Here is a 228893-nt window from a genome sequence, read left to right as displayed (position 1 = left end):
GCCTTCCGCCGCAAGGTCCCGCGCCGCTTCTACCGTGCCGCGCGCCCAACCGACATGCGGCACGCCGCCAGCATTAAGGAAGATAACCGGCTCGGCCGCAGCCTGGCGTCCGCGCGGCCGGCAAAGCACGCCGCAGATCATCGGTTCCGGTCCGATCAGGACCGGCTCTTCCGTGTAGTGCGGACCATCCAGGATCTGCGAGGCATAGCGCGGCATGGCCTTTCCTGCGACCGCTTCGCCGGCATGATCGGTCATCCAGGCCGCGCAGCAATCGAGAGCGGCGGCCGGAATCCGGTTGGCGGTCGGGTCGCACATCAACAGAGGATAGCCATCGAACTCGGCCGTGGTGATATCGGCCTCGCATACCCCATCGCCACGAATTTCGTCGGCGGCAAGGGGCTTGCCGTTCGTAAGCACCAGCATCGGCAGGGATGGAAGGCTTGCCACGGCACGCCGCCAATCGAGCGCCGAAAGATCGGCCAGCGTCTCATGCGAAATCCGGAAACCGGCGGCCTCGCGCCCCTCGGTGAAAAGCCCTTCGCCCGCCGAACGGCTGGCCAGCGGCGCGTCGATCATGCGCGACATGGCCGTGATCTCGCGGACATAGGCCTTGCCGGAGGACGGCGGCGCGAGCAACGCAAGACCGGCCACGTCGTCGCGTCCGGCCGCCGCCAGCGGCGCCAGCAAAGCACCGAGCCGGAAGCCGACCAGAATGACGTCCGCCACGCCGCAATCCCGCTTCAGCCGATCGATCGCAGCGCCTATGCTCCCCGTCCACCGTTGCACCTGAGCTGGCGTTGAATGATCCCCGGCGGCATTGCCGCAGCCGGGATAGTCGAACTGCAGCGCCGCCAGACCGTTTTCGGTCAGCTTGTCGGCCAGCAGCCTCAGGAAACGGCGGCTGCACAGGTCCTCGTGGCCATGCGCCCCGGCGATGACGACGCCCCGGCCGCGCCCTCGGGTGCCCTTGCCTTCATGAAGCCAGCCGATCGTGTCGGCGAAGACTATCCCCTTCATGCCATGCTCCCGGCAGGCTCCAGCACCCGCATGATCTCTGCCCCGGTTTCTGAATTGTCCGCCTGCGGCGCAAAGTAGGCCACGTCGCGATCGCCGTTCAGCGCCGTCACGACGCCGGCCGGCGTGGCAGAGGCCGGACCGTCCAGCCCAATGTCCTTCACTGCGCCCGGCATCAGGTGGAAGCCGTTCTCGCGCGGAAGGAATAGCCCATCCTTGATGGCGATATGGTAGGCGGCGCGCCTGCAGGCGAGCCGCAGGCGCCAGCCGTCTTCTCCGCGCACCAGCCGCGCCGACAGGCCGACATCGCGTCGCGCGACCATGGCGCCGGGAAGCACATGAAAGGCTTCGGCCAGTATCTCGCCGTCGCGGCCTTCCAGCCTTGCCACGGTCACCTCATGACCCGCCGGGCCGAAGCGATAGGCATAAGACAGGTCGAAGAAGGCGCCGAGCAGCGAGAACGCTGACAGGGATTGTGCCCCGCGCGCCTGCAGGGTGACCGGCTGGCGCGCCGTAACCACCGGGGTGACGCCATCGCGCAGGCAGGCAAGCGACAGCGTCGCCTCGACGGCCTTTGCCCCGTCATTGACGAGATGGACGCCCAACCCGTTGACGCCCTCGTCGCTCAGCGTCAGCCTGAGCGACGCGAAGGCGCGTCTCAGCGCATGCCAGACCGATTTCGTCCGTCCGGTGGAATCGACGACGCCCCACCCCGCGCCCGGGCGCAGATCCTTCCAGAAGAACAGCAGCGCACCCGCCGTCGGCGAGGCTGGTCTTCGCCATTCGTCGATCGTGCGCTCGACCACTTCGGCGGTGACGGCGCGCGAGAGGTCGAGGTAGCGCGCCGGATCCTCCATGCGCAGGCGACGCGCATCGACGCCGAACAGCGTTTCGAGATAATGCTCGCGGACATCCTCGAAATCCCACGACGCACCTGCGTCGCGCGGCACGCCGGCCTTCCAGCGCGGATCGTGGCCCGGCGGGACGGGCAGATGCTCATCCAGCATCGCCTGCTCCGGCACGTTGGCGAAGGCGAGGCACTCGCTGGCGAAACGCACCTCCGCGCGACGCGCGTCTTCCAGCGGCCGGCAATAGGCGCCGACGCCATAATAGTGCGTCGGGCCGCCATCAGCGGCGAAGGGCAGGCTGCCGCCGGAGGGCGACGAGGACACGAGCGCGAGATCGGGCAGGATCGCCTGCGCGGCCGGACGCACGACATCATCGAACCAAGGCGTCGGATCCATTGCCGCCGGCATGCCGAGCATTGCAGCCTGCTGCGCCACCTCGCTGCCGCCGCACAGCACCGCCAGCGACGGCGAATGCCGGAGCCGCCTCAACAGGTTTTCCGCCTCGCGCGTCAGAGCCGCTCGCCAGGCCTCGCTTTTCGCCGGATAGTCGAAATTTGCGAGCATCAGGTCCTGCCAGACGAGAATGCCCATCTCGTCGCACAACTCGTGGAAGGTATCGCCCTCGTAGGCGAAGGTGCCGCCGACCCGAAGCATGTTGACGCCGGCTCGGCGCACGAGGTCGAGATCGGGCTCGATTTCGGCCTGTCCGCATGGCAGCCGCACAGGGTCGGAGGGCGTCCAGACCGCACCGCGGCAGAACAGCGGCACGCCGTTAACGACCAGGCGGAAATCGCGCCCGTCGGCGCCGCGATCGATCTCGATGCGACGGAATCCGACCCGACCCAACCGGCTGCGTACCGTGCCGAGCGTCGCCGTCACATCGTGCAGCGCCGCTTCGCCATGACTGTTCGGCCACCATGGGGCGACATCGGCAATGGCCAATTCCGCCGTCAGCCGGGTGGGTGTCTCAGCCTTGAGGTGCGCGCGCACTCCAGCACAGCTGACATGCGCCGTTTGCGCATCGTCGAAGGGTTCGGCGAGGGTGATCGCAACGGCAAGACGCCCGGTCGTACCGTCGAGCTCGGCGCGCATGTCCGCATTGAGGATGCGCTGGCCGCCATCTTCGCGGATCAACTTGACAGGACGCCACGGCCCGACGATATCGAAGTTCGGACACCAGCCCGGCATGTGGCCGATCAGGGTCGTGCGCACCAGCCGCAGGCGCTGATCGTCGATCATGCGAGGACGCCAGCGGGCGCGTGGACCGGCCGCCGTTTCCAGATGGCGGTCGAGACTGCGAAAGCCGATGGCAAGCCGCTCGCCGCCTGAAAGGGTTACGGCGACCTCATGGCGCTCGAACATCGAGGTCGAAGTGAGCAGCAGCCGGTCGTCAAGCCAGACCTCGGCGACAGCCGCCAGCCCCTCGAACACCAGCCGCACCGGACCGGTCGCATCGAGCCTGCGACTGTACCAGACATCGCGGTCGTGCAGCGGGGTTGGCTGCTTGCGGTCCCAGCGGCCATGCTTTTCCAGCGTGCCCGCCGCGGTGCCGGGACAGGCCGCGTCCAGCCATTCGGCGCTTGCGTCGATATCATCCGGCGAAGCCCAGGCGCCGGCCGACGAGATGGCCATCCGCCAGCCCCGGTCCAGCAATCCGGCAGTGCCGGCGATCGACACCGTGGCGTCCATTACCCCACCTATGCTCAAATGCGCCTCGGCCGGCCCTAGGCCGCCTTGGAGGCGACACCCGCCATACTGGCGTCCAGCACGTCCATCACCGTTTCGTAGGCCTGCGCCATCGGCGCGATTGCGTCGGCCAGGCCGTCGAAGCGCTGCCGCGCCATCGCGCGGGCAAGCTTGAACTGCATGACCTTGGCGCCATCGGCAATGTCGCCGGCGGCTTGCGCCGCTTCCGCCAGGCAGGTTTCGCCGTGCAGCCCCAGCCATTCGAGATGGCTGCCGAGGAGTTCGAAATTCGCGCCGACCTGCCGCAGCGTGTTGAAGGCATAGGTGTGGAAATAGTCCGGCGATCGAGTCGCCAGCGTTTCAGCGTGACGGCTGAACGCGTCCGCATAGGCGCCGAGCGGATTGCGCTTCGGCCGCCGTTTCAGGTGATGCGCGAGCAGCGCCGCCGCTGTACCGACCGCGTCACGGGCCGGGCGCGTGGCGTCGAGCTTCACGAATTCCGCGTAAGGAAACAGCGGCAGGCCGCCGGCCGACACACCATCCCATTGGCCGAAGATGCCGTCATAGTCTTGGCCCTCGAGCGCGAAGTAGCCGTCATTGTGAAAGTAGTGCATCTGCCGCCCCTCGGGATCGAGCGCATTGATGCCGACCGTGGTCTTGGAATGGCCGCTGCGATAGGTGATGCCCTTGGTGTCGGGCAGGTAGAAGGCGTCGACCTCGACCAGCGGCAGCCGGCCGAGCTCGACTTGCGCCAGCACATGCGTCTCCAGCCGGTCGAAGACCGCCAGTTCCTGGATGTCCAGTCCGGCCAGCCTCTGCAGGTCGGCGGTCGGGAACTTGAAGAACGTGAACTGGTCACCCTCGAAATCCTGCGCCACGGTGAAGCCGAGCGCCGCGACCGGATCGTGCCCGGTCGCGCGCAAAACCTCGATCAGGAGATCGACATAGCAATTGGTCTGCGGCCAGCGCCGTTCCGGATCGTGCAGCCAGTGCGGCCGGTAGCCGGCCGGATCGAGGCCGGCGATAGCTCTCAGCATTTCACACGCTCCACAGCACGTCGCGGACCGCCGCCGGCCAGGCGTCCGTGTCCGGACCGTGATGGCGGAACAGGGCCAGCGCCACGCGCTCGAGCCCGAAGCCGACGCAGGCCGAATGGCAGAACTCCCCGTCCGCGAACTTCAGGCCCCAGGTCCGGCCGAAATGGTCCTGGTGATAGTTGAAGCTCAAACAGGCGGTCGGCTTCTCTATGCTGGTCACCGGAATCAGCAGCTCGAATTTCAAGCCCTGGTCGCGCTGGTTGTTGGCCATCATCTTGCCGCCGCGGCCGAAGAACGGATCGTTGGCAAGATCGACCTCGCAGGGCAGGTCGAGCGTCTCGATCATCGCCCTGCCGCGCTTCAGCCAGCTTTCGCGGAACGAGCGCACCTGCTCGGCCGTGCCGATCTTGACGAACTCGCGCATGCGGAAGAGCTGCATGCGCGCCGGGTCCTTCGACGGCTCGTGGCGGAAGCAGTAGGAGGAGAGCTCGAAAAGCAGACCCTGCGCCGGCACCGGGCCGCGCGCGGCGATCGTGGGATAGAGCGGATAGCAGGCGGCCGGCGTCAGCGCGACGTCCGTCGCCTTCTGCAACTCCGTCCAGTCCCCGCCATCCGCCATCATGCCGAGCAGTTGCGCATGCTCCCGCTCGCCGCCCATGAAGGAATGCACACAGCCGGCAAGCTGCGGAAAGCTCTTCATGTAGCCGCTCTTCTCCAGCGTCGCGCGGTTCATGCCCGGCGGAAAATGGATGCGGGTGGCCTCGTCGGGCGCACCGAGCCGGGTGACGAGACGCTCGAACCGCTCGATCACCTCCTCGAATGCGCCCGAACGGCCATAAAGGCCGTCGATGCCGGATTCGAACAGGATGCCGTTCTCGAACAGGCTGTCGAGCAGCGACTTGGAGTCGAATGTCTTGGCGTCCATCTCAGCCCCCCAGGCCGGTGTCGAAGCGGCTCATCAGCATGAGCGTCGCAGTATTGGAAAGGATGCGGTCGTTGGAGATCATCACCGGCGCGGAGGTCACATCGCGCAGGTGCCGGCCGACGCTGAACGGCGTGCCGTTCTTGTAGCCAAGGATGCCGTTGACCAGCATGGCCAGACGCACCACGGCGCCGGCCTTCTCGCTGGCCGCGACCTTCAGCGCGTTGATCTCGGCGGCGAAGCCGATCGAAGACAGCGCGTCATCGTCGCCCGCAGCCGCTTCGAAGCGATGGATGGCGGCCGTCAGGTGCCCTTTCATCTCCTGCAAAAGGGCTGCCGCCTCGGCCAGCCTCAACGCGCCCGGAGGCATGGCATCGGGCTGCTTGCGCGCCGCCGCCTTGACGAAGGCCTGCGCCCGATTGAAGGCGTCGGCGGCGATGCCGAACCAGGTCGCCGCCCAGAAGATGTGCGAGCTGGCCAGCATCGATTGCGCCGCGATCTCGGAGAACGGCTTCGGGAATATCTGCCTCGCGTCGCCCGTGGCGACGAGATGAAAGCCGTCCGAGCAGGTACCGCGCATGCCGAGCGTGTCCCATACCGACGTGCGTTCGAGCGTGCGGTTGCCGTCGGCGGGGATCACCACCATCACCTGATCGGAGCTTGCCGCATCGGGCGCGCGCCGCGCCGTGGCGAGGATGGCGTCGGCATAGTTGCCGTAGGAGATGACGGTGGCTTCCTTGGTCAGCGCGAAGCGACCGTCGGCGACCTCGACCGCGCAGATCGAATTGCGCAGATTGCCGCCGATGCCGGCCTCGGTCGTCGCGGAAGCCATCAGAAGCTGCTCGTCGGCGATACGCCGCATATAGGCGCGATGCCAGTCGCTGGCGCCGCCATGCGTGACGAAGCTCGACGTCTTGATCTGATGCATGGCATAGATCATCGCGCTCGAGCCGCAGGCCTGGCCGAGTTGGACGATGAGGTCGGCGATCTGCAACGTGCCGAGCCCCTCGCCGCCATGCTCGACCGGGATCGCCACGCCGAGCAGGCGCTCGCGCTTCAGCGCCTCGATCGTTTCCGCCGGGAAACAGCCTTCCTTGTCGACGGAATCGGCATGGCCGGCGGCGATCTCGGCGACGCGACGCATGCGTTCAGTTGCGGCTTCCGGCGCCTCCGTGAGCGGGGCCGCCTCTATCTTTCTCAACACGTTCATGGCTACGCCGCCTTGCGCGTCAATTGCGAAACGGCATCGGCGATGCAGGCCAGCGAAGAGAAGGTGCGCCGCGTCAGCATCGTCTCGGGGAATTCGATGTCGAACTCCTCTTCGAGCGCCAGCATCATCTGCACCGAGGCGAAGGAGGTCAGGCCCGCGTCGTAGAGATTGGCGTCGTCGGCGAGCGTGCCGAAATTCAGCGGAATCATCGGATGCTGCTCGAGCAGCGAGCGAATCTGGTCGATCATGGAGGCCCCGCCCTTGCGTTTGCTGTGCAGCGGCAATATCGCAGAAGCAGCGCAACCATGGCGTTAATACCGCCGGTCAGTTTCAACCATGCCTAAGGATCGGTAACGGACCGCTGTACAATTTTACGGCTTTTCACTCCGGCCCGGCCGCAATGGATAAGTCGAACAGATAAATGATCGACAACGGACCCTCACTTTGGCCTAATGGTCGCCCTGCTCCCCTTCGAGAGGTGCTGGACCATTGGAACGGCGAAACCGGGTAAGAGTATGAAGTTCGGGGCCCTCTTGCCGTTGACCTTGATTGGTGTCTCCCTTTCAGGCGCCAGCTGCTCATCGACCGTCGCGTCGATCGATCCGGGGAAATACGACAAGATGAGCTGCGCCGCGCTCAACAGCGCGCTCGGCGACACCGCCACCGACATCTCGCGAACCGCCATCAGCCGCGGCAAGGTCGCCAACACCAGCTTGCCGAGCTGGCTGCTCGGCGGCGAGCGCGTGAAGACGGTGGTGGCCAATCGTGACACGGCCAAGATCGAGCGGTTGCAGCAACAGCAGCAAGCGATCATCGCGGCGAGGAAAAAAAGGTGCCCGTCCTCGCAATGAGCTAGCAGCCGCCGGTGGCGGTCCTATGCGCTTATCCTGAACCGCGCCGTATCGATCGCCGCGTTCATCAGCGTCTGCGTGTAGGCCTCGCGGGGATTGCCGAAGATCTCTTCAGTCGGCCCTTCCTCGACGATCTTTCCTTGCTTCATGACGATGATGTAATCGGCCATGGCGCGCACCACCGCCAGGTCGTGGCTGATGAAGAGATAGGAGAGCTGGTGATCGGCCTGCAGCTTGCGCAGGAGCTCGACGATCTGTTTCTGCACCGAACGGTCGAGGGCCGAGGTCGGCTCATCCAGCACCACGACTTTCGGTTTCAGAATCATGGCGCGTGCAATGGCGATGCGCTGGCGCTGGCCGCCGGAGAATTCGTGCGGGTAGCGGTTGCGGGCGTTGGGGTCGAGGCCGACCTCGCGCAGCGCCTCGACGGCGCGATGGTCGCGCTGCTTGCCGGTCAGCGAGGGCTCGTGCACGAGCAGTCCTTCGGTGATGACCTGGCCGACCGTCATGCGTGGCGACAGCGAGCCGAACGGATCCTGGAAGACGAGCTGCAATTCGCGCCTGAGCGGCCGCATCGCGTGGCGGTCGGCTTCAGAAATGTCGCGATCGCCGAAGCGGATCACGCCGTCGCTGGGGAGCAGCCTCAGCAGCGCGCGGCCGAGCGTCGACTTGCCGGAGCCGGACTCGCCGACGATGCCGATCGTCTGGTTGCGCTTCAGCCGGATCGAGATCTTGTCGACGGCGCGCAGCATAAGCGGCTCGCCGCCGAGGAAGCCGCCGCCGATCTTGAAGACGACCTCGACATTGCGGCCTTCGAGCAGCATAGGCGAATTGGCAGGTGGCGGCGCCTTGGTGCCGGTCGGCTCGGCCGCGAGCAGCATCTTGGTGTAGGCATGCTGCGGATTGGCGAAGAGCGCCTCGGCATCGCCCTCCTCCACCACCTCGCCCTGGCGCATGACATAGACCCGGTCGGCGAAGCGGCGCACGATACCGAGATCGTGGGTGATGAAGACGATCGCCATGCCGAGCTTGCGTTGCAGCTCGGCGAGCAGCATCAGGATCTGCGCCTGGATGGTGACGTCGAGCGCCGTCGTCGGCTCGTCGGCGATCAGGATGTCGGGATCGTTGGCCAGCGCCATGGCGATCATGACGCGCTGGCGCTGCCCGCCAGACATCTCGTGCGGATAGGATTTCATCCGCCGCTCGGGATCGGGGATGTGCACCAGTCGCAACAGCTTCAGCGCTTCTTCACGCGCGGCTTGCGCGTTCAGGCCGCGGTGCCGGCGGATCGGCTCGATGAGCTGGTTGCCGATGGTGTAGAGCGGGTCAAGCGAGGTCATCGGCTCCTGAAAGATCATGCTGATCTTGCGGCCGCGAACCTTATTGAGCTCGTTCTTCGTCATCTCCAGAAGATTGCGGCCGCGATAGTCGACCTGGCCAGTGGCCTCGCCGTTGGAGGAAAGCAGGCTCATCGCCGCCATCATCGTCTGGCTCTTGCCGGAACCGGATTCGCCTACGACGGCGACCGTTTCGCCGGCATTGACCTTAATGTTGATGCCTTTGACCGCCTCGACCGTGCCGTCGAGGGTCTGGAAGCGGACGCGCAGGTCCTTGACGCTGAGGATCGTTTCGGCGGTCATGTCAGCGGTCCTTGGGGTCAAGCGCGTCGCGCAGGCCGTCGCCGACGAAGTTCAGCGCGAATAGCGTCGAGACGAGGAAGAAGGCCGGGAACAACAGCAGCCAGTTGGCGTAGCCGATGTTCTTGGCGCCGACGGAAATCAGCACGCCCCAGCTGGTCATCGGCTCCTGCACGCCGAGGCCGAGGAAGGAGAGAAAGCTTTCCAGGATGATGACCTGCGGCACCAGCAGCGTCATGTAGATGACGACCGGCCCGAGCAGGTTGGGGATGACGTGGCGCACAAGGATGCCGCGATAACCGACACCCATCGCTTCGGCGGCCTGGACATATTCCTGCCTGCGGATCGACAGCGCCTGGCCGCGCACGATGCGCGCCATGTCGAGCCACAGCACCGCGCCGACGGCCAAAAACATCAGCACGAAGTTGCGACCAAAGAACACCACCAGCATGATGACGAAGAAGATGAAGGGCAGCGAATAGAGCACGTCGACGATACGCATCATCACCTCGTCGACCCTGCCGCCGGCAAAGCCGGACGTCGCGCCACAGATGACGCCGATGACGCCGGCGACGACGCCGGCAAGCAGGCCGATGGCTAAAGAAATGCGCCCGGCCATCAGCGTGCGGGACAAGAGGTCGCGTCCGGTGTTGTCGGTGCCGAAGAGGAAATACTGCTGCTTGATGGCGGAACTCATCGTGACTTCGAGCCCGTCGGGCGACTTGCTCTCGATTTTGGTGTCGTCGAAGGCGTCGGAGCGGTCGAGATAGCGGATGTTGCGGTCGTCGACCGGCTTCTTGGAGGTGACGGTCACGATCACGCGGCTGCCGTCCTGATGCCATTCCTTGATGTCGACACGCATACGCTTGATGGCGTCGGTCAGCGCGGTCTGGAGCATGTCAGGCTTCGGATAGGCCGACAGGCTCGGCGGCGTGCGCACATAGTCTCCGTAGATGGTCGTGTAATCATGCGGCACGACCATCGGGCCGAACACGCTGATGACGGCAATGAAGGCCAGATAGTAGAGGCTGAACATGGCGGCGCGGTTGCGCTTCAGCCGCGCCCAGGCATTGCCCCAGAGCGAGCGGCCGACGATAGGCTCCGGAACGGCGACGGCGAGCTCAGTCATAGCGCACCCTCGGATCGACGACCGCGTAGAGGAGATCGACGATCAGGTTGAAGACGATGGTGAAGAGCGCGATCACCACCACGGTTCCCATGACCAGCGTATAGTCGCGGTTGAGGGCGGCATCGACGAAATAGCGGCCGACGCCCGGGATGGAGAAGATGGTCTCGACGATGATCGAGCCGGTGAGCAGCGCCGCCGCCGCCGGACCGGTGAAGGAGACGATCGGCAGGACGGCGCCGCGCAGCGCGTGCTTGACCACCACCGACCAGTCCGACAGGCCGAGCGCGCGGGCGGTGCGGATATGGTGCGAGCGCAGGCTCTCGATCATCGAACCGCGCATCAGGCGGGCGACGATGGCGATCTGCGGCAAGGCAAGCGTCAGCACCGGCCCGACCTTGTTGATGAAGGCGCCGTCACCCCAGCCGCCGATCGGCAACAGCTTCCACGAAAGCCCGAAGACGAGCTGGATCACCGGCGCGGTGACGAAGGTGGGGATGGTGCTGCCGGCGGTGGCTAAAGCGATCACCGAATAGTCGGCTATTTTATTCTGGTTGAGCGCCGCGATCGTGCCGAGGATCGAGCCCAGAATCAGCGCCAGCACCAGGGCCGAGGTACCGATCTGCACCGAGATCGGCAGGCCCTTGGCGAAGAGTTCGGTGACGGTGAAATCCGGCAGGTTGTAGCTCGGTCCGAAACTGCCGCGCAAAAGATTGCCGAGATAGTGGACATATTGCAGCCAGAGCGGATCGTCGAGGCCGAACTGGGCTTCGAGATTGGCCCTGATCTCGGGGCTCAAGCCCCGCTCCTGGTTGAACGGGCCGCCTGGCGCGACGCGGATCAGGAAGAACGCCACCGTCACGATGACGAATAGCGTCGGGATGGCGGTCAACAGCCGCCGGAAGACATAACGCAGCATCGGCGCCCCGCTTCAGCCAGGGCGACGGCTCTCCAGACGAGATCGTGGCGCGCTGGCATCTCTGATCTTCGCACCGGGTAGCCTGAAAATCCAATCCGACTTTCGGCCCGGCACGACGACAGACCGCGACCGCCGCTCCCAAAAAGAGAGCGGCGGTACGGCCAAGGTTTCTGTCAGTCCTTGGAGATGAAGCGGGACGGATGAATGTCCATCACGTTGTCGTCGAAGCCATGCAGCTTCGAGGAAACGATGTCGTGGTAGCTGTAGTAGAGCAGCGGGATCTGGCCGACATCGTCGACGAGGATGCGCTCGGCCGCGGCGAGGTCCTTCATGCGCTCCTCAGGCTTGCCGCCGGCGGCGGCTGCCTTGTCCATCGCGGCTTCATAGGCAGGGCTGTCGTAGTTCGAATAGTTGTTGCCGCTCGCCTTGCGCGAGATGCCGAGGAAGGTCTCCGGATCCTTGTAGTCGGCGATCCAGGCGGCGCGGGCGACGTCGTAATTACCCTTCTGCTCGAGGAAGCTGTAGTGGGTCTTGGTGTCGGTGTTGAGCAGCGTCACCTCGACGCCGAGCGGCTTCAGCTGTTCCTGGATGGCGACCGCCGTGTTCTTATGGTTCTCCGAGGTGTTGTAGCGGATCTCCATCTTCAACGGATGCTCGGGTGTATAGCCTAGCTTTTCCAGGACTTTCTTGGCCGCATCCTCGCGGTCGATCTGCGACATGTCGGCGTATTTGGCCAGTGCCGGCGTGTAGCCCTCGATGCCCGGAGGCACCATCGAATAGCCGGGCAGCATCGAGTTCTGCCACACCTTCTCGGCGAGGAAGTCGCGATCGATCGCCATCGAGATGGCGGTGCGCAGCTCGACATTGTCCCAAGGCGCCTTGTCGGTCTTGACCGCATAATAATAGGTGCCGAGATATGGCCCCACACGGACCTGATCACCGAATTTGGTTTTGAGATCGGCGAGCTGTTCGGTCGGCAGGTCACCATAGCTGTCGAGTTCGCCGGCCTCGAAGCGCTTCATCGCCGACGAACGATCCTCGGTCGGAATGTAGTTGACCACGTCGAGCTTGACGCTCGCGGCGTCCCAGAACTTCGGGTTCTTGGCCAATTTCATATGGTCGTTGGGAACCCACTCCGCCAGCGTATAGGCGCCGTTGGAGACCAGCTTGCCCGGTTTGATCCAGTCGGCGCCGAGCTTGTCGATGGAAGCCTTGTTGACCGGATAGGTCGCCTGGTGCGTCAGCATCTCCAGGAAATAAGGCGTCGGCGCCTTCAGCGTTACTTGCAGCGTGTTGGCGTCGACCGCCTTCACGCCCATGTCCTCGGCCTTGCCTTTCTTGGTGTTGAAGTCCTCGGCGCCCTTCACCGGATAGAGCATCGAGGCGTACTCTGCAGCGGTGGCCGGATCTTCCAGCCGATGGAACGAATAGACGAAATCGTCCGCCGTCACCGGGCTGCCATCCGACCAGAGTCCGTCCTTGCGCAGCTTGAAGGTGTAGACAGTGCCGTCGTCGGACACCGTCCAGCTTTCGGCGGCGCCCGGAATGAGGTTCGTCTTCTGGTCATGCATGACGAGGCCCTGGAACAGGTCGCGTATAATATCGGCTTCGTAGACCGTCGACGTCTTGTGCGGATCGACCGTCTCGGCCTCGGCGGCGGCTCCGCGGTTGTAGACGGTCTCGGCGAAGACCGGCGTGTAGAAGGCGCCGGTCGCCAAGGCCATGGTGGTGGCGAACACAGTCGCCTTCAGCAGGTTTTTCAGCATGAAGTTTCTCCCTTTGGACGCGGCCCCTCAACCACGCCTTGAGTGTTAACGCCCCGGAACCGTTCAACGGGTTCCTTTTGAGCGTGCCGCCGGTCCCTTCCGGCGGCTGGTGGCGGGAGACTAGACAGAGGAATATCTTATTTCAACTGCCCGCTGCTTGACGTTGAGTGAGCATCACTCTGCTAAAACAGCGAACTCTAATATTTAATCACTCCATTCAACTTGGTGCATCTTTCGGTTGTTCCAGCCGTTTTCAGTTTTTGCAAGCAGGTTTTGGCATTCTCCGGACCATGCTGAAGAACCGAAAATTCCTCGCTCCTTGGTTCCGTTTCCGGGCTGACGCCGCGGGCACGTCGGCGGTCGAATTCGCCATGCTGGCGCCGATCTTCATCCTGCTCTTGCTCGGAATGGTTGCATACGGAATCTATTTTGGTGCCAGCCATTCGGTCCAGCAGATCGCCGCCGACGCCGCGCGAACGGCAATTGCCGGCCTCAACCAGACGGAGAGGCAGGCGCTGGTCACCGATTTCATCAACCACGACGTCCAGGGCTATCCCTTTGTCGACCCGCAAAAGCTGACGGTCGACGCCAAGGACAGCGCGGTAGACGGCAGCCAGTTCGTCGTCTCGGTCAGCTATGACGCGCGCAACCTACCGATCTGGAACCTGTTCCATAACCTGCCGCTGCCGGGCACCACGATCCAGCGTCAATCGACGATCCGGGTCGGGGGCATATGATGTGTAGCTCCAAGGGGGGACTAGAGCGGTTCATCGTTTCCCGGAAACGCAAGACCGCTCTATCTGTTCGTTCTGACGCAATTCCGGACGGAAAACCGTTACACACTTTTCCTGGAATTGCTCTCGCGGCCGCGGCGCGACGGCTGATCGCCGACCGGCGCGCCAATTTCGCGGTCATGACCGCGCTTTGCACGCCGGTGGCGCTGGCGCTGACCGCCTTCGCCGTCGACGAGGGCTCGCTCTACAACGAACGCCGCGCAGCGCAATCGATCGTCGACCTCGCCGCGATCACCGCCGCCGCCAACATCAACAATGCCCAGCAAGCGGTGCTGACGACGCTGAAGGACAACGGAATCACATCCGTCGCCGTGCAGCAACAGGGGACCGCCATCGCGCCGACCGGCAGCAAGGCGGTCGTGCAGGTCGTGCCCGGACGCTATTCGGGGGTCAGTTCCATAGCGGCCGGCAGCCGCTTCGAAGCAGGCAAGCTGCCCTACAACGCCGTCCAGGTGTCGCTGAAGAAGCTGGGCACGCTCTATTTCGCCGCCTCGATGATGGCGCCGCCGGTGATCGGCACGACAGCCACCGCCAGCGCCCAGCCCGAAGCGGCGTTCTCGGTCGGATCGCGGCTGGCCAGCGTCAATGGCGGCATCCTCAACGCGCTGCTCGGCGGGCTCCTCGGCGGCAACATCTCGCTCAGCGTGATGGACTACAATTCGCTGATCTCGGCCGATGTCGACGTGCTGTCCTTCACCGATGCGCTGGCGACGCAGCTGCACCTGACCGGCGTGACCTATTCGGACGTGCTTGCCTCGAAAGCAACGATCGGCCAGATCGCCACAGCCATGGCCAACGTGCCCGGACTTGACCGGACGGCCAAGCTCGCGCTGCAGACCATGGCCTCGAGCGCCACCAATACGGTCAAGATCCCGCTCAGCCAGCTGGTCGACCTCGGCTCGGTGGGCAGCCTCGGCCTCGGACAGAAGCCCGCCGGGCTTTCGGTCGACGCCAGCGCCATGAGCATGCTGACGGCAGCCGCGGCTTTGGCCAACGGCACCAACCAGGTTGACGTCAATCTCGGGGCAACCATACCCGGGCTGACATCGACGACGCTCCAGATCGCCATCGGCGAGCCGATGCAGAACTCTCCCTGGCTGGCTGTAGGAGAACTGGGCACGGTGGTGCGCACGGCGCAGACCCGCATCAAGCTCAACGCCAGCGTCACGGTCGGCACGCCGGACCTCGGCGGCGGCATCAAGCTGCTCGCGGTCAACCTGCCGCTCGATGTCGAGGTCGCCTATGCCGAAGCAAAGCTGACCGACATAAGCTGCCCGACCGGCCCCTCCAGCATCAAGGTTTCGATCGCCGCGCAGCCCGGAGTCGTCTCAGCGCATCTTGCCGACAGCAACGCCAGCGGCTTCGCGGATTTCAGCAAGCTGCAATCCTTCAGCGACGCCGACATCGCTGATGTCAGCCTCAAGCTGCTGCTGATCAACCTCAATCTGTTGCAAATCAAGGGATCGTCAGCCTTCTCGGTCACCAACATGGCGCCGACGACGTTGACCTTCAGCGCCACCGATATCGCCAACAAGACGATCAAGACGGTGTCGACGAAGAACTTGACGCAGTCGCTCGCCACCTCGCTGGTGAACAACCTGTCGCTGTCGGTCAACGCACTCGGCCTCGGCATTGACGTTTCCGCCCTGCTCGGCACGGTGAAGCCGGCGGTGACGACGCTGCTCAATGGGGTGACCGCGCCGGTCGACGACCTGGTCTACAATGTGCTTGCGGCGCTTGGCGTCCATGTCGGCGAGGCCGATGTGCAGGTGACCGGCGCCGTCTGCGGACGCTCGGTGCTCGTCCAATAGGCTGGCTGTCAGCCAATTCTACCGACGTAGCAACCCACAGGCGGCAGTGCCAGCGCAATCTCTTCGAGAACACCGCCAAGAACGCCGGCGACGTCAACGGCAAGAGCCGTTATCTCGACGTCCCTGATCTCGGCCGGCAGCGTCCAGTTCGCCGGCTCAGCGGCGAAGTTGAAGACGCACAACAATTTCTCGTCTTCGTGCTGGCGGATGAAAGCCAGCACATCGCCCTCTGCTTCGAGAAACCGGATCGAGCCCGCGATCAGCGCCGGGTGGCGTTTGCGCAAGGCAAGGACCGAACGATAGGCGGCGAGCACGGAACCGCCCTCGCCGTTCTGCACGTCGACCGCACGGCCACGATGCGCCAACGGCACCGGCAGCCAGGGCTTGGCCGTGGAGAAGCCGCCATTTTCCGCCTCTGCCTCCCATACCATCGGCGTGCGGCAGCCGTCCCGGCCCTTCACGCCCGGCCAGAAGCGGATGCCCAGCGGATCGCGCAGGTCCTCATAGGCAAGCTCGGCCTCCTCCAGCCCCAGTTCCTCGCCCTGGTAGAGGCAGATCGAGCCGCGCAGAGAGCAAAGCAGCGCGATCGAGAATTTCGCCACGGCATCCGGGTTCTCGCCAGGCCGCGTCCAGCGGCTGACATGGCGTACCACATCGTGATTGGAGAATGCCCAGCAGACCCAGCCGTCGGCAACGGCGTTCTCGAAAGCCTCGACGCAGCCGCGCACATGGGCGGCTGAGAATTGCGGGCCGAGCAGGTCGAAGGTGTAGCACATCTGCAATTTGTCGCCGCCGGATGTGTAGGCGGCGAGCGTCTGCAAAGAGCGGTCTTCATCGCCCACCTCGCCGACCGCAGCGCGGTCCCGGTACTCGTCGAGCAGCGCGCGGAAGCGTTTCAGGAAGTCGAGATTCTCAGGGCGCGTCTTGTCGAAGAGATGCTCCTGAAAGGCGTAGGTGGTGGTGGCGCCGTTGGTGCCGGCGACGCTTGTAGCCAGCGGCGGGTTGTCGCGCAGCCAGCGGTCGTGGACATAGTAGTTGACGGTGTCCAGCCGGAAGCCGTCGACGCCGCGCTCCAGCCAGAAGCGCACCGTGTCGAGAAGCGCGTCCTGCACTTCCGGGGTATGGAAATTGAGGTCCGGCTGCGCGGCGAGAAAGTTGTGCATGTAATACTGCCGGCGGGTAGCGTCCCACTCCCAGGCCGGGCCGCCGAACAGCGATTGCCAGTTGTTGGGCGCGCTGCCGTCGGGCTTGGCGTCGGCCCAGACATACCAGTCGGCCTTGGCATTGTCGCGGCCGTCGCGGCTTTCGACGAACCATTCGTGCCTGTCGGAGGAATGCGAAATCACCTGGTCGATGATCAGCTTCAGGCCGAGCCGGTGCGCTTCGGCGACCAGCGCATCGAAATCATCGAGCGTGCCGAACATCGGATCGACGTCGCGATAGTCCGACACGTCATAGCCCATGTCGGCCATCGGCGACTTGAAGATAGGCGAGAGCCAGACCGCATCGACGCCGAGCGAAGCGACATGGGCGAGCCGCGCGGTGATGCCCTTGAGATCGCCGCTGCCGTCGCCGGTCGTGTCCTGGAAGGAGCGCGGATAGATCTGGTAGATCACACAGCCGCGCCACCACTCGGCATTCTCACCAGCCATTACGAACCCTTCCCGGCGCGGGCGGTTTCGATCCCGCGCTCGATCATGAAATTGACGCTGCGGCCGGGCAGCGGCCGCGCAAGGTCGATCGCCTCCGCCTCGATCGCCGGACGCCACTCGTAGCCGTCCCGCAGCGGCAAGGTGAAGACGCATTGGCGGCGGTCGCCATTCACCAAGACGGCGAGGCGGCCGCCCCCGCTATCGCCGAGTATCATGACGAGGCGATGTCGCGCGGGGTCGTTCCAGTCGGCCTCGCCGAGCGGCGCTCCTGTCTCTGTCAGCCACGCAACGTCGGGAACATCGGAACCGTAGGGCGGCTCTCCAGTCAGGAAATGCGTGTCCAACAGCGGCGGGAATGCCCGCCGCATCGCGGAGAGCGATGCGGCGTATTGCTCCAGCGCCTCATCGCGGCGGGCCCAGTCGAGCCAGGTGAAGGCGTTGTCCTGCGCGTAGGCGTTGTTGTTGCCCTTTTGCGTGCGGCCGAATTCGTCGCCGGCGGTCAGCATGATGGTGCCGCGCGAAGCAAAGAGCGTCGCAAGCAGCGCGCACTGGTCGCCGAAGCGGGCCCTGGCGATTTCCACGTCATCCGTCTCGCCCTCGACGCCGTTGTTCCATGACAGATTGTCGTTATGGCCGTCGCGGTTGTGCTCGCCATTGGCCGCGTTGTGCTTATGCTCGTAGGTAACGATGTCGGCCAGCGTCATGCCGTCATGCGCGGCGATGAAATTGACCGTGCGGCTCACCGGCTGACCTGTCCTGCCGAACACGTCGGACGATCCCGCAAGCCGGGTGGCCAGGGCGCCGATCGCGCCGGCATCGCCGCGCCAGAAGCGCCTGACATCGTCCCGGTAGCGGTCGTTCCATTCCAGATAGGGCGGCCGGAAATTGCCGAGCTGGTAGCCGTTCGGACCGATGTCCCATGGCTCGGCGATCAGCACCCGGTCGGCGAGCACGGGATCGCCGGCGATGGCCTGGAGCAGCGGCGCATCGGGATCGAACGTGCCATCGATTCGGCCGAGCACCGGCGCCAGGTCGAAACGGAAACCGTCGACGCCGGCATGGCGAACGAAATGGCGCAGCGTGTCGAGCACCATCTGCCGCACAACCGGATGGTCGCAGGCGAGGGTGTTGCCGGTGCCCGTGTCGTTGGCCAGCCGCCCATCCGGCATGTGCCGGTAATAAGCCTGCGCGTCGAGGCCGCGCAGCGACAGTGTCGGCCCGAGCCGGTCGCTTTCGCCGGTGTGGTTGAAGACGAGGTCGAGGATGGTGCCGATGCCGGCGTTGCGCAGAGCCGCGACGGTGTCGCGCAATTCCACAAGACCGCCTGGCGCGAGGCGCGGGTCGAGCGCCATGAAGGTGACGGGATTGTAGCCCCAGGCGTTGCTCAAGCCCAAAGGCGGCAGATGGCGCTCGTCGATCGACGCCGTGATCGGCATGAGTTCGACGGCGGAGACGCCGAGACGCTGCAGATGCTCGATGACGGCAGGATGGGCGAGCGCCGCGATGGTGCCGCGCTGGGCTTCGGGGACGTCCGGGTGCAGCTTGGTGAAGGAGCGGACGTTGAGCTCGTAGATCAGGCCGCCGGGCTGGAACAGCGGCGTTTGGATCGATAGCGGCTGCGGCAAGTTGCACGCCACGGCCTTCGGCATCAGGGAAGCGGTGTCTGCACCTTCGTTGCGTTTGGCGGCAAGCCGCCAATGATATTGATACGGCCGGTCGATCTCGACGGCGTAAGGGTCGGCGAGCAGCTTGTCGGGATCGAACCAGAAGCCGCGTTCTGGCGCGTAGTCGCCGTCGGCACGAAAGCCGTAGCGTGTGCCGGCGACAAGACCTGGGACGAAGAGCGCATGCACGCCCTCGCCTTCCGGGTTGAGTTCCAGGCGGTCGATTTCGCGTGTGCCGGTATCGTCGAAGATCGAGACCAATAGGCGCCGCGCTGAAGAGGACCAGACGGCGAAGTGGATGCCGTTCTCGATGACGGTTGCGCCGAGCGAGGTCATGCGAACTCCCCTTTCTCCCCTTGTGGGAGAAGGTGTCGCCGAAGGCGACGGATGAGGGGTGCTCCAGCTTGGCGCCGGCTGCGCTCCGGCCAACATCCCTCATCCGTCTCGGCGCTGCGCGCCGATCCACCTTCTCCCACAAGGGGAGAAGGAGAGAGGCGTCCCGCCACCCTCAAGTAATCACGCTCGGCTTGTTGCGGCCGGTGTGGCTTTTGATGCCGGCGATGTCGTCGGCGGCGGCGATCAAATCGGCCAGCGCTTCCTGCGTGTCGAGGTCGTGCCTCGCCTTGTCCGGCTCGTAGCGCTCGATATAGACGCGCAGCGTCGCACCGGATGTGCCGGTGCCGGAGAGGCGGAAGACGACGCGCGAGCCGCCCTCGAACAGGATCCGGATGCCCTGGTTCTTGCTCACCGAGCCGTCGACCGGATCGTGATAGGCGAAGTCGTCGGCGCTGGCGATTGTCATGCCGCGCACGCTGGTGCCGGGCAGCGAGCCGAGCTTGGCGCGCAACTCGTCGACCAGCGCGTTCGCCCGCTCGGTCTCGACCTCCTCATAGTCGTGACGCGAGTAATAGTTGCGGCCGTAGGTCTCCCAATGCTTGGTGACGATGTCCTTACAGCTCTCGCCGCGCACTGCGAGGATGTTGAGCCACAAAAGCACGGCCCACAGCCCGTCCTTCTCGCGCACATGGTTGGAACCGGTGCCGGCGCTTTCCTCGCCGCAGATTGTCGCCATGCCGGCGTCGAGCAGATTGCCGAAGAACTTCCAGCCGGTCGGGGTTTCGTAAATGCCGATGCCGAGCTTTTCGGCGACGCGGTCGGCAGCGCCACTGGTCGGCATCGAGCGCGCGATGCCCTTCAAGCCTTCCTTGTAACCCGGCGCCAGATGCGCGTTGGCGGCAAGCATCGCCACCGAGTCAGATGGGGTGACGAAGATGCCCTTGCCGATGATCAGGTTGCGGTCGCCATCGCCGTCGGAAGCGGCGCCGAAATCCGGCGCGTCGGCTCCCATCATCTCGTCATAGAGGTGCTTGGCATGCACCAGGTTCGGATCGGGGTGATAGCCGCCGAAATCGGGCAGCGGCTTGAAGTTGCGGCAGGTGCCGTTCGGCGCGCCGAGCCGGCGCTCGAGGATCTCCTTGGCATAGGGACCGGTCACCGCATGCATGGCGTCGAAACGCATGCGGAAGCCGTATTTGAAGTTGGCGCGGATGGCATCGAAGTCGAACAGGCTCTCCATCAACTCGGCATAGTCCTTGACCGGGTCGATGACCTCGACGGTCATGCCGCCGGCCTCGATGGTGCCGATAGCGTCTATGTCGATGGTGGCGATGTCGGCGATCTTGAAGCTCGAAATCGTCTTGGTCTTTTCAAAGATCGCGTCGGTGATCTTCTCCGGCGCCGGGCCGCCGTTGCCGGCATTGTACTTGATGCCGAAATCCTCGTGCGGGCCGCCCGGATTGTGGCTCGCCGACAGGATGATGCCGCCAAAGGTCTTGTATTTGCGGATGATGTTGGAGGCGGCCGGCGTCGAGAGGATGCCGCCCTGCCCGACCATCACCTTGCCGAAGCCGTTGGCGGCGGCCATGGCGATCGCCTTCTGGATGACCTCGCGGTTGTAGAAGCGGCCGTCGCCGCCGATCACCAGCGTCTTGCCCTGAAAACCCTCCAGCGCATCGAAGATCGACTGGATGAAATTCTCGGCATAGTGCTCCTGCTGGAAGACGGGCACTTTCTTGCGCAGGCCGGAGGTGCCGGGCTTCTGGTCGGTGTAGGGCTTGGTGGGGACGGTGCGTATCATGCTTCAGGCAACCCTTTTCGAAAGCAGCAGGCGATAGAGTTCGACATATCTTTCGGCGCTCTTGTCCCAGGATACATCGGCCTTCATACCCTGGCGCTGGATCGAGGCCCACGCCGCTGGCCTGGCATGCGCCTCGACCAGGCGGCGGATGGCGTGCAGCAGCGCGCCGCCATTGTTCGGCGCGAACTGGAAGCCGGTGGCGACGCCGGCCGAAAGCGCCGCCTCGTTGGCGTCGATGATGGTGTCGGCGAGGCCGCCGGTCCGCGCGACGACCGGCACGCAACCATAGCGCAAGCCATAGAGCTGGGTCAGCCCGCAAGGTTCGAAGCGCGAGGGGATGATGATGGCATCGCAGCCGCCCTGCATGATGTGGGAAAGCGCTTCGTCATAGCCGATGACGACGCCGACGCGGCCGCGATGGCGGGCGGCGGCGGCCAGCAGCGAGCCTTCGAGGCCGGCATCGCCCGAGCCCAGGACCGCCAGTCGTGCTCCACGCTGAACGACGCCATCGACGACCGCGGCCAGTGTGTCCATGCCCTTCTGCCAGGTCAGACGGCTGACCACGCAGACGATCGGGCTGTCGTCATTTTCGAGATTGAAACGGTCCTCGACGGCCTTCCGGTTGAAGCCGCGGGCCTCGAGCGTCTCGGCCGAATAGTTGGCGACAAGATGCTTGTCGGTCGCAGGGTTCCAGATGTCGACATCGATGCCGTTGACGATGCCGTGGAGATCGGTGGCGCGCATGTTGATCAGGCCGTCGAGGCCCATGCCGAATTCCGGCGAGCGGATTTCCTGCGCATAGGTCGGGCTGACCGTGGTGATCGCCCAAGCCGCCTGCAGGCCGGCCTTGAGGAAGCCGACGCCGCCGTAGTATTCGACGCCGTCGAGCTGCATAGCCACGCCCGGCAGGCCGAGCTCGCCGAAGATGCCGGCGCCGAACTGTCCCTGGAAGGCAAGGTTGTGCACGGTGATCAGCGACGGCACGCCGACCGCCTTGCCGTAGCGCATGTAGGCGAGCGTCATCGCCGACTGCCAGTCATGGGCGTGCACGATGTCGGGCTGGTAGCCGGAGATCGCGCCGCCGGCGATGTCGCCGCCGACCTGGCTCAGCGCCGCGAAGCGCCGCCAGTTGTCGGGCCAGTCGGAGCCCGAGGCGGTGCCGTAAGGCCCGCCCTGGCGGTCGAAGAGATGCGGCGCGTCGAGCACGAAGAGGTCGAGCTCGCCGATCTTGACGGCATGGACCGAGGCCTTGCCGCCCTGCAGCAGCGGATACTGGTAAACGGCCTTCTTTTTCTTGAAGGCCTCCATCACCACCGGATAGCCGGGAACCAGCGTGCGCATCGCCACGCCCTTGCCGGCCAGCGCGATCGGCAGCGCGCCGGTCACGTCGGCAAGCCCGCCGGTCTTGATCAGCGGGAAGATTTCGGGCGTGACCGACAGAACCTGCATGCGCATCACATTCCGCGTTTAAAGTGACAGCTTGTTGATCAGACTGACAACTTGTCGATCAGACTGTTAGGTTGACAGCTTGTCGATCGACCTGGTCAGGTCGACAGCTGATCAACCTATCAGGTTGACAGCTTGTTGATCATGTCCTGCGTGATCAGGCAGATACCCTTTTCAGAAACGCGGAAGCGCTTGGCGTCGAGCGCCGGGTCCTCGCCGACCACCAGCCCCTCCGGTATGTGGACGCCATGGTCGATGACGACGCGCTTGAGGCGCGCGTTGCGACCAACCTGGACGTCGGGCAGCATCACCACTTCCTCGAGCTTCGAATAGGAATTGATGCGGGCGCCGGTGAAGATCAGGCTGCGGCGCAGCGATGCGCCGGAGACGATGCAGTCGCCGGAGACAAGCGAGGAGATCGCCTCGCCGCGGCGGCCGTCCTCGTCATGAACAAATTTCGCCGGCGGCTTCAATTCGGCATAGGTCCAGATCGGCCAGTCGCGGTCGTAGAGATCGAGCTCGGGCGTGACGTCGGTCAAATCGATATTGGCTTCCCAATAGGCGTCGACCGTCCCGACATCGCGCCAGTAGGGCTCGGCCTCATGCGAGGAGCGCACGCAGGACTTGGCGAAGCGGTGGGCGATCGCCTTACCATGCTCAACGATGTAGGGGATGATATCCTTGCCGAAGTCGCGGCTGGACCCCGGCTCGGCCGCGTCGCGACGCAGCTGCTCCATCAGGAACTTGGTCTTGAAGACATAGATGCCCATCGAGGCCAGCGCGAACTCCGGCTTATCGGGGATGCCGGGCGGATCGGCCGGCTTTTCGACAAAAGCGATGATGTTGTCCTTGGCATCGACATGCATGACGCCGAAGCCCGTCGCCTCCATGCGCGGCACTTCCAGACAGCCGACGGTGACGTCCGCATTGGCGTCGACATGCTGCCGCAGCATCAGCTCGTAGTCCATCTTGTAGATGTGGTCGCCGGCGAGGATGACCATGTATTCGGGGCCATAGGCCTCGATGATGTCGATGTTCTGGTAGACGGCGTCCGCGGTGCCCTCATACCATTGCGTTTCGGAAACGCGCTGCGAGGCGGGCAGGATGTCGAAGCTCTCGTTTCGCTCGGGCCTGAGGAAGTTCCAGCCGCGCTGCAGGTGGCGGATCAGCGAATGCGCCTTGTACTGGGTGGCGACGCCGAGACGGCGAATGCCGGAGTTGAGCGCATTGGACAGCGCAAAATCGATGATGCGCGTCTTGCCGCCGAAATAGACCGCGGGCTTGGCGCGCCGGTCGGTCAGCTCCTTGAGGCGGCTGCCGCGGCCGCCGGCCAGCACATAGGCCATGGCATCGCGCGCCAGCGGCTGGGTTCTCTTGATCTCTGCCATCGTCTGCCTCCCTCCTAAGCTGTCCGGACCATTGCTTCAGCCAGATGAGATATCATCTGCTCTCGTCCGCGACGAATTCCAGCATAATCGTCGACAACGGCGGCAACAGCATTGTCGCCGACGTGCCGCCCCCTTCCCCGCTCGCCACGACCATGCCGCCATTGCCCATGCCGGAGCCGCCATAATCGGCGGCGTCTGTGTTGATGATCTCGCGCCACTCGCCCGCCTTCGGCAGCGGCACACGATAATTCTCGCGCGGCACCGGCGTGAAATTGGTGATGACTGCGATCGGGTTGCCGTCCGGCGCGCTGCGCAGCCAGGCAAAGACGGAATTGTCGCGATCGTCGACGATCAGCCAGGAGAAGCCTTCCGGCTCGCAATCGCGCGCATGCAGCGCCGGGCGCGAGCGGTAGAGGTAGTTCAAGTCGCGCACCGTCTGCCAGACGCCGCGATGCGGGGCGAAGTCCAAGAGGTTCCAGTCGAGCGCGCGTTCCTCGCTCCACTCTCGGCGCTGGGCGAATTCCTGCCCCATGAACAGGAGCTTCTTGCCGGGATAGCCCCACATGAAGGCGTAATAGGCGCGCAGCGTGGCGAATTTCTGCCAGTCGTCGCCGGCCATCTTGTGGAGCAGCGCGCCCTTGCCGTGCACGACCTCGTCATGGGAGAGCGGCAGCACGAAATTCTCGGAGAAGGCGTAGATCAGGCCGAAGGTGATGTCGTTGTGGTGATGCTTGCGGTAGATCGGCTCCTTGGACAGGTACTCCAGCGTGTCGTGCATGAAGCCCATGTTCCACTTGAAGCCGAAGCCGAGCCCGCCTTCATGCACCGGCCGCGAGACCTTGGGCCATGAGGTCGACTCCTCGGCGATCGTCATCACGCCGGGATGGTGGCCGTAGAGCTCCTTGTTCATCTTCTGCAGGAAGCTTACGGCCTGCAGGTTCTCGCGCCCGCCCATCTCGTTGGGGATCCACTCGCCCGCCTTGCGCGAATAGTCGAGGTAGAGCATCGAGGCGACCGCATCGACGCGCAAGCCGTCGACATGGTATTTTTCCGCCCAGAACAGCGCGTTGTTGACAAGGAACGACACCACCTCGCGGCGACCGAAATTGTAGATCGCGGTGTTCCAGTCGGGGTGAAAACCCTGGCGCGGGTCGGCATGCTCGTAGAGCGCGGTGCCGTCGAACTTCACCAGCCCATGCTCGTCGACCGGGAAATGCGCCGGCACCCAGTCGAGAATGACGCCGACGCCGGCGCGGTGCGCGCCGTCGACGAAGCGCGCGAAGCCGTCGGGATCGCCGAAGCGGGCGGTCGGCGCATAGAGGCCGGTGGTCTGGTAGCCCCAGGACGGGTCGTAAGGATGTTCGGAAATCGGCAGGAACTCGATGTGTGTAAAGCCGGTGTCCACCGCGTAAGGGATCAGCCGCGCGGCGAGCTCGTCCCAGGTGAGGAAGGTGCCGTCGTCGCGGCGCTGCCACGAGCCGGCATGGACCTCGTAGATCGAGATCGCCTCACGTCGCGGATCGGCCTTCTGCCAGAAGCTGCGATGCGCCTCGTCTCCCCATCGATGCGCCATCGGCGGCGCCGTCACCGAGGCGGTCGCCGGACGCAGCTCGGATTCGAAGGCGAAAGGATCGGCCTTGAGCGGCAGCCTGACACCGTCGGGGCCGATGATCTCGAACTTGTAAGGCTGGCTGGCGCCGAGATCGGGAATGAACAGCTCCCAGATGCCGGTGTCCTTGCGGTCGCGCATGGTATGCCGGCGACCGTCCCAGTCGTTGAAGGCGCCGACCACCGAGACACGCCGAGCATTGGGCGCCCAGACGGCGAAGTGGACGCCGGTGGCGCCCTCATGCTCGATGATATGGGCGCCGAGCTTGTCGAAGAGCCTTAAGTGCGAGCCCTCGGCCATGTAGTAGTCGTCCATCGGCCCCAGCACCGGGCCGAAGGAGTAAGGGTCGGTCAGCCACCAGTCGCCGCCGGCATTTTTCGCGTGATAGCGCAGCGGCTGGCGCTTGCGGATCGAAAGCCTGCCCTCGAAGAAGCCGGCATCGTTGCTGCGGGTAAGTTCCCCGACCTCCTTGCCGGTCAGCGTGTAGGCGGTGACGAACTCGGCATTGGGCACGAAGCAGCGGGCGACGAAGCCTTTGCCGGCTTCATGCACGCCCAGGACCGCGAAGGGATCGCCATGCGTTCCGGCGACAATCGCCGCGACATCGCCGGCTGGCGCCAGTCCGTCCGGCCCGCTCGTCGCAGCGGTCGCGCGCGGCTTCCTCATCAGGCGGTCGCCCTCCCTGGGCACCTTTGTTTTGGCGCATGCCTTGGTCCAGCATGCACCGTTCTTTGTCTTGGTGCATGCCGCCCAAAACCGCTACGCACTTTTGGGCGGCATGCACCAATCTTTGTTTTTGGTGCATGCCGTAATCCCAAAACCGCTACGCACTTTTGGGCGGCATGCACCGGAGCCACATCGTTCGTGACCTCATGCAATCACATCAGACAGGCACGTTCCAGATTTCTTTCGCGTATTGGCGGATGGTGCGATCGGACGAGAACCAGCCGACGCGGGCGACGTTGCGGATGGCGCGCGCGTACCAGTCGGGACTGTTGCGCCACACGACGTCGACCTCGCGCTGGCAGGCGGCGTAGGAGTCGAAATCGGCCGCCACCATGAACCAGTCGCCCTGATAGAGGCCGTTCATGAGGTCGCGGTAGCGGTTGGGATCGTCAGGCGAGAAGACGCCGGACGAGATAGCCGACACCGCCTGCGACAATTCCGGCGAGGACTCGATCACGCCGCGCGGGTTGTAGCCGTTGTTGCGCCGCTCGGCGACCTCGGCCGTGGTGAGGCCGAAGATGAAGATGTTGTCGTCGCCGACGCGCTCCTTGATCTCGACATTGGCGCCGTCGAGCGTACCGATTGTCAGGGCGCCATTGAGGGCGAACTTCATGTTGCCGGTGCCGGAAGCCTCCATGCCTGCGGTCGAGATCTGTTCGGAGAGATCGGCGGCGGGCATCAGCACCTCGGCCAGGCTGACATTGTAGTTCGGCACGAACACGACCTTCAGCAGGCCGCGCACCGACGGATCGCCATTGATGACCCTGGCGACGTCGTTGGCCAGTTTGATGATGAGCTTGGCGTTGTGGTAGCTGGGCGCCGCCTTGCCGCCGAAGAATTTCACCCGCGGCATCCAGTCCCGCTCGGGATGCGAGCGGATCTGGTCGTAGAGCGCGATCGCCTCCAGGATGTTGAGCAGCTGGCGCTTGTACTCGTGGATGCGCTTGACCTGGATGTCGAACAGCGCCGAGGGGTCGAGCCTGATGCCGAGCCGGTCGGCGACGAGGTTGGCGAGCCTCGCCTTGTTCTGCCGCTTCACGGCGGCGAATTTCTCGCGGAAGGCGGCGTCGTCGGCGAGAGGATCGAGACCCTTGATCGCCTCGATGTCGTCCATGAAGCGGTCGCCGATCGCCTCGCGCGCGAGCGCGGTGAGGCCGGGATTGCACTGGATCAGCCAGCGCCTGGGCGTGATGCCGTTGGTCTTGTTGTTGATGCGGTCGGGATAGAGCCTGTGGAGATCGGCGAACACCGTCTCCTTCATCAGCTCGGTGTGCAGCGCCGAGACGCCGTTGATGGAATGCGAGCCGACGAAGGCGAGATTGCCCATGCGCACGCGGCGGTCGCCATTTTCCTGGATCAGCGAGATCTTGGCGATCTGCTCGCCCGAGAATTTTCCGGTGGCCCGCGCCTCGAGCAGCACCTGGGCATTGATGGCGTAGACGATCTGCATGTGGCGCGGCAGCAGGCGCTCGAACAGCGGCACCGGCCAGCTTTCCAGCGCCTCCGGCAGCAGCGTGTGATTGGTGTAGGCGAAGGTGCGCTTGGTGGTGTTCCAGGCGAGGTCGAAATCCATGCCATGGACGTCCATCAACAGCCGCATCAGCTCCGCTACGGCGACCGCGGGATGGGTGTCGTTCAGGTGGATCGCGGCCTTGTCGGGCAGCGACTTCAGGTCGCCATACTGACTGAGATGGCGCTGGACGATGTCCTGCAGCGAGGCGGTCGAGAAGAAATATTCCTGCCTCAGCCTGAGCTCCTGCCCGGCCATATGGGAGTCGGCGGGATAGAGCACGCGCGACAGCGCGTCGGCCTTGTTGCTCTCGGCAAGCGCACCAATGTGGTCGCCGGCATTGAACTTGTCGAGCAGGATCGGGTCGATCGGCATGCCGGACCAGAGCCGCAGCGTGTTGACGCGCTTGGCGCGCCAGCCGGCGACCGGCGTGTCGTAGGCGACGGCCAGCACATGCTCGGTCGGCTTCCAGACATGGCGCTCGAGCCGGCCGGCCTTGGAGGTGATCGATTCCACCGAGCCGCCGAAGCCGACCTCGAAGGAACGTTCGCGCCGTTCGAACTCCCACGGATTGCCGTGGTCGAGCCAGGTCTCGGGCAGCTCCACCTGCCAGCCATCATGGATCTCCTGGCGGAACATGCCGTTGGCGTAGCGTATGCCGTAGCCATGGGCGGGAATGTCGACCGTCGCCATGCTTTCCATGAAGCAGGCGGCGAGCCGGCCGAGGCCGCCATTGCCGAGCGCTGCGTCCGGCTCGAGGGTAGCGATGAGATCGAGGTCGACGCCCAGCGAGGCCAGCGCCTCGCGCATGTTTTCCATCAGGCCGAGATTGGAGAAGGCGTCGCGCATCAGGCGCCCGATCAGGAACTCGAGCGAGAGATAATAGACGCGCTTTTCCTGCTGGTCGTAGGCCTCCTTGGTCGCCTGCATCCAGTTGTCGACCACCCGGTCGCGCACGACCTTGATCGAGGCGGTCAGCCAGTCATAGGGCGTGGCGACGGTGGGGTCTTTGCCGACCCTGTATTTGAGGGACAGCAAGACTTCCTCGGCGAGCGTCTTGGGATCGGGAGTGTCGAGAGCGGGGGCTTCGATCGTCATGGCGGATGTCATATCGCCTCTCGTTCGGTTGGCCTGATCATAGCGGCTTTCACCGTTTCTCCTACCCCACTTTACCGCGCTGCAGCATATGTTAAATCGATTTACGCCACGATGTCCATCCGGCGCTCCTGCGGCAATTACCGAAGTGAGTGGAGGTCAGGCCGCCAGCGCGTCCTCCGGCGGCTTCTTGGCGCCGGTCATCAGCGCGACGGCGTCCGACATGGAAATCTGCTTCGGATCGACGACGCAGAGGCGGCGGCCGAGGCGGTGGATGTGGATGCGGTCCGCCACCTCGAAGACATGCGGCATGTTGTGCGAGATGAGCACGATCGGCAGGCCGCGCTTCTTGACGTCGAGGATCAGCTCCAGCACGCGGCGGCTTTCCTTGACGCCGAGTGCCGCGGTCGGCTCGTCCATGATCACCACCTTCGAGCCGAAAGCGGCGGCGCGCGCCACCGCGACGCCCTGGCGCTGGCCGCCCGAGAGCGTTTCCACCGCCTGGCTGATGTTCTGGATGGTCATCAGGCCGAGTTCGGTGAGCTTGTCGCGGGCGCGCTTTTCCATCGCCGGACGGTCGAGCATGCGCAACCAGCGGCCCAGCGGCCCGGGCTTGCGGATCTCGCGGCCGAGGAACATGTTGTCGGCGATCGACAGCGCCGGCGACAATGCGAGGTTCTGGTAGACTGTCTCGATGCCTGCTTCGCGGGCTTCGATGGGCGATTTGAAGTGGACGTGCTTACCGTCCAGCTCGATCACCCCCTCGTCGGGGTGCACGGCGCCGGAGATCGCCTTGATCAGCGTCGACTTGCCGGCGCCGTTGTCGCCGATCACCGCCAGGATTTCGCCCGGATAGAGATCGAAGTCGCAGTTGTTGAGCGCGGTCACGCGGCCATAGCGCTTGGTGAGGCCGCGCGCGGTGAGGACAGCCTGCTGGGTCATGGTTACACCGAAACCTTTCTGATCCACTGGTCGATCGCCACGGCGCCGATGATCAGGACGCCGGTGAGCAGCACTTTCCACTGCGGGTCGGCGCCCAGCATGTTGAGGCCCATCGAAACGACGCCGACGATCATGGCGCCGAACAGCGTGCCGAGGATCGAGCCGCGGCCGCCAAAAAGCGAGATGCCGCCGATCACCGTCGCGGTGATCGCCTGCAGATTGTAGTCGGTGACGGCGGCCGACGGCGAAATCGAGCCGTTGCGGCCGATCGAGACCCAGGCGGCGAATGCGGCAATCAAGCCGGCGAGCGTGTAGACGGCTATCAGCACCGACTTGGTCTGGATGCCGGAGAGTTTCGCCGCTTCGGGATCGTCGCCGACGGCATAAACATGGCGGCCCCAGGCGGTGTGATTGAGCACGTACCAAAGTACCGCCACCAGCACGACGGTGGCAATGACACCGGCCGTCAGCACCGCAGAGCCGACCCTGAAGCTCATAGCGAACAGGTGTAGCAGCGGTGCTTGGGCGTCGACATCGGCATCGCGGATCGTCTCGTTGGCCGAATAGATGAAATTCGTAGCCATGACGATGTTCCAGGTGCCGAGCGTCACGATGAAGGGCGGCAGCTTCATGTAAGCGACCAGAAGACCGTTGAGCAGGCCGCAGGCGCCGCCGGCGGCGAGCCCTACGATCACCGCGAGAAGCGTCGGCATACCGTAGGTGATGGCGCAGTTGCCCATGATCACGGCCGAAATCACCATGATCACGCCGATCGAGAGATCGATGCCGGCGGTCAGGATGACCAGCGTCTGGGCGGCGCCCAGAATACCGACAATGGCAATCTGCTGCAGGATCAGCGTCAGCGTATAGGACGAGAAGAAGCGTCCGCCGATGGCAATGCCGAAAATGATGATCGACAACATCAGCACGATCAGCGGCACCGCCGCCGGCGTGGAATGCAGGAAATGCTGCGCGCGCTTGACGAAAGACTTGCCGTGCTCCTCGAAGGCGGCGACGCTGGTGTCGCTGCTCGAGAGCACCTTCTCGTATTCCTGCATCTGAGACATATATCCTCCCGTCTCACGGAGCTTGGTCATGGCTCCATGCTGCGTTTACGCATTCCGGTCTGTTGCCGGGATTATCAGCGCTTACGAAAATGTATCGTCCACCCGATGCGGCCGGGGATCAAGCCCCAGCCGCAAGGTTTTACGCGCTGTCAGGCAGGCATCAGCCCCAGCACTTGGCCAGGCCTTCCTTGGTGTCGATGGACTTCACGCCGTTCGCCGGCTTGTCGGTCACGAGATTGACGCCGGTGTCGAAGAAGTTCTTGCCTTCGGTCGGCTTCGGCTTGGTGCCGTCCTTGGCATAGGCGGCGATCGCCTCGATGCCGAGCGCCGCCATCTGCAGCGGATACTGCTGTGAGGTCGCGCCGATCACGCCTTCGGTAACCGACTTCACGCCCGGGCAGCCGCCGTCGACGGAGACGATCAGGACCTGCTTTTCGAGGCCGACGGCCTTGAGAGCCTGGTAGGCGCCGACGGCAGCGGGCTCGTTGATGGTGTGGATGACGTTGATGGTGTTGTCCTTCTGCAGGAGGTTCTCCATCGCCTTGCGGCCGCCTTCCTCGTTGCCGTTGGTGACGTCATGGCCGACGATGCGCGGATCGTCTTCGTCGCCGATCTTGTTCGGGTCCTTCACGTCGATGCCGTAGCCTTCCATGAAGCCCTGGTCGCGCAGCACGTCGACGGTCGGCTGCGAGGGGGTCAGGTCGAGGAAGCCGATCTTGGCGTCCTTGGCCTTGTCGCCGAGCGTGGCGGCGGCCCAGGCGCCGATCAGCTTGCCGGCTTCGAGATTGTCGGTGGCGAAGGTCGCGTCCGCAGCGTCGATCGGATCGAGCGGCGTGTCGAGCGCGATCACCAGCAGGCCGGCGTCACGCGCCTTCTTCACCGTCGGCACGATGCCCTTGGTGTCGGAAGCGGTGATCAGGATGCCCTTGGCGCCGTCGGCGATGCAGCTTTCGATCGCCGCGACCTGGCTTTCGCTATCGCCATCGATCTTGCCGGCATAGGTCTTGAGGTCGACGCCGAGCTCCTTGGCCTTGGCGGTCGCGCCCTCCTTCATCTTGACGAAGAAGGGATTGGTGTCTGTCTTGGTGATCAGGCAGGCGCCGACGCCGGCGGCCGACGCGGACGAGGCGAATGCGAGCAGGCCCAGCCCGGCCGCCGCGAACACCGTGGACTTCAGCAGCGATTTCTTGGTCACGATTTCCTCCCAATGGAACCATTCCGGACGCCGGCCAACCCGGCGCCTCAAGTGCATCCAACCATTCTCCCAGCGTGGACGCCACCTCAAAAGACACCAGTCCGAGACATCTGTCAATAATTAAATCACTCTTATTTATTATTGACAGACTTGCGCCGTTCACTCATTCTGAACGAAAAGCAGTGTGGGGAAACCGACGGGAGGAACAGGGTGGAGACCGGCATTGCGAGGCACGGTTCGCCCGAGGCTCGGGAAAGCAGGCTGCATCGTGGCACAAACCAGAGCGGCATGCGCGACCACAATGAGCGGCTCGTGCTGTCCTTGGTGCGCCAGCACGGCAGCCTGGCCAAATCCGATATCGCGCGCATGACCGGGCTGTCGGCCCAGACGGTGTCCGTCATCATGCGCGAGCTGGAGGAAGACAAGCTGCTCGTGCGCCAGGCGCCGCTGCGCGGCAAGATCGGCCAGCCGTCGATCCCGATGGCGCTCAACCCGGAGGGCGCCTTCTTCATCGGCCTCAAGATCGGCCGCCGCAGCGCCGAGCTGGTGCTGATCGACTTCCTCGGCAATGTGCGCGCGATGCTGCAGAATTCCTATCGCTATCCGGCGCCGCGCGAGACAGTGGAGTTCGTCAGCGCTGGCATCACGAAGATGCGCAGCGAGCTGACGCCGGCGCAGGACAAGCGCATTGCCGGCCTCGGCATCGCCATGCCGTTCGAACTGTGGAGCTGGGCCGACACGGCCGGCGCGCCGCGCGAGATCATGGACGAATGGCGCCATCGCGACATCCGCGCCGACATCCAGGCGCAGTGCGATTTTCCGGTCTACCTGCAGAACGACGCCACCTCCGCCTGCGGCGCCGAGCTCGTCTTCGGCCAGGCGGGCGCGGCGCGCGACTTCGTCTATTTCTACATCGGCGCCTTTGCCGGCGGCGGCATCGTGCTCAACGGCCGCCTGTTCGGCGGGCCGACCGGCAACGCCGGCGCGCTGGGTTCGATGCCGGTGCCCGGGCCGGACGGCAAGCCGACGCAGCTCATCGACGTCGCCTCGATCGCGATTCTCGAAAGGGCGCTCAGCGCGAAAGGCATCGACGGCTCCTATCTTTGGACCTCGCCGCAGGAATGGGGCGAGATCGGCGCCGAGCTCGACGACTGGATTGCCAGTGCTGCGCAGGCGCTGGCCTATGCGATCGTCGCCGCCTCATCCGTCATCGACTTCGAAGCGGCGGTGATCGACGGCTGGATGCCGCTCGAGGTGCGGCGGCGGCTTGTCGATGCGGTCACGGACGCCATCGTCGGCATCGACGCCGAGGGGCTGAAGCTGCCTATCGTGCGCGAGGGAACAGTGGGCATCCATGCGCGGGCGCTGGGCGGCGCGAGCTTGCCGCTGTCGGAGCGGTTCCTGATCGGACCGACCACGATTTCCAGGGGCACCTGACCATGCTGATCGGCATCCCGCCGCTGCTCGGCCCGCAGCTTCTGGCGACGCTCAGGGCCATGGGCCATGGTGACGAGATCGCCATCGTCGATGGCAATTATCCGGCCGAGGAACAAGCGCGCAGGCTGATCCGGGCCGACGGCCACCCTATCATTGCGGTGCTCGACGCCGTTTTGAGCGTGCTGCCGGTGGACGAGGCGGTGCCCGAGGCTTTGTTCCGCGCCTCGGTCAAAGGCGATCCGGCGCTCGCCGATCCCGTGCATCACGAGATGGAAGCGGTCTGCGCCAAACGCGCGCCGGGCCACAAGGTGATTGCGCTGGCCGGGGCCGACTTCTATGCACGCGTCAAGGCCGCGCACGCGATCGTGGCGACCAGCGAACCCAGGCTTTATGCCAATATCATCATCCGCAAGGGCGTGATTCATCCGCCGGAGACCAAGACACAATGATCCTCTGCTGTGGCGAAGCCCTGATCGACATGCTGCCGCGCACGACCACGGAAGGCGAAGCGGCCTTCGCGCCTTATGTCGGCGGCGCGGTGTTCAACACGGCGATCGCACTCGGCCGGCTGGGCGCTCCGGCGGGCTTCTTCTCCGGCCTTTCCTCCGACCTGTTCGGCGGTCAGCTCCGCGAGGCGCTGGGGGCTAGCAAGGTGAGCTCGACCTATGCGCACACCTCGCCAAAGCCCACGACGCTCGCCTTCGTGCGGCTCACCAACGGTCAGGCGACTTACACCTTCTACGACGAGAACACCGCCGGGCGCATGCTCGCCGTCGAGCATCTGCCGAAGCTCGGCGCCGAGATCGAGGCCATGCTGTTCGGCGCCATCAGCCTGATCTCGGAGCCCGCGGGATCCGCCTATGAGGAGTTCATGCGGCGCGAGCACGGGAGCCGGGTTATGATGCTCGACCCCAACATCCGGCCGAACTTCATCCCGGACAAGGCCAAGCATCTGAGGCGCATCCGCGAGATGATGGCGATGGCTGACATCGTCAAACTGTCGGACGAGGACCTCACTTGGTTCGACGAGGCGGGCTCGCACGAGGACGTGGTGCGCAACTGGCTGGACCGCGGCCCCAGGCTGATCGTCGTCACCCATGGCAGTGAAGGCGCCGTCGGCTACAGCAAGGAGCACAAGGTCACGGTTGTGCCGCAGAAGGTGAAGGTGGTCGACACGGTCGGCGCAGGCGACACCTTCAATGCCGGCATCCTTGCCTCGCTGCACGAGCAGGGCCTGCTCACCAAGGCGGCGATCGGCGGCCTCTCGCAAAACGCGATCCGCAAGGCGCTGGAGCTTGGCGCCAAGGCGGCCGCGGTGACCGTGTCGCGGGCCGGCGCCAACCCGCCCTGGCGGCACGAAATCGCCTGATCGGCTGTCCGGGCCGTCCGGCGACCTCCGCCCGACCGATCACTTTATGTTTCCGAAGACCGGAACAGCGCGATAAAAGGCACCGGGAATGCGCCCGGAAGCCCGGATTTCCGGCTTCCTCGGGCAATACGCCGGCAAAAGACGGTAACAGGCTGCGACACTTGCGCAATTCGCTTCGGCCGTGGCCGGCTTTTTCAGCCGTGCCAAGTCTGGTACCAGCGGGCCGGTTTACTGGCAGTATCTGAGGCCGACATGCAGTTCATCGATCTTGGCGCGCAGCGCGAACGAATCCGCGACCGGCTGAAGGCCGCGATCGACAAGGTGGTCGAAGACGGCCGCTACATTCTCGGGCCCCAGGTCACCGAATTCGAGAACAAGCTCGCGGCTTACGTCGGCGTCAAGCATGTCGTGGCCTGCGCCAACGGCACCGATGCGCTGCTTCTGCCGCTGTTTGCCGCCGGCATCGGTCCGGGCGATGCCGTGTTCGTGCCGAGCTTCACCTTTGCCGCGACGGCCGAAGTCGTGGCGCTCGCCAAGGCCGAACCGGTCTTCGTCGACGTCGATCCCGACACCTACAATATCGATATCGCCAGCCTCGAGGCGGCGATCGACATGATCAAGAAGGAAGGAAGGCTGAAGCCGAAGGCGATCATCCCGGTCGACCTGTTCGGGCTTGCCGCCGACTACGAGGCGATCATGGCGATCGCCAAACGCGAGAACCTGCTGGTGATCGAGGATGCCGCCCAGTCGATGGGCGGCTCGGCCGACGGCACGATGTGCGGCGCCTTCGGCCATGTCGGCTCGACCAGCTTCTATCCCGCCAAGCCGCTCGGCTGCTACGGCGACGGCGGCGCGATGTTCACCAATGACGCCGCACTGGCCGACAAGCTCAGATCCTTCGCCTTCCACGGCAAGGGCGAGACCCAGTACGACAACATCCGCGTCGGCATCAATTCGCGCCTCGACACGCTGCAGGCGGCGATCCTGATCGAGAAGCTCGCCATCCTCGAGGAGGAGATGGTGGCGCGCCAGGCCGTCGCAGATCGCTATGCAAAGGGCCTCGGCGACGTCGTGAAAGCGTCGCGCAACCTCGGCCACGGCCGCTCGGCCTGGGCGCAGTACGCCATCGAGACGCCGAAGCGCGACGGGCTGAAGGCCCATCTCGGCGAGAAGGGCATCCCGTCGGTCATCTATTATGTGAAGCCGCTGCACGAGCAGGTCGCCTATCGCGACTATCCGCGCACGCCGACCGGCCTTGCCGTTTCGGAAAAGCTGCCGAAGCAGATCCTTTGCCTGCCCATGCACGCGTATCTCAGCGAAGCCGACCAGGACCGGATCATCGAGTCGATCCGCAACTATATCGGCTCGAACTCGGCGCATGTGGCGGCCGCGTAGGCTGAAAGGTCGGCGCCAAGCACCCCTCTCTGTCCTGCCGGACGTCTCCCCCTCAAGGGGGGAGATTGGCAGCTTCGGCGATCCGCTCGCTTTTCACCGTTGAAGGCTGGCGAAAGTCGGCGTGACATCCGATCTTGCCCCTCGAGGGGAGATGTCCGGCAGCCCAAGGGGGGCGCTGTCCCGCCAGCATGTCGAGGTTTTTCTAAGCCGCGACGCTGACTACGCGCTCGCGCTCTTGCCCGTCGCAATGAAATGCGGGTTGGCGAAATCCGTGTCGCTCGCCTGGTTGCGCTTGCCATAAACCAGCGGCTGGCCGTCAAGCGTGCGGGTCATGCCGCCGGCGGCGCGCAGCACCGCATCGCCGGCCGCCGTGTCCCATTCCATGGTGCGGCCGAAGCGCGGATAGACATCGGCCTCGGCGGCCGCGAGCAGGCAGAATTTCAGCGAAGAGCCGATCGAGACGATCTCGGCGGCGCCGAGATCGCGGATGAAGGCGTCGGTTTCCGGCGTGTTGTGCGAGCGGCTGGCGACGACGGCGAGCGGCGTGCTGCCTTCGCGCACGGCAATCGGCCGGCGGCCGACGATGCGGTAGTCGCCATCGACCTCGATCGCTTCCGCTTTGCCCGGCCGGCCGGAGAAGAAACGTCCGGTGCAGGGCGCGAAGACGACGCCGACTTCCGGCACGCCGTGGCGCACCAGCGCGATATTGACGGTGAAATCGGTGCGGCGATTGACGAATTCCTTGGTGCCGTCGAGCGGATCGATGAGGAAGAAGGCGCTGTCGAGATCGGGCGTGGCGATGCCCGCGGCAACCTCTTCCTCGGCCACGCAAGGAATGTCGGGAAAGGCGCCGCGCAAGCCGGCCAGGATGATCCTCTCGCTTTCGCGATCGGCTTCCGTCACCGGCGAGGAGTCGGCCTTGCTGTCGACGGCGCAGCCTTCGTGGAAGACGCGCATCACCTCGCGGCCGGCATCGAGCGCCAGGCGCTCGAAGACGCCCAGCATCGCTTCGTCGTCAGATACCGCCGCCATTGTCATACTGCTCTTCGGCAATGTCGCGCTCGGTCAGCCAGTGTTCAAGGGCTTCCGCCATCTCCTGCGGGCTCCTGCCGAGAGTCTCGAGGTGGATTTCGGGATTCTCCGGCGCCTCATAGGGAGAATCGACGCCGGTGAAATTCTTGATCTCGCCGCTCAATGCGCGCGCGTAAAGGCCCTTCGGATCGCGGCGGGCGCATTCCTCGAACGGCGTGTCGACAAACACCTCGACGAATTCACCCTCGCCCATCAGCTCGCGCGCCATGCGCCGCTCGGCGCTGAAGGGCGAGATGAAGGAGACGATGACGATCAGGCCGGCATCGGCCATCAGCTTGGCCACTTCGGCGACGCGGCGGATGTTTTCGACGCGATCGGCGTCGGTGAAGCCGAGATCGCGATTGAGACCGTGACGGACGTTGTCGCCGTCGAGGATGTAGGTGTGGCGGCCGGACGCGAACAGCTTCCTCTCGAAGAGATTTGCGATGGTCGACTTGCCCGAACCGGACAGGCCGGTGAACCAGAACACCGCCGGGCGCTGGTTCTTCAGGTCGGAGCGGCCGCGCTTGCCGACATCGAGCGATTGCCAGTGGATGTTCTCGGCACGGCGCAGCGAATGCAGGATCATGCCGGCGCCGACCGTGGCATTGCTGATGCGGTCGATCAGGATGAAGGCGCCGGTCGTGCGGTTCTCGGCGAAGGGATCGAAGGCGATTGGCGCCCGGGTCGACAGGTTGCAGACGCCGACCTCGTTGAGGTCGAGGGACTTCGCCGCCTCATGCGCGAAGTCATTGACGTTGACGCGGTATTTCAGGTCCGTGACGGTCGCGCTCACCTGGTCGGTTTCGGTGCGCAGGATATAGGAGCGGCCGGGCAGCAGGGCCTGCTCGTCGAACCAGACGATGTTGGCGGTAAACTGGTCCGCGACCTGCGGACGCGCGGCCGGCGACACCAGCATGTTGCCGCGCGACACCTCGACCTCGTCCTCCAGGACGAGCGTGATGGCCTGGCCGGCCACAGCCTGCTCGAGATCGCCACCATGCGCGACGATGCGCTTGACCCGGGAGGCCCTGCCCGACTTGGCAACCACGACCTCGTCGCCTTGCGAGACCGTGCCCGAGGCGATGGTGCCGGCAAAGCCGCGAAAATCGAGGTTTGGACGGTTCACATACTGGACGGGGAAGCGGAACGGTAATTCGACGACCGCCTCGTCGACGGACACGGTTTCCAGATGCTCGATCAGCGACGGCCCGGAATACCAGGGCGTACGTTCCGACCGGTTGGTGATGTTGTCGCCGAAGCGCGCCGACATCGGGATCGGAACGACGCTCGCGAAGCCCAGCCCTTTCGCGAAGTCGCTGTAGTCCGCCACGATGCTGTCGAAGACGGTCTTGTCGAAACCGACGAGGTCGATCTTGTTGACGGCAAGCACGATGTGGCGGATGCCGAGCAGCGAGGCGATGATGGAATGGCGCCGGGTCTGGCGCAGCACGCCCTGACGCGCATCGATCAGCACGATGGCGAGATCGGCCGTCGATGCGCCCGTCGCCATGTTGCGCGTGTATTGCTCGTGGCCGGGCGTGTCGGCGACGATGAACTTGCGCTTCGGCGTGGCGAAGAAGCGGTAGGCGACGTCGATGGTGATGCCCTGCTCGCGCTCGGCCTCCAGCCCGTCGACGAGCAGCGCGAAGTCGATGTCGTCGCCGGTGGTGCCGTGCTTGCGGGAGTCGTTCTCCAACGCGGCGAGCTGGTCCTCGAAAATCTGCTTGGTGTCGGAAAGCAGCCTGCCGATCAGCGTCGACTTGCCGTCGTCGACCGAGCCGCAGGTGAGGAAGCGCAGCAGCGACTTCTTCTCCTGCGCAGCCATATAGTCGCGGATCGAGTCGGTCGGGGCCAGGCTCTTGGCCATGATGTGGCGCATGCTCAGAAATACCCCTCGCGCTTCTTCTTTTCCATGGAACCTGCCTCGTCGCGGTCGATGAGGCGGCCCTGGCGTTCGGAGGTGCGGGCAGTCAGCATCTCGCCGACGATGGCTTCCAGCGTGTCGGCATCCGATTCGATTGCGCCCGTCAGCGGATAGCAGCCCAGAGTGCGGAAGCGCACGAGACGGTTCTCGACAGTCTCGCCGGGGCGAAGCTGCATGCGATCATCGTCCTTCATGATCAGCATGCCGTCGCGTTCGACAATCGGCCGCTCCTTGGCGAAATAGAGCGGCACGATCGGGATATTCTCCTGCAAAATATATTGCCAGATGTCGAGCTCGGTCCAGTTGGACAGCGGAAAGACGCGGATCGATTCACCCGGCGCGATGCGGGTGTTGAAGATCTTCCACATTTCCGGCCGCTGGTTCTTCGGATCCCAGGCGTGCTGCGCGTTGCGGAAGGAAAAGATGCGCTCCTTGGCGCGCGACTTCTCCTCGTCGCGGCGGGCGCCTCCGAAGGCCGCGTCGAAGGCGTATTTGTCGAGCGCCTGGCGCAGCGCCACGGTCTTCATCACATGGGTATGGGTGTTCGAACCGTGATTGAAGGGGTTGATGCCATCGCGCACGCCGTCTTCATTGACATGGACGAGCAGGTCGAAGCCGAGCTTCTGCGCCATCTGATCGCGGAAGGCGATCATCTCGCGGAACTTCCAGGTCGTGTCGACATGCAGGAAGGGAAACGGCGGCTTGGCGGGATAGAAGGCCTTCATCGCCAGGTGCATCAGCACGGAGGAATCCTTACCGACCGAATAGAGCATCACCGGCTTGGAGAAAGAGGCCGCGACCTCACGGAAGATGTGGATGGATTCGGCTTCGAGCCGCTGGAGGTGGGTAAGCGCGATATTCATAAACTATTGAGCGTTCTTTCGTGCCGGCCAGGCCTTGCAGCAGGCGATTGGCGCCGTTTCCTAAAACAGCCGTCAAGCCCTGGACACTTCTCGCGGGCGTTCTAGCAGATCGCCATCGCCACTAACAATGCAAGACCCGCGCCGGGCACAGCGGTTTGGGAATGAATTTTCCAAGTGAGCCTGATAAGTCGGAAAATTCTCCCAGGCAAGCTGAGCAATTGAAAGGGGCCGAACAACCTGTTTGCTTCGATCGGCTAGATTGACTTCCAGGAGCTTTCGTCCAGACCGCCAATTTTTGGCTGGACATCCTTCGGTCGCCCTATCGGAGATCGGAGCCAACCGCTATACCGGCGCGGGAACGGGGCGAGGCGCAGTAGAACGGGACCGGTCGAGGGCAATTGTTCGACAGCTCGGCGGGTCTGCGCACAACCTGGAAGATTGCGAAGCAAGGCATTGAACCCGTTTACATCGTTCCGGCGCCACTTCACGCCGACACAGATCAACATCTATTTCTCGATCGTCTGCTTCTTCTCGCCGCCGGTGCTGGGATCGCTGGTCAGCTTCGTCTTCAATGGCGGCGCGCTCTGGTCCGTGTTTCTGCTCGCTTTCGGACGGCGGCAGTTCAATATCGACCGGGCCATGCTCGCCGTGACGGTGGCGATCTGTGCTTATTGCGCAGCGATTGTGCTTGCTTCGGCCGTCAACGGTGCGCTCGGGGCGGATCTGAAATATTTCCTGCCGCTGATCACCTTGCTGTTTTTCCCGATCTCCTATTCGACCTGGAGCATCACCGACAAGGTCACCCTTGCGCGCATCGCCGTGCTTGCAAGCGCCGCGGCCTGCTGCGGCGCGCTGGCGATCGCCGTCGTCCAGTATCGCTGGCTCGGCACCAGGGCCGAGGGCGGCGCCGGAAATGCGATCGTGTTCGCGACGGTCACCTGCCTTGCCGTCATGATGTGCCTTGCCGGGGCGCTCTCGGGGATCGTGAAGGGCTGGAAGCTGCTGGCCGCCGCGGCGCTCGCAGGAACGATTGCCATCCTTCTTTCCGGGTCGCGCATCATCTGGCTTGCCCTGCCGATCGCCACCATCGCCGTCGTCCTGATCAACCGCCGCAGGTTCGTTAGCGCCAATCCGATGCGTCTGGCGCTGATCGCTGCCGCGGCCTGCCTGGTGATCGCGGCTATCGGCTTGCCCGTCATCATGGACCGCGCCGATTTCCTGTTCAGCGACTGGAATGCGCTCACCACCAACGGCGACCACTCGACGGCGCTCGGCCTGCGCGTGGCAATGTGGGAGATCGGGGTCGGCGCATTTCGCGAAATGCCGATTTTCGGCCATGGCATCTCGGCCAGCCGCGCGCTGATGAAACAGGGTTTTCACGATCAATTCGGCATGGACGCAGGCTATAACCACTACCACAACGGCTTTCTGACCGCGGCGGTGCAGGCCGGTTTGTTGGGGGCGTCGGCCCTGGCGGCGATCTTCGTCGTTGCGGCCCGGAATGCGGCAAGGGTGCTGCGCCTCAGCGTCGACCCGGTGGAGCGGTTTGGCGCGACGATGATCGTTGTCACCGTTATTACCTATCTCGTCGGCGGGCTGACCGGCATCGTGGTCGGCCAGGACCTGCTCGATTCGACGCTGATGGTGTTCCTGGTTTCCGGAACCTATCTGGCGTGCGGACGAACGGTGCCGCCGACCGGCAAGAGCGCCGCCATTCCCGCAGCCGCCGACCGGTGATCATGAAGGTCCTGGTCACCGGCGCGACGGGCTTCATCGGGCAGCGGGTTGTCAGCCGATTGCAAGAGGCTGGATTCGAAGTACGGGTCGCTTCGCGCCGGCCGGAGAGGCTGCCGGCCGCAGACGGTGCCGTCTTGCTGCCCGGCGTCGATGCCCCAGATCAGGCTTTCCTGACCCTCATGCGCGATGTTGAGCATGTCGTTCACTGCGCGGCACTCAACAATGACCGTCGTGCCAGCGACGCCGACTACCAGGCCGTCAACGCGACGCTGACCGGGCGGCTGGCCAAGGCAGCGGCCGCAGGCGCCAGGGGGCGCTTCGTCTATCTTTCCTCGATCCGAGCAGTCGCCGGTCCCGGCTTCAGCGGCACGATCGACGAGGCGACGCGCCCTGCCCCGCAATGCGCCTACGGGCGCTCCAAACGCGAAGGCGAGATCAGGATGCTCGAGGCCTACGCCGGGCGTCCGGATGCCACAGCGCTGCGCCTGCCGCCCGTCTATGGCGAGGGCATGCGGGGCAACATGGCGTCACTGATGAGGCTTGCCGACGCCGCCTTGCCGCTGCCGGCCGGCGCGCTGGCGGGTGTGCGGTCGCTCGTCTCGTCCGAAACGGCGGCAGCCGCGGTGCTGCACCTTCTGAGCCATCCGGGACCGCTTCATCCGGTCTACGTCGCAGGCAACGCCGCCCCTCTGGCGATGTCCGAAATCATCGCCGCGTTCCGGCTGGGTTTCGGCCGCCCGCCGCGCCTTTTTCCGATGCCTGCGACCCCCCTCCGGCTGGCGGCAACGCTGCTCGGCAGGCAGGCGTCATGGCAAGCCTTGACCGCGACCCAGATCTGCGATCCGTCGCTGCTGGCATCCGAAGGCTGGGTGCCGGAAACCGATACGCTCGATCGGCTTCGCGAGCTCGCCCGTTATGCCGTTCGGGCCGGGTAGAGCGTAGCCAGCAGTATTCTGACATCGTGGCCGATCGAAGCGGCTTTCAGATAGGCAGCATCTGTCTCCGCGCAGAGCCTGGGGTCGGACATGTCGATGCCTCTGATCTGCGCCAGCCCGGTCATGCCGGGAAGCGCCGCCAGCACGCCGAGCCGCTGCCGGTGTCGGATCAGCTCCGTTTGCGTCGGCAGGCATGGACGGGGCCCGACAAGGCTCATCTCGCCCTTGAGCACGTTCCAGAGTTGCGGCAGTTCGTCGATCTTGGTCGCGCGCAGCACCTTGCCGACCGCAGTGACCGAGCCGGCAGGCGCCTCGTGGGTGGGCAAGGAGGGGGTGTCCCGATGCATCGTGCGCAGCTTGTGGCAGGCAAAGAGCGCACCCTCCCGCCCGACGCGCGGCTGCGAGAAGACGGCCACCCCGGGCGATGTCGTCCTGATCGCCAGCATGGCGACGAGCATAATCGGCGACGTCAGCGCCAGCATCACGGCCGCGATAGCCAGATCGAAAGCGCGTTTTGCCGTCACGGCTCAGATCCGCTGCCAAAGAAAGGCGAGGTAGAGCCCGAGCGTCCCCATCAGGGTCTGCCGGTAGACGCCGCTTTTGCCGAGCAGAAGGAAGCGCCTGAAAGCGCTGCCCTTGCGCGCCATGATGAACAGGCGAAGGCAAAGCGCTGCATCGGGTGTGACGAGGTCGCGGTTGACGGCAAGACCCCTGAGATTGCTGTCGGTCCAGGTGGCGAACTGGCCCTGGAACAAACGCCCGAGCCTTGAAAGCCTCGCCCTCCACGAGACGTTGGCGCCGACCAGGTTGGCCGCGTGCTGCCGGTACCTGACCAACGGTCGTGGCTCGTAATGGACCTTGCCGCCGGCGGCGGTGACGATGAGATAGGCCCACCAGTCATGGCTGACGAATTCGGTTCTTGCCGAGGCCTTCGCCAGAAGGTCGCGCGCCGCGCGGTTGAAGAGCATGGTGTTGCCGCCGGCGATGCTCTGTACCAGCGCGTTGCGGAAGGACGGCGGGCGGCGGAACAGCGGCGAATGGCCGGCCGGGACGCCGGTCTCGGAAATGGTGACGGTGCGCGAGCAGAACAGGAGCGGCGTTGCCATATCCTCTCCCTCCATCCAGCGAATGGCGCTCTCCAGCCGATCCGGCTCCCAGATATCGTCCTGGTCGCAAAAGGCGTAGTAGTCGGCATCGATGCGCGGATCGATGACCATCGAACGGAAATTGGCGGCGAAGCCCTTTTGCGGGCCCTCCACCACCGTAAGGGAACCCTTGTTCCAGCGGGACCGCCACGCCTCGACGATCGTGAGCGTGGCGTCCGTCGAACCGTCGTCGGAAACCCAGAGATCGACGTGAGGCCAGGATTGCGCGAGCAAGGATTCCAACTGCTCGCCGATATAGGCCGCGCCGTCCCTCGTGCCCATGAGAACGGCCACCCGCTGATCTTTTCCGGTCACGGTCTCAAAATCCGCAGGGCATTCAAACAGGCTTCAATAGCCAAATTGCGGGCGGGCGGCACAAGCCTAAGGCGCATAGCGCCCTTTGAGTTTTTGATTTTACGCATGTCTTTATCCCGAAACCGGTTTCCACTTTCGGGAGACATGCTTAACCGATCTGTCCGGCCGTTTTCGGCACCGCCCGCTCGAGCGCGCCGCCGGCGCTTTCCTCTGCCCGGTAGAGCCCGGCCAGGATGGCAAGCGCCGCGGGCTTGTCCTGATCGTGCATCGCGGCCACCAGCGCCGGCAGCGCGGCCTCGATCCTCGGCCACTCCACGACGTCGGTCCTGAGGCCGAAGATCTTGGCGGTGTCGAGCTTGACGACCTCCTCGTTCTCGCCATGCAGCGCTTCGTGCAGCTTCTCGCCGGGCCTGATGCCGGTGAAGCGGATCGGAATGTCGGTATAGGGGCTTTTGCCGGCCATGCGGATCATGGTTTCGGCGACCTCGAGGATCGGCACGGGCTTGCCCATGTCGAGCATGTAGATGGCGTAGTCGTCCCTGCCCTGGCGCTGCTCGGCATCGGCGGCCGACATGATGACGAGATCGACCGCCTCGGCCACCGTCATGAAATAGCGCGTCATGCGCCGGTCGGTGATGGTGACCGGCCCGCCGGCCTCGATCTGCGCCTGGAAGATGGTCGCCACCGAGCCGTTGGAGCCGAAGACATTGCCGAAACGCACGGCGATGAATTTGGTGCCGAGACGATGCAGGCTCGGGGCGCCGGCATGGTGGCCGTTCAGCCCGCCGGCATGGAAAGGCGACGGTGTGGCTTGGGTTTCATGCAGCGAGGAGACGATCTGCTCGGCCGCCCGCTTGGTGACGCCGAGCACCGAGCTCGGATCGACGGCCTTGTCGCTGGAAATCAGCAGGAACTGCGGCACCCCGCATTCGGCGGCGACCTCGGCGCAGGCGAGCGTGCCGAAGACGTTGGTCTCGATCGCCGCTTCCCAGTTTTCTTCCAGGAGCGGCACGTGCTTGAGCGCCGCGGCGTGAAAGATGATCGAGGGTTTGAACTCGCTGACGAGGCGCATCATGTGAGGCCGGTCGGTGACGTCGACGATGCGGCTGGCCAGCCGGTCGCGGTCTTTTTCCTCGATCAGCTGATCGAGCTGGAAAATGCCGAATTCGGAATTGTCGGCCACCAGCACCGCCTCGGCGCCGAGCTCCAACGAGCGCTTCACCAGGACACGGCCGATGGAGCCGGCGCCGCCGGTGACCAGCACGCGCTTGCCGCCGACGAAGGCGCCGATGCGCGCAGTGTCGGTGGCGACCGCCGAACGGCGCATGATGGTTTCCATCTCGACCGCATCGAGAACCAGCTTGCCGCCTCGCCCCAGTTCCGAAAGGCCGGAAAACTGGACGACGGCGATGCCGCTGTGGCGGGCGACGCGCACCAGTTCGGCATAGTCCTCTATCTCGCGCTCGACCCCCTTGCCGAAGATCAGGAGGTCGAGGTTTTCCGTGCCTTTGACATACTCTTCCAGCACCTCGACCAGGCGCGGCCTGAGCGCCACGACCGGAACGCCCTGGATCTGGGTGCCGAGCGGCGCGTCGCTCTCGGTCGCCATGATGCCGGCGATGGCATATTCGGCCGGCACGGCCGTGCGGGTGAAGCGGACGATCACGTCGGCCTCGCTCAGCCGACCGATGAACAGCGCCTGCTTGATCGGCGCGTCGCCGGGAGCGCGGCGCAGGATGCGCCAGGACGCGCCGTCACGCAGGAAGCGATAGTAAAGTCTGGGCGCCGAAATGATGGTGAAGGAGACCAGGAAGAAGACGATGAACTGGCGCTCGTTGAGGCCGGCGACCGGCTGGAAAAAGGAGCGGAAGGCAATCGAGGCCAAATAGAGGACGACCGTCAGGCTGCCGCAGCCCTTCAGGATGTTGAAGAAATCGGGCGTGGAGGCAAAGCGCCACACGGTGTTGTAGAGGCCGCAATAGCGAAACAGCAGATGGGCGGTGAGCACGATGAGCACCCAGCAAGCCAGCCCGCCGGAGGAGAACGCCTCGAAGGAAAGCCGCGACTGCGACAGGGTGAGGCTAAGCGCCACCGAGGCCAGGACCATGACGAGATCCTGGACCATGATGATGGCGCGCCGCATCTTCGGTCGGATGCCCGATACGGCTTCTACGTATGCGGTCATTGGGTAGTACTGAACTCCAGGCTCGGGAACATGACCACCAGAACGGCGTCGGATCGACCATCGTCGTCCGTCACCACTCCAGATTGCAAATCCCCAACCCCGTCACCCGATTATCGCATTAGCGCGGAGTTGGGGTGACCGCCAGAGGTTTTTTGGCGCGTGATGTCGTTAAAGACTGGAGTGGGGCGCCCGCGCGTCACCCGGCGGCCCTCCGATCGTGGAAATAATTGCCGAGAGCTTGTCCATCTTCCCCCAGAAGGCCATCGACTCATAGTCCGGATATGGATAATGGCCAAGGTTGAGTTCTATCTTCCAGCCATTTTCACGAATCCAAGTCTCGACCAGTCTACGAACCGAGATAGGCTTTCCCGAGCAGATGTTGATTGTGCCAATATCCTGTCCCAGAGTTGCAAGCGTGGTAAGAAACTCCGCAACGGTCGTTACCGGCAGATAATCGCGCAATTGCTCTCCGCCCGACATGTCGAAGACTTCTCTTCCTTCCATGACCGCTTGGCGCAATTGAGACAGAAGGGAGTTGGAGGACTGCCCGTCGCCATACAAGTAAAACAGCCTTGCCCAGACGAGATTGAAACTGTGTGTCCTGGAGAGGAATTGCAGCTGCTTGTGCAAAGCGTTTTTTGCAAACCCATAGCAATTGCCCGGCAAGCATACGAGATCCTCGCCGAGAGCTCCGGATTGCATGCCATACTCAAAGCAAGTGCCTGCTACGGCCAGCGTGGGCAACCCAGTTTTTACAAGTCGAGCAAGGAATGAATATTGCGCAGGGAGCTCTTTCTCAAAATGGTGCAGCGAATGATAGTTCGGCAGTCCGCCCCATGCGAGGTGGATAAGCACATCCGGCGAACCCAGGTCCGGCCAGTCCGGCTCGTCGCTAGCACCTATGGCGATCTCCCGGACGTCCGCCCCCATATGCAGGAACTGATCGGGCAAAACTGACGCGTTGCGCACGCAGACCGTTGTTTCATGGCCCCGCCGGCGCAGTTCGGCCAGGACATGGCGTCCAATGAAGCCCGTCGCGCCCGTCACCGCAACTCGCATCAGAATACCTTGAGTTCGGGTATGGACGTCACAAAGCTGGCGCCCCATTCGCGGGCGTATGCGAGTTGGGTGGCAATCTCTTCGGACAGGTTCCAAGGAAGAATAACAATATAGTCCGGCTTCTCGTCGCGGATCTTTTCCTCGCCGGCTATCGGAATTCGGCTTCCGGGCATGAACTTCCCCTGTTTGGCGGGATTGAGGTCCACCACAACGCTTATCAGATCCGGGCGCACACCGGCATAGTTGAGGAACGTGTTGCCCTTCGCCGCAGCGCCATAGGCAACCACCTTTTTACCCTCGTTGCGCGCCGCCAGCAAAAACGAAACGAGCGCATTCTTTGCCTCATCGGTTCTTCGCTGGAAGCCCGCATAGCCTTCACGGGACGAGAGGCCCGCCGATGCCTCGCGTTCCAGCATCGCTGCAACGGAAGCATTCTTCTCGCGTGATCCGGTGTCTTTCCTCTGCGCGAACACACGCAGACTGCCGCCGTGGGTCGGCAATTCTTCGACGTCGAAGACCGACAGACCGTTCGCCTCGAATATCTGGTTCACAGCGGTTAACGACAGATAAGAGAAATGCTCGTGATAGATCGTGTCGAACTGCACCAGATCGCGCAGATTGAGCAGGGAAGGAAATTCGAAGGTGGAAACGCCATCCGGCTTCAGAATGCTTGCAAAGCCCTTCACGAAATCATTGATGTCGGGCACATGGGCGAGCACGTTGTTCGCAGCCGTGAGGTCGGCGCCCCGGCCCTCGGCCATCAGTTTCTCGCCCAGCGCCTCACCGAAAAAGGACTGGACGATCTCGATCCCCTTTTCGCGGGCTGCCCTGGCGGTGCTTTCGGTCGGTTCGATGCCCAGGCACGGAATCCCGGCTGCCTTGAAATATTGCAGCAGATAGCCGTCGTTTGCCGCCACTTCTACCACGTGGCTCGTAGCATCGAGGCCGAACCGCTCGGTCATCGCCTCGCAATAGCGTTTGGAATGCCTGAGCCATGAGGCCGAAAAGCTGGAAAAATACGCATATTCATGGTCGAACAATTCGTCGAACCTGGCGAAATCCTCTGTCTGCACCAACCAACACCGGGTGCAGACGAGAACGCGAAGCGGAAACCATTTTTCAGGACCGCGCATCGCCTCCGCCGTCAGATATGCATTCGAGGGGGGCGCGCTGCCCAGGTCAACGAAGCTCTGCGTTACCGGAGCGCGGCAGTGTCTACAAATCATGTTTCCAGGCCTTCGAATGCACTTGTGATGAAAGGATGGGATTCGTCTCGAGTGGAACGCTCGGTGATGGCCATCGGCCATTCGATCCCGAACGCGGGATCGAGCATGTTGACGGCGCCCTCCGCCTCGGCGGAATAGGGGGCCGAGTGAAAATAGATCAACTCGCAATCACTGCAGAGCGTCTGAAAGCCATGAGCGAAGCCTTCGGGGATGTAGAGGCTGCTGTGATTGTCGGCGCTTAATACAGTGCCATACCATTTGCCGAACGTGGCGGAGCCCTTTCGAAGATCAACGGCAACGTCGAAGACCTCTCCGCGCAAGCAAGACACAATCTTGGTCTCTTGAAAGGGCTGGCGTTGAAAGTGCATGCCGCGGGCTGCGCCGGCGTTCCTTGTCAGCGTGTGATTGATCTGGGCAATCTCGCGGCCGTCGAGGAATCGGGCGAGTTCCGCGGTGCAAAACAAGCGTTCCAGGTAGCCGCGGTGGTCGCTCAGCACATTGCGCGTAATGACCATGAGCCCGGCAAGGGGCGTTTGCTCAACGGACAGACGTGCGCTCATGAGACAGGGGTATCCAGATAACCGCGGATCTGCTCCTGGCACAAATCCGCCATGTCCGCGCCGCGCGCCCAGGACTCATGCCATCGAACCGTCTCTTCCAGCGCTCGGCGGAGCCTCCAGCGCGGCCGCCAGTTCAATCTGGCGCGCGCCTTCGAACTCGACAATGCCAGCATGTTTGCCTCATGCGGACGCTCGCCGTCGAAAATCTCCCAGCGTATCTGCGGGCGCAAAGCCTGGAGCGTCTCGACGATCCAACGCACCGGCTTGGCATCATCCTCGTCAGGCCCGAAATTCCAGCCCTCCGCGAAGCCGACGCCGTCGCGCCACAACGCCTCGGCGATCAACAGATAGCCCGACAACGGTTCGAGCACGTGCTGCCATGGCCGCGTCGCTTCCGGCGAACGGATAACGAGCTTTTCATTTCTGTCGATGGCCCGCAGGAAGTCTGGCACCAATCTGTCGGCTGACCAATCGCCGCCGCCTATGACGTTGCCTGCGCGAGCAGACGCCACGCCCACACCCGCGGCCGCGAGGAACGAGCGGCGATATGCTGCGGTCACAAGTTCGGAACAGCCCTTGCTGCTCGAATACGGGTCGTGGCCCCCCATCGCTTCGTCCTCGCGATAAGCCCAAACCCATTCGCGGTTCTCGTAGCATTTGTCTGTCGTCACATTGACGACCGCCCTGACCGACGATGCGTGTCGCACAGCCTCCAGGAGATGCGCCGTGCCCATCACGTTCGTCGCATAGGTTGCAAGCGGATCGGCATAGGAGAGGCGCACAAGCGGTTGAGCCGCCAGGTGCAGCACGATCTCGGGCGCCGCGGACAAAACAGCCTCACGCAGCTTGGCAGCGTCACGGATGTCGCAGCGCAGGTCTGCTTCAAGAAACCTGCTCACTCCGGCAACGCCGTAGAGCGACGGATCGCCGGACGGATCCAACGAGAGGCCCGTGACCTTCGCGCCCATCGCCGAGAGCCACATGCAAATCCAACTGCCCTTGAAACCGGTATGGCCCGTTACAAGGACACGCTTGCCGAACCAGAAGTCGGCGCTGGGTTTTGCGCCGGCGGTCATTGCCACACCCGCCATGGTGCCTTCCCGCTCGCCCACAAAGCCTCGAGCTGATTGCGATCACGCAAGGTGTCCATGGGTTGCCAAAAGCCTTCGTGGCGCCAGGCAGCCAGTTGGCCGTCCGAAGCAAGGGTCTCGAGCGGCTCCCGTTCCCAGACCGTGGCATCGCTGGAGATACGGTCGATGACTTGCGGCTCCAACACAAAGAAACCGGCGTTGATCACCCCACCATCCGCCTTCGGTTTTTCCTGAAATGACCGCACGTCGTGACCGTCCAGATTGAGCGCCCCGAATCGGCCCGGCGGCGTCGCCGCGGTAAGCGTCGCCAGCTTGCCGTGACGACGATGAAACTCGACGGTTGCGGTGATGTCGACGTCGCCAACGCCGTCGCCATAGGTGAAACAGAACGTCTCTTCACCGATGAATTGCCGCACGCGGCGAAGGCGCCCTCCGGTCATGGTTTCATCACCAGTGTCGATCAGCGTGACCTTCCAATCCTCTGCACGACTTTGATGCGTGGTCATTTGATTGTTAGCAATGTCAAATGTCACATCGCACATATGAAGGAAGTAATTGGCGAAATACTCCTTGATCATATACCCCTTGTAGCCGCAGCAAACTATGAACTCGTTTATTCCATGCGCTGAATAGCCCTTCATAATATGCCAAAGGATCGGCCTGCCGCCGATTTCAACAAGCGGCTTCGGGCGAATGGACGTCTCTTCCGCCAATCGGGTGCCAAGTCCGCCGGCGAGTATCACCGCTTTCATCACAAGCTCCATGCATCGGGTAAAAATATCGCTCGAATGTGGCTAGTCTGCTGGTCCCAGTTCCCAGGCTGCCGTTGATGACATCCTCAATGGATAATACGCGTTGCCATCGGGGAACGGATACTGCACCACGGGACGATAGGGAGGTTCACGGACAGAACCTCGGACAGTCGCCTTCATGAACGGCGAAACGACGGTTCGATATCCTTTCTTTGCGGCTTCCACCGCAAGGGCCCCGGCCAACTCGGCAAATGATAATCCATCCGGCAACTCTGTGCAGAGGTTTTCCAGCCGCTTGGCGGGCGCCACCCAGAACATCGGCGTGAACGTATCGACACTGCGCTGCAAAAACGCCTCTCCATGATAGCCCGAATGGTATGAGGGGCCACCATGGTAAGGGCATGTCTCGCCGTTGCGGTAAGCACGATAGCCTCCGGTCCACAGCATGGTCGCGTCGTCGGAGTGCAAGGTGCCGCCGACGAACGCGATATCATCCTGGACCTCGCACAGCCCGATCGCCTCGGAAATCCAATCGGCGTCTTCGATCATGAGCGCGGAATCCACGATCGCGATGTATTCATGATCGCCCGACTTTGCGCGAACGATGTCCATCAGTTCGGATACGGTGCTCACGGCGCTCTCGACCTTGCCATCGGCTCCGCACTGCTGTGTTGCCACAACGAAGGTTGCAGGAAGTTCGCCGATCTTGCGCCGCAGCCGCCACATGCCGGCGTGGCCGAACAGATCGTTTTCGACGATTTCGATGCGGTCGGCGAGTTGTTGCAACTGCAGATGCTGTGTCAGCACATGGCTTTGCGAAACCAGCGTAAATGGTTTCACGGAAGGATCGGCTGATGCCGTCGATTGCGGATGCGTGCGCCACGAATAGACGACTTCGTTCATATGAACCGGAGTGGCTCCATCGCGGATGAACCTCAAGAAGGTATCCCAATCATGACAGCCGTTAGCCTTGTCATCCGTGTATGCGTTCAGTTTCAGCGCCGTATCGCGGCGGATCGCGCACAAATGCGCCACGTAGCAGCAGCCGTAGAACATGACCGGATCCCAGTCCCGCTTCATGAAGGGACTATGGCGTGAAGAATACACACCGCATTTGTCTTCGTCCGAATAGACCAACTCGGGGAGATCGTGCTCGATCAGAAAAGCGGAGATCAGCGCCGCGGCATCGGAGGTGATAAGGTCGTCGGAATCCATCGGAAGGATATAGTCGCCGGTCGCGTTTTCGAGGCCGACCCGCATGCCACCCAAAATACCCTTGTTCTTTTCCACCTGGACAAGGGTCGCACGATTGCTCGTCGCGACGATTTCTCGAAGCGTCGCGGCCGTGTCAGGATCGGTCGATCCGTTGTCGACCAAGATCCATTCCAACCCTTGGTGGCTCTGGTTGTTGATGCATTGTGCAAGCTCAAGAAGGAACCGGCGTTCGGTGTTGTAGACCGAAGTAACCACCGACAGGGTCAGCCCTTCCGGTCGATCCGCGCTGAACGTGCCCGGCATGCGCGCAGCCACCCTCCGGTCGAGCCAGGCTTGATAGTCCTCCGAGCGAAGGTCGCGCCAGTTCCAGCCCGGCCTCGGAGTGAACCACGGGTTCGAGCGATCGAAATTGACGTTGTAGTAGGGATCGTCGATTTCGCCCCAGCGAGCGACAAGCCGATTCAGTTCTGTCGAGAAGACCCCTTCCTTGGACAGGGACTCGAAATGATAGAGTTCAGCCGAAGGTTCCTGGACAACGCCGTGTCCCAGGTCGCGCAGGCGCAAACAGAAATCCACGTCGTTGTAGTTGAGCGGGAACTCCTCATCGAAACCGTCCAATTCCCAAAACAGCCGGGATCGAACCATCATGCACGCTCCGGTCACGGCGATCACTTCGCGTGTCAGGCAGGCTTCCATATTGGGACCGGGCTCATCGGCGCGCCGACCGATCATCACATGCGACGGGCCGGAGTCCTGGAGCACCACGCCGGCATGCTGAATCGTATTGTTCTCGAAGAGAAGCTTCGCGCCCACGCATCCGACGCCGTCTAGCGCACAGAGACGTATCATATTTTCTATCCAGTCCGGCGTCTTGACCTCGATGTCGTCATTCAACAGAACAAGGTATTCTCCTTGCGCCGCTCGTGCGGCCCTGTTGATCTTGTCGGCGAGGTTGAAAACAGGACTTTCATATCGAACGAGCGTGTGTCGCGGAAACGCGCGCAGAGCCTCTTCCGCCGAGGCCGAAAGCGGTCCGTTGCATGAAACCACGACCTCGAAGTTCGGATATGTGGAGCGCGCGATGCTGCGCAGGCAATTTTGGAGGATGTCCGTATTCCGGCCGCGAATGATGCCTTCCCGGCCGGCCGTCGGGATCACGATGGAGACCAACGGCGCAGGTTTGGGTATGTCCGGAACGGGTCGCCAATTGCCGGGGTAGTCGGTGGGCTGAACACTGCCTTCAATACCCCTTCGCCGAAAGCAATCCTCAAGCGCTTTCTTCTGCTTCTCCAATATTCCCGTCTTGGCTTCTATATTACCAGCGGTGCTCCCGGCTCCGACGCGCCAATGGTACAGCACCTTCGGTATATGAACGACCTTCTGGGTTTTTTCAGCAATCCGCAACGCGAGATCATAATCCTGCGTGCCGTCGAATTCCGGTCGAAAGCCTCCCACCTCATCCACCAAGGTCTTGCGATAGACGGAGAGATGTCCTGTAAACATCCTGGTCAGCAGGTGTACAGGAGACCAGTCCGGCTTGAAGTATGGCGAATAGAACTCTCCGCCCGAGTTGGTCTTGTCCTCGTCGCTGTAGATCAGATCGACCTCGGGGTACGCAACGATGACACGCGCATTCTCGAGCAAAGCGTCTGGATGCAGCGTATCGTCGTGATCCAAGAGAACGACGTATCTGCCGCGCGCACGGCGCAGAGCCTCGTTCGTCGCTTCCGAAATTCCGCGATTTCTGTCGCATTCCACCACGGCAAACCGCGAGTCCGCGGCGGCATATTCCCGCAACGTTCGCACCACGCCGGGATCCGTGGATGCGTCGTCAACCAGAATTTGTTCCCAAGTGCCCAAGGATTGGCCTGCCACGGAATCAAGCATCGCCCGCAATGCAGCGTCGTCGGTGTTGAAGACCGGCGTCAGTATCGAGAAGAGGAGTTCTCCGGGTTCGTGGCGGCCGTCGGCGAGATCACAGACTTCCCGGAAATCCGGGATGACATGCTTGCCGAGAAATGACGAGGCGTTGCCGTTCATCTGGCGCCAGAGGCTGCGCCGGAAAAAAAGCCTTGCCTCGCTGCCGGCAAAAGCATTGGTCCCGGCCAATTGCATGGCGGCTCGGCTCAATCGGGACGACAGGCCTGCCACACCCTCACGCCGCAGCACCATCCAGCCCACCTTGAGCAGGGGCCGCAATCCACCCGCGCGGCGCCGCATTGTCTTGGCAAGCCGGACCGTCTCGCGCGGCGCCAACAGGAGCGACATCGCCCGCGAGCTGAATGGACGACGAATCTTGCGCGTAATCGTCCGGACGGCTCGTAGCGGCCTGGTTACTCGCCAACTGGTCGAGGCCTTGATCGACTCGATCTCTCCTCGATACGCGTGCAGTTCCCCTTCCAGCGCCGCGACCTCTTCCCGGCGCGCATCAAGCTCGCCCTCAAATGCCTTGATTGTTTCCGCGGCGTTTGCCAGCGCTTGCTGCAGTTCCGCTCTCGCCTCGAGCGAGTTCGACAACTCGTTCTCCACCGATGAAAGTCGCTCACCGACTGCGCGCGCGTCCTCCCTAGCCCCTCGCGCTTGCTCGTCGAGGTAGGCGACCTCCGCCTCCAAATTCACGATTGCATCCTCGGGATGGACCATCCTTGGCGTGAGGGGAGGCAGAGCGGTGAAGCGCGCCCGCTCATACACCTGACCTTCATATTGCAGCCGGCCCGGCACAACCGATTCGATCTCGCCGCGAACCCGCTGCCTGCCCAGCCGAGCGTCTTCCGGCAAACGCTTGCGCAAGACGACGCAGGAGTTTGTAAACTCTATCGAATCGATCGTGTCGAGCCAGTCGAGATCACGCGGGCCGATAGCGTGTCGATCGAGGATCGGAATGACGAGTTCCCGTGAACGCTGCTTCACATCCCAATGTTCATGATTGATGACGTCGGCGAGGCGTTTGAAGAAGGACATTGCCGAGCCGAGCGTGAAGAGTCCGCCTTGATACTCGGGATAGTAACTGCATTGCATGTCCTCCACGACATAGATTCCCTTCGGCGCCAGCTTTGGAAACAGCAGCAGGAAGGACTTGATCATGTCGCTGGACTGGTGCGAGCCGTCGTCGATTACCACGTCGAGCGGCGGCGCAAACGTATCGCACCATGCGGGGTCCGTAGCGTCGGCAACAATCGCCTCGATGCGCGCATCATCGAAGGTTAGCTGGCCGACTGCTCGATCGATATCGACGCCCGTTATCGTCCGAGCATGCTCGAAATACTTTGCCCAAACCTCAAGCGAACCGCCGTTCTGTACGCCGATTTCGAGAAGATGCAGCGGCTTGCGGCGTAGTGGCTGGAAGAGCCTCTCGTACATATTGAGGCAATGTTCCCACTTGTCGGAAACTTTGCCTCTATGCGCCTCAAATAGCTCATTGAGTGATCTTTGCTTCATTCAGCATCTTCGCGGTTCACCGCCCTGTTGAGATTTCCCAGCCAGTGTCGGTTGCCTCGACCGCCACCCCCCAACAGTCCACGCTCGCTTGCGTGGGTATGATCCTTGCATTTGAATTCGAGGCCGTGATAGAGGACCGACCAGCCAGAAGCAATAGCTGGCTTCGAGGGTAGCGGCGGCACCCAAAGTCGTCGAGTGCGGGTGGGTCGACCGGTAATCAAGATGGGTCTGATGCCGCTCCATGCTGTGCATCGCCCAGTCAGGTTGATGGCTCTCTATTCCAGAGAGAGGCACGTTGTTGGTGACATAATTTGGAACGAAAACATGAGTTCCATCACGGACCGTACCAGCGTCTGGAATTGTTTCTTGAGCTTCACCGAGTTTCTCCGAATTGACCAATGAAATGGCAGTTATGACTTTCTCCGACGCGGTCGCCGACATCGGCGAAGCGGTCCGGAAGCGCCACTTGGCAACGACGTTTGGGTGGCAGGATGTAGCCCAGCGCTACCGCCGCTCACGGATCGGAGCATTCTGGCTCACCATCAATATGGGCGTGATGATCGGTGCGCTCGGACTCATTTTCGGCAACCTTTTTCGGGCGCCGATGCAGGAGTTCCTTCCGTTTGTCGGCTGTGGTCTGATCGTCTGGAGTTTTATCTCAACCTGCTTGAGCGAAGGCTGCGCCGCCTTCATAAGCGCTGAAGGCATCATCCTTCAGGTCCGAATGCCTCTGTTCACTCATGTGATGAGAACGCTTTGGCGAAACATCATAGTTTTCGCGCACAATCTGGTTATCGTGCCCGTGGCGCTGATCGCTGTATCGGCTTCAATATCGTGGGCGGCGTTGATAGCGCTGCCGGGATTTCTTGTCGTTTCCATAAACCTTCTCTGGATGATGCTTGTTCTGGCAACAATTTGCGCTCGCTTCCGCGATATGACCCAGGTCGTGCAAAATTTTCTTCAGGTTATTTTCTACGCCACTCCAATTGTCTGGCAAATGAAGACGCTTCCGGCAAACTTTCCGGCGTACTTTTTCGATTTCAATCCATTTTACCATCTGATTACGCTAATCAGAGCCCCGTTGCTGGGTGAGATTCCGTCCTCAGTCACCTGGCTTTACGCAATAACGACGTCGATCCTTGGATGGCTATTCGCATTGTGGTTTTTCGGCCGCTATCGCAAGCGCATCCCGTACTGGTTGTGAATGCATGGCTAATATTCGCTTAGAGAGGGCCTCGGTCTCCTTTCCCGTCTACAACGCAGCCAGCCGGTCGTTGAAGAACCGTGTCCTGAACGTTGCGACCGGCGGCGCCATCGAAAGACGATTCGACGGGCTGGTGGTCGTCAAAGGCCTCGATGAGATTGACCTCACAATCCACGAGGGCGAGCGGGTGGGCCTTGTCGGCCACAACGGCTCCGGCAAGACCACGCTGCTTCGGCTGCTTTCAGGCATTTACGCGCCGACTTCGGGGAGCGCGGCAATCGACGGCGAATGCGTCTCGCTTATAAACATCGGCCTCGGTATCGATCCTGAGGCCACAGGCAGGGAAAACATCAGATTGCGGGCTGTCATGATGGGCATGACGGCCAAGGAACTCAGCTCGAAATACGACGAGATTGCCGAATTCTCCGGGCTGGGGGATTTTCTGGATATGCCCTTCCGAACCTATTCGTCGGGGATGCAGCTTCGGCTGGCCTTCGCAACTTCAACGTCCATCCGGCCCGAAATTCTAATCATGGACGAATGGCTGTCGACGGGCGACGAAGACTTCAAGGATCGAGCAAGAAAACGGCTCGACGAGATCGTGAGCTCCACCAAAATCCTCATCCTGGCCAGCCATTCGAAAGAGCTTCTGCTGGGGAACTGCGATCGATTGATTTGGCTCGAGCATGGCCGGGTGAGGATGGACGGTCCGGCCAAAACGATCGCGGACGAATATTTCGGCCGATAGGGCCGTGGCATCGCCCTCTATCCGGCGGAAGAGGGACGCGATCCGCGGGACTGAACCACTAGCCGGCGCACCACTTCCTCCGCGGCTGCCCGCCACTCCGGCGACCGCCACCCAAACACATCCGCGAACTTCGCGCTCGACAGCCGGGAATTGGCCGGGCGCTTCGCCTTGGTTGGATAGTCCGCCGTCGCGATGTCGCGCACGCTCGCATGCGGCCCGCCAAACGCCCGGCTTGCGTCCAGGACGTGACGGGCAAAGCCGCTCCAGTTGGTCTCGCCGCTGCCCGCGAGATGATAGACGCCAGAGGCGGCAAAACTCTTGTCGTCTCGCAGGATAGCCGCCGCATGCAGGATCGCGTCGGCGATGTCGAGCGCCGATGTCGGATTGCCCCATTGGTCCGCCACGACAGAAATCTCGTGGCGCTCGGCGGCAAGCCCCAGCATCGTCTTGACGAAGTTCTTGCCGAAGGGGCTGTAGACCCAGGCGGTGCGCAGGATGAGATGGCGCGGGTTGACGGCCGCGACGGTCTCTTCGCCGGCGAGCTTGGAGGCGCCGTAGACGCCGAGCGGCGCGGTCGCGTCGGTCTCGACATAGGCGCCGTCCTTGCTGCCGTCGAAGACATAGTCGGTCGAGAGCGAGATGACCGGAACGCCAAGCCGCGTCGCCGCCTCGGCCACCTTGCCGGCGCCGGCGGCGTTGATTGCGAAGGCCAAGTCCTTCTCGTCCTCGGCCTGGTCGACGGCGGTGTAGGCGGCTGCCGAGACGACGATGTCCGGCCTTGCCGCCTCGAGCGCGGCGAAGATCGTCTCAGGCCGCGCCAGGTCGAGAGCCGGCCGGCCGACGGCGACGACTTCCACATCGTCGCGGCCCCGCTCTATCAGGCTGGCGGCAACCTGGCCCTCGCGTCCGGTGACGGCGAGCCTCACGTGGCCACCTTGCTGCTCTCGTCCGTCCTGTTTTCGATCAGGCTGTTCCCGACCGGGCTGTTTTGGGTCGGACTGTTTTCGATGGGGCCCTGGCCCAGCCGCTCGCCATTGTAGCGCTGCTCGCGGATCGGCCCCCACCACCATTTGTTGTCGAGATACCAGTCGATGGTCCTTGCCAGGCCGCTGTCGAAATTCTCCCGCGGCGCCCAGCCGAGGTCGCGCGCGATCTTGGAGGCGTCGATCGCGTAGCGGCGGTCATGGCCGGGGCGGTCGGTGACGAAGGTGATCAGGTCGTGATAGCTCGTGCCGCCGGCGCGCGGCCGCCTGGCGTCAAGCAGATCGCAGATCGCCTCGACGACGCCGAGATTGGTGCGCTCGGCATTGCCGCCGACATTGTAGCTCTCGCCAAGCCGCCCCGTGGTCGCGACCAGCTCCAGTGCGCGCGCATGATCTTCGACGAACAGCCAGTCGCGCACATTGGCGCCGGCGCCGTAGACCGGCAGCGGCTTCTCGTCGAGCGCGTTGAGGATGACCAGCGGGATCAGCTTTTCCGGGAAATGATAGGGGCCGTAATTGTTCGAGCAATTGGAAAGCACGACCGGCAGGCCGTAGGTCTCATGCCAGGCCCGCACCAGATGGTCCGACGCCGCCTTCGAAGCCGAATAGGGCGAGGACGGCGCATAGGGCGTCTCCTCGACGAACATGCCGCCGTCGAAGGGCAGGTCGCCGAACACCTCGTCGGTCGAGACATGATGGAAACGGAAGCCGGACTTGCGCTCCGCGGGCAGCCCGCGCCAGTAGTCGAGCGCGGCGTTCAGGATGCGGTAGGTGCCGACGATGTTGGTCTCGATGAAGGCGCCGGGACCGTCGATCGAACGGTCGACATGGCTCTCGGCGGCGAGGTTCATGACGATGTCGATGTCGTCGCGGCGCAAGATCTCAAGCACCGCGCGCTCGTCGCAGATGTCGGCCTGCTCGAAACGGTAATTGTGCGCGTTCTCGATCGGCCGGAGCGAAGCGAGGTTGCCGGCGTAGGTCAGCTTGTCGAGATTGGTGACGCGGTAAGCCGGGTTGGCGCACAGGTGCCGGCACACGGCCGAACCGATGAAGCCGGCGCCACCGGTGACCAGGAAATTCATGCCGCTGTCTCTTCTCACGCAAACACCTCCGCCATGGCGAGCAGCGGCGCCTTGCGGTCCTTGTCCGAAAGCTGGAATCCGCCGGGGATCGCCGGCCATTCGATGCCGATTGCGGGATCGTCGAAGCGGATCGACCGGTCATGTTCGGGCGAATAGGTGTCGGTCACCTTGTACAGCACCTCGGTGTCCGGCACGAGTGCGACGAAACCATGCGCAAACCCTTTCGGCACCAGGATCTGGTTGCCCCTCTCGGCCGATATCTCCAGCGTCACCCATTTGCCGAAAGTCGGCGAGGTGCTGCGGATATCGACCGCGACATCGAGCACGCTGCCCCGGATGACGCGCAGCAGCTTGTCCTGGGCGCGCGGCGGCAGCTGATAATGCAGGCCGCGCAGCACGCCGGCGGCCGCGGAATAGGAATGGTTGTCCTGCACGAAGGCAAGGTCGATGCCGGCCTCGGCAAAGCGCGCGGCGTTCCAGGTCTCGCTGAAATAGCCGCGTGCGTCGCCGTGCCGCTTCGGCACGATCTCCAGCACGCCGTCGAGGCCGAGCGGCCTGACCTCAAGCACCGCGTTCCTCCGTCAGATCGGCAACACGCTTGCGCAGATAGGCGGCATACTCATTCTTGCCCAGGCGCGCGGCGCGTTCCAGAACCTTTTCGGCACCGAGCCAGCCCTGCTCGAAGGCGATTTCCTCCGGGCACGCGACCTTGATGCCCTGGCGGTGCTCGATCGTGCGCACGAAGGATGAAGCTTCATGCAGGCTGTCATGCGTGCCGGTGTCTAGCCAGGCATAGCCGCGGCCAAGCTGATGCACCTGCAGTTCCCCGCGCTCGAGGTAGGCATTGTTGACCGCCGTGATCTCGAGCTCGCCGCGCGTCGAGGGCCGGATCATCGAGGCGATTTCGACGACATCGTTGTCGTAGAAATAGAGGCCCGTGACGGCCCAGTTGGACTTCGGCTTCTGAGGCTTCTCCTCGATCGTCAAAGCCCTGCCGGTGACCTTGTCGAAAGAGACCACGCCGTAGCGTTGCGGGTCGTCGACATGATAAGCAAACACCGAGGCGCCGCTTTCACGCGTCGCCGCGGTACGGCAGAGATGCGACAGACCCTCGCCGAAATAGATGTTGTCGCCGAGAATCATCGACACGCTGTCCTTGCCGATGAAGTCGCGGCCGATGATGAAGGCCTCGGCGAGGCCGTTGGGCTGCGGTTGCTCGGCATAGGAGAACTCCAGCCCGAATTCGGAACCGTCGCCCAGCAATTCCCGGAAGACCGGCAAGTCGCGCGGAGTTGAAATGATCAGAATCTGGCGGATTCCCGCGAGCATCAGCACGCTCAGCGGGTAATAGATCATCGGCTTGTCGTAGATCGGCAGGATTTGCTTAGATACGGCTAATGTAAGGGGATAAAGACGTGTCCCGCTGCCGCCTGCAAGGATAATTCCTTTCAACAAGCTCTCCTTGAACTATCGAGGCCCCGCCCAGATGCCAAGTTGCCCGTGCTTAGGTTTCGTGCACCGGCTTGTCAATTGTCGGCTGCGAATTCCTCCTGACGCTACTCCCGAGCGAAATCCTGCCGCATCATGAAAAAAGGGCCGGCGGACGCTTAGCCCACCGGCCCTCTTCTGCTTTTTCCCGGATCAGGACCGCTTCGGCAGCAGCGCCCAGACGGCCGGCACCAGGCTGGCAGCCAGCGCCACCTTGATCAGGTCGCCGGCGATGAACGGCACGACGCCGAACTGCCACGACTTTTCCGGCCCGATCAGAGCCGCCAGCCAGGCAAAGCCCATCGCCATCATCACGATCTCGGCGACAAGCATCGCGCCGAACAGCTTGAAGGGGTGGCGGTCCCAGCCGCGGTCGGCGGCCCAGCCGGCGATCGCCGCCATCACCACGAAGCCGGCGAGGTAGCCGCCGGTGGAGCCCAGCATGTAGGCGATGCCAAGGCCCTTTTCCGGCGTGCCCTGGAACACCGGCAAGCCAAACGCACCCTCGGCGAGGTAAAGAATGAGCGTCGCGACGGCGAGGCGCATGCCGAAGGCCGAGGCGATCAGCAGGACGGCCAGCGTCTGCAGCGAGATGTCGACGGGGCCGAGCACCACTTTCGTCTTGGCCGACAGGGTGAGCAGCAGCGTTCCGGCTAGCGCCAGAAAGAGCTGGCTCGCGAGCCGCGCAGCGCCCTGGTCGGGCAGAGCGAGAGAAACGAGCGGGCGCATCGTGGTTGCAGTTGCCATGGTCTTCCCCGTTGTGGCTGATTTGCTGGCTTTAAAGCGCGTCGCGCAGAAACAGATTCAGGCGACGCGCTTTAAAAATTTGTCTTGATGCATGTCGTTCTCCCAAAACCGCTGCGCACTTTTGGGCGACATGCATTGATTTTCCTATATTGGCTTACGGGAGAAGCGGCAATCGTTTTGCCGCTCATGGAGCAGTATCCGGTATGACGCTTGAATTCGACACACGCTTCGATCCTGCCTATGGCCAGGCGGTCACGGTCGCGCCGGACGTCCGGCGCGTCACCGCCCGAAACCCAAGCCCTTTCACATTCCACGGCACCAACAGCTATCTCGTCGGCCGCGACACGCTTGCCGTGATCGATCCGGGGCCGGATGACGACGAGCATCTCGAAACACTGCTCGCGGCGATCGGCGGCAGGTCGGTCAGCCACATCTTCGTCAGCCATACCCACCGCGACCATTCGCCCCTGGCAGCGCGCCTCAAGGAGCGCACCGGCGCCCCCATGCTTGCCGAAGGCCCGCACCGGCCGGCGCGGCGGCTTCGCATCGGCGAGATCAACCCGCTCGATGCAAGTGCCGACCTGGGCTTCATGCCCGATGTCGCGCTGGCCGACGGCAGTCTCACCCAAGGCGACGGCTGGGCGATGCGAACCGTTCTCACGCCGGGCCATACCGCCAACCACGCCGCTTTCGCGCTCGAAGGGACCGGGATCCTGTTTTCGGCCGACCATGTGATGGCCTGGGCGACGTCCATCGTCGCGCCGCCCGATGGCGCGATGGCCGACTACATGAAATCGCTCGACAAGCTGATCGAGCGCGGCGACCGCCTGCTGCTGCCCGGCCATGGCGGGCCGATGACCGCGCCGCGCAGCTTCATGCGCGGGCTGAAGATGCACCGAAAGATGCGCGAAAGGGCGATCCTGGAACGCATTCGCGGCGGCGACCGCACAATCAGGGACATGGTCGCGGCGATCTATCGCGACACCGACCCCCGGCTGCACGGCGCCGCTGGCCTATCGGTTCTCGCCCATCTCGAAGACATGGTGGCGCGCGGCCTCGTTGCCACCGAAGGCAACCCGGCGATCGACGGCATCTTCAGTCCCGCCGGTTAGATCACTCGGCCGGCGTCGCGCCGACCTGGCCGGCGACTTCCTGGTCGAGCTCGCCGAGGAAATCGGTGATGCGGGCGGCATTGTCGCCCAAATCATAACGCCCGTAGCGCGAGGCCGAGCGCATGTCGACGACGACCTGCTCGCCGTCGTCGGTGACGCGGATGGCCACATCTGCCGGCAGCCCGATCACGAAGCCCCTGGCGACCGCGTTGATCGTCGCCTCGCTCTGGCCGTTGATGTCCGGATAGGGCGCCGTCAGTTGCCAGTCCCGCCGGTCGAGCACGGTCTCGACCGCGTCGACCACGGTTTCGAAAGGCAGGTTGTAGCTGCGCCCGGTGACCAGCGGATAGGCCTGCGCCTGCAGGCTCTGCTCGCCGGGCGTCGGCGGCGACAACGCGTTCATGTCGCTGGTGCGGTCGCTGGTGTCGAGCACCGGCGGGTCGTCGAGGTCGGTCGAGATGTCGCGCAGCGGCGGATAGACCGTGGCCCAGTAGGCGGCGACGCCGAAAGGGGCGAGCACCAGCACCGCCAGCAGTGCGCCGACGCTGAGGTCGCGGCCGCCGCGATCGCCGAAATTCCAGAGCCTCGACAGGGCAAGCCCGGCGAGCAGCAGCGCGAGCGCCGCAAGCAGCGCGACGATCGCCAACACCCAGAGGAAAGGCGGCGTGTCGACAAGATCGAGCCGATAACCGCCAAGCGCGGTCAGCAACAGGACGAGCGAGAATGATCCGATCCGCCGCGACCAGCCGGCCGCCCTCGACGTCTGCCGTTCAGGAATTGTAGCCATCGTCTGCCGCGTCACCCCAGTCCGCGTCGAGAGTTAGCGCAGTTCAGCGATTGGCGAAATCGCTGAACTGCGCTAACTGTTTGTTTTTTACGCAATTCCGGACGGAAAACCGCTGCGCGCTTTTCCTGGAATTGCTCTAGATGTTTTTGGCCCGGGCTTGAAGCCGAAAGATTGAACATTCCTCAATCCGTCGGCAGCCGATACTCCCTGAATTGCTGGCGCAAGATTGTCTTCTGGATCTTGCCCGTCGCCGTGTGGGGAATTTCGCCGACGAAGGCGACATCGTCGGGCATCCACCATTTGGCGACCTTGCCGCTCATGAAGGTCAGGATGTCGCTCTTGCTCGGCTCCTTGCCCGGCTTGCGCACGACCACCAGCAGAGGCCGCTCGCCCCATTTGGAATGCGGCACGCCGATTGCCGCAGCCTCCGCCACATCGGGATGGCCGACGGCAAGGTTCTCGAGATCGATGGTGGAGATCCATTCGCCGCCCGATTTGATGACATCCTTGGCGCGGTCGGTGATCTGCATATAGCCGCTGGCGTCGATATGGGCGACGTCGCCGGTGTCGAACCAGCCCTCAGCGTCGAACTGCTCGGAGCCGACGCCGCCATAATAGGCGCGCGCGATCGCCGGGCCGCGAACCTTCAGGCGCCCGAAGGTCTTGCCGTCCCAGGGCAGCGCGTTGTCCTCGTCGTCAGTCACCTTCATTTCGACGCCGAAGGGCGGATGGCCTTGCTTCCCCTGGATGTCGAGCCTGGCATCGCCCGTCAGCCCTTGATATTCCGGCTTCATGGTGCACAGCGTGCCGAGCGGCGACATCTCGGTCATGCCCCAGGCATGCACGACCTGAACCTCGTATTTGTCCTGGAACTTCGCGGTGATGGCGCGCGGGCAGGACGAACCGCCGATAACGACCTTGTTGAGATAGGGCAATTTCTTGCCGGTCTCCTCGAGATATTGCAGCAGCATCATCCACACCGTCGGCACGGCGGCGCTGAAGGTGACCTTTTCCGTGTCGAGCAGTTCATAGATCGAGGCGCCGTCCATCTTGCAGCCCGGCATCACCAGCTTGGCGCCGATCATCGGCGCGGTCTGGCCGAGCCCCCAGGCATTGGCATGAAACATCGGCACCACGGGCAGGACAACGTCGCGGGCCGAAACCCCCATGGCATCGGGCATCGCGGCCATCATGGCGTGCAGCACGTTCGAGCGGTGGCTGTAGACGACGCCTTTCGGGTCGCCGGTCGTGCCCGAGGTGTAGCACATGCCGGCGGCGGTGTTCTCGTCGAAGCTCTTCCAGGCGAAGGCGCCGTCGGCCTCGGCAAGCCATTCCTCATAGGCAACGGCATTCGGCAACGAGGTTTGCGGCATGTGCGCCCGGTCGGTCAGCACGATCACCTGTCTGAGCGACTTGACCTGGCTGGCGATCTTCTCCAGCAGCGGCACGAAGGTCAGGTCGACGAAGATCGCCTTGTCCCCGGCGTCGTTCATGATCCAGGCGATCTGCTCGGGGAAGAGGCGCGGATTGAGCGTGTGGTAGATCGCGCCGATGCCCATGATGCCGTACCAGGCCTCGATGTGGCGCCCGGTGTTCCAGGCAAGCGTGGCGATGCGGTCGCCGAGCCCGAAGCCGTCCCGCTCCAGCCGCTCGGCGACTTTGAGCGCCCGATGACGGATGTCGGCAAAAGTGGTGCGCACGATCGGGCCTTCGATCGAGCGCGACACGACCTCGCGCCCACCGTGCTGGCGTTCGGCGTGATCGATCAGCTTGTGGCAGAGCAGCGGCCATTCCTGCATCAGTCCGAGCATCTCGGCTCCTCCCCTTTTTCGCGCTTTCGCGTCATTGTTTCACGCATTGTGGAATGATCCGGCGGATTGTCCAGCCACCATTGGTCCAAGGTGGTGGATGGACCGAACAAGCCGTGAAACCCGCCATAATCCGGCCATCGTCGCCGTTAAGTTTCATTAACGGGCTGGGTGAGATTGGCGAATGGAGAGATTCGCATGGACGCGCAGCTCGATGAAAAAGCCCTCGAAAGCACGCTTGCCGAAAGTCTGGACGATCTGACGCCGGACTCCAAAACCGTTTCCGACGATGAATTTGCCGAAGTGGTCGGCGGCGCGCTGGAGGCCGTCGGCGGAACGCTGCTGTTCAAGATGTGTGTCGAAAATGGCGGCGAAGGCCAACACGTCGCCGCCGCATGCGTCGGCGATGGCGGCAACCGCCAGTTCCTGCTGCTGACGCTGCCGACCTCGGGCGGCGCGCTGAAGGTCGAGACTGCAGCCAGAAGCACCAATCCGGTCGCCGGCATCGCCGCCGCCTATGCGGGCCTCATGGACGCGTTCAAGGCCGCCGCCTGACCGCCAGCATCGGTTGGAAGAAAATTCCGCTTCGACGCGGCCTCGCGCAACCGCGCAACCTTGTGCGAGGCTCCTGCCCGACACACCTTGTGGCGGAGAAGGAGACCCCCCTCATGGACAAGCTCGCCAACCCCGCCCCCGGCTTTCAGCGCAACCCAGACAAGGTGATCACGATCGAACCCTATCGCGGCAGCGTCACGGTGCGCGCCGGCGACACAATTATTGCCAGGTCGACCCGGGCGCGGCTGCTCTCGGAGCCGCCCTACCCCGCGGTTTTCTACATCCCCTTCGCCGATATCGATTTCGGCAAGCTCGAAAGGACCGGGCATTCGACGCATTGTCCTTACAAGGGCGATGCGAGCTACTGGAGTGTCCTGCCGGCCGGCGAAGGCGGCAAGGACGCGATGTGGGCCTATGAACAGCCCTTCGACGAAATGACCGAGATCCGCGATCACGGCGCGTTTTATACGAGCAAGGTGGCGGTCGAAGCCGCGCCGGAGTGAGGCTGTGCTGATATTCAGGTGATGCCGGCCTGCAAACGGCGAGCTCCTGCGCTTCCGATGACGGTCGAGGCTAAGCCGGACTGAGAATTTCGAACCGGCGCCCGATGCAGCGATCAATCCGTGGTGCCGTCGTTGCCCACGTCTTCGGCATCGTCCAGGCGAACGAAGGTCATGCCTTTCTGCTTCAGGGCCAGCAAGCCCTGGACGACGCCCTCGCCCGCCGCATGGGTCGGCTGGTTGATGTGAGCGATGATGACGTCGCCATCCTTGGCGGCGGCGATGCGCCGGGCGGTTTCCCTGGCGCCGAGCAGCGAGCCGCCGTCGCCGTTGACGGAAAAGCCGGCGATCTTGAAGCCCAGCTTGCGGATCATCACGATCGCCGACGGGCTGTATTCGGCGGTGGCGCCGCGAAACCATTTCGGCGGCGGGCCGCCGGCGCTCGCCAGTGCTGCGGCGCCGGACTCGACTTCCGCCTGAACGGCATCGGGGCTGCCGGCAGCGCTGATGCCGTAGATCTTGCGCGGCGTGTCGACCGCCGGGATGTGGCGGCCGCCATGATTTTCCAGCTCGAACAGGTCAGGATGCGCGCGCATGATCTCGACAGCGGCGGCGTTGCGCTTCAGCCAGATGCCGGTGACGAAGATGGTCGCGGGAATCCTGTTTTCGACCAGCGCGGAAAGAATGCGCGTATCGGTCTTCCCGCCGCAGGCGTCCAGCGTGAGCGCAACCCGACCACCGTCACCCCGTGGCTTCAGATGCAGCGTCGGCTCGACCAGCGTCGCGGCATGGCCGGCCGAGACCAGCGCGAGCGACAGAGCGAGCGCGCAAAGCGATTTTCGAAGCAAACCCGTCATTCTTCCCAAGCCCGGCATGTCGCGCCATTCAAGACGGCGTCAACAAGACCTGCATCTAGGCGAAAATCGGGATGGTTCGCACCCGAAAAGCAACCGCGCGACAATTTGCGTGACCGTCAGACTGCCTGCTCCAGCGCCACGTCGGTCCGCGCCAGAAGTTCACGCACCGCCTCGACCACGGAATCGACTTCAAGGCGCCAGACACAGCATGCCTTGCTCGAATCGGTCCGGCGGCACAGGTCCCCGCCGACGCAATCGCAAGGCATAGAGGGGCGCAACGAGATGCTGGGGACGCCGACCGGCCCCCACCGAACCGGATTGGTCCGGCCGAACAGACCGACAACCGGAGTGCCGGCCGCGGCCGCCATATGCATCGGGCCGCTCTCATTGCCGACGAACAGCCTAGCCTCCTTGAGCAGCGCCAGCAGCGTTTCGAGCGAGAGCGCGCCGACCAGATTGACGACCGGCGTTTTCGCTGCCGCAATGACCTTGTGCGCTGCCTCGTTCTCGTCAGGGCCGCCAATCAGGACAACGTCCAGACCGGTTTCGGCCGATATCCGTTCGATCGCCGCCGCGAAGCGCTCGGGCTGCCAGCGACGCCCGGGAAAGCTCGCCCCCGCATGCACGGCCAAGAAGGCGTTTGGCTGCAAATGATATTTGCTGAGCAAGGCGAGCGCTCGCGTCGTTTCAAAGGGTAGCGGGCGGATGGCCGGCACCCTGACGCGCAGGTCGACGCCGAGCACCTCGAGCGGCGACAAATAGCGGAAGAGATAATGTTTTTCGCCGAATCCGAACGGCTTCATCCTGACATTGGCAGGCTGACGCTCAAGCCAGCGCAGAGGTCGTTCCGTCGGATAGTGGCCGACACGAATCGGGGCACGGACCAACCCCGATAACAGCCGCGAGGTTTTCGAATCGGTGATGTCGATGGCCATGTCGAAGCGGTGCCGCCGCAATGCTCGCACAACCCGGAAAAGCTCGCGCCCGCGCTGGAACGGCGTGCCACGCACGTAGGAGCGGCTGAACGAAATGACCTCCGATGCGATGCCATGCGCGGTGAGGAAGGAGGCGAATCTGGCCTCGCACAGGAACACGATCCTGACGCCCGGATATTCGAGCTGCAGGTTCTTCGCCAAGGTGGAGGCAAGCACGATGTCGCCGATGAACTTGGTCTGCAGGATCAGGATCGACCGGAAAGAGGTGGGGGAAATCTGCAGCATCTGTTTCACGCGCCGAGTAATTCGGAACGCGAAACTGCTTGCCAACGATGTCCAGATTGGGAACCAACGCGCGCACGTTCGCGTGAGTTTCCATACAAAATCGTAAGGTGGGGCGCGCCGCTCAGGCGCGCTTTGCCTTGTGCTTCGCGGCATCCACGGCCGCCTGCGCCGCAGCCAGCCGGGCAATCGGTACGCGGTAAGGCGAGCATGACACATAGTCGAGGCCGACCTCTTCGCAGAAGCGGATCGAGGCCGGATCGCCGCCATGCTCGCCGCAGATGCCGAGCTTGATGTCGGATCGTGTCGCCCTGCCCTTTTCCGCCGCGATCCGCACCAGCTCGCCGACACCGTCGACGTCGAGCGAAACAAACGGATCCTGCTCGATGATACCTTTTTGCCGATAGGTTTCAAGGAAGGAAGCCGCGTCGTCGCGCGAGATACCGAAGGTCGTCTGCGTCAGGTCGTTGGTGCCGAAGGAGAAGAATTCGGCCGTTTCGGCGATGACATGGGCGCGGATGGCCGCGCGGGGGAGCTCAATCATGGTACCCGTGAGGTAATCGATCTTCGTGCCGGTCTCCTGCATCACGCTTTTGGCGACCGTATCGATGCGCGCCTTGACGTAATCCAGCTCCTTCACCAGGCCGACCAGTGGCACCATGATCTCCGGCACCACCAGCGCGCCAGCCTTGTGGCCGGCCTCGACCGCCGCCTCGAAGATGGCGCGGGCCTGCATCTCGGCGATCTCGGGATAGGAGACGGCAAGCCGGCAGCCGCGATGGCCGAGCATCGGGTTGAACTCGTGCAGTGCTTCGGTGCGCTGCCTGAGCTTGTCGGCCGACACGTTCATCGCCGCCGCAACCTCGGCCAGCTCCGCCTCGGTCTTGGGCAGGAATTCATGCAGTGGCGGATCGAGCAGGCGGATCGTCACCGGCAGGCCGGCCATGATCTCGAACAGTTCGAGGAAATCCGAACGCTGCATCGGCAGGAGCTTGTCGAGCGCCGAGCGCCTGTCCTTCTCGGTGTCGGCCAGGATCATCTCGCGCATGGCGACGATGCGGTCGCCGTCGAAGAACATGTGCTCGGTACGGCAGAGCCCGATGCCTTCGGCGCCGAAGGAGCGCGCCATGCGCGCGTCGAGCGGCGTTTCGGCATTGGTGCGCACCTTCATGCGGCGTGCGGCGTCTGCCCACTCCATGATGGCGGCGAAATCGCCGGAGAGCTCCGGCTGCAGCATGGCGACCGCGCCCTTCAGCACCTGGCCGTTGCCGCCGTCGATGGTGATGATGTCGCCCTTGCGGAAGGTCTGGCCCATCGAGATCAGTGTGCCGGCCCTGTAGTCGACGCGCAGCGAGCCGGCGCCCGACACGCAGGGCTTGCCCATGCCGCGCGCCACCACCGCGGCATGGCTGGTCATGCCGCCGCGCGTGGTGAGGATTCCTTCCGCCGCATGCATGCCGTGGATGTCCTCGGGGCTGGTCTCGATGCGCACCAGGATGACCTTGCGCCCTTGCGCCCTGGCGTCCTCGGCATCGCCGGACGAGAAGACGATCTCGCCGGTGGCGGCGCCCGGCGAGGCCGGCAGGCCCATGCCGATGACATCACGCGCGGCCTTCGGATCGATGGTCGGGTGCAGGAGCTGGTCGAGCGAGGCAGGATCGATGCGGGCGACCGCCTCCTCCTTGGTGATCAGCCCGTCCTTCGCCATCTCGACGGCGATCCTCAGCGCCGCCTTGGCGGTGCGCTTGCCGGAGCGGGTCTGCAGCATCCACAATTTGCCGCGCTCGATGGTGAATTCGAGATCCTGCATGTCGCGGTAGTGCTTTTCCAGCCGGTCGGAGATGTCGACGAAGGCCTGAAAGGCGTCCGGCATCAGCTTCTGCAGCGAGGGCTTGTCGGAACCGGCGGCGATGCGCGCCGCTTCGGTGATGTTCTGCGGCGTGCGGATGCCCGCCACCACGTCCTCACCCTGGGCGTTGACGAGGAATTCGCCGTAGAGCTGCTTCTCCCCGGTCGAGGGATTGCGGGTGAAGGCGACCCCGGTGGCGGAGGTGTCGCCCATATTGCCGAACACCATGGCCTGGACGTTGACCGCCGTGCCCCAGCTCTCAGGGATGTCGTGCAGGCGCCGATAGGTGATGGCGCGGTTGTTCATCCAGCTCGAGAACACCGCGCCGATGGCGCCCCAGAGCTGCTCGCGCGGGTCCTGCGGGAACGGCTTGCCGAGCTCCTCCTCGACCTTGGCCTTATAGAGCGCGATCACGCCCTGCCATTCGATGGCTGTCAGCTCGGTGTCGAGCTCATGGCCGAGGCTCGCCTTCTGGTCCTCGAGGATTTCCTCGAAAACCTCGTGGTCGAGGCCCATGACGACATCGGAATACATCTGGATGAAGCGGCGGTAGCTGTCATAGGCAAAGCGGGCATCGCCGGAATCGGCGGCTAAAGCCTCGACCGTCTCGTCGTTGAGGCCGAGATTGAGCACGGTGTCCATCATGCCGGGCATCGAGGCGCGGGCGCCGGAGCGCACCGAGACCAGGAGCAGCTTCGACGGGTCGCCGAAATGGCGCCCGGTGAGCCGGCCGATATGGTCGAGCGCCGCGAGCACATCCGCTTCGAGTGCCGCCGGGTAGGTGCGGCCGTTGGCGTAATAGGCGTTGCAGACTTCGGTGGTGATGGTGAAGCCCGGCGGGACTGGCAGGCCGAGGCTGCACATCTCGGCCAGGTTGGCGCCCTTGCCGCCGAGAAGATTTCGGTCGCCGGCACGGCCTTCCGCGGCGCCGTCGCCAAAGGTGTAAACCCACTTGGTCATGCATGCCCTCCAGGTCCTTGGAAGATAGACAACACCCGGACCAAGGCCCGGTTCCCCGCCCTTCCGATCCGAGCGATAGGATGCTGCAGTGCGAAAGGCAAGCGTCGGCAAAGCAAGCGTCGCTACTACAATCGATTAAGCAAAAGCTGCGTCAAAAAGACTTGCCGGTATCGGCGCCGCGATATAGAACATAACAAGAACAAAGTGGAGTAGCGTGATGAAACTCAACGGAAAACTCGACTATCTGGAACTGCCGGCCACCGGCGGCACGCTGGACAGCGTCAAATCCTTCTACAGCGCGGCGTTTTCCTGGTCGTTCACCGATTACGGGCCAACCTACTCCGCTTTTGCCGAAGGGCTCGACGGTGGCTTCCAGGCCGATGCCGGCGAGGCACCGGCCAGGCCGCTGCCCGTGCTCTATTCCGAAAGTCTGGAGGAGACGCTTGAAGCGATCGAGAATGCCGGCGGCAGCATCGTCAAGCCGATCTTTTCCTTCCCGGGCGGCAGGCGGTTTCATTTCACCGATCCGGCCGGCAACGAGCTCGCCGTGTGGGGCGAATAGCTGGCAATTCCGATCGCCGGATTCGATCTTGCCATTTGGATTGCCCCCGAAAACGCGGCAGCAATCCGCCGACGCGGACATGCGGCAAGATTACCTTGGATGGCGGCGGTCCAAGCATTGAGCTTTCCATCGGCTCGTCCTATAAGGCCGCGCGCAGCGGGCACCGCCCGGTTGCTGGGGCGTCGCCAAGTGGTAAGGCATCGGTTTTTGGTACCGACATTCCCAGGTTCGAATCCTGGCGCCCCAGCCATCCTTCCAAGCAAAGACCGACCTCGGCCCGATGACCGGCCGCGCCCTCTCCTGAAATTTCGAGTGCTTGATCGGGAAGCCTAGATATCAGGCGCCTGGGATGGCGATTGCCGTGGTCAGCAGGATCAGGCTCAGCATCGCCAACGCCGCACGGATAACATGCGAGAGTTCCCACCGGTTGCGAAGTGCGGTCCATTCTTCCGTCGGCATGGTCGGGGCTCCGCCGCTGCCCTCGGTTGCGAAGAAGCGCTTTGCCGGCGCGGTCAATTCCACCTCCTGCAGCCAATGCTTGTTGATCGGCTGGGTCATGAGCCAGAAGACAAGCTGCATGGCAAGGAGCGCAACCAAAGCGCCGGCGACCAGCCAGAACCGGACGGGGCCGCTGGACGTCAGCATCAGCACCAAGGTCGCAACGATCCCGCCGACCTCGGCGATACCGCCGCCGATCGTGAAACCCGGATAATAGATCCGTTGGACGACAAAATAGTCTTCCCTGCCCAGCCGCAATTTACCCGGCAGTTCCAGCGCATGGGCGAGCGCCATCGCCATCGCGCTCGCCACGAGGATGACGGTCAGGACCTCCAGGAAAACATACATCGGATGGGCCTCTCACTCCGGCCTGACTGCTTTCGCGAAACAGCTTCGGCAATTTCGAGTGACATTCCACACCGAACGTGGGCGCTCCGGCCGGGTTCCATCGTGCAGGACGAGTGAAGCGATGCTCGGTCCGGCATCGGCCGCCCGAGAAGGGCGGCGTCGGTACCGGCCGCATAGCGCTTGCGCCCGGCGAGAGTCGGTCGCCAAGCGTCCGCTTCATGCCGTGGGAGGCGATTTCCCGGCGGCTGGCGCTCGGAGAGACTGCACCTCTGCGACAGCTACACTCTTCATCTCGAGTTGAGCCACAGCTTGGTCGTGAAGCGATGGCAGCGACCACCGCTAGGGCCGTGAGGCTCTGCCTTCGCTTCAGCTCTTCCTTAGCCGTCAAAAGGATCGCGCGGCTGCTTGGCATGATATATAAAGATTGTCTAAAATGATCGCTTGGCCCAAGAGGCGATTTCGGGGATGCCCAGCTATACGAACAGAAGGGTGCTATCGAGGAGCGTGGTCGAAATGGGCCTCTTCTCCGCGATGATGAACACCCTGGTGCTGGTTCTGCCTCTCTACATGCTGCAGGTCTATGATCGGGTTTTGCCCGCCGCCAATTTGGACACCCTCACCTACCTGACTTTGCTTGCGCTTTCGTCGCTCTTGCTCTTGGGCGTGCTCGAAGTCGTGCGGGGTGTATATGCAAGCCGGCTCGCCGCGCGACTGGATGTCTCTCTGGGCACATCGTCGTTTCTCGCTGCAATGAATGGCCCCCGCGCTGGCCTCGGCGATGTCCAGGCCTTGCGCGACCTGGCCACCCTGCGAAATTTCATCGCTTCGAGAACTATTTTCTTCCTCTTCGACCTTCCTTTCGGGCCGATCTTCGTGGGCCTGCTCTACTTCATCCATCCGATGCTCTTCCTTGTGACGGTCGTCGGGGCGGTTCTCATGGTCATCATCGCCATGCTGAACCAGGTCGCGAGTTCGCGACCTGCCAAGGAGGCGGCGGAGAATCTCAACGCCTCAATGAATTCGGCGCAGGCCTTCGCCCGAAACTTCGAAACCGTTCGCGCACTTGGCATGGTGTCCAACGCGATAGAGTTCTGGGGGACCCGTTTTTCCGGCTCTCTACACGCCTCGGATGGGCTTGCTCGCATCAATTCATTTTATGGCGGTGTATCCCGCACCACTCGTTCGACACTGCAGATCGCGATATTGGGGGTCGGCGCTTATCTGGTTCTGCACAACGAGATGACCGCCGGTATGATATTTGCGTCCTCGATGATTTCGGCGCGCGCTCTGCAACCTCTTGATCAGATCATTGGGAGTTGGCGGCAGATCATCGACGCCAATCTTGCATGGAAGAGGCTTTCGGCTCTCCGATCCGGACCCGACAACCAGGAAAACGTAGCATTGCCGGCTCCTCAAGGAGCGTTAAGCGTGGATCAAATAGTCTATCATCTCCCGGGCGCGGCCGACGGTTCGCTGCCGCTGATAAAGCGCTTGACCTTTGAAGTCGCCGCCGGCGAAACAGTCGCGATTGTGGGGCCGAGCCAGGCTGGAAAATCGACTCTGGCGCGCCTCATCGTCGGTGCGATCGAGCCCCGCTCGGGGGCGATCCGGATCGACGGCGGCGATATTCGAAACTGGGATCCGGAAGAACTCGGCCGCCATATTGGCTACCTCCCGCAAGATGTGGAACTCTTCCCAGGAACCATTGCCCAAAATATCGCGCGTTTCGAACCGGATGCGCCCGACGAGAAATTGGTCCAAGCAGCCCAGCGGGCCCAAGTGCATGGGCTCATCCTGGGTCAGAGGGACGGCTATTCGACGCTGATCGGCCCGACCGGCGTTCGCCTTTCGGGTGGCGAGCGTCAGCGCATCGGGCTTGCTCGCGCCTTTTACGGCGATCCCAAGGTGCTGGTTCTCGACGAGCCCAATGCAAATCTCGATTCCAACGGCGAAGCCGCGCTCGAGCGGGCGATCATCCAGGCGCGTTTACGAAAAACGACCGTGCTTGTCATAACCCATCGGCCCTCTCTCGCTTCCAAATGCGATCGCGTATTGATGCTACGCAGTGGCCAGATCGAGATCTACGGTTTGACCAAGGACGTGCTCGATAGACTTGTCACGCGGCGGGGCCAAGCGGGGCGGCCCGCAGCCTCTCAGCCGCGTGACAACGAAGGAGTGGTGCCTTTCCCGTCATCTGCTCGCGGTGAGATGAAGGCTCGCCAATGACGGTTCCTAGCCAAACCATCGGCGCCAAGACGTATCGCTGGCAGCGCAACGTCGATACACGCACAGCTCGGATCACGCTGGCGGGATATGCAAGCGTGTCCGTTTTCTTGCTTGGCTTCGGATTCTGGGGCGCAACGGCGCCGATTGCCGGAGCAACGATCGCGCCAGGAGTGGTCGCTGCAGCTGGACAGAATGTCATGATCCAGCATCTCGAAGGTGGCGTAGTCAGCAGCATCAAGGTCCGAGAGGGTGACAGAGTCTTACGAGGCCAGGCCCTGATCGTGCTCGATCCAACGGTGGCGCAGTCCCAGCTCAACCGAGTCCTCAAACAGTGGGTCGCACAAAAAGCTGAAATCGCGCGGCTCGAGGCAGAACGGGACGGCCTGGAGAAAATCGTCCTGCCCCGCGATCTAGGCGCCTACTCAGGCGCGCCCGAATTCAGTGACGTCTTTGCAGAGCAAACCAAGGAATTCCAGGCTCGGCTAGCGCGCTATGCCGCAGAACAGGAGATTCTGAGGCAACGGGTAGCAGCCCTTCGGGAAGCCGTTGCTGGCTTGAAGGCGCAGAAGGATGCTGCGGAAAACCAGCTCGCGATCGTCAATGCCGAGACGGAACGCAAAAAGGGCTTGCTGGAAAAGGGACTGACAAATCGTTCTGAATACACCGATCTTCTGCGCAGCACCGCCGAGTTGGCAGGTCAGGCGGGATCGCTGGAGGCGCAAATCGCCAGCTTGGCGACCCAGACCGTGGAAGCGCGTCAACAGATTGAAAGACTTACAACGAGCCGGGTCGAGGATGCCGTCACGGAACTGAACAAAGGCCTGGCGGAGGTGGCGGACCTTGAGGAACAAATCAACGCTGCTCGATCGGTCCTGGCGCGGACAACCATTCGTGCCCCGGTGGACGGCATCATTGTCCGCTCGCTCTACAATTCCGAAGGCAGCGTCATCCGCCCTGGCGAGGTTGCAATGGAGCTTCTGCCGACCACGAACGAACTTATCATCGAGGCAAAGATCAAGCCTGAAGACATCGATTCTATCCGAGTCGGCCAAGGCGCGAACATGATGTTGACAGCTCTCAATGCACGGACAACACCAAAGGTGTCTGGAAAGGTGTTCTACGTTTCGGCGGACCGGCTGATCACACCCAGCACTGGACAACCGTATTACACCGTGCGGCTTAAGATGGCTGATAAGCTGCCCCCGCAGGTCAAGCCCGAGCAAATCTACCCAGGCATGCCGGTCGAAACCTTCATTTCAACCGGCGAGCGGACGTTTCTGACCTATCTGACCAAGCCGCTGGTGGATTCGTTCCGCCGCGCCTTTCGGGAAAGATAGGCCCGATCCTGCCTCCTTCGGCCTTCAACCTCACCCGAAGTGGAACTCGTCCGCCGGATCATACGTAACCGTGGTTCGGCCAGTGCCGTCATCAGCCAGCGTAAAGGTGCCTCTTCCATAAAGCGCCGACCATGGTGCCGGCATCATGAGTGCCACCCGAAACGGGCAGCGTCCCCCCACTTCCGTCCTGGTTGGCCTGATACACAGCGGAGGTTCCGGTGCCGCACCGGATACCTCCTGGGTCCACTCCGTCGTCGGTTGTCCCGGCGATCAAACGACGAACACGTCGTGATAGGTCAGGGCCGCCCCGGGCTCCAGGTGGGCGATTTCCACCTGGGGGGTCGATTTCGAACCATCGGGATCATAGTACAGAACGCCCGTGGTCCGGTTGTAGAGCAGGTGATCGTTGGTGTGTTCGGCGTGTTCTCGCAACTCGAAATACCCCGAGTTCACCTGCGTCGGGCTGGACAAGGAACCGGAGCCGAGCGTCGTGAAGACGGCATTGTCGAGATAGAGCGCGTCATGTTCCGCATTGAAGTCGGTGAGTGTGTCGACATTGCCGGGGCCATAGGCCGTGTCAAACACGAAGGTGTCCTCGCCCGTGCCACCGGTCAGCACGTCGTTGCCACCCAGGCCCCGCAGTGTGTCGTTGCCAGCCAGGGCATCAAAGGTATCGGCCGCGCTAGTGCCGACAAAAGTATCGTTCCCGGTCGTTCCGTGGGTCGGGTCGGTCGGTGGGATCGGGTCGGTCGGTGGGATCGGAGGTGACGGTATCGGGTCGGCCCCGTCATGGGCTGCATGCCAGGCCGCCTTGGCCTGGGCCCAGTAGTCGCGGGCCGCCTGGCCTTGAAGGACCGTCCAGCCGGCGGGCGGCATTGGATAATCCGACGGCAGCGGCGTGTCAGAGAGGTTGAGAAAGTAATTGCCGTGCGACTCGACCGTCTTGTCCCAGGCATGCTGCAGCCGCGCCTGGCCGTTGTGGTGAACGTCGGTGATCGCCACCACGCAGTCGATAAAGTGCAGGCTGGGCGAGACATCGTTAGCGCCTGTGCCATCGGCGAGTTTGAATGGCGAACCGTGGGTCACCACGCCTTTGCGAAGGTACTCGCCCATGCCCAGAAGCATGCCATCCATGGTGACCGTGTTGTGAGACCCATTCACGTCACCGTCGCCAAGGCTCACTCCGGAAAACACGTGGTCGAACAGGGAATCCCGGATGGTGCCGCCGATCACGTCGTCGTCCTCGACCGCGTCGTCTCGTGAGTTGGCGACATAGGAATCTTCGATGAGGAAGGTGCCGGTGCCGCCGACACGGATGCCATCCCAGGGCTGGGTGATCGTCCAGTCGTCGATGGTAAAGCTGTGGGCTGAATTTATGCGGACTGCAGCGGAGTTGACGTAAATGTTCTCCCAGTCGCCGGTTTGGGAGACCGTGCCGTTGATCGTGCCGCCCAAAGCCAGGAGGTTGTCGCCGGGGTTGACGACCGCGAAGGGATAGAGGTTGGTGGGGCTTCCCTGATTGGCGACGATCCACGTGGCGTTGGTGGCATCGATAAGGGTGTTGGCGGGCAGACCGGATACTTTATACTGGCGGTAGCCATAGTCACCGCTCAAGACAATGGTGTTTGTATAGGCCATGCTTGGCCCCCTTTCACGCCCCCGCCTGTTTTTTGCTCAAAAGCCCGGCCAGAAAGGCCCCACCAATGCCCCATTGCACCCATCAGAGCCCCGTTGGCGGTATCGTGCAAATCACAAAATGTAAAAAAAATCTCAAAATGTAAAAATATGTCCGTCGCAGAAAATGCTGTGGCGCAACGATTTCAGCGCGGCTGCTTTTCGATGGGGATAAGCGCGGCTTTCACGTCCCTTGCCGACAATCCGACGGCCTCGCAGGAGTAGCGCATGAGCGGAGACGGTGCGCAGGAGGTCCATCATTTGCAAAACGGATCATGGAAATATCCGGACGATTGGCGAGGCCATAAAATTCGTCCCTCAATTATGGGGCAATGACGGGCAATGACGCACGCCCGGATATCAAACGGCTTGCAATGGATGTGGCCGATATTTGCGTCATCTCGACATCACGATCTCTCAATGTGAAGTGGAAGTCCGTGCTCCGGTCTCGGCGAACGGTGGGGCAGTCCCTCGACCGTCTCCCGATATTTCGCAATGTCGAACCAGTGGCCGCAAACCATGAAGCGTATTGTCTCAGTTTGAAATCTTCCGAAATACATATTGCATTTTAATATCGGTCCGACCTCCTATATGCTGAGCGCAAAAGCACGGGAGAAAGGGTGTGTCCCGAGAGCGTGACGTGCTTATGTGGCGCGAAGCCGGGAAACTTGCGTCATCTGGCGACTATGAAGGATGGCTTGCCATCGAATCGGAGCTTCGTAGCAGAGGATTCTCACGCGCCAAGCTGCTGTTTGATAACGACCGGGTCCGCAAAAAATTGGATGATATCTGTAAGAGGGCACAGGAGCAGCGCGCCGACGCCAACCGGACCTAAGGCCAGAAGCGCCCCCGCCTTCCGAGAACCCCAGCCAACCTTCTCTCTTTGCGATGAGCCGCATTTCCCCAACCTGGTTCCCGCCAGGGATGCGAAAGCGCCCGCCTAAACCTTTTCCGCCGACAGGCGTTGTTCGTTCCAGACGGACCGAGCCACCGCCCGGCGGAGAGGATCACCCGATGTATTTCATGGCATTGGCCACCGACTACGACGGCACGTTGGCGCATAACGGCCTGGTTGCCGCAAGCACGCTCTCGGCGCTGGACAAGCTGAAGCGGTCCGGCCGCAAGCTCATCCTGGTCACCGGCCGCGAATTGCCCGACCTCAAGGAGGTTTTTCCGGAGATCGGTCTGTTCGACAAGGTGGTCGCGGAAAACGGCGCGCTGATCTACACGCCGGCCAGCGAGGAAGAGCGCACCATCTCGCCCTCCCCTTCAGCCGACCTCGTCGACAAGTTGAAAAAGCGCGGCGTGAAGCCGCTGTCGGTCGGCCGCTCGATCGTCGCCACCTGGGAGCCGCACCAGGCGACCGTGCTCGACGTCATCAAGAAGCTGGGACTGGAACTGGAAATCATCTTCAACAAGGGCGCCGTGATGATCCTGCCTTCAGGCATCAACAAGGCGACGGGACTGGCGGCGGCGCTTGCCGATCTCAGGCTGTCGCCGAACAATGTGGTAGCCGTCGGCGATGCCGAAAACGACCACGCCTTCCTCAGGGCCGCGGGCTTGAGCGTGGCCGTCGCCAATGCCTTGCCGTCGGTGAAAGAGACAGCCGACCTCGTCACGAAAGGCGCGCGCGGCAGGGGCGTCGAGGACCTGATCCGCAAGCTGATCAAGCTCGACCACCTGGTCATGCGCAAACGCTCGCGCGGCGTGCTGCTGGGGACAGCCCGCGGCAAGAAGGTCTATCTGTCGCCGGTCGAGACGGTTCTGATCGCCGGAAGCTCCGGCATCGGCAAATCCACATTGGCAACCGCGCTGACCGAGCGGCTTGTCGAAAAGGGTCTGCAATTCTGCATCTTCGATCCGGAAGGCGACTATGACGGGCTGCAGGGCGCGGTGCCGCTCGGCGATACTTCGAGCGCGCCGAGCAAGGACCAGCTGCTGGAGCTGATCGACAAGCCGGACACCAATATCGTGGTCAACGGACTGGCGCTGAAGGTCGACGAGCGGCCCGATTTCTTCGCCGAGCTGCTGCCTGGCCTCGGCAGAGTCCGCTACCGCACGGCAAGGCCGAATTGGCTGATCATCGACGAGGCGCATCATCTCCTGCCCAAAAAGCGCGAAGACACGCGCGCGGTGCTTTCGCTGGAGCTGCCGGGCACGGTGCTGATCACCGTGCATCCGGAAGCGATCTCGACGGGTGTCTTGCGCCTGGTGACGGCAGTGATCGCGCTCGGCCCAAAGGCGAAAGGCGTCATCAGGACCTTCTGCAAGGAGGCCGGGCTGGAGGCACCCGGGAACATCCCTACGCCGAAGGGCGAGCGTGTGCTGCTATGGCGGCCGCGAGACGGCAAGAAGCCGTTCACGGTCAAGGCGAACGAGCCAAACCAATCGCTGAAGCGGCACAGCCGCAAATATGCCGAAGGCGAGCTCGACGAGGCGGGCAGCTTCTATTTCACCGGGCCGAAGAAAGCGATGAATCTTCGAGCCCACAACCTGATCATCTTCGCCCGGATGGCGGAAGGCATCGACGACAAGACTTGGGAATACCACCTGCGCGCAGGCGACTACTCCAAATGGTTCCGTCACCAGATCCGGGACAAGGACCTCGCGCGCGAGGCGGTCGAGGCCGAGAAGAACAAGCGTCTATCGCCCAAAGAGAGCCGCAAGCTCGTGCTGGAGGCCGTGCGCCGCCGCTATACGGCGCCTGCGACTGCGCCGGAGAAATAGCTTAGCCGAACCAGGCGCTCGAGCCGCCTCAGCTCGCCTCGCGCATCGCTTCGGCCGCCTGCAGGTCGACAGAAACCAGCTGGCTGACGCCCTGTTCGGCCATGGTGACGCCGAACAGCCGGTCCATGCGGGCCATGGTGATCGGGTTGTGGGTGATGATGACGAAGCGCGTTTCGGTCGTCTTCGCCATCTCTTCCATCAGGTTGCAGAAGCGCTCGACATTGTGGTCGTCGAGCGGCGCGTCGACCTCGTCGAGCACGCAGATCGGCGCCGGGTTGGTCAGGAACACGGCAAAGATCAGCGACATCGCCGTCAGCGCCTGCTCGCCGCCCGAAAGTAGCGTCATGGTCTGCGGCTTCTTGCCCGGCGGACGGGCAAGGATTTCCAGTCCAGCCTCCAGCGGATCTTCGGACTCGATCAGCTGCAATTCGGCCGTGCCGCCGCCGAACAGATGCGAGAACAGCCGCTGGAAATGGCCGTTGACCACCTCGAAGGCCGACAGCAGCCGCTCGCGGCCCTCGCGGTTGAGGCTCTGGATCGCCTGGCGCAGCTTGCGGATCGCCTCGATTATGTCCTCGCGCTCGGAAACGATCGTCTCCAGCCTGTCGGACAGTTCCTTCTGTTCTTCCTCGGCGCGCAGGTTGACGGCGCCGAGCCGCTCGCGCTCGATCTTCAGCCGGTCGAGCTGGCGCTCGACCTCTGCCATGTCCGGCATCGGATCGTCGGCCTCGAGGCCGGTATGCTTGATGACGAGATGCGGCGGCGTGTTCAGCGCTTCCTGGATGCGCGCCTCGACCTCGGCGCGCCGCTCGTCGGCCGCGGTCAGGCGCTCCTCGGCGCGGACGCGGGTCTCACGCGCTTCGGCGAGCGACTGGATAGCCGCGGTCGCCGCCTTGTCGAGCTCGGCCTGCTTGGTCTCCGCTTCCTGCAGGCGGTCGCCGGCGGCCTGGCGCAGCGCCTCGGCCTCGGAAAGCTGCGTCAGCAGGGCGCGGCGCTTGGCGTCGATCTCGTCGGGCGCGTCGGCCAGCGTTTCGCGCTCGGCTTCGGCTTCCGCCTTGCGCTCGCCAAGGGCGGCGATCTGCGTCGAGGCGTTCTCGGCGCGCTCCAGCCAGTTCTTGCGCTCGGTGCCGATGGCGTCGAGCCGGCGCATGCGCGCCTCGGCTTCGCGCCGCAGGCCGTCATGCACGGCGCGCGCGTCGGCAAGCGTGGCGCGGTCGCGCGCGACATTGGCGGACGCCTGTTCGAGCTGCAGCTGCAGATCGCCGAGATCGGGCGCGCCCCTGAGCATCTCCTCGGCTTCGAGGAAAGCGGCTTGCGTCTCCTCATGGCTGTCGACGATGCGCGCGCGGGCGTCATCCAAGGCAGCGCGCCGGCTCGCCAGCTCGCCGCCGGCCTTCTCTGCCTCGGCCAGCGCGTTGCGCGCGGCATCCAGTCCGTGCTGGGCATCGCGGCCGGCCTGGCGGGCGTTGCGCTCGGCCTCACTCGCCTGGCGCATGGCCTGCTCGGCACGCGCCAGCGCCTCCTCGGCCTCGCGCACGACGCGGGTCGCCTGCACGGCTTCGGCGTCGAGCTCGGCGAGGCGGTTCTTCTGCGCCAGTCGCTGGGCGGCAGCGGTCGGGGCGTCGGCGCTGGCCGTCAGGCCGTCCCAGCGCCACAGCGCGCCGTCGCGGCTGACCAGCCGCTGTCCGGGCGCCAGCTGCGCCTGGAGACGGCGGCCGTCTGCAGCTTCGACGATGCCGATCTGCGCCAGGCGGCGGGCAAGCTGCGCCGGCGCGCGCACCACGCTGGCAAGGCTCTTCACGCCTTCGGGCAGCGCTGCATCGCCGGGCTGGACCGCGCTCTCGCCCCAATGCACCGGCGCGCTGCGGTCGAGCGGCACGTCGAGGTCCTCGCCGAGCGCCGCGCCCAGCGCGGTCTCGTAGCCGCGCTCGACGCTGATCTGCTCCAGCACCGAAGGGAAGAGGTCGCCGCTCGCGGCGTTGAGGATCTTGGCCAGCGTGCGCGCTTCGGTCTCGATGCGCTGCAACTCCGCCTTGGCATCCTGCAATGGCGGCCGTGCGGCGCTTTCGGCGGCGCGCGCCTCGGCAACCGCCTGCTCGGCGGCGATGGCACCTAGCTCGCTCTCTTCGAGACGGGCGAGCGCATCCTCGACCAGCAGCCGCTTCTCGGCGGGATCGGGCAGGCCGGAAATGCGCGCGACGATATCCGAAAGCTCGCGGTCGACCTCGGCGAGCTGGCGGGCGAAGCGGTCGCGGCGCTCGGCGGTCTCGCGCAGCGTGCGTTCGATCTGGTGGCGCGAGGCTGCCGCCTCGGCACGCTCGGCGGTCAGCGCGGCAAGTTTCGCTTCGCTTTGCGAGAGCGTCGCGCCGGCCTGTTCGAAAGCGGCGCGCGTGGTGGCTTCGCGCTCGGCGGCACCAGCGTTTTCCGAGTTGAGCTCGGCCTCCTCGGTGCGCAGGCGCTCCAGGATGTCGGCATTGTCGCGCACCATCCGCTCCTCGCGGGCGATGTCGGCGTCGAGTTGCTGCAGCCGGCGCTCCAGTTCCGCCTGGCGGGAGCGGATGCGACCGGCTTCCTCCTCGATCTGCGTCTTGGCGATCGACAGGCGCTGGAAGGCGGCCGCAGCAGCAGCCTCGGCGTCGCGCAAATCGGGGAGCCGATGCGCGGCGTTGCCCTGTTCCCTGGCGGCCGCCATCTGGGCTGCGGCGCGGTCGCCGACCAGCGTGGTGGCGACGGCGAGCGCGGAACGCGCCTCGCCTTCCTGGGTCTTGGCCAGCGTCCAGCGGAGATGCAAGAGCGTCGCCTCGGCCTTGCGGATGTCCGCCGACAGGTTCTTGAAGCGCGAGGCCTGGCGCGCCTGACGCTTCAGGCTGTCGATCTGGCTTTCCAGCTCGCCGACGACGTCGTCCAGCCGTTCAAGGTTCTGCTCGGCCGCCTTCAGCCTGAGCTCGGCCTCGTGCCGGCGTGTGTGCAGGCCGGAGATGCCGGCGGCCTCTTCGAGAAGCGCGCGGCGAGCCTGGGGTTTTGCCTGGATCAGCTCGCCGATGCGGCCCTGGCCAACCATGGACGGCGAGCGGGCGCCGGTCGACTGATCGGCAAAGAGCAGTTGTACATCCTTGGCGCGGGCTTCCTTGCCGTTGATGCGGTAGAGCGAGCCGGCCTCGCGCTCGATGCGGCGCGACACCTGAAGCTCATCGGCATCGTTGAAGGCGGCGGGCGCCGTGCGATCTGTGTTGTCGAGGAAAAGCGTGACTTCGGCAGTGTTGCGGGCGGGCCGCGCGCCTGAGCCGGAAAAGATCACGTCGTCCATGCCGGACGCGCGCATGTTCTTGTAGGAGCTTTCGCCCATCACCCAGCGCAGCGCCTCGACAAGGTTCGACTTGCCGCAGCCGTTCGGCCCGACGATGCCGGTCAGCCCGCGTTCGATGACGAACTCGCCGGGCTCGACGAAGGACTTGAACCCGAGGAGGCGAAGGCGCGAAAACTTCATTCGCGCCGCCCCGCAAAGGCCAACATGCCGAAGCCGGAAGGCTTCGGCGCGGCCTGGACGTCAGAGCAGAGGGTCGATGATGGCCGACATTTCCTCAATCGACATCGCCCCTTTGTAGGTCTTACCGTTGATGAAGAAGGTCGGCGTCGAGTCGACCTTGAACTCGTCCGCTCCGCGTTTCTGGACTGCTCTCACATCGTCCAGAAGCTTCTGATCCGTCAAGCAGGCCTCGAAGGACTCCTGTGTAAAACCGGCGAGCTTGGATATCTGCAGCAGCGCTTCCTTGGTGTTGTTGACGCCAACCCAGCTCGGCTGCTGCTTGAACAGCACGTCGACCATGGCGAAGTAGTTGTCCTTGGCGCAGCGCGCCAGCATGAAGCCGGCCTCGGCGCTCGGGTCGAAGGGGAATTCGCGCAGGATGTAGCGCACCTTGCCGGTGTCGATATATTTCGACTTCAACTGCGGGAAGGTGGCGTCGTTGAAATGCGCGCAATGCGGGCAGGTCATCGAGGCATATTCGACGATGGTGACCTTGGCGTCGTCCTTGCCGAGTTGCTTTTCGGGCAAGGCGCCGGGCTTCAGCAGTTCCGCCATGTCGACCGTGCCCTGCGCTTCCGGCACCTGAACGGCGGCCGGCGTTGCCGGCTTGGCGGGCGTCGACGGATCAGCAGGCTTCACATTGTTCGCCTTCGCCTCCTCGCCCGAGTCGCTGCATGCGGCAAGCAGCGCCACTGCCGGAACGACGGCCAGCGTGGTCAAAAGGTTCCTGCGGGACAAAGAGCGGTTCATGCGAATCACCTGATATCGGTTGGATTTTGCAATGCAAGGGCTAGAAAAGGCGAGAGTTGGCGCGAATTAAGGCATCGCCGTCCCCAATCCAATCGCCAATTTTTCGGGCGCGATCACGAATACGCGACATTGACGACAATTTTGCAGCACGCCGGATGTCTCTTGCCGAGACCGTTGCGCACGTTCGGGAGACATGCTCAAGGCTTTTTTTGTCCCAGAATGGTCGCGCCTAGCCGCTCGAGCGAAGCACGCAGTCCGTCATCCTCGATCTTGCCGACAGTGCGCGCCAGCTTCGATTTCTCAGCCTCGCTGAGCGGCCTCGGCGCTGGTTTCGGTCGCGCTTTGGCCGAAAGCACCGGCTTCTGCAAGATCTTGATGCGGCCGATGGCGTTGAAACCCAAAAAGGCGTTGACGCGGTTGATGACCTCGCCGGCCTCATGTTGCAGGTGCAGCGCCGCTATCCCTTCGCAGGCGATGATGAGCACCGCCGGCTCGAACGGATCGTCCTCATGCAGGCGGCGCGGCCATTGGATCTTTTCCGGGCGCGAATGGCTGGCCAGCCGCGGACCGGCGATCTCTTCCCAGGATTGCACCAGCCCGATCGAGATGCCGGCGCGCTTCCTCAGCACCGGATCGAGGATCTCGGTCGCGAGATCGCTCACCGGAACGGGATTGCCGTAGGGCTTTTTCCCTGCCATGTGCGTTCTCCGATCCCAAGCTCACCCGATCAATGGCACCGCAAGACCAGACCCGCAAGGCCGAGAAGGCCGTATCCGGAGACAGCAGCATCGCCGCCCGGCTGCTTGCCTGGTACGACGCGCATCACCGCGACCTGCCCTGGCGCGTGACGCCGGTAGCCTTTGCGCGCGGGACAAGGCCTGATCCCTACCGCGTCTGGCTCTCCGAGGTCATGCTGCAGCAGACCACGGTCGAAGCGGTGAAAGCCTATTTCCGGACGTTTGTCGAGAAATGGCCGACGGTCGAGGCGCTGGCTGCCGCGCCCGCCGAGGATGTCATGAAAGCCTGGGCCGGGCTCGGCTATTACTCCCGGGCGCGCAACCTCAAGGCCTGCGCCGATCTCGTGGTGCAGCGGGGCGGCCGCTTTCCCGAGACCGAAGCCGGGCTGAAGGAATTGCCGGGCATCGGCGCCTACACGGCGGCGGCGATCGCGGCGATCGCCTTCGACGGGCCGGCCGCCGTCGTCGACGGCAATGTCGAGCGCGTCATCTCGCGGCTCCATTCGATCGAAACGCCGCTCAGCGAGGCCAAACCCGAAATCCGCGCACTGGTCGAAAAACTGGTGCCGCGGACGAGGCCCGGCGACTTCGCCCAGGCGATGATGGATCTCGGCGCGACGACCTGCACGCCGCGGCGGCCGCGCTGCATGCTGTGCCCGCTGCGCGAGGATTGCAGCGCCATCCTTTCGGGCGATCCTGAACGCTTTCCGGTCCGTCTGCCGAAAGACGACAAGCCGCTCAGGCGGGGTGCTGCCTTCGTCGCCGAACGCGGCGACGGCGCCATCCTGTTGCGCAAGCGGCCCGACAAGGGACTGCTCGGTGGCATGACCGAGGTGCCGACGACGGCGTGGACGGCGCGGGTCGACGGGGCAACCACTGAAGACGCCGCGCCCTTTGCCGCCGACTGGCGGCGCGCCGGACGCATCGGCCATGTCTTCACGCATTTCGCGCTCGAACTCGACGTATTTCATGCCCACATCAAGGGTGATGTGCCGGACGGGCATTTCTGGTCGCTGGCCCATGAAATTTCCGGGGAAGCGCTGCCGACCGTCATGAAAAAGGTAATCGAGGCGGCGATACCGGGCGCGACCAAAGCGCGTCGCATGTGAAATGATCCCCTCGCGACGCGCTTTGGGTTTTTGTCTTGTGCAAGTCGTTTTCCCAAAACCGCTGCGCACTTTTGGGCAACATGCACTAAAAGCAACGTACCCATGAAAGGCCCGCAATGACCGAAATCCGCCATATCGTGTTCGACATCGGCAAGGTGCTGATCCACTACGATCCGGACCTGGCGTTCAGCAACCTGATCCCCGATGCGGACGAGCGGAAATGGTTCTTCGACAATGTCTGCACCAGCGAGTGGAACATCGAACAGGATCGCGGGCGGACATGGGAAGCGGCAGAGGCGCTTTTGATCGCCGATCATCCCGACCACGCCGAGAACATCCGCAATTTCCGCCGCCATTGGCACGAGATGGTGCCGCATGCCTATGACGACAGCGTCGCGCTCATGGTCGGCCTGATCGAGAGCGGCCGCGATGTGACCATGCTGACCAATTTCGCCGCCGACACTTTCGCCGAAGCCCGCCAGCGCTTCGATTTCCTCGATCGCCCGCGCGGCGTCACCGTCTCGGGCGAGATCGGCCTGATCAAGCCGGACCAGGCCATTTACGACCATCACGTCGCATCGTTCGACCTGGAGCCGGCCGCCACGCTGTTCATCGACGACAGCCAGAAGAATGTCGACGGCGCCAAGGCCGCCGGCTGGCAGGCGGTGCTGTTCACCGACGCCAAGGCGCTTAAAGCGGACCTTCAGCGGCTTGGGATTGCGGCTTGATCTGAATCGCTTGCGGCGATCCGTTAAGGTTTCGATTCAAGCGGATTAGAGCAATTCCAGGAAAAGTGCTTAGCGGTTTTCCGTCCGGAATTGCGTAAAAACAAATGGTTAGAGCGGTTCGACCTCTCCACTAAACGTTGAACTGCTCTAACCGCCTGCCCGTTCCATGCCGAGGCGCGCGATACGACGCAGTTCGTCGATCGGGGTGAGACCGCCGCTGCGCTCATAGTGCCAGAAGGTCCAGCCGTTGCAGGCATCGAGCCCCTGCACCTCGGCGCCGATCTTGTGGATCGAGCCGGCGCTGTCGCCGATCGCCAGCGTGCCGTCGGCGCGCACCTTGGCGGCCCAGCGCTTCTTGGCATCGTAAAGCGTGGCACCCGGCGCCACCAGGCCGGTGTCGATCAGGCTGATGAAGGCGACGCGCGGCTCGGCGCGCTTGCCGGAAAGCACGGTGAGATCGGCGCTTTCCAGCGGCCGCACCGCTGCGATGCGCTCATTGGCGGCGTCGATATAGGCCTGCTCGCGCTCGATGCCGACGAAGTGACGGCCGAGGCGCTTGGCGACGGCGCCGGTCGTGCCCGAGCCGAAGAAGGGATCGAGCACTACGTCGCCCGGCTTGGTCGAGGCCATCATGATGCGGGCAAGCAGCGCCTCCGGCTTCTGCGTCGGGTGCAGCTTGTTGCCGTTGTCATCTTTCAGGCGCTCGCCTCCCGTGCAGATCGGGAACAGCCAGTCGGAGCGCATCTGCAGATCGTCGTTCGAAGCCTTCAGCGCCTCGTAGTTGAAGGTGTAGCCCTTGGCCTTCTGGTCGCGCGAGGCCCAGATCATCGTCTCATGCGCGTTCTGGAAGCGGCGGCCGCGGAAGTTCGGCATCGGGTTGGTCTTGCGCCAGACGACGTCGTTCAGGATCCAGAAGCCGAGATCCTGCATCCTGGCGCCAACGCGGAAAATGTTGTGATAGGAGCCGATGACCCAGATGGTGCCATTGGGCTTCAGCACCCGCCGCGCCGCGAGCAGCCAGGCGCGGGTGAAGGCGTCGTAGGCCTCAAAGCTTTCGAACTGGTCCCAGTCGTCGTCGACGGCATCGACCTTGGACTGGTCGGGCCGGTGCAGGTCGCCGTCGAGCTGCAGATTGTAGGGCGGGTCGGCGAAGATGACGTCGATCGACTTTTCCGGCAGCCTGTCGAGGGCGGCGACGCAGTCGCCCTTCAGGATCGTGTCCAGCCATTCGGACTTAAGGGGAGCGTGGGAAAGCTCGTCGAGAAGACGCACGGCAGACATCAAAACACCCAAAGCACGCGTTACGGTTTACTGGCTGTTATGGTTACCGATCAGCGTAAACATTCGGTGAAGGCCGTTGAGCCTTGCGCGGTTTGCGAAGACCGGCCCATTGGTGTATGCCGCGCCGCTTGGGCCAGCCAGGCCATGTTTCCTCTCTGCGTTCCGGATTGCCATGCCCCAGCCAGACCTTGTCATCTTCGATTGCGACGGTGTGCTCGTCGATTCTGAAATCGTCGCGGCGCGCGTCGAGGCCGAGCTTCTGACATCGGCCGGATTCGAGATCTCGGCGGAGGAGATTTTCGAGACCTATGCCGGGCTGACCTTCAAGGACATCATGCTGCGGCTCGAGGAGAAGTCCCACATTCCGTTCCAAGCTTCGCTGATCGACCGCGCCGAGGAGCTGGTCGACCGCAAGCTGCGTAGCGACGTTCGCGTCATCGACGGCGCCCGCGAGGCGGTGGCGGCCGTCACCGCGCCGCGCGCCGTCTGCTCCAATTCGCGCACGGAGCGGATCGAGTTCATGCTGGAGAAGGTGCGGCTGCTGCCGTTCTTCGCCGGGCGCATCTTCTCGGGGCTCGACATCCCGAGCAAAAAGACCAAGCCGGCGCCGGACGTGTTCCTCTATGCCGCCGAACAGCTCGGCGCCAACCCGAAGAACACCTTCGTCATCGAGGATTCCGTGCACGGCATCACCGGCGCCCGGGCGGCCGGCATGCGCGTCATCGGCTTCACCGGCGCCGGGCACAGCTATCCCGGCCATGCCGACGCGCTGACCGAGGCCGGCGCCGAGACGGTCATCCGCCGCTTCGCGGAGCTCGGCGGCACGATCGCGGCATTGTCGGAGTGGTCGGAAGACGCCTAGGGTTCGTTGGAAACTCTACTCCTGCAGCCATCTGGCGGCGTCTTCTGCGCTTCCGGTGCTCACGTACTTAAACGTACGCTCCGCTCCGGTTCTCGAAGCCACCTCCATATGACTCCCTGGAGCGAGTTTCGAACGAACCCTAGCTAACCCTCGGCTAGTTCGTCGCCGCTGCCGCGACGCGCTTCTTCCTGTTGCCCTTGGACTTGTCCGCGGCAGCCGGCGTGTTCTCGTCATAGCCGGCATAGGCCTGGTAGTCGGTCGCTGTCGGGTCCGGCACCACGACGTTGGCGTCGGTGAAGACGAACTGCGTGGCTGCCGACGGATCGGTGACCTGCACCTGATACTGATGCAGCTGCGAATAGAGCACGTCAGGCCCGTGCTGGACCGCGACGCGGATCGGCATGGTGACGGTGCCGGGCGCAAACAGCGGGCCCGGCACGACCTTGCCGGCGACGGCGATCTTCATCGTCAGCTGGCCGTTCTCGTGCGTGCAGTCGCGCGTCACGTCGGTGATCGAGGCCTGGTAGACGATCTTGGCGGGGTCGCGATTGGGGTCGACCGGCTGACCGTCGGGGCCGGTCTGCGCGGCTGCGGCTGCCTGGGCTTCAGCGTCCGCCGCAGCATCGGCCTTCTTTTTCTTCGGCTTGGCGGCCGTGCCTTTGGCGTAGGTGTTGAAGAAGGCGGTGCCGTCGCGCAGCGTCACCTTCGGGCAGTAGGCGCGCAGCTGGCTTGCCAGCACTTTCGGATCCTGCGGCGGCGGCGCGGTCGGGTCCTTCTTGCTGAAGCCGAAGTTCAGAATGCCATTGTCGCTCGATTGGCAGCCGGCGGCGGCAAGCATAAAGCCGGTGAGCGCCAGACCCGCGACAACACGGCGGTTGACCGAATAAAACCTCATGAACTGCACTTCCCTCTCACAAAGCCGGTGACGTATATCAACGCCGCGGCGAAAATGCGACTGAGCCGGCTCGGAAAATTAACCAATTTGCCGTGGATGACGCGGCCGGCAAGGATGGGCCTTTTACGATGCAATATGTGAGTACCCGCGGGGATGCGCCCGTGCTTGGATTTTCCGACGCGGTGCTGGCCGGGCTGGCGCGCGACGGCGGGCTTTACGTGCCGCGCGAATGGCCGCAGTTTTCGCCTGCCGACATCCGCGCCATGCGCGGCCTCGCCTATCCGGATCTCGCCATCCGCGTGCTCCTGCCCTTCCTCGGCGGCGAGATCGCCGCGCCCGTCTTCGAGCGGCTGGTGCGCGAGGCCTATGCGACTTTCCGGCATGACGCCGTCTGCCCGCTGGTGCAGACAGGGAGAAACACCTTCGTCCTCGAGCTTTTCCATGGCCCGACGCTCGCCTTCAAGGATGTGGCGATGCAGCTGCTCGCGCGGCTGATGGACCATGTGCTTGCCGAGCGGGACAAACGCGCCACGATCGTCGGCGCCACCTCCGGCGACACCGGCGGTGCCGCAATCGACGCTTTCGCCGGCCGCGACCGCACCGACATCTTCATCCTTTTCCCCAACGGCAAAGTCTCGCCGGTACAGCAGCGGCAGATGACGACGTCGAGCGCGGCGAATGTCTACGCACTGTCGATTGAAGGCAATTTCGACGACTGCCAGGGCCTGGTGAAGGACATGTTCAACGACCACGGCTTCCGCGACCGTGTGTCGCTGTCGGGCGTGAATTCGATCAACTGGGCCCGCATCATGGCCCAGATCGTCTATTATTTCTCCTCGGCGCTGTCGCTCGGCGCGCCCGACCGGCCGGTGTCCTTCACCGTGCCGACCGGCAATTTCGGCGACATTTTCGCTGGTTACGCCGCCAAGCGCATGGGGCTGCCGGTCGAACGGCTGATCATCGCCACCAACGACAACGACATATTGGCGCGCACGCTTTCGAGCGGCGAATACCGCACCAAGGGCGTGTTCGCCACCACCTCGCCGTCGATGGACATCCAGGTGTCGTCGAACTTCGAACGCCTGCTGTTCGAGGCGGCGGGCCGCGATGCCGCGACGGTCAGGCGCTATATGAACGGGCTGAAGCAATCCGGCGCATTCACCATCGAAGCGGGCGAAATGGCCAGGATCCGCGCCGAGTTCGACGCTGGCCGCGCCAACGTCGACGAGGTTGCCGCAACCATCCGCCAGACGCTCGAAGCGAGCAGCTACCTGCTCGATCCGCACACGGCCGCTGCCGTGCATGTGGCGGCCGGCCACGCGTCAGGCGCCGTGCCGATGGTGGTGCTGGGCACCGCGCATCCGGCGAAGTTCCCGGCCGCGGTCGAAGCCGCCAGCGGCGTCACTCCCGCGCTTCCCTCATGGCTTGCCGGCTTGATGACAGCCGACGAAAAGTACACCATACTTCCATCCGAGCTGAAAATGGTGGAAGATTACGTGAGCCGCCACACGCGGGCGGCCCGTTAGGGAGTAGTTGCCATATGGGTGTTGAGGTAAGCCGTCTGTCGAACGGCCTGACAGTCGCCACCGAAACCCTTCCAAGTCTCGAATCCGTTGCCCTAGGCGCCTGGGTGAAGTCAGGCGCCCGCAATGAACGCGACGAAGAGCATGGCATGGCCCATCTGCTCGAACACATGGCGTTCAAGGGAACCAAGCGGCGCAGCGCTTTCCAGATCGCCTCGGAAATCGAGAATGTCGGCGGCGAGATCAACGCCGCCACCAGCGTCGAGACGACGTCCTACTACGCCAGGGTGCTCTCAGACGACGTGCCGCTGGCGGTCGATATCCTCGCCGACATCCTGCAGGAGTCGGAGTTCGACCCCGAAGAGCTGGAGCGCGAGCAGCATGTGATCCTGCAGGAGATCGGCGCCGCGCACGACACGCCCGACGACATCGTCTTCGACCGCTTCACCGAAACCGCCTTCCGCCACCAGACCATCGGCCGCTCGATCCTCGGCACGCCGGAGACGGTCAAGTCCTTCACCTCGAAACAGCTGCACGACTTCATCGAACGCCAATATGGCGCCGAGCGCATGGTGATCGTGGCCGCCGGCGACATCAAGCACGACAATTTCGTGCGTGAGGTCGAAAAGCAGCTCGGCGGCTTCCGCGCCAAGGCCACGAGCAACATCCCGCAATATGCGCAATATGTCGGCGGCGACTTCCGCGAGGACCGCGACCTGATGGACGCGCAGATCGTTCTCGGTTTCGAGGGCCGCGCCTATCATGTGCGCGATTTCTATGCCTCGCAGGTGCTGTCGATGATCCTCGGCGGCGGCATGTCGTCGCGGCTGTTCCAGGAGGTGCGCGAGAAGCGCGGCCTGTGCTACTCGGTCTATGCCTTCCACTGGGGCTTCTCCGACACCGGCATTTTCGGCGTGCATGCCGCGACCGGGCAGAGCGATATCGCCAAGCTGGTGCCGGTCATCATCGACGAATTGCAGAAGGCAGGCGAAAGCATCCAGCAGGAAGAGCTCGACCGGGCACGCGCGCAATATCGCGCCGGCCTCATCATGTCGGCCGAGAGCCCGGCAAGCCGCGCCTCGCAGATCGCCAGGCAATTGCTCCTGTTCGGGCGGCCGATCGCCAAGGAGGAGTTGATGGAGCGGCTGGCGGCGCTGACCGTCGAGCGGCTGACCGACCTTTCCTCGCGGCTGTTCTCGACCAAGCCGACGCTGACGGCGGTCGGCCCCGTGGGCACGCTGGCGCCCTACGAGGCGATCCTCGAATCGCTTGCGGGCCCGCAGACGACGGCCCGCAGGCTCGCCGTCTAACCTTCGACCAAAAGCCGTGTTCGCGCTTCCTTTCTTTCGCCGCGACCTGCCGGCACTGAAGGGCGAAAAGGTCACGCTGCGCGTGCCGCTGACCAACGACTACCGCGAATGGTCGACGCTGCGCGGCGAAAGCCGCGCCTTTCTGGAGCCGTGGGAGCCGCGCTGGCAGCCGGACGAGCTCGACCGCACCGCCTGGCGGCTGCGCATCAGCCGCTACCGTGAGGACTATGCGCAGGGCACGGCCATCGCCTTCTTCATTTTCGAGAAGTCGAGCGGCAAGCTCGCCGGCGGCATCACGCTCGGCAACATCCGCCACGGCGTCGCGCAAAGCGGCCATATCGGCTACTGGATCGGCGAACGCTACGGCGGCCGCGGGCTGATGACCGAGGCGGTCAAGCTGGTGTCGCGTTTTGCCTTCGATACGCTGAGGTTGCACCGGATCGAGGCTGCCTGTATTCCCGACAACGCCCGGTCGATCCGCGTGCTTGAAAAAGCCGGATTCCGGCGCGAAGGACTTCTGCGATCCTATCTCAGGATCAACGGCATCTGGCAGGATCACTACCTCTACGCCCGGATCGCGGACGATCCGCCGGGCGATGGAACGAAGGGCTGATATGTGACGAATTTTCCGCGAATCGCGTCGCTGTTCGCCCTCATCCTGGCGGTCGTCGTCACGCTCTCGGCAGCCGCGCCGGCGCTGGCCGTCGAGCCGATCAAGATCGCCCGCGACGACAAGGCTCTCGACCTCTCGCGCGCCTTCGATCTGTATCCGAATCAGGGCGAGAATTTCCAGGTCTCGACGGCCCCAGGCCTCGACGGCATCGTGCGGCGCATCGAGGTCGAGGCCAAAGACGCGCGCTCGAGCGGCGACTGGGCGGTGTTCGCGCTCGCCAACACCACCGACCAGCAGCTCGACCGGCTGATCGTCGCGCCGCATTTCCGCCTGGTGAATTCCGGCATCTTCTGGCCCGACCTCGGTTCGACCCGCATCGCGGCTATCACGCCCAGCGAGGGCTTCGCGCTCGACCGCCAGACCAGCCCCGACGCCGATGTGTTCCGGGTGACGCTGAACCCCGGCACGGTCGTCACCTTCATCGCCGAGCTCGCCTCGCCGAAGCTGCCGCAGGTCTATCTGTGGGAGCCCGAATCCTACAAGGATTCGGTCAATTCCTACACGCTGTTCCGCGGCATCGTCATCGGCATCGCCGGCCTGCTGGCGCTGTTCCTGACGATCCTGTTCGTGGTGAAGGGAACCTCGATGTTTCCGGCGACCGCCGCGCTCGCCTGGGCGGTGCTCGCCTATATCTGCGTCGATTTCGGCTTCCTCAACAAGGTCATCGAGATCTCGCCCGGCAATGAGCAGATGTGGCGGGCCGGCACCGAAGTGGCCTTGGCCGCGACCTTCGTGGTGTTCCTGTTCGCCTATCTCAACCTCAACCGATGGCACGGCCATTTCAGCTACGGCGCGCTGGTCTGGATCCTCGGGCTGTTGCTCATCGCCGGGGTGGCGATCGTCGACCCGGCGGTCGCAGCGGGCATCGCCCGCATCTCCTTCGCCGCCACCGCGATCACCGGGCTCGGCCTCATCATCTTCCTCGGCATTCGCGGCTACGACCGCGCCATCATGCTGGTGCCCAGCTGGGTCATGGTGCTCTTGTGGCTATGCGGCTCATGGATGGCGATCACCGGCATGCTGGACAACGACATCGCCCAGCCGGCGCTGGGCGGCGGCCTGATCCTGATTATCCTTCTGATCGGCTTCACCGTCATGCAGCATGCCTTTGCCGGCGGCGCGCTGCATCAGGGCCTGTTCTCCGACCTCGAGCGCCAGGCGCTCGCGGTCGCCGGATCGGGCGACATCGTGTGGGACTGGGACGTGCTGCGCGACCGCGTGGTGACCAAGCCCGACATCAGCCTGCAGCTCGGCCTTGCCCCCAACAGCCTGTCCGGTGCAGCCCGCAACTGGCTGCCGGTGCTGCATGCCGACGACCGCGACACCTTCCGCACGACACTCGACGTGGTGCTGGAGCACCGCCGCGGCCGGGTGGCGCAGAATTTCCGCCTGCGCGGCGCCGACGGCCACTATCACTGGTTCTCGCTCAGGGCGCGGCCGGTGATCGGCTCGGACGGCGAAGTGATCCGCTGCGTCGGCACGATGGTCGACGTCACCGAGCAGAAGAAATCCGAGGAAAGGCTGCTGCACGATGCCGTGCACGACAACCTCACCGGCCTGCCCAACCGCGAGCTGTTCATGAACCGGCTGGAGGCGATCATCTCGATCGCCCGCACCGAGGACAAGGTGCGCCCGACGGTCTTCGTCATCGACATCGACCGCTTCAAGCAGGTCAATGACGGGCTCGGCATTTCCGCCGGCGACACCATCCTGCTCACCATCGCGCGCCGTCTGCACCGGCTGCTCAAGCCCAAGGATTCGCTGTCGCGCTTTGCCGGCGACCAGTTTGCGCTGATGCTGCTGTCGGAGCAGGATCCGGCTCGCATCGCCGCCATGGCCGACGCCATCAAGCATGCGATCAACAATCCGATCACCTTCGCCAAGCGCGAGATCGTGCTCACCGCCTCGATCGGCCTGATCACCTGGACGACGGCGCAGACCTCGTCCGAGGACATGGTCAAGGACGCCGAGCTTGCCATGCACCAGGCCAAGCGCTTCGGCGGCGACAGGATCGAGCCGTTCCGGCCGGCCTTCCGCACCGTTGGCACCGACCGGTTGCAGTTCGAATCCGACCTTCGCCGCGCCATCGAGCGGCGCGAATTCACCCTCGCCTACCAGCCGATCGTGCGGCTGGAGGATGGCAGCGTCGCCGGCTTCGAGGCGCTGTTGCGCTGGGATCATCCGCGGCGCGGCATGATCCCCCCTGGAGATTTCATCCCAGTCGCCGAAAATTGCGGCCTGATCGTGCAGCTCGGCCTGTTCGCCATGCAGCAGGCGGCCGAGGATCTGGCGACCTGGCAGAAGCAGATCGGCGACGCGCCGCTGTCGGTTTCGGTCAACCTCTCCAGCCGGCAGCTCATTCGCCGCGACCTCGTCAGCGACGTGCGCTCGGTCATCGCGCGCGCCAATCTGAAGCCGCGCTGCTTCCGCCTGGAACTCACCGAATCCCTTGTGATGGACAATCCCGAGCAGACCGCGCATGTGCTGACCAAGCTGAAGCAGCTCGGCATCGGGCTGTCGCTCGATGATTTCGGCACCGGCTATTCCTCGCTCTCCTACCTGACGCGCTTTCCTTTCGACACGATAAAGATCGACAAGAGCTTCGTCGACGACGCCACGCCGAAACGGGCGGTGCTGCTCAAATCCATGGTCAACATGGCGCATGAGCTCGGCCTGTCGGTCGTGGCCGAAGGCATCTCGGACGAGAGCGACGCGCTGGAGCTGCGCCAGATGGGCTGCGAATATGTCCAGAGCTTCATGTTCGGCGCGCCGATGCCCGGCGACCAAGTTCTGAAGACTTTGAGGGAGCAGTATCCGCTGACCCAGGCGTAGAGGCCCATCGTTTCGTCATCCTCGGGCTTGACCCGAGGATCCATGCCGTGACGTTAAGGCGTTGCTATGGTTCAGAATTCTGCACCGTTGCATTCTATGGTCGATGTCACGGCATGGATCCCTGGGTCTCCGCGACGGAGCTGCGCTCCTGCTTCGCCCTGGGATGACGAAGTCGGGAGCGGTCCTGCCAACCGCGGGCGTCGGCTCGTCGGATCATGCGTGGCCGGCGGCGGCGCTGAGGTGGGCGAGGTCTATGCCGATCGAGGCCAGGATGCGGTCGTATTTGCGCTCGATATCGGCGTCGAAAAGAAGCTCGGGCGTCGCCGGGCAGGTCAGCCAGCCATTCTCGGCGATCTCGCTTTCGAGCTGGCCGGCGCCCCAGCCGGAATAGCCGAGCGCCATCAGCGCATGACGCGGCCCGCGGCCCGTCGAGATGGCGCGCAGAATGTCGACCGTGGCTGTCAGGCAGATGTCGTCGGAGACGCTGAGCGAGGATTCCACGCGATAGTCGCCGGAATGCAGCACGAAGCCGCGGCTGCGATCGACGGGCCCGCCATTGCGCACGACGAAGTCGCGGGCATGCGCCGGCAGGCGGATCGCCTCCTGCTCGTTCACGATGCCAAGCTGCACCAGAAGGTCCGGGAACAGCATCTGCTGCGTCTGGTTGATGATCAGGCCCATGGCGCCTTCGTCGCTGTGGGCACAGATATAGATGACCGAGCGCGTGAACCGGTCGTCCTTCATGCCGGGCATGGCAATCAGGAACTGATCGTCGAGAAAGCCGCGTCCGGCGGCTTTCTTTTTGTGTCGCAACAAGTCCATGAGGTTGAGCGTAACGCGTTTCCGCCGCGCCGAAAAGATGGTGAGGCTGCCGGATGTCACGCAAATATGATACCGGCAGGAACATGAAATCATTGCGCGGCCAAGAACGGGCGATCAAATCACCGCCATGCGATACCTGAACATTGTGGCGCTCGGCGCCGTCATCGGCCTGGGAGCGGGCCTGCCCGCCGAGGCATCGTCCTCGGCCTGGTACAACAGCGAAGGCGGCAAGGTGCGGCTGGTGACTAGCGGCAAGCCTGACCAGGCGGGCAAGATCCACGGCGTGCTCGACATCGCGCTGAAACCGGGCTGGAAAACCTATTGGCGCGACCCCGGCGACGCCGGCGTGCCGCCGCAGCTCGACATCGCGGCCAGCACCAACATCGCCGATGCAAGGCTGTCGTTTCCGCCGCCGCAGCGCCACGACGACGGCTACGGCGAATGGGCCGGCTACGACCGTCCCGTGTCGCTGCCGGTGACCTTCACGCTGTCGTCGCCCGACCAGCCGGCAACCATTGACGCCAACGTCTTCCTCGGCATCTGCGAGACGATCTGCATTCCGGTGCAGACCCGGCTCAGCCTCGATCCGGCGTCCGATCCGGACAACGCCACGGACGCGGCGCTGGTCAAGACAGCGCTTGCAACGCTGCCCTCGCCGGCACGGCCCGATTTCGGTATCCGCGTGCTGCCCGGCGACCACGAGACCCTCATCGTCGAGGCCCGGTCCCCCGGTGACCCGGATTCGCTCGATTTCTTCATCGCCGGCGAGCGCGACTACATGTTCGGCGCGCCGGTGCGCAGCGAAAAGGACGGCAAGCTCGTCTTCACCGTGCCGATCCTCGACCGGCCGTCGGCGACACCCACGGGTGGCGGGCTCTATTACACGCTGACCAGCGCCGAGGGTTCGGTCGACGGATTGCTGCCTTTCCCTTGATCCAGCCCCTCTTGGAGCCGCAATTGCCGTCGGAAAACCGCTGGGCGCTTTTCCTGCAATTGCTCTGAACGGTTGCGGGAAGCCGCCCGGTCCGATACGCAGGCACAAATCCTTCCCAATCTCCCAAGCGAGGAAACCATGACCATTTCGGTTGGCGAAAAACTGCCCGAGGCGACCTTCAAGGTGATGACCGCCGACGGCTCGAAGTCCATGACCGGCGCTGAAATCTTCGCCGGCAAGAAAGTGGTGCTGTTCGGCGTTCCCGGCGCCTTCACGCCGACTTGCAGCAACAACCATCTGCCGGGCTACCTCGAGAACCACGACGCCATCCTGGCGCGCGGCGTCGACACCATCGCGGTCGTCTCGGTCAACGACGTGCATGTCATGGGTGCCTGGGCGCGCTTCACCGGCGGCGAAGGCAAGATCCTTTATCTGGCCGACGGCAGCGGCGATTTTGCCAAGTCGGTCGGTCTCGACAACGATCTTTCCGCGAACGGCATGGGGCTGCGCTCGAAGCGCTTTTCGATGATCGTCGACGACGGCAAGGTCACGGCGCTCAATGTCGAGACCAAGCCGGGTGTCGACGAGAGCGGCGCGGCCAAGATCCTCGAGCAACTCTGATGCTCGATATCGTCTGGCGCGCCGTCGCGATCGGTATCGGCGCCACGGTCTTCATGGACGTCTGGGCGATTTTACTCAACAACGCGTTCGGCCTGCCGCGGCCGAATTGGGGCTTGGTCGGCCGCTGGGTCCGGCACCTGCCCGGGAAGGTCTTCCACGACGATATCAGCCAGGCCACGCCCTACGCGCATGAGAAGGCGCTGGGCTGGGCTTTCCACTATCTCGTCGGCATCCTCTATGGCGTCATCCTGGTGGTGCTTGCGGGAGCCGGCTGGCTGGCGGCACCGACCTTCCTGCCTGCCTTCATCCTCGGCATCGTCACCGTCGGCGCCGGCTGGTTCCTGCTGGCGCCCGGCATGGGCGCCGGCTGGGCGGTGTCCAAACTGCCCAATCCGATGCTGGTGCGGGCGCTAAACCTCGTGTCGCACACGGTGTTCGCGCTCGGCCTGTTCTCCACGGCGCTGCTGATCCGGTAGAGAAAGCCGGCGCGTCAGTAGCTCTGGGTCGAACGTCGGGGCGCGGGTTTCTTGGCCGGAGCGGCCTCCGGCTTCGGCGCGGCCGCAACGGATGCCGGCCTTGCCGACCTCGGCTTGAACGGCGCCATGCCTTGCCGTGCCAGTTCGTCGGCGCGTTCGTTCTCGGGATGGCCGGCATGGCCCTTCACCCAGTGCCAGGTGACCTTGTGGCGCCTGTTGGCCTCATCGAGCGCCTGCCAGAGCTCGCCATTCTTGACCGGCTTCCTGTCGCCGGTCTTCCAGCCGTTCTTCTTCCAGCCATGGATCCATTTGGAAATGCCGTCCATGACGTATTTGCTGTCGGTATAGAGGTCGACCGTGCAGGGTTCCTTCAGCGCATTGAGCGCGGTGATGGCCGCAAGCAATTCCATGCGGTTGTTGGTGGTCTCGGCCTCGCCGCCCGAGAGCTCCTTGGTGACGCCGTTGTAGCGCAGCACCGCGCCCCAGCCGCCGGGGCCGGGATTGCCCGAGCAGGCGCCGTCGGTGAAGATCTCGATTTGCTTGTTCATGTCAGTCCGTATTCGGAGGGCGACTTGATCGCCCGGTGGAAGCGCATGCGGCGGATATATTCGGTCGGATCGCGCTTCATCACCAGGCCGCCATTGGGAATGGTTAGCCAGTCATAGAGCCTGGTCAGCATGAAGCGCAGCGCCGAGCCGCGCGCCAGCATCGGCAGCGCCGCTTTTTCCTCGCTCTCCAACGGCCGCACCGACTGGTAGCCGGCAAGCAGCGCAGTGCCCTTGGTGAGGTTGAAGGAAAAGTCCTTCTCGAAGCACCAGGCGTTGAGGCAGGTGGCGACATCGTAGGCGTAGAGGTCGTCGCAGGCGAAATAGAAGTCGATCAGGCCGGACAACTTCTCGCCGAGGAAGAAGACATTGTCCGGGAAGAGATCGGCATGGATGATGCCTTGCGGCAGGCCGGCCGGCCAGTTGCGCTCGAAATCGAGGAAGTCGGCATCGACCTCCGCCGCCAGCCCCGGCTCGACTTCGTCGGCGCGGTCGCGCGAGGCGGCCCAGAGCTTGCGCCAGCCGTCGATGGCAAGCGCGTTCGGCCGCTGCATCGGAAAATCCCGGCCGGCGAGATGAAGCGCGGCCAGCGCCTTGCCGACCTCGCCGCAATGCGCGGCCGTCGGCCGCCTCAGCGACAGGCCTTCGAGGAAGGTGATGATGACGGCAGGTCGGCCGGCGAGCGTGCCGATGACGGTGCCGTCATGCGCGGTGACCGGAAGCGGACAGGAAATGCCTTTTCGCGCGAGATGGCCCATCAGACCGAGGAAAAACGGCAGATCGGCCTTGTCCACGCGCTTCTCGTAGAGCGTCAGGATGTAGGAGCCCGTGGAAGCATGGACCAGGAAATTCGAATTCTCGGTGCCTTCGGCGATGCCCTTGTAGGACAGGAGCTCGCCGACCGGATAGGCTTTCAGGAATGCACTGAGTTCGTTTTCGTTGACGTCGGTGTAGACAGCCATTTCGGTTTACGCGGCTCCGTTGACGAAGGCCATATCGGCCGCCGTCAGTTCGACATCACGCAACACCCGCATCACCGGAAAATCCTCCGTTTCCGTGGCCGTGATGGCCAGATCGATGGTGACGTCGAAGCGCTGCCGGAACGCGTCGATGATCTCGTCGACGATGATTTCCGGCGCCGAAGCGCCGGCCGACAGGCCGAGCGTCGAAATCTCGCCGATCTCCTCCCACGGAATTTCGGCAGCCCGCTGCACGAGAAGCGACATCCTGGCGCCCGCGCGTTCCGCCACTTCGACAAGGCGTCGCGAGTTGGACGAGTTGGGAGCACCGACGATCAGATAGAGATCGGCGCCGGCGGCCGTTTCCTTCACCGCCTCCTGGCGGTTGGTGGTGGCATAGCAGATCGATTCGGCCGCCGGCGCATGAAGCTCGGGGAAGCGCTCCTGCAGCGCCCGGATGATGCCGGCGGTGTCCTCGACCGACAGCGTCGTCTGGGTGACGAAGCCAAGGGCCGCCGGATCCGCCGGCACGAAGCTTGCGGCATCCGCCTCGGTCTCGATCAGGGTCACCGCACCCTCAGGCAGTTGGCCCATGGTGCCGATCACCTCCGGGTGGCCGGCATGACCGATCAAAAGCACATGGCGGCCGAGCCGCTGGTGGCGCATCGCCTGCTTGTGCACCTTCGACACGAGCGGACAGGTGGCGTCGAGGTAGAACAGGTGGCGCGCCTCGGCGTCGGCCGGCACCGATTTCGGCACGCCATGCGCGGAAAAGACGACCGGCGACTGTCGATGCTCGGGCGGGATTTCGGACAATTCCTCGATGAACACCGCGCCCAGGCTCTGCAGCCCCTCTACGACGTAGCGGTTGTGCACGATCTCGTGGCGAACATAGACCGGCGCGCCGTATTTCTTCAGCGCCAGCACGACGATCTGGATAGCGCGGTCGACGCCGGCGCAGAAGCCGCGTGGCTGGCAGAGCCTGATCGTCAGCGGTGGCTTTTTCTCAATCATCGAAACGGGCCGGTTCAGTCGGAAGCTGGAGGCGAAATGAGACGTGCAGCCCTGCCCTGTCAAGAGCGGCGGCGTTCACCCCACCTTCGCCGGGCGGCGAAGCCTGACGATCAGCACGGCGGCAAGGGCGGCGGCCAGGCCATACCAGGTGACGGCATATTGCAGATGGTTGTTCGGCAGATCGATGATGGTGACGCCGCCGACCGGCAAGCCGCCGGGATTGGCCGTCTTGTCGGCATCGATGAAGAACGGCACCAGCGCGGCGCCTGCCGGAAGGCCGGCGCTCGAGGCCATGACGTCGCGGTCCTTCCAGTAGAAGATGTTCTTGGCGACATCGTTGTCGGGCAGCATCATCGAGGGCTTTCCCGGCAGCGGATTACGGGCAAGCCCGGTCACCGTCACCTTGCCCGCGATTTCGCCCTGCTGGCGCTTGGCCGGATCCTTGAGATCGTAGGGAACAAAGCCGCGGTTGACGAGCACGAAGCGGCCGTCGTCGAGCTGCAAAGGCGTGTAGACATTGAAGCCGGTATCGCCTTCCCAGGTCGAAAAGAAATGCCGCTCGCCTTGGTGCAGGAACGTGCCGGTCACCGTCACCGGCGTGTAGTCGACATCGTGAGAGGCGGCGAATTCCTTCTCGATATCGGCCAGCGGCAGAGGTGCCGCGTGGGTGCGCCTGTCGATGGTCTCGAGCAGCCCTTCTTTCCAGTGCAGGCGCTGGACCTGCCAGGTGCCGAGACCAAGGAGAATAGCGAACAGGACGAGGCCGAGCCCAAGCAGCAACAGCGAGCGCGGCCGCGAAGGGCCGGCAGCCGAACCGGTCGCTTCGCTCATTGGCCGCTGTCCAGCCTGCCTTCCGCGGCCTTCTTCGAATATTGCAGGGTGATCAGCACGCCCTTGATCAGGCGCAGCGCCGTCAGGCTCAGCACCAGCGCCAGCGGTATCCACAAAATGAAATGCAGCCAGAGCGGCGGGCTCAGCGTCACTTCCATCCACAGCGCCAAGCCGACGACGACGAAGCCGATGATCAGGATAACGAAGACAGCCGGGCCGTCGCCGGCATCGGCAAAGGAATAGTCGAGGCCGCAATTGTAGCAGCGCTTGCCGACGGTGAGGAAGCCGGAGAACAGCTTGCCCTCGCCGCATCGCGGGCAATGGCCGTGCAGCCCGGCCGAGATCGGGTCGATGGGCGGCCAGATCGCCCTATCTTCGATTGCCCCGCCTTCGATTGCCTTGTCTTCGCTCATGTCGGGCATCCTATAGCATTTCGCGCAAAAGATAAGGCGGCCACGTCGCCGCAGCCGCCTTTGGGGATTCCGAAAACCGTCGGTTTAATGGGCTTCGATCAACGCCCCATTCGAGGCCCAGACATAGATGCAGCTGAACAGGAACAGCCAGACCACGTCAACGAAGTGCCAGTACCAGGCAGCCGCCTCGAAGCCGAAATGCTGCTTCGGGGTGAAGTCGCCGCGCATCGCGCGCACCAGGCAGACGAGCAGGAAGATGGTGCCGATGATGACGTGGAAGCCGTGGAAGCCGGTCGCCATGAAGAAGGTGGCGCCGTAGATGGAATCCTTGAAGGCGAACGGAGCGTGCATGTACTCGTAGGCCTGCACCATGGTGAACAGCATGCCGAGGCCGACTGTCAGCACCAGGCCATTGATCAGGCCCTTGCGGTCGCCGTGAAGGAGCGAGTGATGCGCCCAGGTCACCGTCGTGCCCGACGTGAGCAGGATGATGGTGTTGTAGAGCGGCAGGTGGAAGGGATCGAGAACCTCCAGGCCCTTCGGCGGCCAGACGCCGCCGGTGAAGGTGGTGCGGGCATATTGCGCCGCTTCGCCGGGGAACAGGCTGGCGTCGAAGAAGGCCCAGAACCACGCGACGAAGAACATCACCTCGGAGGCGATGAACATGATCATGCCATAGCGCAGGTGCAGCGACACGACGCGCGTGTGGTGGCCCTCATGCGCTTCCTTGATGGTATCCGACCACCAGGCGAACATCGTGTAGAGCACGATGATCAGGCCGATGAAGAACAGCCACGGATTGGCGATGTTGTGGCCGAAGACCGGGAAGTTGCCGGCCTTGAGATACTGCATCAGGCAAACGCCGCCGACGGCCGTGACCAGCGCGCCGATCGAGCCCAGGAAAGGCCAGGGGCTGGGATTGACGAGATGGTAGTCGTGGTTCGGTTTTGCGTGCGCGTCTGCCATATCAACCCCCGAGGCTTGCTTCGGAATCTGGAACTTTGTTGCTGTTTTTGCCAGCGGCCGGCGCGGACGACGCGACCGGCTGTTTCTTCTCGACCGGGAACATCGTGTAGGACAGGGTGATGGTCTTCAAGTCCTTCAGTTCCGGCACGTTGACGATGTCTGGATCGACATAGAACACGACCGGCATGTCCAGCGTCTCGCCGGGCTTCAGCGTCGTGTCGGTGAAGCAGAAGCACTCCACCTTGTTGAAATAGGCGCCGGCCATTTCCGGCTGCACGTTGAAGGAGGCGCGGCCGGTGATGGGGCGATCGAACTTGTTGGTGGCGCTGTAATGCGCCTGCGTGGTTTCGCCGATCTTGATGGTGACCTGGCGCGCGACGGGCTCGAACTGCCACGGAATGCCGTTGGTGTTGGCGTCGAAGCGGATGGTGATGTCACGGTCGAGCACACGGCCGGCATATTGCTTCTCGGCGCGCTGCGTCGTGCCGCCATAGCCGGTGGCCTGGCAGAACATCTTGTAAAGCGGCACCGCCGCGTAGGCCATACCGACCATGCCGGTGAAGAAGGCCAGGCAGACCGCCACGACGACGCGGTTGCTGTTTTTCTTGACGGGTCTGTTGGTGGTCTCGCCGCTCATCGCCGCCTCACATCAAGTTCGTAGGCGTGAGGCCAGACGCATTGTGGCCGAACTTCACGATGGTGGCGACGTAGAAGATGATGACGAGCGCGGCCAGCGCCACGCCGATGGCGACGGAGCGATTGCGCCGCGCCTTCCGCTGGCGTTCGGTCAAGGTGACCAGTTCGAGATTCTTGTCGGCCACGATCATGCTCCCCCCGTCAAGAGGGCGCGCCCGACAATGCTGTCGACGAGATAGGCGGCGAAGATTGCGAAGAGATAGAGCAGCGAATAGCCGAACAACGCCTTGGCCGGCTTCATCGCGCGGTCGTCGTCGGCCATGCCGAGCACCTTCCAGGCGTACCAGACAAAGCCCGCGCCCAGCACGGCCGAAACGGCGCCATAGGCAGCGGTGGTGTAGCCCAGGACCCAGGGCAGCACACCGACCGGCGCCAGGATCAGCGCATAGGCAAAGATCTGGCGGCGCGTGGAGGCAGGTCCGGCGACGTTCGGCATCATCGGGATGCCCGCGCGGGCGTAATCATCGGATTTGAACAGCGCCAGCGCCCAGAAATGCGGCGGCGTCCAGAGGAAGATGATCAGGAACAGGATCAGGCTTTCGAGGCTGACCGATCCGGTCACCGCCGCCCAGCCGATGACCGGCGGAATCGCGCCGGCGGCGCCGCCGATGACGATGTTCTGTGGCGTCCAGCGTTTCAGCCACATCGTGTAGACCACGGCATAAAAGAAGATGGTGAAGGCGAGAAGCGCCGCCGACAGCCAGTTGACCAGCACGCCCAGCGTCATCACCGACAGCACCGAGAGCACCAGGCCGAAGCTCAGCGCCTCACCCGGCGTGACGCGCCCGGCGGGCACCGGCCGGCCGGCCGTCCTGGTCATCACCGCGTCGATGTCGGCGTCGTACCACATGTTGAGCGCGCCCGAGGCGCCGGCGCCGATGGCGATCGCCAGAATGGCGATCATCGCCAGCAGCGGATTGACGGCGACGGGCGCCGCGACCAGGCCGACAAAGGCCGTAAAGACGACCAGCGACATGACGCGCGGCTTCAGGAGGGCGAAGAAATCGCCCGCGGTGGCTTCCGACATGCGAAAGCCAACTTCCTCCATCAATTTGTGGTCGGCAAGGGCCATGCGTACTTAAAGTCCATCATTCCGTTGGCCAAGACCGCCGGCTGACCGGCGGCCTCGCATGCGTCGGGACGCTGCCTACTTGATCTTCGGCAGCTGTTCCCACTGGTGGAACGGCGGCGGCGAAGGCAGCTGCCATTCGAGCGTGGTGGCTCCCTCGCCCCACGGATTAGCGCCCGCGACGCGCTTCTTCTGGAAGGCCTCGAACACGCCGTAGAGGAAGATCGCAACGCCGACGGCCGCGATGTAGGAGCCGTAGGACGAGACCATGTTCCAGCCGGCAAACGCGTCCGGATAGTCGACGGTGCGGCGCGGCATGCCGGCGAGGCCGAGGAAGTGCTGCGGGAAGAAGATCAGGTTGACGCCGACGAAGGTGACCCAGAAGTGGGTGTTGGCGATCACCGGCGAGTACATGTAGCCGGTCATCTTCGGGAACCAGTAGTACCAGCCGGCGAAGATGGCGAACACCGCGCCCAGCGACAGCACGTAGTGGAAGTGGGCGATCACGAAATAGGTGTCGTGCAGCGAACGGTCGAGGCCGGCATTGGCGAGTTGGACGCCGGTGACGCCACCGATCGTGAACAGGAAGATGAAGCCCAGCGCCCACAGCATCGGCGGCTTGAAGCTAATCGAGCCGCCCCACATCGTGGCGATCCACGAGAAGATCTTCACGCCGGTCGGCACCGCGATGACCATGGTGGCGAACACGAAATAGCGCTGCGTGTCGAGCGACAGGCCGGTCGTGTACATGTGGTGCGCCCAGACGATGAAGCCGACGGCGCCGATCGCGACCATGGCGTAGGCCATGCCGAGATAGCCGAAGACCGGCTTCTTCGAGAAGGTCGAGACGATGTGGCTGATGATGCCGAAGCCCGGCAGGATCAGGATGTAGACCTCCGGATGGCCGAAGAACCAGAACAGGTGCTGGAAGAGCAGCGGATCACCGCCGTTGTCCGCCACAAAGAACGAGGTGCCGAAGTTGCGGTCGGTGAGCAGCATGGTGATGCCGCCAGCCAGAACCGGCAGCGACAAGAGCAGCAGGAATGCGGTGATCAGCACAGCCCAGGCGAACAGCGGCATCTTGTGCATCGTCATGCCCGGCGCGCGCATGTTGAAGATGGTGGTGATGAAGTTGATCGCGCCGAGGATCGACGAGGCGCCGGCGATGTGGATCGAGAGAATCGCGAGGTCCATCGCGGGGCCCGGCTGGCCGGATGTCGAGAGCGGCGGATAGATCGTCCAGCCGCCGCCGACGCCGAAGGCGCCCGGCGCGCTCGGCACGAACATCGAACCGAGCAGAAGCAGGAAGGCCGGCGGCAGCAGCCAGAAGGAGATGTTGTTCATGCGCGGGAAGGCCATGTCCGGCGCGCCGATCATGATCGGCACCATCCAGTTGGCGAAGCCGCCGATGAGCGCCGGCATCACCATGAAGAAGATCATAATCAGACCATGCGCGGCGCCGAAGGCGTTGTACATGCTCTTGCCGCCGTCGATGGCGGCGTCGCCCTGCATACCGTAGACCATCTGTGCCAGACCGCTGAAGATCTGGATGCCCGGCTCCTGCAGCTCCATGCGGATGGCGACCGAGAGCGCGCCGCCGATGATGCCGGCGATGATCGCGAAGATCAGGTAGAGCGTGCCGATGTCCTTATGGTTGGTCGAGTACACCCAGCGGACCCAGCCATGCGGCCTGTGGTCGTGGTGGTCGTGAGCTTGAGCCTCTGCCATGTTCCGCTCCGTTCCCTAATTCCTGCTTGGCCGCGGCATCAATTGCCGGCAGCCGCTACCTTGTTGGTGCCGTCGATCTCGGCCATCAGCGCCTTGTTGGCGGCCGGCACGTCAGTCTTGGCCGTCTCCAGCCAGGTCTTGAACTGCGCGTCTGAGACGACGCGAACCGCAATCGGCATGAAGGCGTGATCCTTGCCGCAGAGCTGCGAGCACTGACCGTAGTAGAGACCTTCCTTCTCCGCCTTGAACCAGGTCTCGTTGGTGCGGCCGGGCACGGCATCCATCTTGATGCCGAAGGACGGCACGGCGAAGGAATGGATGACGTCGGTCGCCGTGATCAGCACGCGGGTCATGGTGTTGACCGGCACCACCAGCTCGTTGTCGACGGCGAGCAGGCGCGGATAAAGGTTGCGGTCTTCCTTGCCGGCCTTGGCGCGATCAGCATCCTGGAGTACCGCCGAGTTGAAGGAGAAGGTCTTATCGACCTGGTATTCGTAGTCCCAATTCCACTGGTTGCCGGTCGCCTTAACGGTAAGCTTGGCCTCTTCCGGCGGCGTGTATTGCGCGGTGAGCAGCTGGAAGGACGGGATAGCGATGAGCAGCAGCACGACGACCGGCCCGACCGTCCAGATCACCTCGATCAGCGTGTTGTGGCTGGTCCTCGAAGGAACCGGGTTGGCGCTGGCGCGGAAGCGCAGGATGCAATAGGCGAGCAGGACCAGCACCAGCAGGGTGATCACCACGATGAAGGCGAAGGTGTAGTTCCCGAACCATTCGATCTGCCGCATCATCTCGGTCGCGGGCGTCTGGAAGCTCGTCTCCCATGGCTGCGGCTGGTCCGCATAGGCGGATGCGCTGGAGAGGAGCGCGCCTGCGGCTGCAGCACCTGCCAGAAGTTTGGCGCTTGCCAGGAATTTTCTCATCGCCCTCTCGTCTCCCACTTCCTGCGATCGGATCGCACCAATAACGAACGCCGCCGGGATTGGGAATCCCGGTCTGTTCCTAAGGTGGTTCAAACCATACTCTATTTCCCTCCGCAAGAAAGGAGCGGCCGAAACCGTGCGGCATTTTTGCGCGCAACCCAAAGGGCGTCCCCGGCCATCGCCGCGCCGCCCGCCGGACGGTCGCAATTCGGGCGAATTTGCTATGGAAAAGCGCGTAATTGCCGGTATCGGGGCGGGCCGGCGACGGTCTCGTCCTTTACTTGGCCTTGGCGCAGCTTAAAGTGCCGTGATTCGCAATGGAGCCGTCATGACTTCCTGGCTTTCGAGACCCCTGGCGAAGGTCGTCTTCCTTGCCGCTCTGCTTGGCGCCGGCCTGACGGGCACGGCAAGCGCCGCGCCGCCGCAGACGGCCGCGCCACCCAGCGGCACGGTCAAGTCGACGCATGGCGCGTGGTCGATCATCTGCGACACGCCGGCCGGCGCGACTTCCGAGCAATGCGTGATGATGCAAAACGTCGTCGCCGAGGACCGCCCGGAAATGGGCCTTTCGGTGGTGGTGCTGCGCACCGCCGACAACAAGGCCGAGATCCTGCGGGTGCTGGCGCCGCTCGGCGTGCTGCTCCCCAACGGGCTTGGCCTCAATGTCGACGGCAAGGACATCGGCCGCGCCTATTTCGTGCGCTGCTTCCAGGACGGCTGCTACGCGGAAGTGATCCTCGAGAAACCGCTGCTCGACACGCTGAAGAACGGCACCTCGGCCACCTTCATCGTCTTCCAGACGCCCGAGGAAGGCATCGGCATTCCCGTCGATCTCAAGGGTTTTGCCGAAGGCTTCGCCGCCCTGCCCTGATCCGGCGGCTGCAATGCGGCCGTCAGCCGGACCGCGGCGAAGACAATCGCGTGTGAACGCCGGCGATTGTCTTGAGCTCACTTCGCCCCTACATCGGGGAAGACGAAACCGCCAGCGGACAGCCCTGCCATGAACAGCCTGATCGGCCAATTCGACATATCCGACGACCGCGTCAAAGAGATCGTTGCCGACACCATCAAGGGCGCCGACGACGGCGAACTGTTCCTCGAGTACAGCGAGAGCGAAGCGCTGATGTTCGACAACGGCCGGCTGAAGACGGCCAATTTCAACACCGACCAGGGCTTTGGGCTGCGCGCCGTCGCCGGCGAAGCCAGCGGCTACGCGCATTCAAGCGACTTGTCTGAAGCCTCGCTGTTGCGCGCGGCCGACGCCGTCTCGGCGGTCAAGGGCGGCTATTCCGGAACGCTTGCCGCAGCGCCCGCCCGCACCAATCGCCACCTCTATGGCGACGAGAATCCCATCCCCTCCCCCAGCTTCGAGGCCAAGGCCAAGCTGTTGCAGGAGATCGACGCCTGGCTGCGCGCCGCCGATCCCCGCGTGCGCCAGGTGACGGCCTCACTCGCCGCCTCCTGGCAGCATGTCGAGATCGTGCGTGGCGACGGCCAGATCGTGCGCGACATCCGCCCGCTGGTCAGGATCAACGTCTCGGTGGTGGTCGGCGATGGCGACCGCCAGGAGAGCGGCTCCTACGGCATGGGCGGCCGCAAGAGCTTTGGCGAGTTCCTGACCGAGGAGAGCTGGAAGCATGCCGCGCGCGAAGCGCTGCGGCAGGCGCTGGTCAATCTCGAGGCCGTCCCGGCGCCGGCGGGCACGTTCGACATCGTGCTGTCCAGCGGCTGGCCGGGCGTGATGCTGCACGAGGCGGTCGGGCATGGCCTGGAAGGCGACTTCAACCGCAAGAAGACGTCGGCCTTCGCTGGCCTGATGGGCCAACAGGTGGCGGCAAAGGGCGTCACCGTGGTCGATGACGGCACGATCGCCGAAAGGCGCGGCTCGCTCACCGTCGACGACGAAGGCACGCCTTCGGCGCGCAACGTCTTGATCGAGGACGGCAAACTGGTCGGCTACATGCAGGACCGCCAGAACGCGCGCCTGATGGGCATGAAGGCGACTGGCAACGGCCGGCGCGAAGGCTATGCGCACCAGCCGATGCCGCGCATGACGAACACCTACATGACCTCGGGCGACATGCCCCCGGAAGAGATCATCGCCTCGGTCAAGAACGGCATCTATGCGGTCTCCTTCGGCGGCGGCCAGGTCGACATCACCTCGGGCAAGTTCGTGTTCGGCTGCACCGAGGCCTACATGATCGAGGACGGCAAGGTGACCCAGCCGATCAAGGGCGCGATGCTGATCGGCAACGGGCCCGACGCCATGCACCGCGTGACCATGGTCGGCAACGACATGAAGCTCGACAACGGCATCGGCATGTGCGGCAAGGCCGGACAGGGCGTGCCCGTCGGCGTCGGTCAGCCGCATCTAAGGATGAACCAGATGACGGTGGGGGGCACCAGGGTTTGAGGCACCGGAACTTTCCGGTATCATCTAGGCTCGATGACCAGCTCTGAAAAACTCACAACGACCGTCTCGACCAAGGGACAGGTGACCCTGCCCAGCGCGATCCGAAAACTGCGGAACTGGGGCGCCGGCACCCACCTCCAGATCGAAGACACGCCGCAGGGCGTTCTTCTGAGACCGGCGCAGGCTTTTGCCCCGACGCGGCCGGAGGAGGTGTTTGGCGTCCTGCCGCACAGTGGTGTGCCAAAAACGCTGCAAGACATGGACGCGAGCGTCTTCGCCGAAGCGCAGCAGCGCCATGCTGGCGATTAATGCCGACTTACAAGAAGCATAGCGCCCTCGCCGGACGCGAACACGATCGTGTTAGCAAATTATTAATTGTTCAATTGCCTCGGCCGGCGTTTCCGCATTAACTCGTCGCCAGTCTTCTCGTTGCGGTGGTGTCTGGCATTGTTGCGTTCCCCTGGCGTCCTGACCTCTTCCTTCCTCCTTGGCCTTGTTTCGTTGATTGGCGCGGCCGCTTTATCTGTTGATCCGGCAGCGGCGCAGTCGACATTGTTCAGGCGGCCATCGACGCAGCCGTCCGTGGATGCGGTCCGCTCCGCCTCGGTTGGAGGCCGCACCAGCGTTCCATATGGCTGGCTCGATTTCTGCGGCCGCCGGCCGAAAGAATGCAAGGTGGCGGCTTTGCCGGCCGCGAACGTCAAGCTGACCGCGCAGAACCTGCGTACCCTCAAGCGGATAAACCAAAAGGCGAACCGCGCCATCAAGCCCGTCAGCAATTACGATCACTGGGGCACGATGATGGACCACTGGGATTATCCGGTGGACGGCAAGGGCGACTGCAAGATCTACGCGCTCTACAAGCGCAAGCTTCTCATGGAAGCGGGATTCCCCCGCCAGGCGCTGCTGATGACGGTGGTGCGCGACCTGAACAATGAAGGCCACACCATCCTCACGGTGAAGACCGACAAGGGCGATCTGGTCCTCGACAATCTTGTCGATGAAGTCCGGCCCTGGAACGCGACCGGCTATTATTTCCTGAAACGCCAGTCGCAGCAGAACCCGAATATCTGGGTGTCGATCAACCAGCGCGGCGGCACGCCGAAAATCTGACGAATGCCGCCAGGCTTGTAAGCCGAGCGGCGCGCATGGCCAGGACTGAACCAGCCTTTACGGGTCAGTATGCAGGTGCTCCTTGCCTTGCAAATCGCGGGCCGGAAAGTCCGGCCCGCGCAACGGCAACCTGTTGTCCGGCCCGACAGCCTACTGCTGGCAGGGCGGCTCACCCGGATTGCCGCAAGCAAACTTCCTCTTTCCTTGCGGCTCCTGCTGCTTCGGCTGTTGCGGCTGACGCCGCTCCTGGACCTCAGGCCTCGGCTGCTCGCTGAACTCAGGCCTCTGCGGCCTGTTGACCTTGAAGTTGCGCTGGACGTTGACTTCGCCGCCGCCGGAACCTTCTTCATTCTGCAGCCTGCGGAATTTCCTGCCCCTGTCGCTTCCGCTGGCCGAGCCCTGATTCTCGTCCGAGAATACCTCTGGATTGTTCCTCCTGAGCCGCTTCTGCATGCTCGGCCCGTTGTCGGCCGGCTCACCGTTGACGGTCGGCAGCCTGCGGAACTTCCTGCCCCTGTCGCTCCCGCCGACGGGGCCCTGGTTCTCGTCGGAGAACACGCTCGGATTGTTCCTCCTGAGCCGCTTCTGAATGCTCGGCTCGTTGTCGGCCGGTTCACCATTGACCGTCGGCAGCCTGCGGAACTTCCTGCCCCTGTCGTTGCCGCTGACCGAGCCCTGTGTCTCGTCGGAGAACACCTCCGGATTGGTCTTCCTGAGCCGCTTCTGCACGCTCGGCCGATTGTCAGACGGTTCGCCATTGACAGTCGGCAGCTTGCGCAACTTCCTGCTCTTATTGTCGCGGTTAGCCGAGCCCTGATCGTTCGGTTCGACAATTGCCTGGCCGGCCGACAAATCCCTGCGCGTCAGCTTCTTGGGTTTGCCGGACGGCATGTTCGGATTGTTCTTCCCGAATCTCTGCTCGGCGCCCTGGCCGTTGTCGGCCGGCATGCCGTTGACGGTGGGCAGCTTGCGCAATTTCTTGCCCTTCTGCTGATCGGTGCCCTGCTCTCCGGTCACGGCGGCACCGGCGTTTCCCGTCGCCTCCTGGTTGCCTTCCACAATGCCTTGCCTGCCGAACTGCTTCCTCGACTTGTTGCCTGGCAAATTCTGGTCGTTGAGCGCCGGCTTGCCGTTGACGAGCGGCAGCTTTTTGCCGTCGGCTCCGGGCAAGGCGTGGTCGCGCGACAGCTTGCCGGTCGCGGACTGGGTCTCCGGCTGCGGAGTCGCGGCGCCAGGCTGCTGACCCTGGATAACACGCTGGCCCGGCTTCGGCGGCAAGCCGACCTGTTGCTGATTGGACTTGGCCTGACCGGATATCGCCGCCCTCTTCTTCAGCACCGGCGGCAGCGCGACCTTGGCCGCCAACGCATCCGCACGAGCACCAACGGCGCCTCCGAGCGTCTTCTGGCCTGTGGTGACGCCAGCCTGAGCATTGCCGCTCGGCTGCGCGGCCTGATTGATGGTCTCGTTTCTGATCGTCGTGTTGATGTTGTTGATGACGGTCGTGTTGTGGATGTTGGTGAAGATAATGTTGTTCGGCGGCGGCACAATGTGGCGCGGCGGGTTGATGAACACGGGTATCGGCACGAACACCGGCGTCGGCAGGACGAAGACGTCAATCGGCGGCGGCGGTGGTTCAAGCACGATGAAATCCGGCGGCGGTGGCGGCAGGAAGATGATTGTGACCGGCGGCGGCGGCTCGAAGTCGAAATCGGGGTCGTCGAAATAGAGCACCGGGCGATCGACATAGACGATCTCCTCCGGCGGCGGCGGCGGCACATCGTAGATGATGACGGTGAAGCTCGCTGGCGGCTCGAGCTCGGCATCGAAATGCCTCAGCCGACGCCGCGCGTCCCAGGCATGCGGCCCGTGCGGATAACGGTCGAGGTAGGACCAGTAGGCTTCCGGCGTGTCCCGCATCCAGGTCTCACGCCAGGTAATCGCCTCGCGCCGCGCGGCGATGATGGCGCGCACCCGCTTGGCCATCGGATCGTGCGGATAAGCGACGAGGAAATCCTGGTAGCCGCGCATCGTATCGCGGTCGAGGGCCGCGACATAGGCGTCGTGGGCATCAAAGTCACGAATCTCCCTTGTCCGGTTGGCCTGGGATTCGGCCTCGGAGACCTTGGGCGCCGGCGCATCCGGAGCGCGCTCGAAGAAGACGAAGGGCGCGCTGATCTTCGAGGCGTCCCAAGGCACTTCGGCCCCTTGTGTCACCTCATTGACGCGCAGGCGCGTGCGGTCGAACACGTCTTCGAGCGGAAGGCCACCTTCGCGCATCATCTCGGCGAGCGCCTGGGCATAGGCGCCATAGGGTCCCTTGCCCTCCGGTGCGACGGTACCCGGAGCGGCATTGAAGGCAATCAGCATGTTCGGGTCGGGATCAACCAAAGCGAGGCCGCCGGCCAGCGGCTGCTTCGTCTGCGGGAAGGCATTCGGCCGCGCCGCGTCGAGCACGATGATGTTGACCTTTGTCGGCAGGGCCGCGAGCGGTCGGGTGAGGTCTGAGACCCGAATGGCCTGGATCGGCACATCGGCGGGACTGGCGATGTTGGCGTCGACCGGCAGGAAATAGTTCTCGCCTTCGAACTGCGCGCCGTGACCGGCGAGATAGACGAAAACGACCGCGTCTGGGCCGGCGGCCGAAACCTTGGCGAGGAAATCACGGAAGGCGCCGCGCAGCGATTCCTGGTCCACATCGCGCGCGCCGACCACATCGAAACCGGCTGCCTGCAACGTCTGTCCGATCAGACCCGCATCGTTGGCGGCCGTCGCGAGCTCGCCGGACTGATAGGCGCCATTGCCAATGACGAAGGCGAGGCGTTTTTGCTCCTGCGCGAGCGAGCCTGTCGCGGACGCGACGGCGAACGCAATGAGAACGACGATGAGGCCGATGAATTTCTGAAGCGTCTGCATTGCAATCCGCCGTCCGTTGTCCGCCATCCGTTCAGAACAGTAACGCCGGAGAGGCAGGAATGTTTCCCTACAGCGCAAAATTAAGATCCTGCAAAAAGGCGGCTTTAGGGCGCAATTTTGTCGAAAGAACAGAGACTTCACAAAATTTCTTGCGAGCAGCCGGGTGCGGACTACCGGCGCCGTCTCGGCTTCTCCAGCAGCGCGACAGCCTCGACATGCGGCGACCACAGGAACTGGTCGATCGGCGTCACGCTCTTCAACTGATAGCCGCCGTCGAGAAGGATGCGCAGATCCCTCGCCAGCGTCACCGGATTGCAGGAGACCGCCGCGACCAGCGGCACGTCCGAGCGGGCGATCTGCTTCGACTGATCCTCCGCACCGGCGCGCGGCGGATCGAAGACCAGGCCGTCGAAGCCGTTCAATTCCTTGAAGGTCAGCGGCCGGCGGAAAAGGTCGCGGCGTTCGACCGTCACCCGCTTCAGGCCGCTGGCGAAACGAAAGGCGCGGTCGAGCGCCGCGAGAGCCGGCGCGTCGCCCTCTACAGCGTGAACCTCCGACTTCGCCGCGAGCCGGAGCGCGAAGCTGCCGCAGCCTGCAAAAAGGTCGGCGATCTTCTTGGCACGCGACAGATGCTGTCCGACGAGGCCGGCCATCGTCTGCTCGGCGGCTTCCGTCGCCTGCAGGAAGGCGCCGGGCGGCAGCGCTACGGCGACCGATCCGAACTGCACCACCGGCTTCTTCGGCTCGACGATGACCTCGCCGTCGACGGAAAGCCTCGCCAGGCCCTCGGCCATCACGAAATTCGAGGCGATGCGGCGCTGGTTTTCGCCGAGGTTGCCGGCATCCTGGACGGCGACATCGAGGCCGGAGGCGGTAACGGTCACCGTCATGTGGAAGGCATTCGGCGTGGCGCAGACCAGAGCGGCCAGCCTTCGCAAGCGATCGAGCGACGCAACGATCGCCGGCAGGGAGATCGGGCACTCCTTGATCGGGATGATCTCGGAGGAGAGCGCGCGCACGAAGCCGAGCAGCATGCCCGTCTCGGTGCGCCGGGCGCTGAAGACGACGCGGCGGCGGGTCTGCGACGCGCACGGCACCAGCGCGTCGACCGCGCTGGCGATGCCCTTGGCCCTCAGCGCCTGCGCCACCCGTTCCCGCTTCCACTGCCGGTAGGCCTCGGCCTCGAAATGCTGCAGCGCGCAGCCGCCGCATTCGGTGAAGTGGCGGCAGGCCGGATCGACCCTGAGCGGGGACGCCTCCAGCACCGACATCAGCGTCGCGCGGTCCTTCTGCCGCGCGGCGGTGACCGTCTCGCCCGGCAGCGTGAACGGGATGAAGACCTCGCCTCCATCGGCGCTGGCGATGCCGTCGCCCTGCGCGCCGAGCCTGGCGATGGTGAAGCGCGTGCTCATCGCGGTTTCGCGTCCTTGATCGCGGCAAGCAGGAATTCGCGATTGCCGTCGCCGCCTTCGATCGGCGACGGGTGCAGCCCGAGCACGCGCCAGCCCTGCATGCCGGCAAGCCAGTCGCGCAAAGCGGCTGCGATGCGCTCGGCATCGCCCGGATCCTTGAGCAGCCCGCCCTTGCCGATCGCTTCGCGGCCGGCCTCGAACTGCGGCTTGACCAGGAGCAGTGCGCTGGCGCCCTCGCCCGCCAAGGCAAGTGCGGCCGGCAGCGCCAGCTTCAGCGAAATGAAGCTGACGTCGCAGACCAGGAAATCCGGAACACGGCCGCCGAGGTCGGCCGAAGTCAGGTCGCGGGCATTGAGCCCTTCGATCACCGTCACGCGCGGATCGGCGGCGATATCGGGATGCATCTGGCCATGGCCGACGTCGATCGCCGTGACATGGGCGGCGCCGCGTTCAAGCAGCACCTGAGTGAAGCCGCCGGTCGAGGCGCCGATGTCGAGCGCCTCGCTCTCCGAGGGAGCGAGGCCAAAATGGCCGAGGCCGGCAATCAGTTTCAGCGCCGCGCGCGACACATAGGCCTGCGCCGGGTCGTCAATAGCGACGACGCAATCCGACGCGACGGATTGGCCGGGCTTGCGGGCAACGGCGCCGTCAATCGTGACCGTGCCGCGCTCGATCGCGTCGCGGGCGCGCGAACGGCTGGCGAACAGGCCGCGCTCGACAAGCAGTTCGTCGAGCCTGCGGCGCGCGCTTGATGGCAAAGGAGAACTCATCGGCCTTCATTGGCGAAAGCCGGCCGCGAAGGCAATGGCAACCCTGTTGAATATGGCGCGCGGCACGGCAGAATGCGGGGCCGTTTTACTGAGCCTGAGGAGGAGGCAATGCTGAAGGGAACCTGCCATTGCGGCGCCGCGCACTGGACCCTGGAAGGCGATCCGGGATCGATCACGGCCTGCAACTGCAAGCTTTGCCGCCGCTACGGCACGCTCTGGGCCTACGACTATGTCGACGAGCGCATCCGTATCGCGGGACCGATGCGTTCCTATATGCGTGCCGAAGTGACCGAGCCGGCGCTCGGCTGGCGCCGCCGCAGGCTGTGGCCGACCTGCCGATCGACCATTTCGACGGCCTCGAAACATTCGACGACCTGCCGCGCGACGGCCGCTGCGTGCGCGATATGTGGTTTTAGAAAATCGTCCGCGAGACCGGGCGCGCGACGGCCGGCATCACGCCGTCATTGTTAGAGGCCTGCTCACGCGGCTCAGCAGGAGTGGGCGCCGCTGGCGCAGCTTCCGGCAGCACCACCAACTGGGGAACCTGCTTGTAGGAGAAGCCGCCGCGGATGTTGCCCATCTTGCCGGCGACGATGTCCACCGCCGCCTTTTCGAGGTTGCGGTCGTAACGCGTTTCGGCTGCCACCGGCGCGGCCATGGTCACCACAAGGGCCATGCCACTCAGGAACGATTTCATTGTTCTTATCCCCTGCCTGGGACCAAGGTCTTAGCAGGGCGCCGTTGAAAATCGGCCAAAAGACAGGGTAACCGAACCGCCAAACAAAAGCGTAAACAAAAGGTTACGGTCGAAAGCCGGCAAACTTATTCAGGAAGCTGAAGTTTCGATTCAGGCGCGCTGCGCCTGCACGCCGTGGCCGAGCGCGGCGAAGACCGTGCGCACGATGCCGGCCGTGTCGAGGCCCGCATCGGCATACATCTTCTCCGGCCTGGCGTGATCGGTGAACTCGTCCGGCAAGACCAGCGGGCGCACCTTGAGGCCGTTTTCCAGCAGCCCTTCATGGGCGAGGAAATGCAGCACGTGGCTGGCGAAGCCGCCGACCGCGCCCTCCTCGACCGTCACAAGAACCTCGTGCGAGCGCGCGAGGCGGCGGACCAGATCCTCGTCCAGCGGCTTGGCGAAGCGGGCGTCGGCAACGGCGGTGGAAAGGCCCGCCGCGCCAAGCTCTTCCGCGGCCTGCAGGCAATCCTGCAGCCGCGTGCCGAAGGATAGAAGCGCCACCTTGGTGCCTTCCTTGAGGATACGGCCCTTGCCGATCTCGAGCACCGAGCCGCGCTCCGGCATATCGACGCCGACGCCGTTGCCGCGCGGATAGCGGAAGGCGATCGGGCCGCCATCGTAGTCGGCGGCGGTGCGCACCATGTGGCGAAGCTCCGCCTCGTCGGCGGCTGCCATGACGACGAAGCCCGGCAGCGAGGCCAGGAAGGTCGTGTCGAAGGCGCCGCAATGGGTGGCCCCGTCGGCGCCGACGAAGCCGGCGCGGTCGATCGGGAAGCGCACCGGCAGCTTCTGGATCGCCACGTCATGCACGACCTGGTCGTAGGCGCGCTGCAGGAAGGTCGAATAGATGGCGGCGAAGGGCTTGTAGCCCTCGGTGGCGAGGCCGGCGGCAAAGGTCACCGCGTGCTGCTCGGCAATGCCGACATCGAAGGTTCGGGTCGGGAACACCTCGCCGAACAGATCGAGGCCGGTGCCGCTCGGCATGGCGGCGGTGATCGCCACGATGCGGTCGTCCTCACGCGCTTCCTGGATCAGGCTCTCGGCGAAGACCTTGGTGTAGCTCGGCGCGTTGGCCGGCGCCTTGGCCTGCGCGCCGGTGATGACGTCGAACTTGTTGACGCCGTGATATTTGTCGGCGGCGGCCTCCGCCGGCGCGTAGCCCTTGCCCTTCTGGGTCACGACGTGGATTAGCACCGGGCCGTCGGCATTGTCGCGCACGTTCTTCAGCACCGGGATCAGGTGCTCCAGATTGTGCCCGTCGATCGGGCCGATGTGATAGAAGCCCATTTCCTCGAACAGCGTGCCGCCGGTGACGTAGCCGCGCGCATGCTCGACGGCGCGGGTGATGGCGCGGTCGGCGCGCTTGCCGAGATAGGACGATAGCTTCTTGCCGAAATCGCGCAGGCCCAGATACGCCTTGCCGGAAGCGAGCCTCGCCAGATAGGCGCTCATCGCGCCGGTCGGCGGGGCGATCGACATGTCGTTGTCATTGAGGATGACGATCAGGCGCGCATCGAGCGCGCCGGCATTGTTCATCGCCTCATAGGCCATGCCGGCGGACATGGCGCCGTCGCCGATGACGGCGATGACATTGTTGCGGCCGCCCGCGAGCTCGCGACCCACGGCCATGCCGAGGCCGGCGGAAATCGAGGTCGAGGAGTGCGCGGCGCCGAAGGGATCGTACTCGCTCTCGGCTCGCCGGGTGAAGCCGGAGAGACCGCCTTCCTGGCGAAGCGTGCGGATACGGTCGCGGCGGCCGGTCAGTATCTTGTGCGGATAGGCCTGGTGGCCGACGTCCCAGATCAGCCGATCTTGCGGCGTGTTGAAGACATAGTGCAGCGCAACCGTCAGCTCGACCACGCCCAGCCCGGCGCCGAGATGGCCGCCGGTGTGCGACACGGCATCGATCAGCTCGGCGCGCAGTTCCGTCGCCAGCTGCGGCAGCTCGCTTTCCTCGAGCGCTCGCAAATCCGCGGGAATGCGGACCTTGTCGAGAAGTGGCGTGTCGGGCTTCGGGTTCACTCTGGTGCGGCCTGCTGAAATCTTAACCTTGCATCAGAGCGGTTAACCGTTTCACGGGACCGCTCTGTCTCCTTGTTTTCACGCAATTCCGGGAAAACCGTTTCACACTTTTCCTGGAATTGCTCCAACCTTCACACATATGCGCCGTGATCATGCGCGAAATATGCCGCCGGCAGGCGAATGTAAATGCGTGTCAGTGACGCGGCTGGCGCAGGACGGCTTTCCTGCTCTAACCTTCCGGCAGCGGAATGAATTCTTCCTCATCGCCAGGAACGATATCGAAGCGGCCCGTCTTCCATTCTTCCTTGGCCTGCTCGATGCGTTCTTTGGAGGACGAAACGAAATTCCACCAGATATAACGCTTGGAGCCGAGCGATGCTCCGCCGAACAGCATGAAATGCGCCCCGCGCTCGGACGAAACGACGATCTCCACGCCCGGTTTGAACACCAGCAGCCGCTCCGCAGGAAAGCGGTCGCCGGCGATCGAAACCTCGCCCTCCAGCGTATAGATGGCGCGTTCCTCGGCATCGGCGGGAATCTTCACGCTGGCGCCCGCCGCCAGCCTGAGATCGGCATAGAGCGTCTCCGAAGCGGTCGCGACGGGCGAGCGCAGCCCGGAAAATTCGCCGATCACGATACGGCCGCTGACGCCTTCGGCGTCGATCTCGGGCAGGCTTACCACCGACGTGTTCGCAAACACCGGGGCGATCTCCTCCTGGCTATCCGGCAGCGCCAGCCAGGTCTGCAGGCCGGAGATCGACATCGGCGCGCCGCGCAGCTCCTCCGGCGTGCGCTCGGAATGAACGATGCCGCGGCCGGCGGTCATCAGGTTCACGTCGCCGGGAGCGATCACCATTTCGGTGCCGAGCGAGTCGCGATGCCTGATCTTGCCGTCGAAAAGATAGGTGACGGTGGAAAGCCCGATATGCGGATGCGGGCGAACGTCGATCGCATGGCCGGCGCGCAGGATGGCCGGCCCCATGCGGTCGAAAAAGATGAACGGGCCGACCAGCCGGCGTTTCGCGGTCGGCAAGGCGCGGCGGACCTCGAAGCCGCCAATGTCCTTGGCGTTGGGGATGACCATCAACTCGATCTGGTCGCAGGCAAACGCGTCGCCGGCCTCAGGATCGTTTCCCGGAAAGAAGCTCATGTCGCACCTCAGGCGAAGCGGAGCGCGGACCTGGCTTTCGCCTTGGCCGCCTCTTCCTCACGATTGCGGGGATGCTGGGTGGTTTCGAGGCTGTCCAGCAGCTCGCGCGCGGCGGCAGCGATCGCCTCGACGGCATGGTGGAAGGCATGCTCGTTGCGCTTGGACGGCCTGGTCGAGCCGCTCAGCTTGCGCACGAACTGCAGCGCCGCGTCATGGACCTCGTCATCGGTCGCCGGCGGATCGAAATTGAACAGGGTCTTGATGTTTCGGCACATGCTTGCAGGCCTCCTGTCTTATCGTGTCCCCGCCAGTCGGGACTATCACCGGGGTGTGTTGAGATTCAGGTCAGGCCGAGCCGAAAATGGCGGGTTCCAAGAGCCGGAGCGGAGCGTACTTGAAGTACGTGAGCACCGGCCTACGCCGACCGTAGCCTTAATTTACCTGCCACGCCACTCATGAGTGCTTCGGCAGAAGACCGCCATTTGCAGGCCGGCCTCACCTGAATATCAATACACCTTACTCGGCGTCGAGCGGCTCCGTTCCTACCGGCTTGCCGTCGCGCGACAGCCTGATCTTCTCGACCTTGTCCTCGGCCGCCTTGAGCAGCCGGTCGCAATGGGCCTTCAACGCCTCGCCGCGCTCGTAGATCTTGATCGACTGGTCGAGCGGGACGTCGCCGCGCTCCAGGTCATCGACGATCTTCTCCAGCGCGTCGAGCGCCTGTTCGAAGCTCATCGCCTTGACGTCTTGGTTAGCTTCATCAGCCATCATTCATCCCTTCATCAGCCGCCCGACATGGGCGGCGACCGAAAATGCCAGTCCTTGCAGATCGTAGCCGCCCTCGAGCAGGCTGACGAGCCGGTTGCCGCTGTGGCGCCCGGCGCGCTCCATCAGCTGGCCGGTCGCCCAGTCGAAATCATCCTCGGTCAGGTTGATTTCGGCCAGCGGGTCGCGATGGTGCGCGTCGAAACCGGCGGAAATGATGATCAGGTCCGGCTTGAAAGCGTCGATCGACGGCAGCACGCGCGACAGGAAGGCGTCGCGGAACGTGTCGCTGCCGGTGCTCGGCGCGAGCGGCGCGTTGACGATGTTACCCACGCCGGTTTCGCTCTTGGCGCCGGTGCCCGGATAAAGCGGCATCTGGTGCGTCGAGCAATAGAGCACCGACGGGTCGTCCCAGAAAATGTCCTGCGTGCCGTTGCCGTGGTGGACGTCCCAGTCGACAATCGCGACGCGCTCGGCCTGGTGCTTTTTCTGCGCGTAGCGGGCCGCGATCGCCGCGGTGTTGAACAGGCAAAAGCCCATCGCGGTGGTCTTTTCGGCGTGATGGCCGGGCGGGCGCGCGGCGACGAAGACATTGGCGGCGCGGCCTTCGAAGACGTCATCGACCGCGGCGTTTGCCGCGCCGATCGCCGTCACCGCCGCATGCCAGCTCTTCGGGCTGGCGCTGGTATCGGCATCGATCGAGACGATGCCGGTCTCGGGAATGGCCGCGCGCACCCGCTCAACGAAATCCGCGGGGTGCGCATAGAGGATGGTCGCCTCGTCGCCTTCCGGCGCCTTGATGCGGTCGAGCGCCGAAAAAGCCTCGTCGTCCAGCACGCGCTCGATGGCGCGCAGGCGGTCGGGCCGCTCGGGGTGGCCGGCCGGCGTGAGGTGTTCCAGGAATACCGGATGTGTGTAGAGACGAGTGGTCATGGCGCCTAATCTAGGCACCTGTCGCCCGGATAGCCATGTTTCAGCGCCGATAGATTGGGGAAAATCGCGCCTGATCGTGTCGCTGGCGGCATTGGCGCGGCTTCCGCTTCGCGATAGAGTCCTGCCGCTGCCTGGTGCCCGCGACGCGGGAGAATCGGGAACACGGTTGAATTCCGTGGCGTGCCCAACGCTGTGAGGGGGACCGCGCCGGCAAAAGCCACTGTCAATGACGGGAAGGCGCCGGATGCGGGTCGATCCCAAGCCAGAAGACCGGCCCGGCAGACATAGTCGTCCGCATGGTCAAGCGGAGGACTGCTTATCGCAAGGGGACAAGCGATGCAGGCACGAATGGCCGCTACCGGCGGCGACGACTTTGACCAATCGGCGCGCGATGCCGTTTACCGGGCGATGTTCACCAGGCGCGACGTGCGCAGCCATTTCGTTGGCGACGATCTCGATGATGGCGTGCTGGCGCGGCTGCTCATGGCAGCCCATCACGCGCCGTCGGTCGGCTACATGCAGCCGTGGAACTTCATCGTCATCCGCGATGCGGCAAGGCGACGGCAGGTGCGCGACCTGTTTCTGGCCGCGCGCGAGCAGGAACTGCCGGCGATCGAGGCGGAGCGGCAGGCGCTCTACCGCAAGCTGAAGCTCGAAGGCATCTGCGAAAGCGCGCTCAACCTCTGCATCACCTGCGACCGCCAGCGGTCAAAAGACTCGCCGCTCGGGCGCTGGCACAATCCGGAAATGGACCTCTACAGCACCGTCTGCGCCGTGCAGAATTTCTGGCTGGCGGCGCGCGCCGAAAGCGTCGGCGTCGGCTGGGTGAGCATCATCGAGACCGAGGCGCTGAAGCGGCTGTTGTCGATCCCCGAGCATGTGACGCCGATCGCCTATCTGTGCGTCGGGCGGGTGTCGGAATTCGCGCCGCGGCCGGACCTCGAGGCGCATGGCTGGGGCAAGCGCCTGCCGCTCGGCGAGCTGGTGATGAGCGAGACCTTTTGCGGCGCCGGCGAGGAGCCGCTCAAGTCGGCGATCGCCCGCCTCGGTTCCGGCGAACGGGCGAACCCGTGATCAGGCTGCCTTCGTAGTGAGGGCTGCTGATCAGGCCGCCCGGGGCGAATCCCAGCGCGAGCCGCCGAAAGAGCCGAGCGCCTTGTCGCGAAGCTCCCTGAATTTCGACGAGGCCTCTGCCAGGCGCTGGTCCCATTCCGGATTGGGCACCTGGCCCTCGATGGCGGCAAAATAGACCTGCATCAGCGAGGCGATGGCGAAGGGCTCGATGAAGGCGGCCTTGAAGGCCCAGGCAAAGACGATGGCCAGAACGAAGGCCCAGCCGGCAAGCTGCCCGGGCATGACCCAGAGGATGGCGGCTGCGGGGGCGAGCATCAAAAGGAAGATGACGAAGGACACGCCCCACATGATCACCGCCAGCCAGACGGCGTTCTTGACCATGTGCTTGCCGTTCTGCGCGTAGAGCACGACGCCTTGCCTGGCGGTCTCGAAAGGCGAGTTTGAATTGATGCGGATGTTGTAGCCGAGGATGATCTCGTCGACATAGGTCAGCGATAGCCGAATGACGGTGTTGATGAAGCTGACGATGCCGCTCAAGCCTGGAATGGGCAGGAAGGCGGCGATGCCGCCGATCAGGCCGGTAATGGCGCGGATGGCGCCTTTCACCAGTTGGTCGACAACGAAAAGGATATTGGCCTCGGCGAAGCGCTTGGTCACCACCTCGCGCGCATAGGCGATCTGGCCCTGGCCGTCGGGAACGTCGTGGCCGTCGATCAGGTGGACCATGACGGCGATGTGGCCGGCCTTGAGAACGTAGAGGATATATTCGCGGATCCAGTAGACGGCGATCGAGACGACACCGAAGCCGACGACCCCGCCCCACAAGGCAAACGACATCGGACCGTCGGGGTCGGTCGAGATGTGGCCGACGCCGTAGCCGACGCTGGCGCCGGTGCCGGTCGCGATGATGTAGGCCACCGTGATGCCGAAATAGACGATCATGCGAAAGACGATGAACGGCCATGTCCGCATCATGATGGACACCGACCGGCCGATGCTGAAGTCCCACATGGCCCCGACTCTCCCACCACAGAGTTGGCCGGGAAGGATGCGCTCGCCCCGGTGATTGTCAATCTTGAGCACCGCCATGCCGTCCCAAAACCGGTGCATACCCTGTGGGCAATCCGCATCATTGGGGGAGGCTGACCCTTTTTGAGCAGACCCTCGACTGGCGGCTTGAATGCCGCGACCTGACGTCGAACACAAATTGGCGCCACTTTCCACTCCAGTCCGGCTCATGCAGTCGGACAAGCCCATGGGCGGCGGCATGTGCCGCTGCCGCGGCGCGCGAAGGCAGGTCGAGCTTGGCTAGAATATTTCCGACGTGGCGGTGGACGATATGCTAGCCCATCATGGGCTGGATCTTTCCTGTGACCGCAAGGAACTGAAGCGCGCCAGGAAAGCCGTCGGCTTCCATCTTGCCACGCTCCTCGAATGTTAGGCCCGAACCGGCTATTAGATCGCGCACCGTCCGCGATACGATGGTCTCGCCCGGCCGGGCATGGTCCAGCAGCCGCGACGAGACCTCGATGGCGATGCCGGAGAAGTCCTCGCCGCACGCTTCGCACTCCCCAATGTGGATTGCCGCGCGAGCATCGACACCGGAAAGTTTCAACCGTTCACCTATCGCAATCCCGCACTGGATCGAGCGGGTCGGCCGCTGGAAGACGGCAAGCAGCCTGTCGCCCAAGCGCCTGATCTCCTTGCCGTGGAACAGCGCCAACTCGTCCCGAATCGCATCCGTGCATTGCTCAATCGCCTGCTCGCCGGCAGCCTCGATCTTCAGCGCCAGCACGGAGAGCAGCACGCGCTCGCTCGGAACCGAGGGCAGGACGCCGGTCACGAAGCTCCGGATCTCGTCGACCAGGCGGCCGCAGCCCTCGCCCCAGATCACGTGATCCCTGCCGGCAAGCTCGACGTATCTGGCACCTTCGATATGCGCCGCCAGAAAGCGCCCTTCCTCCGGTCTTACCCAGCGATCGCCCGTCCTCTGCACGATCAGCGTCGGAACATGGATGGCGGGCAGGATATCGCGAACGTCGATTTCCGTGCCCCATCGCCAGAGTGCGATCGCGTCGGCGGGCGAGGCCGAATTTCTGAGATAGGCGGCGAACCACTCGCGCTCGATCATGTTTTCGATCAGGCTGGGCGCGGCGTTGCTCATATCGGCGGGCTTGCCCCACTGCCTCTCGACAGCGTCGATATCCTGCTGCACCTGCTCGACAGTTCTCGCCCAGGGATAATCCTTCGCCCATGAACCCCTGGCGTAGGCACCGGTGAGCACGATCGCGGCCGTGCGCTCGGGATAGGTGGCGGCGAAAAGCATGCACATCGGGGCGCCCACCGAACTGCCGAACAGGACAGTGCGCCTGGAGCCGGCCGCGTCCAGAACGGCACGTACATCCTCCATCCGCTCTTCGAGCGTCGGCAGGCCGACATTGCGGTCGGACAAACCGGTGCCGCGCTTGTCGATGCGGATCAGGCGCGAGAAGGTGCCGAGCCGCTTGAGCACATGCGAATACCTCGGTGAATCCCAGGCAACGTCGAGGTTGGAGACCCATCCCTGGACATATAGCAGGTCGATCGGCCCGTCGCCGGTCACCTGGTAGGCGATGTTGGTCCCTGCCGATTTGACATAGTGGGTCTGCGGCCGCATGGACTCGCCGCCGTCGGCCTTTGCCTGGGAACCGGGCGGCGGCTCGGTGATGGCAGCCGGATGTCGCGTCTGGGAAGACGAGCCCGTCCGGCGTGCTCTCAGCGTCTGGTATAACTGGTGGGTTTCCGGTTCGGGCGGCAGGGCGAGATCCCGCTGCAGCGCGTCACGGCAGAGCTCGTACTGCTTCAGTGCAAGATTGATCCGGCCCTGCGCGGCATAGGCCCGCATCAGGGCGCGGTGGATGTCTTCGCGCAAGGGTTCCATAGCGAGCAGTCGCACGGCCGTGCGCACGCCGGATGAAAGGTCGTTCGATGCGCTGTAATGCGCGACCAGCCTATCCAGCGCCGCGATCGCGATTGTCCTCAGTCGCTCGCGCTCGACCCGTAGCCAGTCCTCGAACGGCTCCTCTTTCAGGCCAAGGCCGTCGAGCAGGTCGCCGCGGTAAACGTCAAGCGCCAGCTCCAGATCCTCGGGCGAAGAGCTTGTCGCCAGCGTCTCGAACCGGGCGACGTCGAAATCGAAATCGTCGAGATGAAGTGCAATGCTGGCTCCCTCCGTCAGGAAGCGCCCGCCGCCGGACGTCTGCATCGCCTTCCTGATGGCCGACACCGTTTGTCTGAGGCTCATCCGGGCCTGCGCCTCGCCGTTCAGGCCCCAGAACAGGGCAGCGAGCTTCTCGCGCGACTGGGAATGCCCGGCTTGCAGGGCGAGGTAGGCCATCATAGCGCGGGCCTTGCGACTGAACGCAGGAACCGAGGCCCCGACGCCGGCAAAGTCGAAACCGCCCAGCAAGTAAAGATGAGGCCCCGTCATCGCAGCCCGCCCCAGCCATGGCTCTGCCCAATTCTTTCTCGGAGCCGCTCCCATTTCAACCGCGATCTCTCCGGCGCGATCTTTTTCACGTTTCAATCACGTAGTCGTCGTCGCGCCCGTCACGGCATCGGCGCACATTCGTCCAAACGAACCGCGGGAGTTGCTCATGCTGCCGATAAGCGCGTCCGATTGGCCATTTCGCCAAGATGAAGATGTTGGCTTCCGACACCGAAGCAACGGACCCGTTCAGCTACGCCACGACATTTTCCTGGCAAGCTATCTCGATCGGCAGCGCACTTTTCGGCTGACTGCCAAGCCCATTGTTGATCTCAGAGGGGCCACGCGTCGATTTTTCGTATTGGCGATGCGGATGCGAGGGGTGCGTGAATTGCGGGGAGCCGTGCGAGGCAGCTTGTCGCTGGGCGGGTGAACTTTGGACGTCGTGTGTCCTGCGGGCGCTGATACGGGCTCTGACCGGCTTGCGCCAATGATCCTAGACTACCTGGCCGGCCGGTCAGTCCTTTGTGCAAACCCTCCAGCAGTTGCTTGAATGCCGCCACCACCTTTTTCGACGTCGCTTCGGGATCCTTCGAATTGCCGATGCGCTGCGAGGCCTGGCTGCTGGCACCGGTGATCAGCCGCACCGCGGTCTCGGGGTCGAGACCGGGAACGACGACGCCGTCTTGCTGCAGCCTGGTGAGGTGGTCGGTCATGCAGGCATTGGCATTCGGCCACTGCGCCGCATCGCCAAGCACGGCCGGGCCGAACTACAGAATCTCGGTCTTGGCGATGTGGATGCCGAAACCCTCGAGGCCGACATAATGGCGCTCGCGCGAGGCGATCAGGTTGATCGAGGAAATGCCAAGATCCTTCAGGATCTGGGCGCCGAGGCCGATCTCGCGCCACTCGTTCTCGCGGCGGCGGGCTTCCTCGTGGTCCTCGCGGTCGCCGCTCTGCGGCCGCTTGCGCTCCTGATGAGCGACGCCGACCGAGCCCTCCCGCAGATAGACGATGACGCCGCGCTTGCGCTCGCCCATTGCCTTCATGATGCCGTCCAGCCGGTGACTGGTGCCGAAGACGTCGGTGACGACATCCTCCGAATGCAGGCGCACCGGCACTTCTTCGCCGTCGCGGATGTCGCCGAAGACGACCGCGACATGGTGCATGGAATCCCAGGGCAGCGTGTAGGTGAAGACCTGCGCCTTGCCGCCGGGCGTTTCGATGTCTGAGCAGGCGACGCGCTCGACCAGCGTTTCCTTGCGCTGGCGGTAGGCGATGAGATCGGCGACCGAAACCTGCTTCAGCCCGTGCTGTTCCGCGAAAGCCTGCACCTCGGGCCCGCGCTTGACGGTGCCGTCGTCGTTGACCAGTTCGGAAATGACGCCGACCGGCGGCAGGCCGGCGAGTTTGCAGAGGTCGACAGCGGCTTCCGTATGGCCCGAGCGCATCAGCACGCCGCCTTCTCGCGCGATCAGCGGGAAGATGTGGCCGGGGCGCACGAAGTCGGAGGCGCCGACATTGCCGTTGGCGAGGTTGCGCACGGTGAGCGTGCGGTCCTCGGCCGAAATGCCGGTCGTGGTGCCGTGCTTGAAATCGACGCTGACGGTGAAGGCGGTGGTGTGGGCGGAATCATTGTCCGCCACCATGGGCGCAAGGTTCAGCCGCCGCGCATCCTCGCGCAGCATCGGCGTGCAGACGATGCCGGACGTGTTGCGGACGATGAAGGCCATCTTTTCCGGCGTGCAGTGAACGGCGGCGACGATCAGGTCGCCCTCGTTCTCGCGCCCGTCATCGTCCATGACGACGACGATCTCGCCGCGCTCGAAGGCGCGGATCGCTTCGACGATCTTCTTCTGGTCGTATGGCATGGAACGCTCGCTTCGCTCGCAGCAGTAGGGAAGGAAAAGGCGGTGTCGGGCTGGCATGCTGCCTACTGCCTATTCCCTACTGGCTACTCCCTTCCCAGTCTGTCCTCTGTGCCGCAGATAATGATCCGCAATCGCGCAGGCAACCATGGCTTCGCCGATCGGCACGGCGCGGATGCCGACGCAGGGATCATGGCGGCCCTTGGTCATGACCTCGACATCATTGCCGTCCTTGTCGATCGATTTCCGCGGCGTGAGGATCGAGGAGGTCGGCTTGACGGCGAAGCGGGCGACGATCGCCTGCCCGGTCGAGATGCCGCCCAGGATGCCGCCGGCGTTGTTAGACAGAAACACCGGCTTGCCGTCATTGCCGATCCGCATCTCGTCGGCGTTCTGTTCGCCGGTGATGCGCGCCGCCTCGAACCCGTTGCCGATCTCGACGCCCTTGACGGCGTTGATGGACATCAGACCGGAGGCGATGTCCTGGTCGAGCTTGGCGTAGATCGGCGCGCCCAACCCTGCCGGCACGCCGTCGGCGACGATCTCGATCACCGCGCCGACCGAGGAGCCGGCCTTACGGATGCCGTCGAGATAGGCTGCAAAGATGGGGACCGAGGCAGGGTCGGGGGTGAAGAACGGATTTTCGGCATCGCCGATGAAATTCCAGTTCCAGTTGGCGCGATCGATCGACTTTTCGCCTATCGAGACCAGCGCGCCGCGCACCACCATGCCCGGCACCACCTTGCGGGCGAGCGCGCCGGCCGCGACCCTAGCTGCCGTCTCGCGCGCCGAGGAACGGCCGCCGCCGCGATGGTCGCGCAACCCGTATTTGACCTCATAGGTGTAGTCGGCATGGCCCGGCCGGTACTGGCGGGCGATCTCGCCGTAATCCTTGGAGCGCTGGTCGACATTCTCGATCAGCATCGAGATAGGCGTTCCGGTGGTGATCATCGTCTCGCCGTCCTCGTCGAGTATGAAGCCGGAAAGGATTTTCACCTCGTCCGGCTCGCGGCGCTGGGTGACGAAACGCGATTGGCCGGGGCGACGCCGGTCGAGTTCGGCCTGGATATCCTCGCGCTTGAAGCGAATGCCGGGCGGGCAGCCGTCCACAACGCAGCCGAGCGCGGCGCCATGGCTTTCACCCCAGGTGGTGACGCGGAAAAGATGGCCGAATGTATTGTGAGACATGGAAAAACGCCCTGCCCGGCGGCGGAGCCCGGTTCGCCGGTTCAAGGGTGCCTTCTATTGGCGTTTTCCACAGCGGTCAAACGGTGATCGGATGCATCAATCTGTGATCTGACCGATTTAGTTTTGACACATTCGGTTGGTTTCTGCTCTCTTCCATCCGCCGTTGAGGATCCGCCGCTGACCCAGCCGGCGCAATGACCAAAGAGGACGACGATGCGTACCCTGATTGGCGCTGTTGGCGCCATGCTCATCATTTCCACCGCCGCATTCGCCGGTCAGACCGAAGGCCTGATCAAGAAGGTCGACAAGGACACGCTGACGCTGACGCTGGACGACGGAAAGACCTACAAGCTCAACGCCGAAACCGACCTCGACGCGCTGAAGCCAGGCATGGACATCGTCATCGCCTACGACGTGACCAACGGCGAGAATGTCGTCACCGATATGCAGTTGCCGGACAGCGACCAGAACTAAATTCAGGTGAGGCCGGCCTGCGAAAGGCGGCTTCCTGCGCTTCCGGCCTTCGCCGGCCGAAGCATCCATGGCATGAGAGCGGCGTGGCAGTTAAGGCTACGGCCGGCGTAGGCCGGTGCTCACGTACTGAAAGTACGCTCCGCTCCGGTTCTCGGAATCCACCATTCTCGACTCGGCCTGACCTGAATTTGCCACGCCGCAATTTGTTATAACCACTCCAAACTGCGGCCCTCCAGCCGGAGCAGGCGATCCTGCGGGATCTCGAGGCTCGCCGCCTCCTGCTTCGACACCCCTTCCACAAAGCGGAACAGGCAGCGCATGACGCCGCCATGGGTGACGCAGACCGTCTGCCGGTCAAGCGCGTCGAACCACGGCTTTATCCGTTCGAGCAGCATTTCGTAGGTTTCCGCGCCCTCGCCGGGCGGCTGGAAATCCCATTTGGCGGCGCGACGGCCACGCGTCGAGCCAGGATGCCGGGCCTCGAGCTCGGCGAAAGTAAAGCCCTGCCAGTCGCCGAAACTCAATTCAACCAGACGCGGTTCTGTCCGGTAAGCGAGCGCGTCGAGCCCCATCGCCGCCCGCATCAGTTCCATCGTTTCGCATGTGCGCCGCAACGGGCTGGCGACAAAGTCGAAATCCTCACCCTTGCCGATCATCCCGGCCAAGCGCCGACCGTTGCCGGTCGCCTGCTGGCGTCCAAGTTCATTGATGTCGGTGTCGGCCTGGCCCTGCAGCCGACGCTCGGTATTCCACTCAGTCTGGCCATGGCGCGCGAGGTAGACGAGCGGATACATCAGGTCTTCCGGAGGTCGGGCCAGCAGCTAGAGCAGTTCAGCAATTCCGGACGGAAAACCGTTTCACACTTTTCCTGGAATTGCCTTGGACGGATGCTAGGCGGAGAGAGAATTAGTCCTTGACGGTCGAGATGTCCGGCGCGTCGACCGCCTTCATGCCGACGACATGGTAGCCGGAATCGACGTGATGGACCTCGCCGGTCACGCCGCGGGACAGATCCGACAGGAAGTAGACGCCGGAATCGCCGACCTCTTCCTGCGTCACCGTCTGCTTGAGCGGCGCGTTGTACTCATTCCACTTCAGGATATAGCGGAAATCGCCGATGCCGGAGGCGGCAAGCGTCTTGATCGGGCCGGCCGAGATCGCGTTGACGCGGATCTTCTTGGCGCCGAGGTCGACGGCCAGATAGCGGACGCTTGCTTCGAGCGCCGCCTTGGCGACGCCCATGACGTTGTAGTGCGGCATCACCTTCTCGGCGCCGTAATAGGTCAGCGTCAGCAGCGAGCCGCCTTCGCTCATAAGCGGCTCGGCACGCTTGGCGATGGTGGTGAAGGAAAACACCGAAATATCCATGGTGCGCAGGAAATTGTCGCGCGTCGTCTCGACATAGCGGCCGGTCAGCTCGTCCTTGTCGGAGAAGGCGATGGCATGGACGAGGAAGTCGAGCTTGCCCCAGTGCTTGGCAATGTCGGCGAAGACCGCGTCCAGGCTTTCCGGGTCAGTCACGTCGCAGTGGCCGGCGACATGCGCGTTGAGTTCGGCCGCCAGCGGCTCGACGCGCTTCTTGAACGCTTCGCCCTGATAGGTCAGCGCGATTTCGGCGCCGTGATCGACGCACGCCTTGGCGATGCCGAAAGCGATCGACCGATTGTTCGCGACGCCGAGGATGAGGCCCCGCTTACCGGCCATCAGGCCCTGTACACCCGCCATGTGCGCGTTCTCCGCAAGAATGTCTGCTTTGTGGAGCCCTATCGCACAGGCACAAAGCCCCTTCAAGCGTCGAAAACAGACTGGCTTGAGGAGAAAATCGCCTCGATCAGCCTTTTCGGTCGCGCATCAGGGCTTCGAGATCGACGTCTCCGCCCTCCGGCAGCATCAGCCGCACATGGGCGTAGAGGTCGCCATGGCCGCCTGCTTTTTCCGGCAGGCCCCTGCCCTTCAGGCGCAGCACCTTGTCCGAGCTCGACCATGCAGGAACGTTGACGGCCAGCTTGCCGGTCGGCGTCTCGACGGCCACCTTGGCGCCAAGCACCGCGTCGGCCAGATCGACGGGAAGGTCGACATGGAGGTCGCGGCCCTCGATACGGTAGCGCGGATGGCGGCGGATGTGGATCTTGACCAGCGCATCGCCCGGCTGGCCAGGCCCCTGCTCACCCTGACCCTTGAGGCGGATGGTCTGGCCTTCTTCGACATAGGCCGGAAGCTTGACCGCCATCTTGCGCCCATCGGGGAACATCGCCGTCACCTTCTCGGCGGTGGCAGCCTCTTCGACAGTGATGTCCAGCGTGACATTGAGGTCCGCCGCCTGGACCGGCTGGCGACGGTCGCCACGGCCAGCGCCGCGGGCGCCCGAAAAGGCATCGCCGAAGATCTGGCTGAAGATATCGCTGTTGCCGTCGAACGGATCGCCGCCCGGGCGTCCGGTACGGAATTCGAAATGCGCCCCGCCAGGACCCTGCTGACGGCGGAACCCGGCGAACGGATCGCCGCCGCCCGCGCCCTCGAAGCCCTGGAACCTCGGCTTGCCGTCGGCGTCGATCTCGCCGCGATCGTAAGCAGCGCGCGTCTTCTCGTCGCCGACGATCTCGTAAGCCTGGTTGGCTGCGGCAAAACGCTCCTTCGCCTTCGGATCATTCGGATTCTGGTCCGGATGATGCTGCTTGGCGAGCTTGCGGTACGCCGATTTTATGTCCTTGGCCGATGCGTTCCTGGCAACGCCCAGCACCTCATAGGGGTCGCGCATGCTTCCTGCCTGTAAGAGAAGATGAATCCACGGTGCCCCCTATATGCGCCTGGATAGGAAGAAATTCCAGTAGCGCAAGAGGGATCCGTGGGCGAAAATCAGAGCGCCCGGAATTTATCAGAGCGCCTTGAACTCCTGCATGCGCCAGCCGCCGGCGCCGGCCATGCAGAGCTCGCCCTGGTACATGGCGACGCCGTCGAAACTCTCGCGCGTGGCGTTGAAGCGGCGGCAGGTGAGGCCGCCATCCTTGAGTTCCACCAGCTCGGTGATCGCGCCGCGCGAGCCGGTGCCGGCATTGGCCCATGGCACGGCCTGACCGCCGAGCTCCTGGATGTCGGCTGAGGAGACTGCGTTACCGATGGTGGTCTGGTCCGAATCCTTGTCGCTGCTTGCCGGCTGGGCGGGCGAGGACGGTGCGCTGGAGGTGATGATCGAGCGGTCGACCTCGGCTTTCTCCAGGCTGAAGCCGCCGGCGCCGCAGGCGCCAAGCGGAAGCGCCAATGTCAGCAACGCAGCCTTGGCGCTGGCCGAAGCAATAACGCTCCATTGCCCGCTGTCAAAAGCTTGCGCGATACGCGACAATCGGCGAACTCCTCCCGTAATGTTAAAAATTTGGAAAACTATGAACGAAACCGAGTTAACAAGCAGTGACTTCACCGAGGCGGCGGAGCCGTTCCGGCTTTTTGCCGCATGGCTGGAGGACGCCACCAAGAGCGAGATCAATGATCCCAACGGTGTCGCGCTGGCGACCGTCGACGCCGACGGCATGCCGGATGTGCGCATGGTGCTGCTCAAGGGGTTCGACGAAAAGGGATTCGTCTTCTACACGAATTTCGAGAGCGCCAAGGGCCGCGAGATTCTTGGCAGCATGAAGGCGGCGATGTGCTTCCACTGGAAATCGCTGCGCCGCCAGGTGCGCGTGCGCGGGCCGGTGGAGATCGTCAGCGACGCTGAGGCCGACGCCTACTACGCGACGCGGCCACGCGGCAGCCGGATCGGCGCCTGGGCCTCGAAACAGTCGCGGCCGCTGGAAAGCCGCTTCGCGCTGGAGAAGGCGGTGGCCGAATACACGGCGCGCTACGCGATCGGCGAGATCCCGCGGCCGAAACACTGGTCGGGTTTCCGGATCCTGCCGCAGACGATCGAGTTCTGGCACGACCGTCCGTTCCGGCTGCATGACCGCATCGTGTTCTCGCGCAACGCCAAGGGCGGCTGGGACAAGACGCGACTCTACCCCTAATCTTTTTCCAGTTGGAAGAGCAGGAAATGCGGCCGCTCGCTGGCGACGCCGACGGCCGGCCGCACCGATTTGGTCGCTTCCTTCGGCACCAGGAACGTCTCGCGCAGATTGAGTGTGTCGCCGCTCTTGGCACCGGAAAAGATCGCCGAGATACAGGTCTGCACATTGTCCGTCGTTTTCAGCGACACAATGGAGATCGGCGACCAGCGCCGGCCATCCTTGTCGATCAGCATCACCTTGCAGCCCAGCCATCGGTTCTGCAGGTCGGGATCGCCGATCTTCACCTGGAAGTCGGCCAGCACCGGCACGGAATCGGGCGGCAGGTTCGACATGCCGAAAGCGCCGCGCAGATCCGTCAGCTTCCAGTCGCTGCCGCCGAAACGGGCGCTTTCGCCCCAGGCAACGCGGCGCGGGAAGAGGTCGCTGTCGCCGAGCAGCGCCTTGACGCTGTCGTAGCACTCGATGGCGAGAGTCAGCGGGATGAGCAGAACAAGCGACCAAAGACTGCGACGGCGCCACTTCCGCTCGCTCGTCGCGCTCTCGCGATCCAGAACCTGCGCCGTCATTCGATACCCCTCAGATCGGCTGCGTCATATCCAGCGTGTCGACCGTGCCCGGCGGCAGGCCGTCGGGTCCGATGGCGACCGGCCCGAGCGATATCTCGGCTTGGGAATCGAGCGCCGACATCAGCTTTTCCGAAACCAGCACGACTGCATCGCTCGCTTCATCCGGCCGCAGCTCGAAGATCAGCCTCGCCTTCTTCGGCAGGCCGGGGTCGATGGCCACGGGAAGCAGACCGTTGGTGAAGGACAGCCGCTCGGTCTGGTCATAGGTCAGGCCCGTCGACCCGCGCCAGGACGCGACCGCCACCGTCGTCGATTGCGCCCGCGCCACAAACTCCACCGTGACGACGGCCCAGATGCCGCCGGTGGTCAGAACCTTGCTGTCGCCGAATCTGTCGACTTTCAGGTTGCGGGCGAATTCCACCTTCTCTGCGCGGGCCTCGAAGCCTCGCCCGACGACCGTGTCGCCGAGCTCGCCGCGCGCGGGGATCGGCCCGATCAGGTCGCCATAATGCGGCTTCGACAGCTGCAGGCCGTAGCAGAGCGACACCGCGACGAGCAGCAGAACGATATTGGCGAGCTTGCGTATCATGGCTGGATATCCGCTGTGTCGGATCCGCTGCCAACGGGCAGCTTCAGCGTGCCAATCGGCGCCGGATTGAACCAGCCGGGCAGGCCGTAGAGATTGTCGCGCGGCTTGTAGGTCTTGCGGATCACCGTCAGTTCGAGGCTCGCCGGCGGAGCCGCTCCGTCCGGCAGCTGCCAGATATAGGCCATGCGCTCCGGCATGCCGGGATGCAGTTCCGGCGAGAGCGTCGAATCGCGCATGAGCACGATGAAAGGTTTCGTCGTCGGGTCGACCGTTGCCTGGTCCGCCTGCAGGACGTCGAAATAATCCTTTGTCGATTTGGCCGTTCGGTTGGTCATTTCGAGCTCGAGGACCAGCGCCTTCGCGCCGGGCTTGAGCGGCACGCCATAGAGGCTCTCGCCTTCGGCCGTATAGGCCTTGAGAGGCCTCAGCAGCCATTGGCCCGTTTCGATCCGGCCGGCGGGCGCGAGAACGGAAAGAGGCTCGTGCCTTGCACCGAAGGCGCCCATGACGCCGGCAACGGCAATCGCCGCCGCGGTGCCGATGCCGGCCACCAGCCAGGCTTTCAGACGGGAGCCAACATTCTCAAGCATTTTGGGCCTCGGCTTCCGCGCCGTCCGGCGAGCGGGCCGGCTGCACGCTGTCAACGGTCCGGCGCTTGGGCAGCGCGAAGGCCGTTTCGAGGATCGCGGCGAGGAAACAGACCCTCAACGGCTCGACAAGAATGCCGGTCGACGAATCCTGGAACGGGCTGCCGAACAGCAGCGAGACGCCCTTGGAAAGCACCTGCCAGGTATCGAGCTCATGCGGACCGATGAGGCGCGTCATGCCGAGCCATGCCCAGGCCGCCAGCCAGTCGATCAGCCGGTAGCCGACGATCAGCGTGACGATGAGCATCACGCCCGAGCTCAGCGTGATGCGCACGCCGTTGGCGATCGGCAGATAGCGCGAGCGGTAGCCGGAGATGAAATGCTCGACGAAGTCGCGCAGGAATTTCGGAATGGCGCGGTACCGCTCGCCGACACTTTCGACGCGCCGGTGAATGCGCCTCAGTTCCTTGTCGTCGCGCACGTCGTAGCCATAGATCAGCGCGGCGAGCACCAGCCAGATCACCGGCAGGAGCATGTAGAAGAACAGGCTGACCAGCCTGGTCGTCGTGTCGATCGAGGTGACCTCGACCGGAACCATGGGATCTGCGAAGGCGCTGGCGATCGGATTCACGTCGGCGGCGGCCTGCAGGGCCGAGAAGAAGTTACGGCTCATAATCCAGCCAACGACCTCGTCCTTCCAGCGCGAGATCACGTAGAGACCGATGAAGATCCAGTTGGTCTCGCAGATGACCACGACGATCTGCCAAAAGGAGCGCGAAGCGCCGCGCGTCTGCATGCCGGTGGCGAAGCGCCTGATCAGCCACGAGATCGCGACCGAAAAAATCAGCCAGCGCGAATCGAGCACATCGAGGACGTTGCCAGCCCCTTCGCCGAAGGGCGCCATGTCGAGTGCGACGCGGGAATATTGCCGCACCGTGTCGCCGAGAAAGCCCCAGGCGGCGTAGTAGACGAAGAAGGGCAGCAGCGCGACAGTGACCATGCGCGCCAGCCGCGCGTTGCCGGTTCGCGATTCGGTTTCGTTTTCGCCGCGCGCCGCCTGCTGCGCAGCCTGCACGGCGGGCAAGGCGGGCAGCAGCGTCTGAAACATGGCGACGGTGACGACGAGCTGCGTCAGGGCAACCAGTGTCAGCAGAGCCAGGCCCGCCATATGGTTGAGCAAGGCGGTACGCGCGGCAAGCTGCATGAACAGGTCGCCGAACACGATGCCCAACAGCACCATGGCGACCAGTTGCGGCCAGAAGCGCCACCAGAGCTTGAAGGTCAGCACCAGCGGTTTTGCGGCATCGGCAAGCATGTCGAGGCGTTCAATGCGTCAATGCAAGCCCCTGACTGTTTCAAAGCTTGCATATCGACGGCAATGTTGCGGGCCATGTCCTCTCCACCGACCAGGCCCCCGCCCGCAGGGTTTGTCAGATAGGGCGCGAAGCCTGGCGTGTATAGACAAAAATCGCGCCAGGCGCGAGTTTCCCCAGGACAAGTCACAACCTGCCCGTGCCGAGATCAGCTCGCCTTCTTCCGCGTCATGAAGGCGGTGAGCGCGGCGCGCGCCTCGTCCGACTTCAGCCGCTCATGGAAATGCTCGCTTTCCACCTTGATGCGGGCGATGAGTTCCTCACGCGAGCCACTCATCAGGTCGCGGGCGATCTTCAGCGCCTGCGGCGGCTTGGCGGCGATGTCGTTCGCGGCGGCCAGCACCGCGCTTTCCAGCGCGTCTTCTGCGATCACCTCGTAGATCAGGCCGGCGGCCTTGGCGCGCTCGGCCGAAAAGCCTTCGCCGAGACCGAGCAGCGCGAAGGCGCCCTGGCGGCCGAGGATCTGAGGCGCCAGCAGGCTGGAGCCGGCCTCAGGCACGAGGCCGAGATCGACGAACGGCGTGCGGAACAGCGTGCGCGGCGTGGCGAAAGTCAGGTCGCAATGGAGGTTGAGCGTGGTACCGATGCCGACCGCGATGCCGTCGACGCCAGAGACCATCGGCTTTTCGGTCTTGGCCAGCGCCATCAGGAAATCCCACACCTCGTTGCCGCCCTCGCCGCCGGTGGCGATGACCAGGAAGTCGGCGAGGTCGTTGCCGGAAGAGAAGGCGCCGGGCACGCCGAGGAAGACGTGGACGCGAACCGCCGGATCAGCGTCGCCCTCGGCAAGGGCAGCCGACATCTTCGCATACATGGCGCGCGTCAGCGCGTTCTTCTTGTCCGGGCGGTTCATGCGGATGATCTGCACGGCGCCCCGGCGCTCGATGAGGATATGGTCGGTCACGGTCGGCTCCTTCGAATGTCAGGGGTCAGGCGGAGATCAGCGCCCTGCCGGCGGCGGCGAGGCTTTCTGCGCCGTCGATGACGCGTTCCTTCAGGGCGCGCGTCTCGCCAAGCAGGTTTTCGGCAAAGAAACGACAGAGCGGGATGCGGCCGCGGTCGGCGAGCCCACCCTGCGCCAGATAGGCGCCGCCGGCGGCAAGCGAGATCAGGCGCAGATAAGGCGTGGCGCCGGCCATCGCGGCGTCGGCCTTGCCGTCGACCATCAGTTTTTGCAGGAAGCGCGTCGCCTCGTCGAGATCGGCCAACGCGCGGTCGAGATTGTCGGCGGTGCGGCCAAAACCCTCGATGTTGGAGGTGCGCACGCCATCGGCCACCGCTTTCAACTCGCCGATATAGCGATGCACATGCTCGCCGCCTCCGAGCGGCAGTTTTCGCGAGACGAGATCAATCGCCTGGATGCCGTTGGTGCCTTCGTAGATCGGCGCGATGCGGGCATCGCGATAAAGGGCGGCCGCGCCCGTCTCTTCGATGAAGCCCATGCCGCCATGCACCTGCAGCCCGAGCGAAGCGACCTCGACGCCGACATCGGTGGAAAAGGCTTTTGCAAGCGGCGTCAGCAGATTGGCGCGGTCGCGCCAGTTGGCGGCGGCCTCGCCCTCGGCGACGCGCGCGCGGTCGATGGCATGCGCGCAGGAATAGCTGATGGCGCGGGCGATCTGGGTCAGCGCCTGCATGGTCAGAAGATTGCGCTGCACGTCCGGGTGATGGACGATCGGCGCCATGCCGGACCCGGCATAGTCCGAAGCCCTGCCCTGGCGGCGCTCATTGGCATAGGCGATCGCCTTCTGCGTCGCCGCCTCGGCAACCGCCACGCCCTGCATGCCGACCGCAAGGCGGGCGTTGTTCATCATCGTGAACATGCAGGCGAGACCCTTGTTCTCCTCGCCGATGAGCCAGCCGATGGCGCCGGGCGCCGCGCCCTGAAAACCGTCGCCATAGATCATGGTGCAGGTCGGCGAGGCATGGATGCCCAGCTTGTGCTCGAGGCCGGAACAGAAGACATCGTTGCGGGCGCCGAGCGAGCCATCGTCATTGACCAGGAATTTCGGCACCAGGAACAGCGAGATGCCGCGCGTGCCGGCCGGCGCGTCGGGCAGCCTGGCCAGCACCAGATGCACGATGTTGTCAGTGAAATCGTGCTCGCCATAAGTGATGAAGATTTTCTGGCCGAAGAGGCGATAGGTGCCGTCGCCGGCGGGCTCGGCGCGCGCGCGCAGCGCCGCGAGGTCCGAGCCGGCCTGCGGCTCGGTCAGGTTCATCGTGCCCATCCACTCGCCGGAGACGAGCTTGGCGAGATACTTTTCCTTCAGCGTATCGGAGGCGTGCTTGTCGAGCGCCTCGACCGCGCCCATGGTCAGCGTCGGGCCGATGCCGAAGGCCATGGCGGCCGAGTTCCACATTTCGAGCGCGGCGACGGCAAGCATCGTCGGCAGGCCCTGGCCGCCGAATTCCTCCGGCCCGGACAGCGCGTTCCAGCCGCCTTCGATCCAGCGTCGGTAAAGCTCCTTCCAGCCGGGCGGCGTCGTGACGGCGGCGTCCTTCAGCACCGCGCCATGCTCGTCGCCGATCTTGTAGAGCGGCGCGACTTCCTCGCTGGCGAAGCGGCCCGCTTCCTCGAGGATCGCATCGACCAGATCCTCGCCGAGATCGCCGAAGGTGCCGGCCTCCAGCGCCGGCTTCAGCCCGGCCACATGTTTCAGCGTGAAGGCGATGTCCTCGACCGGTGCGCGATACATGTTTCCTGCTCCTCCTCCATTGCGGCCAACCCTAGTCGCGTAGCCGAAGCGAGGCCATGCGCCTTTGGGCCGGCCCGACACCTTCTTTTTACGTAAACGTCAAACTTTGTCACGCGGATTTTGAATTCTTTTCCAAGCGTACTAAATTCGGAGCAGCCGACCGTTGCGGCCCGGCTTAAGACCGGATCGAGACCCATGCTTGCCAGACCTGACGCCTGTCGCTGCATCGAATGCGGCCTCCCCTATCGGGCCACCGGCTTCTGGTATCATGAGGGTAAGATAGAGCATGGACCGGCCTACTGGACGGACCGCGGCATATTGTGCTCGCCGCAATGCTCGCTGGCGCATCACAAGAAGCGCGCGGCCGAAGGCACGCTGCCGCAGGAGCCGGCGCCCGATCCGTTCGAGGTCCAGTCGCTCTTCCGGCGCTAGGCGCATGATCGGCTTTGAAAGCACTTCCTTAACCATAGCGGTTCAGGATCGTCCCCTGGTCAGTGGGGACACCCTGATTGAAAAAGCCGGCGCGCCCTCTTCGCCGCCTGGCGCTTCTCGCTGCGGCGATGGTGCTGGGCACGGCGGCAAAAGCCTCGGATTTCTCCGAGCCCTGGAAGAATGCCGACCGCGCGCTGGTGATCGACGCCTACGAATACAATTCCATCGACTGGGCTGAGCTTGCCACCGACAAGCGCATCGTCGGCTTCATCAACAAGGCGTCCGACGGGCTGCCGCCGCCCTATGTCTGCCTCGGCAGCGAGACCGACGTCAAACTCTGCAAGGCGTTGTGGAAGCGCTACGCGGTGACGCGTGAGCTTTTCCAGACGCGCAAGGTGGTGGCCAAGGCGCTCGGCCTGAAATGGGGTGCCTATCACCTTGCCCGCCCCGGCAACCCGGTCGAGCAGGCCAACAATTTCGTCGATTTCGCCGAGCCCGCGCCGGATGACCTCATTGCCCTCGACATCGAAGGCATCGATCCGACGCAATGGATGTCGCTCGAGGACGCGGAAGAATTCGTGCGCCAGGTGCATCGCCGCCTCGGCCGCTTCCCGGTGCTCTACTCGAACGGCAAGACCGCCCAGTACATCGCCGACAACCGCTACACATACCGGCTTTTATCGCGGCTGCCGCTCTGGTATGCGCGCTACAAGCCGGACATCGACGTGCATTTCCCGATGGGCAACTGGCAAGGCTACGCGCTCTGGCAGTTTTCGGCGAAGGCCAATTGCGGCCGCTTCAGCTGCCCTTACCGCGTGCCCGGCACGCCCAACGACATCGACGTTTCCGTCGCGCCGATGAAAGCCGATGAATTGCGCCAGCAATGGGCCTTCGGCGGGCTTGTCGACGTGCCGGCGGATTATCTCGCCTCGATCCCGGTGCCGATCCCGCGCGAAGCGGGCCTCGCCGGCAAGGTCACCATCACCTATGCCGATGTGGCGACGCCGCCGACCTTCGAGGAACTGGTCGCGGTGCTCGGCGCTCGCTGGGAGAAATTCCGCGACGGTTTCCGCATGCCGGTGGTTAAGACCGTGCCGCAGCGCCCGAGCTTCGGGATTGTCCAGTATGTCGCCTGGAAGCGGGCCGGCCAGCGCACCCCCGAACAGCTCGACGCCGCCTTCGCGGCCGCCGATCCGGTCAGCACTGCTTCGACGACGCTCGATCGACCCCGCCACTGATCATTCCAAATCAACTGTCGTCAGCGATGGTTGCCCAGGCTGGCATACATGCCGGTGGTGCGGAACTGGGTCGGGTTGATGCCGTAACAGCGGCGGAAGACCTTGGAGAAGTAATTCGCGTCTTCGAAACCGCAAAGCACCGCGACTTCTTTCACCGGCAGGAAATCGGCCCTGGTCAGAAGCTTCGCCGCGCGCTGCAGCCGCTGCTGCAGGACGAATTCGGCCGGCGGCAATCCTTCGCTCTCGGCGAAGCAGCGCGAGAAATGGGCGCGGCTGAGGCCGCTGATCTGAACCAGCTCGGCGACCGGCAAGGGCTTGTCGAGATTGGCGTTGATGTGGTCGATGACCGGCTGCATGGCGCTCTGCTTCTCGGCGAAGGCGTGCGAGCCGAAAACATCGTCATAGAGCGCCATCGCCGCCTCATAAGCGATCGCCGACGCGGCGCCCGGCGAAGCGGCGCCCTTGATCAGGCGCAGGCTGCAATCGGCAAGATGATCGATGGTCGCGGGCTGCAGCCGGAACACGGGGCCTGAGACGCTGAGGATCGACTTGTGGACGCGCAGCGCCTCCTCGCCGTTCATCGAGATCCAGAAATATTCCCAGCGGTCGCCCTTGGCCAACCAGTAGCGATGGTTGTGCGGCACCAGCACCAGCAACGTGTCGTTCGCCTGCAGGCGATAGTTGCGGCTCTCGTAGCGCAATTGCCCGGTGCCGCTGATCGTATGCTGGAGCACGGTGAACGGGGTCTGGCCGCGCTTTCGCCCGTCCCAGTCGTAGGTCTCGTCCTCGCGCACCTCATAGCCTGTGCTGGTCGGCATGGCATGCAGGCGCTGCCGGCCGCGCGGCAGCGAGATCGTACGCATCAGCTTTCCGTTGGCGATCAGGTCCTGCAGCACAAAATTACCCTCGAAAGCATAATCCTTCTCTGGCCGCGCTCGCGAATAAGCGCATAATCCGGCTCATCAAGAACGGGAAAGACCCGCGGTCGAGGAGCGGGCGGGAGGAGAAAGAGCCGGATTTCCGGCTCGAATGGCGAGCACGCGCGCCAGCGTGCGGCCATATCCTCCCTTGCTGCTCCTTGCCTAGCATTCGAACGGATCGAGGTGAAGGTGATGAGCTTCAAAATCGCTATTATCGGCGCCGGCAGCGTCGGATTCACCAAGAAGCTGTTCACCGACATTCTGTGCGTGCCGGAGTTCAAGGACATCGAATTCGCGCTGACCGACATCAGCGAGCACAATCTCGGAATGATCAAGGCGATCCTCGACAGGATCGTGGAAGCCAACAACCTGCCAACCAGAGTGACGGCGACGACCGACCGCCGCAAGGCGCTGGAGGGCGCGCGCTACGTCATCAGCTGCGTGCGCGTCGGCGGCCTTGAAGCCTATGCCGACGACATCCGCATCCCGCTGAAATATGGCATCGACCAATGCGTCGGCGACACGATCTGCGCCGGCGGCATCCTCTACGGCCAGCGCAACATCCCGGTGATCCTCGACTTCTGTAAGGACATACGCGAGGTCGCCGAGACCGACGCCAAGTTCCTCAACTACGCCAACCCGATGGCGATGAACACCTGGGCCGCGATCGAATACGGCAAGGTCGACACGGTCGGCCTTTGCCACGGCGTCCAGCACGGTGCCGCGCAGATCGCCGAAGTGCTCGGTGCGAAATCGTCGAAGGAACTCGACTATGTCTGTTCCGGCATCAACCACCAGACCTGGTTCATCGAGCTCAGGCTGAACGGCCGGCCGATCGGCAAGGACGAGCTGATCGCCGCCTTTGAGGCGCATCCGGTCTATTCGAAACAGGAAAAGCTGCGCATCGACGTGCTGAAGCGCTTCGGCGTCTATTCGACCGAGAGCAACGGCCATCTCTCCGAATATCTGCCCTGGTACCGCAAGCGCCCAGACGAGATCACGCGCTGGATCGACATGTCGGACTGGATCCACGGCGAAACGGGCGGGTATCTGCGCTACTCGACCGAGACCCGCAACTGGTTCGAGACGGAATATCCGCAATTCCTCGAAGCGGCGTCGAAGCCGATCGATCCGGCCAAACGCTCCAACGAGCATGCCAGCCACATATTAGAAGCGCTGGAGACCAACCGCGTCTATCGCGGTCACTTCAACGTCAAGAACAACGGCGTGATCGCCAACCTGCCCCAAGACGCCATCATCGAGTCGCCCGGCTTCGTCGACCGCTTCGGCATCAACATGGCGGCCGGCATCACGCTGCCCGAGGCCTGTGCCGCCACCTGCATGGCCTCGATCAACGTCCAGCGCATGTCGGTGCATGCCGCGATCGCCGGCGACATCGACCTCTTGAAGCTCGCCGTGCTGCACGACCCGCTGGTTGGTGCCGTATCGACCCCGGAAGAGGTCTGGCAGATGGTGGACGAGATGGTCGTCGCCCAGGCCGCCTGGCTGCCGCAATACGCCGATGCCGTTCCGGCGGCAAAAGAGCGGCTTTCGAAATCCAGGGTCAAGACCCGCGAATGGGCGGGCGCGGCGCGGCGAAGCGTGCGCTCGATCGAGGAATTGCGCGCCGAAAAGGCAGCGCTCAAACAGGCCGGCTGAGACCCCGGGGCACGTAACCGGACTTGCAGGAGGCAAGTCCACCAAATCAGCCGTCCAGAACAAGAGGCGGGCAGCAGCAGACGTCCAAACATTTGGGAGGAGACAATGAGGACCTTACGCAGAATTGGCATTGCCGCCGGATTGATGCTCGGCGTTTCAATTCCGGCACTCAACGCTGTCGCATCCGAGCCGACGGTGCCGCCGGAACCGGCGACATTTCCGGCCGAGGGCAAGATCCATTATGTGGCGCGCGACTCCATCCTGGAGTTCAAGGCACTGCCCGAATATCACGAGCCCGACTGGGTGACGGAGAAATACGTCAAGACCGGCAAGCTGCCGCCGCTCAAGGACAGGCTGCCCAAAGAGCCGCTGGTCTTCAAGACCGCCAACATGCCGGACGGCATCGGCGTCTATGGCGACACGATGCGCCATGTCATCGGCGGCAGGCCGGAGGGCTGGAACTACGGCGCCGGCCAGACGCAAGGCTGGGGCGGCATCGACATCGCGCTTTCCGAATGCCTGACACGCACCGCGCCGCTGTTCCAGGTCGATGCAAAGGACACCGAGCCGCTGCCGAACCTCGCCAAGAGCTGGGAATGGTCGAAAGACGGCCACAAGCTCACCATGCATCTGATCGAAGGCGCCAAATGGTCGGACGGCGTGCCCTTCAACGCCGATGATGTCATGTTCTACTGGGACGACGAGGTCGTCGATCCCAACGTCTCGCCGTTGAACGGGGCGACGCCCGAAACCTTCGGCGTCGGCACGACGCTGAAGAAGATCGACGACTACACCGTCGAATGGACGTTCAAGGAAGCGTTCCCGAGGCAATATCTCTATGCGATGGCCTACGGCACCTTCTGCCCCGGCCCCTCGCACATATTGAAGCCGCAGCATCCGAAATATTCGAAGAACACCTACGACCAGTTCAAGAACGCCTTTCCGCCGGAGTTCATGAACATGCCGGTGATGGGCGCCTGGGTGCCGGTCGAGTACCGGCCTGACGACATCATCGTCATGCGCCGCAACCCCTACTACTGGAAGGTCGACGAGAAGGGCAACCAGCTGCCCTACCTCAACGAGTTGCAGTACAAGCTCTCGACCTGGGCCGATCGCGACGTGCAGGCGGTGGCGGGCTCGGGCGACTTCTCCAATCTCGAGCAGCCGGAAAACTTCGTCGCCTCGCTGAAGCGTGCGGCTGAGAAGAACGCGCCGGCACGGCTTGCCTTCGGTCCGCGACTCATCGGCTACAATCTGCGCTTCAACTTCTCCGCCAATGGCTGGGGCAACCCGGACGAACGCGGCCAGGCGCTGCGCGAGCTCAACCGCAACGAGGACTTCCGCAAGGCCGTCACCATGGCGCTCAATCGCAAGGCGCTCGGCGACTCGCTGGTCAAGGGGCCGTTCACCGCCATCTATCCCGGCGGCTTCTCGTCAGGCACCAGCTTCTACGACCGCAAGTCGACCGTCTACTATCCCTTCGACCTTGAAGGCGCCAAGGCCGAGCTTGCCAAGGCCGGCCTCAAGGACACGGACGGCGACGGCTTCGTCAACTTCCCGGCCGGCACCGCCGGCGGCAAGAATGTCGAGATCGTGGTGCTGGTCAACAACGACTACACGACCGACAAGAGCCTTGCCGAGGGCGTCGTCGCCCAGATGGAAAAGCTGGGCTTAAGGATCGTGCTCAACGGCGTCAACGGAACGCAGCGCGATGCCGCCGAATATTCAGGCCGCTTCGACTGGCTGATCCGACGCAACGACACCGAGCTGACCTCCGTGGTGCAGAACACAGAGCAGCTGGCTCCCGTCGGTCCGAAGACCAGCTGGAACCACCGCGCGCCGGAAAGCGGCGAAGTCGACCTGATGCCGTTCGAGAAGGACCTTGTCGACATCGTCAACAAGTTCGTCTCGACGCAGGACAACGACCAGCGCGCCAGCCTGATGAAAGACTTCCAGAAGATCTCGACCGAGCATGTCTACAATGTCGGCCTGACGGAATACCCCGGCGCGCTGATCGTCAACAAGCGCTTCTCCAACATTCCACAAGGCACGCCGATCTTTATGTTCAACTGGGCCGAGGATTCGATCATCCGCGAACGCGTATTCGTCGCGGCCGACAAGCAGGGCAAGTATGAACTCTTTCCCCAGGAACTTCCCGGCAAGCCTGGAGAGAAGGGGCCAATGGATTAAGCTTTACCTCCCTGACGAAGAGATGTCCGGCCGCGTTGCGGCGCGGCCGGACAAAGCAGATCCTCCAAACGCGGCGAACGCGTGAACCGGCGAGAAAGGAAGCAGACCATCCATGTTGCGATTTCTGCTCATGCGCATAGCGTCGGCGCTTCCCGTCCTCGCCATTTTGAGTCTCGTCACCTTCGCTATCATCCAGGCGCCGCCTGGCGACTATGCCGACTACATCAAATCGCAGCTCATCAACCAGGGCGGCGCCTCCTACGCCGAGGCCGACGCGCAGGCCCAGGCCTATCGGAAAGAACATGGCCTCGATAAGCCGCTGCCCGTCCAGTACCTCAACTGGATCGGCGGCATCGTCACCCGCGGCGATTTCGGCTACAGCCTCTACTACAACAAGCCGGTGGCCGATGTGGTGGGCGAGCGCCTGCCGCGCACGCTGCTCCTGGCGCTGGTCTGCCACCTGCTCGCCTCCGTCCTCGGCATTACCTTCGGCATATGGGCCGCGACCCGGCAGTACTCCTGGATCGACTCCGCGCTCTCGGCCATCTCCTTCCTCGGCATGACGGTGCCGCGCTTCCTGATGGCGCTGATCATCGTCTATCTGCTGGTCTTCCAGTTCAACGTGTCGGAGATCGGGTCGTTCTTTTCGCCGCAATATGGCGGCGCGCCGTGGTCGTGGGCAAAATTCGTCGATCTGGTCGAGCATGTCTGGCCGGTGGTGGCGATCGCGACCTTCGGCGGGCTCGCCTACAATATGCGCGTCATGCGCGGCAATCTGCTCGACACGCTCAACGCCCAATATGTCGAGACGGCGAAGGCCAAGGGACTGACCGGCGGCGCCGTCGTCATGCGGCATGCCGTGCCCAATGCGCTGCATCCCCTGGTTATGTATCAGGGTGTGGTGCTGCCCTACATGCTGACCGGCGAGATCGAGACGGCGATCATCTTCGCGCTGCCCACCGTCGGCCCGGCGATCGTCGGCTCGATGGCGGTCGGCGACGTCTATGTGACGGCCACCTTCATGATGGTGCTGTCGGCGACGCTGATCGTCGGCAACATCATCGCCGACATGCTGCTCGCCCTGCTCGATCCGCGCGTGCGCCAGTTCGGGGAGAGCTAGATGCTGGCGCGCGATCCATCACCCCCACCCCCGCCGGCCGAAGGCGCCGTAAGCCAGCCCGCGCACGGCAATGAGAGTTACATCGCGCTGGTCTGGCGCCGGCTGAGGCGCTCCTGGACCGGCATGGCCGGGCTTTGCCTGGTCGTGCTCTTGCTGGCGATGGCCGTGTTCGCGGAATTCCTGGCGCCTCTGGACCCGAAGGCGACCGATATCGCCTTCGCGCCGCCGCAGGTGCCCAGCTTCCATGACAAGGACGGCAATTTCACCGTGCGGCCGAGAATCTACGCGCTGGCCGAGTCGACCGACCTCGATCCGGTCACTTTCCAGCCGATCGTTGGCCCCGACTACGACCATCCGAGGCTGCTCGGCTTCTTCGTCGAAGGCGCGCCTTACAAGCTACTCGGCCTCATCCCGGCGGACCGGCACTTCTTCGGCTCTATGGACGGCCAGCCGGTGCATTTCCTCGGCACCGACAAATTCGGCCGCGATGTGCTGTCGCGCGCCATCCACGGCTCGCGCGTCTCGCTGATGATCGCGCTGACTGTCGTCTTCATCATCACCGTCATCGGCACCAGCGTCGGCATGGTCTCCGGCTATTTCGGCGGCAAGTTCGATGTCTGGATGCAGCGCTTCGTCGAGCTGGTGCTCGCCTTCCCGCAACTGCCTCTCTACCTGGCGCTGACGACGCTGATCCCGGTGACCGCGCCGACCAATGTCTTCCTCGCCTTCGTCATCATCGTCATGTCGGCGCTGGGCTGGGCGCAGATGTCGCGCGAGGTGCGCGGCAAGACGCTGGCGCTGGCCCGAATCGACTATGTGCGCGCCGCCATGGCGGTGGGCGCCACCGACCGGCGCATCATCATGCAGCACATCTTCCCCAATGTGATGAGCCACGTGATCGTCGCCGTGACGCTGGCGATCCCGACGGTGGTGCTGCTTGAATCCTTCCTCGGCTTCCTCGGGTTCGCGGTGAAGCCGCCACTGATCTCGTGGGGGCTGATGCTGCAGGACACCGCGACCTATTCGGTCATCGGCACCTATCCGTGGATCCTGTCGCCGGTCGGCTTCGTGCTGATCACCGTCTTTGCCTTCAACGCGCTGGGCGACGGCCTGCGCGATGCCGTCGATCCCTATTGAGGTGGCAGGAATGACGACGATCGCGCTCGCAGAATCCTTCGCACCAGCCATCCGGCTCGACCATGCCGGCCGCCATGACCAGCCGGTCATCGACGCCCGCAACATCGAGGTCGCCTTCAAGGTCGAGCACGGCACCGTCGAGGCGGTCAAGGACGTCTCGTTCCAGCTCTATCGCGGCGAGACGATCGCGATCGTCGGCGAATCCGGCTCAGGCAAGTCGGTGACGGCGCGCACCGTGATGGGGCTATTGTCGCGGCGGGCGACCGTATCGCCGAGGTCGAGTGTCGATTATCTCGGGCAGAACATCCTGAAATTCCCGGAAAGCGCGCGCCGCAAGCTGCGCGGCAACCGCATCTCGATGATCTTCCAGGAGCCGATGAGCTCGCTCAACCCGATCTACACGGTCGGCAGCCAGATCGTCGAGGCGATCCGGGTTCATCGCAAGGTGAGCCGCAGGGAGGCCTGGGCGCGGGCGCTCGAGCTTCTCAAGCATGTCCAGATCCCCGAGCCGGAGGCGCGGCTCAAGCAATATCCGCATCAGCTTTCGGGCGGCCAGCGGCAGCGTGTGATGATCGCCATGGCTCTGGCCAACGATCCCGACGTGCTGATCGCCGACGAGCCGACCACCGCGCTCGACGTCACGGTGCAGGCGCAGATCCTGAACCTGATCCGCAACCTGCAGAAAGAGCTGCGGATGGCGGTGATCCTGATCACCCACGACCTCACCGTGGTGCGCAAGTTCTCCGACTATGTCTATGTCATGCAGCATGGCGAGATGCGCGAGCACAATGTCACGGAGCGGCTCTTCGCCGATCCGCGGCATCCTTACACGAAACGGCTGCTTGCCTCCGAGCCGCGTGGCAGGCCACAACCGCTGCCCGAGGGCTGCGGCACCATCCTCGAGGCGAACCGCGTGCGCGTCTGCTTCATGCTGCGCCATGGCAGCTTCCTGAAGCCCGACTGGCGCGAGCTGGTCGCGGTCGATGACCTCGACCTCAAGCTTTGCCGCCATGAAACCCTCGGGCTGGTCGGCGAGTCCGGCTCCGGCAAGACCACTTTCGGGCAGGCGCTGCTCAGGCTGCTGGACGCCAGGCGCGGCGAAATCCGTTTCGACGGCCAGCCGATCCACGGCCTGACCAGGGCCGAGATGCGGCCGCTGCGTTCGCGCATGCAAATCGTCTTCCAGGATCCGTTCTCCTCGCTCAACCCGCGCATGACGATCGGCCAGATCATCGAGGAAGGGCTTGTCGTCAACAGGATAGGTGCGACGCGGCGCGAGCGGGTCGAGCGGGTGCGCGAGGCGCTGGTCAGCGCCGGCATGCCCGGCGATATCCTGTCGCGGTTCCCGCATGAATTCTCAGGCGGCCAGCGGCAGCGCATCGCGATCGCGCGCGCCATCGCGCTGGAGCCCGAATTCATCCTGCTCGACGAGCCGACATCGGCGCTCGACCTTTCCGTGCAGGCGCAGATAATCGATCTGTTGCGCAAGCTGCAGGACGAGCGCGGCCTGAGCTATCTCTTCATCTCGCACGACCTCAAGGTGGTGCGGGCGCTCTGCCACCGCGTCATCGTCATGCAGCACGGCAAGATCGTCGAACAGGGACCCGTCGACGAGGTCCTTTCCAATCCCAAGACCGCCTACACCGAACGGCTCGTCCGGGCCGCTTTCGACGTGGCGTGACCATATGCCGGAGGTTCATAGTGGCTAGAAATCCCAGGATTACCTTCATCGGCGCCGGCTCGACGGTGTTCATGAAGAACATCGTCGGCGACGTGCTGCAGCGGCCGGCGCTGTCAGGCGCGACGATCGCGCTGATGGACATCAATCCGCAGCGGCTGGAAGAGAGCGCCGTCGTCGTCAACAAGCTGATCGCGACGCTCGGCGTCAAGGCGAAGGCCGAGACCTATTCCGACCAGCGCAAAGCATTGAAAGGCGCGGATTTCGTCGTCGTCGCCTTCCAGATCGGCGGCTACGAGCCTTGCACCGTCACCGACTTCGAGCTGCCGAAGAAATACGGCCTGCGCCAGACGATCGCCGACACGCTCGGCGTCGGCGGCATCATGCGCGGTTTGAGGACCGTGCCGCATCTGTGGGCAATCTGCGAGGACATGCTCGCGGTCTGCCCCGAGGCGATCATGCTGCAATACGTCAACCCGATGGCGATCAACACCTGGGCGATCGCGGAGAAATACCCTCAAATCAAGCAGGTCGGCCTCTGCCATTCGGTGCAAGGCACGGCGATGGAACTCGCGCACGACCTCGACCTTCCATACGAGGAAATCCGCTACCGCGCCGCCGGCATCAACCACATGGCCTTCTATCTGAAGTTCGAGCACCGCCAGCCGGACGGTTCCTACCGCGACCTCTATCCCGACCTCATGCGTGCCTATCGCGAAGGGCGTGCGCCGAAGCCCGGCTGGAACCCGCGCTGCCCAAACAAGGTGCGCTACGAAATGCTGACCCGGCTCGGCTATTTCGTGACCGAAAGCTCGGAGCATTTCGCCGAGTACACGCCCTATTTCATCAAGGACGGCCGCCCCGACCTGATCGAGAAATACGGCATTCCGCTCGATGAATATCCGAAGCGCTGCATCGAGCAGATCGAGCGCTGGAAGGGCCAGGCGGAGGCCTACCGCTCGGCCGACCGGATCGAGGTCGAGCAATCGAAGGAATACGCCTCCTCGATCATGAACTCGGTGTGGACGGGCGAGCCGTCGGTCATCTACGGCAATGTCCGCAACAATGGCTGCATCACGTCGTTGCCCTTCGATTGCGCTGCCGAAGTGCCCTGCCTGGTCGATGCCTCGGGCATCCAGCCGACCTATATTGGCGACCTGCCGCCGCAGCTCACGGCGCTGATCCGCACCAACATCAACGTGCAGGAACTGACGGTGCGGGCGCTGACGAGCGAGACCCGCGAGCACATCTACCACGCGGCGATGATGGACCCGCACACAGCAGCCGAGCTCGATCTCGACCAGATCTGGTCGCTGGTCGACGATCTCATCGCCGCCCACGGCGACTGGCTGCCGGCCTGGGCGCGTAGCAGCCGCAAAAGCGCGGCTGCCTGATCAGGCGCGGGTCTGCTCGCGCTCGACGGCGCGCCAGCCGATGTCGCGGCGGCAGAAGCCCTGCGGCCAGTCGATACGGTCGACCGCCGCATAAGCCTTCTTCTGCGCCTCCCCGACTGTGGCGCCGGTTGCCGTGACGTTGAGCACGCGGCCGCCATTGGCGACCAGCGCACCGCCATTGATGGCGGTGCCGGCATGGAAGATCTCGACGCCGTCGCCTGCTGCCTCGTCGAGGCCGCGGATGACCGAGCCCTTTTCCGGCGTGCCGGGATAGCCCCTCGCCGCCATCACCACGGTCAGCGCCGCATCGTCGCTCCAGCGCGCCGACATATGCGCAAGCTGGCCGTCGACGGCGGCGTTGAGCAGGACCAGCAGGTCGTCCTTCAGCCGCATCATCAGCACCTGGCATTCGGGATCGCCGAAGCGGGTGTTGTACTCGATGAGCTTGGGGCCCTGGTCGGTGATCATCAGGCCGGCGAACAGAATGCCGGCGAAGGGCGAGCCGAGATTGGCCATGCCGCGCATGGTCGGCTCGATGATCTCGCGCATCGTGCGTTCGGTCATTTCGGGCGTCATCACCGGTGCCGGAGAATAGGCGCCCATGCCGCCGGTGTTCGGGCCGGTATCGCCGTCGCCGACGCGCTTGTGGTCCTGCGCAGTACCGAAGGGCAGCGCGGTCGCGCCGTCGCAGAGGCAGAAGAAGCTCGCCTCCTCGCCGGTCAGATATTCCTCGACGACCACCTCCGCGCCGGCGGCGCCAAAAGCGCCATCGAAACAGGCCTCGAGCGCGGCCAGCGCCTCCTCCTGCGTCATGGCGATGGTGACGCCCTTGCCGGCGGCGAGCCCGTCGGCCTTGATGACGATCGGCGCGCCGGTGTTCTCGACATAGGCTTTCGCCGAGGCGAGATCGCTGAAGCGGCCGTAGGCGGCTGTCGGGATATTGAACTTCGCGCAAAGATCCTTGGTGAAGCCTTTCGAGCCTTCGAGCCGCGCCGCGGCCTTCGACGGGCCGAAGACGCGGATGCCCCAGGCGCGCAAGTCGTCGGCGATGCCGGCCACCAACGGGGCTTCCGGACCGACCACGACGAGGTCGATCTTCTTCTCCTGGCAGAAGGCGGCCACAGTGGAATGGTCGGCGACGTCCAGCTTCACCAGTTCGGCGAAACGGCCGATGCCAGGATTGCCGGGCGATGCATAGAGCCTGGTCAGCAGCGGCGAGGCGGCGATCTTCCAGGCAAGCGCATGTTCGCGGCCGCCCGAGCCGAGAAGAAGAACGTTCATGGCCACCTCTTGCTGATCGTCTCCCTGAACCCGCTATTGGTCCGCGGGCGACGGGTCAAGGCGTGTTGGCAATTTGGCGGCAATTGCGCACGGGAACATGGGCCTCATCAAGGTGCGATGAGGCAAGGCCGGGCCCGGCAAGGTGGTCCGGCCGATCAGTCCCGGAAACGGCTCAGCTCTGGAAAACGATAGGGAACCAGTCCTCGCGCAATTTCTGGCCGGGCTTCATGTCGTGGCCTGGATAGGGCGGCGAGGTGCGGCCCGGCCGCTCGACATAATGCGCGTCGTCGCCGACCCAGCGCAGCGACAGCGCCCGGCGCCGGGCCGATGTCATGTTGCCGCGCGCGCCATGGGCGGTGCGGAAATCGAACAGGATGGCGTCGCCCGGCTCCATCTCCCATTCGAGCACTTTCATCGACGGGTCGTTGTCGGGATCGGGCACCGGCAGATAGTCGCCCTCGCCGGCATAGAAATTGGCGTCGTTCAGCCAGCGCACCGGCAGGACCATCTTCTTCCATTTGTGCGAGCCGGCGATCAGCCTGAGCGTCGCCTCCTTCACCGGATCGATGGGAATCCAGAAGCTCACCGTCTGGCTGCCGTCGACGAAATAATAGGGAATGTCCTGATGCCAGGGTGTCGGCTTCTGGGTGCCGGGCTCCTTGACCAGCACATGATCGTGGAAGAACTGCGCGCTGCGCGACTGCATGACGGCGGCCGCGAGCTCGGCGGCCGGCGATTCCTTGACGATCCTGACGAATTCCGGAATGCGCTCCCAGTTGCAGTAGTCGTCGAAGAAGCTGCCCTTGCCGCCGGCGATGTCGGACGCTGTAGCGCTGCGGTTTTGCATGTTGCGCTCGATGCCGTCGGCGATGACATCGACCCAGTCCTTGAAAGCGCCGCGGATGCAAACCGCGCCGTCGCGCTGGTAATCGGCAATCGTTGCGGCATCGATTTTTGCGGTGACCATCTCATTCCATCTCTTTGGTTTGACGCAATTCCGGACGGAAAACCGCTGCTCACTTTTCCTGGAATTGCTCCGGTTCGATGCCCGACTATCGCAACTGCCCAATATCGAGTAAAATAATAACTTCTCATCTAACTTATAGTTTTTCTCTATGGCCTTGACCCTCACGCAGTTGCGCTATCTCGTCGCCGTGGCGCGCTACGGCAGCGTCACCATGGCCGCCAGGGCATTGAATGTGTCGCAGCCTTCGATCTCGGTGGCGATCGACAACGTCGAGGACGCGCTCGGCCAAAAACTGTTCGTGCGTCATCGCGGAAGCGGCATCGCGCTGACGTCGTTCGGCCGCGGCGCGGTGGCGAAGGCCAGGCAGGTGCTGGCCGAGGCTGACGAGTTGGCCGCGCTCGGATCGCGCGAGGCCGATGTCGGCGGCGAACTGGTGCTCGGCTGCTTCGAGGACCTGGCGCCCTATTTCGCGCCGGCGCTGATCCGTTCGTTCTCCGAGCGCTGTCCGTCGGTGACCGTCATTGTCCGCGACGAGACCTTCGAGACGCTGGGGCGGCGGCTGGCCGACAGCGCCGTCGATCTCGGCCTGACCTACGATCTCGGCCTGCCGGCGCATTTCAAGCGCATCCTCTTGCATGAGCTTCGGCCGCACGCGCTGCTGCCGGCCGGTCACGTGCTGGCGGACAAGCGGAGCGTCAGCCTGGCTGATCTCGCCGCCCACCCGCTGATCACCACCGATCAGCCGCACAGCTGGCAACACATGCTCGATCTCTTCTTAAGCCGCGGCCTGTCGCCCGTCGCCCAGTCGTCGACCAGCTCGTTCGAGCTGCAGCGCAGCATGGTGGCCAACGGCTTCGGCGTCGCCGTCAGCTATACCAGGCCGCATGGCGACATGAGCTATGACGGCCTGCCGCTGGTCTGCAAGCCGCTCTCGGACCCCCTGCCGATGCAGCGCATCATCCTCACCCACGACACGCGCCAGCGCCTGCCGAAGGCGGCGCTCGCCTTCATCGAGACGGCGAAAGCCTGGTTCGCCGGTCACGATGTTTTCACCGCCTGAGTCTTCGCCGCCTGAGTCTTCACTGCTTGAGCGACAACGCGGCCGCTTGACGCCGCCCACCGCTGCTGCCACTCCAGCGGAATGGAAACCATCCAGTCGAAAGCGGCCCAGGGTCGCGTCGCGGACGCGCCGAGCGGCCATTGGGTCTACCGGGTGCTGCCGCGCTGGCTATGGCCCTATGCGCAGCTTGCGCGCTGGGACCGGCCGATCGGCTGGCAATTGCTTTTGTGGCCCTGCTGGTGGTCGGCGGCGCTCGCCGCCAGCGCCTATCCGCGCCCGACCGATCCGCTGCTCACGCTGCTGCCGGCGCCCTGGTATCTGTTCCTGTTCTTCGTCGGCGCCGTCGCCATGCGCGGCGCCGGCTGCACCTACAACGACATCGTCGACGAGGACATCGACAACCAGGTCGAGCGCACCCGCTCGCGGCCGCTGCCGGCCGGCAAGGTGACGCGCCGCCAGGCTTGGGCGTTCCTGATCATCCAGGCGCTGGTCGGGCTTGGCGTGCTTTTGCAGTTCAACAGCTTCGCCATTCCGCTCGGCATCGCCTCGCTGGCCATTGTCGCGGTCTACCCGTTCATGAAGCGCATCACCAACTGGCCGCAATTCGTGCTGGGGCTGGCTTTCTCCTGGGGCGCGCTGATGGGCTGGGCGGTCGAGTTCGGCGACCTCGATGGCCCCGCCGTCATGCTCTATATCGGCTCGATCCTATGGGTGATCGGCTACGACACGATCTACGCGCATCAGGACAAGGAAGATGACGCCATCGTCGGCGTGCGCTCGACGGCGCGGCTGTTCGGCGACAACACCAAGACTTGGCTGGTCGGTCTCTATGGCGGCACGCTCGTCTGCTTCGCCATCGCCTTTGCCTCGGCTCAGGTGCCGATGCCGGCGCTGGCCGGGCTGATCGCCGCCGGCGCGCATATGGCGCGCCAGATCATCCGGCTCGACATCAACGATCCGGATCAATGCCTGAAGCTGTTCAAGTCGAACAATCAGGTCGGCTGGCTGATCTTCCTGGGGCTGATCGGCGGTGCGCTTTGGGTGGCATTGAAGCCGCTGGTGTAGCGCGCTGTTCCTTCCCCCCTTGTGGGGGAAGGTGGATCGACGCGCAGCGCCGAGACGGATGAGGGGTGTTCCAGGGAACGCCAACGCCTCACTCCGCTGGAACACCCCTCATCCGTCACCTTCAGCGACACCACCCGGCCCTTCGCAGGCTCAGGGCGTTCGAAGCTCGAAAAGCCAAGCAATTGGCTTTTCGTCCGCTGGCGGACCGCTTCTCACCCCACAAGGGGAGAAGGGGAAACCGCGCTACTCTCGCGCGATAATCTCCTGGCCGCCGATGACGAGGCGCAGGCCGAGATGGCCGGCCTTGCGGCGGGCGAGGAAGCGCGGGCGGCGCATGTTGGAGGCACGGCCCTTGCGGCGTTCCTGCGGCGGCAGCGCCTTGATGGCGGCGCCGAGCGATTCTTCCAGCGTGCGGGCAATGCCGTCGGCCTCGATCAGGAGCATCGGCAGGCGATAGGCGTCGGCCCAGGCGCGCCAGTCGGCGGCGACGTCGTCGAGATCGTCGGCGACAAGCAGCGGCACCGACAGCATCGGATCATTGTGCAGGAGTTCCAGTGTCACGGTGACATTGCCGTCGGGATCTTCCATGGCGCGGGCGGCGACGCCGCGGAACGCATTGGCGGGCAGCGCGATGATCGCCGGCACGCCGCTCATCTCCAGCATGCGCCGGATGATCGCGCCACGCTGATCGATCGTGAAGGTAACATCGCCGTAATCGTCGCGCGTGGCATAGCTTACCATCTGCGGCAGGCGAAACGGGTCGAGACGCATGTTGCGCCCCGCCCAGACTGGCTTCAGTCCAGTGTTCATCGAATGCCTTCCTGTGTCTCCTGAGGGCCGTTTTCCGGTTCTCTCCGGGCCGGTTCTTCCGGCCTCGTTATGAGGAGAAACATTAGCGCTCGCTTCTTACCGCCGCGCTTAAGAAAGTCGGTTAAATTTTGCTGATCTCAGGGATGGTTATCGGAATGCAACCAGACACAACATGTTGGAAGAGTCAGATAACCTTACCGGGATTCATGATGCCGGCCGGATCGAAGGCCGCCTTCACGCGGCGCATCAGGTCGATCGCCATCGGCGGCGCCGTGGCGATCAGCTCGTCGCGCTTCAGCTGGCCGATGCCATGCTCGGCCGAGATCGAGCCGTGGAAGGAGCGCACGACGTCGTGCACGGCATTGTTCATCGGCCGGTAGAGACCGAGGAACGTCTCATCGTCGCCGCCCTCGGGACGCGAAATATTGTAGTGCAGATTGCCGTCGCCCATGTGGCCGAAGCAAACGACGCGCGCGCCGGGGCTGACGGAGGCGACGGCGCTGGCTGCCGTCTCGATGAAGTCCGGGATCGAGGCGATCGGCACGGAAATGTCGTGCTTGATCGAGGCGCCTTCCGGCTTCTGGCACTCCGGCAGTGTCTCGCGGAAATTCCAGAAGGCGTCGCCCTGGGCGAGGCTTGCCGCGACCACCGCATCGCCGACGATGCCTTTCGCGAGGCCGGCCGCCAGCACCTCCTCGATCAGCGCCCTGCCATCCTCTTCCGAGCGGCCGGAAGAGATCTGCATCAAGACATACCACTGCCAGTCGTCGGCAAGCGGCCGCGTGATGCCTTGACCATGCTTGAGCGTGAAATCGTAAGGCCGCTTGGCGATCAGCTCGAAAGCGGTGAGCGCCGCGCCGGCCTGGTCCATCGCCAGGGTGAACAGCGACAGCGCGTCTCGCGCCGAAGAGAGGCCGACAAAGGCGACCTCCCTGCCCTTCGGCTTGGGAAAGAGCTTCAGCACAGCCGCGGTGATGACGCCGAGCGTCCCTTCGGCGCCGACGAACAGGTTCTTCAAATCGTAGCCGGTGTTGTCCTTCTTCAGCTTGCGCAGATCGTCGAACACCTCGCCGGTCGGCAGCACCACCTCGACGCCGAGGCACAGCTCGCGCGCGTTGCCGTAGGCAAGCACGCCGGTGCCGCCGGCATTGGAGGAGAGATTGCCGCCTATCTGACAGGAACCTTGGGCCGCGAGCGACAGCGGGAACAGCCGGTCGGCGGCATCGGCCGCTTCCTGCAGCGTCTGCAGGATGACGCCGGCCTCGGCGGTGATCGTGTTCGACAGGACATCGATCTCGCGGATGCGGTTCAATCGCGACAGCGACAGCACGATGTCGTGGCCGGATTTGTCCGGCACCTGGGCGCCGACCAGGCCGGTGTTGCCGCTCTGAGGCACGACCGGCGTTCCGGTCTCGGTCGCCAGCCGCATGATGCGGCTCACTTCCTCGACGCTGCCCGGCCTCAGCACCAGCGATGTCCGGCCATGCCATAGGCCGCGTCGCTCGGTGATGTAGGGCGCGATGTCGGCCTGGTCGCGCAGCGCGTATTTCTCGCCGACGATTGCCGCGAAGCGGTCGATGAGGGCGGGATCGAGGTCGAAGGGCTGGTCGTCGGTCAGATCGTTCATGCGCCAGAACCTATGGCGCTCAGGCGATCTTGTCACGCGGGGCGGCGGCGCGCGCGAGCCGGTCGTTGATCGCCTCGCCCAGGCCTTCGAGCGGAATCGGCTCGACGGCGATGGTGGTGGCGCCGCTGCGGTCGAGCGCCTGCATATAGGCGAACAGGTTGGTGGCCGCCTCACGCAGATCGCCGGCCTCTGAAAGATTGCGCATTGCCACCGCATCCCGCCAGCCTTCGGCGCGATTGCGGCCGAAGGCGAGCAACGCCTCGCCGCTCGCGATCCTGCCGGCATTGAGCCGCATCGACGCACCCGGCGCATAATGCGAGGCGAGCATGCCGGGCGCTTGGATGCCGGCAGCGCCGCGCGTCATCTCTACACCGGCAACAGCTTCGATCTCGTGGGCGGCGATGCCGCCGGGCCTGAGCAGCTGCAGCTTACCGTCCTCGATCTTGACGATGGTCGATTCCAGGCCGACGGGCGTCGCGCCGCCGTCGACCACCAGCTTGATCTTCTCGCCGAGATCGGCCGCCACGGCCTCGGCCGTCGTGGCGCTGATCCTGCCGGAGGAATTGGCGCTGGGAGCCGCGAGCGGCCGGCCGAGCCGCGCGATCAACTCGCCGCCGAAGCCTCTCGGCATGCGCAGCGCGATGGTGTCCAGCCCGGCGGTGACCAGCGGATGGATGCCGTTTTCCCCACGCTGCGGCAGCACCAGCGTCAGCGGACCCGGCCAAAAAGCCTCTGCCAATTTCGTCGACAGCGGATCGAAGTCGGCGATGCGGCTTGCCATGGCGAGATCGGCGACATGGGCAATCAGCGGATTGAAGCGCGGGCGGCCCTTGGCCTCGAAGATGCGCGCCACGGCAGCGCCATTGGTGGCGTCGCCGGCCAGCCCGTAAACGGTCTCGGTCGGGATGGCGACGACATCGCCGCCTTCGAGCAGCGCCAGCGCCCGCTCCATCGCCTCGCCGACGGCAAGTATCTCAGCCAAATTCACCACCGATCCTGAACACGCCGGTCCCGTAGTACGGCATGGAACAAGGGGCAAGTGCGGGCATTGGCGATTTATCAATCCCTAAAATGTTAAGTTTCCGCGCAAGTCGGCATCAATTCGCCGGCACTAGGGTGCTGATTTCGGGTTGTTGGGCTCGGGGAGTTATCGTGATGCGTATGCCTTGCTTTGACGCAATTGCGGACGGAAGGCTACGGCGAAGTCGCCGAGCCCAACCGTTACGCGCTTTTCCTGGCATGGCTCTAGGAGCGGTCGGCATCGTGTTTTTGGCGACCGGTTTGGCGCAGGCCTCGTCCATCGTCGTGCTTGACGTTGCGACATCGACGCCATCCATTGTCAGGTTGCCCGCGATTGCGCCCGGCGAGGTCTCTGCCGCTTCCACGCCATCCGTCGTGGCGCTCGGCGAGCCGGTGCCAGCCGTCACCGATGAGAAGGTGGCCGCGATCCCGGAGAAGTCCGGGCAGAGGCACGCGCAGGCGCCGACAATCATTCGCGGCGGCATCGTCGGCGGCGCTTCAGCAGCGCCCGCGGCGGCCAAACCCACGGCGCCGGCGACCACAACACCGGCAAAGGGCACCGCGCCCGCCGCCGCCACGCCTCCCAACGGCACGGCCGCGGTGGCTCCCAACGGGGACACCAAAGCGGCCGACACCAAGGCCGCCGCCGACAACAAGGCCGCCGCGACCGCAAGTGCTTCGGATGACCAGGCGCAGCCGGAAGCCAAACCGCAAGAACCCCCGATAGCGCCGCGCTTCAGCAAGGCAATGTAGGCCCGCAACCTTTCAGGACCGACAAAAAAGGGGGCAACGCCTGCCGCGTCGCCCCTTTTTCTTTTCACGCGGCGAGAAACGGTTCAGGCCGCTTCTTCCTTGTCGTCACCCTCGGGCTCTTCTTCGTCGTCGTCCTCGCCGTCTTCGTCCTCATCATCGCCCGAGGCCGTAGCTTCATCGTCCTCGTCGGCGTCCTCATCGTCGTCGCCGTCTTCGTCGTCCTCGTCGGCGCCCGAGGCTTCCTCATCGGCGTCTTTGTCGCCTTCTTCCTTATCGTCTTCGGACGGTTCGGCGGCTTCAACCGCCGCGGCGGCGTGGTCGAGGATGTTGTCGGAAGCGGTTTCGGTGGCCTCGGCGGCGGCCGGGGTTTCCTCGGTCAATTCGATATCGTGAACGGAATTCATGGCATGCCTCCGTGGTTTGGGAACGTCTTAAGGCACGTCGCGCTGAACGCATTCAGGCGACGCGCTCAAGTCTTTGTTTGATGCATGTCGTTGTCCCAGAACCGCTGAACACTTCCGGGCGACATGCATTGGTTCTCCCATGCGGAGGTCATCGTCATATGACTGTAAGCCGGCTCCGGCGTATTAAATTTGGGTCATGAAATTGTCGAAGTGCGCCCGCGCCTTATGGGGCGCAGGCAGCTTCGGATCGGCGATTTTTGGGCCGTCAGCCGACGATTTTTGAAAAATCGGCGACCTGATCGGTGGCGGTGCGGATGCGGGCAAGCAGCGCCAGGCGGTTGGCGCGCACGGCCTGGTCCTCATCATTCACGAGAACGCCTTCAAAGAATGAATCAACGGGTTCGCGCAACACGCTAAGCGTCAGCATGGCGGCGGAAAAATCTTCGTTTTGAATCGCTTGGCCGGCTTCCTTCTCGGCCTGATTCACCGCGGAAAACAGCTTCTTTTCCGCATCCTCGCGAAACAGAGCCGGCTCAACGGTCTCGGCGACCAGCGTTTTCTTCTTCTCCTCGGCGGCCAGGATGTTGGCTGCGCGCTTGGTGCCGGCGAGCAGGTTCTTGCCGTCTTCGGTGTCGAGCAAGGAGCCCAGCGCCTCGACGCGGCGCACGATCTGCAGAAGGTCGTCGGACTGCGGCGTGATGACGGCGTCGATGAGATCGTACCGTGCGCCCTGGTCGCGAAGATAGACTTTCAGGCGATCGTGGAAGAAGGCGAGCAGGTCGAGTACGTTGGAATCGACTTCTCGTCCTTTGAATTGCTTCAGTCCCTGCCCGATAGCGAAGGTCCGCTTTTCCTTGCGCAGAACCTCGCTTATCGATTGATGAATTCGCGGAACATGGGCCTCCATTGCCTCGACGAGGTCGAGGCGTATGTTGTTCTCTACCAATATCCTAACCACGCCTAGAGCTGCCCTTCGCAATGCGAAGGGATCCTTTGAGCCTGTGGGCTTTTCATCTATCAGCCAGAATCCCACCAATGTGTCGAGCTTGTCGGCCAGCGCGACGGAAACCGAAACCGGATCGGTCGGCACGCGGTCGGACGGGCCTTGCGGCTTGTAGTGCTCTTCGGCGGTCGCGGCTACCGACGGATGCTCGCCCTGCAGCAGCGCGTATTTGCGGCCCATGGCGCCCTGAAGTTCCGGAAACTCGCCGACCACTTCGGTCTGCAGATCGGCCTTGGCGAGCACCGCGGCGCGGGCGACGAGCGCGGTAATCTCCCTCCTTGAGGGGGAGATGTCGCCGGAGGCGACAGAGGGGGTCGCTGCGCGTGGAGCGCCAACTTCCTCTTTCTTCCCAAGGCCAGAATGCGTCGCGCCAGCCGAAGCGACCCCCTCTGGCCTGCCGGCCATCTCCCCCTCAAGGGGGGAGATCGACTTCGCCACCGTCGGCGCCAACTCCTCGGTCAGCCGCTTGATGCGCTCCACACGCGCGCCCTGCGTACCGAGCTTGGCATGGAAGGTGACATTGAGGTGGTCGAGCCGCGCCATGCGCTGGTCGAGCGGCTTCTTCAGGTTCAGGTCGAACTTTGCCGCCGATTCCACGAGTTGGTCGAGATCCGGCAGGTCGCCCTGGTCGGTCTTCCAGAAATAGAGCGCGTCGGAGAGGCGAGCCCGCACCACCTTGCCGTTGCCGTATGCGATCTCCTTGCCGCCGTCCTTCGCCTCGATGTTGGCGACCAGGATGAAGCGGTTGGAAAGGTCCTCGGCCGCGCCTTGCGGCCGGGTGACGAAACACTTCTGGTTGGCGCGGATGGTGAGCCGGATGACCTCGGCCGGAATGGTGAGGAAATCCTGTTCGAACTCGCCCATCAGCACGACCGGCCATTCGACGAGGCCGGAGACTTCCTCCAGCAGGCCTTCGTCCTCGACGAGGTCGAGGCCGTTGGCAAAGGCGACGTTGCGCGCGTCGGCGAGGATGATCTCCTTGCGCCGGTCGGCATCGAGCACGACCTTGGCCGCTTCGAGCTTCGCCACATAATCGTCGAAACGGCGAACGGTGATCGGGCCGGGCGCGTGGAAGCGATGGCCATACGTGACGTTGCCGGAGCGGATGCCGTCGATCTCGAAATCGACCACCACCGGCTCCTCGGTCTCGGGGCCGAAGGTGCAGACGATCGATTGCAGCGGCCGCACCCAGCGCAGCGAACCCGGCTTGGCCGAGGCAGGCCCCCAGCGCATCGACTTCGGCCAGGGGAAGCTCTTGATGATGCCCGGCACCAGTTCGGCGATGATTTCTTCGGCCGCCCGGCCCGGCTTCGAAATATGAGCGACGTAGAAGTCGCCCTTCTTCGGATCGGAATGGACATGCGCCTCGGCGATCGACGAAAGGTCGGCCTTGCGCAGGAAGCCCTGCACCGCCTGCTCGGGCGCCGTGGTCGAGGGACCCTTGATCTCCTCGCGAATGTCCTTCGAGCGCGGCGTGAGCCCCCGGACGTCCAGCGCCAGGCGCCGCGGCGTCCAGTATTCGCGCGCCGCCTCATAGGTCAGGCCCGCCTCGACCAGACCGTCGGTCAGCATCTTGCGGAGATCGCCGGCAGCCTTGCGCTGCATGCGCGCGGGGATTTCCTCGGAGCGGAGTTCGAGCAGCAGGTCGGGCATAAAATAAGCTCCTTGCCCTCCCCTTGATGGGAAGGGTCGGCGCGGCAGCGCCGATGTCACGAATGCGCGGGAAATAGCAACTCGGCTCGCCGCTGTCACCCTGCCTGCCGATCGCCAGTTCGACCTATTTCAGGAAATTTTCAGGTCTTTGTCGGGACGAAGCGGACCCACCCGTCCTAAGAGCAGACATCCCATGAACCAAACGCGGCACTGAAGCGACCAACGCTCAGGCGGAGAACTATTGGCTGAACGACGATGAAAACGGCATCGAGAACCCTGCAGATCCTGGCACTAAGCGCCTGCTTCGCCGCCCAGATGCATGGCACGTTCTCGATGCCTGGCGTGAGGCAAGCACTGCGCACGATCGAAAGCGCGAGCAGCCAGAGCGCGTTGCCGCTGACCGTCGCTGAAATCGCGAAAGCTGTCTTGGGCTAAGCCGCCAGACCGCCCGCCTTCGTCTGCAGGAATGCCTCGCCGCAAGCCTTGGCCAGGTTGCGCACGCGCAGAATGTAGCTCTGACGCTCGGTGACGGAAATCACGCCGCGCGCGTCGAGCAGGTTGAAGACGTGGCTTGCCTTGATGCATTGGTCGTAGGCCGGGAAGACCAACCTGTGCGCCGCCAGGTTGTCGTTCGCTGCCGGCGCGCCGGCAGCAAGCAGCGCCTTGCACTCGGCCTCGGCGTCCTCGAAATGCCGAAGCAGCATCGCGGTGTTGGCGAATTCGAAATTGTGGCGCGAATATTCCTGCTCGGCCTGCAGGAAGACATCGCCATAGGTGACCTTCTCGGCGCCGTCGCGACCGTTGAAGTTCAAGTCGTAGACATTGTCGACGCCCTGCACATACATGGCGAGCCGCTCCAGTCCGTAGGTGAGCTCGCCCGCCACCGGCGCGCATTCGATGCCGCAGACCTGCTGGAAATAGGTGAACTGCGACACTTCCATGCCGTCGCACCAGCACTCCCAGCCGAGGCCCCAGGCGCCGAGCGTCGGGCTTTCCCAATCATCCTCGACGAACCGGATGTCGTGCAGCAGCGGATTGATGCCGATCGCCTCGAGCGAGCCGAGATAGAGCTCCTGCAGGTTCGGCGGGTTCGGCTTCAGGATCACCTGATATTGATAATAATGCTGCAGACGGTTCGGGTTCTCGCCGTAGCGGCCGTCCTTCGGGCGGCGCGACGGCTGCACGTAAGCCGCGTTCCAGCGCAGCGGACCGAGCGCGCGCAAGGTGGTCGCCGGATGGAAGGTGCCGGCGCCGACTTCCATGTCGTAGGGCTGCAGGATGACGCAGCCATAATCGGCCCAGTAATTGTGCAAGGTCAGGATCAGCCCCTGGAAGGAGCGGCTGGGATGCATGTGGGCAGGAATTTCGATGGTCACGGCGGCCTCGGAAAGCGCTGGGATTCAAGCCTTCCCTAGTTGCCGGGCCGGCAAGCGTCAAGGCAGGCGCCGCATCACGGAGAGGTTGAACGCTTTGCCGGCGGCTGGCCCATTGCCGGCCGCTCACGCTCGCCGTTTGCTCGCCTGACCGTAACGACAGAGGTTCCGCAAATGCCCGGTCAACTCATTGTCCGTCCCGTCGCCCGGCAGGACTACGAACAATGGCTGCCTCTCTGGGACGGCTACAACGCCTTCTACGGCCGCGCGGGCGAGACCGCGCTTGCCGGCGAGATCACCCAGATGACCTGGTCGCGCTTCTTCGATGCCTACGAGCCGATGCATGCGCTGGTTGCCGAGCGCGACGGCAAGCTTCTCGGCCTCGTCCATTATCTCTACCACCGCTCGACCACGGCGATCGCGCCGAATTGCTATCTGCAGGATCTCTTCACATCGCAGGCCGCGCGCGGCCAGGGCGTCGGCAGGGCATTGATCGAAGGCGTCTACGAGCGCGCCAAGGCCGCAGGCTCGGGCCGCGTCTACTGGCTGACGCATGAGACCAACCACACCGCCATGCAGCTCTATGACAAGATCGGCGAGCGCTCCGGCTTCGTCGTCTACCGAAAGCTCTTCTGAAACGAAAACGGGGCTCAGCGAGCCCCGTTTATTGAACAGCTTGGACGGCCTCAGCCCTTCGGCGGAGGCGGCGTGACCGGCTTGACCTTGGGGGTCTCTTGCGCCGTGTTGGACTCGATCGGCGGCAGGCCCTTGAGCAGCTTCTGCTGCAGGGTGGCGAGCACGTCCGGGTCCGGCTTCAGGTCACGGGCCTGGGTCCATTGGAACGTCGCTTCCAGCTTGCGGCCGACACGCCAGTAGGCGTCGCCCAGATGATCGTTGAGGACCGGATCTTCCGGCTTCAGCGACACGGCGCGCTCCATTTCGCGCACGGCATCGTCGAAGCGGCCGAGGCGGTAATAGGCCCAGCCGAGCGAATCGACGATGTAGCCGTCGCTCGGCCTGAGATCCACGGCCTTCTGGATCATCGCCAGGCCTTCCTTGAGGTTCGTGTTCATGTCGACCCAGGAATAGCCGAGATAGTTCAGAACCTGGGGCTGGTCGGGCTGCAGCTCCAGCGCCTTGCGGAAATTGGGCTCGGCCTTCGGCCATTCCTTCAGCCGCTCATAGGCGATGCCGCGCTGGTAGAAGATGTTCCAGTTGGCGGCGGTCGGCGTCTTCAGCTCCTCTACCGCCTTGTCGTAGAGATTGGCGGCCGAGCGATAGTCCTCCTTGGAGGAGTAGACGCCGCCAAGCGCCAGATAGCCGCGCATGTCGGCCGGATGCGCATCGACATAGCCCTTGAGGTGCGCGATGGCCTCGTCGTTGCGGTCGATGTCGGCAAGGTTCAGGCCGAGCTGCAGCTCCGAGAGCTCCTTCAACGGCGAGGTGGCCGGGATGCGGCGATAAAGCGCGATCGCGCCTTCGCCGTCCTTCAACTGCTCGGCGACGGCCGCGAGTTGCACGAGGGCGGCGTCACTGTCCGGCTTCAGCGCCAGCGCATATTGCAGATAGAGCCGCACGAAAGGCTCGCCGCCGCCACGGTTGAGCGCGGTGGCGAGATCGAGCAGGATTTCCGAGGCGCCGTCCGCCGGGGTGGCGACCAAGGGCTCGATCTTGTCGCCCTTATTGATCCTGTCGCGCAGCGTGGTGATTTCGAGCTTGCCCGGCGCGAAGGCTTCGGCCTGGTTCAGTACCGAAAGCGCCTTCGCCTTGTCGCCCTTGCGGGCGAGGAACGAGGCATAGGCCTGGGCGTTGCGCATCCACGTCTCGGGCGCGGAGCCGCCGGCGGCGGTATCGGCCAGGGTGGCTGCATAGATTTCATCGGCCTTGTCGGAAAGGCCGGCGGCGTCGGCGATGAGCGCGCGGTGGAACGACTGGAACAGGCCGAACCAGTCCGGCCCCTTGAGCTTGTCGATGGATTCCATCGCTTCCGACGCACTGCCTGCGCCTTCCTTGGCCCAGCCGTCCATGACGCCTGAGAGCAGCCGGTCGAGATCGGATTCGAGCGACAGCTTCAGCCAGTACTGGGCTTTGGCGTAGTCCTTTTTGTGGAAGGAATCGACGGCAAGCGCCAGGCGCGAAAAGCGCTCGACATCGGGCACTTCCTTGAGCTTGTCGGCATAGACCAGCGATTCCTCGAAGCGGCCCTGCGCGACCAGCGCCAGCATCAGGCTCTGCTGCAACTCGGTGTCATTGGGGGCAAAGGCCAGCGCCTGCTTGTAGTAGGCGATGGCATTGTCGAGATCGTTGTCGCTTTCGGCAATGTGAGCAGCAAGATAGGCGCCCGAGAAAGACGTGATCTGGATCGGTTGGGCGTTTTCCTTGGCATGGGCAGGCAGCACCGAAAGCGCCACACCCGCTAAAAATGCCAGCCTCGTCAGCCAGCGCGCACGTCCTTGCCGCATTGTATCCCTTTCAGCCACACGCGATCCCGCCCTTGGCGGACCGCCCCAGACTCGATCTTTTCCTGACAAAGCATGGCCTTTTTGGGGTCAGGCTTCAATCCGGCGCGAATCACAATGCAATCATCCGGCTTAAAAAACGACGCCGCGCGCCAAAAAAGTCCGGCGCCAGGAGACCGACAGGCCAGCGTACCGCCTAAAGGCGCGTATCGTGGAATCCGCCGCCGGCAACCGCGCTGCACAAGTCGAACCATTCGCAGCCCAGGCACGCCTGGCGCGTCAGGCCGGCCGAAAACACCTTCCGCATCCGCGCCAGGCTGGAGGCGTCCAGCACGAACCGCACGCCGGCCTGGACCGGCCGGCCGAGAAGAGCCCCGACATCACGCGCCGCGAGCCCGTCCCGCTCGGCGGCACTTTCGCGCAGGCAATGCGGCTCGGGCTCTTCGAGCATCGGGGCGCAGATGTCGTCCGGTCCGGACACGATCAGAACCGGCTCGCCCTCGCCCAGCCGCCCCACCACCTTGTCGTAATTGGCGGTGAAGGCGGGCGAATAGCCTTTGCCGACATAGGTCAGCAGGCAGAGCAGATGGTGGGCGCGCAGCCGGACGGTCATTATGCCTCAGGCGAGCGGTCGCGCGGTTCGTCCCGGTAGGTCGGGAAGAGCTTCAGCGTCGCGGCACCCAGCGCCGACTTCAGCAGGCCGCCGACGATGAAGGGCAGGAAGCCGAAGGTGATCGCCTTGTCGGCGCCGATCATGACGGCGAGCCAGGCCGTGCCGAGAACCAGGCACAGAAGATTGCCGATGAGCATGGCGGCGAAGGCCAGCATCACCCGATTGCCGTTCCAGCCGCGCTCGGCCAGCCAGCCGACGACCGCGCCGACGATGGGGAACGAGAAGAGATAGCCTCCGGTCGGGCCGACGAAATGCTGCACGCCGGCCGCGCCGCCCGCCAGAACCGGTAAGCCAGCGGCCCCCTCGACGAGCCAGGCCGCGATGGTGAGCGCGCCGAACCGCCAGCCATAGAGCGCGCCGACCAATGTCACGGCGAAGGTCTGCATGGTCACCGGAACCGGCACCATCGGCACCTCGATGTAGGACGACAGCGCCAAAAACAGCGAGCCGAGCACGACGGCGCCAACTTTCCAAGTGACGGAGCGGCCATCCAGCCTGAGCGGGCTGAAGGAGGGCTTGCGGGTCGAAACGGCGATGTTTGTCACGGTGATGTCCCTGGCTGATCTGAAATTATAGATAATTTTTGCATTCGATCTATTATCGAATCCATATTTTTGGAGAGATGGCAAGGGCAGACCTGGGCTAGGCCAGCTATGGAGCAAAGAGCGAAGCGACGCTGCACGGACCGTAGGAACGACGACGCTGGGAGTCTTCGGCCAATTGTTGTCGCTAACCAACGATGGCGAAGGCGTCGCGGGTCTTGCCGGAGGCAGTCTTGACCGGTTTCTGGCCGATCCATTGCACGTGCCTGCCAAGCGTGGCGGCCGCCGATTCCGTGTTGCCTTGCCTGAGCGCGCTCAGGATCGCACGGTGATCCTGGTCGGTGCGCGTCTCCCATTCGGAGCGCCAGGCGGCGAACAGGAAGCGGGCGCTTGCGGCATGCAGATCATCGATGGTGGAAAGCAGGCGCGGCATGTTGCAGGGCGCCAGGATCAAGCGGTGGAAGGTGCGATTGGCTTCTTCCCAGGAGCGGACGTCGTGGGATTTGTCGCCCGCCTTGGTCGCCTCCTCGGCCTGGTCGAGGATCGCCGGCGTCAGATGGGGGGCGGCGTGGCGCAACGCCAGCACCTCGAGCGCCGCGCGCATCTCTGCCACTTCCCTGACCTCGCCGAGGTCGAAGGCGGCAACGCGCACGCCGCGCCGCGGTTCGCTGATCGCCAGGCCCTGCGCCTCGAGGCGGCGGAAGGCCTCGCGCACCGGGACATGGCTGGTACCGAATTCCTCGGCGACATGGTCCTGGCGCAGCCGCGATCCAGGCTCGATCGCGCCCGAAATGATGCGGTCCGCCAGTTCCTTGCTGATGCGGACGGCGATCGTGTCCTCTGTATTGGCCATATTTTATAGATAATTTGCGCGACGGCCGTTTGTCGAGATCGCCGGAACGGGATTCACAGGCGCGCTCCCCGGCGGACGCCAGGCAAGCACCGGGAGATGGCAGGCTCTCAGTTGACGCGGCTGATGCAGAAATCGATGACGTCGATCAGCGCCGACTTCTGCGGCGTCGCTTCCAGCGGCGCCAGCGCGTCGCGGGCGATCTCGCCGAAGTGACGGGCGCGGCCGATCGTGTCGGCAATCGCCCCGTGGCGGGTCATCAGGCCGATCGCCTTTTCGAGCCCGGCATCGTCCGCGACGTTGTCCTCGATGGCGCGCTTCCAGAAGGTGCGTTCGGCCTTGGTGCCGCGCCGGTAGGCCAAGATCACTGGCAGCGTCACCTTGCCCTCGCGGAAATCGTCGCCGACATTCTTGCCAAGGTCCTTGCTGGAGCCGCCATAGTCGAGCGCATCGTCGATGAGCTGGAAGGCAAGGCCGAGATTCATGCCGTAGGAGCGCAGCGCCGCGCGGTCGGTGCGGGAGGCGAGCGCAATCACCGGGCCGACCTCGGCGGCGGCCGAGAAGAGCGCTGCGGTCTTGGCCTTGATGACGGCGAAATGCTCGTCCTCGGTGGTCTCCAGGTTCTTGGCGGCGGCAAGCTGCATCACCTCGCCCTCGGCGATGATGGAGGCGGCGCTCGACAGGATGTCCAAAGCTTCCAGCGAGCCGACCTCGACCATCATGCGAAAAGCCTGGCCGAGCAGGAAATCGCCGACCAGCACGCTCGCCTGATTGCCCCAGATCATGCGCGCTGTCTTCTTGCCGCGGCGCAGCGCGCTCTCGTCGACAACGTCGTCGTGCAGCAGCGTCGCGGTGTGCATGAACTCGACCGCGGTGGCGAGCTTGACGTGGCCTTCGCCGGCATAGCCGAACATCTGGGCGGCGGCGAGCGTCAGCATCGGCCGGAGCCGCTTGCCGCCGGACGAGATCAGGTGGTTGGCGACCTCCGGGATCATCTCGACGTCGGAGCCGGCCTTCGACAGGATCAGCTCGTTGACGCGTCCCATGTCGGCTGCCGTCAGATCGACGAGATCCTTGATGGAAGCAGGTTCCCGCTTGCCCTCGATATTCAGAACGACACCCACCACGATCACTCCCGTCTCATTGACGCGTACGACAACACCCTGGTCCCGGTGTGACTCTAGGTCGGCACAACCGCGCACGGCAAGAGGCGAATTGGCGCGGCTTTGCCGGCGCGGGCTGCCTCGGCGTTTACATGAACGCCGCAACCTGCGATTTTCATTCCATGATTGAGCTTGTCCGCACCAACGACGCCGTCCTCATCTCCTTCGTCGAATCGCTGATGCGCGACGCCGGCATCGCCTGTTTCGTCGCCGACCAGAACATGAGCGTGCTCGATGGATCGATCGGCATCCTGCCGAGGCGCATCATGGTCGATGCCGACAAGGCCGATGCGGCGCGGCGCATCCTGAAGGACGCCGGCATCGAGAACGAGATCCGCCGGAAATAATGGCCGCATCAACCGCCCTCGCCCCGGACACCCCGGCCCACACGGTCGATGCCTTTCATCGCGGGCGCTTCTGGCTGGTCCAGCCGAGGCAAGGTCACCGCGCCGGCATGGACGCCATGATGCTGGCGGCAGCCGTCCCGTCCGGCTTTTCCGGCCGGCTCGCCGATTTCGGCGCCGGTGCCGGTGCCGCCGCGCTTGCCGTGCTGTCGCGCTGCCCTGAGGCACGCGCGGTGCTGGTCGAACGCTCGGCCGAGATGGCCGACTTTGCCGCCGCCACGCTTGCCCACCCCGGCAACGCGCATCTCGGCGACCGCGCCTCGGTGTTGACGGCCGACGTCACGCTTGCCGGCAAGGCGCGGGCCGAGGCGGGGCTTGCCGACAATTCCTTCGACTTTGTCATCATGAACCCGCCCTTCAACGGGGCGCAAGACCGCGCCACGCCGAACGCGCTGCGCCGGGAAGCGCATGTCATCGAGGACGGGCTGTTCGAGCGCTGGATCAGGAGCGCGGCCGCCGTCGTCAAGCCGCGCGGCGGGCTGGCGGTGATCGCCCGGCCGGAGCAGCTCGTCGCCATCCTCGATGCGATCGAAGGCCGCTTCGGCGATGCCGAGATGCTCTGCGTCCACCCGCGCCCCGACGCGGCGGCGATCCGCATCGTCGTCAGGGCGGTTCTCGGCGCGCGCGGAAAATTGTCGATCCGGCCGCCGCTCACCTTGCACGGACCGTCCGGCAACGAGCCGACGGAGCGGACCGAAATGATCAACAACGGGCTGGCGTCGCTGTTCGGCAATTGATCAGAGGCCGGCAATGCGGCATTGCCGTTGGCCGGCGAATTCCTACATGCCGGGAACAAGGATGAGGTCTCACCTTGCTCTTGCATCTCTTGCGGAGACAAGCTTTCGTGAAACGCTTCTTCAACCGCCTGCTGCCGAAATCCTGGCGCTCGACAGTCGTCACCATCCCGGTCATCCGGCTGCATGGCACCATCCTGCCCGGCGGCGGCCAGTTCAGGCCCAGCCTGTCGCTCGCCTCGACGGCCGGGCTCATCGACAAGGCGTTCGGCTTCGACGCGCCGGCGGTTGCGATCTCGATCAACTCGCCGGGCGGCTCGCCCGTGCAGTCGCGGCTGATCTTCAAGCGCATCCGCGACCTCGCGACCGAGAAGAACAAGAAGGTGCTGGTCTTCGTCGAGGATGTGGCGGCTTCCGGCGGCTATATGATCGCGGTCGCCGGCGACGAGATCTTCGCCGACCCCTCCTCGATCGTCGGTTCGATCGGCGTCGTCTCGGCATCGTTCGGCTTCCCGGACCTGTTGAAGAAGATCGGCGTCGAGCGACGCGTCCACACCGCGGGCCAGAACAAGGCCGTGCTCGACCCCTTCAAGCCGGAGAAGAAGGAAGACGTCGAGCGGCTGAAGGCGCTGCAGCTCGAAGTGCACGAGACCTTCATCGATCTCGTCAAGGAACGGCGCGGCACCAAGCTTAAGGACGATCCGGATCTGTTCACCGGCCTGTTCTGGACCGCCAAGAAGGGCCTGGAGCTCGGTCTGGTCGATGCGCTGGGCGATATGCGCAGCGTGCTCAAGACCCGCTTCGGCGACAAGACGCAGCTCAAGCTCATCACCGCGCCGCGCGGGCTTTTCGGCCGTTTCGGCCTGTTCGGCTCGCGCTTTTCGGCGCCCGACATCGCAGCCGCCGCGGCCAGTGGCGTCATCGATGCGGCGGAAGAGCGCGCGCTGTGGGCGCGCTTCGGGCTTTGAAAAAGCCACGAAAGCGTCTAGCATAACCGCTTGACCGACCTGTACGGCCGGCCTTGCCGCGCAAACGCGGAAGGAGTTTTAGGATGCCGCAGATCATTTTCTTCGCTGTCATCGGTGCCGCCGCCTATTTCGGCTACCGCGCTTTCGTGCGCGAGGCCGAGCGCGTGACGGCCAAGATCCGGCGCACCGAGAAACAGGCGGCCAACGGCACGATGGGCACTCTGGTCAAGGATCCGAAGACCGGCGAGTACCGTCTGGCCAAGGACTGAAAACCATCTCGCCAGCAGCCGACATTCTGGAGCCCGAGGCCAAGTCCCGGACATGGCTCGCGCCTGCCAAGATCAATCTGGCGCTGCATGTGACCGGCAGGCGTGTCGACGGTTATCACCTGCTCGACAGCCTTGTCGTTTTCACCCGCTTCGGCGACCGGCTGCAGATCGAGCCGGCCGAGGCTGACGCGTTCGCGGTGTCGGGACCCTTCGCCGCCGGCGTGCCGCTCGATGACGGCAATCTGGTGATCAAGGCCCGCGACGCCTTGCGGCGGGAAGCCGGCGCAAGGGCGACGCCGCCGGTCGCCATCCGGCTGGAGAAGAACCTGCCGATCGCCTCCGGCGTCGGCGGTGGCTCCAGCGACGCAGCGGCCGCGCTCAACGGTCTTGCGCGCCTCTGGAAGCTCGATATCGACGAAGCCGGACTGGCTCGGATCGGGCTGACGCTCGGCGCCGATCTGCCGATGTGCCTCAGGGCAAAGCCGCTGATTGCGCGCGGCATCGGCGACGAACTGTCGCCGCTGGCGGGCTTCCCGGCGCTGGCGCTGGTTCTGGTCAATCCCGGCGTCGCCGTCTCGACGCCCGAGGTGTTCAAGGCGCTTTCCAGGCGCGACAATGAAGCATTGCCGCCCCTGCCCGGCCGCCTGGATTTCCACACCATCCGAAATTGGCTCGAGACGACCCGCAACGACCTCGAACCTGCCGCGCGCACCGTCCAGCCCGGCATCGGCGACGCGCTCAAGGCGCTGGAAAAAGCAGGAGCCGGCTTCGCCCGCATGTCGGGCTCCGGCGCCACCTGTTTCGGCCTGTTCGAGACCGGCAATGTCGCCAAGCGCGCGGCGATCGAGATCCGCGGCCGCCATCCCGGCTGGTTCGTGGCGGCGACGCGCAGCATGGAGGCTGACTGATGGCCAACGAGAGCCGGCCCTTCATCCCGGTGCGGATCGCGGTGCTGACGGTTTCCGACACGCGGAGCCTCGCCGACGACAAATCGGGGCAGACGCTGGCCGACCGCATCGCCGAGGCCGGCCACATACTGGCCGCCCGCGACATCGTCACCGACGACCGGGAACAGATCCGCGAAAAAGTGCTCGCCTGGTCGAAGGACGAAGCGGTGGATGTCGTCATCACCACCGGCGGCACCGGCTTCACCGGACGAGACGTCACGCCGGAAGCGCTGGAGCCGATCTTCGAAAAACGCATGGACGGCTTTTCGGAAGTCTTCCACCGCATCTCCTACGACAAGATCGGCACCTCGACGATCCAGAGCCGGGCGACCGGCGGCGTCGTCAACGCGACCTTCGTCTTCGTGCTGCCGGGCTCGCCGGGCGCCTGCAAGGACGCCTGGGACGACATCATCAAGGCGCAGCTCGACTACAGGCACGTGCCCTGCAACTTCGTCGAGATCATGCCGCGGCTGGACGAGCATCTCAGGCGCGGCGGCAAGCCTGCCTCGTAAAGCACGGGCAAAACATCCAATCGGCATCCGGTTTGCAGGTGGAATGGCGCTCCGGCCTTCGAGGCGCCATTTCGAAGCCGACGCTGGCAAAGTACGTTGTGCAAGCGAACAAGGGACCTGCCATGGCCGTTCACAGCGGCGGATGTCATTGCGGCAATATCCGCCTGAGCTTCTCCACCGCGATCGATCCTGCCGGAATGGAAATCCGCGCCTGCCAGTGCTCGTTCTGCACCCGGCATGGGTCGCGCGCTGCCGCCGATCCGAAAGGGCGTCTGACCATTTCGGTCGAAGACAAGGCACGGCTGCAGGTCTACCGCTTCGGCCTGCGCACCGCCGACTATCTCATCTGCCGGGAATGCGGCGTCTATGTCGCGGCGATCGCCGGCGAGGGTAACGACGCCAGGGCGATCGTCATCGTCAACGCGCTCGACGAGCGCGAGCAATTTTCCCGCGAGCCGATCCCGGTCCGCTACGACGCCGAAAGCCGCGAGCAGCGCCTGGCGAGGCGCCGCACAGCCTGGATGCCGGTTGAAGTCCTGGGAATCTAGCGGAATTGCTCAGCGGATGACGGGCTCGCCGTGGAAGCGGCGGCGTGACGGCCGCGAGACGCCGAAGCCGATTTCCATCATCAGCCGCGGCGTGTTCGCCGGCACCGTGCCCATATGGAAGCCGAACGGATCCTCGACGAAGCCGAGGCCCGCCTCGCCCGTCAGCGTCACCGGGCTCTCCGGGCCGTAGACGTCCAGCACATCTTCCGCCGGGTGGCCGACCAGGAGCGTCAGCTGGTGCTTGAGCGCGCGGCGCTTGTGGCTGCCGCGGACATAGACATGCGGGCCGGTGCCGGCATCGACCGGCGCCAGATAGAAGAAGAACTTCAGCATCCGCCAATCGTCGAGGTCGAAATGATATTTGCCGAGCGAGGCGAGGTTCTTGTCGGCATCGGAAGCCTTGCCGGTCGGGAAGCTCCACCAGACGCGCGTCGTGATCAGTTTCGCCTGGCCGCCGAGATAATGCCGCGCGACGTCGAGGAGCAGCGGGTCCTTCTGGATGGCAAGGGCCGCCGGGCAGTCCAGGATGCGCTCGAAATAGTGCCCGCTTAGCAGTGAGCGGCCATATCGCTTTTCGGCCTCGGCATGCTCGCCCGGCATGAATTCGAGACGGCGGTCGAAATTGCCAAAGCAGGGCGTGCGGCTGGCAAAGGCCGCGATCTCATCGTTGATGGCCGGCGGCAGCATGAAGCCGGAGAACAGCCCTTCAGAACGAAGCGCATCGACCACGGCGTCGCGGTCGATGCCGGTGAACATCGTCGCTCCCGCCTTGTCGAGCGGACGGGCCCGTCTGGCGCCCAGCCAGTGCATGCGGCGCCCCGGCATGGTGCGCGCCAGCATGAACATCGGCAGCCAGGCCGGATTTTCGCGAAGATCCTTCAAATAGGTCGGGATGCGCACGGCGATGCGCCTGAACAGGCTGCCGTCGCGGGCGATCGCCTCCAGGCTGGCCGCGCCGGAATTGTCTGGGGGAGCAACGTTCATCGGGTCCTCATATGCATGGCGTCCGACGAAGGGTCAGCCGCCTACTGGTTCTTTACCCAATCCCGATTGTCCCGCATGGAAGGATGCTAACGTCGCCCTAGATTTTGTGCAATGCACAATAAAGCGATGGCTGAAATTTACCGCCCTGCTGTTGCGACGCCGGCGTCACTTCGGGGGCGCCACCCAGATTTCGGCATTCAGCCTTCTGGTGGCCAGGCCGCGCGCCAGGGCTTCGGCGCTGCGCGCGCTTTTCGCCAGAGCCGCGGCCTGGCGCTTGCTGATGACGAGGCCTTCTGCCAGCGCGCGGTTGCCCGAAAAGACGCGAGCCAGGAAAGGTGCACGATGGCCGCGGGCGCGTGAAAAGCGCGCGGGCATTGTCTGCCTTGCCGTGTGGGCGGCGACCTCCTCGATCCAGCCTTCGGCGAGCCGCGCGCCGGGCTCAAGCAGCAGCAGCCAGTCGCCCTTGGCCTGGCCGATGCCGGCCGCAATGCCGCCGGACACATAGTGGCAGCCGGCATGCTCGGCGACGCGATGCGTCTGGTCGGTCGAGCCTGCGTCGCAGACGATGACGTCGCGCACCACGCCTTCCACCGCGCCGCCGATCAGCGAGGCGAGCGTGCGGGCAAGGCCCTCTTCGTCGTTGCGGGTTTCGATGAGAACGCTGAGCATTTTTAGCCGAATAGCGGAAAGCGCGGCGCTGCGCCAGTTGCGCGTCCCAAGCGAAAAAGTTCTTGATTTGTTCTCATCGGCAAAATAGGAATAGTTTCATGAACAGAGCGATTCGACAGCCTGCCGACAGTCCCTGGGAGAGGGCGAAAATGGAACAGATCGTCCGCGCCGACATTGCCGCCTTCGGAGCAGGCAGAGCCGAGATAGCCAATGCCATGATCGAACAGAGCGGCATGCGCGTCCGCCCCGACCGCAACCGCGGACGCTCCGCCGGCATCAATCCGTCCGGCCGCTTCGAGCCGGTCAGCCGGCATGTGTTCGACGACGGCTGGAACTCCCTGGAGGAACTGCCGCCCTTCAAGACCGAGGTGCAGGTCGAGAAGCCGCGCACCATCATCACCCGCAACGAATCGCCGGACATTTCCTTCGACCGTTCGATCAACCCCTATCGCGGCTGCGAGCATGGCTGCGTCTACTGCTTCGCCAGGCCGACGCATGCCTTCATGGGCCTGTCGCCGGGGCTCGATTTCGAATCGAAGCTGTTCGCCAAGCCGGATGCGGCGCGGATGCTGGACAGGGAATTGTCGAAGCCCGGCTACCAGCCGCGCACCATCGCCATCGGCACCAACACCGACCCCTACCAGCCGATCGAGAAGCAGTACCGGATCATGCGCGAGATCCTGGAGGTGCTGGAGGCGCGCGGCCATCCGGTCGGTATCGTCACCAAGTCGGCGCTGGTGACGCGCGACATCGACATCCTGTCGCGCATGGCCGAACGCGGTCTTGCCAAGGTGGCGCTGTCGGTAACGACGCTCGACCGCATGCTGGCGCGGACGATGGAGCCGCGCGCCTCGACGCCGACGAAGCGGCTGGAGGCGATAAGGCAGATTTCGGACGCCGGCATCCCGGCCTCGGTGATGGTGGCGCCGATCGTCCCGGGCCTCACCGATCCGGAGCTGGAGCGCATCCTCGATTCGGCGCGAGCCGCAGGCGCCAGGGAAGCGGGCTATGTCGTGCTGCGGCTGCCGCTCGAGGTGGCGCCGATCTTCAAGGACTGGCTCTTGCGGCATTATCCGGACCGCTACCGGCATGTGATGTCGCTGATCCGCTCGATGCGCGACGGCAAGGATTACGATTCGGAATGGGGCAAGCGCATGAAGGGCGCCGGTCCCTATGCCTGGCAGATCGGTCGCCGCTTCGAGATCGCCGCCAAGCGGCTCGGCCTCAACGCCGAGCGTCGGCAGCTTCGAACCGATCAATTCGTCGCCGGCTCCGGCGCCGGCGAGCAGTTGATGCTGCTGTGATGACGGCACCGGCCACGGAGGCCGGCGACCCGCCAAGTGTTTGTTTTTAAGCAATTCCGGGCGGAGAACCGCGGCGAACTTTTCCTGGAATTGCTCAAGAATCCCGTCCGGCCCAGTCCCCCGGCCGTGAGACGGTGCCCTCCCGGTCCGACGCCCCATCCGACCCGGAGGGACTTGCGGAGAATCGGAGCCGATGCGAACCTCGCCGCACCATGGCTCGCGCGCGTTCCGATTCTCCGCTTCTCTTTGAAATGGTCGAGAAGCCCGACTTCTCCATTGAGGCGAAAGCGATGGCCGACGGGCTTTGGCCGGTGGCGGGCATGGACGAGGCAGGCCGAGGGCCGCTCGCCGGTCCGGTGGTGGCGGCGGCCGTGGTGCTGAACCCAGCCAACATTCCCGAAGGCCTCGACGATTCCAAGCGCCTCACCCATCTGCAGCGCGAGGCGCTGTTCCTGAAAATCCTGGGCTCGGCGCTCAGTGTGTCGATGGCGTCGATCAGCGCCGAAGGCATCGACAACAGCAACATTCTGAAAGCCAGCCTGGAAGCGATGCGCCGCGCCGCCGCCGGCCTGTCGCTGCAGCCGAAACTGGCTTTGGCCGACGGCCGCGACGTGCCGCCGGGGCTGACCTGCGAGGGCCGCGCGCTGATCAAGGGCGACCAGCGCTCGCAATCGATCGCCGCCGCCTCGATCGTCGCCAAGGTGATGCGCGACCGCATGATGTGCGGCTGCGGCGGCCATCACGAGCACTACGGCTTCGAGGTGCATATGGGCTATGCGACGGTTCGGCACCGGACCGCGATCGAAGCGCATGGGCCGGTGGCACGATTGCACCGCGCCTCGTTTGCGCCGTTCCGGTTGGGTGGCGCAGAGGTCGTCGAGGAAGAGGAAAGCCTGATCGGGCTGGAGTAGCACAATCTCCCCCCTCGAGGGGGAGATGGCCGGCAGGCAGAGGGGGTCGCCTCGCGTGAAGCGCCGGCATTTTCGGCGACAGCAAGCAACGTCGGCGCTCTACGCGAGACGACCCTCTGTCGCCTTCGGCGACATCTCCCCCTCGAGGGAGAGATTATTCTCCAAACAAAAAAAGCCGCCGGGTTGCCCAAGCGGCTTTTTGATTCTGTAACTGCGAAACCCGTCAGTTCAGCTTGGTCTTCAGGTCCTGCAGCGCGGACTTGAACAGGTCCGCGCCGGCCTTGGCGTCGACCTTGGCGGCCAGCAGCGCGCGGGCAGCCTCGACGGCGATGTCGACGGCGCTGGCACGCACCTCGCCGATCGCTTCGCGCTCGGCCTGGCTGATCTTCTGCTCGGCAAGCGCCGTGCGCCGGGCGACATAATCCTCGGTCTTCTTGTGCGCCTCGGAGGCAAGCAGTTCGGCCTCGCGCTTGGCGGCGGCGACAATGTCGGCTGCCTCCTTCTCGGCTTCCTTGCGCTTCTGCTGGTACTGGCCGAGCAGCTGCTGGGCCTCTTCGCGCAGGCGACGTGCTTCCTCGAGCTCGCTGCTGATCTTGGCCGCGCGGGCGTCGAGCGACTTGGCGAGCATGCCCGGCACCTTCAGATAGATGACGGCGCCGAGGAAGATGATCAGGGCAATGGTTGCCCAGAGCGTCGCAAGTGATGTGGCGTCCATGATGCCCTCCTCACCGGGTCGCGGATTTGACCGCGGCCGAGATCTCGGCCTTGTCGGTCTTGCCGCCGACCAGCGCCTCGACGATGGCCGACGTGGTGTCCTCGGCGATCGTGCCGACTTCCTTCATCGCCTTGGCCTTGATCGAAGCGATGCTCGCCTCGGCCTCGCCGAGCTTCTTCTCGAGTTCCGCCTCGAGCTTCTTGCGCGTGCTTTCGGCTTCGCTCTTGGCGGCGTCGCTCGCCTGCTGGCCGATCTTGTTGGCGTTGGCCTTTGCTTCCGCCAGTTCCTGCTCGTAAGCGGCAACGGCAGCATCGGCCTCGCCCTTCAGCCTCGCGGCATGGTCGAGATCCTGGCTGATGCGATCGTTGCGGACATCGATGATACCGCCGACGCGCGGCATCACAACCCGCTTCAGGAACAGATAGAAGAGCCCGAAGGTGATGACCAGCCACAGGATCTGCGACGGGAAGGTCTCGGCATTGAACGGCGGGAACGTGCCATGCTCCTCGGCAGGCACGGCGGTGCCCGCATGCGTCTCGCCTTCGGCCGCGGCCGGCGCGGTTTCTTGCGCAAAGGCAGATGTCACGAACATCTCATTCCCCTGTCCATAGAGCGGGGCCGCACCATGCGGCCCCATGCATCAGCCCTTGCTCTTACTTGAAGACCAGGAGCAGAGCGATCAGGAGCGAGAAGATGCCCAGAGCTTCGGTCACGGCGAAGCCGAAGATCAGGCGGCCGAACTGGCCGTCAGCAGCCGACGGGTTGCGGAGCGCGCCCGAGAGGTAGCTGCCGAAGATGTTGCCGAGGCCGATGCCCGCGCCGCCCATGCCGAGGCAGGCGATACCAGCGCCGATAGCAGCTGCTGCATTTACTTCCATGTCAAACTCCTGTGGTTTTCGGTAATCGTTGCGGTTGGTACGTTGGTAAGCTGGCGCCGGGGCGCCGGTGAAATCGATCAGTGGCTCGGGTGCAGAGCGTCGTTCAGATACATGCAGGTCAGTACCGCGAAGACGTAGGCCTGCAGGAAGGCGACCAGCAGTTCCAGCGCCGTCAAGGCGACCGCCATGGCGAGCGGCAGGACCGAGCCGGCGACGCCGACGGCGCCCAGCGCGCTGAGGCTGACGACGAAGCCCGAAAACACTTTCAGCGTGATGTGGCCGGCCAGCATGTTGGCGAAAAGACGAACCGAGAGGCTGACGGGACGCGAGACGAAGGAAATGATCTCGATCGCCACCACCAGCGGCAGAAGATAGCCGGGCACGCCATGCGGCACGAACAGCTTGAGGAAGCCAAGGCCGTGCTTGGCGAAGCCGTAGACGAGGACGGTGCCGATGACCAACGCGGCCAGCGTGAAGGTGACGATGATGTGGCTGGTGACGGTGAAGAAATAGGGGAACAGGCCGATCAAGTTGGCGACCAGCACGAACATGAACAGCGAGAACACCAGTGGGAAGAACTGCATGCCCTGCTTGCCCGCCGCGTCGCGCAGCATGTTGCCGACGAACTCGTAGGCCATTTCCGACACCGACTGCAGGCGGCCCGGGATGAGGGCACGGCTGGCGGTGCTCATGTAGAGGAAAGCAGAAGCGACGATGATCGTCACAACCATGAACAGGGCGGAGTTGGTGAAGGAGACGTCGTAGCCGCCGATGTGAATCGGGATGATCGGATGGATCTGGAACTGGTGGATCGGATCGACCTTGTCAGCAGCCACTTTTTATCCCCGTCAAAGCCGCAAACGGCTTCTTAAGTTCGCTTTCGCGCCTTTCGGCGCCTCACTTCATTCTTTCGGTTCGGGCGGCTTGCCGCCCTGGCCGAACTGCGGTGCAAGTCCCGCCGAACGCAGGACATTGAGTATACCGGCGCCAAAGCCCAGCAGCAGACCGACGATCAGACCCCATGGCGCGGTTCCCGCCAAGCGGTCGATGATCCAGCCCAGGCCGACACCGACCACCACCCCGGCGATGAACTCGCTGGACAGCTTCAGGGCCTGACCGTAGCCGGTCGCAGCGTTCGCTTCGTCTTTCCCCTCGAGCCGGTCCGTGCGTCTTGTCGCAAGCGATGCTTCAAGCTCGCGCCGGCGGCGCTCAAGTTCGTCGTCGCGGATGGTGGCTTCTGGCTGCCTGCCGCGGCCGGTTTCTCCGGTTCCGTCTGGCCCTTTTTTATCGGCCATCGCAACCCCCCTGCCCGGGCAGACGATCACCGTCCGTCCGCTTCTAAAGTCGCCGGCAACATAGTTAGAGGGTCCGCGCCCGTCAAGCCACGGGCCGAACTTCAAGGCGATGTATTTTCCTGTTTTAAATCAATGATTTATTCGGGTGCGACATCGTGCCCGTCACGCCCGCGCGAAGACTCGGCGCGAATCCGCGCGGCAAGCCGCGCCGATCGGCGCGCGCGGCGGGCCGCGCAGAATGCCGCCGGAGGCCTCGCTCGAGCGGCTCAGCTCCAGCCGCCACCATAGGTGCGATAGAAGATATGCAGGCCGATCCTGGTCATGCGCTGCATGGCGCGCGCCCAGCCTGGGTGGACGTAGTTGGCGTAGTAATGCGTGGAGGATCCGACCTCGGGGATGAAGATCTTGCCGGCGGTCACCGCCATGGCGACATCCTGGGCGGTCTTGTAGGCGACGGGATCGTTGATGCGCTTCTTCCTGCCGTCGCAAGCGAAGGAGAACTGGCAGCGGTTGAACCAGTTGTCGTTCTGGTAGACGACACCGCAGATCGTCTTCGGATAGGCGGGGTTGCGGACGCGGTTGAGAATCACCTGTGCCACCGCGGCCTGGCCACGCACCGGCTCGCTGCGCGCCTCGAAATAGATGCCCTTGGCGAGGCATTCCTGTTCCGGCTTGGAGAAGACGGCCGCCGGCAGCGGGTTCTGCATCCATGCGTGGTCGCCCTTGCCCATCGGTGGGATGAAGCGGCCGTCATTCGGATCGTCCTGCAGCAGCGCCTCGAAGGGCGAGGCCTTGGCATAGTCCGGCGCCGACTGGGCATAGGCGGTGGCAAGGATATCGGGCTTGTCGTTGTTGACGAGGGCGACGAGGGCCGCCGGCAAATCAGGATCGGGCTTCTTGTCCTCGCGGATGTGGAAGGCCTGGGCGATCTGGACTTCCTTGCCCTTGATGCCGGGCTTGGCGAAGGTCAGCTTCAGGCCGCTGTCCATCGCCGGGCGGAGCAGCGAGGAGGTGCGCTCGAAGATCGAGCCGGCGCTGAAGTTCTTGGGCGGCGCAACGGGCGAGACCTGGACAAGGCGGCCCTTCTTGTCGGCGCGCACGACGCGGTCCTCGTCGGGGGTCGCGCCGGCAACATTGCCCTTGCCGCGCAACGCCACCGTGCCGACGCCAGGCAGGTCCACGCCGGAGCCGGAAATCGAGCCGGTGGCGGCGGAATCGACGAATGGCATCTCGGCGGCGTGCACCGAGCCGGCCACGGATTTTTCGACATAGGCGTTCCAGCGATGGCTGGGCGATTCCAGACCAGAGACAAGGCTTGCCATGTCCTGATAGGCGACGACGGACGGCGAGCCGACCCAGAAGCCGAGCCCCAGAACCAAAGGAGGAAGGAAGGAACGTTTATTCGCAACGGCGGCGGCGACGAGCCGCTTTAAAACGCGTCGATGCACGGAACTCTCCAGAAACGCTACTGACCCCGGAGAGCCACAATGAAGCATTAACCTTGATGGGGGGTTAACGACATCGATCGTGTTTTTTTCATGTTGGAGGCAAGCCGGCTTCCGACTGCTGGGGAAAGCCGGCCAGGAATCAGGCTGGGTTAATCAGGCTGGGACAATCAGGCTGCGCGCAGAAAGATCGGCCATGCAATCGCCGCGCAGATCGCCGCCGCCAGCCAGACGCCCGGCCATGCGAAGAAAAGCAAAAGCCAGGGAATGGCGATCGGCACTAGGCAGAAGCCGACGAAGACAAGGGTGTTGGCGAGGCTGAGCGCGGTGCCGACATGGCCGGCGCCGGCAAGCGTCGCAAGCTCGGTATAGGCGACGCCATGCCAGGCCGAAACGGAGATGCCGGCCACGACCACCATGACGGGCAGGAGCGGCATCAGCGCCGGCTGCGCGGACGCCGCGATCACCAGCAGCCACAGGACCAGGAAGGCCAGCGCGCTGAGCGCGCTGCAGAATTTCAAGAACGGCCGGCGGTTGCCATGGCGGTCGGTGAAGCGGCCGCTCCAGACGCGCATCGCCATGGCGCCGGTCTGCACGGCGGCGAGGCTGGCGCTGGTCACCCACGTGCCGATGCCGGCGAAGTCGTGCAGGAAGACGGAGGCGAAAGTGAGCACCGCCACCTGCGGGAAGCAGAGCAAACCGATAGCCGTCGAGATGCGCCAGACCTCGATGTTGCGCAGCGGCGCCGGACCGCTTGCCGCAGCAGCGACGTGGGCGTCGCCTTGCGTCGGCGGCTCGTGCAGCCAGCGCCAGGCGAAGAAAGCCGAGAGCGCGGAGAGAGCCGCAAGCAGGCCGAAGACGGCGATAAAGCCGAAGCCCAAGGCGAGCGAAGGCAGGACCATGGCGCCGAGCCCGCCGCCAAGCGGCACGGCCGTCTGCCTTATGCTCATGGCAAAGCCGCGCTCGCCTTCGCCGAACCAGCCCATGATGGCGCGGCCGCTGGAGCCGTTGACGCTGCCGCCGAGCAGGCCGGCGACGAGCAGGCTTGCCGACAGCAGCGTGACGCCTGGAACGGCCGTTTTCGTCGGCACGACGAGGATTGCCATGACGAGAAGCCATGCCGCCGTGGCACCGAGCCCGGTCAGCAGCACGCGGCGGTCGCCCCAGCGGTCGGTGAGCACGCCCCAGGGCAGCTCGCTGAGCGCCACGCCGAGGCCGAGAAGGCCGAGCGCCAGTCCAAGCGAGGCATTGTCGAGCTGATAGCCCTGGCGCATCACCACAGCGGTTGCCGGAATGCCGGAGAAGGTGGCGGAGAAGCCGGCATTGGCGGCGACGCCGATGCCCAGCACCTTCCAGCGATGGTTGGATCCAAAGCTCCGGCCGGCCGAGGCGGCGGCGCCTCGCCCAGAGGGCCGGCATTCATTGCGGGTGACGATGGCTGACATGATTCCATTCCCGTGACAGCCGGCTGGCGGCCTTGACGGGACGGATGTAGCGCCATAGCTTCATTCATAAAATCAGGAAGTTTTTGATCGATAATCCTGAAAATAGGGACGATATTATGCGACGCGTCACGTTCGACCTCGACGTCCTCAGGACCTTCGTCACTGGCATGGAACTGGGCAGCTTCGCCAAGGCGGCTGAAAGGCTCGGCCGCTCGACCTCCGCCGTCAGCGCGCAGCTCAAGAAGCTCGAGGAACAGGCGGCGACGCCGATCTTCCGCAAGGCCGGCCGCGGCCTGGCGCTGACCGAAGCCGGCGAGACGATGCTCGGCTATGCGCGGCGCCTGATCGAGCTCAATGACGAGGCAGCCTCCGCCATCCGCGACGTCGAGCTGGAAGGCTGGGTGCGGCTCGGCCTGCAGGAGGATTTCGGCGAAGCCGTGCTGCCCGAGGTGCTCGGCCGCTTCGCTCGGGCCCATCCCAAGGTTCGGATCGAAGCGCGGATCGGGCGCAGCCATGAGCTTGCCGAACGTATCCTTTCAGGCAGCCTCGACATCGCGCTCGCCTGGCACGACGGCACGACGCTGCCATACAGCCGGCATGTCGCTGACGTGCAGGCGCGCTGGATCGGCCCGGCGAAACCGATGGAGGCTGGCCACAATGGTGAAGCGCTGCCGCTGGTGGTGTTCGAGGCGCCTTGCCTGCTGCGCACCGTGGCGACCGAGACGCTCGACCGCGCAGGCCTCGCCTGGCGCATGGCGTTCTCCAGCCCCAGCCTCGGCGGCATCTGGGCGGCGGTCGCTGCCGGCCTCGGGCTGACGATCCGCACCGATATCGGCCTGCCCGCGAGCGTCAGGGCGCTCGCGCCCGGTGTGCTCGGACTCCCTCTCCTGCCGAAGATGGCGCTGCATCTGCATCAGAAGGATGCCGAGCTCGATCCGGTCGCGGCGCGGCTGGCTGACATATTGCTGCAGGCGGCGATGGAGACGCTGCCGGATGGAGCGCAAACCGGTGAAGGGTTGCGAGAGGTGGCTTAGCTTTTTCGGACAAGCAGCGCCGCGGATCGGAGCCTCCAGCGTCGCGTTCCGTCACACCCCCCTCTGTCCTGCCGGACATCTCCCCCGCAAGGGGGGAGATTGGATTTCGCGACTGCTTTCGCCAATCTCCAACATTGCAAGAAAAGCGCCAAGAACGAGGCTGCTGATCTCCCCCCTTGCGGGGGAGATGCCCGGCAGGGCAGAGGGGGGTGCTGTCCCGCCAGCGTTGCGAGGATTTTACCCGCGACGGAGGATAAACGTCACCGCTTCTTCGCCCTGCCCGCGAAGGGATTGTCCGAGGTGCGCAGCGCCATGCGGATCGGCACACCAGGCATGTCGAAGGCCTCGCGCAGGCTGTTCGACAGATAGCGGACATAGGATTGCGGCATCACGTCCGGACGCGAGCACGAGACGACGAAGCCCGGCGGGCGGGTCTTGGCCTGGGTGACGTATTTGATCTTCAGCCGGCGGCCGGCGACGGCTGGCGGCGGATGATGCGCGAGGATCCCTTCCAGCCAGCGATTGAGCTTGCCGGTGGAGACGCGGCTGTTCCAGACCTTGTGCGTCTTGATGACGGCATCCATCAGCCGGTCGAGGCCGCGTCCGGTCTCGGCCGAGACCGTCACCGCCTGGATGCCGCGCACCTGCGGCAGCAGCCGCTCGGTCTTCTCGCGCAGCTCGGCCAGAAGCTCCTGCGGATTGTCGATCAGGTCCCATTTGTTGAAGGCGATCACCGGCGCGCGGCCCTCACGGATGATCAGGTCGGCGATCTGCAGATCCTGCTTCTCGAAGGGGATGGTGGCGTCGAACACGATGATGACGATCTCGGCGAAGCGGATGGCGCGCAGGCCGTCCTGCACCGAGAGCTTTTCCAGCTTCTCCTGGACCTTCGACTTGCGCCGCATGCCGGCCGTGTCGAACAGCTTCATCCGGCGGCCGCGCCAGTCCCAGTCGACCGAGATCGAATCGCGGGTGATGCCGGCTTCCGGCCCGGTCAGCAGCCGCTCCTCGCCGATCAGCGCGTTGATCAGCGTCGACTTGCCGGCATTGGGGCGGCCGACGACGGCGATGCGCAGCGGCTTGGTGTCGTCATAGGCGGGCTCGGCGTCGGGGTCGGCGATGTCTTCGCCGATCAGCACCTCGCTCACCGCGATCTCGTCGCTGGGGCTTTCCTCGTCCTCGCCGAAGGCGCGTTCCTCGCCGAGCGCCGCGATCACCGCATCGCGCAGATCGGGCATGCCCTGGCCGTGCTCGGCCGAAACAGGGATCGGCTCGCCGAGGCCGAGTTCCCAGGCTTCCAGCATGCCGCCTTGCGCGCCGCGCGCCTCGGCCTTGTTGGCGACCACCACAACCGGCTTGCCGGATTTGCGCACCACCTCGGCGAAGGTCCGGTCGTCGGGCATCAGGCCGGATTTGGCGTCGACGGTGAAGAAGATCAGGTCGGCCTCGCGGATGGCGATCTCGGTCTGCTGGCGCATGCGGCCGGGCAGCGAGGAAGCCGCCGCATCCTCGAAGCCGGCGGTGTCGATGACATCGAAGTGAAGGTCGTAAAGCTTGGCGGCGTGGACGCGGCGGTCGCGCGTCACGCCCGGCGTGTCGTCGACAAGCGCCAGCTTCTTTCCCACCAGCCGATTGAAAAGAGTCGATTTGCCGACGTTAGGCCGGCCGATGATGGCGACTTTGAAGCTCATCCAAGATCACGACGCGTTGCCCGACCCACGGATCAGTTCGGCCATCAACTGGGCCCGCTGGCGCGCATTGCGCGGGGCGCCGTCATCCGAAGCGATCTGGTCGAACAGTTTCAGCGCATCCGCCGACTTGCCTTCCTTCCAGGCCGCAAGGCCGAGCGCCTCGCGCGCCGAGCTGCGCAGCGGGTTGGTGTCGGCGGTGAGCGCCTCGACCCGGCTGGAGACATCGGCAAACGAGCCGTAGTCGACCAAGAGCAGCGCCGCCCGCAGCCGCGCCATATCACGGATGCCGGCGGGAATGGCGCTGTCGGCGGCGACCGCGTCGAAATCCTTGACGGCGGCGTCGACATCGCCCTTGTCGGCCTTGACGGTCGCGGCGCGCATGCGGGCGAGCAGCGGATAGGCGCCATAGCCATCCTTTTCCAGCTGATCGAGGGCGGCGATCGCCTCGTCGTTCTTGCCGTCATTGGCAAGCTTGAGCGCAGCTGAGAAGGCATCGCCCGACCGGTTGGCGCGGGTCTCGTCCCAATAGCGGTAGCCGACGACGGCGGCCGTCGCCACTACGATCAGGATCGCGGCGCCGAGCACGATCGGACCAAAACGGTCCCACAGCGCATGCGCCTGCTCGCGACGAATCTCTTCGTTCACTTCGCGGATAAAACTGTCGTCCGACATCAATCAAAAACCATTGCGGCCCCGGAACGGGGCGCTTCTTGAGCCCCGCGTTTTAGCGAAATTTTGTCGGCATGGAAGGGGGATCACCGGAAAATCGGCGGGACAAGCCAGGACGGCTTCAGGCGGCCCGCAACGCACCGATGCCACAATTGGGCAATAGCCGGCTTTTCAATCGTCCGAAAGATCGCCCCGAAGGTTGCCAGTGCCACATCCGTTCCGCGTCCTTGCGCTCAGTCTCGCCTCGCTTGCCGGCTCGGCGGCCTCGGCTTTCGCCGATCCGCCCAAATCGCCGGAGCCGATCCCGGCGAAGCCAAAGCAGATCGTGCTCATCTCCTTCGACAGCGCACGCGAGATCTCGCAGTGGCAACGCAGCCGCGCGCTGGCGAAGCGCACCGGTGCGCATTTCACCTATTTCCTGTCCTGCGTCTTCCTGCTGTCGCCGGAAACGCGCGCTGAGTACATCGCGCCCGGCAAAGGCGCCGGCAAATCGAATATCGGCTTTGCCGCCTCGAAACAGGAGGTGGCGGACCGGCTCGAACAGATCCGGCTCGCGGCCGCCGAAGGCCACGACATCGGCAGCCATGCCTGCGGCCATTTCGACGGCAAGGACTGGAGCAAGACCGACTGGTTGGCCGAGTTCGGCGCATTCCGGCACATCCTCGAAAATGCCTATGCGATCAACAGCGTTTCGCCGGAGCCACCCGGCTGGCGCGATTTCGCGCGCCATGCCGTGATCGGCTTTCGCGCGCCGTATCTTTCGACCGACAAGGCGCTTTACGAAGCCCTGCCGGAAGCCGGTTTCCAGTATGACGCGAGCGGCGTCTCGAACGGCCCTGCCCTGCCTCCGACGAAGAACGGCACCACCCGCTTTGCGCTGCCGCAGATTCCGGAAGGGCCGAAATCGAAGCCGGTGGTCGCTATGGACTACAACCTCTATGTCCGCCATTCCGGCGGCTACGAGATGCCGGCCAAGGCGGACGAGTTCGCCGACCGCGCCTACCAGGCGTTCCGCGGCGCCTTCGATGCGCAATACAACGGCAAGCGCCTTCCGCTGGAGCTCGGCTTCCATTTCACGCAGATGAACGGCGGCACCTACTGGAACGCGCTGGAGCGCTTTGCCGGCGAGGTTTGCGTCATGCAGCAGGTCGAATGCATCAGCTTGCGCGACTATGTCGAGCGGCCACGAGCCGGCGACAGGCAGGCGATGGCGGGCGGCTGAGCCGCCGCCCACACCCACCCAATATTGATCAGGCCGGATCCGCCTCCTGCGCCTGGCGCTCAACGAAGCGCTGGTCGATGTCCGGCAGCGGCTCGCCCTTGATCGTGGCTTCGAAAGCACGCAGGCGCTTATGGACCGATAGAAGCTCGACAATCGTCGACCAGGAATTGACCAGATATTGGAAGGAACTCGTCACCTGCGAGAAGGCGGAACTGATCTGGTTGATCAGACCCAGCGTCAACGTACCGGCTATCAGCGAAGGTACCATCAGGAAGTAAGGGAAGACGGTATTGAGCTGCAAATAAAGGTAGCGGACCACATTGAAATAGACGTAGTGGAAATAGAGCCGGAAGTAATTGTGGCGAACATTGGCGAACAGCTCGGCGGTGGTCAACGGCTGGGCCCGGTCGGCATGGTCCTCGCCATAGACAAGCTCCTTGCGATAGGCGGCTTCGACCCGCTGATTGCGGAACTGCAGGCCAGGAAGCTTTATACCCGCGGCGGCAATGCACACGGTGCCGAAGATCGCCCAGAAGATCGCAGCCAGAACAAGCGGCTGCGGAACCTGACCGACGAATGGTAGCACCGTGATATGCTTGGAATAGCCGAGCAAAATCGGCATGAAGGCGATCAGCGTCATTATCGAATCGACGAAGCTCGTGCCGAGGTCTTCCATGATCCGGGAGAACCGCATCGTGTCTTCCTGCACGCGCTGGGCGGCGCCCTCGATCTGGCGCAATCTAGGCCAATGCGACATGTAGTAATGGTTCATTGCGGTGCGCCAACGAAACACCCAGTGGCTGACAAAGAAGTTCGTCAAAACCAGCACGGTAACGGCCACAAGAGCGATACCGAGGAACGTTATTATTTGCGCGTAAACATCACTTTCCGTGGCCTTCACGCTTTTGCTGACGATGCCCTGAATAAGGTCCCAGAACGGCCCGTACCAGGCATTGATCGCGACACTGACCTGTACCTGAAAATAGGTTGTGAACAGGATCAGCGAACTGCCGAGGATCGACCAGCGAGTCCACGGATGTGGGGAATACAGTTGCCAGAAGGCGTAAAACGCCAGCACGCCTAGAGCAAAGTAGATGTAGAACCAGAGGAAAGGAGACGACCAGAACACTGACACGCCGATGATGGGCGGTGCCTCCGCGGCAGCGGGAGGCAATCCTATCAGAGCGCCAATCTGCTCGCCGCCCAGAAACCACACGGCCACCATGACCGCGCTCCATAGAACCGCCGAGGTGAAGAAGAGCTTCGGCTGCGGGAAGAAGGATACGAACACTGTGACGGGTTTCCTCGGTCTGACCGCAAATCAGCGGCGTTGCTGTTCGGCGGGCATAAGGTCACACATTAGTGGGAAAGAAAATGCCCTGCCCTGCGCCCAGCACCGAGCAAGACCACAAATCATGGCGATTTTGGCGCAGCCGACCAGGCGATGACGCCGGAGAGCAGCAAGGCCACGGCGGCCATGAGCGAGGCGATCACGTAATTGCCAGACGCCTGCGCGAGCAGGCCGGCGGCGATCGGGCCGATGATCTGGCCGAGGCCGAAGGCGGCCGTCATCACCGCGAAGATGCGGCGCGGCGCCAGCGGTGCAAGCTGCCTTGCCGCTTGCAAGCCGAGCGCGGTGATGGCGATGAAGGTGCCGCCGAGAAGCACGCCGGCGAGAAGCGGCCCGGTGAAACCGTTGACGACGACGCTGGCGGTGACGCCGACCACCTCGACCAGGCAGCTCACAGCGTAAGCGGGATGGAGACCGATCCGGCCGGCGAGTTTTTGCCAGAACCAGGTCGACGGGAATCCGGCAAGGCCGGCGACCATCCAGACCGAGGCCTCGAAGACACGCCCGCCGCCGCCTTGGCGAACGATGGCGACCAGGAAAGTGGCCGTCACCACATAGCCGAAGCCGAACAGTCCGTAGGCCAGAATCATTTTCGCCAGCGACCTGTCCTTCGGCAGCGCCGGTTCAGGCCCATCGACGCCGTTGGCCGGCGTGGCGGAGCCCGCGAGCTGCGCGACGATGAGCAGGCCGACCGCCGAAAGCGCTCCCGACCAAAGCCAACCAGCAGCCCAGCCGGCACGGTCGGTGACGAGAATGGCGAGCAGCGCCGAAGAGACCGCAATGCCCAGACCGACACCGCCGAAATGCAGCGCCTGCAGGTCGCCGCGGCCGGCCTCGGCGAGATGGCTGAAGACGATCGACGACATGAATACCATGACGAAAGCGCTGGCCAGCCCTGCAAGGAAGCGGATGACGAGGAAAGCGGCCATCGTTTCGTTCAGCCCCATGAGCCCCGCGAGCACGGCGCTGGCGGCAAGGCTGGCGAACATCAGCAGGCGCTCGCGGCCATGTGCCCAGCCGCCGGCTGCGGCGAGCGCGCCGATGAGATAGCCGAGATAGTTGGCCGATGCGATCCAGCCGGCGTCGGCCGGCGTCAGGTGCAACTCCTCCATCATGCCGGGCAAGATCGGCGTGTAGACGAAACGGCCGATGCCCATGGCGACGGCGAGCGCCGTCATGCCGGCAATGGCGAGGCGCAAGGGAGATGGCGAAGCGGGGTTCATTGCAGCGCAACATAAGTGTGTGCGCAGGCGAAACAATGCGCTTCTGTTGGGCCAGTTTGGTCAGGCCGCCTTCAGTGGCAGGCCGTCTCGTAAGCCGTGCGGCGCGCCGTCAGCCGGAACGGCATGTCGCCGAGCTCGCGCTCCGACATGGTGTCGAGCACCGGATGCGACAGCGGGTCGACGATCCAGCGCGCGATCTCGCTGTCATCCGGCCGAACCTTTGTCGGCTCGGCGCCGGAAAGCCCCTTCAGCAAAGATAAAATCTTCATCCGGATTGCCTCCAAGGTCTGGCTCGCCTCGCTAAAATCCGCCTTTCCACGCCAGGTTTCAATTGAGATTTCGGCCCCGCGAGTTTAGAAAAACTGAATGGCTATGCTCAATCGCGTCCATCTCAACGGTCTGCGCGCCGTCGAAACCGTAGCCCGGCTGGGCTCGCTCGCCGCCGCGGCCGCCGAGCTCAACGTCTCGGTCAGCGCCGTCAGCCAGCAGGTCAAACGCACGGAGAAGCAGCTTGCCCAGGCGCTGTTCGAGCGCACGCCGGGCGGGCTGGTGCCGACGGAATTCGGCATCGTCTTCACGGCCCGGCTCAGCGCCGGCTTCCGCGAGCTCGCGCAAGCGGTGGCGCTGGCCGACGAGGCGAGCGAATGCACGCTGGTGGTGTCGGTGGCGCCGGCCTTCGCCTCGAAATGGCTGCTGCCCAGGCTGTCGCGGCATTTCGCCCGCCACCCCAACGTTCTGCTGCGGATCGACGCTTCCGCCCGGATCGCCGACCTCGATCGGTCCGACATCGACATCGCCATCCGGCTGGGCGACGGCAAATGGCCGGGCGGCCGGGCGGAACTGCTGCTGGCGCAAGAGGTGTTTCCCGTCTGCGCGCCCTCGATCGCGGCCAGGCTGAAGTCGATCGAGGACCTGGCGCAGACCTGTGCCATCACCGACGAGCGGGCGATGATCAGTTGGGACAGTTGGTTCGAGGCGGCAGGCGTCGAGCCCGTCACCTTCCTCAAGGGAGCACGCTTCACCGATCCGATGCTTTGCCTGGAATCGGCGATCGCCGGCCACGGCGTGATGCTTGCCTGGCAGCTGCTGACCGCCGACGCGCTGGCCGACGGCCGGCTGGTCGCGCCCTTCGGCGTGCGGGCTGAGAGCGGGCTCGGCTATTGGCTGGTGACGTCGGAGACGAAGACCGAAAGCCGCAAGGTACGGGACTTCAAAGTCTGGATCCGCGAAGAGATCGAAGCAACCATGGCGCAATTCCGGGCCTTCGACAGCGCCGCCTGAAAACAGGCCCAGTCGATCGCGGTGGAAAGGCCAGCCGCAGCGGTCTATGTAAGGACCGGACTCCAACATAATGGCAGGCAGGATCATGACCACACATTCGCGCGGCGTCTCGGCAACAATCGACCCGGTGAAGCTCGACAGGCTGGCCGAGGTCGCGGTCAAGGTCGGGTTGCAGCTGCAGCCCGGACAGGATCTGGTGCTGACCTCGTCGATCGCGGCGCTGCCGCTGACCAGGCGCATCGTCGAGCACGCCTATAAGGCAGGCGCCGGGCTGGTGACGCCGATCTTCAACGACGACGAGATCACGCTGGCGCGCTTCCGCTACGGCGCCGACTCCGGTTTCGACCGCGCCGCCGGCTGGCTCTATGAAGGCATGGCGAAGGCCTTCGCCAACAATGCCGCGCGGCTCGCCGTGCGTGGCGAGGACCCGTCGCTGCTGTCCGCGCAGGACCCGGCCAAGGTGGCGCGCGCCAACAAGGCGAACTCGATGGCCTACAGGCCGGCGCTGGAGAAGATCACCGGCTTCGACATCAACTGGAACATCGTCGCCTATCCCGATCTCGCCTGGGCAAAGCAGGTGTTCCCGGGCGAGCCTGACGATGTCGCGGTGGTGAAGCTGGCGGATGCCATCTTCTCGGCCTCGCGCGTCGACGTCGAGGATCCGATCGGCAACTGGAAGGCGCATAACGCCGCCCTGGCCGAGCGCACCAAATGGCTGAACGGCCACAATTTTCATGCGCTGCATTTCACCGGGCCGGGCACCGACCTGACCGTCGGGCTTGCCGAGGGCCACGAGTGGATGGGCGGCGCCTCGACGGCCAAGAACGGCGTCACCTGCAACCCGAACATCCCGACCGAGGAAGTCTTCACCACGCCGCATGCCTGGCGTGTCGAAGGGCACGTGTCCTCGACCAAGCCGCTCTCCTACCAGGGCACGCTGATCGACCAGATCTCGGTGCGCTTCGAGGGCGGGCGGATCGTCGAGGCCAAGGCCGCGAAGGGCGAGGACGTGCTGAAGAAGGTGCTCGACACCGACGACGGCGCGCGCCGCCTCGGCGAAGTGGCGCTGGTGCCGCACTCCTCACCGATCTCGAAGAGCGGGCTGTTGTTCTTCAACACGCTGTTCGACGAGAACGCCGCCTGCCACATCGCGCTCGGCCAGTGCTATTCGAAGTGCTTCATCAACGGCGCTTCGCTCAGCCCGGACGAGATCGCGCAGCGCGGCGGCAACAAGAGTTTCATCCACATCGACTGGATGATCGGTTCGGACAAGATCGACATCGACGGTGTGGCCAAGGACGGCAGCCGCGTGCCGGTCATGCGCAAGGGCGAGTGGGCCTGAGAGGGCCGCGATGGCCTTCGACATAGCAGTGAAGCGTGTTTATGAGGCGCCGGCGAAAGCCGACGGCCAGCGCGTGCTGGTCGACCGCATCTGGCCGCGCGGTATTGCCAAGAAGGATGCCGCGCTGGCGCTGTGGCTGAAGGACATCGCGCCGAGCGACGAGTTGCGCAAATGGTTCGGGCATGAGCCTGAGCGCTGGGCGGAGTTCCAGAAGCGGTATCGGGCGGAGCTCGACGCAAACAGAGAGGCGGTAGCGCAACTGCAAGGGCTGCTGCGCGAGGGAAAAGTGACGCTGCTCTACGGCGCGCATGACGAGGCGCATAACAACGCGGTGGCGTTGGCGGGGTATTTGCGGGAAGCGTGAAGGGTTCGCGCAACGCTCGCGATTTGCGAAAGCCGAGGTGACGTCCGATCTCCCCCCTTGCGGGGGAGATGCCCGGCAGGCAGAGGGGGGTGCTGTCCCTCCGACATCTCAATCAATCCCTGCAGCACGCTGATGAAGGTTGGCGTTGGGACAGATCGACCAACGTCGCGTTCCTTCGCACCCCCCTCTGGCCTGCCGGCCATCTCCCCCGCAAGGGGGGAGATGGCAGCGTCGCCGTCCCGCCCTACCTCACCGCCTCCTCGTAAATCTCCGGCTTGAACCCAACCAGAACCCGCTCGCCGACCTCCAGCACTGGGCGCTTGATCATTGTCGGCTTGGCGAACATCAGCTTCTTGGCCTTCTTCTCGTCGAGCGCTTGCTTGTCCGCCTCCGGCAGCTCACGAAAAGTCGTGCTGCCCTTGTTGAGCAGCTTTTCCCAGCCGACCTTGCCAACCCAGCTGTTCAGCCTGCCCGCCTCGATCCCTTCAGCCCGGTAATCATGGAAGCGATACGGCACGTCGTGGCTCTCCAGCCAGACGCGCGCCTTCTTGATCGTGTCGCAGGTGGTGATGCCGTACATGGTGATCGTCAAGGCAGTCCTCGGGCAGATGGAATTGCGAATCCGGCCGAACCCTAGAGCATGATGCCGAAAAGTGCGAAGCGGTTTTCGGGCGACATCATGCTCTCTCTTCGATTTAGAGCCTGCCCTGCCCGCTTTGCCAGCGGGACTATGTGAAGACGATCCGACGCTCTCCATGGCGACCGGAATACCATCCTGGCCGCCATGTCTGATTTACAAATCATGCAGCGAAAGAAGCGGAACGCCACAGGGCCGATCGGCCTCAATAATAGAAGCGCTCTTCGCTGATCTTGCCGTTCTTGACTGTGTAGAGGCCAACCTCGTCCATGGTGACGCGTTCGCCGGTAGATTTGGGCGTCACGTCAAAGGTGAAGCGCAGCGCGAATTGGTCGCCATTGACATACGGGCCCTCGACCGAGCCGCCGTGAACCTCATGGTTCGCTTCCCACCATTCGCCCTTCTGCTTCACGGCTTCCTTGCCATTGCAGACGGCCATCGGCCCTTCCATCGCTTCGTAGCTGACGATGTCGTCGGCATTGTATTTCGCGGCAGCGCTATGGCTGTCGCCCCGCTTGAGGAGTTCGGTGAAATCCTTGGCAATTTCGGCAGTGGTCATGATTTCCTCCCGTTCTGGACGCCTTTTCAAGTAGGGTACCGCCTGGCGGCCGGCTACCGCCGGCCTTGCTGGTAGCTGATACTCCGTGTCAGGATGTTCGCGGCGAAATCAAACTCTTGCTGCCTATACAACTGCACTCGTTCGGCCGAGGAACGCACCCTCAAATTTTCGCTAGAACAAAACATGAACAAACAGGAGAGTCAAGTGCAGGCGAAGGTCGGCGACTTTTACGAATGGGGCGTCAATAGCACCCCCGCTCGATCGCCAGGCGGCGCACCAGAGCCAACACGCTGTCGATGGTCGGCGTCGGCTGGCTGGTCAGGCGGCCGAGCTCCTGCACGGCGCCCACCAGCGCGTCGATCTCCATCGGGCGGCCGCGTTCGAGATCCTGCAGCATCGAGGTCTTGTGCTCGCCGACATCGCCGGCGCCCTTGATGCGCCTATCGACGGCAACAGGAAAACGCACGCCAAGGCTTTCGCCAATCGCCTGCGCTTCCAGCATCATGGCGCGGGCAAGCGCGCGCGTGCCTTCGTCGGCGACGATTGCCGCGAGCGTGCTGCCGGTCAGCGCCGAGATCGGGTTGAAGGAAAGATTGCCCCAGAGCTTCACCCAGATTTCCGAGCGTATGTCCTCGCGGACCGGCGCCTGCAGCCCGGCCTTGACCATTTCGCGGGCGAGTGCTGCGACACGCTCGCTCTTCTCACCGGAAGGCTCGCCGAGCGAAAAACGCGTGCCCTCGACATGGCGGATCAGACCTGGCGCATCGACCTCGACGGCGGGATAGACGACGGAGCCGATGACGCGCTCGGGCCCGATGCGCTGCCAGATCATGCCGCCGGGATCGACCGCGTTCAGTCGCGTGCCTTCGAGCGCGCCGCCGGCCTTGTAGAAATACCACCAGGGCACGCCGTTCTGCATGGTGACGACGGCGGTCCCCTCGCCCAAGAGCGGCGCGACCTTGTCGAGCGCAGGCGCCAGCGAATGCGCTTTCAGCGCCAGCACGACATAGTCCTGAACGCCGAGCTCTTCGGCTCGCGCTGCTGCCCTTACACGCGCGATCGTCTCCTTGCCATCCTCGATAAGGCGCAGGCCATTCGCCTTGATCGCTTCGAGATGCGCGCCGCGCGCCACGATCGACAGATCGACACGGCCGGCGATCGCCAGCTTGGCGGCGAGGTAGCCGCCGATGGCGCCGGCGCCGAAGACTGTAACGCGCATCAGCCGAGACCGAGTTTCGCGGCAAGGCCGATGCGCTGCAACTTGCCGGTGGCGCCCTTCGGGATCTCGTCCAGGATCACCACCTTGCGCGGCACCTTGAAGTCGGCGAGCCGGGTCGACGCAAAGCCGCGAATGTCGGCCTCGCTGGCGCTCTGGCCTTCGCGCAGCACGATCGCGGCCGCGACCTCCTCGCCGAGCTTGTCATGCGGCATGGCGAAGGTGACCACCTGCGCCACCGCCGGATGGTCCATCAGCACGCCGTCGACCTCGAGCGGCGATATCTTCTCGCCGCCGCGGTTGATGATCTCTTTCAGCCGGCCGGTGACGAGCAGGTAGTTGTCCTCGTCGAGCACGCCCTGGTCGCCGGTATGGAACCAGCCATGGGCGAAGGCGCTGGCATTGGCGTCCGGGTTCTTCTCATAGCCGGCGGTGACGTTCGGGCCGCGAATGACGATCTCGCCGATCTCGCCTGCCTTGAGCAGCTGTCCGTCCGGCGCCATCACGGCCACTTCCGGCCCGGCCGACGCGCCGACGCTGCCTGGCTTGCGCAGCCCGGGCGGCAGGCGGTTGGACGCCATCTGATGCGCGGCTTCGGTCATGCCATAGGATTCGATCACCGGGCAGCCGAAGGTGGATTCCAGCTCCGCCATCACCTGCGCCGGCAACGAGGCCGAGGACGAGCGGATGAAGCGCAAGTTTGCTTCGGCGAGCTGCTCGGGATTGCGCGCGGCACGCGGCAGGATTGCCTGATGCATGGTGGGCACCGCCGTGTACCAGCTCGGCCGTGCCTCGGAGAGCCACTGGAAGAAGCGCAGCGCATTGAAGCCAGGTGTGCAGAAGACGCTGCCGCCGGCGGCAAGCGAGGACAGCACCGCCGCGATCAGCCCGTGGATGTGGAACAGCGGCATGATGTTGAGGCAGCGGTCGGCTGGTGTCAGGCCTAGCGTCGCGCCGATATGCGCGGCCGAAGCGGCAAGGTTGGCGTGGCTGAGCGGCACCAGTTTCGGACGCGAGGTGGTGCCTGAGGTGTGCAGAAGGAGCGCGGTGTCGCCGTCCTCGGCCAGTCCGGACGCGACCGACAGCCCAACCGGGTCACCCTCGATCGTGAAGACGCCGGCCGGCGCGCCCTCCGGCACGACCAGGCGCAGCACAGGGATGCCAAGGCGTTCGGCGACCTCGACAGAGGGACCTGCCTCGTGCTTGCCGACGAGGATCGCCCTGACGCCGATATCGCTCAGATAAAAATCGAGCTCGTCGGCGCGATAGGCCGGATTGAGCGGCGCGGTGGAGGCAGCCGCAGCCACGGCGATGAAGGCTGTCGCCATTTCCGGGCCATTCGGCAGCACGATGGCGACGCGGTCGCCACGGCCAATACCGAGCGCGTTGAGCCGGGCTGTTGTCTCGCCGATCAGCCGGCGCAGCCCGCCATGCGAGAGAGCGGTCCGGTCGGGGGCAGCAATGGCCGGTGCATCTTCGGCACCGGGTGCGAGGCGATGGACAAGATCGGTGGCGTTTTCGCTGTTTGTCATGGTTCCAGACTATGTTTCGAACGATCGGCCGATGTCCAGCAAAGGGCTGCTCAATATCCCAGCGCCAGGCCGTCCTTGCGCGGATCGGAGGCGCCGGTCAGCGTGCCTTTTTCCCAATCGATGAGCACCGCCTGCCCGCCGCCAAGCGGATGGTCGGGCTCGACGACCTGATGGCCGCGGCGACGCAGGCCCTCGATAGCATCGGGACGCACGCTCCGCTCGGCTTCCACCAGGTCGTGGTTGTAGAAGACGCGCGCGGCATCCAGCGCCTGCTGCGGATCCATGCCGAAATCGATCATGTTGCTCAAAAGATGCACGTGACCGAAGGGCTGGTAGCCGCCGCCCATGACGCCGAACGGCATCACGGCGCGGCCGTTCCTGGTCATCATGCCCGGCATGATGGTGTGCATCGGCCGCTTGGCCGGCGCGATTGCGTTCGGGTGCTTCGCATCGAGGCGGAAGCTCGAGCCGCGGTTCTGCAGCACGACGCCGGTCTTCGGCCCGACGACGCCGCTGCCGAAGGAATAGTAGGTCGAGTTGATGAAGCTCACAGCGTTCAAGTCGCGATCGACGACGGTGATATAGACCGTGTCGCTGCCCGGCAGATCGACGCGCGGCAAATGCGCCATGGCGCGATCGCGGTGGATCTCGGCCCGCAGTCGGTCGGCATAGGCGCTGGACAGAAGTTCGTTCACGGGAACGGTGACATGATCCTGGTCGGCAATCAGGTTGTCGCGATCCCTGTAGGCCAGCCGCCCCGCCTCGATCTCCAGATGCAGCCGCTCGGCGCCATTCGGATCGAGCGCGCCAAGGTCGAAGCCGGAGAGCACGTTGAGCATCAACAGCGCGGTCAGGCCCTGATTGTTCGGCGGCATCTGGTGGATGTCGTAGCCGCGATAGGAAGTGCCGACCGGCGTCTTGTAGTCGCCCTTGGTCGCGGCGAAGTCGTCCAGCGTATGCAGCCCGCCGAGCGCGCGAAGCCGTCCGACAATATCCTCGGCTGCCGCGCCTTCATAGAAGCCGGCACGGCCCTTTTTGGCGATGATGCGCAGCGTCTCCGCCAGTTCCGGCTGGCGGTGCACGTCCCCGGCCTTGGGCGGCTTGCCGCCCGGCAGGAAGATGCGCGCCGCCACTTCATCGGCCGACAGATCGGTTTCCGGGTCCGCCCAGTCGAAAGCGACGCGGTCGTGCACGACATAACCGTTTTCCGCATAGTGAATGGCTGGCGCCAATGCATCGGCAATGCTTTTGCGGCCATGGTCTTCCAGCAGCCTGCACCAGGCGTCGACGGCGCCGGGAACGGTCACCGCATGTGGCCCCTGTTTCGGCAGCTCGCTGAAACCCTTATCCAGGTACCAGTCGACCGTCGCGGCCTGGGGCGCGCGGCCCGAGCCGTTGAAAGCGATCACATCGCCATCGCCCTTCGGGCAATAGAGGACAAAACAGTCGCCGCCGATGCCGGTCGATTGCGGCTCGACCACGGCCTGCACAGCCGCCGCGCAGACGGCCGCGTCCATGGCGTTGCCGCCGGAACGCAGCATCTCGATTGCGGCAAGTGTGGCCAGCGGATGCGAGGTTGCGGCCATGGCTTCGGTGGCGCGGACCGGCGAGCGGCCTGGGAACTGGAAATCACGCATGCGGTTATGGATGTCCCTTTATTCAACGTCCGCGGCCGAAAAGCTGGGCGGCGGACAACAAGACGATCGATAGCACGATCAGGCAAGTCGAAATGGCGGCAATCGTCGGATCGATCTGATCGCGCAGCGCATTGAACATGCGGCGCGTCAGCGTCGTGGTCTCGCCGCCGGAGATGAAGAGCGAGACCACAACCTCATCGAAGGAGGTGATGAAGGCAAACAGCGCGCCCGACACGATCGAGAAGCGCAGCTGCGGCAGGGTCACCTGGAAGAAGGCGGCGAAGCGTCCGGCGCCGAGGCTGCGCGCCACCATTTCCTGGCTCATGTCGTAGGAGCGTAAGCCGGAAAGCACGGTCAGCACCACCAGCGGCAAGGCCTGGACGGTGTGAGCGATGACGAGGCCGGTCAGCGTGTTGTTGAGGCCGATGCGGGCATAGAGGAAGAAGGTGCCGATACCGATCAGGATGACCGGGACGATCAGCGATGCCGTGAGCAGCGCGTTGATGGCGCCGGTCAGTCGCAGCGTGCCGGCGTTGATCGCGTAGGCCGCCGCGGTGCCGAGCGGCGTCGCCACGATCGCCGTCATAACCGCCACCTTGACCGAAACGATTGTGGCGTCGCGCCATTCCACCGATCCGAAATAGCTTTCGTACCAGCGCAGCGACCATTGCTCGGGCGGGAACTGCAGCAGCGTCGAACCGGAAAACGACATGATGACGATGATCACCGATGGCGCGATCAGGAACAGCATGACAAGGCCGCCCAGCAGATAAAGCCAAAGGCGTTGCCAGTGCGAGATGGGCAGGGCATTTTCAGCGCTCATCGCCGGCTCCAGACGCCGGTGGCGCGCGCGCCGAGCAGCCTTTGGAACAGGCTGAGCAGCGCCAGCGTCACGGCGAGCAGCACGACGCCGAGCGCGGCGCCCGCGCCCCAGTTGGAATAGAGGCTGGTCGCCTGCTCCATGCGCATCGCCCACATGATGACCTTGCCGCCGCCCATCAGCGCCGGCGTGACGAAGAAGCCGAGGCAAAGCACGAAGACGATGACCACGCCGGACGCAAGCCCCGGCAGCGACAGCGGGAAGAAGATCTGCCGGAAGGTGGCGGCGGGGCTGGCGCCGAGATTCATGCCGGCGCGCAGGCAGTCGACGTCGATCGCCTTCATCGAGGCGTAGAGCGGCAGCACCAGGAAGGGCAGCATGATGTGTGTCATGCCGATGACGACGCCGGCGAAATTGTTGGCGAGCGGCAGCGGCTGGCCGATGATGCCGAGGTCGATCAGCCAATTATTGATCAGCCCCTTGCGCTGCAGGATGACCAGCCAGGCATAGGTGCGCACCAGCACCGAGGTCCAGAACGGCAGGATGACGAAGACCAGGCAGATCGAGGCCGCGCGCCGCGGCAGCTGCGAAAGCATATAGGCCAGCGGATAGCCGAACAGCACGCAGGCGCCGGTGACGACGAAGGCCACCTTGAAGGTGGTAGCGAAGGTCTTGATGTAGGACGCCTGCTCGAAGAATCGCGCGTAGTTGACGAGGCTGAGCTCACCGGTCTCGTCGAACAGCGAGAGCCAGAACAGCCAGCCGATCGGCACGATGATGACGGCAAAGACCAGAAACAGCCCCGGCGACAGCAGCGCCAGGAGCCCCAGCGCCTGCCGCCTCGCATCGGCGCGCAGAGCATCGGCGTTCAGCACGCCGCCCGGCCTGCCGGCATGGTCGAGGCTCGCGGACCCGACGCTCATTGGTCCGCCACCAGCACGACATCCTGCGCATCGATGCCGAGCATGATCGGCTCGCCCGGCGCCGGCAGCTTCGCCAGCACATCGGAGCGGCAATAGTCGCGTAGCGTCACCTGCCGTCCGTCGCGAAGCGTCGCGTAGCAGATAAAGCTGTCGCCCTGATAGATGACGTCGCCGACGGTCGCCGGCAGCGTATTGATGCCCGACTGTTCCGCATCGGCTATCAGTCGCAGCTTTTCCGGCCGCACCACCATCAGATGGCGACCGGCGGATGGCGCCGGGTCGTTCATGCGCAGCTTTCTGTCCTCGTACCAGACGCTGCCATTGCGGCTTTCGACCGGGATGAAGTTGGATTCGCCGATGAAGCCGGCGACGAACTTCGTCTTCGGCCTGGCATAGAGCGCTTCGGGCTGGTCGATCTGCTCGATGCGGCCGGCATTCATGACCGCGATGCGGTCCGACATGGTGATCGCCTCGCGCTGGTCATGCGTGACATAGACGGTCGTCATGCCGAGCCGGCGATGCAGGTTGCGCAACTCGATCTGCATGTGCTCGCGCAGGCCCTTGTCGAGCGCCGAGAGCGGCTCGTCCATCAAGACGATGCGCGGCTCGAAGACGATGGCGCGGGCGAGCGCCACGCGCTGGCGCTGGCCGCCGGAAAGCTGGTCGACGCGGCGCTCGCCCAGACCTTTCAACTGCACAAGATCGAGCGCCCTCTCCACACGCTCTGCCGTTTCGGCTACCGGCTCGCGCCGCTGCTTCAGCGGAAAGGCGATGTTGTGGAAGACGTTCATATGGGGAAAGAGCGCATAGTTCTGAAACACCATGCCGATGTTGCGCCTGTGCGGCGGCATGGTGATGATCTCCTCGCCACCGACTTTGATTGAGCCGGCATTGGCGCGAACAAAACCTGCCAGGATCATCAGCAGCGTCGTCTTTCCCGATCCCGACGGACCGAGCAGCGTCAGGAATTCACCCGCGGCGACATCCAGGCTGAGATCGCTCAAGATGGAGAGCGAGCCGAAGCGCTTCTCGATGCCGTGAATGCCGATGGGAAGCGCGGACGGCGCAAGAGACAAGAGCATCTCCCTCAACTCCGGATCATTGTCGGCGAAATGGCCCGGAGCAGCGCATCGACGCTGCTCCGGCACGGTCGCTATTGCTGGATCAGGTTGTTGAATTTTTCCGTCGCCTCGACAAGGTTGTCGCGCCAGAACTCTGGATCCTGAAGCACCTGCTTCTTGACGTTCTCGGGCGAGGAGTTGATGTCCTTGATCCGCTCCTGCGGGATCTTGCCGGTCTCGAAGGCCTTCTCGTTGGCCGGGCCGTTGTCGACATAGAGCGGCAAATTGGCCTGGAGGTCGGGGCTGACGAACTTTGCCAGCGCTTTCATGGCGAGGTCCTTGTTCTTCGATCCCTTCGGGATGACCAGGCAGTCGGCGGTGAGCACGCCCTGGTCGAAGGAGAAAGCGACCGGCGCGCCCTCCTTCCTCAACGTGCCGGCGCGGCCGTTCCAGATGCTCGCCATATCGACCTCGCCGTCCTTGACGAGCTGCATGGCCTGCGCGCCGGAGGTCCACCAGGCGTCGATATGGCCCTTGACCTTGTCGACGGATTGCAGCGCGCCGTCGATGTCGACCGGATAGACCTTGTCGATCGGGGTGCCCTTGGCGAGTGCCGCGACGCTCAGCGTCTCCGTCGCCTGGCTGCCGGAGAGCGCGCGGCGGCCGGGGAATTTCTCGACGTCCCAGAAATCGGCCCAGGTTTTCGGGCCCTTGTCGCCGAAAACATCCGTACGATAGATCAGCACGACGGAGGTGTAGGAGACGCCGACCCAGTCGTCATGGACGAGCTTCGGGTTGATGCCGCTCTTGTCAATGAGGTCGTAGTCGAGCTTCTCGAACAGGCCTTCCTTGGAGCCGCGCGCGCATTCGTCGGCGCCAAGCTCGGTGATGTCCCATTTGACGGCGTTGCCGGTGACCTGCAGGCGCACGTCGTCGAGGCCGTTGGTGGTGTCCTGCTTGATGGTGATGCCAAGCTCCTTGGCTGTCGGATCGAAGAAGGCCTTGGTCTGTGCCTCCTGATAGGTGCCGCCCCACGAGGCGACGGTGATGGTGTCGGCGGCCGATGCCGGAACGGCCACCGAGGCCAGCAGGCCGGCGAGGCCGTGAATGCAAAGTCTCTTTGTCATTTTCGCTTCTCCAACCGGTGTTCCCGTTATCGTTGATTTGGTATGCGAATTTGTATACAATTTTGAGTGTAATTCGGCGAGAGCCGATGTCAACATGGATGATCGGGTTTTTTGGCCACGGGAGAAATTGAGGGCTTTTTCGGGCCGACTGCTTCTCGAAACGGCCCTGTGTTTCAAGCAGGCGCTAAAAGGCACTAGACTGCGAATCCGTGACAGACCGTTGGAGGCGGGACGCTTGAGTAAGGAACGGAAAAACACGCTGCGCGACTCGGTGTTCGAGAAGCTGAAGGCGTTGATCATCACCGGCCAGATCCCGCCCGGTGGGCGCGTGACGGAAAACGAGATCGCCGAGCGCCTGAAGGTCAGCCGCACACCCGTGCGCGAAGCGTTCAACCGGCTGGAGCGCGACGGGCTGGTGATCGGGCGCCCGCGCCAGGGCTATATCGTTGCCGAGTTCAACCTGACCATGTTCCGCGAGGCCTTCGATATACGCGAGCTGCTCGATGGGCGCGCGACCGAGCTGGCGGCGGCCAATGCGACCGCCGCCGACAAGGCAAGGCTGCGCGAGATGCTTGCCGAATGCGAGCGCCTGGCGGCGATCCCCGACCGCAGCACCAGGGAGAAATTCGAGGAACTGCAGGTCGGCATCGACCTGCATCGGGTGATCGCCGAAATCAGCGGCAACGAGATGCTCTACGGCATGCTCTGCGGCATTCTCGACAAGTGCCAGCAATATGTCTGGACCGAGCTTCTGTGGCTGGACGAGTGGCAGCTCACTCGCGAGGAGCATGCCGGCATCGTCGATGCGATCTGCGCCGGCGATGTCGTTTTAGCCGGCGAGCGCGCCCGCGCGCATGTGCGCGGCTCGCGCGAGAACATACTGCGCCTGCTGCAGGCGAAATCCGACTACCAGGGATTTTTCGCCAAGGCCTCCTGACCGGTCTTTGGCGGATCAGCTCGAAAGCACAGGGCAGTTGGCGCCGCGCCTCAGGCTGATATGGGCCACGTCGCCGACGCTGAATTGAAAACCGTCGGCGCGGCGCGGCGCGTCGATGACGATCGAAGTCCCCCGCCCGAGCTCGGCGTGCAGGCGCAGCGTGCGGCCGTGGAAGACGATGCCGCTCACCCGCGCCGGCGCGGTGCCGTCGGCGGCTTCGGTGGCCGCAAGCAGATCCTCCGGCCGCACGCCGATGGTGCGCGTGTCACCTGCGGCCGGAGTTTCGCCGGTGTCTGAGACAGCCTCCAATGGCAGCTCGCCGGCGGCGAAGCGCAGGCGTTCGCCGTCGCGGCCGAGGAAGCGCGACTGGAGAAGATTCATCGTGCCGATGAAAGACGCAACGAAGCGCGTCGCAGGCCGATCGTAAAGGGCGGCAGGCGGCGCGATCTGCTCGATGCGGCCCTTGTTCATGACGACGATGCGGTCGGAGATCGACAAAGCCTCGGTCTGATCGTGAGTGACCATGACGAAGGTGGTGCCGAGCCGCGATTGCAGCCGCTTCAATTCCACCTGCATCTGTTCGCGCAGATGCGCGTCGAGCGCCGAGAGCGGCTCGTCGAGCAAGAGCACGCGCGGCTCGCAGACGATGGCGCGGGCAAGCGCGACCCGCTGGCGCTGACCGCCGGAGAGTTCGGAGATCCGGGCGCGCAGCTTGTCGGCGAGCCCGACCATGTCGAGCGCCTCGCCGACGCGCTTGGCCTGCTCGGTGCCGGACAGTTTGCGCAGCGACAGGCCGAAGCCGACATTGGCCGCGACGTCCATATGCGGGAACAGCGCGTAATCCTGAAAGACGGTGTTGACCGGCCGGTCGAAGGGCCTCAGGCCGGTGATATCTCGGCCTTCGAGTAAGACGCTGCCGCTTGTCGGGCTCTCGAAACCGGCGATGACCCGCAGGCTCGTGGTCTTGCCGCAACCGGATGGGCCGAGCAGGGTCAGGAACTCGCCCGCGGCAATATCGAGGTCAACGGCTTCCAGGCCGACCACGCCGCCCGGGAAAACCTTAGAGACTCTATCCAACCGAACGAGCGCGTCAGGCGCCATCGCGCACCTCGGACGGCTTGGTGGTGTTGACCCACAGGATCTGGCAGCGCTCGGCGCCGGGATTGCGGAAGGCATGCAGCAGCGTGCTCTTGAAGGCAAAACTGTCGCCGGCCTTCAGAACGTAGGTCGTGGCATCGACCACCAGCTCGACCTCGCCCGTCATCACGAAGCCGAATTCATGGCCGGCATGGGCATAGGCTTCCGCCGTACCGCCGCCGGCCTCGACCGTCACCAGCATGCCGGTGAGCGTGGCGGCGGGCGGCGAGAGCAGCGCCTTGGCGATGCCTTCGGATTTGACCGGGATGGAGCGCCGCTTGTCGGCGCGCACGCAATAGAGATCGTTGACCGCTTCATTGCCGTCGCCAATCAGCGCCGACGGCTCGATGTCGAGGGCGGCGGCGAGCGGCCAGATCACCTTGACGCGCAGCGAGGACATGCCGCGCTCGATCTGGCTGAGCGCGCCGATGGAGATGCCTGCCTTGGCGGCAAGCTCGGCCAGCGACAGCTTGCGCTCGAGCCGCAGCGCCCGCACGCGCCGGCCGACGCGGACGTCGGCTTCGTCTTTCGACCTTTCGGCTTCGTCCATAATGTCCATCATTGGCCCTCGTTTAGTCTCTTCAACGGTGCGGCGCAGCGCCGCCAGGCTCCCCCTTCTCCCCTTGTGGGAGAAGGTGTCGCCGAAGGCGACGGATGAGGGGTGTTCCAGCCTGGCGGCGTCGGCGATCCGTCCAACACCCCTCATCCGTCTCGGCGCTGCGCGCCGATCCACCTTCTCCCACAAGGGGAGAAGGGGGAGCTTAAGCTCAACCCCCGGCCTTCACCTTCTCGAACATCTTCGCCACATCGTCATTCTGCTTCATCGGTCCGGTGAAGATGGTGCTCTTCAGCATCACTTCCGGATCCGACGGCAGCTGCAGCTTCTCCAGCTCGTCCTTCGACACGCCGGCAAAGGCCGTGGCGAGCGAGCTGCCATAGCCGTAGGACTGGATCAGATACTTGCCGGAGTCGGCGTCGAGCCGGCTGTTGATGAAGTCATAGGCGAGATCGACATTCTTTGCGTCCTTCAGCATGACGAAGCCGCAGGCCCAGGTCAGCATGCCTTCCTTCGGCTTCATGAACTCGACTGGGACGCCCTGCTTCTTGAGCGAGGTGGCCGACGCGTTCCAGGTCATGGCGGCGACCAGTTGCCCGCTTGCTAGCGCCTGCTCGACCGAGGTCATGTCGGTGGTGTAGCTCGAAAGCAGCGGCCGCTGCTCGCGCAGTTTTGCGGCGACCTTCTCCATCTGCTCCGGCGTCATGTCGAAGGGGTTCACGCCTGCCAGCAGTGCTGCAACGATCGGCGTGTCGTGCACGGCGTCGATGGTCGCCATGCGGCCGGCATATTGCTTGTCCCAGAGAAGGTTCCAGCTCGCTTCGGGGTTCTTCACCAGGTCGGTACGGTAGAGGATCGAGGTGTTGCCCCAGTCCCACGGCACCATCCACACCTTGCCGTCACCGGCCTGCAGGTCGGGCAGGTTCTTGAACACCGGGAAGATCGAATCCCAGTTCTTGATGCGTTTGGTGTCGATCGGCTGCAGCAGGCCTTCCTTGTTCCAGCGCGCCACCTTGTCGTAGCAGGGATGGGCGATGTCGGGCCGGAAGCCGGCCTTGACCTTGGTGAAGGCATCGTCGTCGTCGCCGAAGATCGTCGCCTCGACGCCGTCCGGATGCGCGGCGAGGAAGCTCTTGTTAAAGTCGGGCAGCTCATAGCCCGACCAGGTGAAGTATTGCAGCTTGTCGGCGGCAAGAGCGACCGTCGACGACAAGGCCAACGCCAATGCGGCAAGGCCTGCCCGGGCCTTGTGTCCGGTGATCGCTTTCAGGTGGAATGTCATTTTCGTTCTCCTCTTCTTTGTTGTGGTTCAGGCTGGATTGCGGCGCGCGGCGCCGAGACCGCGATGGCGCAGGATCTCGGCGCAGGCAGCGATGATGAAGGACACGGTGAGGATCACCGTTCCCAGCGCCATCACGGTCGGCAGCGAGCGCGGGAAGCGCAGCTGGCTCCAGATGTAGAGCGGCAGCGTCGGCTCGGTGCCGGCGAGGAAGAAGACGACGATGAACTCGTCGAAGGAGGTGAGGAAGGCGAGCATGAAGGCCGACAGCACGGCCGGCAGGCTGAGCGGCAGCATGACGCGCCTGAACGTCGTCCAGTCGGAGGCGCCGAGGTCGAGTGCCGCCTCGCGGATGGTTTTCGGGATGGCAGCGAAACGGCTGCGCATCACTACCACCGTCGTCGGCAGCGCCACCAGGATATGGCCGAGCACGATGGCGATGCGCGACGGACCGAGCCCGATGAGGTTGACCAGGATCAGCAGCGAAATGCCGACGATGACGCCGGGGATCAGGATCGGCAGGCGGGCGACGGCGCTGATCGTGGCGGCAAGCGGCGAGCGGCCGTAGAGGTCCATATAGGAGACGGTGATGCCGCAGAGTGTCGCGCCGGAGGCGGCGATGACGCCGATGACAAGGCTGTTGGCCAAAGCGCCGGACAGCGCCGGATTGCCGTAGAGCGTCTCATACCAGCCAAGCGTGAAACCCTGCAGCGGAAACGCGGCCTGGATGGAATCGTTGAAGGAAAACAGCGGGATCAAAAGGATCGGCAGATACAGGAAGACCAGATAGGCAAGCACATAGAGGCCGAGCCAGCGGCCGCCTGCATTTGCCTCTGTGCGCGCCGCGCTCATGTGCGGCTGCCAAATCTGCGGTCGGCGCCGCGCGCGAGCAGAACCACGCACAGGATGACCAGCATAACGCAGACCGACAGTGCCGCGCCGAAGGGCCAGTCATTGGCCTTGCCGAATTGCGACTGGATCAGCGTGCCGATCATGGTGCTGGCCGGGCCACCGACCATGGCCGGCGTGACATAGTCGCCTACGGTCGGCACGAAGACGACCAGCGCCGCCGCCAGAACGCCGGGCATCGAATTGGGCAGCACGACGCGGCGAAACGATGTGAAGGGCCGCGCGCCGAGATCGGATGCGGCTTCGAGCAGCGATTTCGGGATCGTGTCCAGCGCCACATAGATCGGCAGGATGGCGAAGGGCGCGTAGGCGTGCGCCAGCGTCACCACCACCGCGGCCGGCGTGTTGAGGAAAGCCAGCGTCGGCTCCGACCAGAGGCCGCTTTCGATAAAGGCCGAGTTCAGCACACCGTTGTAAGCAAGCACGATCTTCCAGGCGAAGACGCGAAGCAGGTAGCTGGTCCAGAACGGCAGCGTTACCAGGAAGAGCAGCAGGTTGCGCCGCCGCCCGGCATGGAAGGCGAGATAGTAAGCGACCGGATAGGCGGTGATGACGGTTGCCAGCGTCACCAGTCCGGCGATGACCAGCGAGCGCAGCGTCACGGTCCAGTAGAGTGGGTCGGTGGCGACTGTGACGAAGTTTTCTGCCGTCAGCCCGACGCCGAGCAGCGAGCCGTCATTGCCCCTAAAGGCGAGGAAGAGCACCAGGCCGAGCGCGAACAGGATGAGGAAGAAGGTGACCAGCCCGCCCGGCAGCAGCATGGCGAAGCGGAAGATCGGCGAGATGCGGGATTCCGGCGATGGCCGCGCTGCAACGATGGTCGACATCTGACTGCCTATTGGGGCTGTCCATCGGATTTTTGAAATCGGCTAATGCTTTTTCATATTCATGAAACTGTCAAGCTGAATCGGTTGTGCACCGCACGCGTTCGGCATCAGCGCTCGAAGGCGTCGAGCATCCGGTACCAGGTGATGGTTGCCGCGACGCCAATCTGGCGAAAAGCGTGGAACGGGATCGGCCGGATCGGCGACAGCGGGAACGGCAATTGCCTGGCGTCACCACTCGCCAGATAGCTTGCCATCCGCTTGCCGAGCGCGCTCATCAAGCCGACGCCCCTGCCCTGGCAGCCGACCACCGCGAGCAGGCCCTTTTCCGGCTCATGCAGATGCGGCAGATGATCCGGCGTCATCGCCACGCGGCCAAACCAGCGCTTTTCGATGGCGATGCCGGCAAGCGCCGGATAGAGGCGCAGGAGCGCGCGTTCGAGATGCGCCCAGTCCGAAGCGCTGGACGGCAACGCCATGCGGCCGCGACCGCCGAGGACCAGCCGTCCGTCGGCGCTCTTTCGGTAATAGACGAGGATGCGCCGCGAATCCGAGACAGCTTGCCCGCCCGGCAGGATGCTCGCTGCAAGCTCGGCCGGCAGCGGCGCGGTGGCGATCTGGAAGGAATGCAGCGGCACGATCGTCCGGGCAAGGCCTGGCAGCAGGCCGTCCGTATAGGCGTTGGTGGCGAGCACGACCGACTTCGCCCGCAGCTCGGTCCCGCCCTGCGTCGAAACTCGCCAGAGGCCGGCTTCCTTGGCGAGCTTCACCACCTTCTGCCGTTCGGCGATCTTGGCGCCGGACCCTGCCGCAACTCGCGCCAGTTCCAGCGTGTAGGACAGCGGATCGATGACGCCGGCGCGGCGGTCGAGCCAGCCGCCGAGATAGCCCTTGGCGCCGGTCATCGCCGCGATCTCGGACTGGCTGAGCAGGCTCACGTCCGCTCCGCATGCCTGCCATTGCCGGTCGCGATTGGCGGCCGCCTTCAAGGCGGTTTCGGTGTGCGCGGCCTGGATCCAGCCATTGCGCGTGAACGGCACTGCAAGCTGCTCGTTACGGATCAGGTCGAACACCGCGTTCGCCGTCGAGGCAGCGAAGTCGACCAGCGCCTCGCCACGCTCCTTGCCGAAATGCCCGATCAACCATTCGGGATCGTATTTGAGACCGGGAATGACCTGGCCGCCATTCAAGCCCGACGCGCCCTGCCCCATCGCGCCGGCCTCGAGCACCTGGACCGACAGACCGGCGCGGGCCGCGTGCAAAGCGGTCGACAGGCCCATGATGCCGCCACCGACGATGATCGCGTCGAGCGCACCGCCGGACGAAAGCTCGGACTGGAAAGCCGGGACCGTTTTGGGCTTCCGCCAGATCGGATCGGAAAAGGCTGCGGGCAAGTGTCACCTGGGGCGCTGGAGCTTCGTGAAAATCCTATTGTTGATTTCATAGATTTGAAAGAGCACCCGATGGGCCAGTCCGCCTTTGGCTATGTGACAACGCGCCAATGGCCCATAACCTTGCCATCGACGGGATAGACCTTTGCATTAAATCCGGGGAAAGTGCCGCGCGACAATCGAAAGGAAACGATGACCATGACCGACCCGACCCGCCTCCCCGCTGACGGCCTTTTCATCGGCCGCGCCAGGACCAGCGAAGCGTCTCATCCGCTGGTGGTCACGGTGCGCGACGGCCAGGTGATCGACATCACGTCGAGCACAGCGCCCACGGTGCGCGATCTCTGCGAGCTGAAGGATCCGGCCGGATATGTGCATTCGGCCAACGGCAAGGCGATCGGCGCGCTCGCCGACATCGCGGCGAACAGCTTCGAGGCGAAACGTGATGCGGCGAAGCCCATCCTGCTCTCGCCTGTCGACCTGCAGGCGGTGAAGGCTTCGGGCGTCACCTTCGTCGTCAGCCTGCTCGAGCGCGTCATCGAGGAACAGGCGCGCGGCTCGGCCGAGAAGGCCGACGCCATCCGCGCCGACATTGCCGGGCTGATCGGCCATGACCTGTCGAAGCTGAAGCCCGGCTCGCCGGAAGCGATGGAGATCAAGGCGAAGCTCATTCAGCGCGGCGCCTGGTCGCAATATCTGGAAGTGGGCATCGGGCCCGACGCCGAGATCTTCACCAAATGCCAGCCGATGGCCTCCGTCGGCTTCGGCGCCGATGTCGGGCTGCACCCCGTCTCGACCTGGAACAATCCGGAGCCGGAGATCGCGATGATCGCCGACAGCTCGGGCCGCATTGTCGGCGCCACACTCGGCAACGACGTCAATCTGCGCGATGTCGAGGGGCGCTCGGCGCTGCTGCTCGGCAAGGCCAAGGACAACAATGCTTCCGCCTCGCTCGGGCCGTTCATCCGGCTGTTCGACGAGACTTTTTCCATCGCCGACGTGAAGCGGGCCACGGTGCGGCTCAGCGTCGAGGGCGAGGACGGCTTCTCGCTGGAGGGCGCGAGTTCGATGGCGGAAATCAGCCGCTCGCCGGAAGAGCTGGTGAAAGCCGCGATGGGGCCGCACCACCAGTATCCGGACGGGCTGGCGCTCTATCTCGGCACCATGTTCGTGCCGTCGAAGGATCGCGGCGAGAAGGGCAAGGGTTTTACCCACAAGGTCGGCGACATCGTCACCATCTCGTCGGAGAAGCTCGGCGCGCTGGTCAACCGTGTGCGCCTGTCGCCGGATTGCCCGCACTGGACCTACGGCGCCAGTCATCTCATGCGCGACCTCGCCCGAGCCGGTCTGATCTAGCAGCGGATCATAGCGCCAATATGCTTGCGCTCACCGCCGGAGGCTGATGGAGCGCAACGGCGGGGTTTGCCCGCAGAATATCATCGCAACTGATGCAATCTGATGGGATTGCTGATGGCGCGTACGGCTGCCTCAACATCCATTGGCGATGGAGGCTTGCCAGCAGCCGAAAAAGGGAATGCTCTAGAGGCGTCCGGTCGGCGCGGGCAGGAGATGCGGTCCTCGAAGATCGCATCGCGCTTGATGTGGAGGAGGGTTTTCAACATGGGAGGAAATCGAATGCTTTCGAGGCTAAGACTGCTCGTGCTTGGCTTGATCGCGGCACTCGCCATTCCGGCGATGGCCGAGGCCAAGACGTTCTACTGGATTTCGCATGGCGGCCCGGCCGATCCGGTCTGGACCTATTTCCTGGCCGGCGCCAAGCAATGGGCGAGCGACACCGGCAACAAGGTGAACACCTCGTTCCACAATGGCGACGTCGCCTCGCAGCAGGAGGCTGTCCGCGCCGCCATCTCGGCCAAGGCCGACGGCATCGTCACCACCAGCCCTGATCCGGGCAGCCTTGTCGAGATCGCCAAGGAGGCGCGCGCCGCCAACATCCCGATCATCAACTTCAACACGCCCGACCCGAAGGCGAACTTCAACGCCTATGTCGGCGGCGACAACGTCACCTTCGGCAAGCATTGGGCGCAATATCTGGTCGACAAGGGCCTGGTGAAGAAGGGCGACTTCGTGTGGATGCCGGTCGAGGTGCCCGGCGCCACCTATGGCGTGCAGGAAGAGGAAGGCATCAAGAGCGTGTTCGAGCCGCTCGGCATCACCTACGAGGTGACCGAGGCGACGCTCGACCAGGCCGAAGTGATCAACCGCATGGTCGACTACCTCACCGCGCACAAGGGCAAGGTGAAGGCGATGATCGGCCTCGGCGACCTCGTCACCGGCTCGGTCAAGCGCGTGTTCGACCAGGTCGGCGTCAAGCCGGGCGAAATCCCGGTCGTCGGCTGGGGCAACTCGCTCGACACCACGCAGGAAGTGCTGAACGGCTATGTCAACGCTGCGCAGTGGCAGGACCCGCAGGCGACCAGCTATGTCGCGCTGTCGCTTGCCGCGATGGCGTCGGCCGGCATTCCTCCAGGCTTCAACGTGATCACCGGCGCGCTCTATGAGAAGGACACCGCCGGCGTCTACGACAAGATCCTGTCCGGCAAGTAATCCGCGACCAAATGGCGTGGCCGCCCCGGCGGCCACGCCATTCCTTTCGCCGGCCTGCCGCCGCGCGGGCTTCAGCCAAGTTCATCCACGTCGCGGGCGCAATGGAAAATCGTTCCTTCATCCAAAGTTTCATCGCGCGGCCGGAGTTCGGCCCGCTGGTGCTGCTCATCGTCGAACTCGTCGTCTTCTGGGGCATCAACCCGGATTTCCTGTCGCCGCAGAACATCTCCAACATCCTCGCCTTCACGGTCGAGCTCGGCCTGATCGCGCTGGCGATGACCTTGCTGATGACATCGGGCGAATTCGACCTCTCGGTCGGCTCGCTGTTCGGCTTCTCGCCGGTGCTGATGTGGACGCTGTTCAACGGCGGCGTCACCTCGTTGGAGATGGGCTTTCTCATCGCGCTGGTGGTCGCGGCCTTGATCGGCCTGGTCAATGGCTGGTTCGTCACCCAGCTCAAGATCCCGTCCTTCCTGGTCACGCTCGGCATGCTGCTCGTCGTGCGCGGCACCGCGCTCTTCGTCACCGACGGCTTTCCGCAGCGCACCTGGAGCGCCGAAGGCAGCTGGCTTGCCGACATCCTGGTCGGGGACTTCTACATCGGTCCGTTCCGCATCTATGCCTCGCTGTTCTGGTTCATAGGTGCTGCGATCGTGCTCGGCTACGTGCTGACGCAAAGCCGCACCGGCAACTGGATCCAGGCGGCCGGCGGCAACCCAAATGCGGCGCGCGCCCGCGGCGTCAACGTCAACCGCGTCAAGGCCGGCCTGTTCATCCTGTCGGCGGTGATGGCCTCGCTCGCCGGCGTCATCTCGTCGCTGCGCACGTCCGCGGCCAACCCCAACAGCGGCACCGGCTACGAGCTCGAGGTCATCGCCATGGTGGTGATCGGCGGCACGGCGCTGACCGGCGGGCGCGGCACCATCATCGGCACGGTGCTCGGCATCCTGATCCTGCGCGTCATGCGCAACGGTATCGTGCTGATCGGCGTGCCTGGGCTCGCCTACAACATCTTCATCGGCGCGATCATCCTCGGCATGATGGCGCTGCACTCGTGGCTCGAACGCCGGCACCAGGCAGGAACTTAAGACGATGGCCGAGCCTCTGATCCGCATGGAAAACATCCGCAAGTCCTACGGGCGCGTGCAGGCGCTGGTGGACGCCAACTTCCACGTCAACGAAAGGGAGATCGTCGGGCTGCTCGGCGACAACGGCGCCGGCAAGTCGACGCTGATCAAGGTGCTGTCGGGCGCGGTGCCGCTGACCAGCGGCGATATCTTCGTGCGCGGCAAGAAGGTGAATTTCCGCAGCACCAGCGACGCCATCGCCGAGGGCATCGAGACGATCTACCAGGACTCGGCGCTCGTCACGCAGCTGTCGATCGCCCGCAACCTGTTCCTTGGACGCGAGCCGATCAAGCCGCCGCGTTTCCTGAACCGCATGGACCAGGAAGCGATGAACACGGTGGCGCGCGACCTGCTGAAACAGGTCGGCATCTCGAAGAACATCCCGCCCACGACGCCGATCGGCTCGCTCTCCGGCGGCGAGCGGCAAGCGGTGGCGATCGCGCGCGCCATGCATTTCGACAGCGACCTGATCATCCTCGACGAGCCGACCAACAATCTCGGCGTCGCCGAGACGCAAGGGGTCCTGAGCTTCGTGCGGAGCGCGCGCGACTCAGGCCACTCCTGCATCTTCATCGCCCACAACATCCACCACGTCTTCCAGGTGGTCGACCGCATCGTGGTGATGCGCCGCGGCAAGGTGGTGGCCGACGACATCGATCCGAAAAAGACAACGGTCGCCGAGGTCGAGCGCATCATCACCGGCATGTCGGACAAGGAGATCCGCGACGCGATTTCCGACGGCCCGCAGCCGCATGGCTGATTTGGCCTGACGTTGATTTGGCCTGACTTTGATTTGGCCTGACAGGGGCTCGCATCCCATCCTATGACTGGACCCATGAAAGCCACCGTAGCCGACATCGCCAGGAGCTGCGGCCTGTCGACCGCGACGGTCGACCGGGTGCTCAACAACCGGCCGGGCGCAAGCGCCGCCAACCGCCAGCGTGTCATGGAAGCGGCCAAGCAGCTCGGCTATCTGCCGACGCTCGACCAGGTGGTGCTGCCGTCGAAGCCGGCGCATCTCGAATTCTTCCTGCCGATCGGCAGCAACGCTTTCATGGCCGATCTTGCCCACCACATCGAGGATTATGCTGCGCGCCTGCCACTGGTCGCCTCGTGCCGCATCCACAACCTTGCCGGCATCTCGCCCGGCGCGCTGCAGGGCGCGGTCGAGAACCTTTCGCTGAAAGCCAACGGCGTCGGCGTCATCGCCGTCGACCATCCACGCACGCGCAACATTTTGCGCGAGCTGGTCGAGGCGGGCATCCGGCTGGTGACGCTGGTCTCCGACGTGCCGGCAGCCCCGCGCTCGGCTTATGTCGGCATCGACAACCGGGTGGCCGGACGCACGGCGGCGCTGTTGATGGGCCGCTTCCTCGGCGGCCGTACCGGCCATCTGGCGATGGTCGTCGGCTCGCGCTCCTATCGCGGCCATGAGGAGCGCGAGATGGGTTTCCGCTCGGTGCTCGCCGAAGAGTTCCCCAACCTCACCGTGTCCAGCGCCGTCGAGATCAACGACGAGCCCGACGCCAGCTACAGCGCGACGATGAAGGCGCTGCACAATGAACCGGACCTGCTCGGCATCTATTGCGTCGGCGCTGGACGCTCGGGCGTGGCGAAGGCCTTGCTCGAAGCCAAGCCGCGCAGGAAGCCTGTGTTCATCTGTCACGACCTGACCAAGGAGACGCGCCGCTATCTCGTCGACGACCTCGCCGACGTGGTCATCGACCAAAATGCGCGGCTGATCGCGGAACAAGCCGTGATCCGGCTGCTCGGCTCGATCGTCTCATCGGCGCCGTACCTGACGAAGAAGTTCATCGAGCCGCGGCTGATCTTCAAGGAAAACGTGCCGGTTCAGTGAGTTAGCGCGCCCTGGCAAACCCGCATTGTTCGGATTTGTCGGAGGATTGATCGGCGATGCGACAATTCTGCACACCAGCTATGCAACTTTCATGATTGCCGAATCGTTGGGCAACGCTTATACATTTCTGGTGTCGGCCATCTCCTCCTCCCAGATGGATGCCGACGATGAATGCGGTGCACCTCCTCCCGCGCCGTATTCGAAATCGAGCCCGCTGCCACCTCCTCCCGGCAGCGGGCTTTTCTTTTGCCCGCATGAGGGCGGGAGCTAACAGGCAGGACCTCAGCAAACAACCTGGGCTACCGCCGAATCCCCCTCGCCCGGATTGCTAGCCGAATTGCGAAAAGCAATTCGGGGCAATCCGACCTCTCCCTGAGGGGAGAGGAGCCAAGTCGGCGCCGGCGCCAGCCTCTTCTCCCCCACGGGGAGAAGGTGGCCGCGCAGCGGCCGGATGAGGGGGACTTCGACGCTCGGAAGTTCGAATCAGCGCGCCCTGAAGGACGCGATCAGCCCTTCCGCCATGCGCACGAACTGCGCGCTCGGGCCTTCGGCGCCCACGCTCTGCATCGAGACGCGCGCGCCTTCGAGCAGCAACGACAGCGTGTCGGCGAGCAACTCCGCCTGGCCGACGCCGGCGTCGCGGCAGAGCGCCACCAGCCGCTCGCGCTGGGCTTCCTTCAGTTCCTTGATGACGCGCCTGGCCGGATGATCGCTCTCGCTGAGCTCGACGGCGGCATTGGCCATGTCGCAGCCGCGACTGTCGGCGCTGAGCATTTCCGAAGCCTTGCGGACCCAGGCATGCAGCTGCGCGAGCTTGTCGCCGGGATGCCGGGCCTCGAACTCGTCCCATATCCTTGAAGCCTTCGCAGCGGTGGCGCGCAGGCATTCGATGATCAGCTCGTCCTTGGATTCGAAGTGACGATAGAGCGTCATCTTGTTGGTGCCGGCGGCCTCGGTGATGGCGTCGACGCCCACGCCCTTGATGCCGTGCTTGTGGAACATGTCCTGCGCCGTCTCCAGGATCCGATCCCGGGGGCGAGAACGCTCCACGACGCCGTCTGTCATCATGCTCTCCTTTCGTTTCCAAAAATCCCTCGGCCACCTCTTGACTAGGGTGTTACCGGTCTGTAACTTCCAGAATGTTACTTACTGGTAACACCTATGTCGCTTCCCGTCAACGACAAGGGCTCCGCCGATAGGCCCTGCCAAAGCGAGATGGGGACATACCTGCCTGTCATGCGGCTTCGGCCGGTGAAAAGAGAGAAAAACGGTCCGTGATCATCCGATGCGGGCCGCAAGCAAGGAGCTACTCCTATGCAAAAGCGTAAAGACCTGACAATCGACGAAGCCATCCGGGATCCGATGATCCGGCTGGTGATGAAGGCGGACGGGATCGATCCCACAGCCTTCGAACGGATGCTGCGCTCGCGCGCAGCAGAACATGCGTCGGACGATGTCCTACCGTCCTTCCTGGAGGATTCCGGCTCCGGTCGGGCCCGGCGCCTCCGCCACTTCGCAAAACCGTTCGGCGAGGCATCCGCATCATGGTGAAATTCTTCATCCACCGCCCGATCTTCGCGTCGGCGATCGCCATCATCATGGTGCTCGCCGGCGCGATCGCCTATTTCCTGCTGCCGGTTTCGCAATTCCCCGACATCACGCCCCCGCAGGTCGTGGTCAGCGCCCACTACCCTGGCGCCAGCGCGCAGGTGGTCGCCGATACGGTCACCACGCCGCTCGAGCAGCAGATCAACGGCGTCCAAGGCATGACCTACATGTCGTCGACGAGCTCGAATGACGGCTCCTCGACCATCACCATCACTTTCGACGTCGGCTATCCGCTGAGCACAGCGGCGGTCGACGTGCAAAACCGCGTCTCGCAGGCCGCATCCTCCCTCCCGGCCATCGTCAACCAGGGCGGCGTGACGATCAAAAAGCAGAACCCGAACTTCGTCCTCATCGTCGACCTCACCTCGCCGGACGGCTCGGTCGATCCGGTGGCGCTGAGCAACCTCGCCTATCTCCAGGTGGTCGATCCGCTGAAGCGCTTGCCCGGTGTCGGCGACGTGCAGATCTTCGGCGAGCGGCGCTATTCGATGCGCGTCTGGCTCGACCCGGACAAGCTGGCCAATCTCGGCATCACCGCAGTCGACGTGCAGAACGCGATTGCCGAGCAGAACGTGCAGGTGGCGGCCGGTAAGATCGGCCAGTCGCCGGCGCCGGCCGGCACCGCCTTCGAAATGCAGGTCAACGCGGTCGGCCGCTTGAGCGACCCCAAGGAATTCGGCGACATCGTCGTGCGCGCCAATTCGCAGAACGGCTCGCTCGTCAGGCTGCGCGACGTCGCCCGCATCGAGCTCGGCGCGCTGCAATATTCCTCCTCGGCCTTCTTCGGCAAGGATCCGACGGTGGTTTTAGCCGTCTACCAGATGCCCGGCTCCAACGCGCTGGACCTGCAGCAGCGGGTCAAGGACAAGATGCAGGAGTTGTCGGCGCGCTTCCCGAAGGGCGTCCACTACGCCATGCATTACGACACGACGCGCTTCGTCTCGGCCTCGATGCATGACGTGCTGATCACGCTCGGCGAGGCGCTGGTGCTGGTCGTGGCGGTGGTGTTCATCTTCCTGCAGAGCTGGCGCACCACCATCATCCCGACCATCGCCATCCCCGTGTCGCTGATCGCGACGCTGGCGGTGATGTATATGCTGGGCTTCTCGCTCAACATGCTCTCCCTGCTCGGCATGGTGCTGGCGATCGGCCTTGTCGTCGACGACGCCATCGTCGTGGTCGAGAATGTCGAGCGACAACTGGAGGCCGGGCTCGCGCCGCTCGCCGCGACGCGGGCGGCGATGGCCGAAGTGACCGGACCGATCATCGCCACAACGGCGGTGCTCGCGGCGGTGTTCATCCCGGTCGCCTTCATCCCCGGCGTGTCGGGACGGCTCTACAACCAGTTCGCGCTCACCGTCGCGATCTCGGTCGGCATCTCGGCCTTCAACTCGCTGACGCTCTCCCCGGCGCTGAGCGCCGCGTTCCTGCGCCATCGCGGCGAGACGCAGTTCGTGCTGTTCCGCTGGTTCAATGCCGGCTTCGACTGGCTGTCGCATGCCTATGCGCGTGGCGTGCGCATCCTGATCAAGCTGCGCTGGGCCATGCTCGGCCTGTTCGCGGCCGGCCTGGTCGCCACCTACTTCGTCTGGCAGAAGCTGCCCTCGACCTTCCTCCCCGTGGAGGACCAGGGTTATTTCTTCGTCGTCATCCAGCTGCCGGACGGCGCTTCGCTGGAGCGCACCGACGCGGTGGCTCAGAAGGCGCGCGACGTCCTGCAGAACACGCCCGGCGTCGACATCGTCGGCTCGATCAGCGGCCTCAACTTCCTGACCAGCGCCGCGCAGTCGAACTCGGCGGTGGAGTTTGCCATCCTGAAGCCGTGGGACGAGCGCGGCCCCGACCAGAACGCCTCGAAGCTGGTCGCTGAGGTGCGCAACAAGCTGCTGCAGATACCGGAAGCCTTCGCGCTTTCCTTCGATCCGCCCTCGATCCCGGGCCTCGGCACCACCGGCGGCTTCGAGTTCCAGGTGGAGGACCTCTCCGGACGCGGCAGCGCCGCGCTCAACGAGGTCACGCAGGCGCTGATCGCCGAGGCACGCAAGCAGCCGGAGCTCAACCCGCAGCAGTTGTTCTCGTCCTTCTCGACCTCGACGCCGCAGTTCAACTACGACCTCGACCGCAGCAAGGCGAAGCTCCTCGGCCTCAACCTGCCCGACGTGTTCAACACGCTGCAGATCTATCTCGGCTCGCTCTACGTCAACGACTTCAACCTGTTCGGCCGCACCTTCCGTGTGACCATCCAGGCCGACAAGGACGCGCGCGGAAATGCGACCGACATCTCGCGGCTCTACGTGCGCAACGCGTCGGGCGGCATGGTGCCGCTGAGCACGCTGGGCAAGCTGGTGCCGATCGTCGGACCGGAGACCGTGCCGCATTACAACAACAACGCGTCGGCCCTCATCAACGGCGGCGCGGCTCCGGGCTTCTCGTCCGGACAGGCGGTGGCGGCCATGGAGCGGGCGGCGGCGAACGTGCTGCCGCGGGACTTCGGCTATGAGTGGACCGGCATCACCTATCAGGAGCTCAAGGCCGGCTCGATCGCCTCGATCGTGTTCGGGCTGGCGATCGTCTTTGTCTTCCTGATCCTGGCGGCGCAGTATGAAAGCTTCGCGATGCCCTTCATGGTGCTGCTTGCCGTGCCGCTAGCTCTATTCGGCGCCTTCGTCGTGCTCCTGCTGCGCGGCATGCAGATCGACGTCTACTCGCAGATCGGCTTCGTCATGCTGATCGGCCTGGCGGCGAAGAACGCGATCCTGATCGTCGAGTTCGCCCGACGACGCCGCGAGGAAGGCCTCACCATCGTCGAGGCGGCGATGGAAGCCGCGCGGCTGAGGCTGCGGCCGATCCTGATGACGGCGTTTGCCTTCATCCTCGGCGTGCTGCCGCTGATGTTCGCGACGGGCGCCGGTGCCGCCAGCCGGCAGTCAATCGGCACCACCGTCTTCGGCGGCATGGTGGCGGCGACCGTCCTCTCGCTGGTCTTCGTTCCGGTCTTCTACGCGGTGATCGAGAAGCTGCGCGAGCGCGGCAGCGAGAACGAACCTGCCGCGGGGCATCACTATGCCCCGCACCAACAAGAGATTGAACCGACCGCCGAGCCCGTGCGGCTCGCCGAGGCGGCCGAATAGGATTGGAGACCATCATGCGTAAATGGAAAATCGCTTTGGGAACGGCCGTCGCGCTGGGCGCCATCTCGGTGGCAAGCGTGCATCTGCTCGACATGGGCAATCTCAGCCTCAACGCCAGCACGGCGGGCGCGGCACCCGCGCCCAAGGCCTTCGTCATGCCGGTGCCGGTGGTGAACGTCGTCAAGAAGACGCTGCCGATCTATCTCGACTACGCCGCGCGCGTCGAGCCGATCCGCAGCATCACGCTGCAGGCACGCGTGCCTGGCTATCTGCAGGAGCAGACGGCGCAGGACGGCAGCGACGTCAAGCAGGGTGACCTGCTCTACAGGATCGCGACCGAGGACTATCAGGCGGCCCTTGACCAGGCCAAGGCGCAGGTCGAGCGCGACACCGCGACGCTCGATTACGCGCGCTCCAACCTCGGCCGCGGCACCGACCTCGCCAAGGCCGGCTACCTCGCCAAGGACAGCTTCGACCAGCGCACCAGCAATTTGCGCTCCGCCGAAGCGGCCCTGCTGCTCGACAAGGCGGCAGTGCGGACGGCCGAGCTCAATCTTGGCTATGCCGAGATCAAGGCGCCGTTTCCGGGCCGGATCGGCCGCAATCAGGCTTCCGTCGGCACGCTGGTGAGCGTCGCCGGCACCGTGCTCAACACGCTGGTGCAGCTCGACCCGATCTACGTCACCTTCAATCCGAGCGAGACCGACCTCGTTCAGATCGAGCAGGCCAGGGCCGCCGGCCCGATCGCGGTCGACGTGCTCCTGCCCGGCGAGACCGAGCCGAGCCAGAAGGGCCAGCTCACCTTCATCGACAACACGATCGACCATTCGACCGGCACGATCACGGCCCGCGCCACGATCGGCAACGCCAAGTTCACGCTGCTGCCGGGGCAGTATGTGCGCGTGCGGCTGCATGTGAAGGAACAGCCCAACACGCTGATGGTGCCGCAGGTGGCGCTGGGTTCCAGCCAGCTCGGCAAATACCTTTACGTTCTCGGCAAAGACAACACCGTGGACCAGAAGCTGGTCTCGCTCGGACCGACCGACGGCGACCTGATCTCCGTTACCTCCGGCATCTCCGAGAGCGACCAGGTGATCACGGGCAATTTGCAGAAGATCGGACCCGGAATGCCGGTTTCTCCCTTGCCGCAACCGAAACCGGCCAGCTGATAACCCCCATCAGTTCCGGTCCGACGGCGCCCTCGGCTCCCACGTCGAGGGCGCCGTTTTTGGTCTCCGGCTCAGACCGGGGTGCCGTCTTACCGAGCAGGGCGACGGGACCGACGACGTCGGCGCGAAGATGCGAGGAGGTGCGAAACACCGAAGGTCGATGGTGTACTATCGGCCGAGCGGTTCGACACTGCTGTTTGCAGGCGTTTCGGCGTCGTTCGGGTGTGGTCCGCCTGTTCGGCCACTTTGTCGCGAACGACTAGAAAATGGTCAACATTTCCTGCGTCTTCGCGCTCCGCGTGGCCTCACGTCAATTCGACCAAATTGACAAGTCCTGACCCTATGCCTTCCTACGGATTGCATTTTTTGATTTGCTTCTTCCATCAATGTGTGGGTAGACTTGATCCTAGGCTGCTGGGCACATCGTAGGAGACAGACAGATGGCTAAGCAGGAAAACTCGATCGAATCCGCGCATCGTGTGAAACTCCGGGAAACGGATTGGGAAGATTTGACCGAAGCGGGCGCCTATGTCGAAATTGGCAGCGGCGATCTTTATCGGTTTCCCAAGGAAGCCTTAATTCAGGGCGGATCTCCTCTCGTGACCAAGGAAAGCCACGGTGCCTCGAGGCTACTTCAGGTCAGCACCGATCCATACGTGACGACGATGAAAGCTCGGCTCATTTGCGCTCAGCATAACGTCGAGCCCAACTTCTAAGACTTGCTCCAGGCCATAGGGGCGGAATAGAATCCGCCCAGCAATATGCCAACGCTCCGGTGGCCTGGGGGCGACCATGGCGTTCGCGTTCACCTGCTCGATTGTCAATGGGGGGGGGCCGGAACCCTGGCTGGATCGGACGGCGATCCTGATCATGACGGCGCCGCCGGAGGCGCGATCGCCAGGCTCGGATCCTGCGCATCAAGCCCGGCACGCTGGACGTGTCCGAGGCAAGTACTCAGCCAATCACGTCACCGAAGGCAACCGCGAGTGCATGGTCGCGGTGTTTTCCTATTGCGAGAAGCCCGTTGGGACATCAGCGACGAAGGGGGTCGGCTTCCTCGGCTGGCAGTCTGGCGACGCACTGGAATGCCGGTGTCGCCGCTGCCGCAGAAGCCGGCGACCTGACCATCGTCGTCTGTCTTACCTACAGAAGCATGCAAGACATTTCCATTGGTTTAATCCAACTTCATTGGTTCATCCAACGCGGCGCGTCCGGCGCCGTTTTGGTGAGGAGGTCGATAAGGCCAGCCACATCGGCGCGATCGGCCTTTGCTGCAGGCATGAAGGCGCAATAGGGCTGGCCAAGCCGAACCGAGACGGGCGACAGCGCGATCAGCCGGCCCGCTTCAAGATCGTCGGCGGCCATGATCCGCTGACCGAGCGCCATCCCCAGTCCCAGCCTTGCGGCGCCGATCGCCAGGCTGGAGAGGCCCACGCGCCGGCCATGCGAGGGATCGGGCGCGCGATTGCCGCCCGCCGCCGCGAACCAGTCCGCCCAGCTCGGATGCGAGGCATAGTTCGGCCCCCAATTGGTGTGGATGAACTGGCTTTCATGGATGTTCGACAGATCGAACGCCTCGTTGCCGTGGCGCTGCCAGAATTCGGGCGACGCGACAGGCAGCACGTCGTCATGGACAAGGCGGACCATTTTCAGCGCTGGATAGTGATAGTCGCCGTAGGAAATGCGCAGGTCGATGTTCTGGCGCACGACGTCGACCGGATCGTCCTCGACGCGGACATCGATCGCCATCTGCGGAAAACCGTCCAGCAGCGCCGCCAGGCGCGGCGCCAGCCACAACTCGGCCAGCGAGAAGGGTACGCTGACGACGAGGCGCGTCCGCAAACCGCCCTCCAGCATGCGCCGGCCGATCGCGGCAATGTCGCTCAGGGCGCGTGCCGTCTGCGGATAGATGGCATGGCCGGCATCGGTCAGCGTGATGCGGTTGCCGTTGCGCAAGAAGAGCTGCTTGCCGAACCAGTCCTCCAGATTGCGGATCTGCTGGCTGACCGCCGCCGACGAGACGCCGAGCTCGGTCGCGGCCAGCGTAAAGGAGCCGGCGCGGGCGGCGACCTCGAAAGCCCTCACTGCATTCAACGGCGGAAGCCTTTCCAAGCGGCACCTCTCCACAAGTTTTTCTTGCGGAAGCCTAACAATTTTCCGCGTTGAGAGAAAGATTTCCTTGCTGTCTAGTGACCTTCAGATTTGCGGAGGACATAATGATCAAGGACATTCTCGACCTGGACCGCTACCCGCTCGACCGCGAAGGCAGCCCCGGATGGCAGCGCCTCGTCGAGGAATCGACTGCGGCGCTCAACGCAAACGGCATGTTCAACCTGGAAGGCTTCCTGCGCCCAGGCGTTGCCGAAAAGGCGGTCGCGGAAATCCGTCCGGTGATGGACACGCGCTCGCACACGCACAAGCGCATGCACAACATCTACTTCAAGCCCTCGATCCCGGAACTTTCGCCCGACCATCCGGCGCTGCGCAAGGTCGAGACGATCAGCCATACGGTCTGCGCCGACCAGATTCCGGGCAGCATCGTTCTTTCGATTTACGAGTACGAGCCGCTGGTGCGTTTCCTGGCGGCGGCGATGGGCAAACCGCAACTGCACGTGATGCAGGATCCCCTCGCCCGCGCCAATGTCATGGGCTACCGGGCCGGCGAGGCGCTCAACTGGCACTTCGACCGCTCGGAATTCACCACGACGCTGCTGCTGCAAGCCCCGGAGTTCGGCGGCGACTTCGAATACCGCACCGACCTTCGCTCGGATGACGACCCGAATTATGACGGCGTGGCGCGGTTGCTCGACGGGCGCGACCTCGAGGCCAAGATCCTGCGCATGAAAGCCGGCACGCTGAACGTCTTTCGCGGCAAGAACACCGCGCATCGCGTCACCACGGTCGAAGGCGAGCGTGAGCGGATGATCGCGGTGTTCTCCTACTACGAACGGCCAGGGGTGGTGTTCAGCGATGAAGAGCGGATCGGCTTCTATGGTCGAGCTGCATAAGGCAACGACCGATCGGAACTGAATCTGCAGATGCCCTCTTGTTAGATTGTCGACAATCTGCTTGTCTTGTAGCCGGTTCATCCGGAGTGAGACGCATGGCGAAGCTGGATTTCAGTCCGATCGCGGATACGACGCGCAGGGCCGAGATCGTCGCCCTGCTCAGGCGCGCCATCCTGACCGGCCAGTTGGAGCCCGGACAGAAGCTCAACGAGCTCAGGATTTCCGAGCAGATGCGGGTGAGCCGTGCACCGTTGCGCGAGGCAATGCGCGAGCTGGTGCAGGAAGGCATCCTGACCAGCATTCCCTATGCCGGGACCTTCGTCATCGACGTCACCGCCAAGGACATCATCGACGCCTATTCGCTGAACAAGGTGCTCGACGAATTCGCCATCGAACTCGCCTGGCCGCAGCGCGACCAGCGCTTCTTCGACGAGCTCGACCGCCGCCACGAAGCGGTGAAACAGGCGACGCGGGCGCTCGACACCACGAGCCAGATCGAAACGGCACTGCAACTGCACGGGTTGATCTATGAGTGGGCCGACAATTCGGTGCTGCTGGAGACCTGGCAGCGGCTGACCAGTCGGCTGCAGATGTATTTCGCGCTGCATCAGCGCGCGCGCAACGAGCCGGTTCCGGCCGAGGATTTGCACGAGACCTATGCGGCGCTGCTCAAGGGCTCGGACATGCGTGCCGCCCAGCGGCATGCGCGCGAGCATATCGACGGCGATTTCGAAGAGCTCCTTGCCTATGCGCGCGGCCTCGAAAAGCGCGCGTCGAAGAACCGACCTACTCGCGGACAACGGACAGCAACGTGAAGATCAAGAGCATCAAGGCCTATCATGTCGTGCAGCCCTTCGTGGACGGGCCCTACCGCATGTCCAAGGGCCGGGTTGCCGACTGTTTCGATGCGGTGATAGTCGCCATCACCTCCGACAGCGGCGTGACCGGCTGGGGCGAAATGGCGCCGCTCGGCAATTTCTACTCCGCCGCCTTTCCGGCGGGAACGCGCGCGGGCGTGCCGGAAATCGCGCCGCATCTCATCGGCCACGACCCGCACGGGCTGGCCGGCATCGGCCGGCTGATGGACACGGTGTTCAAGGGCCATCCTTACATCAAAGCCGCACTCGACATGGCGTGCTGGGATCTCGCCGCCCGCGCCGCCGACGTGCCGCTGGTGACCATGCTCGGCGGCCGTGAGAGCGAGACGGCGGAGCTCTACAGGGTCGTCACCCACGGCACGATCGACCAGATGGCAGCGCTTGCCAAGAAGATCGTCGCCGAAGGCTACCACCGGCTGCAGGTCAAGGTCGGCGGCAATGTGCGCGACGATATCGAACGGGTGACGGCGGTCGCCGCGGCCGTGCCGAAGGGCACGGTGATCTTCTGCGACGCCAATGCCGGCTGGACACCTTACCAGGCGCGCCAGTTTGCCGACGCCACGCGCGGCATCGACTACACGTTCGAGCAGCCCTGCATGACGATCGAGGAGAACATGTCGGTGCGCCGCATGCTCGACAAGCCGATGGTGCTCGACGAGTCCGTCACCTCGCTCGGCGAGATGCTGGAAATCCATCGCAGGGGTGTTGCCGACGGGCTGACGCTGAAGATCTCGCGGCTGGGCGGCGTGACGCAGACACGGCTGATCCGTGACGTTGCGGTCGATCTCGGCTTCATGATCACCGTGGAGGACACCGGCGGAGCCGAGATCGACACCGCCGCCATGGCGCATCTGTCGCTCTCGACGCCGGAAGAGCGCCGGCTGCATGCGATCGCGTTCCACGAATGGGTGACGGTGCGCACCGCTGCCAACAAGCCGCCGGTGAC

At 64.1% G+C, this 228893-nt stretch carries 204 protein-coding genes, 1 tRNA gene, 3 pseudogenes and 1 riboswitch (2 of these 209 running past the window's edge); of the genes and pseudogenes, 78 read left to right on the top strand and 130 right to left on the bottom strand.

Going from position 1 to position 228893, the window contains the following annotated elements:
• The 6 genes in view from RFN30_RS02045 to RFN30_RS02020 are tightly spaced (at most 35 nt apart) and all read right to left on the bottom strand, a layout consistent with a single transcriptional unit that may run on beyond the window.
• On the bottom strand, positions 1-1017 hold the 5' portion of the coding sequence (locus tag RFN30_RS02045) for an alpha/beta fold hydrolase (RefSeq protein WP_320260469.1). It extends 774 nt beyond the left edge of the window; 1017 of the gene's 1791 nt are visible here — the first part of the coding sequence; it begins with the start codon at positions 1015-1017; its stop codon lies off the left edge, out of view.
• On the bottom strand, positions 1014-3551 hold the full coding sequence (locus RFN30_RS02040; RefSeq protein WP_320260468.1) for a glycoside hydrolase family 2 protein: 2538 nt from the start codon (positions 3549-3551) through the stop codon (positions 1014-1016). Before RFN30_RS02040 ends, RFN30_RS02045 begins: the two co-directional genes overlap by 4 nt.
• Before the next feature lie 35 nt (positions 3552-3586).
• Positions 3587-4585 carry a DUF1839 family protein gene (locus RFN30_RS02035; RefSeq protein WP_320260467.1) on the bottom strand — a complete coding sequence of 333 codons (999 nt, stop codon included), beginning with the start codon at positions 4583-4585 and terminating at the stop codon, positions 3587-3589.
• 1 nt (position 4586) lies between these two features.
• The gene (locus tag RFN30_RS02030) at positions 4587-5510 is read right to left on the bottom strand and encodes an amino acid--[acyl-carrier-protein] ligase (RefSeq protein ID WP_320260466.1); all 924 of its coding nucleotides are present in this window, start codon (positions 5508-5510) and stop codon (positions 4587-4589) included.
• 1 nt (position 5511) lies between these two features.
• Entirely contained in the window at positions 5512-6717 is a 1206-nt protein-coding gene (locus tag RFN30_RS02025) for an acyl-CoA dehydrogenase family protein (protein WP_320260465.1), read from the bottom strand.
• A 2-nt stretch (positions 6718-6719) separates the two neighbouring features.
• The gene (locus RFN30_RS02020) at positions 6720-6965 is read right to left on the bottom strand and encodes an acyl carrier protein (RefSeq protein ID WP_320260464.1); all 246 of its coding nucleotides are present in this window, start codon (positions 6963-6965) and stop codon (positions 6720-6722) included.
• 204 nt (positions 6966-7169) lie between these two features.
• Here RFN30_RS02020 and RFN30_RS02015 point away from each other — a divergent pair, with 204 nt between their 5' ends.
• Complete coding sequence (locus tag RFN30_RS02015) at positions 7170-7568, top strand: hypothetical protein (protein WP_320260463.1); 399 nt, start codon at positions 7170-7172, stop codon at positions 7566-7568.
• Between the two features lie 23 nt (positions 7569-7591).
• On the opposite strand, the gene RFN30_RS02010 is transcribed toward RFN30_RS02015, so the two are convergent.
• The 4 genes and pseudogenes from RFN30_RS02010 to RFN30_RS01995 all read right to left on the bottom strand — a co-directional run.
• Positions 7592-9208: an ABC transporter ATP-binding protein gene (locus RFN30_RS02010; RefSeq protein WP_320260462.1), complete on the bottom strand. Its 1617-nt coding sequence runs from the start codon at positions 9206-9208 to the stop codon at positions 7592-7594.
• A gap of 1 nt (position 9209) precedes the next feature.
• Positions 9210-10334 carry an ABC transporter permease gene (locus RFN30_RS02005; RefSeq protein WP_320260461.1) on the bottom strand — a complete coding sequence of 375 codons (1125 nt, stop codon included), beginning with the start codon at positions 10332-10334 and terminating at the stop codon, positions 9210-9212.
• Positions 10327-11250, bottom strand: coding sequence for an ABC transporter permease subunit (locus tag RFN30_RS02000; protein ID WP_320260460.1), 924 nt, complete (start codon positions 11248-11250; stop codon positions 10327-10329). The genes RFN30_RS02005 and RFN30_RS02000 overlap by 8 nt, the downstream gene beginning before the upstream one ends.
• 425 nt (positions 11251-11675) lie before the next feature.
• Positions 11676-12821, bottom strand: a pseudogene (locus RFN30_RS01995) (peptide ABC transporter substrate-binding protein); the annotation flags it as partial.
• A gap of 362 nt (positions 12822-13183) precedes the next feature.
• Here RFN30_RS01995 and RFN30_RS01990 point away from each other — a divergent pair.
• Together RFN30_RS01990 and RFN30_RS01985 are read left to right on the top strand one after the other, a co-directional pair.
• Entirely contained in the window at positions 13184-13753 is a 570-nt protein-coding gene (locus tag RFN30_RS01990) for a TadE/TadG family type IV pilus assembly protein (protein WP_320260458.1), read from the top strand.
• A gap of 176 nt (positions 13754-13929) precedes the next feature.
• A complete protein-coding gene (locus tag RFN30_RS01985; protein WP_320260457.1) occupies positions 13930-15621 on the top strand; it encodes a pilus assembly protein TadG-related protein in 1692 nt (563 codons plus the stop codon).
• Between the two features lie 8 nt (positions 15622-15629).
• Here RFN30_RS01985 and bglA read toward each other — a convergent pair whose 3' ends face one another.
• From bglA to RFN30_RS01935, 10 genes are all read right to left on the bottom strand, one after another.
• The gene (bglA, locus tag RFN30_RS01980; RefSeq protein WP_320260456.1) at positions 15630-17273 is read right to left on the bottom strand and encodes a beta-galactosidase BglA; all 1644 of its coding nucleotides are present in this window, start codon (positions 17271-17273) and stop codon (positions 15630-15632) included.
• A complete protein-coding gene (glgX, locus tag RFN30_RS01975) occupies positions 17273-19273 on the bottom strand; it encodes a glycogen debranching protein GlgX (RefSeq protein ID WP_320260455.1) in 2001 nt (666 codons plus the stop codon). The genes bglA and glgX overlap by 1 nt, the downstream gene beginning before the upstream one ends.
• A 172-nt stretch (positions 19274-19445) precedes the next feature.
• Entirely contained in the window at positions 19446-21074 is a 1629-nt protein-coding gene (locus tag RFN30_RS01970; protein WP_320260454.1) for an alpha-D-glucose phosphate-specific phosphoglucomutase, read from the bottom strand.
• 3 nt (positions 21075-21077) lie between these two features.
• Positions 21078-22523: a glycogen synthase GlgA gene (glgA, locus tag RFN30_RS01965; RefSeq protein ID WP_320260453.1), complete on the bottom strand. Its 1446-nt coding sequence runs from the start codon at positions 22521-22523 to the stop codon at positions 21078-21080.
• A gap of 119 nt (positions 22524-22642) precedes the next feature.
• Positions 22643-23908, bottom strand: a complete 1266-nt coding sequence (gene glgC, locus RFN30_RS01960; protein WP_320260452.1) for a glucose-1-phosphate adenylyltransferase — start codon at positions 23906-23908, stop codon at positions 22643-22645.
• Between the two features lie 52 nt (positions 23909-23960).
• The gene (glgB, locus tag RFN30_RS01955; protein ID WP_320260451.1) at positions 23961-26183 is read right to left on the bottom strand and encodes a 1,4-alpha-glucan branching protein GlgB; all 2223 of its coding nucleotides are present in this window, start codon (positions 26181-26183) and stop codon (positions 23961-23963) included.
• 217 nt (positions 26184-26400) lie between these two features.
• Positions 26401-28863 carry a glycogen/starch/alpha-glucan phosphorylase gene (locus RFN30_RS01950; RefSeq protein ID WP_320260450.1) on the bottom strand — a complete coding sequence of 821 codons (2463 nt, stop codon included), beginning with the start codon at positions 28861-28863 and terminating at the stop codon, positions 26401-26403.
• Positions 28864-29007: 144 nt separating this feature from the next.
• Positions 29008-29790 (bottom strand): ATP-binding cassette domain-containing protein, encoded by a 783-nt coding sequence (locus RFN30_RS01945; protein WP_320260449.1) that lies wholly within the window; start codon positions 29788-29790, stop codon positions 29008-29010.
• Between the two features lie 2 nt (positions 29791-29792).
• Positions 29793-30857 (bottom strand): ABC transporter permease, encoded by a 1065-nt coding sequence (locus RFN30_RS01940; protein WP_320260448.1) that lies wholly within the window; start codon positions 30855-30857, stop codon positions 29793-29795.
• Positions 30858-31017: 160 nt separating this feature from the next.
• Complete coding sequence (locus RFN30_RS01935; protein WP_320260953.1) at positions 31018-32034, bottom strand: sugar ABC transporter substrate-binding protein; 1017 nt, start codon at positions 32032-32034, stop codon at positions 31018-31020.
• 228 nt (positions 32035-32262) lie between these two features.
• Between RFN30_RS01935 and RFN30_RS01930 the strand changes: the two genes are divergently transcribed.
• The 4 genes from RFN30_RS01930 to RFN30_RS01915 all read left to right on the top strand — a co-directional run bounded on the left by RFN30_RS01930 (position 32263) and on the right by RFN30_RS01915 (position 36253).
• Positions 32263-33489, top strand: a complete 1227-nt coding sequence (locus RFN30_RS01930) for an ROK family transcriptional regulator (protein ID WP_320260447.1) — start codon at positions 32263-32265, stop codon at positions 33487-33489.
• 2 nt (positions 33490-33491) lie between these two features.
• A complete protein-coding gene (locus RFN30_RS01925; RefSeq protein WP_320260446.1) occupies positions 33492-33938 on the top strand; it encodes an RbsD/FucU family protein in 447 nt (148 codons plus the stop codon).
• Positions 33935-34858 carry a carbohydrate kinase family protein gene (locus RFN30_RS01920; RefSeq protein ID WP_320260445.1) on the top strand — a complete coding sequence of 308 codons (924 nt, stop codon included), beginning with the start codon at positions 33935-33937 and terminating at the stop codon, positions 34856-34858. The genes RFN30_RS01925 and RFN30_RS01920 overlap by 4 nt, the downstream gene beginning before the upstream one ends.
• A 252-nt stretch (positions 34859-35110) precedes the next feature.
• On the top strand, positions 35111-36253 hold the full coding sequence (locus tag RFN30_RS01915) for a DegT/DnrJ/EryC1/StrS family aminotransferase (protein WP_320260444.1): 1143 nt from the start codon (positions 35111-35113) through the stop codon (positions 36251-36253).
• Between the two features lie 219 nt (positions 36254-36472).
• Here the strand turns inward: RFN30_RS01915 and cysQ are convergent, their stop codons facing one another.
• Genes cysQ through cysD form a run of 3 tightly spaced genes read right to left on the bottom strand, consistent with a single transcriptional unit; the run spans position 36473 to position 40114 of the window.
• A complete protein-coding gene (gene cysQ / locus RFN30_RS01910) occupies positions 36473-37258 on the bottom strand; it encodes a 3'(2'),5'-bisphosphate nucleotidase CysQ (protein WP_320260952.1) in 786 nt (261 codons plus the stop codon).
• 10 nt (positions 37259-37268) lie between these two features.
• The gene (gene cysN, locus RFN30_RS01905; RefSeq protein ID WP_320260443.1) at positions 37269-39206 is read right to left on the bottom strand and encodes a sulfate adenylyltransferase subunit CysN; all 1938 of its coding nucleotides are present in this window, start codon (positions 39204-39206) and stop codon (positions 37269-37271) included.
• 2 nt (positions 39207-39208) lie between these two features.
• Positions 39209-40114, bottom strand: coding sequence for a sulfate adenylyltransferase subunit CysD (gene cysD / locus RFN30_RS01900; protein ID WP_320260442.1), 906 nt, complete (start codon positions 40112-40114; stop codon positions 39209-39211).
• A gap of 453 nt (positions 40115-40567) precedes the next feature.
• On the opposite strand from cysD, the gene RFN30_RS01895 reads away from it, so the two are divergent.
• Together RFN30_RS01895 and RFN30_RS01890 are read left to right on the top strand one after the other, a co-directional pair.
• Complete coding sequence (locus tag RFN30_RS01895; RefSeq protein ID WP_320260441.1) at positions 40568-41851, top strand: O-antigen ligase family protein; 1284 nt, start codon at positions 40568-40570, stop codon at positions 41849-41851.
• Positions 41852-41853: 2 nt separating this feature from the next.
• On the top strand, positions 41854-42786 hold the full coding sequence (locus tag RFN30_RS01890) for an NAD-dependent epimerase/dehydratase family protein (RefSeq protein WP_320260951.1): 933 nt from the start codon (positions 41854-41856) through the stop codon (positions 42784-42786).
• Here the strand turns inward: RFN30_RS01890 and RFN30_RS01885 are convergent.
• The 9 genes from RFN30_RS01885 to RFN30_RS01845 all read right to left on the bottom strand — a co-directional run bounded on the left by RFN30_RS01885 (position 42765) and on the right by RFN30_RS01845 (position 55772).
• Positions 42765-43310 carry a sugar transferase gene (locus RFN30_RS01885; RefSeq protein WP_320260440.1) on the bottom strand — a complete coding sequence of 182 codons (546 nt, stop codon included), beginning with the start codon at positions 43308-43310 and terminating at the stop codon, positions 42765-42767. The genes RFN30_RS01890 and RFN30_RS01885 overlap by 22 nt on opposite strands.
• Positions 43311-43313: 3 nt before the next feature.
• Entirely contained in the window at positions 43314-44246 is a 933-nt protein-coding gene (locus RFN30_RS01880) for a glycosyltransferase family 2 protein (protein WP_320260439.1), read from the bottom strand.
• A 148-nt stretch (positions 44247-44394) separates the two neighbouring features.
• Positions 44395-46431 carry a UDP-N-acetylglucosamine 4,6-dehydratase gene (locus RFN30_RS01875; protein ID WP_320260438.1) on the bottom strand — a complete coding sequence of 679 codons (2037 nt, stop codon included), beginning with the start codon at positions 46429-46431 and terminating at the stop codon, positions 44395-44397.
• A gap of 168 nt (positions 46432-46599) precedes the next feature.
• Positions 46600-47490 (bottom strand): NAD-dependent epimerase/dehydratase family protein, encoded by an 891-nt coding sequence (locus tag RFN30_RS01870; RefSeq protein WP_320260437.1) that lies wholly within the window; start codon positions 47488-47490, stop codon positions 46600-46602.
• The gene (locus RFN30_RS01865; protein WP_320260436.1) at positions 47490-48716 is read right to left on the bottom strand and encodes a methyltransferase domain-containing protein; all 1227 of its coding nucleotides are present in this window, start codon (positions 48714-48716) and stop codon (positions 47490-47492) included. Before RFN30_RS01865 ends, RFN30_RS01870 begins: the two co-directional genes overlap by 1 nt.
• Positions 48713-49276 carry a dTDP-4-dehydrorhamnose 3,5-epimerase family protein gene (locus tag RFN30_RS01860; protein WP_320260435.1) on the bottom strand — a complete coding sequence of 188 codons (564 nt, stop codon included), beginning with the start codon at positions 49274-49276 and terminating at the stop codon, positions 48713-48715. The genes RFN30_RS01865 and RFN30_RS01860 overlap by 4 nt, the downstream gene beginning before the upstream one ends.
• A complete protein-coding gene (gene rfbG, locus RFN30_RS01855; RefSeq protein WP_320260434.1) occupies positions 49273-50367 on the bottom strand; it encodes a CDP-glucose 4,6-dehydratase in 1095 nt (364 codons plus the stop codon). Before rfbG ends, RFN30_RS01860 begins: the two co-directional genes overlap by 4 nt.
• On the bottom strand, positions 50349-51119 hold the full coding sequence (rfbF, locus tag RFN30_RS01850) for a glucose-1-phosphate cytidylyltransferase (protein WP_320260433.1): 771 nt from the start codon (positions 51117-51119) through the stop codon (positions 50349-50351). The genes rfbG and rfbF overlap by 19 nt, the downstream gene beginning before the upstream one ends.
• A gap of 42 nt (positions 51120-51161) precedes the next feature.
• Complete coding sequence (locus RFN30_RS01845; protein ID WP_320260432.1) at positions 51162-55772, bottom strand: glycosyltransferase; 4611 nt, start codon at positions 55770-55772, stop codon at positions 51162-51164.
• 412 nt (positions 55773-56184) lie between these two features.
• Between RFN30_RS01845 and RFN30_RS01840 the strand changes: the two genes are divergently transcribed.
• Together RFN30_RS01840 and RFN30_RS01835 are read left to right on the top strand one after the other, a co-directional pair.
• Positions 56185-56976, top strand: coding sequence for an ABC transporter permease (locus RFN30_RS01840; protein ID WP_320260431.1), 792 nt, complete (start codon positions 56185-56187; stop codon positions 56974-56976).
• Between the two features lie 4 nt (positions 56977-56980).
• On the top strand, positions 56981-57724 hold the full coding sequence (locus RFN30_RS01835; RefSeq protein ID WP_320260950.1) for an ABC transporter ATP-binding protein: 744 nt from the start codon (positions 56981-56983) through the stop codon (positions 57722-57724).
• A gap of 17 nt (positions 57725-57741) precedes the next feature.
• Here RFN30_RS01835 and rfbD read toward each other — a convergent pair whose 3' ends face one another.
• From rfbD to RFN30_RS01810, 5 genes are all read right to left on the bottom strand, one after another.
• Positions 57742-58650, bottom strand: a complete 909-nt coding sequence (gene rfbD, locus RFN30_RS01830) for a dTDP-4-dehydrorhamnose reductase (protein WP_320260430.1) — start codon at positions 58648-58650, stop codon at positions 57742-57744.
• On the bottom strand, positions 58647-59789 hold the full coding sequence (rfbB, locus tag RFN30_RS01825) for a dTDP-glucose 4,6-dehydratase (protein WP_320260949.1): 1143 nt from the start codon (positions 59787-59789) through the stop codon (positions 58647-58649). Before rfbB ends, rfbD begins: the two co-directional genes overlap by 4 nt.
• Before the next feature lie 14 nt (positions 59790-59803).
• A complete protein-coding gene (gene rfbC, locus RFN30_RS01820; protein WP_320260429.1) occupies positions 59804-60358 on the bottom strand; it encodes a dTDP-4-dehydrorhamnose 3,5-epimerase in 555 nt (184 codons plus the stop codon).
• On the bottom strand, positions 60351-61241 hold the full coding sequence (gene rfbA, locus RFN30_RS01815) for a glucose-1-phosphate thymidylyltransferase RfbA (RefSeq protein ID WP_320260428.1): 891 nt from the start codon (positions 61239-61241) through the stop codon (positions 60351-60353). Before rfbA ends, rfbC begins: the two co-directional genes overlap by 8 nt.
• Positions 61242-61430: 189 nt before the next feature.
• Entirely contained in the window at positions 61431-62024 is a 594-nt protein-coding gene (locus RFN30_RS01810; protein ID WP_320260427.1) for a biotin transporter BioY, read from the bottom strand.
• A gap of 203 nt (positions 62025-62227) precedes the next feature.
• Between RFN30_RS01810 and RFN30_RS01805 the strand changes: the two genes are divergently transcribed.
• Positions 62228-63136 (top strand): MBL fold metallo-hydrolase, encoded by a 909-nt coding sequence (locus RFN30_RS01805; protein ID WP_320260426.1) that lies wholly within the window; start codon positions 62228-62230, stop codon positions 63134-63136.
• Position 63137: 1 nt separating this feature from the next.
• Here RFN30_RS01805 and RFN30_RS01800 read toward each other — a convergent pair whose 3' ends face one another.
• Both RFN30_RS01800 and RFN30_RS01795 read right to left on the bottom strand, forming a co-directional pair.
• A complete protein-coding gene (locus RFN30_RS01800; protein WP_320260425.1) occupies positions 63138-63923 on the bottom strand; it encodes a DUF1499 domain-containing protein in 786 nt (261 codons plus the stop codon).
• A gap of 182 nt (positions 63924-64105) precedes the next feature.
• Positions 64106-65734: a fatty-acid--CoA ligase gene (locus tag RFN30_RS01795; protein ID WP_320260424.1), complete on the bottom strand. Its 1629-nt coding sequence runs from the start codon at positions 65732-65734 to the stop codon at positions 64106-64108.
• Between the two features lie 195 nt (positions 65735-65929).
• Here RFN30_RS01795 and RFN30_RS01790 point away from each other — a divergent pair, with 195 nt between their 5' ends.
• Together RFN30_RS01790 and RFN30_RS01785 are read left to right on the top strand one after the other, a co-directional pair.
• The gene (locus tag RFN30_RS01790) at positions 65930-66286 is read left to right on the top strand and encodes a hypothetical protein (RefSeq protein WP_320260423.1); all 357 of its coding nucleotides are present in this window, start codon (positions 65930-65932) and stop codon (positions 66284-66286) included.
• Between the two features lie 113 nt (positions 66287-66399).
• Entirely contained in the window at positions 66400-66789 is a 390-nt protein-coding gene (locus RFN30_RS01785) for a DUF427 domain-containing protein (RefSeq protein ID WP_320260422.1), read from the top strand.
• Between the two features lie 113 nt (positions 66790-66902).
• On the opposite strand, the gene RFN30_RS01780 is transcribed toward RFN30_RS01785, so the two are convergent.
• The 3 genes from RFN30_RS01780 to ppdK form a co-directional block, all read right to left on the bottom strand.
• Positions 66903-67643, bottom strand: coding sequence for a polysaccharide deacetylase family protein (locus RFN30_RS01780; protein WP_320260421.1), 741 nt, complete (start codon positions 67641-67643; stop codon positions 66903-66905).
• 116 nt (positions 67644-67759) lie between these two features.
• Positions 67760-69049, bottom strand: a complete 1290-nt coding sequence (locus tag RFN30_RS01775) for a glycosyltransferase family 9 protein (RefSeq protein ID WP_320260420.1) — start codon at positions 69047-69049, stop codon at positions 67760-67762.
• Complete coding sequence (gene ppdK, locus RFN30_RS01770; RefSeq protein ID WP_320260419.1) at positions 68985-71669, bottom strand: pyruvate, phosphate dikinase; 2685 nt, start codon at positions 71667-71669, stop codon at positions 68985-68987. The genes RFN30_RS01775 and ppdK overlap by 65 nt, the downstream gene beginning before the upstream one ends.
• Before the next feature lie 217 nt (positions 71670-71886).
• On the opposite strand from ppdK, the gene RFN30_RS01765 reads away from it, so the two are divergent.
• Both RFN30_RS01765 and RFN30_RS01760 read left to right on the top strand, forming a co-directional pair.
• A complete protein-coding gene (locus RFN30_RS01765; protein WP_320260418.1) occupies positions 71887-72231 on the top strand; it encodes a VOC family protein in 345 nt (114 codons plus the stop codon).
• 175 nt (positions 72232-72406) lie between these two features.
• Positions 72407-72481, top strand: a tRNA-Gln gene (locus tag RFN30_RS01760).
• A gap of 86 nt (positions 72482-72567) precedes the next feature.
• Here RFN30_RS01760 and RFN30_RS01755 read toward each other — a convergent pair.
• Positions 72568-73029, bottom strand: coding sequence for an anthrone oxygenase family protein (locus RFN30_RS01755; protein WP_320260417.1), 462 nt, complete (start codon positions 73027-73029; stop codon positions 72568-72570).
• Between the two features lie 513 nt (positions 73030-73542).
• On the opposite strand from RFN30_RS01755, the gene RFN30_RS01750 reads away from it, so the two are divergent.
• Entirely contained in the window at positions 73543-75303 is a 1761-nt protein-coding gene (locus RFN30_RS01750; RefSeq protein ID WP_320260416.1) for a type I secretion system permease/ATPase, read from the top strand.
• Positions 75300-76640 carry an HlyD family type I secretion periplasmic adaptor subunit gene (locus RFN30_RS01745; protein WP_320260415.1) on the top strand — a complete coding sequence of 447 codons (1341 nt, stop codon included), beginning with the start codon at positions 75300-75302 and terminating at the stop codon, positions 76638-76640. Before RFN30_RS01750 ends, RFN30_RS01745 begins: the two co-directional genes overlap by 4 nt.
• 270 nt (positions 76641-76910) lie before the next feature.
• Here RFN30_RS01745 and RFN30_RS01740 read toward each other — a convergent pair whose 3' ends face one another.
• Positions 76911-78278 (bottom strand): calcium-binding protein, encoded by a 1368-nt coding sequence (locus tag RFN30_RS01740; protein ID WP_320260414.1) that lies wholly within the window; start codon positions 78276-78278, stop codon positions 76911-76913.
• Between the two features lie 1050 nt (positions 78279-79328).
• Here RFN30_RS01740 and RFN30_RS01735 point away from each other — a divergent pair.
• Positions 79329-81041: an HAD family hydrolase gene (locus RFN30_RS01735; RefSeq protein WP_320260413.1), complete on the top strand. Its 1713-nt coding sequence runs from the start codon at positions 79329-79331 to the stop codon at positions 81039-81041.
• A gap of 28 nt (positions 81042-81069) precedes the next feature.
• On the opposite strand, the gene smc is transcribed toward RFN30_RS01735, so the two are convergent.
• The 3 genes from smc to RFN30_RS01720 all read right to left on the bottom strand — a co-directional run bounded on the left by smc (position 81070) and on the right by RFN30_RS01720 (position 86015).
• Positions 81070-84528 (bottom strand): chromosome segregation protein SMC, encoded by a 3459-nt coding sequence (gene smc, locus RFN30_RS01730; RefSeq protein WP_320260412.1) that lies wholly within the window; start codon positions 84526-84528, stop codon positions 81070-81072.
• 60 nt (positions 84529-84588) lie between these two features.
• Positions 84589-85317, bottom strand: coding sequence for a DsbA family protein (locus tag RFN30_RS01725; protein ID WP_320260411.1), 729 nt, complete (start codon positions 85315-85317; stop codon positions 84589-84591).
• Between the two features lie 197 nt (positions 85318-85514).
• On the bottom strand, positions 85515-86015 hold the full coding sequence (locus RFN30_RS01720; RefSeq protein WP_320260410.1) for a DUF721 domain-containing protein: 501 nt from the start codon (positions 86013-86015) through the stop codon (positions 85515-85517).
• A gap of 32 nt (positions 86016-86047) precedes the next feature.
• On the opposite strand from RFN30_RS01720, the gene mutY reads away from it, so the two are divergent.
• Together mutY and RFN30_RS01710 are read left to right on the top strand one after the other, a co-directional pair.
• Positions 86048-87163 carry an A/G-specific adenine glycosylase gene (mutY, locus tag RFN30_RS01715; protein WP_320260409.1) on the top strand — a complete coding sequence of 372 codons (1116 nt, stop codon included), beginning with the start codon at positions 86048-86050 and terminating at the stop codon, positions 87161-87163.
• A gap of 116 nt (positions 87164-87279) precedes the next feature.
• Positions 87280-87891 (top strand): HAD family hydrolase, encoded by a 612-nt coding sequence (locus tag RFN30_RS01710; protein ID WP_320260408.1) that lies wholly within the window; start codon positions 87280-87282, stop codon positions 87889-87891.
• Between the two features lie 147 nt (positions 87892-88038).
• Here the strand turns inward: RFN30_RS01710 and RFN30_RS01705 are convergent, their stop codons facing one another.
• Positions 88039-89172, bottom strand: a complete 1134-nt coding sequence (locus tag RFN30_RS01705) for a site-specific DNA-methyltransferase (RefSeq protein ID WP_320260407.1) — start codon at positions 89170-89172, stop codon at positions 88039-88041.
• Between the two features lie 172 nt (positions 89173-89344).
• Between RFN30_RS01705 and RFN30_RS01700 the strand changes: the two genes are divergently transcribed.
• Positions 89345-90034 (top strand): HAD family hydrolase, encoded by a 690-nt coding sequence (locus RFN30_RS01700; protein ID WP_320260406.1) that lies wholly within the window; start codon positions 89345-89347, stop codon positions 90032-90034.
• A gap of 154 nt (positions 90035-90188) precedes the next feature.
• Here RFN30_RS01700 and RFN30_RS01695 read toward each other — a convergent pair whose 3' ends face one another.
• Positions 90189-90929 carry a hypothetical protein gene (locus tag RFN30_RS01695; protein ID WP_320260405.1) on the bottom strand — a complete coding sequence of 247 codons (741 nt, stop codon included), beginning with the start codon at positions 90927-90929 and terminating at the stop codon, positions 90189-90191.
• Positions 90930-91057: 128 nt separating this feature from the next.
• Here RFN30_RS01695 and thrC point away from each other — a divergent pair, with 128 nt between their 5' ends.
• From thrC to RFN30_RS01675, 4 genes are read left to right on the top strand one after another with little or no spacing between them, the layout of a single operon-like run.
• Positions 91058-92455, top strand: coding sequence for a threonine synthase (thrC, locus tag RFN30_RS01690; protein WP_320260403.1), 1398 nt, complete (start codon positions 91058-91060; stop codon positions 92453-92455).
• Between the two features lie 14 nt (positions 92456-92469).
• Positions 92470-93762: a M16 family metallopeptidase gene (locus tag RFN30_RS01685; RefSeq protein WP_320260402.1), complete on the top strand. Its 1293-nt coding sequence runs from the start codon at positions 92470-92472 to the stop codon at positions 93760-93762.
• A 16-nt stretch (positions 93763-93778) separates the two neighbouring features.
• Entirely contained in the window at positions 93779-94375 is a 597-nt protein-coding gene (locus tag RFN30_RS01680) for a GNAT family N-acetyltransferase (RefSeq protein ID WP_320260400.1), read from the top strand.
• 3 nt (positions 94376-94378) lie between these two features.
• Complete coding sequence (locus tag RFN30_RS01675) at positions 94379-97267, top strand: EAL domain-containing protein (RefSeq protein WP_320260399.1); 2889 nt, start codon at positions 94379-94381, stop codon at positions 97265-97267.
• A gap of 213 nt (positions 97268-97480) precedes the next feature.
• Here RFN30_RS01675 and RFN30_RS01670 read toward each other — a convergent pair whose 3' ends face one another.
• Entirely contained in the window at positions 97481-98089 is a 609-nt protein-coding gene (locus tag RFN30_RS01670; RefSeq protein ID WP_320260948.1) for a YqgE/AlgH family protein, read from the bottom strand.
• A gap of 127 nt (positions 98090-98216) precedes the next feature.
• Between RFN30_RS01670 and RFN30_RS01665 the strand changes: the two genes are divergently transcribed.
• The 3 genes from RFN30_RS01665 to RFN30_RS01655 all read left to right on the top strand — a co-directional run bounded on the left by RFN30_RS01665 (position 98217) and on the right by RFN30_RS01655 (position 100120).
• Positions 98217-99023, top strand: a complete 807-nt coding sequence (locus tag RFN30_RS01665) for a protein-disulfide reductase DsbD domain-containing protein (protein ID WP_320260398.1) — start codon at positions 98217-98219, stop codon at positions 99021-99023.
• Between the two features lie 138 nt (positions 99024-99161).
• Positions 99162-99644: a peroxiredoxin gene (locus RFN30_RS01660; RefSeq protein ID WP_320260397.1), complete on the top strand. Its 483-nt coding sequence runs from the start codon at positions 99162-99164 to the stop codon at positions 99642-99644.
• The gene (locus tag RFN30_RS01655; RefSeq protein WP_320260396.1) at positions 99644-100120 is read left to right on the top strand and encodes a DUF2938 domain-containing protein; all 477 of its coding nucleotides are present in this window, start codon (positions 99644-99646) and stop codon (positions 100118-100120) included. Before RFN30_RS01660 ends, RFN30_RS01655 begins: the two co-directional genes overlap by 1 nt.
• 14 nt (positions 100121-100134) lie before the next feature.
• On the opposite strand, the gene rnhA is transcribed toward RFN30_RS01655, so the two are convergent.
• From rnhA to coxB, 11 genes are all read right to left on the bottom strand, one after another.
• Positions 100135-100668 (bottom strand): ribonuclease HI, encoded by a 534-nt coding sequence (rnhA, locus tag RFN30_RS01650; protein WP_320260395.1) that lies wholly within the window; start codon positions 100666-100668, stop codon positions 100135-100137.
• Positions 100665-101627, bottom strand: a complete 963-nt coding sequence (locus tag RFN30_RS01645; RefSeq protein WP_320260394.1) for a homoserine kinase — start codon at positions 101625-101627, stop codon at positions 100665-100667. The genes rnhA and RFN30_RS01645 overlap by 4 nt, the downstream gene beginning before the upstream one ends.
• Before the next feature lie 6 nt (positions 101628-101633).
• Complete coding sequence (gene ispH / locus RFN30_RS01640) at positions 101634-102638, bottom strand: 4-hydroxy-3-methylbut-2-enyl diphosphate reductase (RefSeq protein ID WP_320260393.1); 1005 nt, start codon at positions 102636-102638, stop codon at positions 101634-101636.
• 75 nt (positions 102639-102713) lie between these two features.
• Positions 102714-103469: an SURF1 family protein gene (locus RFN30_RS01635; RefSeq protein ID WP_320260392.1), complete on the bottom strand. Its 756-nt coding sequence runs from the start codon at positions 103467-103469 to the stop codon at positions 102714-102716.
• The gene (locus RFN30_RS01630) at positions 103466-103882 is read right to left on the bottom strand and encodes a DUF983 domain-containing protein (protein ID WP_430694710.1); all 417 of its coding nucleotides are present in this window, start codon (positions 103880-103882) and stop codon (positions 103466-103468) included. The genes RFN30_RS01635 and RFN30_RS01630 overlap by 4 nt, the downstream gene beginning before the upstream one ends.
• 84 nt (positions 103883-103966) lie before the next feature.
• Positions 103967-104848 (bottom strand): cytochrome c oxidase subunit 3, encoded by an 882-nt coding sequence (locus RFN30_RS01625; RefSeq protein WP_320260390.1) that lies wholly within the window; start codon positions 104846-104848, stop codon positions 103967-103969.
• Position 104849: 1 nt separating this feature from the next.
• A complete protein-coding gene (locus RFN30_RS01620) occupies positions 104850-105485 on the bottom strand; it encodes a cytochrome c oxidase assembly protein (RefSeq protein WP_320260389.1) in 636 nt (211 codons plus the stop codon).
• A gap of 7 nt (positions 105486-105492) precedes the next feature.
• Positions 105493-105675, bottom strand: a complete 183-nt coding sequence (locus RFN30_RS01615) for a cytochrome c oxidase system small membrane protein (RefSeq protein WP_126101449.1) — start codon at positions 105673-105675, stop codon at positions 105493-105495.
• Positions 105672-106616 (bottom strand): heme o synthase, encoded by a 945-nt coding sequence (locus RFN30_RS01610; protein WP_320260388.1) that lies wholly within the window; start codon positions 106614-106616, stop codon positions 105672-105674. The genes RFN30_RS01615 and RFN30_RS01610 overlap by 4 nt, the downstream gene beginning before the upstream one ends.
• A gap of 75 nt (positions 106617-106691) precedes the next feature.
• Positions 106692-108341 (bottom strand): cytochrome c oxidase subunit I, encoded by a 1650-nt coding sequence (ctaD, locus tag RFN30_RS01605; RefSeq protein ID WP_320260386.1) that lies wholly within the window; start codon positions 108339-108341, stop codon positions 106692-106694.
• 38 nt (positions 108342-108379) lie between these two features.
• The gene (gene coxB, locus RFN30_RS01600; protein ID WP_320260385.1) at positions 108380-109264 is read right to left on the bottom strand and encodes a cytochrome c oxidase subunit II; all 885 of its coding nucleotides are present in this window, start codon (positions 109262-109264) and stop codon (positions 108380-108382) included.
• Between the two features lie 328 nt (positions 109265-109592).
• On the opposite strand from coxB, the gene RFN30_RS01595 reads away from it, so the two are divergent.
• The 4 genes from RFN30_RS01595 (at position 109593) to RFN30_RS01580 (ending at position 112790) form a co-directional block, all read left to right on the top strand.
• On the top strand, positions 109593-110135 hold the full coding sequence (locus RFN30_RS01595) for an invasion associated locus B family protein (RefSeq protein ID WP_320260384.1): 543 nt from the start codon (positions 109593-109595) through the stop codon (positions 110133-110135).
• Positions 110136-110264: 129 nt separating this feature from the next.
• Positions 110265-111677 (top strand): metalloprotease TldD, encoded by a 1413-nt coding sequence (gene tldD, locus RFN30_RS01590; RefSeq protein WP_320260383.1) that lies wholly within the window; start codon positions 110265-110267, stop codon positions 111675-111677.
• Between the two features lie 33 nt (positions 111678-111710).
• Positions 111711-111986: an AbrB/MazE/SpoVT family DNA-binding domain-containing protein gene (locus RFN30_RS01585; RefSeq protein WP_320260382.1), complete on the top strand. Its 276-nt coding sequence runs from the start codon at positions 111711-111713 to the stop codon at positions 111984-111986.
• 66 nt (positions 111987-112052) lie between these two features.
• On the top strand, positions 112053-112790 hold the full coding sequence (locus RFN30_RS01580; protein ID WP_320260380.1) for a transglutaminase-like cysteine peptidase: 738 nt from the start codon (positions 112053-112055) through the stop codon (positions 112788-112790).
• A gap of 150 nt (positions 112791-112940) precedes the next feature.
• On the opposite strand, the gene RFN30_RS01575 is transcribed toward RFN30_RS01580, so the two are convergent.
• From RFN30_RS01575 to RFN30_RS01565, 3 genes are all read right to left on the bottom strand, one after another.
• Positions 112941-115706 (bottom strand): caspase family protein, encoded by a 2766-nt coding sequence (locus tag RFN30_RS01575; RefSeq protein ID WP_320260379.1) that lies wholly within the window; start codon positions 115704-115706, stop codon positions 112941-112943.
• A gap of 170 nt (positions 115707-115876) precedes the next feature.
• Positions 115877-117118 (bottom strand): class I SAM-dependent RNA methyltransferase, encoded by a 1242-nt coding sequence (locus RFN30_RS01570; RefSeq protein WP_320260378.1) that lies wholly within the window; start codon positions 117116-117118, stop codon positions 115877-115879.
• Positions 117115-117888: a TlyA family RNA methyltransferase gene (locus tag RFN30_RS01565; RefSeq protein WP_320260377.1), complete on the bottom strand. Its 774-nt coding sequence runs from the start codon at positions 117886-117888 to the stop codon at positions 117115-117117. Before RFN30_RS01565 ends, RFN30_RS01570 begins: the two co-directional genes overlap by 4 nt.
• 108 nt (positions 117889-117996) lie before the next feature.
• Between RFN30_RS01565 and RFN30_RS01560 the strand changes: the two are divergent.
• Positions 117997-118304, top strand: a pseudogene (locus tag RFN30_RS01560) (GFA family protein).
• Here the strand turns inward: RFN30_RS01560 and RFN30_RS01555 are convergent.
• The 6 genes from RFN30_RS01555 to RFN30_RS01530 all read right to left on the bottom strand — a co-directional run bounded on the left by RFN30_RS01555 (position 118301) and on the right by RFN30_RS01530 (position 123497).
• The gene (locus RFN30_RS01555; RefSeq protein ID WP_320260376.1) at positions 118301-118585 is read right to left on the bottom strand and encodes a hypothetical protein; all 285 of its coding nucleotides are present in this window, start codon (positions 118583-118585) and stop codon (positions 118301-118303) included. The pseudogene RFN30_RS01560 and the gene RFN30_RS01555 overlap by 4 nt on opposite strands.
• 150 nt (positions 118586-118735) lie before the next feature.
• Positions 118736-120649 (bottom strand): 1-deoxy-D-xylulose-5-phosphate synthase, encoded by a 1914-nt coding sequence (dxs, locus tag RFN30_RS01550; RefSeq protein ID WP_320260375.1) that lies wholly within the window; start codon positions 120647-120649, stop codon positions 118736-118738.
• A 229-nt stretch (positions 120650-120878) separates the two neighbouring features.
• Positions 120879-121799, bottom strand: a complete 921-nt coding sequence (locus RFN30_RS01545) for a pirin family protein (protein WP_320260374.1) — start codon at positions 121797-121799, stop codon at positions 120879-120881.
• A gap of 8 nt (positions 121800-121807) precedes the next feature.
• Entirely contained in the window at positions 121808-122074 is a 267-nt protein-coding gene (locus tag RFN30_RS01540) for a DUF2277 domain-containing protein (protein WP_320260373.1), read from the bottom strand.
• 241 nt (positions 122075-122315) lie between these two features.
• Positions 122316-122567, bottom strand: a complete 252-nt coding sequence (locus RFN30_RS01535) for an exodeoxyribonuclease VII small subunit (RefSeq protein WP_095778033.1) — start codon at positions 122565-122567, stop codon at positions 122316-122318.
• A gap of 3 nt (positions 122568-122570) precedes the next feature.
• Positions 122571-123497 carry a histone deacetylase family protein gene (locus RFN30_RS01530; RefSeq protein ID WP_320260372.1) on the bottom strand — a complete coding sequence of 309 codons (927 nt, stop codon included), beginning with the start codon at positions 123495-123497 and terminating at the stop codon, positions 122571-122573.
• Between the two features lie 115 nt (positions 123498-123612).
• Positions 123613-123790, top strand: a riboswitch (cobalamin riboswitch).
• Positions 123791-123833: 43 nt separating this feature from the next.
• Here RFN30_RS01530 and bluB point away from each other — a divergent pair.
• Positions 123834-124571: a 5,6-dimethylbenzimidazole synthase gene (bluB, locus tag RFN30_RS01525; RefSeq protein ID WP_320260371.1), complete on the top strand. Its 738-nt coding sequence runs from the start codon at positions 123834-123836 to the stop codon at positions 124569-124571.
• A 30-nt stretch (positions 124572-124601) separates the two neighbouring features.
• Here the strand turns inward: bluB and RFN30_RS01520 are convergent, their stop codons facing one another.
• The 5 genes and pseudogenes from RFN30_RS01520 to aroC all read right to left on the bottom strand — a co-directional run bounded on the left by RFN30_RS01520 (position 124602) and on the right by aroC (position 131093).
• On the bottom strand, positions 124602-125582 hold the full coding sequence (locus RFN30_RS01520) for a hypothetical protein (protein ID WP_320260370.1): 981 nt from the start codon (positions 125580-125582) through the stop codon (positions 124602-124604).
• Positions 125583-125913: 331 nt separating this feature from the next.
• On the bottom strand, positions 125914-128040 hold the full coding sequence (locus tag RFN30_RS01515; RefSeq protein ID WP_320260369.1) for an alpha/beta fold hydrolase: 2127 nt from the start codon (positions 128038-128040) through the stop codon (positions 125914-125916).
• 509 nt (positions 128041-128549) lie between these two features.
• Positions 128550-128804 (bottom strand): annotated as a pseudogene (locus RFN30_RS01510) (TetR family C-terminal domain-containing protein); the annotation flags it as partial.
• 3 nt (positions 128805-128807) lie between these two features.
• Positions 128808-129908, bottom strand: a complete 1101-nt coding sequence (ribB, locus tag RFN30_RS01505) for a 3,4-dihydroxy-2-butanone-4-phosphate synthase (protein WP_320260368.1) — start codon at positions 129906-129908, stop codon at positions 128808-128810.
• Positions 129909-129977: 69 nt separating this feature from the next.
• The gene (gene aroC, locus RFN30_RS01500) at positions 129978-131093 is read right to left on the bottom strand and encodes a chorismate synthase (protein ID WP_320260367.1); all 1116 of its coding nucleotides are present in this window, start codon (positions 131091-131093) and stop codon (positions 129978-129980) included.
• A 213-nt stretch (positions 131094-131306) separates the two neighbouring features.
• Here aroC and RFN30_RS01495 point away from each other — a divergent pair, with 213 nt between their 5' ends.
• A complete protein-coding gene (locus RFN30_RS01495; protein ID WP_320260366.1) occupies positions 131307-131567 on the top strand; it encodes a DUF1344 domain-containing protein in 261 nt (86 codons plus the stop codon).
• Between the two features lie 206 nt (positions 131568-131773).
• Here RFN30_RS01495 and RFN30_RS01490 read toward each other — a convergent pair whose 3' ends face one another.
• The 4 genes from RFN30_RS01490 to RFN30_RS01475 form a co-directional block, all read right to left on the bottom strand.
• Positions 131774-132361: a histidine phosphatase family protein gene (locus RFN30_RS01490; protein ID WP_320260365.1), complete on the bottom strand. Its 588-nt coding sequence runs from the start codon at positions 132359-132361 to the stop codon at positions 131774-131776.
• A gap of 112 nt (positions 132362-132473) precedes the next feature.
• Positions 132474-133292, bottom strand: coding sequence for an enoyl-ACP reductase FabI (gene fabI / locus RFN30_RS01485; protein ID WP_320260364.1), 819 nt, complete (start codon positions 133290-133292; stop codon positions 132474-132476).
• A 106-nt stretch (positions 133293-133398) separates the two neighbouring features.
• Positions 133399-134325 carry a DnaJ C-terminal domain-containing protein gene (locus tag RFN30_RS01480; protein WP_320260363.1) on the bottom strand — a complete coding sequence of 309 codons (927 nt, stop codon included), beginning with the start codon at positions 134323-134325 and terminating at the stop codon, positions 133399-133401.
• Positions 134326-134442: 117 nt separating this feature from the next.
• Positions 134443-134907, bottom strand: a complete 465-nt coding sequence (locus RFN30_RS01475; protein ID WP_320260362.1) for an RT0821/Lpp0805 family surface protein — start codon at positions 134905-134907, stop codon at positions 134443-134445.
• Positions 134908-134947: 40 nt separating this feature from the next.
• Here RFN30_RS01475 and pdxH point away from each other — a divergent pair, with 40 nt between their 5' ends.
• Positions 134948-135565, top strand: coding sequence for a pyridoxamine 5'-phosphate oxidase (gene pdxH / locus RFN30_RS01470; RefSeq protein ID WP_320260361.1), 618 nt, complete (start codon positions 134948-134950; stop codon positions 135563-135565).
• Here the strand turns inward: pdxH and RFN30_RS01465 are convergent.
• From RFN30_RS01465 to RFN30_RS01440, 6 genes are all read right to left on the bottom strand, one after another.
• Entirely contained in the window at positions 135562-136131 is a 570-nt protein-coding gene (locus tag RFN30_RS01465) for a hypothetical protein (protein WP_320260360.1), read from the bottom strand. The genes pdxH and RFN30_RS01465 overlap by 4 nt on opposite strands.
• Positions 136132-136141: 10 nt before the next feature.
• Positions 136142-136720 carry a hypothetical protein gene (locus RFN30_RS01460; RefSeq protein ID WP_320260359.1) on the bottom strand — a complete coding sequence of 193 codons (579 nt, stop codon included), beginning with the start codon at positions 136718-136720 and terminating at the stop codon, positions 136142-136144.
• Positions 136717-137310: a hypothetical protein gene (locus RFN30_RS01455; protein WP_320260358.1), complete on the bottom strand. Its 594-nt coding sequence runs from the start codon at positions 137308-137310 to the stop codon at positions 136717-136719. The genes RFN30_RS01460 and RFN30_RS01455 overlap by 4 nt, the downstream gene beginning before the upstream one ends.
• On the bottom strand, positions 137303-138622 hold the full coding sequence (locus RFN30_RS01450) for a hypothetical protein (RefSeq protein ID WP_320260357.1): 1320 nt from the start codon (positions 138620-138622) through the stop codon (positions 137303-137305). Before RFN30_RS01450 ends, RFN30_RS01455 begins: the two co-directional genes overlap by 8 nt.
• Positions 138623-138828: 206 nt before the next feature.
• Positions 138829-139584 (bottom strand): crotonase/enoyl-CoA hydratase family protein, encoded by a 756-nt coding sequence (locus RFN30_RS01445; RefSeq protein WP_320260356.1) that lies wholly within the window; start codon positions 139582-139584, stop codon positions 138829-138831.
• Between the two features lie 25 nt (positions 139585-139609).
• A complete protein-coding gene (locus RFN30_RS01440) occupies positions 139610-141379 on the bottom strand; it encodes an acyl-CoA dehydrogenase family protein (protein ID WP_320260355.1) in 1770 nt (589 codons plus the stop codon).
• 195 nt (positions 141380-141574) lie between these two features.
• Here RFN30_RS01440 and RFN30_RS01435 point away from each other — a divergent pair, with 195 nt between their 5' ends.
• Both RFN30_RS01435 and RFN30_RS01430 read left to right on the top strand, forming a co-directional pair.
• On the top strand, positions 141575-141811 hold the full coding sequence (locus tag RFN30_RS01435; protein WP_320260354.1) for a hypothetical protein: 237 nt from the start codon (positions 141575-141577) through the stop codon (positions 141809-141811).
• Between the two features lie 128 nt (positions 141812-141939).
• Positions 141940-143049 (top strand): glycoside hydrolase family 25 protein, encoded by a 1110-nt coding sequence (locus RFN30_RS01430; protein ID WP_320260947.1) that lies wholly within the window; start codon positions 141940-141942, stop codon positions 143047-143049.
• Positions 143050-143069: 20 nt separating this feature from the next.
• Here the strand turns inward: RFN30_RS01430 and RFN30_RS01425 are convergent, their stop codons facing one another.
• Positions 143070-143912: an AraC family transcriptional regulator gene (locus tag RFN30_RS01425; protein WP_320260946.1), complete on the bottom strand. Its 843-nt coding sequence runs from the start codon at positions 143910-143912 to the stop codon at positions 143070-143072.
• Positions 143913-144161: 249 nt separating this feature from the next.
• On the opposite strand from RFN30_RS01425, the gene RFN30_RS01420 reads away from it, so the two are divergent.
• The 6 genes from RFN30_RS01420 to RFN30_RS01395 all read left to right on the top strand — a co-directional run bounded on the left by RFN30_RS01420 (position 144162) and on the right by RFN30_RS01395 (position 153147).
• Positions 144162-145628 carry an alpha-glucosidase/alpha-galactosidase gene (locus RFN30_RS01420; RefSeq protein WP_320260353.1) on the top strand — a complete coding sequence of 489 codons (1467 nt, stop codon included), beginning with the start codon at positions 144162-144164 and terminating at the stop codon, positions 145626-145628.
• 105 nt (positions 145629-145733) lie between these two features.
• Positions 145734-147818, top strand: a complete 2085-nt coding sequence (locus RFN30_RS01415) for an ABC transporter substrate-binding protein (protein WP_320260352.1) — start codon at positions 145734-145736, stop codon at positions 147816-147818.
• A 112-nt stretch (positions 147819-147930) separates the two neighbouring features.
• Positions 147931-148938, top strand: coding sequence for an ABC transporter permease (locus RFN30_RS01410; RefSeq protein WP_320260351.1), 1008 nt, complete (start codon positions 147931-147933; stop codon positions 148936-148938).
• Positions 148939-150075: an ABC transporter permease gene (locus tag RFN30_RS01405; RefSeq protein ID WP_320260350.1), complete on the top strand. Its 1137-nt coding sequence runs from the start codon at positions 148939-148941 to the stop codon at positions 150073-150075. It begins immediately after the preceding gene.
• Positions 150076-150085: 10 nt separating this feature from the next.
• Positions 150086-151756, top strand: a complete 1671-nt coding sequence (locus RFN30_RS01400) for an ABC transporter ATP-binding protein (protein WP_320260349.1) — start codon at positions 150086-150088, stop codon at positions 151754-151756.
• A gap of 20 nt (positions 151757-151776) precedes the next feature.
• Positions 151777-153147, top strand: a complete 1371-nt coding sequence (locus RFN30_RS01395) for an alpha-glucosidase/alpha-galactosidase (protein ID WP_320260348.1) — start codon at positions 151777-151779, stop codon at positions 153145-153147.
• Here the strand turns inward: RFN30_RS01395 and purD are convergent, their stop codons facing one another.
• Positions 153148-154428, bottom strand: a complete 1281-nt coding sequence (gene purD, locus RFN30_RS01390; protein WP_320260347.1) for a phosphoribosylamine--glycine ligase — start codon at positions 154426-154428, stop codon at positions 153148-153150. It abuts the gene before it with no gap.
• Positions 154429-154600: 172 nt separating this feature from the next.
• Positions 154601-155395, bottom strand: a complete 795-nt coding sequence (locus RFN30_RS01385) for a phytanoyl-CoA dioxygenase family protein (RefSeq protein WP_320260346.1) — start codon at positions 155393-155395, stop codon at positions 154601-154603.
• A 148-nt stretch (positions 155396-155543) separates the two neighbouring features.
• On the opposite strand from RFN30_RS01385, the gene RFN30_RS01380 reads away from it, so the two are divergent.
• Positions 155544-156455 carry a LysR family transcriptional regulator gene (locus RFN30_RS01380; RefSeq protein ID WP_320260345.1) on the top strand — a complete coding sequence of 304 codons (912 nt, stop codon included), beginning with the start codon at positions 155544-155546 and terminating at the stop codon, positions 156453-156455.
• Between the two features lie 81 nt (positions 156456-156536).
• The gene (gene ubiA, locus RFN30_RS01375) at positions 156537-157520 is read left to right on the top strand and encodes a 4-hydroxybenzoate octaprenyltransferase (protein WP_320260344.1); all 984 of its coding nucleotides are present in this window, start codon (positions 156537-156539) and stop codon (positions 157518-157520) included.
• A gap of 243 nt (positions 157521-157763) precedes the next feature.
• Here ubiA and RFN30_RS01370 read toward each other — a convergent pair whose 3' ends face one another.
• The 3 genes from RFN30_RS01370 to RFN30_RS01360 form a co-directional block, all read right to left on the bottom strand.
• Entirely contained in the window at positions 157764-158330 is a 567-nt protein-coding gene (locus RFN30_RS01370; RefSeq protein WP_320260343.1) for a DUF6101 family protein, read from the bottom strand.
• Positions 158331-158514: 184 nt separating this feature from the next.
• A complete protein-coding gene (locus tag RFN30_RS01365; RefSeq protein ID WP_320260342.1) occupies positions 158515-159957 on the bottom strand; it encodes an FAD-binding oxidoreductase in 1443 nt (480 codons plus the stop codon).
• Between the two features lie 19 nt (positions 159958-159976).
• Entirely contained in the window at positions 159977-160939 is a 963-nt protein-coding gene (locus RFN30_RS01360; RefSeq protein ID WP_320260945.1) for an L-threonylcarbamoyladenylate synthase, read from the bottom strand.
• Positions 160940-161220: 281 nt separating this feature from the next.
• Here RFN30_RS01360 and RFN30_RS01355 point away from each other — a divergent pair, with 281 nt between their 5' ends.
• Positions 161221-161730 (top strand): hypothetical protein, encoded by a 510-nt coding sequence (locus RFN30_RS01355; protein WP_320260341.1) that lies wholly within the window; start codon positions 161221-161223, stop codon positions 161728-161730.
• Positions 161731-161813: 83 nt separating this feature from the next.
• Here the strand turns inward: RFN30_RS01355 and RFN30_RS01350 are convergent, their stop codons facing one another.
• Together RFN30_RS01350 and glyS are read right to left on the bottom strand one after the other, a co-directional pair.
• Positions 161814-162134, bottom strand: coding sequence for an ATPase (locus RFN30_RS01350; RefSeq protein ID WP_320260340.1), 321 nt, complete (start codon positions 162132-162134; stop codon positions 161814-161816).
• Positions 162135-162399: 265 nt separating this feature from the next.
• Positions 162400-164790 carry a glycine--tRNA ligase subunit beta gene (gene glyS, locus RFN30_RS01345; protein WP_320260339.1) on the bottom strand — a complete coding sequence of 797 codons (2391 nt, stop codon included), beginning with the start codon at positions 164788-164790 and terminating at the stop codon, positions 162400-162402.
• 255 nt (positions 164791-165045) lie between these two features.
• Here glyS and RFN30_RS01340 point away from each other — a divergent pair, with 255 nt between their 5' ends.
• Positions 165046-165225, top strand: a complete 180-nt coding sequence (locus RFN30_RS01340; RefSeq protein ID WP_320260338.1) for a hypothetical protein — start codon at positions 165046-165048, stop codon at positions 165223-165225.
• Here the strand turns inward: RFN30_RS01340 and RFN30_RS01335 are convergent.
• The gene (locus RFN30_RS01335; RefSeq protein WP_320260337.1) at positions 165222-166166 is read right to left on the bottom strand and encodes a glycine--tRNA ligase subunit alpha; all 945 of its coding nucleotides are present in this window, start codon (positions 166164-166166) and stop codon (positions 165222-165224) included. The two genes, RFN30_RS01340 and RFN30_RS01335, sit on opposite strands and share 4 nt — an antisense overlap.
• 171 nt (positions 166167-166337) lie before the next feature.
• Here RFN30_RS01335 and RFN30_RS01330 point away from each other — a divergent pair, with 171 nt between their 5' ends.
• Positions 166338-166799 carry a GNAT family N-acetyltransferase gene (locus tag RFN30_RS01330; protein WP_320260336.1) on the top strand — a complete coding sequence of 154 codons (462 nt, stop codon included), beginning with the start codon at positions 166338-166340 and terminating at the stop codon, positions 166797-166799.
• A gap of 50 nt (positions 166800-166849) precedes the next feature.
• On the opposite strand, the gene RFN30_RS01325 is transcribed toward RFN30_RS01330, so the two are convergent.
• From RFN30_RS01325 to RFN30_RS01305, 5 genes are all read right to left on the bottom strand, one after another.
• Complete coding sequence (locus tag RFN30_RS01325; protein WP_320260335.1) at positions 166850-168625, bottom strand: tetratricopeptide repeat protein; 1776 nt, start codon at positions 168623-168625, stop codon at positions 166850-166852.
• Between the two features lie 193 nt (positions 168626-168818).
• Positions 168819-169235: a DUF1284 domain-containing protein gene (locus RFN30_RS01320; protein WP_320260334.1), complete on the bottom strand. Its 417-nt coding sequence runs from the start codon at positions 169233-169235 to the stop codon at positions 168819-168821.
• Positions 169235-169840, bottom strand: coding sequence for a biotin transporter BioY (locus tag RFN30_RS01315; protein ID WP_320260333.1), 606 nt, complete (start codon positions 169838-169840; stop codon positions 169235-169237). Before RFN30_RS01315 ends, RFN30_RS01320 begins: the two co-directional genes overlap by 1 nt.
• 184 nt (positions 169841-170024) lie before the next feature.
• Positions 170025-170690 carry a GntR family transcriptional regulator gene (locus tag RFN30_RS01310; protein ID WP_320260332.1) on the bottom strand — a complete coding sequence of 222 codons (666 nt, stop codon included), beginning with the start codon at positions 170688-170690 and terminating at the stop codon, positions 170025-170027.
• Between the two features lie 107 nt (positions 170691-170797).
• Complete coding sequence (locus RFN30_RS01305; protein ID WP_320260331.1) at positions 170798-171811, bottom strand: polyprenyl synthetase family protein; 1014 nt, start codon at positions 171809-171811, stop codon at positions 170798-170800.
• Positions 171812-171972: 161 nt separating this feature from the next.
• On the opposite strand from RFN30_RS01305, the gene RFN30_RS01300 reads away from it, so the two are divergent.
• The 7 genes from RFN30_RS01300 (at position 171973) to RFN30_RS01270 (ending at position 176232) form a co-directional block, all read left to right on the top strand.
• Positions 171973-172197, top strand: a complete 225-nt coding sequence (locus RFN30_RS01300; protein ID WP_059186744.1) for a putative signal transducing protein — start codon at positions 171973-171975, stop codon at positions 172195-172197.
• Positions 172197-172991, top strand: a complete 795-nt coding sequence (locus tag RFN30_RS01295; protein WP_320260330.1) for a tRNA1(Val) (adenine(37)-N6)-methyltransferase — start codon at positions 172197-172199, stop codon at positions 172989-172991. Before RFN30_RS01300 ends, RFN30_RS01295 begins: the two co-directional genes overlap by 1 nt.
• Before the next feature lie 107 nt (positions 172992-173098).
• Positions 173099-173956 carry a S49 family peptidase gene (locus tag RFN30_RS01290; RefSeq protein WP_320260329.1) on the top strand — a complete coding sequence of 286 codons (858 nt, stop codon included), beginning with the start codon at positions 173099-173101 and terminating at the stop codon, positions 173954-173956.
• 83 nt (positions 173957-174039) lie between these two features.
• Positions 174040-174225, top strand: a complete 186-nt coding sequence (locus RFN30_RS01285) for a hypothetical protein (protein WP_320260328.1) — start codon at positions 174040-174042, stop codon at positions 174223-174225.
• Positions 174226-174251: 26 nt separating this feature from the next.
• On the top strand, positions 174252-175133 hold the full coding sequence (locus RFN30_RS01280; RefSeq protein WP_320260944.1) for a 4-(cytidine 5'-diphospho)-2-C-methyl-D-erythritol kinase: 882 nt from the start codon (positions 174252-174254) through the stop codon (positions 175131-175133).
• Positions 175133-175684: a molybdenum cofactor biosynthesis protein B gene (gene moaB, locus RFN30_RS01275; protein WP_320260327.1), complete on the top strand. Its 552-nt coding sequence runs from the start codon at positions 175133-175135 to the stop codon at positions 175682-175684. The genes RFN30_RS01280 and moaB overlap by 1 nt, the downstream gene beginning before the upstream one ends.
• Before the next feature lie 122 nt (positions 175685-175806).
• Positions 175807-176232: a GFA family protein gene (locus RFN30_RS01270; protein ID WP_320260326.1), complete on the top strand. Its 426-nt coding sequence runs from the start codon at positions 175807-175809 to the stop codon at positions 176230-176232.
• Between the two features lie 9 nt (positions 176233-176241).
• Here RFN30_RS01270 and RFN30_RS01265 read toward each other — a convergent pair whose 3' ends face one another.
• Both RFN30_RS01265 and RFN30_RS01260 read right to left on the bottom strand, forming a co-directional pair.
• The gene (locus RFN30_RS01265; protein WP_320260325.1) at positions 176242-177216 is read right to left on the bottom strand and encodes a hypothetical protein; all 975 of its coding nucleotides are present in this window, start codon (positions 177214-177216) and stop codon (positions 176242-176244) included.
• Between the two features lie 165 nt (positions 177217-177381).
• The gene (locus RFN30_RS01260) at positions 177382-177885 is read right to left on the bottom strand and encodes a glycosyltransferase (protein ID WP_320260324.1); all 504 of its coding nucleotides are present in this window, start codon (positions 177883-177885) and stop codon (positions 177382-177384) included.
• Between the two features lie 149 nt (positions 177886-178034).
• Here RFN30_RS01260 and RFN30_RS01255 point away from each other — a divergent pair, with 149 nt between their 5' ends.
• Together RFN30_RS01255 and rnhB are read left to right on the top strand one after the other, a co-directional pair.
• Positions 178035-179189 carry a PA0069 family radical SAM protein gene (locus RFN30_RS01255; protein WP_320260323.1) on the top strand — a complete coding sequence of 385 codons (1155 nt, stop codon included), beginning with the start codon at positions 178035-178037 and terminating at the stop codon, positions 179187-179189.
• Positions 179190-179401: 212 nt separating this feature from the next.
• Positions 179402-180100 carry a ribonuclease HII gene (gene rnhB, locus RFN30_RS01250; RefSeq protein ID WP_320260322.1) on the top strand — a complete coding sequence of 233 codons (699 nt, stop codon included), beginning with the start codon at positions 179402-179404 and terminating at the stop codon, positions 180098-180100.
• Between the two features lie 223 nt (positions 180101-180323).
• On the opposite strand, the gene RFN30_RS01245 is transcribed toward rnhB, so the two are convergent.
• The 7 genes from RFN30_RS01245 to RFN30_RS01215 all read right to left on the bottom strand — a co-directional run bounded on the left by RFN30_RS01245 (position 180324) and on the right by RFN30_RS01215 (position 185878).
• A complete protein-coding gene (locus tag RFN30_RS01245) occupies positions 180324-180815 on the bottom strand; it encodes a F0F1 ATP synthase subunit B (protein WP_320260321.1) in 492 nt (163 codons plus the stop codon).
• 10 nt (positions 180816-180825) lie between these two features.
• Positions 180826-181407 (bottom strand): F0F1 ATP synthase subunit B, encoded by a 582-nt coding sequence (locus RFN30_RS01240; protein ID WP_320260320.1) that lies wholly within the window; start codon positions 181405-181407, stop codon positions 180826-180828.
• A 61-nt stretch (positions 181408-181468) separates the two neighbouring features.
• Complete coding sequence (locus RFN30_RS01235; protein ID WP_010914827.1) at positions 181469-181693, bottom strand: F0F1 ATP synthase subunit C; 225 nt, start codon at positions 181691-181693, stop codon at positions 181469-181471.
• 77 nt (positions 181694-181770) lie between these two features.
• The gene (locus RFN30_RS01230) at positions 181771-182529 is read right to left on the bottom strand and encodes a F0F1 ATP synthase subunit A (protein ID WP_320260319.1); all 759 of its coding nucleotides are present in this window, start codon (positions 182527-182529) and stop codon (positions 181771-181773) included.
• Positions 182530-182595: 66 nt separating this feature from the next.
• A complete protein-coding gene (locus RFN30_RS01225; RefSeq protein ID WP_192256603.1) occupies positions 182596-182988 on the bottom strand; it encodes an AtpZ/AtpI family protein in 393 nt (130 codons plus the stop codon).
• Positions 182989-183254: 266 nt separating this feature from the next.
• On the bottom strand, positions 183255-184436 hold the full coding sequence (locus RFN30_RS01220) for a cell wall hydrolase (RefSeq protein ID WP_320260318.1): 1182 nt from the start codon (positions 184434-184436) through the stop codon (positions 183255-183257).
• Positions 184437-184603: 167 nt separating this feature from the next.
• Entirely contained in the window at positions 184604-185878 is a 1275-nt protein-coding gene (locus RFN30_RS01215) for an MFS transporter (protein ID WP_320260317.1), read from the bottom strand.
• A 116-nt stretch (positions 185879-185994) separates the two neighbouring features.
• Here RFN30_RS01215 and RFN30_RS01210 point away from each other — a divergent pair, with 116 nt between their 5' ends.
• Entirely contained in the window at positions 185995-186912 is a 918-nt protein-coding gene (locus RFN30_RS01210) for a LysR substrate-binding domain-containing protein (protein ID WP_320260316.1), read from the top strand.
• Positions 186913-187172: 260 nt separating this feature from the next.
• Here the strand turns inward: RFN30_RS01210 and der are convergent, their stop codons facing one another.
• Both der and RFN30_RS01200 read right to left on the bottom strand, forming a co-directional pair.
• Complete coding sequence (gene der / locus RFN30_RS01205) at positions 187173-188603, bottom strand: ribosome biogenesis GTPase Der (RefSeq protein ID WP_320260315.1); 1431 nt, start codon at positions 188601-188603, stop codon at positions 187173-187175.
• A 6-nt stretch (positions 188604-188609) separates the two neighbouring features.
• Entirely contained in the window at positions 188610-189275 is a 666-nt protein-coding gene (locus RFN30_RS01200) for a tetratricopeptide repeat protein (RefSeq protein ID WP_320260314.1), read from the bottom strand.
• Positions 189276-189477: 202 nt separating this feature from the next.
• On the opposite strand from RFN30_RS01200, the gene RFN30_RS01195 reads away from it, so the two are divergent.
• Positions 189478-190494 (top strand): polysaccharide deacetylase family protein, encoded by a 1017-nt coding sequence (locus RFN30_RS01195; RefSeq protein WP_320260313.1) that lies wholly within the window; start codon positions 189478-189480, stop codon positions 190492-190494.
• Positions 190495-190522: 28 nt separating this feature from the next.
• Here RFN30_RS01195 and sbmA read toward each other — a convergent pair whose 3' ends face one another.
• The 3 genes from sbmA to RFN30_RS01180 all read right to left on the bottom strand — a co-directional run bounded on the left by sbmA (position 190523) and on the right by RFN30_RS01180 (position 193337).
• Positions 190523-191785 (bottom strand): peptide antibiotic transporter SbmA, encoded by a 1263-nt coding sequence (gene sbmA, locus RFN30_RS01190; protein ID WP_320260312.1) that lies wholly within the window; start codon positions 191783-191785, stop codon positions 190523-190525.
• Positions 191786-191907: 122 nt separating this feature from the next.
• Positions 191908-193068: a YbfB/YjiJ family MFS transporter gene (locus RFN30_RS01185; protein WP_320260311.1), complete on the bottom strand. Its 1161-nt coding sequence runs from the start codon at positions 193066-193068 to the stop codon at positions 191908-191910.
• A gap of 71 nt (positions 193069-193139) precedes the next feature.
• Positions 193140-193337, bottom strand: a complete 198-nt coding sequence (locus tag RFN30_RS01180; RefSeq protein WP_320260310.1) for a hypothetical protein — start codon at positions 193335-193337, stop codon at positions 193140-193142.
• Between the two features lie 97 nt (positions 193338-193434).
• Here RFN30_RS01180 and RFN30_RS01175 point away from each other — a divergent pair, with 97 nt between their 5' ends.
• From RFN30_RS01175 to RFN30_RS01165, 3 genes are all read left to right on the top strand, one after another.
• Positions 193435-194349 (top strand): LysR substrate-binding domain-containing protein, encoded by a 915-nt coding sequence (locus tag RFN30_RS01175; protein ID WP_320260309.1) that lies wholly within the window; start codon positions 193435-193437, stop codon positions 194347-194349.
• An 85-nt stretch (positions 194350-194434) separates the two neighbouring features.
• Positions 194435-195691, top strand: coding sequence for an aminopeptidase (locus RFN30_RS01170; RefSeq protein WP_320260308.1), 1257 nt, complete (start codon positions 194435-194437; stop codon positions 195689-195691).
• A 10-nt stretch (positions 195692-195701) separates the two neighbouring features.
• Positions 195702-196055, top strand: coding sequence for a DUF488 domain-containing protein (locus tag RFN30_RS01165; protein WP_320260307.1), 354 nt, complete (start codon positions 195702-195704; stop codon positions 196053-196055).
• Positions 196056-196299: 244 nt separating this feature from the next.
• Here the strand turns inward: RFN30_RS01165 and RFN30_RS01160 are convergent, their stop codons facing one another.
• The 9 genes from RFN30_RS01160 to RFN30_RS01120 all read right to left on the bottom strand — a co-directional run bounded on the left by RFN30_RS01160 (position 196300) and on the right by RFN30_RS01120 (position 205567).
• The gene (locus RFN30_RS01160) at positions 196300-196647 is read right to left on the bottom strand and encodes an ArsC family reductase (protein WP_320260306.1); all 348 of its coding nucleotides are present in this window, start codon (positions 196645-196647) and stop codon (positions 196300-196302) included.
• A 250-nt stretch (positions 196648-196897) separates the two neighbouring features.
• Positions 196898-197251 (bottom strand): SnoaL-like domain-containing protein, encoded by a 354-nt coding sequence (locus tag RFN30_RS01155; RefSeq protein WP_320260305.1) that lies wholly within the window; start codon positions 197249-197251, stop codon positions 196898-196900.
• 241 nt (positions 197252-197492) lie between these two features.
• Positions 197493-198470: a 2-dehydropantoate 2-reductase gene (locus RFN30_RS01150; protein WP_320260304.1), complete on the bottom strand. Its 978-nt coding sequence runs from the start codon at positions 198468-198470 to the stop codon at positions 197493-197495.
• Positions 198470-199999 carry an acyl--CoA ligase gene (locus RFN30_RS01145; RefSeq protein WP_320260303.1) on the bottom strand — a complete coding sequence of 510 codons (1530 nt, stop codon included), beginning with the start codon at positions 199997-199999 and terminating at the stop codon, positions 198470-198472. The genes RFN30_RS01150 and RFN30_RS01145 overlap by 1 nt, the downstream gene beginning before the upstream one ends.
• Before the next feature lie 50 nt (positions 200000-200049).
• Positions 200050-201636, bottom strand: a complete 1587-nt coding sequence (gene ggt, locus RFN30_RS01140) for a gamma-glutamyltransferase (protein ID WP_320260302.1) — start codon at positions 201634-201636, stop codon at positions 200050-200052.
• Between the two features lie 22 nt (positions 201637-201658).
• Positions 201659-202459 carry an ABC transporter permease gene (locus tag RFN30_RS01135; protein ID WP_320260301.1) on the bottom strand — a complete coding sequence of 267 codons (801 nt, stop codon included), beginning with the start codon at positions 202457-202459 and terminating at the stop codon, positions 201659-201661.
• A complete protein-coding gene (locus RFN30_RS01130; RefSeq protein WP_320260300.1) occupies positions 202456-203379 on the bottom strand; it encodes an ABC transporter permease in 924 nt (307 codons plus the stop codon). The genes RFN30_RS01135 and RFN30_RS01130 overlap by 4 nt, the downstream gene beginning before the upstream one ends.
• A complete protein-coding gene (locus RFN30_RS01125; RefSeq protein WP_320260943.1) occupies positions 203376-204455 on the bottom strand; it encodes an ABC transporter ATP-binding protein in 1080 nt (359 codons plus the stop codon). Before RFN30_RS01125 ends, RFN30_RS01130 begins: the two co-directional genes overlap by 4 nt.
• A gap of 77 nt (positions 204456-204532) precedes the next feature.
• Positions 204533-205567 (bottom strand): ABC transporter substrate-binding protein, encoded by a 1035-nt coding sequence (locus tag RFN30_RS01120; RefSeq protein ID WP_320260299.1) that lies wholly within the window; start codon positions 205565-205567, stop codon positions 204533-204535.
• Between the two features lie 235 nt (positions 205568-205802).
• On the opposite strand from RFN30_RS01120, the gene RFN30_RS01115 reads away from it, so the two are divergent.
• Complete coding sequence (locus tag RFN30_RS01115; RefSeq protein ID WP_320260298.1) at positions 205803-206504, top strand: GntR family transcriptional regulator; 702 nt, start codon at positions 205803-205805, stop codon at positions 206502-206504.
• A 15-nt stretch (positions 206505-206519) separates the two neighbouring features.
• On the opposite strand, the gene RFN30_RS01110 is transcribed toward RFN30_RS01115, so the two are convergent.
• The 6 genes from RFN30_RS01110 to RFN30_RS01085 all read right to left on the bottom strand — a co-directional run bounded on the left by RFN30_RS01110 (position 206520) and on the right by RFN30_RS01085 (position 212603).
• Positions 206520-207605, bottom strand: coding sequence for an ABC transporter ATP-binding protein (locus RFN30_RS01110; protein WP_320260297.1), 1086 nt, complete (start codon positions 207603-207605; stop codon positions 206520-206522).
• Positions 207595-208200 carry a cupin domain-containing protein gene (locus RFN30_RS01105; protein WP_320260942.1) on the bottom strand — a complete coding sequence of 202 codons (606 nt, stop codon included), beginning with the start codon at positions 208198-208200 and terminating at the stop codon, positions 207595-207597. Before RFN30_RS01105 ends, RFN30_RS01110 begins: the two co-directional genes overlap by 11 nt.
• A 208-nt stretch (positions 208201-208408) precedes the next feature.
• Positions 208409-209479 carry an ABC transporter substrate-binding protein gene (locus RFN30_RS01100; protein WP_320260296.1) on the bottom strand — a complete coding sequence of 357 codons (1071 nt, stop codon included), beginning with the start codon at positions 209477-209479 and terminating at the stop codon, positions 208409-208411.
• A gap of 27 nt (positions 209480-209506) precedes the next feature.
• The gene (locus RFN30_RS01095; protein ID WP_320260295.1) at positions 209507-210328 is read right to left on the bottom strand and encodes an ABC transporter permease; all 822 of its coding nucleotides are present in this window, start codon (positions 210326-210328) and stop codon (positions 209507-209509) included.
• Positions 210325-211212, bottom strand: a complete 888-nt coding sequence (locus RFN30_RS01090) for an ABC transporter permease (protein WP_320260294.1) — start codon at positions 211210-211212, stop codon at positions 210325-210327. The genes RFN30_RS01095 and RFN30_RS01090 overlap by 4 nt, the downstream gene beginning before the upstream one ends.
• Before the next feature lie 107 nt (positions 211213-211319).
• Positions 211320-212603, bottom strand: coding sequence for an NAD(P)/FAD-dependent oxidoreductase (locus RFN30_RS01085; RefSeq protein WP_320260293.1), 1284 nt, complete (start codon positions 212601-212603; stop codon positions 211320-211322).
• A 195-nt stretch (positions 212604-212798) separates the two neighbouring features.
• On the opposite strand from RFN30_RS01085, the gene RFN30_RS01080 reads away from it, so the two are divergent.
• From RFN30_RS01080 to RFN30_RS01055, 6 genes are all read left to right on the top strand, one after another.
• On the top strand, positions 212799-213956 hold the full coding sequence (locus RFN30_RS01080) for a fumarylacetoacetate hydrolase family protein (RefSeq protein ID WP_320260292.1): 1158 nt from the start codon (positions 212799-212801) through the stop codon (positions 213954-213956).
• A gap of 279 nt (positions 213957-214235) precedes the next feature.
• Entirely contained in the window at positions 214236-215168 is a 933-nt protein-coding gene (locus RFN30_RS01075) for a substrate-binding domain-containing protein (protein WP_320260291.1), read from the top strand.
• Between the two features lie 101 nt (positions 215169-215269).
• A complete protein-coding gene (locus tag RFN30_RS01070) occupies positions 215270-216256 on the top strand; it encodes an ABC transporter permease (protein ID WP_320260290.1) in 987 nt (328 codons plus the stop codon).
• Positions 216257-216260: 4 nt separating this feature from the next.
• Positions 216261-217055 carry an ATP-binding cassette domain-containing protein gene (locus tag RFN30_RS01065; protein WP_320260289.1) on the top strand — a complete coding sequence of 265 codons (795 nt, stop codon included), beginning with the start codon at positions 216261-216263 and terminating at the stop codon, positions 217053-217055.
• Positions 217056-217130: 75 nt separating this feature from the next.
• Positions 217131-218153 carry a LacI family DNA-binding transcriptional regulator gene (locus tag RFN30_RS01060; protein ID WP_320260288.1) on the top strand — a complete coding sequence of 341 codons (1023 nt, stop codon included), beginning with the start codon at positions 217131-217133 and terminating at the stop codon, positions 218151-218153.
• 25 nt (positions 218154-218178) lie between these two features.
• Complete coding sequence (locus tag RFN30_RS01055) at positions 218179-218424, top strand: hypothetical protein (protein WP_320260287.1); 246 nt, start codon at positions 218179-218181, stop codon at positions 218422-218424.
• A 212-nt stretch (positions 218425-218636) separates the two neighbouring features.
• On the opposite strand, the gene RFN30_RS01050 is transcribed toward RFN30_RS01055, so the two are convergent.
• Entirely contained in the window at positions 218637-219218 is a 582-nt protein-coding gene (locus RFN30_RS01050; RefSeq protein ID WP_320260286.1) for a TetR/AcrR family transcriptional regulator, read from the bottom strand.
• A 249-nt stretch (positions 219219-219467) separates the two neighbouring features.
• On the opposite strand from RFN30_RS01050, the gene RFN30_RS01045 reads away from it, so the two are divergent.
• The 4 genes from RFN30_RS01045 to RFN30_RS01030 all read left to right on the top strand — a co-directional run bounded on the left by RFN30_RS01045 (position 219468) and on the right by RFN30_RS01030 (position 224777).
• Positions 219468-219704 (top strand): hypothetical protein, encoded by a 237-nt coding sequence (locus RFN30_RS01045; RefSeq protein WP_320260285.1) that lies wholly within the window; start codon positions 219468-219470, stop codon positions 219702-219704.
• Positions 219698-222892, top strand: coding sequence for an efflux RND transporter permease subunit (locus RFN30_RS01040; RefSeq protein WP_320260284.1), 3195 nt, complete (start codon positions 219698-219700; stop codon positions 222890-222892). The genes RFN30_RS01045 and RFN30_RS01040 overlap by 7 nt, the downstream gene beginning before the upstream one ends.
• Positions 222893-222906: 14 nt before the next feature.
• Positions 222907-224061, top strand: coding sequence for an efflux RND transporter periplasmic adaptor subunit (locus RFN30_RS01035; RefSeq protein WP_320260283.1), 1155 nt, complete (start codon positions 222907-222909; stop codon positions 224059-224061).
• Between the two features lie 440 nt (positions 224062-224501).
• A complete protein-coding gene (locus tag RFN30_RS01030; protein ID WP_320260282.1) occupies positions 224502-224777 on the top strand; it encodes a hypothetical protein in 276 nt (91 codons plus the stop codon).
• A gap of 469 nt (positions 224778-225246) precedes the next feature.
• Here RFN30_RS01030 and RFN30_RS01025 read toward each other — a convergent pair whose 3' ends face one another.
• Complete coding sequence (locus RFN30_RS01025) at positions 225247-226173, bottom strand: LysR substrate-binding domain-containing protein (protein ID WP_320260281.1); 927 nt, start codon at positions 226171-226173, stop codon at positions 225247-225249.
• 104 nt (positions 226174-226277) lie between these two features.
• Between RFN30_RS01025 and RFN30_RS01020 the strand changes: the two genes are divergently transcribed.
• The 3 genes from RFN30_RS01020 to RFN30_RS01010 all read left to right on the top strand — a co-directional run.
• Positions 226278-227069 (top strand): HalD/BesD family halogenase, encoded by a 792-nt coding sequence (locus RFN30_RS01020; protein ID WP_320260280.1) that lies wholly within the window; start codon positions 226278-226280, stop codon positions 227067-227069.
• A 95-nt stretch (positions 227070-227164) separates the two neighbouring features.
• Positions 227165-227884: a GntR family transcriptional regulator gene (locus RFN30_RS01015; RefSeq protein WP_320260279.1), complete on the top strand. Its 720-nt coding sequence runs from the start codon at positions 227165-227167 to the stop codon at positions 227882-227884.
• Positions 227881-228893: the 5' portion of a mandelate racemase/muconate lactonizing enzyme family protein gene (locus RFN30_RS01010; RefSeq protein WP_320260278.1), read on the top strand. The gene runs 91 nt beyond the window's last position; the window shows 1013 of its 1104 coding nt (coding positions 1-1013); it begins with the start codon at positions 227881-227883; the stop codon falls past the right edge of the window. Before RFN30_RS01015 ends, RFN30_RS01010 begins: the two co-directional genes overlap by 4 nt.

The sequence above is a fragment of the Mesorhizobium dulcispinae genome (assembly GCF_033977345.1).
In the GTDB taxonomy this organism is placed as follows: Bacteria; Pseudomonadota; Alphaproteobacteria; order Rhizobiales; family Rhizobiaceae; genus Mesorhizobium; species Mesorhizobium dulcispinae.
Note: the sequence above shows the minus strand (reverse complement) of the source record. Positions and strands in the feature narration are given on the sequence as shown.

Bases quoted from the DNA above. Each gene is read 5' to 3' on its own strand.
- RFN30_RS02040 (WP_320260468.1), bottom strand. From the start codon at position 3,551: ATGGACGCCACGGTGTCGATCGCCGGCACTGCCGGATTGCTGGACCGG.
- RFN30_RS02035 (WP_320260467.1), bottom strand. From the start codon at position 4,585: ATGCTGAGAGCTATCGCCGGCCTCGATCCGGCCGGCTACCGGCCGCAC.
- RFN30_RS02030 (WP_320260466.1), bottom strand. From the start codon at position 5,510: ATGGACGCCAAGACATTCGACTCCAAGTCGCTGCTCGACAGCCTGTTC.
- RFN30_RS02025 (WP_320260465.1), bottom strand. From the start codon at position 6,717: ATGAACGTGTTGAGAAAGATAGAGGCGGCCCCGCTCACGGAGGCGCCG.
- RFN30_RS02020 (WP_320260464.1), bottom strand. From the start codon at position 6,965: ATGATCGACCAGATTCGCTCGCTGCTCGAGCAGCATCCGATGATTCCG.
- RFN30_RS02015 (WP_320260463.1), top strand. From the start codon at position 7,170: ATGGTCGCCCTGCTCCCCTTCGAGAGGTGCTGGACCATTGGAACGGCG.
- RFN30_RS02010 (WP_320260462.1), bottom strand. From the start codon at position 9,208: ATGACCGCCGAAACGATCCTCAGCGTCAAGGACCTGCGCGTCCGCTTC.
- RFN30_RS02005 (WP_320260461.1), bottom strand. From the start codon at position 10,334: ATGACTGAGCTCGCCGTCGCCGTTCCGGAGCCTATCGTCGGCCGCTCG.
- RFN30_RS02000 (WP_320260460.1), bottom strand. From the start codon at position 11,250: ATGCTGCGTTATGTCTTCCGGCGGCTGTTGACCGCCATCCCGACGCTA.
- RFN30_RS01985 (WP_320260457.1), top strand. From the start codon at position 13,930: ATGACCGCGCTTTGCACGCCGGTGGCGCTGGCGCTGACCGCCTTCGCC.
- bglA (WP_320260456.1), bottom strand. From the start codon at position 17,273: ATGGCTGGTGAGAATGCCGAGTGGTGGCGCGGCTGTGTGATCTACCAG.
- glgX (WP_320260455.1), bottom strand. From the start codon at position 19,273: ATGACCTCGCTCGGCGCAACCGTCATCGAGAACGGCATCCACTTCGCC.
- RFN30_RS01970 (WP_320260454.1), bottom strand. From the start codon at position 21,074: ATGATACGCACCGTCCCCACCAAGCCCTACACCGACCAGAAGCCCGGC.
- glgA (WP_320260453.1), bottom strand. From the start codon at position 22,523: ATGCAGGTTCTGTCGGTCACGCCCGAAATCTTCCCGCTGATCAAGACC.
- glgC (WP_320260452.1), bottom strand. From the start codon at position 23,908: ATGGCAGAGATCAAGAGAACCCAGCCGCTGGCGCGCGATGCCATGGCC.
- glgB (WP_320260451.1), bottom strand. From the start codon at position 26,183: ATGAGGAAGCCGCGCGCGACCGCTGCGACGAGCGGGCCGGACGGACTG.
- RFN30_RS01950 (WP_320260450.1), bottom strand. From the start codon at position 28,863: ATGACATCCGCCATGACGATCGAAGCCCCCGCTCTCGACACTCCCGAT.
- RFN30_RS01945 (WP_320260449.1), bottom strand. From the start codon at position 29,790: ATGACCCAGCAGGCTGTCCTCACCGCGCGCGGCCTCACCAAGCGCTAT.
- RFN30_RS01940 (WP_320260448.1), bottom strand. From the start codon at position 30,857: ATGTCTCAGATGCAGGAATACGAGAAGGTGCTCTCGAGCAGCGACACC.
- RFN30_RS01925 (WP_320260446.1), top strand. From the start codon at position 33,492: ATGCTGATCGGCATCCCGCCGCTGCTCGGCCCGCAGCTTCTGGCGACG.
- RFN30_RS01920 (WP_320260445.1), top strand. From the start codon at position 33,935: ATGATCCTCTGCTGTGGCGAAGCCCTGATCGACATGCTGCCGCGCACG.
- RFN30_RS01915 (WP_320260444.1), top strand. From the start codon at position 35,111: ATGCAGTTCATCGATCTTGGCGCGCAGCGCGAACGAATCCGCGACCGG.
- cysQ (WP_320260952.1), bottom strand. From the start codon at position 37,258: ATGCTGGGCGTCTTCGAGCGCCTGGCGCTCGATGCCGGCCGCGAGGTG.
- cysN (WP_320260443.1), bottom strand. From the start codon at position 39,206: ATGCGCCACATCATGGCCAAGAGCCTGGCCCCGACCGACTCGATCCGC.
- cysD (WP_320260442.1), bottom strand. From the start codon at position 40,114: ATGAATATCGCGCTTACCCACCTCCAGCGGCTCGAAGCCGAATCCATC.
- RFN30_RS01890 (WP_320260951.1), top strand. From the start codon at position 41,854: ATGAAGGTCCTGGTCACCGGCGCGACGGGCTTCATCGGGCAGCGGGTT.
- RFN30_RS01875 (WP_320260438.1), bottom strand. From the start codon at position 46,431: ATGACCGCATACGTAGAAGCCGTATCGGGCATCCGACCGAAGATGCGG.
- RFN30_RS01870 (WP_320260437.1), bottom strand. From the start codon at position 47,490: ATGCGAGTTGCGGTGACGGGCGCGACGGGCTTCATTGGACGCCATGTC.
- RFN30_RS01865 (WP_320260436.1), bottom strand. From the start codon at position 48,716: ATGATTTGTAGACACTGCCGCGCTCCGGTAACGCAGAGCTTCGTTGAC.
- RFN30_RS01860 (WP_320260435.1), bottom strand. From the start codon at position 49,276: ATGAGCGCACGTCTGTCCGTTGAGCAAACGCCCCTTGCCGGGCTCATG.
- rfbG (WP_320260434.1), bottom strand. From the start codon at position 50,367: ATGGCGGGTGTGGCAATGACCGCCGGCGCAAAACCCAGCGCCGACTTC.
- rfbF (WP_320260433.1), bottom strand. From the start codon at position 51,119: ATGAAAGCGGTGATACTCGCCGGCGGACTTGGCACCCGATTGGCGGAA.
- RFN30_RS01845 (WP_320260432.1), bottom strand. From the start codon at position 55,772: ATGAAGCAAAGATCACTCAATGAGCTATTTGAGGCGCATAGAGGCAAA.
- RFN30_RS01840 (WP_320260431.1), top strand. From the start codon at position 56,185: ATGACTTTCTCCGACGCGGTCGCCGACATCGGCGAAGCGGTCCGGAAG.
- RFN30_RS01835 (WP_320260950.1), top strand. From the start codon at position 56,981: ATGGCTAATATTCGCTTAGAGAGGGCCTCGGTCTCCTTTCCCGTCTAC.
- rfbB (WP_320260949.1), bottom strand. From the start codon at position 59,789: ATGAATTTCCTGGTCACCGGTGGCGCCGGCTTCATCGGTTCGGCCGTG.
- RFN30_RS01810 (WP_320260427.1), bottom strand. From the start codon at position 62,024: ATGGCAACTGCAACCACGATGCGCCCGCTCGTTTCTCTCGCTCTGCCC.
- RFN30_RS01805 (WP_320260426.1), top strand. From the start codon at position 62,228: ATGACGCTTGAATTCGACACACGCTTCGATCCTGCCTATGGCCAGGCG.
- RFN30_RS01800 (WP_320260425.1), bottom strand. From the start codon at position 63,923: ATGGCTACAATTCCTGAACGGCAGACGTCGAGGGCGGCCGGCTGGTCG.
- RFN30_RS01795 (WP_320260424.1), bottom strand. From the start codon at position 65,734: ATGCTCGGACTGATGCAGGAATGGCCGCTGCTCTGCCACAAGCTGATC.
- RFN30_RS01790 (WP_320260423.1), top strand. From the start codon at position 65,930: ATGGACGCGCAGCTCGATGAAAAAGCCCTCGAAAGCACGCTTGCCGAA.
- RFN30_RS01785 (WP_320260422.1), top strand. From the start codon at position 66,400: ATGGACAAGCTCGCCAACCCCGCCCCCGGCTTTCAGCGCAACCCAGAC.
- RFN30_RS01780 (WP_320260421.1), bottom strand. From the start codon at position 67,643: ATGACGGGTTTGCTTCGAAAATCGCTTTGCGCGCTCGCTCTGTCGCTC.
- ppdK (WP_320260419.1), bottom strand. From the start codon at position 71,669: ATGACCAAGTGGGTTTACACCTTTGGCGACGGCGCCGCGGAAGGCCGT.
- RFN30_RS01765 (WP_320260418.1), top strand. From the start codon at position 71,887: ATGAAACTCAACGGAAAACTCGACTATCTGGAACTGCCGGCCACCGGC.
- RFN30_RS01755 (WP_320260417.1), bottom strand. From the start codon at position 73,029: ATGGCGATGGCGCTCGCCCATGCGCTGGAACTGCCGGGTAAATTGCGG.
- RFN30_RS01750 (WP_320260416.1), top strand. From the start codon at position 73,543: ATGCCCAGCTATACGAACAGAAGGGTGCTATCGAGGAGCGTGGTCGAA.
- RFN30_RS01745 (WP_320260415.1), top strand. From the start codon at position 75,300: ATGACGGTTCCTAGCCAAACCATCGGCGCCAAGACGTATCGCTGGCAG.
- RFN30_RS01740 (WP_320260414.1), bottom strand. From the start codon at position 78,278: ATGGCCTATACAAACACCATTGTCTTGAGCGGTGACTATGGCTACCGC.
- RFN30_RS01735 (WP_320260413.1), top strand. From the start codon at position 79,329: ATGTATTTCATGGCATTGGCCACCGACTACGACGGCACGTTGGCGCAT.
- smc (WP_320260412.1), bottom strand. From the start codon at position 84,528: ATGAAGTTTTCGCGCCTTCGCCTCCTCGGGTTCAAGTCCTTCGTCGAG.
- RFN30_RS01725 (WP_320260411.1), bottom strand. From the start codon at position 85,317: ATGAACCGCTCTTTGTCCCGCAGGAACCTTTTGACCACGCTGGCCGTC.
- RFN30_RS01720 (WP_320260410.1), bottom strand. From the start codon at position 86,015: ATGGCAGGGAAAAAGCCCTACGGCAATCCCGTTCCGGTGAGCGATCTC.
- mutY (WP_320260409.1), top strand. From the start codon at position 86,048: ATGGCACCGCAAGACCAGACCCGCAAGGCCGAGAAGGCCGTATCCGGA.
- RFN30_RS01710 (WP_320260408.1), top strand. From the start codon at position 87,280: ATGACCGAAATCCGCCATATCGTGTTCGACATCGGCAAGGTGCTGATC.
- RFN30_RS01705 (WP_320260407.1), bottom strand. From the start codon at position 89,172: ATGTCTGCCGTGCGTCTTCTCGACGAGCTTTCCCACGCTCCCCTTAAG.
- RFN30_RS01700 (WP_320260406.1), top strand. From the start codon at position 89,345: ATGCCCCAGCCAGACCTTGTCATCTTCGATTGCGACGGTGTGCTCGTC.
- RFN30_RS01695 (WP_320260405.1), bottom strand. From the start codon at position 90,929: ATGAGGTTTTATTCGGTCAACCGCCGTGTTGTCGCGGGTCTGGCGCTC.
- thrC (WP_320260403.1), top strand. From the start codon at position 91,058: ATGCAATATGTGAGTACCCGCGGGGATGCGCCCGTGCTTGGATTTTCC.
- RFN30_RS01685 (WP_320260402.1), top strand. From the start codon at position 92,470: ATGGGTGTTGAGGTAAGCCGTCTGTCGAACGGCCTGACAGTCGCCACC.
- RFN30_RS01670 (WP_320260948.1), bottom strand. From the start codon at position 98,089: ATGGACTTGTTGCGACACAAAAAGAAAGCCGCCGGACGCGGCTTTCTC.
- RFN30_RS01665 (WP_320260398.1), top strand. From the start codon at position 98,217: ATGCGATACCTGAACATTGTGGCGCTCGGCGCCGTCATCGGCCTGGGA.
- RFN30_RS01660 (WP_320260397.1), top strand. From the start codon at position 99,162: ATGACCATTTCGGTTGGCGAAAAACTGCCCGAGGCGACCTTCAAGGTG.
- RFN30_RS01655 (WP_320260396.1), top strand. From the start codon at position 99,644: ATGCTCGATATCGTCTGGCGCGCCGTCGCGATCGGTATCGGCGCCACG.
- rnhA (WP_320260395.1), bottom strand. From the start codon at position 100,668: ATGAACAAGCAAATCGAGATCTTCACCGACGGCGCCTGCTCGGGCAAT.
- RFN30_RS01645 (WP_320260394.1), bottom strand. From the start codon at position 101,627: ATGGCTGTCTACACCGACGTCAACGAAAACGAACTCAGTGCATTCCTG.
- ispH (WP_320260393.1), bottom strand. From the start codon at position 102,638: ATGATTGAGAAAAAGCCACCGCTGACGATCAGGCTCTGCCAGCCACGC.
- RFN30_RS01635 (WP_320260392.1), bottom strand. From the start codon at position 103,469: ATGAGCGAAGCGACCGGTTCGGCTGCCGGCCCTTCGCGGCCGCGCTCG.
- RFN30_RS01630 (WP_430694710.1), bottom strand. From the start codon at position 103,882: ATGAGCGAAGACAAGGCAATCGAAGGCGGGGCAATCGAAGATAGGGCG.
- RFN30_RS01625 (WP_320260390.1), bottom strand. From the start codon at position 104,848: ATGGCAGACGCGCACGCAAAACCGAACCACGACTACCATCTCGTCAAT.
- RFN30_RS01620 (WP_320260389.1), bottom strand. From the start codon at position 105,485: ATGAGCGGCGAGACCACCAACAGACCCGTCAAGAAAAACAGCAACCGC.
- RFN30_RS01615 (WP_126101449.1), bottom strand. From the start codon at position 105,675: ATGATCGTGGCCGACAAGAATCTCGAACTGGTCACCTTGACCGAACGC.
- RFN30_RS01610 (WP_320260388.1), bottom strand. From the start codon at position 106,616: ATGGCCCTTGCCGACCACAAATTGATGGAGGAAGTTGGCTTTCGCATG.
- ctaD (WP_320260386.1), bottom strand. From the start codon at position 108,341: ATGGCAGAGGCTCAAGCTCACGACCACCACGACCACAGGCCGCATGGC.
- coxB (WP_320260385.1), bottom strand. From the start codon at position 109,264: ATGAGAAAATTCCTGGCAAGCGCCAAACTTCTGGCAGGTGCTGCAGCC.
- RFN30_RS01595 (WP_320260384.1), top strand. From the start codon at position 109,593: ATGACTTCCTGGCTTTCGAGACCCCTGGCGAAGGTCGTCTTCCTTGCC.
- tldD (WP_320260383.1), top strand. From the start codon at position 110,265: ATGAACAGCCTGATCGGCCAATTCGACATATCCGACGACCGCGTCAAA.
- RFN30_RS01585 (WP_320260382.1), top strand. From the start codon at position 111,711: ATGACCAGCTCTGAAAAACTCACAACGACCGTCTCGACCAAGGGACAG.
- RFN30_RS01575 (WP_320260379.1), bottom strand. From the start codon at position 115,706: ATGCAGACGCTTCAGAAATTCATCGGCCTCATCGTCGTTCTCATTGCG.
- RFN30_RS01570 (WP_320260378.1), bottom strand. From the start codon at position 117,118: ATGAGCACGCGCTTCACCATCGCCAGGCTCGGCGCGCAGGGCGACGGC.
- RFN30_RS01565 (WP_320260377.1), bottom strand. From the start codon at position 117,888: ATGAGTTCTCCTTTGCCATCAAGCGCGCGCCGCAGGCTCGACGAACTG.
- RFN30_RS01555 (WP_320260376.1), bottom strand. From the start codon at position 118,585: ATGAAATCGTTCCTGAGTGGCATGGCCCTTGTGGTGACCATGGCCGCG.
- RFN30_RS01545 (WP_320260374.1), bottom strand. From the start codon at position 121,799: ATGAGCTTCTTTCCGGGAAACGATCCTGAGGCCGGCGACGCGTTTGCC.
- RFN30_RS01540 (WP_320260373.1), bottom strand. From the start codon at position 122,074: ATGTGCCGAAACATCAAGACCCTGTTCAATTTCGATCCGCCGGCGACC.
- RFN30_RS01535 (WP_095778033.1), bottom strand. From the start codon at position 122,567: ATGGCTGATGAAGCTAACCAAGACGTCAAGGCGATGAGCTTCGAACAG.
- RFN30_RS01530 (WP_320260372.1), bottom strand. From the start codon at position 123,497: ATGACCACTCGTCTCTACACACATCCGGTATTCCTGGAACACCTCACG.
- bluB (WP_320260371.1), top strand. From the start codon at position 123,834: ATGCAGGCACGAATGGCCGCTACCGGCGGCGACGACTTTGACCAATCG.
- RFN30_RS01520 (WP_320260370.1), bottom strand. From the start codon at position 125,582: ATGTGGGACTTCAGCATCGGCCGGTCGGTGTCCATCATGATGCGGACA.
- RFN30_RS01515 (WP_320260369.1), bottom strand. From the start codon at position 128,040: ATGACGGGGCCTCATCTTTACTTGCTGGGCGGTTTCGACTTTGCCGGC.
- ribB (WP_320260368.1), bottom strand. From the start codon at position 129,908: ATGCCATACGACCAGAAGAAGATCGTCGAAGCGATCCGCGCCTTCGAG.
- aroC (WP_320260367.1), bottom strand. From the start codon at position 131,093: ATGTCTCACAATACATTCGGCCATCTTTTCCGCGTCACCACCTGGGGT.
- RFN30_RS01495 (WP_320260366.1), top strand. From the start codon at position 131,307: ATGCGTACCCTGATTGGCGCTGTTGGCGCCATGCTCATCATTTCCACC.
- RFN30_RS01490 (WP_320260365.1), bottom strand. From the start codon at position 132,361: ATGTATCCGCTCGTCTACCTCGCGCGCCATGGCCAGACTGAGTGGAAT.
- fabI (WP_320260364.1), bottom strand. From the start codon at position 133,292: ATGGCGGGTGTACAGGGCCTGATGGCCGGTAAGCGGGGCCTCATCCTC.
- RFN30_RS01480 (WP_320260363.1), bottom strand. From the start codon at position 134,325: ATGCGCGACCCCTATGAGGTGCTGGGCGTTGCCAGGAACGCATCGGCC.
- pdxH (WP_320260361.1), top strand. From the start codon at position 134,948: ATGAACGAAACCGAGTTAACAAGCAGTGACTTCACCGAGGCGGCGGAG.
- RFN30_RS01465 (WP_320260360.1), bottom strand. From the start codon at position 136,131: ATGACGGCGCAGGTTCTGGATCGCGAGAGCGCGACGAGCGAGCGGAAG.
- RFN30_RS01460 (WP_320260359.1), bottom strand. From the start codon at position 136,720: ATGATACGCAAGCTCGCCAATATCGTTCTGCTGCTCGTCGCGGTGTCG.
- RFN30_RS01455 (WP_320260358.1), bottom strand. From the start codon at position 137,310: ATGCTTGAGAATGTTGGCTCCCGTCTGAAAGCCTGGCTGGTGGCCGGC.
- RFN30_RS01450 (WP_320260357.1), bottom strand. From the start codon at position 138,622: ATGCTTGCCGATGCCGCAAAACCGCTGGTGCTGACCTTCAAGCTCTGG.
- RFN30_RS01440 (WP_320260355.1), bottom strand. From the start codon at position 141,379: ATGTATCGCGCACCGGTCGAGGACATCGCCTTCACGCTGAAACATGTG.
- RFN30_RS01435 (WP_320260354.1), top strand. From the start codon at position 141,575: ATGCTTGCCAGACCTGACGCCTGTCGCTGCATCGAATGCGGCCTCCCC.
- RFN30_RS01430 (WP_320260947.1), top strand. From the start codon at position 141,940: ATGGTGCTGGGCACGGCGGCAAAAGCCTCGGATTTCTCCGAGCCCTGG.
- RFN30_RS01425 (WP_320260946.1), bottom strand. From the start codon at position 143,912: ATGCGTACGATCTCGCTGCCGCGCGGCCGGCAGCGCCTGCATGCCATG.
- RFN30_RS01420 (WP_320260353.1), top strand. From the start codon at position 144,162: ATGAGCTTCAAAATCGCTATTATCGGCGCCGGCAGCGTCGGATTCACC.
- RFN30_RS01415 (WP_320260352.1), top strand. From the start codon at position 145,734: ATGAGGACCTTACGCAGAATTGGCATTGCCGCCGGATTGATGCTCGGC.
- RFN30_RS01410 (WP_320260351.1), top strand. From the start codon at position 147,931: ATGTTGCGATTTCTGCTCATGCGCATAGCGTCGGCGCTTCCCGTCCTC.
- RFN30_RS01405 (WP_320260350.1), top strand. From the start codon at position 148,939: ATGCTGGCGCGCGATCCATCACCCCCACCCCCGCCGGCCGAAGGCGCC.
- RFN30_RS01400 (WP_320260349.1), top strand. From the start codon at position 150,086: ATGACGACGATCGCGCTCGCAGAATCCTTCGCACCAGCCATCCGGCTC.
- purD (WP_320260347.1), bottom strand. From the start codon at position 154,428: ATGAACGTTCTTCTTCTCGGCTCGGGCGGCCGCGAACATGCGCTTGCC.
- RFN30_RS01385 (WP_320260346.1), bottom strand. From the start codon at position 155,395: ATGGTCACCGCAAAAATCGATGCCGCAACGATTGCCGATTACCAGCGC.
- RFN30_RS01380 (WP_320260345.1), top strand. From the start codon at position 155,544: ATGGCCTTGACCCTCACGCAGTTGCGCTATCTCGTCGCCGTGGCGCGC.
- ubiA (WP_320260344.1), top strand. From the start codon at position 156,537: ATGGAAACCATCCAGTCGAAAGCGGCCCAGGGTCGCGTCGCGGACGCG.
- RFN30_RS01370 (WP_320260343.1), bottom strand. From the start codon at position 158,330: ATGAACACTGGACTGAAGCCAGTCTGGGCGGGGCGCAACATGCGTCTC.
- RFN30_RS01365 (WP_320260342.1), bottom strand. From the start codon at position 159,957: ATGAACGATCTGACCGACGACCAGCCCTTCGACCTCGATCCCGCCCTC.
- RFN30_RS01350 (WP_320260340.1), bottom strand. From the start codon at position 162,134: ATGAATTCCGTTCACGATATCGAATTGACCGAGGAAACCCCGGCCGCC.
- glyS (WP_320260339.1), bottom strand. From the start codon at position 164,790: ATGCCCGACCTGCTGCTCGAACTCCGCTCCGAGGAAATCCCCGCGCGC.
- RFN30_RS01340 (WP_320260338.1), top strand. From the start codon at position 165,046: ATGAAAACGGCATCGAGAACCCTGCAGATCCTGGCACTAAGCGCCTGC.
- RFN30_RS01330 (WP_320260336.1), top strand. From the start codon at position 166,338: ATGCCCGGTCAACTCATTGTCCGTCCCGTCGCCCGGCAGGACTACGAA.
- RFN30_RS01325 (WP_320260335.1), bottom strand. From the start codon at position 168,625: ATGCGGCAAGGACGTGCGCGCTGGCTGACGAGGCTGGCATTTTTAGCG.
- RFN30_RS01320 (WP_320260334.1), bottom strand. From the start codon at position 169,235: ATGACCGTCCGGCTGCGCGCCCACCATCTGCTCTGCCTGCTGACCTAT.
- RFN30_RS01310 (WP_320260332.1), bottom strand. From the start codon at position 170,690: ATGGCCAATACAGAGGACACGATCGCCGTCCGCATCAGCAAGGAACTG.
- RFN30_RS01300 (WP_059186744.1), top strand. From the start codon at position 171,973: ATGATTGAGCTTGTCCGCACCAACGACGCCGTCCTCATCTCCTTCGTC.
- RFN30_RS01295 (WP_320260330.1), top strand. From the start codon at position 172,197: ATGGCCGCATCAACCGCCCTCGCCCCGGACACCCCGGCCCACACGGTC.
- RFN30_RS01285 (WP_320260328.1), top strand. From the start codon at position 174,040: ATGCCGCAGATCATTTTCTTCGCTGTCATCGGTGCCGCCGCCTATTTC.
- moaB (WP_320260327.1), top strand. From the start codon at position 175,133: ATGGCCAACGAGAGCCGGCCCTTCATCCCGGTGCGGATCGCGGTGCTG.
- RFN30_RS01270 (WP_320260326.1), top strand. From the start codon at position 175,807: ATGGCCGTTCACAGCGGCGGATGTCATTGCGGCAATATCCGCCTGAGC.
- RFN30_RS01265 (WP_320260325.1), bottom strand. From the start codon at position 177,216: ATGAACGTTGCTCCCCCAGACAATTCCGGCGCGGCCAGCCTGGAGGCG.
- RFN30_RS01260 (WP_320260324.1), bottom strand. From the start codon at position 177,885: ATGCTCAGCGTTCTCATCGAAACCCGCAACGACGAAGAGGGCCTTGCC.
- RFN30_RS01255 (WP_320260323.1), top strand. From the start codon at position 178,035: ATGGAACAGATCGTCCGCGCCGACATTGCCGCCTTCGGAGCAGGCAGA.
- rnhB (WP_320260322.1), top strand. From the start codon at position 179,402: ATGGCTCGCGCGCGTTCCGATTCTCCGCTTCTCTTTGAAATGGTCGAG.
- RFN30_RS01245 (WP_320260321.1), bottom strand. From the start codon at position 180,815: ATGGACGCCACATCACTTGCGACGCTCTGGGCAACCATTGCCCTGATC.
- RFN30_RS01240 (WP_320260320.1), bottom strand. From the start codon at position 181,407: ATGTTCGTGACATCTGCCTTTGCGCAAGAAACCGCGCCGGCCGCGGCC.
- RFN30_RS01235 (WP_010914827.1), bottom strand. From the start codon at position 181,693: ATGGAAGTAAATGCAGCAGCTGCTATCGGCGCTGGTATCGCCTGCCTC.
- RFN30_RS01225 (WP_192256603.1), bottom strand. From the start codon at position 182,988: ATGGCCGATAAAAAAGGGCCAGACGGAACCGGAGAAACCGGCCGCGGC.
- RFN30_RS01215 (WP_320260317.1), bottom strand. From the start codon at position 185,878: ATGTCAGCCATCGTCACCCGCAATGAATGCCGGCCCTCTGGGCGAGGC.
- RFN30_RS01210 (WP_320260316.1), top strand. From the start codon at position 185,995: ATGCGACGCGTCACGTTCGACCTCGACGTCCTCAGGACCTTCGTCACT.
- der (WP_320260315.1), bottom strand. From the start codon at position 188,603: ATGAGCTTCAAAGTCGCCATCATCGGCCGGCCTAACGTCGGCAAATCG.
- RFN30_RS01200 (WP_320260314.1), bottom strand. From the start codon at position 189,275: ATGTCGGACGACAGTTTTATCCGCGAAGTGAACGAAGAGATTCGTCGC.
- RFN30_RS01185 (WP_320260311.1), bottom strand. From the start codon at position 193,068: ATGAACCCCGCTTCGCCATCTCCCTTGCGCCTCGCCATTGCCGGCATG.
- RFN30_RS01180 (WP_320260310.1), bottom strand. From the start codon at position 193,337: ATGAAGATTTTATCTTTGCTGAAGGGGCTTTCCGGCGCCGAGCCGACA.
- RFN30_RS01175 (WP_320260309.1), top strand. From the start codon at position 193,435: ATGGCTATGCTCAATCGCGTCCATCTCAACGGTCTGCGCGCCGTCGAA.
- RFN30_RS01170 (WP_320260308.1), top strand. From the start codon at position 194,435: ATGACCACACATTCGCGCGGCGTCTCGGCAACAATCGACCCGGTGAAG.
- RFN30_RS01165 (WP_320260307.1), top strand. From the start codon at position 195,702: ATGGCCTTCGACATAGCAGTGAAGCGTGTTTATGAGGCGCCGGCGAAA.
- RFN30_RS01155 (WP_320260305.1), bottom strand. From the start codon at position 197,251: ATGACCACTGCCGAAATTGCCAAGGATTTCACCGAACTCCTCAAGCGG.
- RFN30_RS01150 (WP_320260304.1), bottom strand. From the start codon at position 198,470: ATGCGCGTTACAGTCTTCGGCGCCGGCGCCATCGGCGGCTACCTCGCC.
- RFN30_RS01145 (WP_320260303.1), bottom strand. From the start codon at position 199,999: ATGACAAACAGCGAAAACGCCACCGATCTTGTCCATCGCCTCGCACCC.
- ggt (WP_320260302.1), bottom strand. From the start codon at position 201,636: ATGCGTGATTTCCAGTTCCCAGGCCGCTCGCCGGTCCGCGCCACCGAA.
- RFN30_RS01135 (WP_320260301.1), bottom strand. From the start codon at position 202,459: ATGAGCGCTGAAAATGCCCTGCCCATCTCGCACTGGCAACGCCTTTGG.
- RFN30_RS01130 (WP_320260300.1), bottom strand. From the start codon at position 203,379: ATGAGCGTCGGGTCCGCGAGCCTCGACCATGCCGGCAGGCCGGGCGGC.
- RFN30_RS01120 (WP_320260299.1), bottom strand. From the start codon at position 205,567: ATGACAAAGAGACTTTGCATTCACGGCCTCGCCGGCCTGCTGGCCTCG.
- RFN30_RS01110 (WP_320260297.1), bottom strand. From the start codon at position 207,605: ATGGCGCCTGACGCGCTCGTTCGGTTGGATAGAGTCTCTAAGGTTTTC.
- RFN30_RS01105 (WP_320260942.1), bottom strand. From the start codon at position 208,200: ATGGACATTATGGACGAAGCCGAAAGGTCGAAAGACGAAGCCGACGTC.
- RFN30_RS01100 (WP_320260296.1), bottom strand. From the start codon at position 209,479: ATGACATTCCACCTGAAAGCGATCACCGGACACAAGGCCCGGGCAGGC.
- RFN30_RS01095 (WP_320260295.1), bottom strand. From the start codon at position 210,328: ATGAGCGCGGCGCGCACAGAGGCAAATGCAGGCGGCCGCTGGCTCGGC.
- RFN30_RS01090 (WP_320260294.1), bottom strand. From the start codon at position 211,212: ATGTCGACCATCGTTGCAGCGCGGCCATCGCCGGAATCCCGCATCTCG.
- RFN30_RS01080 (WP_320260292.1), top strand. From the start codon at position 212,799: ATGACCGACCCGACCCGCCTCCCCGCTGACGGCCTTTTCATCGGCCGC.
- RFN30_RS01075 (WP_320260291.1), top strand. From the start codon at position 214,236: ATGCTTTCGAGGCTAAGACTGCTCGTGCTTGGCTTGATCGCGGCACTC.
- RFN30_RS01070 (WP_320260290.1), top strand. From the start codon at position 215,270: ATGGAAAATCGTTCCTTCATCCAAAGTTTCATCGCGCGGCCGGAGTTC.
- RFN30_RS01065 (WP_320260289.1), top strand. From the start codon at position 216,261: ATGGCCGAGCCTCTGATCCGCATGGAAAACATCCGCAAGTCCTACGGG.
- RFN30_RS01060 (WP_320260288.1), top strand. From the start codon at position 217,131: ATGAAAGCCACCGTAGCCGACATCGCCAGGAGCTGCGGCCTGTCGACC.
- RFN30_RS01050 (WP_320260286.1), bottom strand. From the start codon at position 219,218: ATGACAGACGGCGTCGTGGAGCGTTCTCGCCCCCGGGATCGGATCCTG.
- RFN30_RS01045 (WP_320260285.1), top strand. From the start codon at position 219,468: ATGCAAAAGCGTAAAGACCTGACAATCGACGAAGCCATCCGGGATCCG.
- RFN30_RS01040 (WP_320260284.1), top strand. From the start codon at position 219,698: ATGGTGAAATTCTTCATCCACCGCCCGATCTTCGCGTCGGCGATCGCC.
- RFN30_RS01035 (WP_320260283.1), top strand. From the start codon at position 222,907: ATGCGTAAATGGAAAATCGCTTTGGGAACGGCCGTCGCGCTGGGCGCC.
- RFN30_RS01030 (WP_320260282.1), top strand. From the start codon at position 224,502: ATGGCTAAGCAGGAAAACTCGATCGAATCCGCGCATCGTGTGAAACTC.
- RFN30_RS01020 (WP_320260280.1), top strand. From the start codon at position 226,278: ATGATCAAGGACATTCTCGACCTGGACCGCTACCCGCTCGACCGCGAA.
- RFN30_RS01015 (WP_320260279.1), top strand. From the start codon at position 227,165: ATGGCGAAGCTGGATTTCAGTCCGATCGCGGATACGACGCGCAGGGCC.